The following is a 225084-nucleotide window of genomic DNA, read 5'->3' as shown; positions in this document are numbered from 1 at the left end:
GGACAGCCGTTGGGAGAGCCACCGCTCCACGCCGCGGGCGGGCACGGCGACGAGCTCGGTGGCGAACGGGTCCGCCAACGGGTCTGCGAGCAGGTCGGCCAGGCCGTCGGCCAGCACGTCGGTGCGTTCGGCACGGTGGAGGTGGAGGGCCAACCCGGTTCCCCTTCCTCACGTGCGTCGGCGACGGCCCCCACCTTAGGGACCGCCGCCGACAGCGGGTCGCTGGCGTTGCGCTAGCTGAAGAGGCTGACGCCGCCAGGACCCACGAGCAGCCCGAGGACGATCAGCACGATCCCCCACAGCACCCCACCCCTGATCAGGGTGACGATGCCCGAGATGACCAGGATCACTGCAAGGATCCACAGCACGAAGTCCATGCTTCCCTCCCTCGTCGGGGCACGTTCGGCACCCGACGGTTCAATCTTGCACCTCGTCCCCTGAGCGGACAGCCCCGTACGGGTGAGCGGACGGCGCCGTCGCGGCTTGTGTAGGTTGCCTCCCACGCAGACCCCAGGGAGAGGCGGGACCGTGACGGACCAGACGCTTGTGGCGGACGCGGCGCTCGACGAGGCCGGACTGACCAACGGAGCCGTGCGCGACTACGTGCGCCACTGGGCCGGAGTCACCGGCGCCTCGCGGGTCGAGGTGGTCAGTGCCGCCGACGACGCGCGCCTGGTCCAGGAGGCGCTCGAGGCCGGCGAGATCCTGCCCGCCGGCGAGGGCCGCTACTACTCGCGCTCCTACTACAAGGACACCGCCCGCTCCGAGGAGCGGACGATCGTGGCCACCTCGCGGGAGTCGGACGCCGGCGTCTACAACAACTGGCGCCACTCCGACGAGATGAAGCCCAAGCTGGAGGGCCTGATGGCCGGCCAGCTCGAGGGCAAGACGATGTACGTCATCCCCTACCTGATGTCTCCCCCCGGCTCGCCGCTGGAGAAGTACGCCGCGGGCGTGGAGCTGACCGACAACCGCACCGTGGTGCTCCACATGATCCGGATGGCGCGGGTCGGCATCTCCCTGATCAACGACCTCGAGGAGCCCGACCACTTCGTGCGCGCCGTCCACGTGACCGGCGACCTCGAGCACCTCGGCCAGGGCACCCCGGACGACCGGCGCTACTTCGTCACCGTCGCCGACGAGCGGACGATCCTCCACTTCGGCAGCTCCTACGGCGGCAACGCCCTGCTCGGCAAGATCGCCCACGGCCTCCGGCAGGCGGCCTACGACGGGTGGGCGAGCCGCGAGTTCCTCTCCGAGCAGTTCATGCTCATCGGGATCACCGACAAGGAGACCGGCCGGAAGTACCACGTCTGCGGCGGCTTCCCGAGCGCGTCGGGCAAGACGAACCTCGCGATGATGCTCGCGCCCGACTCCCTCGGCGATCGCTACCACGTCTCGTTCTACGGCGACGACATCGCCTGGCTGTGGGTCAACCCCGACGACGGCCGGCTCTACGGCATGAACCCGGAGTTCGGGGTCTTCGGTGTCGCCAAGGACACCAACGAGAAGACCAACCCGACGGCGCTGAGGTCCATCGACGAGGGCACCGAGGTGCTGTTCACCAACGTCGCGTGGAACGAGAACACCCACGAGGTCTGGTGGGAGGGGAAGACGAAGACCCCGCCCGTCGACACCGCCGGCTGGCACGACTGGAAGGGCGAAAAGATCTCCGACCGGTCGACGCGCGACGACTCGCCGTGGGCCCACCCCAACAGCCGGTTCACGACGACGCTCGCCAACGTCCCGAACGTTGCCGACGACTTCGAGGACCCCGCCGGCGTCCCGATCGACGCGATCATCTTCGGCGGCCGCACCTCCGACCGCGAGCCGCTGGTCCGCGCGATCACCGACCTCGCCGAGGGCGTCTACGACGGCCTCACGCTGGGGGCGGAGGCGACCGCGGCGGCCGACGGCAAGGAGGGCATCCTCCGCTACGACCCGATGTCGATGCGGCCGTTCATGTCCTACGCCGAGGGCGACTACGCCGCCCACTGGCTGCGGATCGTCGGCGCCGCGACCGACCAGCCGATCTTCGCCCACGTCAACTGGTTCCAGAAGCACCCCGACGACGGCCACTACCTCTGGCCCGGCTACCGCGACAACCTGCGGCCGCTGCTGTGGCTGCTCCAGCTCCGCAACGGCGAGGTGACCGGCCGCGCGACGCCGGTCGGCATCCTGCCGCTGAAGGAGGAGCTCGCCCTCGACGGCTGCGAGGTCGACCCGGCCGAGCTCGACACCCTCCTCGACGTCGACGTCGAGCGGTGGCGCCAGGAGATGGGCTTCCGCGAGGAGCACCTCCAGCAGTTCACCGGCCTCCCCGAGGAGATCTGGGAGGCCCACCGCCGGGTCGCCGCCGCCCTCGACGACGCCTGAGGGGGTGCAGGATTCACCGGCCATCAGGGGATTCCGACGGACTGGTCAGGGAAATCTGGCACTTGTCAGGGGCTGCAACCCCTGACAAGTGCAGGAATCCCCGGCCATCAGGGGATTCCTGCACCTAGCCGCGCGCAGGCAGCAGAGGGGTGAGGCGGACCATCGCGATCGACCCCAGCAGCGGCCCGACGGCCAGCAGGGCGACCGCGACCGGCCAGCCCCAGGCCTCGGCGACGACCGGCACGCCCTGGATCGTCACGACGGTCAGCAGGAACCCGAGCGCGGTCTGGAGCGTCAGCGCGGTGCCGACCCAGCGCTGGTCGACGACGGTGCCGAGGCAGGCCGAGAACATCGCGGAGTCGGCGATCACCGAGGCGCCCCACACGACCAGCAGCGGCACGAGCACCCCCAGCCCCGAGCCGTACGCCGCCGCGGCGGTGAGGCAGCAGAGCCCGCTGACCACCATCGCACCCGCCGCGGCCCGGGCCCGCCCCCAGCGATCACCGGCCCAGCCGGCGAGCAGGCAGCCGCCGAGCCCGCCGAGGCCGAAGGCGGCGAAGACGACGAGCCCGACCGTCGAGCGGGAGGCGGGCGTCCCGTTCGCGGCCAGGCTGGCGGCGAGGAAGGCGGGCGCCCAGGCCCACACGGCGTAGAGCTCCCACATGTGGCCGAGGTAGCCGAGGTTGGCCAGCCGCGGCGCCCGGTCGCGCCAGACCTCGATCACCACCCCGGGGTGGAAGCCGTCGGAGCGCGTGACCAGCGGCCCGACCACGATCCACCGCTGCAGCAGGGCGGCGACGCCGGCCAGGACCGCGGTGACGACGAGCGCCGTCCGCCACGCCGGCCCCAGCGACCCCGCCACCAGCTGCGGGAAGATGCTGCCGAGGGTCAGCGCGCCGACCATCACCGACACCGCCAGCCCACGCCGGTCGGCGAACCAGCTGACGACGATCTTCATCCCGACCGGGTAGACCAGCGCGAGCGCGACCCCGGTGACCAGCCGCAGGACGACGGCCGCGACCGGTCCGTCGACGACCAGGGCGGTCGCCAGTGTCGCGAGCGAGGCGACGGCCGCGCCGAGCCCCATCAGCCGCGGCGGCGAGAACCTGTCCGGCAGGTTGGTGGCGGCCGAGGCCAGGGCACCGACCACGAACCCGAGCTGCACCCCGATCGTCAGCAGCGCCTCGCCGACCCGTCCGATCTCCCACTCCGACCGCAACGCCGGTGCGGCTGCGGACGCGGCGAACCACGTCGAGACGGCCAGCACCTGGACCACCGACACCAGCAGCAGCTGGCGCGCGGCGACCCGGGAGTCCGGCGCGGCGGTCAGGCTCACCGGGCGCGCGGCTCCAGCCGCTGCAGCTGGACGACGTGGTCGGGGGTGAGCTCGTCGAGGGTGCGGACCCCGAGCAGCTTCATGGTGCGCTCGACCTGGCCGCGGAGGATGTCGATGACGCGGTCGACCCCCTCGCGGCCCCCGGCCATCAGGCCATAGAGGTAGGCCCGTCCGACGAGCGTGAAGTGGGCGCCGTGGGCGACGGCGGCCACGATGTCCTGACCGGACATGATCCCGGTGTCGAGGTGGACCTCGATCCGGTCGCCGACCGCGGCGACGACCTCCGGCAGCAGGTGGAACGGCACCGGCGCGCGGTCGAGCTGGCGACCACCGTGGTTGGACAGCAGCACGGCATCGACGCCGAGGTCGGCGCAGCGGCGTGCGTCGTCGACGGTCTGGACGCCCTTGACCACGACCTTGCCGGGCCACTGCTCCTTGATCCACGCGAGGTCGTCGTAGGTGACGGTCGGGTCGAACATCGTGTCCAGCAGCTCGGCGACCGTCCCCGACCACGCGTCGAGGGAGGCGAAGGCGAGCGGCTCGGTGGTGAGGAAGTTGAACCACCACGCCGGCCGCGGGATCGCGTTGGCGACGGTCCGGGGCGTGAGGGTCGGCGGGATCGTCATCCCGTTGCGCACGTCGCGCAGCCGCGCCCCGGCGACCGGCACGTCGACGGTGACGAGCAACGTGTCGTAGCCGGCCTGCGCGGCGCGGTCGACCAGCGCCATCGATCGGTCGCGGTCCTTCCACATGTAGAGCTGGAACCAGTGGCGTCCGCCCGGCGCCGCCGCGGCCACGTCCTCGATCGAGGTCGTCCCCATCGTGGACAGCGCGAAGGGGATCCCTGCCGCGGCTGCGGCGGTCGCACCGGCGACCTCGCCCTCGGCCTGCATCATCCGCGTGAACCCGGTCGGCGCGATCCCGAACGGCAGCGAGACCCGTCGGCCGAGCACCTCGCGGGTGGTGTCGACGTCGGAGACGTCGCGCAGGATCGCCGGACGGAACTCCACGTCGCCGAAGGCCTCCCGGGCCCGGGCGAGCGACACCTCGCCGTCGGCCGCTCCGTCGGTGTAGTCGAAGGCCGCCTTCGGCGTACGCCGCTTCGCGATCCGACGCAGGTCCTCGACCGTCAGCGCCTTCGCGAGCCGCCGTTCCCTGGCCGACCAGGTGGGCTCCTTGAACCGGAGCAGCGGCGCGAGGTCGTGGTGGTTCGGGAGCTGGCGCTTCATGAGGTCACTCCATCACGGATGCGGTCGCGGGCCGGTCGCTCGCACCGTACCGTTCGGTGACGCACCACCCCCGTGAAGGAGCCCCCGTGCACAACAAGAGCCAGAGCCTGTCCGAACGCCTGCGCGCAGGCTTCTGGTTCCTGCCGCTCGGCATGTGCGTCGTCGCCGTCGCGCTGGCCACGCTCACGCTGTGGATCGACGACAACTACGACGGCACCCTCGGCGGGCTGCTGACCACCGGCGGCCCGACGGGCGCCCAGAACGTCCTGACCACCGTGGCGGCGTCGATGATCACGGTCGGCGCGACGGTGCTCTCGGTGACGATCGTCGCGATGCAGCTGGCCAGCACCCAGTTCGGACCGCGCATCCTCACCAACTTCGTCCGCTCCCGGGTCAACCAGGCGGCGCTGGGCTCGTTCGTCGCGGTCTTCACGTTCGCCGTCATCGTCCTGCGCCGGACCGGCAACTCGGTCGAGTCGCTGCCGCGGATCTCGGTGCTCGTCGCCCTCCTGCTGACCGCGGGTGCCGTGGTGATGCTGATCGTCTTCGTCCACCACATCGCCACGACCATCCAGGCGATGAACCTCGTCGGCCTGATCGCGCGCGACGTCGGCCGGTCGATGGACGAGCTGTTCCCCGACCCCGCGGACGCCGACGGCGTCGAGCCGGGCGGGGAGTGTCCCGAGGTCCAGGGCGACGGCACGCCCATCAACGCGGTGACGACTGGCTACCTCCAGCTCGTCGACGTCGAGGACCTCGTCGAGCTCGGTCGCGAGCACGACCTGCTGCTGAGGATGCTCGTCCGCCCGGGGAAGTTCGTCGTCGGCCACACCCCCGTCGCCATGGCCTGGTCGGGTGACGGGTCCGCGGCTGCCGACATGTCCGACGACCTGAAGGACGAGATCGCCGACTGCTTCACGACCGGCCCCCGGCGTACGCGCGGGCAGGACGCGGAGTTCCCGGTCAAGCAGCTCGTCGAGGTCGCGGTGCGCTCGCTCTCCCCCGCGATCAACGACCCGATCACCGCCTGCGCCTGCACCGACCACCTCGGCGCCGCGCTCTGCCGGCTCGCGGAGCGGAGGCTGCCACCCGACGTGCTCTGCGACGCCGACGGCCGCGCCCGGCTCGTCCACGGCGACCCGCTGACCTTCTCGATGATGGTCGGGGTCTGCTTCGACCAGGTCCGGCAGTCGGCGGACTACCACGTCGTGGTCTACGTCCACCTGCTCGAGGCGCTCGAACGCCTGGTGCCGTGCCTGACCGACGACGACCAGCGCGAGCCCGTGCGCCGCCAGGCCGACCTGGTGCTCGAGCGGGCGGAGCAGGTCGTGCCCCAGGAGGCCGACCGCGACGTCGTACGCCGGCGCCACGCGCGCGTCGTCGAGGTGATCGACGCACGCGGCTGAGGGTCAGCGCAGCCGCGGCGGGATCGGGTCCGCAGGCCTGGGAGGTCCGACCTCCTCGTGGGCGCGCTCGCGCACGGCCTCCTTGATCTGCTCGATGTTGTTGCGCAGCAGGTCGCTGATCAGCTCGTCGGTCCGCGGGTCGTCGAGCATCTCGATGAGGACCCGGAGCGTGGTCTCGGAGACCTGGCTCACGATCGTGTCGTAGCCGGGGAGCCGGCCGATCAGGCGGACGCTGGGGTCCTGCTTGACCTTCTCGGCCACCAGCGCCTTGAGCTCGTCGTGGTTCTCCTTGAGCGCGTCGGAGATGTTGCGCGTGTAGTGGCCGGCCTGGAGCACCGCGGCGACCTCGTCGAGCACGACGATCGTCAGCGGCCGCTTGACCAGGGTCAGCGCCTTCTCCGAGAGCCCGGAGGCGCGCTCGACGACCTTCGGTCGGTGCATCCCCATCCGGACCAGCACCGCTCCGAGGAGCGCTGCGGCGACCGACGTCCCGAAGACAACGGCCAGCACCAGCAGCAGCACCTGGAGGGTGCTCAGTCCCTCGAGCCAGTCGCTCAGTCCACCCATGACCGACATCCTCCCCTGTCGGCCGGTGGCGGCGTACCCCATCCGGGCGACATGCCGCACCGAGAGTTGACGACCCTCCGCCAAACTGCTTAATCTCTAGTTGTTCGATAGGAATAACGGGTCAGATCAAGAAAAGGGTCATTGACATGCGCAAGCTCCTCGTCCTCGCGGCCGTGGGCCTCCTCGCCCAGCTGGTCGACGGCTCGCTCGGCATGGCGTACGGCGTCACCTCGTCCACGCTGCTGCTGGCCGCCGGCATCGCCCCGGCCGCCGCCTCCGCCGCCGTCCACTTCTCCGAGATCGGGACCTCGCTGGTCTCCGGCTTCTCCCACCACAAGCTCGGCAACGTCGACTGGAAGACCGTCAGCATCCTCGCGGCCCCCGGCTTCGTCGGCGCCTTCGCCGGTGCCACCTTCCTGTCGAGCCTGCCGGCCGACACGGCCAAGCCCTGGGTCGCCGGCATCCTGCTCGCCCTCGGCATCTACGTCGTCTACCGCTTCCTGGTCCTCGGCGGTCGCCGCCCCACCTTCAAGTCGCGTCCCGGCGCGAAGTTCCTGGTCCCGATGGGCCTGGTCGGCGGCACGCTCGACTCCATCGGCGGCGGCGGCTGGGGCCCCGTCGGCACCACCACCCTGCTGAGCTCGGGCCGGCTCGAGCCCCGCAAGGTCGTCGGCTCGATCGACACCTCCGAGTTCGTGGTCGCCGTCGGCGGCTCGCTCGGCTTCCTCATCGGCCTCGGCAGCCAGGGCATCCTGTGGGGCTACGCCGGCGCACTCCTCGTGGGTGGAGTGATCGCCGCGCCGATCGCCGCCTGGCTCGTGAAGCACATGCCCGCCCGCGTCCTCGGTGTCGCAGCCGGCGGCCTGATCATCCTGACCAACACCAAGACCATCGCCGAGGCCCTCGGGGCCACCGGCGTCACGGTCGGCCTCCTCGCCGCGGTCATCGCGGTGGCGTGGATCTCGGGGATCGTCTGGGCCGTGGCCCAGGAGCGCAAGTCCCGGGAGACCGCCCGCCAGGAGGAGGCACTCGTCGGGGCCTGACCCTCCCCGGCGCGACGGCGGCCGGTCGGACACGCTCCGACCGGCCGCCGTTCCCTTGTCCGGCCCGCCGGGTCGGTAGTCCCGAACGAAACCGTTCGCCGAAGGATCGCGGAACGACGGTTCCGTTCGGGACTACGGCGCCTCGCAACCCCACCTCGGGACCTTGGTCCCACGGACCGGGGCCCGGCGGCCCGTCCACACGGAGGCCGCGGATTCCTAGCGTGGCTCGCGACGACACGTCCGAGCCGCAGGAGACCCCGTGGACCCCACCGACATCGCGCGATGGCAGTTCGCCATCACGACCGTCTACCACTTCCTCTTCGTGCCGATCACGATCGGCCTCTCGGCCATGGTCGCCGGCTACGAGATCGCGTGGCTCCGCACCCGCAACACCGCGTGGCTGCGGCTGACGAAGTTCTTCGGGAAGCTGTTCCTGATCAACTTCGCGATCGGCGTCGTGACCGGGATCGTGCAGGAGTTCCAGTTCGGCATGAACTGGAGCGACTACTCCCGCTTCGTCGGTGACGTCTTCGGCGCCCCGCTCGCGGTCGAGGGGCTGCTCGCCTTCTTCCTCGAGTCGACGTTCCTCGGCCTCTGGATCTTCGGCTGGGACCGGATCCCGGCGAAGCTCCACGCGGCCTGCATGGTCCTCGTCCACGTCGGCACCCTGTTCTCGGCCTACTTCATCCTCGCGGCCAACTCGTGGATGCAGCACCCGGTCGGCTTCGACTACAACCCCGAGACCGGCCGCGCCGAGATGAACGACTTCGCGGCGGTGCTGCTCAACAAGGTCCAGCTGGTGACCTTCCCCCACGTCGTCCTCTCCGCCTACATGACCGCGGCCGCGTTCGTCGTCGGCGTCGGCTTCTGGCAGCTGCGCCGCGTCCACCGGACCGAGCACGCCGAGCGCGACCTGCCCGTCTACCGGCGGGCGGTGCGCACCGGAGCGGTGCTGCTGCTCGTCAGCGGCGCCGGCGTGGTCGCGACCGGTGACGTCCAGGGCAAGATCATGACCGAGGTCCAGCCGATGAAGATGGCGGCGGCCGAGGCGCTCTGGGAGACGGAGGCGCCGGCCGACTTCTCGGTCCTGACGATCGGCACGCTCGACGGCAGCCGCGAGACCTTCTCGATCAAGATCCCCGGTCTGCTCAGCTTCCTCGCGACCGGCACCACGGACGGCGAGGTCGTCGGCATCGACGAGCTGCGCGAGCAGTACGTCGCGACGTACGGCCAGGACCCCGGCGAGGCCTACTACTCGGCCGGCGGCTACACGCCGGTGATCCCGCTGACCTACTGGACGTTCCGGCTGATGATGGGCCTGGGCCTGGTCGCGATGGTCGTGGGTGCCTGGATCCTCTGGGCCACCCGCGGAGGTCGGGTGCCGCAGGGCCGGGCGATCATGGCGGCGGCGGCGTCGCTGCCGTTCCTGCCGCTGTTCGCCAACTCCTTCGGCTGGATCTTCACCGAGGTCGGCCGACAGCCGTGGGCCGTCTTCGGGCTGATGACGACCGACCGCGCGGTGTCGCCGACGGTCAGCACCTTCGAGGTCACGACGTCCCTGGTCCTCCTCACGCTCGTCTACGGGCTGCTCGCGGTCGTCGAGGTGAAGCTGCTGCTGACCTACGTCGTCCGCGGCGCCGAGCCGATCGACCCCGACCACGACCCGTCCGCACCCCACTCCGACGACCGGCCGCTGGCCGTCGCCTACTGAGGAAGGCGCCACCATGGAGCTGACCACCGTCTGGTTCACGCTGATCGCCGTCCTCTGGATCGGCTACTTCACCCTCGAGGGCTTCGACTTCGGCGTCGGCATGCTGCTGCCGGTGCTCGCGAAGGACGACCGCGAGCGCCGGGTCCTGCTCAACACGATCGGCCCGGTCTGGGACGGCAACGAGGTGTGGCTGCTGGTCGCCGGCGGCGCGACGTTCGCGGCCTTCCCCGAGTGGTACGCGACCCTCTTCAGCGGCTTCTACCTGCCGCTGCTGCTGATCCTGCTCGCCCTCATCGTCCGCGGGCTGGCGTTCGAGTACCGCGCGAAGCGCGACGACGACACCTGGCGGGCGCGCTGGGACGTCGCGATCGTCGTCGGCTCGTTCGTCCCGGCGCTGCTGTGGGGCGTCGCCTTCGCCAACATCCTGCGCGGGGTGCCGATCGACGCCGACATGGAGTACGTCGGCGGGTTCTTCAACCTGCTCAACCCCTACGCCCTCGTGGGCGGGCTCACCACCCTGAGCCTCTTCCTCACCCACGGCGCGATGTTCCTCGCGCTCAAGACCGACGGTCCGGTGCGGGAGCGCGCGGGCGCGCTCGCCGTCCGGCTCGGCGCGGTGGCCGCGGTGCTCGCGGTCGTCTTCCTCGGCTGGACCCAGGCCACGACCGGCACGCTCGCCTCGGCGGTCGCCTTCGTGGTGGCGGCGGCGACGCTGCTCGCAGGCCTGGGCGCGGCCCTGGTGCGGCGCGAGGGATGGGCGTTCCTCGGCACCTTCGCCGCCATCGCGGCCGGTGTCGCCGGCCTGTTCCTCGCGCTCTTCCCGGACGTGATGCCGACGTCGCTGGCCGACGGGGTCGGGCTGACGACAACGAACGCCGCGGCCACGTCCTACACGCTCGGGATCATGACCGTCGTCGCGGTCGTCTTCACCCCGGTCGTCCTGCTCTACCAGGGCTGGACCTACTGGGTCTTCCGCAAGCGCATCGCGACCCACCACATCCCCGAGCCCGCAGCAGCGCCCGAGCCGGCCCCGCAGGCATGAGGCCGGCCGACCCGCGGCTGCGACCGCTGCTCACCACCGCACGACGACCGCTCCTCGGCGTCGTCGCTGCGGGGGTGGGCGGCGCGCTCCTGGTCCTCGCGCAGGCCTGGACCGTCACCGGGATGGTGGTCGCGGTCGTGGACGGCACCCCCGTCGGCCCGTGGGCGCTGGCCACCGCCGTCCTGCTCGGGATCCGGGCGTTGCTCACGATCCTCGGCGAGTACGCCGCCGGGCGGGCCGCCACACGACTGGCGGTGTCGCTGCGGGCACGGGTGCTCGCGGTCGTGCTGCGGCGCGGCCGGTCCGGCGCGGCCGACGGGGCGACGTCGCTGCTGCTCACCCGCGGGGTCGCGGCGACGGAGCCCTACGTGACCCGCTACCTGCCGGCCCTCGTGCTCGCGGCGCTGCTGCCGCCGCTGACGGTCGTGCTGATCGCGACCCAGGACCTGCTGAGCGCGGCGATCGTGCTCGCGACGCTGCCGCTCGTGCCGGTCTTCGGCGCGCTCGTCGGCCTCGCCACCCGCGACCGGGCCGCCCGCCAGTGGCGGCAGCTCGCGGTGCTCTCGGGCCACTTCCTCGACGTCGTCCGCGGCCTGCCGACGCTCGTCGCCCACCGCCGCGCGCGGGCCCAGTCGGCGCGGATCGCCGACGCCAGCGAGCGCTACCGCCGCGCCTCGCTCGACACCCTGCGGCTGGCCTTCGCGTCGTCGGCGGTCCTCGAGCTGGTCGCGACCCTCTCCGTCGCGCTGGTCGCCGTGACGGTCGGGGTCCGGCTCGCCGAGGGCGGGCTCGACCTGCGCACCGCGCTCTTCGTGCTGCTCCTCGCCCCCGAGGCCTACTGGCCGCTGCGCCGGGTGGGTGCGGAGTTCCACGCCGCCGCCGAGGGGACCGCGACCTTCGAGGGGGTGCTCGCCCTCCTCGACGAGTCGCCGGACGACGTCGGTTCGGCACCCGCGCCGGGCCAGGACCTCGTCGTCGACCACGTCACCGTGGTCCACCCGGGACGGATCGCGCCCGCGCTCGAGGACGTCTCGCTGGTCCTGCCCGAGCGCGGCGTGACCGCCGTCGTGGGGCCGTCGGGCTGCGGCAAGACCACGCTGCTCTCCGTCGTCGCCGGACTGCTCGCCCCCTCCTCCGGCTCGGTCACCGGGGCCGACGGCTGCCCGGCACGGGGCCGCGCGTGGCAGGAGGAGGTGGCGCTGCTGCCCCAGCAGCCCGTGCTGCTCGCGGGGAGCGTCGCCGACAACCTCCGGCTGGGCCGGCCAGCCGCCAGCGACGCCGAGCTGTGGTCGGCGCTGCGGGAGGTCGCGCTCGAGGAGCGCGTGCTCGCCGCGCCCGGCGGGCTGTCCGCGACGGTCTCGGAGGAGGGCACCGCGACCGGGACCGGTTTCTCGGCCGGCGAGCGGGCACGGCTCGCCCTCGCCCGGGTCCTGGTCGCCGACCGGCCGTGGGTCCTGCTCGACGAGCCGACCGCCCACCTCGACGACCTCACCGAGCAGGTCGTCGCCGACGTCGTGGCCGACCTCGGCCGCCGCTCGGCCGTCGTCCTCGTGGCCCACCGCCCGGCGCTCGTCGAGCTCGCCGACCACGTCGTGACCCTCGCTGCTCCCGCGCCGGTCCAGCCCGCGGTCGTGACCCCGTCCCCCCGGACGGCGGCCGCCGCGGAGCCGTGGACGACCGCACCCGGCGACCGGCGGCTGCTCCCGGCGGCCACCGTCGTCGGTGCCCTCGCCTCCGCGTCGGGCGTGGCGCTGACCGCCACCGCCGGCTGGCTGATCGTGCAGGCCTCGACCCACCCCGCGGTGCTGACGATGCTGGTCGCGGTCGTGGGGGTCCGCACCTTCGGCCTGGCCCGCCCGGTCCTCCGCTACGTCGAGCGGATCTGGTCCCACGACGCCGCGCTGCGCGAGCTGGTCACCCGTCGCGTCGCGGTCTGGGACGCGCTCGTGCCCCTGGTGCCCGCACGCCTCGGCGTACGGCGGGGGGACGCGCTGGCGGCGGTGGTCGACGACGTCGACGCCGGGCTGGACGAGGAGCTCCGGGTCAGGATGCCGGCGCGGTCGTTCGCGCTGGTGGCGCTGCTCGCGACCACGGTCGCGGCGCTCCTGCTCCCGGCGGCGGCCGCCGTGGTCGCGGGCTTCTGCCTCGTCGCCGGCGGCGGCGCCTGGGCGGTGGCCAGGCTCGCCGCGGGTCGCGCGGAACGGCGCCTGGTCCGCCACCGGGCCGACCTCTCGGCGGCCGTGGTCGAGGCGGTGCAGCTCGCCGACGAGCTGCGCGTGTGGCAGGCGGACTCCCCGACCGTCGAGCGGGTCTCGGCGCTCGGACGGGCCGTGGGCGGTGCCGGCACGCGAGGGGCTGCCGGCACCGCCGCGGGGCGCGCGCTCGTGCTGCTCGCGAGCGCCGCCGGGATGGCCGCGTCCGCGGTCGTCGCCGGCGCCGCGGTCTCGGCCGGTGACCTCAGCGCTCCGGTCGCCGCGCTGCTCGTGCTGCTGCCGCTCGCGCTCGCCGACGTCGCCCTCCCGCTCGCCGACGCGGGCGCGCTCGCCGCACGGACCACCGCCGCTCGGAGCCGGCTCGCTGCGCTGCTCGCCCAGGCCCCCGCCGTACCCCCGGGTGGTGCCGCCCTGCCCGCCCCCGGCTCCGGACCGGTCGCCGAGCTCGACGGGGTCACCGCCCGGTGGAACGCTCACGCCCCCGCCACGGCCGAGGTGTCGCTGTCCCTGGCCCCCGGCGACCGGGTGGCCCTCGTCGGTCCGTCGGGATCGGGCAAGAGCACGGTGGCGGCCCTGCTGATGCGCTTCCTCGACCCGGTCGCCGGGACGGTCCGGGTCGACGGGGTGCCCGGCCGGCTGCTCGATCCGGAGGACATACGCCGCCGCGTCGGCCTGGTCGACGACGCGCCCCACGTCTTCGCCTCGACCCTGGCCGAGAACGTGCGGCTGGCGCGGCCCGACGCGAGCGACGACGAGGTGCTCGACGCGCTGCGCCGCGCGCGGCTCGGCGACTGGGTCGCGACCCTCCCCGACGGCCTGCACACCTGGCTCGGCGACGGTCACGCGGCTGTGTCGGGCGGCGAGCGGGCGCGGATCGGGGTGGCGCGCTCGCTGCTGGCCGACCACGCGGTCCTGGTGCTCGACGAGCCGACCGCCCACCTCGACCACCCGACGGCGGCCGCGCTGGCACGTGAGGTCCTCGACGAGCCGGGCGCGCGGACGGTCCTCTGGATCAGCCATGCCGCGGCCGGTCTGGACCGCGTCGACAGGATCCTGCAACTCGGCGTGCGCCCAGCCTCGTTCACATATTGAATGGTCGACAAGTTAAAGATTCGGGACCAACGTCCTGACCGGTCGAGGGCTCGGGACCCTGCTGGTCGGCAGAGGATGAGGACGACGCTGAGGACATGACCGGCACCACCAGCACCACCAGCAGTCCCGAGGTCCCGCGCGCCGCGGTCGTCGTCGGGGTCGACGGCACCGACTCCTCGCTCCACGCCGCCGAGTGGGCGGCCGAGCACGCCGACCTCGAGGGTCTCCCGCTCGTCGTCGTCCACACGGTGGACGACACCGCGGTCGAGGCCACCGCGTGGTCCGGGGTGGTGTGGGTGCTGCCGACCCCGTTCGAGCGGTTGATGGCCACCGGGCGCCTGATCGTCGAGGAGGCCACCGACCGGATCTCGCGTCGCCACCCCGACCTCGCGGTCCACCCCCACGTCGTCCACGGCGACGTACGACGCACCCTCGTCGACCTCTCGCGCGACGCGTCCATGGTCGTGCTCGGCTCCCGCGGCCGCGGGACCGTCGGCAGTGCCGTGCTCGGGTCCGTCGGCGCCCACGTCACCCGGCACGCGAGCTCACCCGTCGTCATCACCCGCCCGGGACACCCGGGCCGCGTGCACGACGGCGTGGTGGTCCTGTGCGACGGCACGCCGACCTCCGTCCCGGTGGTGGCCAGGGCGATCGAGATCGCCGCCGAGCGCGGTCTCGGCGTGACGGTCGTGCGGTGCGTCCCCCACTCCGCGCTCCACGACGAGGTGCTCGCGGCGCTCGAGGACGACCTGGCGCCGCTCCGCGGCCGCGCCCCCGGCGTCCCCGTGCACGCCGCGGTGCGCGTGGGTGATCCCGCCGACACCCTGGCCGCATGGCCGCGCCCGCCCGACCTCGTCGTCGTCGGCCGCCACCCGGTCGACTCGCTGGTCCGCCACCTCACCCACGTCAACGCCACCCGCGTCCTCGAGCACGCCGAGAGCCCCGTCCTCGTGGTCCCCCAGGCCGGCTGACTCCGCTGGGAGCAGATCCGCTCCCGGCAGCACGCCCTTCGCCCCGGCGTACGCCGCGGGCAGGCTCGACCGCATGACCACCGACTGGAACATCGACGGGGCCCACGGGCGCATCGAGGACGAGCTCGTCCACCGACTCATGCACCAGCGCATCATCGTGCTGGGCGAGGCGCTGGAGGAGGCGAACGGCAACCGGCTGATGCACCAGCTGCTGCTGCTGTCGGCGGAGGACCCACGGTCCGACATCAGCCTCTGGATCAACTCCCCCGGCGGCTCCGTGTCGGCGATGCTCGCGATCCACGACGTGATGCGGCTGCTGCCCAACGACGTCAGCACGGTCGCGATGGGGATGGCCGCGAGCGCCGGCCAGTTCCTGCTCTCCGCGGGGACGCCGGGCAAGCGGTTCGCGCTGCCCCACGCCCGGGTCCTGCTCCACCAGGGCTCCGCCGGGATCGGCGGCACGGCCGTCGACATCGAGATCCAGGCCGACGACCTGCGCCAGACGCGCGACACCGTCCTCGGCCTGGTCGCCGAGCACACCGGCCAACCGCGCGAGACGGTCGAGCGCGACTCCCGGCGCGACCGGTGGTTCAGCGCCGAGCAGGCGCTCGACTACGGGTTCGTCGACAAGGTCATCAGCGCCGTCGAGGACGTGACGCCCACCCACCGGCGCGGCCTCGGGCTGGGGGTCTCAGCATGAGCTCCTACACCCTGCCCTACGTCGTGCAGCAGACCCCGCGCGGCGAGCGGACGGTCGACCTCTACTCGCGACTCCTCGCAGACCGGATCGTCTACCTCGGCACCGAGCTCGACGACGGCGTCGCCAACGCCGTGATCGCCCAGCTGATCCACCTGACGTCGGAGAACAGCGAGGCCCCGATCAGCCTCTACGTGAACTCCCCCGGCGGCTCGATCTCGGCGATGCTCGCGGTCTACGACGCGATGCAGTTCGTCGCGGCGCCCGTGCACACGACGTGCGTCGGCCAGGCCGCGTGGACGGCCGCGGTGCTGCTCGCCGGCGGCGAGCCGGGCCACCGGTCGATCCTCCCGCACGGCCGGGTCGTGCTCCACCAGCCGGCGACCCAGGGGCGCGGCTCGATCCCCGACCTGATCGTCGAGGCCGAGGAGATCGCGCGGGTCCGGCTGCTGCTCGAGGAGCTCCTCGCCCACCACACCGGACGCTCGGCCGAGCAGGTCCGGGAGGACACCGACCGCGACCTCGTCCTCCCGGCCGCGGCTGCCGTCGACTACGGGATCGTCGACGCGGTCCTCAGCTCCCAGCGCGCGGCGTACGCGGGGTGAGGGTGGTCGGTTTCCCCGGTCGACCGGGGAAACCGTCACGCCGCCAGGGCCAGCGGGCCGGAGGGCCGCGCCGTCCGGACGACCAGCTGCCGCACGGTCAGCCCGAGCGCGCCGGTGATGGCCTGGAGCATCTCCGAGGAGGGGTCCTTGAGGCCGCGCTCGACCTCGGAGAGGTACTGCGTCGACACGCCCGCCCGCTCCGCGACGTCGACCAGCCGCTCCTCACGGTCGAGCCGCTCGGAGCGCAGCCGCTCGCCGACGAGCTCGCGCCACAGCGGCTCCGGCTCGTCGGGGACCGCCGTCGGGAACCGCACCACCTCGCCCATGGCACCGACGGTAGGCCGGGACGGCGCCCGCCGCCCACCCGTTCCGCTCACGGCGTAACCGCTCAGGGGAGTCCGACGAGGTCGGCCATCCGGTCCATCTCGGCGGCGAAGAAGACCTCGTGGGGGTCGACGGCGCCGTGGCGGTGCCCGAACAGCTCGTGGGAGATCGCGCCGGTGAGCTGAGTCCAGGCCATCAGCCCGCGCACGACGGCCTCGCCGGGCAGCTCCTCACCGAAGAACTCCTGCACCGGTGCGATCGACGCGGTCAGCGCGGCCGGCAGCTCCCGCTCCGGCAGTCGTACGCCGCCGGCGACCGCGTCGTGGAGCAGGGCGACCATCCGCCGCGGGATCCGGGCGGCCGGGTCGACGGTGTCCTGCGGCGCCGCATAGCCGGGGACCGGGGAGCCGAACAGCAGCGCCCACTCCTGCGGGTGCTGGTGCGCCCAGTTCCGCGCGCCGAGGCACAGCGCGTGCCAGCGTCCACGGAGATCCGCGTCGTCGACGGCTGCCTCCGCGTCCTCCGCAGCGGCCCCGAGCGCGTCGTAGCCCTCGACGATGAGCGCCGTGAGCAGGGCGTCACGGCTGGCGACGTAGCGGTAGACGGCCGAGGACACCATGCCGACGTCGCGCGCGACCGCCCGCAGGCTGAGCTGGGCCGGCCCCTCGGTCGCGAGCCGGGCGCGTGCCGCGTCGACGATCGCCTGCCTCATGTCGGCGCGGGCGCGGCGTCGGACGTCGTCGGCGGTGCTCATGTGACCAGTAGACCACAAATGAGAGCACTGCTCTTGCGTAGGGCGAGCGGTGGGCGTACCGTCGACACAAGAGCACTGCTCTCCATAGCGATCACCAGTCATCCAGGAGCTCCCGTGAACCACCACGTCATCGTCGGGTCCGGCCCGATCGGCACCGCCCTCACCGCCCGTCTCACCGCCGACGGCCACGAGGTCACCGTCGTCACCCGCTCGGGCGGCGAGAGCCGCGACGGGGTCCGGCACCTCGCCCTCGACGCGGGCGACGCCGACGCGCTCAGCACCGTGGCGGCGGGCGCCGCCGTCCTCTACAACGCGGCGAACCCGCGCGACTACCACCGCTGGGCCGAGATCTGGCCGCCGCTCGCCGCCAGCCTGCTCACGACCGCCGAGCGCACCGGCGCCGTGCTCGCGACCGTCGGCAACCTCTACGGCTACGGTCCCGTCGACGGGCCCATCTCCGAGGACCTGCCGCAGGCCGCCACGTTCACCGGCGGCCGGGTGCGCGCCGGGATGTCGGCCGACGCCTTCGCCGCCCACGAGGCCGGCCGGGTCCGCTCGGTCGAGGTGCGCGCCAGCGACTACCTCGGTGGCGGCGCCTACGCCCACGCGAACCTCGCCGCCCGGGCAGCCCTCGCCGGCCGGACCGCCATGGTGGTGGGCGACCCCGACCAGCCCCACACCTGGACCGGCACCGACGACACCGCCCGGACCCTCGTCGCCGTCGCCACCGACGAGCGTCACCACGGCCGCGCGTGGCACGTCCCCAGCAACGAGCCGCGGCCTCTGCGCCGCGTCGTCGCCGACGTGGCCGAGCGGGCGGGCGTCCCCGTGCCGCGCATCCTCGGGGTGCCGGCCTGGGCGATCCGGTCAGCCGGCCTGGGCAACGGCCAGATGCGCGCGATGGCCGACGTGATGTACCAGCACACCCGCCCCTACGTGCTCGACGACTCCGACGCCCGGCGCGAGCTCGGGCTCGCCCCCACCCCGTGGACCGACCTCCTCGACGACGTCGTCGCGACCGAGCGGAGCAGGGCCGCCGCCTGACCCGACCCGACCGCGCCCCGCCGTACGCTCGGCGCGTGAGCCAGGAGACGGCGGAGGCCGAGGTCGAGCGCCACGCGAGCTGGGCCGAGCTGTTCTTCGACCTCGTCGTCGTCGTCGGCGTCGCGGCCCTCGCCCACGTGCTCGAGGGCGGCGTCGACGCCCCGACGCTGGGGCTCTACGCCGTCCTCTTCCTGGCCTTCTGGCTCTCGTGGACCTCGTTCATGCTCTACGGCAACGTGGCCGCCGGCGAGACCCGGCTGCTGCGCCTGCTCGTCGGGATGCTCGGGCTGGGAGTGATGGCCGCGAGCGTCCCGGGACTCGTCCACACCGTGCTCCACGAGGGCCACGAGGAGCACGCCGTCACCGCTTTCGTCGTGGCCTACGTCGCGACCCGCGTGCTCGGTGCCAACGCCTGGGAGCGCGGCCAGGTCGTCGTCGACTTCCCCGTCGCCCAGCACGCGCTCGGCGTGCTGCCGTGGGTGGTGTCGATCTGGGTCGACCCGCCGTGGCAGGTCTGGCTGTGGGTGCTCGGCATCGGCCTCGACCTGTTCATGCTGCTCGTCTACTCCGCCGACGACGCGCTCAAGAGCCTCGACGACCGTCTCGAGCAGGTACGCCGCCGCGACCCCGAGCGCGTCGCCGGCTTCGCGATCCAGCGCACCGAGTTCGACGCCGGTCACCTCGCGGAACGGCTCGGCCTGTTCGTCATCATCGTGCTCGGCGAGGGAGTCGTGCAGGTGGTGCGGACGTCGTGGGAGGTCGAGTTCGACCGCGACCTCCTGCGCGCAGGCCTGTCGTCGTTCGTGCTGCTCTGCGGCATGTTCTGGCTCTCGCTGCTCCACGGCCACGCCGGTGTCCCGCACCTGCGGGCGGGGGTGCTCGGCGCGCGCGCCAGCCTCGTCATCCACGCGGCGGTCACGGCGACCGTCGCCTGCGTCGCCGTCGCACTGGCCGGCGTCGTCGAGCACGGTGCAGAGCCGCTGGGGTCCGACCAGCGCTGGCTGCTGTGCGGCGGCGTGGCGATCTACTTCCTGCTCGGCGTGGTCGCCCAGGTCGCCTCCCGCGACCGGCAGTGGGTGCGCATCACCGGCCGCCTCGTCGCCGGCGTCGTGGTGCCGGTCCTGCTCGGCGCGCTCGCCACGGACGTCCACGGCAGCACCCTGGTCTGGTACGTCGTGCTCGTGGTGGCGGTCAACATCGTCAGCCAGCGCGCCGCGACCCGCAGCGGGGGGTGAGCCCTCAGCCGTGGGCGGCGACCTCGTCGTGGAGGCGGGAGGGCCAGGTGTGGACGTCGGTGAGGGTGGTGGCGACCTCGAGCCGGGCGCCGGGGACCGTCTCGACGATGGCCTCGGCGGTCGAGAGCGGGTGGGAGGCGTCCTCGGTCCAGGCGAGGACGAGCACCGGCAGGTCGAGCATCGCCAGGGACCGTTTCGAGGGCAGGTCGGTGAGCGCGGCTCCCCGGAGCAACGTCGGCAGCAGCCAGTCGGCGACGTCCGGCACGGTCTCGGGAACGCCGACCGTGGCCGGCGGCGGCGCGACCATCCGTCCGGCCTCGACGAACGCCGCCATCCCGAGCTCCTCGACCACCGCGGCGGCGCGCCGGTAGTCCTCCGCCTTCGCGACCCGGGTCTCCCACGCCGTCGGCGGCACCAGCAGCGTCAGCCCGGCGAAGCGCTCCGGCTCCCGGATCGCCGCGTGGAGGAGCGTGCCGCACCCCATCGACGGCCCGACGCCGTGCACCGGCTCGCCCGGGAACCACGCCTCCAGCAGCCGCAGCAGGTCGTCGGCGAGCACGTCCCAGCGGTAGTCCTCGGGCACCTCCCGCCCGGTCGAGCGGCCGTGCCCGCGCGCGTCGTAGCGCAGCAGGCGGGTGCCCGACAGCCCGCGCCCGAGGTCGAGGTCGAGGACCCGGTCGCGCCGACGGCTCGAGGTCAGGCCGTGGAGCTGGACCACGGGATGGCCGCCTTCGTCGCTCAGCTCGACGTCGAGGACGGCACCGGGGACGTCGAAGGACGGCACAGCCCTAGAGTACGGACGTGCGGCTCACCAACGTCGCCCACCTGCGACTCCCCTTCGGGCGCCTGCTCGGGTACGACGTCACGGTGGGCCAGCCCGGCGCGGAACTCCCCGTCTCGTTCGACCAGCGCCGCCACGTCGCCGTCGGCGAGCGGCCCGGCTCCTGGATGGCGCTGTCGTTCCGGCTGCCGACGCGCGTCGACCCCGACGACCTGGCGGCCGCCTGGCTGGCGGTCGTCGAGCGCCACGGGACGCTCCGGTCGGCATTCACCGAGGTCGACGGCGAGCCGCGCCTCCACGAGGTCGAGGTCGGTCCCGGCACCTGGGTCGAGCACACCGTCGAGCCCGGCCAGGCCGTCAACGACGCGCTCCGCCAGGTCCTCGACACCCACTGCACGCCCTGCTCCCGACCCTCCCACCGGCTCTGCCTGCTCGAGACCGCCGACGGCCCGACCGTCGTCGTCGCCGCCGACCACTCCCACGTCGACCTGTGGTCGATGCTCGTCATCGTCCGCGACCTGCTGACGGCCCTGGCCGACCGGCGTGCGGGCCGCACCCCGACCCTCCCGCCGGCGCCCCCGTTCGCCGACCACACGGAGGCACTCCGCGACCGGCCGCTCGCCCCCGACGACGTCCGCCGCCGCTGGGCCGAGGTGCTCGAGGCCTGCGGCGACGTGATGCCGCGGTTCCCCCTCCCCCTCGACCTGCCGCTGGGGGAGGGCTCGACGCTGGTGCGCGAGCGGGTCGAGGTTCGCGACGTGCTCGACGTCGACGCCAGCGCCGCCTTCGCCGTCCGCGCCCGGGAGGAGGGAGTCTCGACGCTCGCGCTGGTCGTCGCGGCGATGACGGCCGTGACCCGCGACCTCGCCGACCAGCCGCTGCGCGCGGTGTTCCCGGTCCACAGTCGCTACGACGCGACGTGGCACGACTCGGTCGGCTGGTTCATCACCAACTCGGTCATCGAGTCGGTCGACCCCGACCCGCGCGCGAGCGCGGCCGCGGTCAAGGAGGCCGTCCAGCTCGGGTCGTGGCCGCTCGCCGACGTCCTCGAGCCGTGGGGCGGGATGCCCGAGGCGCCCGGCATGTTCGCGATCTCGTGGCTCGACCTCCGCCGGCTGCCGGTGCGCGTCGACGCGACCGGCCTCGAGGCGCAGTACGTCGGCGCCGCGGTGCTGACCGACGGCGTGATGCTCTGGTTCGTCCTCGACGAGTCGGGCCTCCACCTGCGCTGCCGCTACCCCGACACCGACGAGGCCCGGCGCCACGTCGGCGGCTGGCTCGACACGCTGGTCGACCGGCTCCGCGCCGAGGCCCGGACCGGCGCCGACGGCCGGCTCCGCCTCGGCGACCGGCTCTACCGAATCGAGCGCGCCACCCGTGAGGACGTCCCGGCGCTCGTCGCGCTGCTCGCCGACGACGAGATCGGCCGGACGCGGGAGATCGACGACCTGCCGCGCTACGAGGCGGCGTACGACGCCATCGCGCGCAACCCGCTCGACTACCTCGCCGCCGTCCGCGACGAGGACGACCGGCTCGTCGGGACGATGCAGCTGACGGTGATGCCGGGCCTGTCGCGGGGCGGCACGACCCGGCTCCAGGTCGAGGCCGTCCGGATCGCGTCGACCGAGCGGGGTCGCGGCCTCGGCACGGCAATGCTCGAGTGGGCCCACGACCACGGCCGCGCCCGCGGCTGCACGCTCGCCCAGCTGACGACCGACGTGGAGCGACAGCAGGCGCACGCGTTCTACGAGCGGCTCGGCTACGCCGCCTCCCACACCGGGCTCAAGCGGCCGCTCTGACCTGCCCGGGATCAGGGGCGCTCGGGCTCCCTGGCGTGCCGGAGCAGCTCCTCGCCCGAGAGCGTGCGCCGCACCACCTCGGAGGCGACCTCGGTGAGCTTGCGTCCGTGAGCACGCGCGTAGTGCCGGAGGACGTCGAAGGCGACGTCCATGTCCATCCCCCCCGTGTGCGCCACGACTCCCTTGGCCTGCTCGACCACGATCCGGCTGGTGAGCGCGTGCTGGAGCTGCTCGTTGACCATCGTCCGGTCGGCCGCCGCCTTCTGGTTGACCAGCGCCACGCTGGCCACGTGGACCAGGGCCTGGGCGAGGGCCAGGTCCTCGTCGTCCAGCCGACCGTCGGCCTCGCCGAAGAGCCCGAGCGTCCCCAGCACGCTGTTGCGCAGCCGCATGGGGAGGGCGTGGACGGAGGCGAAGCCGACCGTGCGCGCGGCCTCCGCGAACTGGGGCCATCGCTCCTCGAGGGTCGCGAGGTCCGGTGCGACCACGGTGCGCCCGTCGCGGAAGCAGTCCAGGCAGGGTCCTTGCTCCCGCTGCAGCTGGAAGAGCTCCAGGAGCTGGGTCCGCTCCGACGACGAGGCCACCAGGTGCAGCAGACCGCGGTCGTCGGCCAGGAGCAGGCCCGCGGAGCCGATGTCGAGGATCTCGGCGCAGTTGGTGGTCAGCCGCGAGAGCATCTCCACCACGTCGTAGTCGTCGACGAGCTCGTTGGAGAGGTCCAGGAAGGCCTGGATGATGTCGCGCTCCCGCGCGAGGGTGTCGCCGTCCTCGGTCATCGGTCTCCCCTTCCGGCACCGCCGTGGTCGTCGCGTTCGAGACGCAGTCGCCCCTCGAGGATGCCCCACGCCACCTGGCTGGCGGTCTGGCCCGTGGAGACCGCGTGTGCCCGCAGGCGCAGGAGGGCCTCGTCGGCGTCGACGTCGAGCTGGGCGATCAGCATGCCGGTGGCCTGGTAGACCTCGATCCGGTCCATGTCCGGCCAGGTCTCGGGATCGCTGACCTCCCCCGGGAGCTCCCGGGGGAGGTCGGTGATCAGCGTGGTCAGCGGGGACGAGGCGAGCTCGGCGGCGACCCGCGCGCCTGCCAGGTGGAGTCCCCGGAGGGGCCCGGGAGCTGCCCGGAACAGGTCGAGGGCTCCCACGCACACCGACGTGACCATGATCGGCAGTGCGAAGACGCCCCGGACCCCGTCCTCGATCGCAGCCTCGCGGAACACGGGCCACCGGTGCTCCCCGGGGTCGTCGAGATCGGCGGCGTGGACGACCTCGCCGAGGGCCACGGCGTCGAGGCAGGGCCCCTCACCGAAGGTGAACTGGTATTCGTCCAGCCGCCGGCTGGCAGCGCCGCTCGACCCGAACGTCCCCCGGGTCGCGCCGTCGTAGACCATGGACACGGCTGCACCGTCGACCTCGAGGAGCCCCACGCACGCCGCGCAGAGCTCGTCGGCGGCGGCGATACCCGGCGCCACCGCGGACATCGCCGCGTCCAGCTCCTCGCGCACGGCGTCGATCGAGAGTCCCATCGCCCGTCCCGTCCCTCGGCGCCCGCGGCTGCTCCCCGGGGCCGCCACCGTAGTCGATGTGGTCGGGTAGCGTAGGTTTCTCGCGACCCCAGACCCCGGTCGTCCGTCCGCACGATCTTCGCGAGGTACGTCATGGGGTCCAGTCCGCAGTCCCAGAGCCCGTCGTCCCACCCGCCGGTCGGCGTGACCACCCCGCAGCCAGGGCCGTCGGGCGTCGTCGGTGATCACGACGCGTCCGCTGCGCCAGGTGGCACGCGGCTCTGGGGGGAGCGCGTGGCACCACGGGGCCGCGTCCTGCGGGCGGCGGGACTCCGTTCGCCCGCGGGCGCGGTTCCGGAAGCCGGGTCCGACCATGGGTGACGGGCCGACGCCGGCCGTGCGCGACGGCTCCTACCGCGAGCTCGCGCGACAGGTCCGCGAGGCAGGGCACCTGGACCGGCGCCTCGGCTTCTACTGGGGCACCTTCGCGACCTTGCTCGCCGCTCTCGCCGGTCTGGTGGCGGCGATGGTCCACGTGGGCGACTCGTGGTGGCAGCTGGTCCTGGCGGGCGGGCTCGGGCTGGTCCTGACCCAGTTCGGCTTCCTGGGCCACGACGCCGCCCATCACCAGGTGTTCGCCAGCCCGAGGGCCAACGACCGGGCGGCCCGTGTCCTCGCGGGCGCCTTCACCGGTCTCAGCCACGCGTGGTGGACCGGGAAGCACGACCGGCACCACGTCTCGCCCAACCGCGAGGGACACGACCCCGACATCGGACCGGGGGTGATTGCCTTCACCCCGGCTGCCGCCGAAGGGCGGTCGTCCGGCGCGCCGGGGTGGTTCCAGCGCCACCAGGGGTGGCTGTTCTTCCCGCTCCTCACGCTCGAGGGCGCCCACCTCCACCTGGCGAGCCTGCGCGCGCTCACCCGCCGCGGCACCCTGCGCCGGAACGGGGTCGACCTCGCCGTCGTGGCAGTGAGGCTCGGCGGCTACGTCGCCGCGCTGCTCCTGCTGCTGCCGCCGCTCAAGGCCCTGTGCTTCGTGGCCGTCCAGCTCGCCGTCCTCGGGGTGTGCCTCGGCGGATCCTTCGCCCCGAACCACAAGGGGATGCCGATCCTCCCGCGCTCGACCACGATCGAGTTCCTGCCCCGTCAGGTGCTGATGTCGCGCAACGTCCGGGGCGGCCGGGTGGTCGACCTCGCCATGGGTGGGCTGAACTACCAGATCGAGCACCACCTGTTCCCGCGGATGCCACGGCCCAACCTCCGGCGGGCCCAACCGCTGGTCCGCGAGCACTGCCGGGCGCACGGGATCCCCTACACCGAGCTCGGGCTGCTCGCCTCCTACGCCGTCGTGGTCGACTACCTCAACCACGTCGGGCTGCGGGCCCGCGGGCCCTTCGAGTGCCCGCTCGCGGCCGACCTGCGCAGCCCCGTGACCGCCTCGAAGCGGTGACCTGCCGAGGCCCTCCCGCCCAAGAAGGTGGTCGACACCCTCACCACCGGTGCGCCATCGTGGAGGGGTGCGTTGACGTCGGACCACGACCCGAGGAGGGAACCCGACATGAGCACCCAGACCACACCCGAGCACCACCTCGAGGAGGCCGGCCACGCGCCGTACTCACCGGGCACGACCGAGTGGGACGCGAGCAGCCTCACCGAGCGGTACGCCGAGGTGCGGGGCTTCACCGAGCAGCTCGCCTCGCCGCTGTCGCCCGAGGACCAGACGGTCCAGTCGATGCCCGACGTCAGCCCGACGAAGTGGCACCGGGCCCACGTCACGTGGTTCTTCGAGACCTTCGTGCTCGCCGAGAACGAGCCGGGCTTCGCGCCGTTCCAGGACCAGTACTGGTTCCTGTTCAACTCCTACTACGAGGCCGTCGGCCCGCGCTACGCCCGCCCGGACCGCGGCCTGATCACCCGCCCCGGCGCCCACGACGTCGGTCACTACCGCGGCAACGTCGACACCCGAGTCGGCGAGCTCGTCGCCACCCTCGACGAGCGACGTCTCAACGGCCTCACGCCGACCATCGAGCTCGGGTTCCACCACGAGCAGCAGCACCAGGAGCTGCTGCTGATGGACATCAAGCACGTGCTCTCCCGCAACCCGCTCCAGCCCGTCTACGCCGGCGCACCGCTCGACCGCTGCGAGCCCGACGACGTCGGCTGGGTCGACGTGACCGGGGGCCTGGTCGAGATCGGCCACCGCGGCGGCGGGTTCAGCTTCGACAACGAGCTCCCGCGCCACCAGACGTGGCTCGAGCCCTACCGGCTCGCCGACCGGCTGGTCACCAACGGCGAGTGGCTGGAGTTCGTCGCCGACGGCGGCTACGAGCGGGCCGACCTGTGGCTCTCCGACGGCTGGAACCTGGTCAAGGAGGAGGGGTGGCAGGCGCCGTTCTACTGGCACTCCCCCGGGAATGCGGACGGCGTCTGGCTCGAGCACACCCTCCACGGCACCTGGCCGGTCAACCCCGGCCTCCCCGTGAGCCACGTCAGCTTCTACGAGGCCGACGCCTTCGCGACGTGGGCCGGCAAGCGGCTCCCCACCGAGGCCGAGTGGGAGCACGCGGTGGTCGAGGACGGCCAGGCCGACCGGGTCGTCGGCAACCTCGCCGACCGCGAGACCTTCCACCCGCGCCCGGCGTCCCCGGCTCCCGTCGGCAGCCGGCTGCGGCAGGTCTACGGTGACTGCTGGGAGTGGACCCAGTCGGCCTACCACCCCTACCCCGGGTTCCAGGCGCCCGCGGGTGCGATCGGCGAGTACAACGGGAAGTTCATGTCCAACCAGATGGTGCTGCGGGGCGGCTGCGCCCTGACCCCACCCGGCCACGCCCGGGCGACCTACCGCAACTTCTTCCCCCACCGGTCGCGCTGGGCGCTGACCGGGGTCCGCCTGGCCGACGGCGGGGTCCCGGGTCAGGTGGCTCGGTGAGCGCACCGGGCGCGGCCGGGCCGGTCGTCCACGTCCTGCTCGACCCCGACTGGGCCTCGGGCTCCCTCGTCGACGACGTGCGCCGCGGACTCGGGTCGCGGCCGCTGCGGCTACCGCCCAAGTGGCTCTACGACGACCGCGGCTCCGACCTCTTCGACCGGATCACCAAGCTCGCGGAGTACTACCCCTTCCGCGCCGAGCACGCGATCCTCGACCGCCACGCCGCCGACATCGCAGCCGCCTGCGACGCGACGACCCTCGTCGAGCTCGGCAGCGGCACCAGCGAGAAGACCCGCCTGCTGCTCGACGCCCTCGACGACACCGGGCGGCTCGAGCGGTTCATCCCGGTCGACGTGTCCGAGGCGACGCTCCGCGAGGCCGCGGCGGCCCTCGCCTCACGCCACCCCGAGGTGGAGGTCGAGGCCGTCGTCGGCGACTTCACGCTCCACCTCGGCCAGCTGCCCCATCACGGCCGCCGCCTGGTCGCCTTCCTCGGCGGCACCATCGGCAACCTCTACGTCGAGGAGCGCGCGGCGTTCCTCGGCGTGCTCGCCGACTCGCTCGACGAGGGCGAGTGGGTCCTGATCGGCACCGACCTGGTCAAGGACATCGACCGGATGGTCGCGGCCTACGACGACAGCGAGGGCGTGACGGCCGAGTTCGTCGGCAACTGCCTGCTCGTCCTCAACCGCGAGCTCGGGGCCGACTTCGACCCCGCCGCCTTCAGCTATGTCCCCTACTGGGACCCGCGCGAGGAGCGGATGGACCTGCGGCTGCGGGCCGAGGTCCCGCAGCGGGTGACGGTGCCCGGCGCCGACCTGGTGCTCGACCTCGCGATGGGCGAGGAGGTCCAGGTCGAGATCTCCACGAAGTTCCGGCCCGAGCGGATCCGCGAGGAGCTCCACGCCGCCGGCCTCGAGGTCACCCACACGTGGACCGGCAGCGCCGACGACGGGGTCGACGACTTCGCCCTCACCCTCGCCCGCAAGGCCTGACGCCGTGCTCGGCGTCGGCGCCACCCCGGCCGAGGTCGCCCGACCACTGCCCGGCGACGACGTCGTCCCGGAGGCCGACGTCGTGATGGACCGCGGCTTCACCCTCGACGCGACGCCGGACGAGGCGTGGCCGTGGCTGGTCCAGCTCGGCAAGCAGCGGGCCGGCTGGTATCTCCCCGCCCCGGTGGAGCGGCTGGTGCCGGCAGAGCGCCGGGCGTCACGGGCCCTGCTGCCCGAGCACGCCTCGCTCGAGGTCGGCGACGTCGTGCCCGACTACGGCGGCCCCCACGAGACCTTCGAGGTCGTCTCGGTCGACCCGCCACGCTCGCTGGTCTATCGCTCGCAGCGGGGCCGCGGGGGCCGGGTCGCCGTCAGCTGGGCGATCGTGCTGGCGCCGTACGGCGAACGGACGCGGGTCCAGCTCCGGCTGCGGCTCGGTGGGCTGCGCCGGCCCTGGCTGGCCGCCAGCCTCGGCGAGGCCTTCGACCTGCTGACGATCGCCGGCATGGCCGCCGGCCTCCGCGAGCGCCTGCGGGAAGGCTGAGCCCGGAGACGCAGAACGGCCCCGGGAGCAGCTCCCGGGGCCGTTCGCGTCAGATCAGGGGGTGCAGATCAGAACTTCTGCACGTTCGACGCCTGCGGGCCCTTGGGGCCCTGGGTGATGTCGAACTCGACCTGCTGGTTCTCGGCGAGGGTCTTGAAGCCGGTGCCCTGGATGGCGGTGTGGTGGACGAACACGTCCTGGCCGCCGTCCTCCTGGGCGATGAAGCCGAAGCCCTTGTCGTCGTTGAACCACTTCACGGTGCCGCGAGCCATGTGTCTTACCTCTTCGGTGTTGGTGCCGGCCGCGCTGTGCGACCGGGGAAAGCTGAACCATCTGCACTGCGGGCGATGTCCAGCTCAAACCGAAGACCGTCGTGTAGTACGTGTGTGGCGGCGCCCGATCCGCGGACGCCGAGGGGAGGTGTCCCCACCAGCAGGGACAACGCTACCCGGTCCGTGGCCGCACGTCCCCATTGCCGCCGAGTAGCCTGCCCGCGTGAGTGACGAGCGCCATGCAGCAGTCGCCCAGGACGAGCGGATCGCGCTCGTCCTCGACGCCGGCGGAGCCCGCTCGGCCTACCAGGTCGGAGCGCTCCAGGTGCTGCTCCCGGAGCTCGCGCGGCGTCGCCAGCGACCCACGCTCCTGATCGGCACGAGCGCCGGCGGCCTGCTCACCGCCGCCCTCGCCGCCACCGCCCACCTCGACGCCGAGGAGCAGGCCGCACACCTGCTCGACGTCCTGCGCGGCGCGACGAAGAAGAACGTGATGCAGCCCCTGTGGCGGCAGGCGCCGGCAGTCGTGGCCCGCTACGCCTCCGAGACGATCGGGGCGTCGCGGTTCCGGCTGCGCGGCTTCGTCGGCACCGGTCCGCTCGCCCGGACGCTCGAGAGGTCGATCGACTGGGACCGGCTCCACCGCAACGTCGACGACGGAGTCGTCGAGATCGCCGCCGTCACGGCCACCTCCGTCCGCACCGGCTGGGTCACGATGTTCGCCGAGGCGACCGGCGCGTTCGGCGACCTGCCCACGCCGCCGCGCGCCCACCACCGGCGCTACGCCGCGACGCGGCTCGGCGTGCCCCACCTGCTCGCCTCGTCCGCCATCCCCGCGCTCTTCCCGTCGGTGGAGGTGACCGAGCCGGCCGAGGCCGCCGGCTGGTACGTCGACGGCGCGACTCGTCGCCGCGTCCCGCTCGCCCCGGCCCTCGAGCTCGGTGCCGATCGGGTGGTCGTCGTCGGGACGGGGAGCCTGCGCCCCTCCGAGCCCGACCCCGAGGCCGACCTCGGGCGGGTCGACCTCGGTGACAGCGGCGCCACGCTGCTAGGCGCGGTCATGGACGACCCGCTGCGCCACGACCTGCGGCGGCTGGCGTCTCTCAACGGCCTGGTGTCCGACGACGCGGTCCGGGCCGGGCTCGACCAGCACCGCGCCCGGATGAACCGCCCGCCCTACCGGATCACCCCGTACGCCGCGGTCGCACCTCACACCGGCGAGGAGCTGGCCGGGGTGGCGATGGGGGTCTTCCGCGCCAACCACGGGCTGCGGGGCTCGTTGCTCGACCCCGACCTCCAGCTCGTGCACCGGCTGCTCGGCAGCGACAGCCCGTTGCAGGGCGAGATGCTGTCCTACCTGCTCTTCGACCCCGACTTCTTCGACGCCGCAGCCGATCTCGGCCGGCGGGAGGCCGAGGAGTGGATGGCGGACAACCCGGACCTGTGGCGCACCGCGCCGCTCCCCGCCCTGACCGAGGACTGACTGAGCGCAGCGCCGGGGACGGGCCCGACGCCGGCACCGGCCATCGTGCTCCAGCAGGAGCGAACAGGCCTCTGACCTCTGAGGGCGCATCATCATCGTCACGACACGGAAACGTCACCGGGGAAAGCCCTCGCCGTCACGCGCGCCCCCGTAGGCTGGGGGCATGCGCCAGGTGAGGGTGAGCCCCGAGGTGGCCCGCTCCTCCGGCGTCCTGCCGGTCGACCGGGTCGTCGAGGTCGACGGCGCGCTCGACACGGTGAGCGCCCACGACCTGCGGCGCCTGCTGGAGCGGGTCTACGCCGAGGGCGCGCGGCACGTCCGCCTCGACCTGTCGCGGGTCACCCACGCCGACGTCGACGGGATCGCCGGTCTGGCGTGGTGCTCGGCCCACGCGGTCGCCACCGGGGGCGTCCTCACCTGGTCGCGGGTCAGCACCGCCCTGCTGGTGGCGCTCCACCGTGAGCAGCCGGCCGGTTCCCGCGCGCTCGCCCGCTGAGGAGGACTTGATGGCTGAGCTCACCACCACGCTGGAGGCGACCGGCGGCAACAACGTCGCCATCGTGGTCCCCGAGGACGTCGTCCTCGGGTTCGGCCGCGGCAAGCGCGTCCCGGTGGTCGTCACGATCGACGGCGGCTACACCTACCGCACGACCGTCGGCGTCATGGGCGGGCGTTACCTGGTCTCGTTCAACGCCGAGACCCGCAAGCAGACCGGCCGGGCCGCCGGGGACGAGGTCCACGTCCGGCTCGAGGTCGACCCCGACCGCTGACGGCCCCGGTCAGGCCGCGCCCGACCCCGGCTGGGGACCCCGGGCGCGCGCTGCGCGGACCGCGGCGAGGGAGTCGCGGAGCTCGACGAGCCACTCCTGCTCGCGGTCACCGACCAGGGCGACGCACCAGGCCAGGGCCTCGGACCGGGACCGTGCGACGCCGGCCTCGACGAGGACGTCGAGGAGCTGCCGCTCGGACATCCGCAGCCGGGTCATCGCCGGCACGGCCAGGTGGGTGAACATCCGCTCGGTGCCGCCGGCGCGGGCACCCCACGACACCTTGCGGCCGAAGGTCTCCTCGGCCTGCGAGGCCACGGACATCCGCCGCTCGCGGGTGCGCTCGCGGAAGTCGGCCACGGCGGCCGCGGCATCCGCGCCCTCCGTGACCTCGGGGACGTCGCCGACCACGACGACCTCGTCGCGGTCGACGGTGACCGTCGGGGTGCCGGCGTAGAGGTCGGCGGGCAGGTGCTGGTCGAACCAGGTGGTGATGTCGTCTCGTGCGTTCATACAGCAATTACAGCATTACATCCTTGCCGGTTCAAGGGACTGACGTGTGGCCGAAGGTCCGTCCCACGGCCACCGCGTGTTCACCGACCGCTGCGACGCTCGGACCGCCGCGACCCCCTCCCTTCGTCGCGGTTCCCCGGGGCCGCCTCGCCCGTGCCTGACCTCCCTGCGCGGGGCGGCTCCTCCACTCTTTGCCGCCGACCCCCTTCCCACCGGGGTGTCTCGGACGCCAGACTGGCCGGGTGACGCGGCTCCCCCGGCCCTCGCGACGTACCGTCGTCGAGCCCACCCCCATCCGCCCGGCGAAGGCATGCGTACGCCGCCTTGACGCCACCGGCTGGCAGGTCTCGATCCACCCCGCGTCCGGCGGCGCCGAGCGCCACACGTGCTCGACGATCGTGGACGCCGCCCGGATCATCGACGTCGCGAGCGTCAGCTCGGTCCACGTCTGGTCGGCCGGGGCAGGACGCTACGTCGAGGTCTCGCCCGAGGCACTCCTCCCGATCCTCGACACGGCTCGCCGCCCCGCCTGACCCGCCCTCTCAGACGACGGCGTCCACCGGACGCGGCTCCTCCGCCTCCGCCGGCGGCACGAACCGGTTGCCGGGCAGGGCCACGAGGCAGAAGACCGCACCGGCCAGGCAGAGCAGGCCGATGACGACGCAGGCCGTGCCGAGCCCGGCCATGAAGGCGTCCTCGACGGCCGCACCCATCTCGGGGACCCGCGTCGCGATCGCGTCGGCGACCCCGACCGACTCCTCGGCGTCGCGCACGAGACCCGCGGGAAGACGGCCGTCGAGCAGCTCGACCAGGCGGGCGCCGTACAGCGATGAGAAGAGGGAGCCGACGACGGCGACGCCGAGCGTGCCGCCGAGCTCGCGGGTCGCGTCGTTGACCGCGCTGCCCACACCGGCGCGGGCCGGCGGGAGGACCTGCAGGATCGACTCGGTCGCGGGCGTCGAGATCAGCCCGAGACCCGTCCCCATGACGAGCATCTGGCCGACGATGGTCGTGGCGTAGGGCGCGTCCGCGGTCATCGTCGAGATCCAGAGGAACGCGCCGCCGAGCAAAGTCATGCCGACGGTGACGACCGCCTTGACGCCGATCCGCGGCGCGAGCAGACCGCCGACGATCGAGGCGATCGCGATGCTCAGGGCGACGGGCAGGATCCGGACACCGGTGCCGAGCGCGGAGTAGTCGCGCACGAACTGGAAGAACTGGGTGATCAGGAAGATGAACCCGAAGAGGGCGAAGAAGCTGATCGTCACGGCACCGGCCGCCGCGGAGAACCGGCGGTCACGGAAGAGCGAGATGTCGAGCATCGGGTGGTCGGCGACGTGCTCGAGGCGGACGAAGAGCGCCAGCAGCGCCACGCTGGCGCCGAACCCCAGCAGCGTCTGGACGCCGGTCCACCCGGCGTCGGGCGCCTCGATGATCGTCCAGGTCAGCGTGCCCAGCAGGGCGACGGACACGACCAGGCCCGGCCGGTCGAGCGGCGGCACGCCGGGGTCGCGCGACTCGGGGACGAACAGCGCCGTCATCACCAGGGCGACGACGGCGACCGGCACCATCGCCCAGAAGACGCTCTGCCAGGCGAAGTGCTCGAGCAGCCAGCCGCCGGCGACCGGGCCGGCGGCGACACCGACCCCCGTCGCGGCGCCCCAGATGCCGAGCGCGGCCGCGCGCTGCCGTCGGTCGGTCCAGGCGTTGGCGATGACCGACAACGTGGTCGGGAAGATGATCGCGGCGCAGGTGCCGGCGGCGAAGCGCGTCGCGATCAGCGGACCGGAGGAGTCCATCAGGGCGGCCGCGACGCTGGCGAGGCCGAACCCGGCCAGACCGAGGAGGAGGGCTGGTCGCCGGCCGTAGCGATCGGACAGGCTGCCGGCCGCCAGCACCAGCGCGGCGAAGGCGAGGTTGTAGCCGTCGACGATCCAGAGCAGCTCCCGCGTGCCGGCGTCGAGCTCGGTCGAGAGCGTGGGCAGGGCGATGTTGACGATCGTGGTGTTGAGGTTGATGGCGAGCACGGCGACGCAGACCGTCGCCAGGATCGCTGCTCGGGAGCGGGTGGAGGTCTGCGCTGTCATGGTCGGCTCCGACGTCAATGTGGACACTGTCAACTTGAGGGTGCACCGAAATGTGGACACTGTCAACACTCGGTTAGGCTGCCGCCATGACCGGAGACGCCCGCAGCGGCAGCTATCACCACGGCGACCTGCGTCGTGCGCTCGCCGAGACCGGCCTCGAGCTGGCCCGCGCGTCGGGCGCCGACGGCGTGGCCCTGCGCGAGGTCGCCCGCCGGGTCGGGGTCTCCCACAACGCGGCCTACCGCCACTTCGCCGACCGCGAGGCCCTGCTCGCCGAGATCGGTTCCCTCGCCATGGAGCGGCTCACCGCGGCGATGGAGGCCGACCTGGCCACCATCACCGACGACGATCCCGTCGTGAGGGCGCGCGAGCGGCTCAAGGCGGTCGGACGCGCGTACGTCGCGTTCGCGCTCGCCGAGCCCGGACTGTTCGGCGTGGCCTTCTCGGCGAAGGCCGGCCACGCGGTCGACAGCCCCGCCGGTCCGCCCGTCGACGTCGGCCCCTACGGGCTCCTCAACACGGTGCTCGACGAGCTGACGGCGGTCGGCTACCTCGCCGAGGACCGACGGCCCGGGAGCGATGTCGCCTGCTGGGCCGCCGTCCACGGCTTCTCCGAGCTCTGCCTCGACGGTCCCCTGCGGCTGCTGCCGGTCGACCTCCGCGACGCCGCGCTCGAGCGGCTGCTCGACACGGTCGACCGCGGCCTGGCCTGATCCCCACCCCCGAGAGGGGCTGCCACCGCGCCGCCGAGTTGCTAGAACGGGGACATGACCGAGCACCAGCACGACCGTGAGGAAGACCCCGCCCGGCACCCCACCGACGCCGACACCGGGGACGACTGGGCCGACGAGGGCGGCGCTGTCGCCGAGGGGCCGGCGACCCACCCGGCCGACGCGGACCCTGACACGGCGTCGGAGTCGGCCGACAGCGAGGACTGACGCGGCTCAGCCGAGCCGGTCCAGGCCGAGAGCCAGCAGCAGCCCGAGCGCGGTGGCCACCCCGGTGGCGAAGCTGTCCTCGTCGAAGGCGTCGGGGAAGACGGTGGTGGCCAGCGACCCGACCACCGCACCGCCGGCGAAGGCCTCCACCAGGGCGAGCACCGACTCGTCGACGCCGGCGAGCGCCACGTGGCCCAGCAGCGCGGCGCCGGAGAGGAGCACGGCGGTCCCGGTCCAGACGCCCAGCACCAGCCGCCGCGAGTGGTCGTGGACCATGTCCCGCGCACCGCCGGCTGCCTCGGGCAGGTTGGACAGCAGGATCGAGCCGGCGAGGGCCGCGGCCTCCTTCGGGCCGGCACTGATGAGCACGACGCCGAGCGCCAGGTTCTCCGGGACACCGTCGAGCGTGACGGCGGCCAGCAGGCCGCCTCCGCTGTCCCGGCCGAGCCGCCGCGCCACCCACCGCGCGAGGAGGACGAAGACGCCCGCGCCGGAGAGCACGGCCGTCGCGACCGCCCACAGCGGAGCGACGTCCGCCGCCGGGTCGATCAGCTCCAGCACCGCCGACACCATCAGCGCACCGCCGGCGAGGGACACGACGAAACCCTCGGTCCGGGTGCTGATGCCGAAGACACCCCACACGGCTCCCACGACGAGGGCGAGGGAGACCACGACGATCACCAGGGCAGCGAGCACCCGTCCAGCGTGACCCCGACCGGCCCGGTAGCCAAGGTTCTTCACCCCTGAGGAGGGAACGCCTTGCGAGGCGGCGGTGCCCACGGTTGGCTGGGCTCGTGGCCGAGGGTTCTCGCACGACCGTGGTGGTGGCGGGAGTCGCCAACCTCGGCATCACCGTCGCCAAGCTCGTCGCAGGTCTCGTCTCCGGGTCGGCGGCGATGATGTCGGAGTCCGCCCACTCCCTGGCCGACACCCTCAACCAGGCCTTCCTGCTGACCGCGCTCAACCGGAGCAGCAAGCCGGCCACGCCGGAGCACCCCTTCGGGCACGGCAAGGAGCGCTACTTCTGGGCGCTGCTCGCGGCTGTCGCCGTCTTCGTGCTCGGCGCGGGGTTCTCGGTCCTCCAGGGGATCGAGTCGCTCCTCGGCCACAGCTCGGGCGGAGGCGTGGTCCTGTCCCTCTCGGTGCTCGGCGTCGCCTTACTGCTGGACGGGGTCTCCTGGGTCCGGGCCCTCTGGCAGCTGCGCGGCGAGGCCTCCGAGGCCGCGACCACGGTGCGCGAGCACCTGCTGGAGCATGCGGAGCCGACGGTGCGGGCTGTGTTCTTCGAGGACACCGCGGCCGTGGTGGGCGTCCTGCTGGCGGCGGCGGGGATCGTCCTCGACGCCCTGACCGGCAGCCACGTGTGGGACGCGATCGCGTCGCTCCTGATCGGCGTTCTGCTCGTGGCCGTCGCCTACGTCCTCGGGGCACAGAACCGGACCTTCCTCATCGGCAAGGCGGCCGACTCCGACCTCCTCGACGGCGTACGCCGGGAGATCGGCGCGACCGACGGCATCCGTGGCGTGCTCGAGCTGATGACCATGCAGCTGGGGCCGGACGAGGTGCTGCTCGCGGCCCGCGTCGACGTGGAGCCCGACCGCGGCGGCGACGACCTCGAGCTGGTGGCCGACGAGGTCGAGCGTCGCGTGCGTGAGGCGCACCCGTCCGTGCGCCACGTCTTCGTCGACCCGACGCCCGGCACGCTCGACTGAGCGACCACACCGCGGAGGGTGGGGCGTCCGGGCCGCCCCGCTGCCTACGGTGGCCCGATGGCTTCCGACGATCCCGGCACAGTCCTGCTCGACGTCGACGGCACGCTCGTCGACACCGTCTACCTCCACGTCAGCGCGTGGGCCGCCTCCTTCGCCCGCGTGGGTCTCGTCGTCCCGTCCCACGTCCTGCACTCGGCCATCGGCATGGGGGGTGACCGGCTGGTCGCCCACGTGACCAACGACGCCACCGAGGACGAGCTGGGCGACACGATCCGCGAGGGACACCTCGACCGTTTCCGTGGGTCGTTGGGCGACGTGCGTCCGACCCGCGGCGCCGAGGAGCTGATCCGCGAGCTCCGCCAGCGCGGTCACCAGCTCGCGGTCGCCAGCTCGGCCGACCCCGACCTCACCGACGACCTGCTGGCGATCGCCGGGGTCGACGGCCTGGTCTCGACCGTCGCCCACAGTGGCGATGTCGACGCCTCCAAGCCTCACCCGGAGGTCGTCGAGACGTCAGCCGACCGGGCCGGCGGATCGCCGCTGCTCATGCTCGGAGACGCACCGTGGGACGCGCGCGCCGCGGCCGACGCGGGGGTGCCGTGCGTCGGGGTCCGCACCGGGGGCTTCGGCGACCCGACGCTCCACGAGGCCGGCATGGTCCGCGTGCTCGAGGACCCGCAGGAGGTCCTCGAGCAGTGGCCGGCCCTGGAGCAGCAGCTCACGGCCCGGCTGCCCCACCGTGCCCACGGGCCGGGTGGACGATGACGCCCGACCCGGACGACCTCCAGCGCCGGCCCGAGGGCGTCGACGACGACACCGTCGAGGCGCTCGGCAAGCTGTCCGCGGCCCTCGACCACGTCGAGGAGGCCCGCGGCCTGCTCTACGCCTTCCACCGGCGCATGGGGAGCGGCGAGAAGACGCTCGAGGAGGCCACGACGATGCTCCGCGACGCCGGTCACGACCGCCTGGCCGACGCGCTCGACGAGCAGGTGCTCGGCGCCAACCCGCTTCCGGGGATGTGGTCCTTCCAGATGGTCGAGGCCTTCGACGACGGCTTCTACGCCACGGTCACCGACCTCGAGCAGCAGGCCCGCGAAGAGCTCGTCGGCGGCCGCCGCCACGTCTTCGAGGCCGAGATGAAGGCGCTACGGCGTACGCCGGGCGAGCGCGGCCACGAAGCCGCCCCGGGTCCGCCGCGGGTCTGAGGCCGGTCAGGCCCGGGGGTCGTCGAGGACGTCGCGCCAGGAGTGCTGCGGCTCGTAGCCCAGCAGCTCGCGCGCCTTCTCGATCGAGTAGAAGGTCTCGTCACGACCCATCTCACGACGGACCTCGACCCCGTCGTAGAACCGCTCGCGCACCTCGTCGGTGGTGGCCGCGACCGACATGTCGGCGTTGGCGACGTTGAAGACCTCGTAGCCGAGCCCGTCGGTGGCCAGGCACCGCTCGACCAGCTGGCCGAGATCACGGGTGTCGATGTAGGCGAAGACGTTGCGCCGCCGCAGCGAGGGGTCCTCCAGGAACGGCGGGAAGAGCTCGGCGTACTCGTGGGGCTCGATGACGTTGTTGATCCGCAGACCGTAGACGTCGGTGCCGGTGCGCGCCTGGAAGGACCGGGCCGTCACCTCGCCGGCGACCTTCGACATCGCGTAGGAGTCCTCCGGCACCGTCGGGTGCTCCTCGTCGACCGGGACGTAGAGGGGCTTGCGCTCGCCCTGCGCGAAGCAGACGCCGTAGGTGGTCTCGGACGAGGCGAAGACGACCTTCGGGATGCCGAGCCGGGTCGCGGCCTCGAGCACGTGGTAGGTGCTGAGCACGTTCGTCGCATAGGTCGCGTCGTCGGTCGTCAGCAGGATCCGCGGCACCGCCGCGAAGTGGACGACGGCGTCGTAGGCCGGCTTCTCGGCCAGCTCGAGCTCTTCCATCGTCGCCAGTCCCGCCATCGCGGAATAGGTCTGGCCCGCATCGGTGAGGTCGACCCGCAGGTCGGCCACGTCGGGGTGGCCGAGCGGGGTCAGGTCCGCGTTGGTGACCCGGTGCCCCTGGGATGCCAGGTAGGGCGCCACGTGGTGTCCGGCCTTGCCGCTGCCTCCGGTGAAGAAGATCCGCATGGGAGCCACAACGGGTCCTGCGGCGCCACCCTTCCCGCGGATGTCACCGGCTGAGACACGAGGGGGGCTGGTGCAGTCAGCGCAGCGACTCGGCGGTCAGCTCGAACAGCTCGTCGTCGACCTTCCGGACCCCGGGCGCCTTGGCGATCGCCCGGAGCGACTTGGCGTTGTCGGGATCGATCTCGGCGTAGACGCGCTGCAGCCCCGCGCGCTCGAAGAGGTCACGAGCCGCAGCGAGGCCCGCCTCGGCGGCGAGACCGCGGCCCCAGTGGTCGGGGTGGATCACGACACCGATCTCGATCTCGTCGGGGTCGACCCCGCTCCCCTCACCGATCGGAGTGACCTCGACGAAGGCGATCGCCTCGTCGTCGAGCAGGACCAGCCACGAGCCGAGCTCCCGCTCGCGCCAGCTCGTGACGCGGCGGCCGAGCTGGCCGGCCATCGTCTCGCGCGGCAGCTCCTTGCCCGTGCCGGTCGTGGCGATCACGGCCGGAGCGTTGCGGATCGAGAGCATCGTGTCGAGGTCGCTCTCCTCGACGGGTCTCAGGACCAGGCGGTCGGTCCGCAGCTCCCTGGTCATGCCCCGGATTCTCGCAGCCTCGCCCACCGCCCGCGCGTCGTTTCTCGGGCCGGGGGAAGCCCGGGCGCAGGCGCAGCGTTGGACCGGCATGGGTGAGCACGAGGAACCGCAGGCCGGCGTACGACAGCTCAGGCTCGTCGTCCACACCGAGGACCACGAGGAGGCGGTCCGGTTCTATCGCGACGTCCTCGGCATGCCCGAGCAGGAGTCCTGGTCGGGCGACGGCGGTGCCGAGGTCGTGATCCTCGACGCGGGCCGGGCGACGCTCGAGCTGGCCAACACCGCCCAGGTGGAGATGATCGACGACGTCGAGGTCGGCCGCCGGGTCGCTCCGCGCTTCCGGGTCGCGCTGGAGGTCGTCGACGCGGAGACGGCGACCCGTGCGGCGGTCGCCGGCGGCGCCGAGCTCATCGCCGGTCCCACCACCACCCCGTGGCGGTCGAGCAACGCCCAACTCGCGGCTCCGGGCGCGGTCCAGCTGACCCTCTTCGAGGAGCTGGACGGCTGAGCCGTCCCGGCCTCACCCGAGGGCGGTCGAGGCGTCCTCGATGGCGTCGGCCGAGAGAGCGTGGGTGATGGCGAGCGCCGCCGCACCGAGGACGCCGGCCCGCTCACCCGCGGTCGACGCGACGACCTGCAGCTGGGCGGTCGCGAGTGGCAGGGAGCGCTGGTAGACGACCTCGCGGATCCCGGCGAGCAGGTGCTCCCCCGCGAGGGCGAGCGACCCGCCGATCACCACGACGGACGGGTTCATCAGGTTGACCAGCATCGCCAGCACCTCACCGAGGTCGCGACCGGCCTGGCGCACGGCCTGCACCGCGCGGAGGTCGCCGGACCGCGCCAACCTGACGACGTCGGCTCCGTCGTGGGCGTCGATGCCCGCCTCGCGCAGGGCCGCCGCGACCGCGGCACCGGAGGCGAGCGCCTCGAGACAGCCCTCGTTGCCGCAGCGACAGGTGATGCCGGCCGCGCGGTCGATGCGGATGTGCCCGACGTCGCCGGCGGTGCCCTGGGCACCGCGCTGCAGCTGGCCGCCGGAGATGATGCCGGCGCCGATGCCGGTGCCGACCTTCACGAACACCAGGTCGGCGACGCCCGGCAGGTGGGCGTGCTGCTCGCCCAGCGCCATGATGTTGACGTCGTTGTCGACCATGACCGGGACGTCGATGGCGCGCTGGACGTGACCGGGCACGTCGTACCGGTCCCACCCCGGCATGATCGGCGGGTTGATGGCCCGGCCCGTGGAGTGCTCGACCGGGCCCGGCAGGCCCATCCCGATGGCGGCCAGCTCGTCGCGCCGCCGGCCGACCTCCCCGAGCAGCTCCGCCACCACGCTGGTGGCCCACCCGAGCACCATCTCGGGTCCTTCGGCGATGTCGAGGTCGGCGCGGCGCTCGGCGAGGACGGTCCCGGAGAGGTCCGCGAGCGCGGCGCGTGCGTGGGAGGCACCGAGGTCGATCCCCGCCACGACCCGGGCCGCAGGGTTGAAGGCCAGCAGCGACGGCGGCCGACCCCCGGTCGAGGCGGCGTCACCGATGGGCACGACGAGCCCGAGGCGCAGCAGCGTGTCGATGCGCGAGGTGATCGTCGACCGGGCCAGCCCGCTGGTCTCCGCGAGCTGGGCGCGGGTCCGGGGTCGCCCGTCGCGCAGCAGGTCGAAGACGTCACTGGTCCGCACAGCCGCAGTGAACCACCTTCGACTTAGACACGTCCAGCAAACAACTTTTGTCGTACTCTCGACAAAAGCCTGTGGCGCGTGCCACAGTCCTTTCCGTGACGACCGCCACCTCCTCGGCGACCGACGACCGCGGCCAGCTGCCGGCCCCGGTCGTGCTCCGGGCGTCCGGGATCACCAAGGCCTTCGCCGGCCACACGGTGCTGCGCGACGCCGACCTCGAGCTGCGCGAGGGCCAGGTCGTCGGGCTCGTCGGTGAGAACGGCGCGGGGAAGTCGACGCTGATGAAGGTGCTCGCCGGCGTCCACCACGCCGACGCCGGCACCCTCGAGGTCGCCGGCGAGCAGGTGTCCTTCTCCCACCCGGTCCAGGCGCAGCACGCCGGCATCGCGACCGTCTTCCAGGAGTTCAACCTGCTCCCGGAGCGCTCGGTCGCCGAGAACGTCTGGCTCGGCCGCGAGCCCCGCCGGCGCGGGTCGGTCGACGTGGGCCGGATGCAGCGCGACACCCAGCAGCTGCTCGACGGCCTCGGCGTCAGCGGCATCCGCCCCGGCCAGCGGGTTCGCACCCTGTCGGTCGCCGAGCAGCAGATCGTCGAGATCGCCAAGGCGATCAGCTTCGACGCCAAGGTGATCTCGATGGACGAGCCGACCGCGGCGCTCGCGGACCACGAGGTCGAGCTGCTCTACGGCATCATCCGCGAGCTGACGGGCCGCGGCGTCGCGATCCTCTACGTCTCCCACCGGCTCAAGGAGGTCTTCGACCTCTGCGACACCATCACCGTCCTCAAGGACGGCGAGCAGGTCACGACCCAGCCGGCCGCCGAGCTCGACGACGCCTCGCTGGTCCGGCTCATGGTCGGCCGGTCCATCTCCTCCTTCTTCCCCGACCGGCTCGAGGGCACCGAGGTGGGCGAGCCCCGGCTCGAGCTGCGGGGCGCCGGCAACGGCTACGTCGACGGCGTCGGCCTGACCGTCCGCGCCGGCGAGATCGTCGGCGTCGCCGGGCTCCAGGGGTCGGGTCGCACCGAGCTGCTCGAAGCCGTCTTCGGCGTCCGGCCCCTGACCCGCGGCGAGCTGCTCGTGGACGGCGAGAAGCGCGCGGTCCGCTCCCCGCGCCAGGCCGTCCGCAGCGGGCTGGCCATGATCACCGAGGACCGCAAGGCGACCGGCCTCGCGCTCCACCAGTCGATCCTCGACAACGCGCTCGGCGTCGTCCGCGCGGTCTTCCCGGGGCGTACGCCGAAGGCCCGTCGCGAGATGCCGGGCCTGCTGTCGTCGATGGCAGTGTCGGCGCGGGCGATGGACCAGGAGGTCCAGTTCCTCTCCGGCGGGAACCAGCAGAAGGTCGTCCTCGCGCGCTGGCTCGCGGCGAGGCCCCAGGTCGTGCTCATGGACGAGCCGACGCGCGGCATCGACGTCGGCGCCAAGCACGGCATCTACGAGCTGATGCGCACGCTCGCCCACGAGGGCGTCAGCGTGCTCATGGTCTCCAGCGAGCTCCCCGAGGTGATCGGCATGTCCGACCGGATCGTCGTGATGCGTGACGGACGGCTGGCCGGCGAGCTCCCGGCCGGCGCGAGCGAGGAGCAGGTGCTCGCCCTCGCCACCGGCGTGGAGGAGCAGTCGTGAAGCGCCTGAGCTCGACCGGCATCGTCGTGACGGTCCTCGTCCTGGTTGTCGTGGTCGGTGCCGTGCTGACCGCCGCCGAGGGCCGCAACTTCTTCAGCATCGGCAACATCCGCTCGATCCTCACGCTGATGAGCGTGCTCGGCTTCATCGCGATCGGGCAGACGTTGGTCATCCTCGTCGGCAGCCTCGACCTCTCGGTGCCCTACGTCGCCAGCCTGACCAGCGTGCTGGCCGGGGGGGTCATGGCCGGCCAGACCGGCAACGTGCTGCCGGCGGTGCTCGTCGCCCTCGGCGTTGCAGCGGCGATCGGACTCGCCAACGGCCTGATCGTCAGCAGGCTCGGCGTCCACGGCTTCGTGGCGACGCTCGGCACGGGGCTGGTCATCAGCGGCTACCTCGCGACCAACTACCAGGGCAACCACGGTTCCGCGCCCCGCTCGTTCCGGCTCGTCGGCGCCACGCAGGTCGGCCCGGTGCCGGTGTCGTGGCTGATCATGGTCGGCTGCGCGCTGGCCGCGATCTGGATGCTGCGCCGGACCCGGCTCGGCCACCACCTCTACGCCGTCGGCGGCAACCCCGAGATCGCGCGGATGTCGGGCATCCGCACCTGGGTGCCGGTCGTCGCGGCCCACGTCCTCTGCTCGGTGCTGACCGCACTCGCCGGCCTGCTGCTGCTCGCGCGGCTGTCGGTCGGCAGCCCCACCATCGGCAGCCAGGGTGGCTACGACCTGATGTCGATCGCGGCCGTCGTCCTCGGCGGCACCCTGCTCGCCGGCGGCAAGGGCAACGTCGCCGGGACCCTCGCGGGCGTCGCGATCTTCGCCGTCCTCGACAACGTCATGGGCGTCATGCAGGTCAACCCGTTCCTGCGCGACGTGATCCGTGGCGTCGTGATCGTCGCGGCCGTCGCGGTCTACGCCCGCCGCGAGATCGACCGGCGTCCCGCCCCGTTCGACCGGCCCGGCGCTCGTACGCCGTCCCTCCAGGAAGCGAGCCAGTCGTGACCGACGTCCTCCGCACCCTCGCTGCCGACCGCCGCGAGCCGCTGCCCGCCCACGTCGGCGGGCCCGGCGCCCGGCTGCTCGCCGCGGCCGGCACCCCCGGCGGCTTCGTGTTCGTGCTGGTCGGAGCGCTCATCGTCGCGACGGCGCTGGCCAACCCCAACTTCGCCGACCCCGGCGTGCTGATCAGGTTCCTCGGCCGCACGGCGCCGATCGCGATCGCCGCGATGGGGCAGTACTTCGTGATCGTCTCCGGCGAGTTCGACCTGTCGATGGCCGCGGTGGTGACCACGCAGGTCGTCATGGCCGGCAACCTGATCGGCGACGACTCCTCGCGGATCCTGCCCGTGATGGTGCTGATGCTGCTCGTCGGCGCCCTGATCGGCCTCGTCAACGGCCTGGCCACCACGCTGCTGAAGGTGCCGAGCTTCATCGTCACCCTCGGCACGATGCTCGCCCTCGGCGGCCTGGTCCGCTATCTCACCGGCGGCGCCGCGACCGGCAACCCGGTCGACGAGTTCCGCCAGATCGGCCGCGGGGCGGTCGAGGGGGTGCCGGTCGTCGACGTCATCCCCTACCCGCTGGTGATCTTCGCCGTCCTCGCCGTCGCCGCCTCCTGGCTCTCACGCCGGCCCTACGGCCGCAGCCTGGTCGCCGCCGGCGACAACCCCGCCGCGACCGCGGTGTCGGGCAGCTCGGTGTGGTGGCTCAAGACCCGCGCCTTCATCCTGTCCTCGCTCTCCGCGACCGTCGCCGGGATCATCCTGGTCGGTTATGCCGGGGTGCACCCGTCGGTCGGCCAGGGCTACGAGTTCACCGCCATCACCGCCGTCGTGCTGGGCGGGGTGCTGCTCGGCGGCGGGCGCGGCTGGGTGCTCTCGGCAGCCGCCGGCGCCTTCGCGCTCGAGCTCCTCTTCACCCTGCTGACCGCGCTCGAGGTCGCCTCCACGTGGAGGGACACCGTGCAGGGCCTGATCATCATCGTCGCCGTCGCGGCCGCGGGCCGCGCCTGGCAGGCCGGCCGCCGGCCCCGGCGTACGCCGTCGCAGTCCCCACAAGCTCTCGGACGCACCACCACCACGCCCGCAGCGGGCACCGACAAGAGGGAGAACACCTGATGCGCAGTCGCACACTGAAGGGCGCCGTCGTGGCGTCCGCCGCGGCCTTGGCGCTGCTGACGTCCTGCAGCACCGACAGCTCGCTCGACGACCCGGACGCTGCCGGCGACCCGGGCGGGGGCGAGTCCTCGTCGAGCGAGGAGTGGTTCGTCCAGGCCGACTTCGACGAGCAGATGGAGCAGATGGACGCCACGTTCGAGGGTGACGAGTCCGAGCCGTGGCTGCAGTACATCGACGGCGACATGACCGACACCTCGGAGTTCGCCGACGACGCCGGCGGCAAGAAGGTCTGCTTCGCCAACGCCTCGATCTCCAACCCGTGGCGCCAGACCGGTTGGATCACGATGAACCAGCAGCTCGAGGTGCTGCAGGAGTCGGGCGTCGTCTCCGAGATGGAGACCCGCGACGCCCAGGACGACGACAACACCCAGATCGACGACATCGACTACTTCATCAGCGAGGGCAACTGCGACGCCTTCATCATCTCGCCCAACTCGACGGCGGCGCTGACCCCGGCGGTCGAGCGGGCGTGCGAGACGGGCAAGCCGGTCGTCGTCTTCGACCGCGGTGTCGAGACCGACTGCGCCACGACCTTCATCCACCCGATCGGCGGCTACGCCTGGGGCATCGCGACTGCGAACTTCCTCAGCGAGAACCTCTCGGAGGGCGACAAGGTCGTCGCGCTGCGGATCCTGCCGGGCGTCGACGTGCTCGAGACCCGCTGGGCCGCGGCCGAGAAGATCTTCGAGGAGAACGGGATCGAGGCCGTCGACTACTTCACCGGCGCCGACCCGGCGGAGATCAAGAAGATCATCACCGACGAGCTCGCCGGCGGCGAGGTCCAGGGCGTCTGGATGGACGCCGGTGACGGCGCCGTCGCGGCGATCGAGGCGTTCGAGGACGCCGGCGTCGACTACCCGGTCATGACCGGCGAGGACGAGATGAGCTTCCTGCGCAAGTGGGAGGACACCGGGCTCAACGGCCTGGCGCCCGTCTACTCCAACTTCCAGTGGCGCACGCCGCTGCTGGCGGTCGAGAAGATCTTCGCCGGCGAGGAGGTGCCCGCCGAGTGGGTGCTGCCGCAGGTGCCGATCACCGAGGGCGAGCGTGCCGACTACCTCGCGGCCAACGAGGGCATGCCCGACGGCCACTACGCCAAGTTCGGCGGCGAGGACCTGCCGGGCTACCCGGAGGTCTGGCAGGACCGCGTCATTCCGTGACCCAGGACTGACTGACCCAGCCCTGGACCAGGGCCGGCCGCCGGGCGCCTCCCGGCGGCCGGCCCGCCCCGACCCGATCGACCACCCACCCTGAACAACCGAGGGAGCGACCCGTGAGACCCGTCGGCGTGAACACCTGGGTGTGGACCTCCCCGCTCACCGACGCCACCCTGCCCGCCCTGGCCCGCCGCATCGCCGACCTCGGGTTCGACGCGATCGAGCTGCCGCTGGAGAACGCCGGCGACCTCACGGTCGACGGGGTCCGGACCGCGCTCGACGACACCGGCCTGGCGCCGTACGTCGTCGGCGCGATGGCGCCGGGACGCACTCTCGTCGGCGACGGTGACGTGGTGGCGACGCAGGACTACCTGCGGGCCTGCCTCGACCTCGCGTCGGGCATCGGCGCCCCGTCGGTCTGCGGTCCGTTCTACGCCGAGACCGGGCGTTGCTGGCGGATGGACGCCGACGAGCGCCGGGCGACGTACGCCGCGTGGCGCGACCACCTCGCTCCCGTCGTCGACCACGCCGTCGACGCCGGGGTCGCGGTCGGCATCGAGCCGCTCAACCGCTACGAGACGTCGCTCGTCAACACCGTCGAGCAGGCGCTCGACGGCCTCGACGGGCTGCTGGGCGAGGGCTGCGGTCTGGCGCTCGACACCTACCACCTCCACCTCGAGGAGCGGTCCAGCGGCGACGCCGTCCGCGCCGCCGGCGACCACCTCATTCACGTGCAGGCCAGCGGCAGCGACCGCGGGGCGCCGGGCGGCGACCAGGTCGACTGGGCCGGGCTCGTCACGGCGCTCGACGAGGTCGGCTACGCCGGCGCCCTGAACATCGAGAGCTTCACCCCCGACAACGCGGCGATCGCCCGCGCCGCCTCGATCTGGCGTCCGCTCGCAGACTCGCCCGACGCGCTGGCAGCCGCCGGCCTCGCCCACCTGAGGAGCCTGTCGTGACCCACCGGACCTACGGGGTGGCCGTCGTCGGCCGGGCCTTCATGGGCCGCGCCCACTCCAACGCGTGGCGCAACGTCGCCGCGTTCTACCCCGACGGACCGCGGGTCCGCCAGCACGTCCTCGTGGGCCGCGACCGGACCTCGCTGGAGGCGTCGGCCGAGGCGCTGGGCTGGCAGTCGGTCTCGACGGACTACGAGGCGGTCCTGGCCGACCCCGCGGTCGACGTGGTCGACCTCTGCGTGCCCGGCCACCTGCACTCCTCGATGGCGATCGCGGCGCTCGAGGCCGGCAAGCACGTCCTCGTCGAGAAGCCGCTGGCCAACACCGTGGCGGAGGCGCAGGCCATGGCCGACGCCGCCACGGCCGCGACCGAGCGGGGAGTCCGCGCGATGGTGGGCTTCAACTACCGGCGGGTGCCGGCCCTGGCGTGGGCCCGGCAGCTGGTCGCCGACGGCCGGATCGGGACGGTCCGGCAGGCGCGGGTGGCCTACCTCCAGGACTGGCTCGTCGACGACACGGCACCCATGACCTGGCGGCTGCGCAAGGAGAGCGCCGGATCCGGCGCACTCGGCGACCTCGCCTCCCACGCCGTCGACCAGGTCCGCGCGCTGCTGGGCCAGGAGGTCCTCGGCGTCAACGGCACGGTCCACACGTTCGTCCCGCGGCGCGAGGGCGCCGACGGCGTCGAGGAGGTGACGGTCGACGACGCGGCGTGGGCGACGCTCCAGCTCGACGGTGGCGCGGTCGCCTCGCTCGAGGTCAGCCGGATGGCGACGGGGCGCAAGAACGGCCTGGTGATCGAGCTCTACGGCTCGCACGGCGGTCTCCGTTTCGACCTCGAGGCCCTCAACGAGCTCGAGGTCTGCCTCGACGGCGCGGCGTCCTACTCCCGGACCCTGGTGACCGAGCCGGAGCACCCCTACCTCGAGGCCTGGTGGCCGCCGGGCCACGTGCTCGGGTGGGACCACACCTTCACCTCCCAGGCCGCCGACTTCCTGCGGTGCCTCGCCGAGGGCCGCGCACCGGAGCCGTCGTTCGAGGACGGGCTCGCCGTCCAGCAGGTGCTGGCGGCGATCGAGCGGAGTGCGGCAGCCTCAGGAGCGACCGTCGACCCGAAGGAAACCCGATGAGCCAGCCGCAGCCGACGACCCAGGGCCGCCCCTACACCCTCTTCACCGGCCAGTGGGTCGACCTCACGCTCGAGGAGGTGGCGCGCCACGCGTCGGAGTGGGGCTACGACGGTCTCGAGATCGCCGTCTCCGGCGAGCACCTCGACGCCTGGCGGTGGGACGACGACGCCTACGTCGAGGAGCGGCTCGCGCTGCTCGACCGCCACGGTCTGAAGGTCTGGGCGATCTCCAACCACCTGACCGGCCAGGCAGTCTGCGACGACCCGATCGACTTCCGCCACCAGCCGATCGTCGGCTCGCGCGTGTGGGGCGACGGCGAGCCCGAGGGCGTACGCCGCCGCGCGGCTGAGGAGATGCAGCACACCGCCCGGCTGGCCCAGCGGCTCGGCGTCGACACCGTGGTCGGCTTCACCGGCTCCTCGATCTGGCAGTACGTCGCGATGTTCCCGCCCGTTCCTGCGTCACGGATCGACGCCGGCTACCAGGACTTCGCCGACCGCTGGAACCCGATCCTCGACGTCTTCGACGAGTGCGGCGTCCGGTTCGCCCACGAGGTCCACCCCTCCGAGATCGCCTACGACTACTGGTCGACCCAGCGGACACTCGAGGCGGTCGACCACCGTTCGGCATTCGGCATCAACTGGGACCCCTCCCACATGGTCTGGCAGGGCCTCGACACCGTTGCCTTCATCACCGACTTCGCCGACCGGATCTACCACGTCGACTGCAAGGACACGCGGATGCGCATGGGCGGCGGCCGCAACGGCATCCTCTCCTCCCACCTGCCGTGGGGCGACCAGCACCGCGGCTGGGACTTCGTCAGCGCGGGTCGCGGCGACGTCCCCTGGGAGGACTGCTTCCGCGCGCTCCGGGCGATCGGCTACGACGGACCGATCTCGGTCGAGTGGGAGGACGCCTCGATGGACCGCCTCCACGGCGCGCCCGAGGCGCTGGAGTATCTCCGTCGTTTCGACTACCCCGCACCCACCTCCAGCTTCGACTCGGTCTTCGAGCAGCAGTCCTGAGGGCCGGTTGACACCCTCGACCGCGACATCAAGCCACTCCTGACGAATTGTCCTTCGGGGTGAGCGAACCGCTCCGGATCGGGTGTCTGGTGGACAGACGGCCGCGAGACACGTGGCCCTGTGCCCTCGGGGCACCCTGTGGGAGGGAAACCACATGTCACACCTTCGATCCAGCCGTCTGACGGCACTTCTCGTCTCCGCCGTGCTGGGGCTCGCCCTCGTCGCGACGGCCGGCGGGTTCGCCGGCACCGCCCAGGCCGGCCCGGCTCCCGCCGCTGCGCTCGCGGACCCGGTGGCCAGCAGCCCAGCCGGCAGCCTGACCGCCGACGTCACCGGCACCACTGCCGACGAGGACGCGGTGACGGGGACGTTCACGCCGCTCGGGTTCAGCAAGAAGAACGGCAAGGTCTTCGTGCGTGGCGTGGTGGACGGTGTCATCACCGACACCGCGTCCGGCGACTCGCGCACCTTCACGGTGATCCGGAAGACCCGGGTGATCTCCATGAACGGCGTCCCCGCCACGGCGCGAAGCACGAACGCGCGCGCCCTGGCCGACTGCGAGGTCCTCGACCTCGTGCTGGCACCGATCCACCTCGACCTGCTGGGGCTGGTGGTCGACCTCGACCGTGTCCACCTCAACATCACGGCCGTGTCGGGGCCGGGGAACCTCCTCGGCAACCTGCTGTGCTCGGTCGTCGGGCTGCTCGACGGCGGCCTGCAGGGTCTGCTCGGACGCGTGGTGCGCCTGTTGAACCGGATCCTCGGCCAGCTCGGCCTGGGCCTCTGACCCCTCGGTGTCCGGGCCTCGCGGCCCGGACACCTCCGGTCAGGCGCGACCGGTGAGGGCCGCGGCCCCGCCCGCCAGCGAGGCCACGACGTCCCAGCGACCCTCCGTGAGGGCCGAGCGCGGGGTGATCCAGGAGCCCCCCACGCAGCCGACGTTCGGCAGCGCGAGGTAGCGCGGCGCCGACTCGGGGGTGATGCCCCCAGTCGGGCAGAAGCGGACGTCGGGGAGCGGGCCGCCGATGCTCGAGAGGTACGCCGCGCCGCCGGCGGCCTCGGCAGGGAAGAACTTGAGGTCGGTGTGGCCCCGCTCGACGGCCGTGAGCGCCTCCGAGACGGTCGCGACGCCGGGCAGGAAGGGCAGCCCGGTCTGCTCCATCGCGTCGAGCAGGGTCGGGGTCGCGCCGGGCGAGACCAGGAACTGTGCGCCGGCGGCCCACGCCTGGTCGGCCTGGGCGGCGGTGGTGACCGTGCCGGCCCCGATCCGGATGTCGGGAACCTCCGCGGCGACGCGGGCGATCGCCTGCAGGGCGACCGGCGTACGCAGCGTCAGCTCGATGACCGGCAGCCCGCCGCGGACCAGCGCCTCGGCGACGGGGACGGCGTGGTCGAGGTCGTCGATGACGACGACCGGGACGACCGGGACCAGGTCGAGCAAGGACGGCGCGGGAGCGTGGAGCTCAGGCGTGCTGGACAAGGGGGACCTCCTGGGTGGGGGCTCCGTGGAGCGGGAAGACGCTGGCGCCGGTGTCGGCGGTGCCGACGGTGGCACGGAAGGCGGCGAACAGCTCGCGGCCGGTGCCGGCGAACTCCTCGCCCTCCGGCGCGCGACCGGTCGGCTCCCGGTCGCGGAGCGCGAGCTCGGCGGCCGGGTCGAGGGCGAGCAGGCCGGCCTCGGCGTCGACGGTGACCACGTCGCCGTCGGCGATGCGGCACAGCGGCCCGCCGAGCGCGGCCTCGGGGGTGACGTGGATGGCGGCCGGGACCTTGCCCGACGCGCCGGACATCCGGCCGTCGGTGACGATCGCGACCCGCTGGCCGCGGTCCTGGAGGACGCCGAGCGCGGGCGTGAGCTTGTGGAGCTCGGGCATGCCGTTGGCGGCCGGACCCTGGTAGCGGATGACGGCGACGAAGTCGCGCCCGTCGAGCGCGCCGTCCTGGAAGGCGGTGAGGAAGTCGGCCTGGTCGTCGAAGACCAGCGCCGGGGCAGTGACCGTGCGGTGCTCCGGCTTCACGGCGGACGTCTTGATCACGGCGGTCCCGAGCGGGCCGTGCAGCACCTTGAGGCCGCCGTCGGCCGAGAACGGGTCGTCGGCCGGGCGCAGCACGTCGAGGTCGAGCGAACGCGTGGGTCCCTCCTCCCACGTGAGCTCGTGGCCGCGCAGCACCGGCTCGGTCGTGTAGCGCCACAGCCCGCGACCCATGACGGTCTGGACGTCGTCGTGGAGCAGGCCGGCGCGCAGCAGCGTGCGGACGAGGAAGCCGATGCCGCCGGCGGCGTGGAAGTGGTTCACGTCGGCCTGGCCGTTGGGATAGATCCGGGCGAGCAGCGGGACGACCGCCGACAGGTCCGAGAGGTCCTCCCACGTCAGCACGATGCCCGCGGCCCGGGCGATCGCGACGAGGTGGAGGGTGTGGTTGGTCGAGCCGCCGCTGGCGAGCAGGGCGACGCAGGCGTTGACGACAGCCTTCTCGTCGACCAGCTCGCCGATCGGCGTGGGCTCGCCGCCCTGGTCGGTGATGGCGACGGCGCGACGCGCGGCCTCCCGGGTCAACGCCTCGCGCAGCGGGGTGCCGGGGTTGACGAACGAGCTGCCCGGCAGGTGGAGGCCGAGCACCTCCATCAGCAGCTGGTTGGAGTTGGCGGTGCCGTAGAAGGTGCAGGTCCCGGCCGAGTGGTAGGACGCCGCCTCGGCCTCGAGCAGCTCTTCACGCCCCACCTTCCCCTCGGCGTGGAGCTGGCGCACGCGCGCCTTCTCGCCGTTGGGCAGGCCCGAGGGCATCGGGCCGGCCGGCACGAAGACGGTCGGCAGGTGGCCGAAGGACAGCGCGCCGATCAGCAGGCCGGGGACGATCTTGTCGCAGACGCCGAGCAGCATCGCGCCGTCGAACATGTCGTGCGACAGGGCGATCGCCGTGGACATCGCGATCACGTCGCGGGAGTAGAGCGAGAGCTGCATGCCCGCCCGGCCCTGGGTGATGCCGTCGCACATCGCGGGTACGCCGCCGGCGACCTGCGCGAGGCCGCCGGCCCCGATGACCGCCTTCTTGAGCACCGGCGGGTAGGTCTCGAACGGCTGGTGGGCCGAGAGCATGTCGTTGTAGCTGGTGACGATGGCGAGGTTGGGCTTGGTGCGCCCGCGCAGGCCCTGCTTGGCCTTCTCGTCGGACGCCGCGAACCCGTGGGCGAGGTTGGCGCAGGCCAGCTTGGTCCGGGCCGGGCCCTTGTCCTGGGCGGCACGGATCCGGGCGAGGTAGGTCGCGCGGGTCGGCGCGCTGCGCTCGACGATGCGGGCGGTCACGTCGGCGACGACGGGGTGGGTGCCTGAGGTCGGGGTGGTCACTGGTCGGTCTCCTGCCAGGTCCGGTGGTCACGTTCGAGGAGGGTGGAGCTCGCGGCCGGGCCGGGCGTCCCGGCGGCGTACTTCTGCGGGCGCTGGCCCGACGTCACCCAGCGGTCGAGGATCGGCTCGGCCCAGCGCCAGGCGGCCTCGACCTCGTCGCGGCGCATGAAGAGCGTCGGGTTGCCGCGCACGACGTCCATGAGCAGACGCTCGTAGGCGTCGGGCGAGCGCTGGCCGAAGGTCGCGGCGTAGTTGAGGTCGAGCGAGACCGGCCGCAGCCGGATGCCGCCCGGGCCGGGCTCCTTGGCGGTCAGGTGGAGCCGCATCCCGTCGTTCGGCTGGACCTCGATGTGGAGCCGGTTGGGCGTCGTGCGCCCCTCCGCGTGCGGGAACATCGGGTGGGGCGGCTGCTTGAAGACCACGACGATCTCCGAGGCCCGGCGGTCCATCCGCTTGCCGGTGCGGAGGTAGAACGGGACGCCGGCCCACCGCCAGTTCTGGACCTCGGTCCGCAGCGCCACGAAGGTCTCGGTGGTCGAGCGCTCGCCGCCCGCCGCCGTCAGCTCGGTGTCGTACGACGCCACGGCCGCGCCGTCGACCAGCCCGGCGGCGTACTGGCCGCGGACGGTGTCGGTGTCGACGACGTCGGGCGTCATCGGCTTGAGCGCCTGGAGCACCTTGAGCTTCTCGTCACGGACGGTCTCGCGACCGACGTAGGCCGGCGGCTCCATCGCGACCAGGCACAGCAGCTGGAGCAGGTGGTTCTGGACCATGTCGCGCAGCGCGCCGGCCTGGTCGTAGTAGCCGACCCGGTCGCCGACGCCGAGGTCCTCGGCGACGGTGATCTGGACGTGGTCGACCCACTGGCTGTTCCACAGCGGCTCGAGGAAGGCGTTGGCGAAGCGGGTGACGAGGAGGTTCTGGACGCTCTCCTTGCCGAGGTAGTGGTCGATCCGGAAGATCTGCGACTCGTCGAAGACCTGGCCGACCGCGTCGTTGATCTCCTGGGCCGAGGCGAGGTCGCGGCCGATCGGCTTCTCCATGACGACGCGGGCGTGCTCGTCGACGAGGCCGAGCTGGTCGAGGCGGGCGGAGATCGCTCCGAAGAGGGCGGGGGCGACGGCGAGGTAGAAGACGCGCACGGTGTCGTCCGGCCGCGGGCGCTCCTTGAGCAGCGCGGGGAGCAGGTGCCAGCCGTCGGCGTCGTCGATGTCGAGGCACAGGTGGTGGAGCCGGGCCACCAACCGGTCGAGCGTCGCCTCGTCCACCTGGTCGGACGCCACGTGACGGCGTACGGACTCCACGACGAGGTCGCGGTAGCCCGCGTCGTCGACGTCGGTGCGGGAGACGGCGACGATCCGGAAGTCGTCGGGGAGCTGGCCCTCGAGGTCGCGGTGGTAGAGGGCGGGGAGCAGCTTGCGCAGCGCCAGGTCGCCGGTCCCCCCGAAGACCGTGAAGTCACAGCGGTCGGGCAGCGCCGCCGTGGTCGGGCTCTGTTCCATGTCCAGAACGGTCGCAGCACTTCGACCCCGATGCAAGCGCACTTAAGTTTTTTCTAGAACAAACATTCCGGACTTCAGTTCACGTGTGGTTCACTTCACGCCGTGTCGGAGACGTCTGCCGGAGCGCTGCTCGCCCTCGTGCGCAGCGGACGGGCCGCGACTCGGACCGACCTGGGCCACCAGACCGGGCTCTCCCGGACGGCGGTCAGCAGCCGGGTCAGCTCCCTCCTCGACGCCGGGCTGCTCGTCGAGGCAGGCGAGCTCGCCTCGACCGGCGGTCGTCCCGCAGGAGCACTCGTCTTCCACGCCGAGGCGGCCAGCGTCGTGGGGGTCGCCGTGGGGCGCTCGCGCTCCCAGATCGGGGTCTTCGACCTCGAGGGCGCGGTCCAGGAGACCGAGAGCCACGACCACGAGGTCGGGTCGGGACCCGACGAGGTGATGCCCCACCTCGCCGAGCGCCTCACGACGATGCTCGAGGGGCGCTCCCGACCGGTGCTCGGCCTGGGGCTGAGCCTCCCGGGCACGGTCGACCCCGAGCGCCGCGTCAGCCTCGACTCGCCGGTGATGCGCGGCTGGGACGGCGTCCCGCTCCCGCCGTTCTTCGCCGACGTCACCGGTGCGCCCGTCTATCTCACCAACGACACCGCCGCCCTCGCGCGCTCCGAGCTGCTCGGCCACGCGCCGGCGCGCAACGCGCTGGTCGTGAAGGCCTCGACGGGCCTCGGCCTCGGGCTCGTCGCCGACGGACGGCTCGTGGGGTCGGACCGTGGCGTCATCGGCGAGCTCGGCCACACCCGGGTGGCCGAGGCCGGCGACCGGCTCTGCCGCTGCGGCGCGACCGGCTGCCTCGAGACGGTCGCGGGCGGCTGGGCGCTCACCCAGGAGCTGCAGGAGTCGGGGCTGCCGGTGCGCCACGTGCGTGACGTGGTCTCGCTCGCCCTGGAGGGCAACCCCGCGGCGCGCAACGCACTGCGCCAGAGCGGCCGCCAGGTCGGCGAGGTCCTTGCCGTCGCGGTGACGCTGCTCAACCCCGAGACCGTCGTGGTCGGCGGCGACATGGGGCGCGCCTTCGACCTCTGGTCGGCCGGGGTCCGTGAGTCGGTCTACGGCCTCTCGACCGCGAGCTCGACGCGCGACCTCACGTTCCGGCCCGCCGCCCACGGAGACCTGGCCGGGCTCGTCGGCTGCGCGGCGACCGTGATCGACCACGAGCTCGCCCCCGAGGCCGTCGACTCCCGCCTGCGCACCCGAGCCTGAACGACCTGGTCAGGCCCGGTCGACGTAGACGTCGAGGCCGCCGGCCGGACGGAACCCGGTTCGCTCGTAGACGCGAGCCGTCTCGCCCTCGGCGGTGATGACGTACGCCGCCGCGACAACGATTCGTTCACAGCAGGGTCGGGCACACTCGCCCCATGCGGTTCTGCTTCCTGCCGAGCCCCCTGACGACACCGGCCGTCGGCAGCCGGTTGGCGGCCGAGCTCGAGCGCCGCGGGCACGAGGCCGTGGTCGCCGGCGGCGGCGAGACCGACACCACCGACCTCCTGGCGAGGTTCGTCGCTGCCGCGGAGGGCGCCGACGTGGTGGTCCCCCACTCCAACGCCGGTCGCTTCGGGCCGGCGGTGGCCAGCGAGGTCGGCGCTGAGCTGGTCTGCCTCGACGCGCTGCTGCCCGGAGGCGGGGAGGAGGGTCGGTGGGTCGACTTCCTGAGGGCCCGCGAGCAGCCCGACGGCCTGCTCGCACCCTGGACGCGGTGGTGGCCGGAGGAGGACGTCCTGACGGTTGCCGGGGACCACCTCGAGCTGCTCCGGGCCGACGAGCCCCGGGTGTCGCTGCGACTGCTGCTGCAGGACCCACCCGCGCCCACCGGCTGGCTCGAGCACCGCTCGGGCTACCTCGGCTTCGGCGACACCTACGCCGACCAGCAGGCCCTGGTCGCGGCCCACGGCTGGGAGGTCCGTCGTCTCGACGGCACCCACCTCCACCTGCTCACCGACCCCGCGACGGTCGCCGAGGCGCTGCTCGACGTGGTCGGGCTGCTCGGCCGGCCCTGAGTGCGCGGCACGCGCCCGTTCTCGCGAGCCGAAGGAGCACCGAACTCCTCCCCTGTCGCCGTGGGCACACACGCGGCAGGATGGACACATGACCCAGACCCAGCAGCCGCCGTACGCCTCCACCAACCCGGCGACCGGTGAGGTGACCGACCGGTTCGACTTCGCGACCGACGACGCCGTCGAGTCCGCGCTCGCCGCCGGGGCGTCCGCGTTCGCCACCTGGCGCGAGAAGCCGATCGAGGAGCGTGCCGCGCTGGCCAAGAAGGTCGGCGACCTCTTCGCCGAGCGGTCCGACGAGCTCGCGCGGCTCGCGGTCGAGGAGATGGGCAAGCCGCTGTCGGAGGCCGAGGAGGAGGTCGAGTTCTGCCAGGCGATCTTCGGCTACTACGCCGAGCACGGTCCGGCGCTGGCCGCCGACCAGCCCATCACCTCCTTCGAGGGCGACACGGCGATGGTGCAGAAGCGGCCGATCGGTCTGCTGCTCGGCGTCATGCCGTGGAACTTCCCCTACTACCAGGTGGCGCGGTTCGCGGCCCCCAACCTGGTGGTCGGCAACACGATGCTGCTGAAGCACGCCGAGTCGGTGCCGCGCTGCGCCCAGGCGATCCAGCAGATCTTCGACGACGCGGGCGTGCCCAGCGGCGTCTACCAGAACGTGTTCGCGACCTTCGCCCAGATCGAGACAGTCATCGCCGACCCGCGGGTGCAGGGCGTCTCCCTCACCGGCTCCGAGCGCGCTGGGTCGCGCATCGCCGAGCTGGCCGGCCGCAACCTCAAGAAGTGCGTCCTCGAGCTCGGCGGGTCCGACCCCTACGTCATCCTCGACACCGACGACGTCGCCGCGGCCGCCAAGCAGGCGTGGGAGACCCGGCTCTACAACACCGGCCAGGCCTGCAACTCCAACAAGCGGATGATCGTCATGGACGACGTCTACGAGCCGTTCGTCGACGAGCTCGTCGGGCTCGCCCGGTCGCTCGCCCCCGACGCCTACTCACCGCTGTCCTCGCAGACCGCGCTCGACCGGCTCAAGGAGGTCGTCGACGACGCAGTCGCGAAGGGTGCCGAGCTCCGTGCCGGCGGCGAGGTCGGCGACGGATCGGGCGCGTTCTACTCGCCAGCCGTCCTCACCGGCGTCACGCCCGAGATGCGGGCCTACCGCGAGGAGCTCTTCGGTCCGGTGGCGGTCGTCTACAAGGTGTCCTCGGACGACGAGGCCCTCGAGCTCGCCAACGACTCCGACTACGGGCTCGGCGGCGCGGTCTTCAGCAGCGACCCCGAGCGTGCGGCCCGCGTCGCCTCCCGGCTCGACGTCGGCATGGCCAACGTGAACACCCCCGCCGGTGAGGGCGCCGAGATCCCATTCGGCGGCGTGAAGCGCAGCGGCTTCGGCCGGGAGCTCGGGCCGCTGGGCATGGACGAGTTCGTCAACAAGCGGCTCTACTACGTCAAGGACTGAGGTCGGCCACGGGCGGCCCTCACGAGTGGCTGGGGGCCGGCGGCGCGTCGGGCACGTCGAGGGCGACCTCGTCGACGTAGCAGTAGAACCAGTCCTCGCCCGGCTCGAAGGAGCGCACCAGCGGGTGGGCTGACGCGTGCGCGTGCGCGGTCGCGTGACGGCCGGGCGAGGAGTCGCAGCAGCCGACCCGACCGCAGGCCTGGCAGACCCGGAGGTGCACCCAGGTGCCGCCCTCGGCCAGGCAGGTCTGGCAGCCGTCGGCGGTCGCTGCCGCCGGCGCGAGCCCGACGACGTGCTCGCAGACCGGAGCGTCAGCACCTGCCACGAGCGTCGCGGTGCGCATCGGCACCGGGTCGCAGTCGGCGCGCCCCTGGGCATCGACCCTGGTGGCCAGCGGCGGGCCGCCCAGCCCGGCGCAGTGGCTGAGCTGGAGGTACGCCGCCGCCTCGTCCGCGGCGCCCGGCTCGCCGAGCACGTCGTTGCGGATCGTCGCCGCGGCCAGCAGCCCGCCCGCCACCAGGACGCCGGCGGAGATCCACAGCACCGTCGCGAAGCCTGCGTCGAAGGCCGGCGGGTCGTCGTAGACCTGGCCCTGGAGACCCGCGATCGCCGGCAGCGCGGCCACGGCGGCGAGTCCGGCCGTGCGGGCGACCGCGTTGTTGACGCCGGAGGCGAGGCCCGCGTGCTCCACCGGGGCTGCGGCGAGCGCGGTCGCGGTGAGCGGCGAGACCATGATCGTGAGCCCGGCGCCGAAGACGAGGACGGCGGGGAGGACGTCGACGACGTAGCCGGATCCCGCCCCGATCCGGAGCATGAGGAGCACACCGGCCGCACAGACCACGGGCCCGAGCGCCATCTGCAGGCGGGGACCGATCCGCGCGGCGAGCGCACCCGACCGCGAGGAGAACAGCAGCATCAGGACGGTGACCGGGAGCATCGCCGTGCCGGCCACGAGCGCCGAGAACCCCGACACCACCTGCAGCTGCACCACCAGCAGGAAGAAGATCGCGCCGAACCCGCCGTAGACGACGAACGTGACGGCGTTGGCGGCGCTGAACTGGGCGTCGCGGAAGGCGTCGAGCGGCAGCATCGGACTGGCGACCCGTCGCTCGACCACCACGAAGGCGGCCGCAGCGAGCAGGCCGACCGAGGCCGCGACCACGGTCGTCGTACTGACACCGCCGTCCCCGGTCGAGATCAGCGCGTAGGTGAGCCCGGCCAGCGCGGCCGCACCGAGCAGGGCTCCGCCGAGGTCGACGCGCCCCGTGGCCGACGGGTCGCGTGACTCCGGCACGTGGCGCGCCGACAGCCAGACCACCGCGGCCGCGAGCGGCAGGTTGATGAGGAAGACCCACCGCCAGGACGTGACGTCGACGAGCCACCCGCCGAGGAAAGGGCCGGCGGCCGTGGCGACGCCTCCGAGGCCGGACCAGGCGCCGATCGCGCGCCCCCGGTCCTCGCCGGCGAAGGTGGCCTGCAGCAGGGCGAGGCTGCCCGGGGTCAGCAGCGCGCCGCCGACCCCCTGGAGCGCTCGCGCGGCGACCAGGAGCTCCACGGACGGCGCCACGCCGCAGAGCAGCGAGGCGGCGGCGAACCAGACGACCCCGACGACGAAGACCCGACGCCGGCCGAACCGGTCGCCGAGCACGCCACCGAGCAGGATGAAGGCCGCCAGCGTCAGGGCGTAGGACGTCACCACCCACTGCAGGGCGGTGAAGCTGGCGTCGAAGGACTCCCCCACCGACGGGAGCGCGACGTTGACGACCGTCGCGTCGATGCCGGCCAGCGCCGAGCCGAGGATGCTGGCCGTCAGCACCCACCGGCCGGCGGCCGAGTCGAGCCGCAGCGCCGGGACGTCGGAGGTGCCCGGACCCGCGGCCGCGGAGCTCACTGCCGGTAGTTCTCCACGGTCGAGGCCGACCGCACCTCGGCGTCGTCGGGGTCCTCGCCGTACTCACGGCGGGCCCGCCGCTGGCGCAGCAGGTCCCAGCACCGGTCGAGCTCCTCCTCGACCTCGCGCAGCCGCGCCGGGTCACCGCTGCCCTCGCCTCGCAGCCGGTGCTCCTCGTCCACGAGTGCGTTGATGTGGCCCAGGACGCCGGCGTCGGGATCGCTCACCTGCTCAGCATCACCCCGCCGGGGCACGTGCGGCAAGGGGTCAGCCGACCTCCGCACGACGCCACCAGCGCTCGGTGGCCACCGCGCCCACGAGGGCGACCAGGGGCACGAGGAGCAACCGGGAGACCGGGACCTCGGGCATGCCGGCCTCGGGACCCATCGCCCACACCGCCGGGGCCGACCACGGCCACCAGCCGCCGGCGCCGGCGACGGTGGCGACCTGGGCCACCACGACCAGCACCAGCAGCCCGCCGACGGCGGGCAGGTAGCCGCGGCCCCGGCTCGCGGCCAGCGCGACCGGAAGCGCGAGCAGCCCCGAGAGCACGGCCAGCAGGGCCACCCGCCCGACCGCGCGCGCAGCCTCACCGTCGGGCACACCCAGGCCGGTGACGACGCCCACGACGAGCGCCACCGCGACGACCAGCACGCCGACGGCGGTGGCCCAGGCGGTGAGGAGCACGAGCTTGGCCCGGGCCACGTCCTCGCGCGGGGTCGCGGAGGCGTAGAGCGAGACGACCGTGCGGTCGGCGTACTCCCGGCCGAAGCACCAGCCGACGACGATGCCGACGCCGACGACACCGGCGGTGGCATAGATCTGCACCAGGCCGCCGAGGTAGCCGGCCCAGCCGGGCCCGGGCAGCATCGCCTGCGCCTTGAGGCTGGCGGGATCGTTGCCGCCCTGCTCGGCGGCGGCCAGGAAGGCCCGCGCCATGCCGGCCGGCACGAGAGCGAGCGCGACGGTGGCCACGAGGACGACGCGGGAGCGGCGCAGCTTGAGCGCCTCCACGGCGTACGCCGCGCTCATCGTCGCGCCGCCCGGTCGGCCTCGTGCACCATGGCGAAGAACGCGCGCTCGAGGTCGGAGCCACGGGGGTCGAGCTCGCCCACCATCGACCCGGCGTGGATCACGCTGACCCGGTCGGCGATCCGGGCGACCTCGTCGAGGTGGTGGCTCGAGACCAGCACCGCCGTGCCCGCTCGCGCGGCGGCCAGCAGCAGCTCGCGCAGCAGCACCACCCCCGACGGGTCGAGCGCGTTGGTCGGCTCGTCGAGCACCAGCAGCCGTGGGTCGTGCACGAGGGCGCTGGCCAGTCCGACCCGCTGCCGGTTTCCGAGCGAGAGGGTGCCGGCCCGCCGCTCCGCCCAGGGTTCGAGCTCGAGGGCCGCGACGACCCGGTCGGCCGCCCCGTGGGCCTCGCCGGCGTCCACGCCGTGCAACCGGGCGGCGGCCCACAGGTTCTCGCGCACGGTGAGCTCGGGGTAGGCGAACGGTGTGTCGATCAGGTGGCCGACCGCTCCCCAGACCTCCGGGCCCGCTCGCGCGACCTCGACGCCCAGGACCTCCACCGTGCCCGCGTCCGGCTTCAGCATGTCGAGCGCGGCGCGCATCAGAGTCGACTTCCCGGCGCCGTTGAAGCCGATGAGCGCGTGCACCTCCCCCTCCTCCACGACCAGGTCGACGGCGCGCAGGGCAGGAAGGTCGCCGAAGCGGTGGCTGACCCCCGCGACCGCCAGCCCGCTCATGGTGCGGGCTCCAGCACCTCGAGCGCGGCGGCCAGGCGCGCCCCCATCGGCTCCTCGTCCTCGGAGAGGCACCACTCCTGCAGGGCGGCGGTGAGCGCGGCGAGGACGGCGGAGCACGCGACCCTCGCGACGAACGGATCGGTGCGACGGTCCGCGACGAGCACCTCGACCAGCGCCTCCCGCGTCGCCTCGGTGTTGGCGTGCATCCCGCCCCGTAGCGCGGGGTGCCCCGAGGCGATCCGCACCCGGCGGCGTACCTGGTCCTCCTCGGGGAGGCTGAGGTCGGCGAGGGCTGCGCGCAGCCCCGCGCAGACCCGGGCCAGAGGCGGGAGCGAGGCGGGAGCGGCGGCGACGGCCGCCGCGATGGCGGGGTCGAAGCCGTCGTCGAGCAGCACCGCGTCCTTGGTCGGGAAGTGGCGGAAGAACGTCATGTGGCTGACCCCGGCGGCACCCGCGATCTGCTCGACGGTCGTGGCGTCGTAGCCCTGCTCCTCGAAGAGCCGGGTCGCCGCCTCCTGGAGGTGGGTGCGGGTGCGCGTCGCGCGTCCGGTCATGGCTGAATGTTAGTCACTAACACTTCGGTCGGCAACCTCTGCCTTGTGTCGAGAAGGTCCACCCTCGCTCGTCACGGAGGCACGAAGGCCGTCCACCACGCGACCGCCCCCTGACGAGCAGACGGAGACCCACCATGGACGAGAACCACGAGACCGACCCGGTGACCGAGGAGCTGTTGGCGTGGATCGGAGGCACGGTCCGGCACCTCGCCGCCTCGACGGCGGGACTCACCGAGCAGCAGCTGCGCACGCCGGTGACGTCCTCGGGGTGGACGATCCTCGGTCTCGTCGAGCACGTGCGGGACTCGACGGTCTTCTGGTTGGAGAACGTCGTCCTCGGGGTCCCGGCGGAGATGGACGACGAGGCGTGGGACAACGATCCGGCCGCCCGCGGCGCCGAGGTGATCGAGCGACTGAGGGTCGACACGGCACGTGCCTGCGAGGCGGTGGCGCACGTCGCCAGCACCGCATCCCCCGGGTGGTGGCCGGAGGGTGCGTGGGGCGGCTACCGGCAGGACGAGGTCCGCGGCGTGCTGGTGCACCTGCTCAACGACAACGCCGCCCACACCGGCCAGATGGACCTCGCCCGCGAGAGCATCGACGGCGCAGTCTGGGACTTCTCCGTGGGTGGCGTCCGGGTCCCCTGAGCAGACCTCCGACCCCCGCGACGAGCACGAAGGCCCCTGACCCGCGTCTCCGCAGTTCAGGGGCCTTCGTGTTCTGCGCGCCTGTAGGGATTCGAACCCCAAACCTTCTGATCCGGAGTCAGACAGGACGCGGTGGCGGGCTGTGTCTGGACGCGGTGTACTCGGTTCGTTCCGGGCGCGTTCACGGCTGCGACTAACGCATTCACCTGCGGAGACACGGCGCTGCCTCGGTTCTCGATGCCTTCTCGCAGCACGTGGTGAGGGCGCGCTGTGTGTACCAAGCGCATGTTCTTGTGTGTACCGGGGCTCGGTGGTCATGACAGACAACTCGGTGCGCTTGCGATCCCGGGGGATGCTCGACGACTTGGCTCTTGTCGCCACGGACACCGAGGACGAGGATGTCGACGATGAGTTCGACGACGCGGACGAGTTCCCGGATCCGGGGCTACTTCCTCACGCCTGGGCGGGGTCGGCGATGAGTGACTTCTCTCCCGGCTTCCGGGGTCGCCGCGACCCCGACGTCGACCCGTCCCGGGTCCCGCCTGGTCAGTACGTGACCGGCGACTTTCCCGTGCTGTCGGCCGGCCCCACCCCCTCGGTCGGCCTTGACGAGTGGATGTTCACTGTCGACGGGTCCGTCTCGGATCGAAAGCAGTGGTCATGGGCGGAGTTCTCAGCGCTGCCTGTCGAGGATGTCGAGGTCGACATCCACTGCGTGACTCGCTGGAGCAAGCTCGACACCCGCTGGCGCGGCGTCAGCGTCGACACCCTGTTGGCCGAGGTCGAGACGACTGCCGACTTCGCTGTCGCGCACAGCTACGGCGGCTACACGACCAACCTGCCACTGGAGGACCTGATCGACGGTCAGGCCTGGATCGCCACGACCTTCGACGACCAGCCGTTGACCTCCGAGCACGGCGGCCCCGCTCGTCTGCTCGTGCCTCACTTGTACTTCTGGAAGAGCGCCAAGTGGGTGCGGGGCCTGTCATTGACCGACGACGACACACCGGGGTTCTGGGAGAACTTCGGCTACCACAACTACGGAGACCCGTGGCTCGAGCAGCGGTACCACGGCGACTGAGCTGGCTCCCCGCGAGGCTGACCGCCAGACGCACCGAGACACCCTCGGCGCGGACCCTCGTGCTGGACGTGCCCGGCTGGAAGGGCCACGTGGCGGGGCAGCACCTGGACGTCCGCCTGACCGCACCCGATGGCTACCAGGCCGAACGCAGCTACTCGCTGGCCTCGGATCCCGCCGATCCGCGGGTGGCGATCACCATCCAGAAGGTCCCTGACGGCGAGGTGTCCCCCTACCTCTTCGACGGACTGCGAGAAGGTGACAGCATCGAGATCCGGGGACCCGTGGGCGGCTACTTCACCTGGGACCCCTCCCCCGGCGGACCGGTGCAGCTGATCGCCGGCGGATCCGGCGTCGTACCCCTCGCGTGCATGCTGCGCCACCACGTCCGCACTGAAGCCCAGGGCGAGGCACGGCTGCTGTACTCGGCTCGCACCATGGCTGACGTCATCTACAGCCACGACCTCCAGCACCACCTGAACCCCCACCGGTACGTCAGCGTCGACATCACCCTGACCCGCGAGGAGCCAACGTCCTGGACCGGGCTGACAGGTCGCGTCGACGCCGACATGCTGACGGCAACCACGTTGCCACCGCACGAGGATCTGCGCACCTACGTGTGCGGCCCGACCCCGTTCGTGGAGACGGTCGCCAACCTGCTGATCGACCTAGGCCACGACCCGACCTCGATCCGTACCGAACGCTTCGGCCCGACAGGAGGTTCCTCGTGAGCACACCTCAACCTGACGCTCGATGGCCACTGGCCGCGCACAACGACGACCCCGAAAGAGCGCGCAGCCTCGACGGGAATGCGGTCGCATACGCACTGGAGGTGGCGCTCGGGGCGGGTGCAACCACCGCGGTCGGCACGTGCGCGGATTGCGGGCACCGCGCGCCGTTGGCTGAAGTTCATGTCTACTTCGGTCCGGGAGCGGTACTGCGCTGCCGAGGCTGCGACGGCGCCCTCGCGACCCTTTCGGAACGGAGCGGGTACGTCTGCATAGATCTCTCCGGGATCTCTGCCATCGAAACTCGCCGCCGCTAGGTCGCCGCCGCAGGTGCGGGGACGGATTGTCGGGAGCCAGCCAGGCGATACAGGCCGTCAGGGACCGCGTAAGTCTCGGCCACACGGCGCAGTGCCTCGAACCGGAGAGCAACAGCGTGACAACCGATTAGCCGGGAACTAGGTCGCGGAGCTGTGCGCGTGAGCTCACGCCCAGTTTCGGGAAGGCGTTGTACAAGTGCGTAGACACCGTGCGCGGCGAGAGGAACAGCGCGGTGGCGATCTCGGGGTTCGTCATGCCCGACGCTGCGAGCCGAACCACCTGTCGTTCCTGCGCCGTGAGGTTGTTCCAAGCTGGGTTGTCTACCCCCGGGGTAGCACCGGCGGCACGCAGCTCGGCCCCGGCGAGCTCGGCCCACGCCTTGGCGCCCAGTCGGGTGAACGTGGCGTGGGCCCAATGCAGGTAGGGGCGGGCATCTGTCTGGCGGTGGCGGCGGCGCAGCCATGTTCCGTAGTCCAGCTGCGCGCCGGCCAGTTCGAACGGCCGCTGCCCTGCGGTGGGTTCGCGTAGGGCAGCGAGGTGCCATTGCTCGGCGTTGTCGATGTCGAGGTGAGCCCGGGCACGATTCAGTTGGAAGTGATGGAAAGGGCGTCCGTTCTTTAGTCGGTGTTCGGCCTGCGTGACCACGTCTCGCAGGGCTTCGGAAGCCCCTACACGGGCTGCGATCGCGGCGTAGTAGCCGAGTTCGCGGTAGCTGATGTGGGGATGCCTCGGAGCGCCCGCTTCGTCGAAGATCGCGGAGATCTCGGTCCAGGCGCCCACCATGTCGTGTTCAGCTAGTCGGACCCACGACATGGCTGTGCTTGTCTTCAGCGTGAAACCAGCATCTTGGCCGGCCGGCGCCTCCAAGAGGACCCTGTCGCAGAGGGCTTGTGCGCGTCCGACGTCGCCACGAACGGCGGCAACCCTGGCCTGCAAGTCATAGCTGTCGACCAGTGCGGCTCGTTGATTCCGTGCCTCTGCGATGTCGAACACCATGCGGCCTGCTTCGTCCGCGGCGTCGTAGTCGGCGACTGCGAAGTGCACCATGGCCAGCCCCAGCAGCGTCTGTGTCATCTCCCCGAGGGCATCGGTTCGAATCATGATGTCGGAGGCCCGCTTGAGCCGCTCCAGGGCGACGACTGGTTCTTCGAGGAGCCAAGCGGCAGCGCCCAGGAGCATCTCGTGGGAAGCCAGCAGACTGGCCGGGTAGTCAGGTAGCGGCGTACTGCGGACCAGCTCAAGCGCCCCGGGCGGGGGCTCGAGCGGGTTCACCGAGACAGCTACCCATGCGTCGGCAGCCGCGTTCAGCTCGGCGAGCGACCCGGGGTCCTGGTTCGCCGCCCTCTGCCGGAGCCGCGCCAGCCAGCCGGCCACTTCATCGGTCTCCCACCCCGCCCGGTACGTCAGACCCGTCAGGGTGGTCAGGGAGGCCCAGGCGTAGTCCAGGTCCACGTCGATCAGTTGTTGGAGGAGTTGGTTGAGCTGGCGACGCGCTTGCGAAGAGCGATCGAGTTGGGTCAGGGCGTAGGCCACGTTGTGGCTCGCGCGCAAGCGAATGGCGGGGTCCTCGGCGCCGCTGGCCAGCTGAGTTCCGGTGGCGATGAGCCACTCGTAGTTCCCGGCCTTGCCCGCGATCTCGACGGCCTGCAGCAGTCGTGCGTCTCGATCGCCCTGATCGGGGCTGAGTTCGGACGCGCGCACCATGAACCGCACCGCCTCAGCGGTCGCCCCACGCATGTAGGCGTCATCGAACGCACTCACCAGGGCCGAGGCCACTTCCTCGTCGGGCCTCAGAGTGGCTTCGCCTCGATGCCACGCACTCCGATTGGCGTCGTGCTGGTACGCATCGGCCAGTACTGCATGTGCGCGCCTACGCTCGTCCGAGGACGCGACCGCTACGCATGCCGATCGGATGAGCGGGTGCCGGAAGATGACCGCCCGGTCGATGGTGATGAGGTCAGCACGCTCGGCAGGCTCGAGGGAGGAGAGCAAATGATCTCCGAGAACTCGGCCGAGCAAGGTGACCTCGGCGTCCCCGTCGTTGACTGCCGCCAAGAGCAGAGCCTCACGAGCCGAAGCGGGCAACGCCGCCACCTGGGCTCGGAAGGCACCCTCGACGTCCGATGGAACCGTCAGCCATTCACTAGTTGACGCGGCTCTACCCAGCTCGAGCAGGGCAAGCGGGATGCCTGCCGCACGTTCGATGACCCGCGGCAGGTCCAAGGCGTCGACGCGGAGTCCGGCTCGTCGCAGCAGGATGCGCGACTGGTCATCGGAGAGAGGAGGAAGTTCGATGTGGGCGTGCCGACTCAGAGGCATGGGTGCACGGTCACGGGCAGCGAAGATCACGGATGCCTTCGAACCCGACAGACGGTTGGAGACGAAAGCGAGAACCGAGAGGGAGCTGTCATCGCACCAGTGAGCGTCGTCGACGACCACTACGGTTTCGAGATCCTCGCTGACCTGCTCGAGCCAACTGAGCACTTCAAGACGCAGCCGCAATGGATCGACTGCCGCCGACGCCGACCCCGGTGAGATCAGTTCGAGCGCCGTGCCCGCACCCACGGCAGGACGTAGAAGGTCGGTCAACACTCCGTACGGCAGGTCGCGGTCACTCTCGTGACACAGAAGCCGGATCACCTGCATGCCCTCTGCGCTCGCCGACCTCGCTACGGCAGCCAGCAGCGCGGTCTTGCCCGCGCCCGCCAACGCCGCCACTACCACTGCGCGTCGCCCTGAGGTGAGCAGGGCACGTAGATCGTCGAGGACCGGGTCACGGCCAACCAGGCCATCGGCTTCGCCTGTCCATCCCTGAGACCTGGCTCTGCTCACGGCGTGCTCCCTTCTCGGGCCAGGCGTACCCACTGCTGCACCGAGATTTCCGGCAGTGTGCGGCGAACCGGGTGCCGACCGCAAGCAGTTGCCTGACGCCGTCGGTTCCGATCGCCGCCCACGGTCCGGCGCGGCAGCGCAGTGCCACAATTGGCAGTGGTCAATCCCGCTGCGGCACGTGGTCAATCGTTCACCCAGACTGCGCCGAGAGAGGAAATCGATGTCGGTAGAAGTGAGCGACAATCCCGATCGCCAGCGCTTCGAGGTCCGTCTAGACGGTGAGATAGTCGGCTTCGCCGCCTATCAGAAGACAGACGAACTGGTCGTCTTCACCCACACCGAGGTCGACTCGAACCTCGAAGGTCGAGGTATCGGCGGGCAACTGGTACGCGCCGCGTTGGACCACATCCGTGAACAGGGCCTAGCGGTGCTGCCCATCTGTCCATTCGTACAGGCTTGGATGGCCAGACATCCCGACTACGCCGACCTCGACTACCGCTCGCCAGCCTCGAAGGTGACGGACTAGAAGGGCTTGCACGGACCACGTTTACGGCCTCGATGTCTACCGAGGGAGTCCGGTGGAACGCAGCGCGCGGATGAGCGTGGCAGCGTCACCCGGACCGGTGTGACGACTGCCGTTGAGGAAGAGCGTCGGGTGCCGGTCACACCGCTGGCCTGTGCACTGACTATGTCGTCGCGCGCGCTGAACACGCAGGAGCTGCGCGCCGGGATCCACTTCGTCGTCTGAGGGGAGCCCGAGTTGCCTGGCGATTTCGAACAGCACCCCCGGACCGAGGCGAGCTTGAGAGCTGAACAGCAGGTCGTGGGCATCCCAGAAGCGCGCACTTGCCGCGACTCTCTCGGCAAGCTCTGCAGCGGACTGGGCGTGGGCGTGAACATTGATCAGAGGAAGATGACGGAGGACATAGCGCACCTCTGCACCCAGCGCCCGCAGGACATCGTTGACGGCCCCGGTGGCTCGTCCGCAGTACGGACATTCGAAGTCGCCGTACTCCACTAGAGTCATCGGCGCATCGGTGCGGCCGCGGATGTGGTCCCGGCGGCTGTCGACCTCGGGCGACAAGAGAACCGGATCAGCTTCATGGTGTTGGATCCTTCAGTTCGTCACGACACGGATCGGTGGCGCGGCGGCCCCACCACCAACGAGTGCGAGGCGGGGTCGCTGCGGCTGCCACCGCACCGACCCCCTCCTCTGTCCCCTCAGCCGGCCGCTGATCCTGTGGAAGCGACGGGGCTTGCGTGCCGCTCGGCCCAGTCCAGTGCGAAGTCGGCGACCTTCTCCCATCCGGGTTCGCCGCACGTCCAGTGTGAGCGGCCCTCGAACTCGTGGTATTCGGTCAGAGCTCCGGACTTCTTGTACTTCTTGAAGTTCGACTTGTTCACCGCCGGCGGCATGATGTGGTCGGCTCCGCCAGCGATGAACAGCAGAGGAGCGCGGTCGTCGTTCTCGTAGTTGACCCAGGTCTCCTGGTGGCCTGGCTTGAAGTTCGCGATGAGGCCGTAGTCCCACACCCAGCGGCCCGGGGCGGCGATCGCGTACTTGTCGTAGTCGCGCTGCGCGGACTCTTCGTCGAGGGTGTTGGTGAACGCGTAATGGAACTGCTTGGGGGTGAATCCGACCGCGCGGTGTCGGTTGGCGGGGTTGCTCAGAGCCGGGAAGAGGGACTTGACCTGTGAGGGCGGGTTGGTTCGAACGCCCTCGGTCGGTGCGGAGTCGATGGCAACTCCGGCGGCTCCGAGGCCGCGTGCCAGGAGGAGCTGGGTGAACATTCCTCCGAAGGAGTGGCCCATGATGATGGGCGGGGTCGGGACGGACTTCACGACGTCGGCGAGGTGGTCGATGGTCTGGTTGACGTCGACGTTCGCGATGATCGAGGGGTCGGCCCGGAGAGCTTCGACCTCCACCTCGAAGCCGGGGTAGGCGGGCGTGAGGACCTTGTACCCCTTCTGCTCGAAGTGGGTGACCCAGTGTTCCCAGCTGCGGGGTGTGACCCAGAGTCCGTGGACCAGCACGATGGTGTCGGGCTTGGCGCTCATGGCGTGGTTCCTGTCTGTGTGTGGCGTGAGCCTGGTGGTTGGGTTTGCCCGGGCCGAGATCTCGGGTGTGGTGAACGTCTGGAATCCGGAGGCCGCCGTGGCCGAGATGGCCGCGACGGCCTCCGGGGTGGATACCGAACCCGTGGTTCGGCAGAGGGTGGAGACGACTTGGAGGGGCTCGGGGCCCGGTGTGGTCAGTGCTCCCGGTCGGCGCGGAGGACGAAGTTCACGACCCGCTGCGGCTTGGACATCATGATCACGTGAGAGCTGTCGACTTCGGCGGTCGTCGCCCCCGCCCGGTCCGCCATGACGCGCTGCGCCTCCGGCGGGATGAGGTGGTCGTGCTTCGCAACCAGGTAGTACGAGGGGATGGTTTCCCAACCGGGCTCGCTGACGGTCGAGACCAGCGACGAGAGCGCTGAGGGACGCTGCGAGACGGCCATGACCTTGGTCAGACGTCGGGGCAGGTCCTTGGCGAAGATGTGCCGGAATGCCTTCGGCTTCACCACGGCGTCGCCGTCGCCCTCCGGGGCGTTCGGGTACGGGCTGACGACGATGTTGTCGATGATGGTGCTGTGCCCGCCGCCCAGCGAGTTGGCGTGTGCGATGTCCTCGCCCTCGTCCAGGGCGTACGCGGAAACGTAGACCAGCGAGACGATGTCCTCGTTGCCGGTGGACGCCTCGGTGATGACGGCGCCGCCGTAGGAGTGGCCGACCAGGATGATGGGGCCCTCGATGGTGGTGAGAAACAGGCGGAGGTACTCGGCGTCGTAGGCGAGACCTCGCAGCGGGTTGGACCACGCGCGGACGGTGTAACCGCGCTTCTGCAGGTCCAGGGACACGTCGTTCCAGCCGCTGGAGTCAGCGAACGCGCCGTGGACAAGCACCACGGTCGGCTTCGCTGCTGCACTTTCGGATGCCGGGGCCGCAGCAGGCCGCCCCAGCTGGGCCAGCGACCCGACTTGGACGTAGGGAGCGGAGCTGGCCGGCGCGGCCGCGGACGGGCGCATAGTGATGAGAGCTGCGAGAAGCAGCAGGGACACGGCCAGCGCCGTGACGACGGCCGGCCTTCGGGTCAGGGTGCGCGTACGCATGGATGGCTCCTTCGGATCGTGTGGGCCGGATGCCCCGTGGTGACGCCATCGGGCGCCGCATCGACACACCGATCGTCGGAGCAGCAGACGTCCGCCGAATCCCGTGTCGTGCGTAGTGAGGTGCCCACGCGAGGGCCGCGGAACCCCACGGCGGTGCGCACGACCGGTCGCGAGGCTGGTGAGCCGGTTCAGGACGTCCTCCACGAGGTGCCAGCTGCGGCGGTAACAGGTCGCGGCGGTTGACGCGCCGCCGCCTGTTTGCCAGTGCCGGAGCGCGGGTCCTCCGGGTCGGAGAGGAGACCGGTCGGCGACTACGCGTGCTGCGTGGTCCGGGAGAGGTGGATGGACGGAACCCTTGATCCGATCCCACGGCCAACTGGCCCCAATCGCAGGAGGAACCCATGCCACACGTCACCGCGGACGACGGAGCCCAGATCTTCTACAAGGACTGGGGAACCGACGGCACTCCCGTCATCCTCAGCCACGGCTGGCCCCTGAACGCCGACGCCTGGGAGGCCGCGGCACTGTTCCTGGCCGAGAACGGACACCGTGCCATCGCGCACGACCGGCGCGGCCACGGACGTTCGAGCCAGACCTGGCACGGCAACGAGATGGACACCTACGCCGACGACCTCGCCTGCCTCATCGAGAGGCTCGACCTGAACGACCTCACCCTCATCGGGCACTCCACCGGTGGCGGGGAGGTCGCGCACTACGTCGGCCGGCACGGCTCGTCGCGTGTCTCGAAGCTCGTCCTCGTCGGTGCTGTGCCGCCGCTCATGCTGCGGACCGTCGACAACCCCGAGGGTCTCCCCATCGAGACGTTCGACGCGATCCGCAACGGAGAGAAGGCCAACCGGTCCCAGCTGTACCGCGACCTCGCGGACGGCCCCTTCTTCGGCCACAACCGCAAGGGCGATGTCGATCAAGGATTTCGCGATGCGTTCTGGATGCAGGGCATGGCGTGCGGGCACCGGGCCGCCTACGAGTGCATCGCCGCGTTCTCCGCGACCGACTTCCGGCCCGACCTCGCCAAGATCGACATTCCCACCCTCGTCATCCACGGGGACGACGACCAGATTGTGCCGTTCGCGGTTGGTGGAATGCGCTCTGCCGAGATGATCGACGGCGCCGAGCTCAAGGTGTACGAAGGCAGTGGCCACGCCCTGCCCGACACCGACCGTGACCGCCTCCACGCGGACCTGCTCGCGTTCATCGACGCGTAGACGCCGCGCCAGATCCATTCGCGACGGCGAGCGCACCTTCAGGCTGGGCAGTCCTACTCGTCAACCGGGCGGGTGGTGCTTGCCGTCGTGAGCCGCCCGTCGCGCACCGCCGACACATGCGTGTGCTAGCCCCAAATTCACGTCCGTTCGAGGAGGCCGCGAGAACGCCACCCTGAGACACACACGCAGGGCGGCCACCGCCGCGACATGGCTCAGAGCCCGAATCACACAAACGAAAGAAAGGTGAGGTCCCGTGAAGGTCACCCATATTGGCGGACCCACGCTGCTGATCGAGGTCGGCGGGTGGCGCATCCTCACCGACCCCACCTTCGACCCGCCCGGAAAGACCTACGGCTTCGGCTGGGGCACCTCGTCCAAGAAGACGCTAGGTCCCGCGCTGAGCACCACCGACGTCGGACCCATCGACGTCGTCCTGCTCTCCCACGACCATCACGCCGACAACCTGGACACCGCTGGTCGACGTCTGCTTCGTGAGGTGCCGCGCGTCATCACCACGAGGCCCGGCTCCAAGCGATTGCGTCACGAACTACTCGCGAAGGTCCACGGCCTCGCACCCGGCAAGTCGCTGAATGTGCGCGAACCCGACCGCTCCGAACTGCACGTCACCGCAACCCCGGCCCGGCACGGTCCCCCGCTGGGCCAATTCATCGCGGGCACCGTCATCGGTTTCGTCCTGGACGTCACCGATGACGGCGTCCGCCGCCGCATCTGGGTCACCGGCGATACCGTCCTCGCCCGACGTGTACGGGCGCTGGCACGTGGCCTGGCCGTCGACGTCGCCGTCCTCCACATGGGCGGTGTCCGGTTCCCCAGCACCGGCCCGCTCCGGTACTCGATGGTCGCCGCTGACGCCACACGCCTGGTGACACTGCTGAACCCGTGCGTCGCCATCCCCGTCCACTACGACGGCTGGTCCCACTTCGGCGAGGATCAGAGTCACGCGCGTGCCGCGCTGCGTGCTGCTGGCACCGCCGCACGTACCCAGATCCTGTGGCTCGAACCAGGCCAGAGCACCGACCTCAACCCGGTCCCCCACGTCTCCGAACTTCCCCGGTGTGCCGACGCCGACCCGGGCCATCCAGCTCCGCACATCCCGGGCCCGTCATGACGCCCTCCACCCGTACCAGCGCCGGCAGGCGCGCCCGCACCAGCATGGGCACCGGCCCGGGTTCGAGGGCGGGCGCGGGCAGCGCCCACTTCGACGTGGTCGTGCTCGGCGCGGGCAGCGGTGGATACACAGCCGCGATCAGGTGCGCCCAGCTCGGGCTCCGCACGGCGATCGTCGAACGAGACGCTTGGGGTGGGGTCTGTCTGAACATCGGCTGCATCCCCACCAAGGCGTTGCTTCGCAACGCGGAACTTTCCGACGGGCTGCGCCACCACACACACCGGTTCGGTATCACCACGCCCGGCCCCATCGATATGGACTACCAGGTCGCCTACCAACGCAGCCGACGCGTCGTGGAACAACGCTGGAGGGCAACGAGTTTCGGCTACGCCGCAGCGAGGTGGCCCGAGTCACCGCCAGACCGCCTGCGCAGGTACGGACGCTGCCGGTGTCGCGCAGAGTGGCCGGCATCGCGGTCGTGACAACGTTCCTCGTCCGCCCCTCAGCTATGAGCCGGCCCGCTCGCCAGTTGGGTGTGGCACCGCCTTTGTCCCTTCAACGGCCGTAGGCAGCCGCTCGCGATGCCGATCCTCAGGCGATCCGATCGGCGAGCTGTCGGCGCGAGGAGATGCCGAGCTTGTTGAACACCTTCCGCAAGTGGTAGTCGATCGTGTTCACGCTCAAGAACATCGTCGCCGCGATCTCGGCGTTGGTGTGACCGGATGCTGCCTGCTTGGCTACAGCGAGCTCTTGGGGCGTCAGGAGGTTCGCGACTGGCGAGGTCGATTGGACGTGCGCCACCTTCTCCCCGGAGGCGACGAGTTCGCGTTTGGCGCGCTCCGCGAACGGTTCGGCGCCCACTGACTCGAACGCACTCAGTGCTTGCTTCAGCTCCTCGGCGGCGGCGTTGCGCCGCTTCGTCCGGCGCAACCACTCCCCGTACAGCAGATGGGCGCGTCCCCGGTCCACGGTGGTCGCCGGGGAGTCGAGCAGGTCGAGAGCCAGCCTGAACTGATGCTCGGCATCGTCCCCGGTGCTGAGCAGCGCCCGGCTTCGGGCCGCGACTCCCTGCGCCCACGGACTGGCACTGGTCTCCGCAACCTCTTCGAGGAGGTGGAGGCGCGCGTCGGCCTCGGCCAGCCTGTCCGTGCGAACACTGGCCTCCACCAGATCCGGGATCGGCAGACCGGCGACCAGCCGTCTGGGCTGGTCCACCAGCGGCGCCAGCAACGCGTACGCCTGCGCATAATGGGAGTGAGCCAACGCAACCGTGGCCTGAGCGATCCTCACCGGCGTCGACGCGTCAGCCGCACGCACACCAGTCGCAAGTGTCGTGGCCCGGCGGTGACTCGCAGCACGGTTCTGATCTCTGCCAGCGCACTGTCCGGCTCCTTCGTGCCCATCGAGTGGACCACCCCTGGCGGTGTCGCTGAACCAAGGCCGTACAAGTTCGTCGAGCCCGCGATCGGGACCGAGGTCTAGCACCCGACGCAGCTCGCTGTGGCGGGCCAAGAGATTCCGCGCTGCAAGGGGTGAGCCACCCATGACGTGGGACTGGATCAGCATCCGCTGCGCACGCTCCAACTGGTGGAGGGAGCCGCTCTCGGAAGCCGCCTCGGCGGCGGACTGGAGGATGTCGATACGCCGCGTGGGGTCCCAGACAGCGGCGGTGAGCGCGACGCTGCTGCAGCCGTAGCGCTGCAGATCCTCCGAAGTCAGGAGCGAAAATGCGTGGACGGCCTCAGACATGGCGGGGAACGCGGTCGCGTAGGGCTCCAGGAGCCATTGCGCCAGACCATTGAGCACTCGGCTGGTGGGGCCGTTGGCGTGCGTAGCTGCTCGGGCGAGGCTCCGCCCCAGTCCCTTCCACGTCGGACAGTCGACAGTCTCTTCGATGGAGATGTACAGGTCCCAGGCTCGAACGAGAGCTTCCTGTTCGCGTCGTGGGTCGTGCTCGGAGAATAGGTCGGCGGCGGCGAGTGCCGCGGACGCGGCGGCGGCGGTGTTCGGTTCGGGAGTGGTGGCGCGCAGGTTGGCCTCGATCAGACGTTTGCGTCCCCGGGTCACAGCATCGAGTTCGTGGACGTTGACGTGCGCCAGCAGCTCTGCGGCCAGGCGTGTGCTCCCGGATGCGTCGGCTGCCTCGGCCGCGGACACGAGCCTCGTGTCACGCGCCGCAGGTGTAGTGCTCTTGGCGGCCGCCTGCGCGAGGACCCGGGCCTGCGATGCACGCCCGCCGCGGCGGCCCGCGACCTCCGCGGCGGCCTCCAGCCTGTCCGCGACCTCGTCGTCGGCTCCGACGACAGCGCGCCCTGCGTGCCAGGCCCCGATCTCGTCGAGTCCAAGTTCTTCAGCTGCGTCGGCGAGTGCCGAGTGAGCACGGCGGCGGTCGCCGCCGCATGAGGCGTTGTAAGCCGCTGACCGGATCATCGGGTGTCGGAACAGGCCTGGGGCTGTGAGGTCGACGATGTCGGCGGCCTCTGCCGGCTCGTGGGCGTGTACCGGTAGCTGCAGGTGATCACCCGCAGCGTCGATGAGCACGAGGTTGCCAGTGGAGTCCGCTGCCGCCAGCAGTACCCAGGTGCGGGCATCTGGGGGCAGGGAACGCAGTTGCGTCGCGTAGTGGCGCGTGAGGTGTCGACCGACGGGGAGCGGGACGTCGCTGAGTGCCGCGTCGGTGAGTTCCTGGGTGGTGAGCTCCTCGGCGAGGTCGACGAGTGCCAGCGGGTTGCCACCGGTGGCGGCGGCGATGTGTCGTGCCACCAGGGGGTCGAGAATTGCCGGGTCCCGCCTGTCGGTCTCACCGGTCGAGGTCAGCCGAGGGGCGGTGTATTCGGACCGTGGAGAGACGGCCTCCTCATCGTGGACGCGGCGTCGGGTCAGCTGCAGTAGGCGCACTGCATCATCGCTTGGCAGACCGGCGAGGGTGACACGAGGGATGCCGGCGAGTCGGGCCATCGGGTCGGCCGCCTCCTGCCCGGCCAGCACCATGGCGAACGGTTCTGTGTGGATGCGTCTGCTCACGAATGCGATGAGGTTGAGCGATTCGGGATCCAGCAAGTGCACGTCGTCCACGACGACGACCAAGCCGCGTTCCTGACCTGCGGCGGCGAGGAGGGCCAGCAGACCCATCCCGGCGACCTGCTGGTCGATCGGTTCCGGCTCAGCCTCACCCACGGCGACCTGGAGGGCGTGGCGGTGCCGCGGTGGGAGTGCTGCAAGGTGCTCGCGGAGCAGCCCCGTGAGTCGCTGAAGGGCAGCGAAGGGCATGTCAGACTCGGCTTCGAATCCGTTCAGCCAGATGAACTGGACGTCGGCTGATGTCGCGGCGGCGCGGAGCAGGGTGGTCTTTCCGATCCCTGGTTCTCCAACGAAGAGGAGGGCACGGCCCTGGCGGTTGCGCGCGGTGCCGACGACAAGGCTGAGGCGACGGAGCTCCTCGTCGCGTCCGATAGGGTGCACAGCCGCCCCCTCCCTCTCCTGATGAGAGGACCGTAGGAGCGAGTGATGCGATCGCGGATCGTACGAGTGACGTAGATCTGGCGTACGCGGTCACGTGTACCGGTCCGCACATGGGTCGAACGCGGATTCCTGCGGACGTGTCGATCAGTCCTGCCTCGGCGCAGCGCGTGGGCCAGTGACCGTGCGTCTGCTACCTCGGATCACGAGACGTAGTCGTCGGGCCGCCTGGCGACGGGGGGTGGCTCAGGCGGCTGGGGGACGCACTCGCCCCTGCAGCTTGCTCAGCGCCCTCTGCATGACGTCGAACTCGTCGACCGTGAGGTCCGTGAAGAACAGGTCACGGACGTGCCGCGCGTGATCTGGTGCTGCAGATTCGATGGCTTGCCGCCCGTCCTGAGTGAGTTCCACGAATGCTCCCCTTCCGTCGTCGGCGCATTCGGCACGCTGGATGAGGCCGCGGCGTGCCATTCGGGTCAAGTGGTGGGAGGTCCGGCTCTTCTCCCACCCGAGAGCCTGCGCAAGGGTCGTGACCCGCATCCGCGAGTCCTGCGCTTCGCTGAGCTGAACCAGGACATCGAAGTCCGGCAACGACAGGCCCGTCTTCTGCTGCAACTCGCGGTTCAACAGAGTCGGCAGGCCTGACGACACTGCGAGCCACGAGCGCCACAGACGCTGCTGCTCCTCATCGAGCCACGGACCTTCGGTCATAGGGCCAGCATAGCCGGAATAGGTGACACATCAACTATGTTGGACGCACTGTAGTTGACACATCCACCACCTAGCAGCTCTGAAGGAGCATCCGTGACCACCACCGGCACCACCACCCGCACCCCCATGAACGCCCTAGCCGGAACCTGGACCATCGACCCCAGCCACACCCGCATCGGATTCGTCGCCCGCCACGCGATGGTCACCAAGGTCCGCGGAGCCTTCAACGACTTCGCCGGCACCGTGAGCGTCGACGCCGACGACTTCACCCGATCCTCCGCCGAACTGACCATCCAGGCCGCCAGCATCGACACCCGCAACGAGCAGCGCGACGGCCACCTGCGCAGCAACGACTTCCTCGCCATGGAGGACTACCCCGAGATCCGGTTCGTCTCCACCGGCGTGACCCAGACCGGCCCGACCAGCCTGGAGCTCACCGGCGACCTGACCATCAAGGACGTCACCCGCCCCGTCACCGTCCCCTTCGACTTCGACGGCACCGCCACCGACCCCTTCGGCAACGTCCGCGCCGGCTTCGAGGGCGCGGTCACCATCAACCGCAAGGACTACGGCATCACCTGGAACGCCGCGCTCGAGACCGGCGGCGTCCTGGTCAGCGACAAGATCGCCCTCGAGTTCGAGGTCTCCGCGATCAAGAACGCCTGACCCCTGTGACCGCGGCGCCCGTCCCCCGGGGCGCCCTCCCCCTCGGAGCCTATGAGCACCGAGGCGCAGTCGGGCCGGTCCCGCTGCAGCGCGACCGGCCCGGCCCACACACCCCGCCACACACCCGTCACCCCATCACTCCTACGACCTCACCAGTGAGGACACCGCCATGACCACCACCCAGCTCACCCCGAACATCGACGTCCGCCGCGCCGAGGACCGGTTCAAGAGCCGGTTCGACTGGCTGGACTCCAAGCACTCCTTCTCCTTCGGCCACCACCACGACCGCAACAACACCCACCACGGGCTGCTGCTGGTCAACAACGACGACATCGTCGACCCCGGCACCGGGTTCGACACCCACCCCCACCGCGACATGGAGATCGTCACCTGGGTCCTCGAGGGCTCCCTGGTCCACCAGGACTCCACCGGCCACAACGGCGTCATCTACCCCGGCCTCGCGCAGCGCATGAGCGCCGGCCGCGGCATCCTGCACTCGGAGAAGAACGACTCCTGGCGCCTGGCGGGCGACACCCATCAGGACCCGGTCCACTTCGTGCAGATGTGGGTCGTCCCCGACGAGCCCAACCTCACGGCCGGCTACGAGCAGCTCGAGATCGACCACGAGCTCCTCGCCGGCGGACTGGTCCCCGTCGCCTCCGGCATGCCCCAGCACAACGGTGCTGCCGCCATCCGGATCCAGAACAAGTACGCCGCCCTCCACGCGGCACGCCTGCAGCCCGGCCAGAGCGTCGAGCTCCCCGAAGCGCCGTTCCTGCACCTGTTCGTGCCCCGCGGCTCGGTCACCCTCGAGGGCGCCGGCCACCTCGCAACCGGCGACGCCGTCCGCTTCACCGCCACCGGTGGCCAGAAGGTCACCGCCACCGAGCCCGCCGAGATCCTCCTCTGGGAAATGCACGCAAGCCTCGCCTGACGAAGCGGCGATCCGCCGCGGTATGCCATCCCGGGACGGTGCCACACGGGCCATGATCGCCGGTCGAGCGTTCGTACAGACTGGCCGTGGACGAAGAGGAAGTCGATGTCGGTCGACGTGAGTGACGATCGCGATCGTCGACTGTGGGGTCATGGCCGTCGGCCTAGCAGCGCAGGGGCGCCGCCAGTAGGTGTCTCACTCGACAGATCCGGCTGGATGCCGAACCCGCCCAGTGCGACGAGACTGTCGGCCGACGGTCGGTCCGCCCCCGCGGACGATTCATGCCACACCCGCGCGATGCACACCGAGGCTGCGTACAGGTCCGCGACCCTCACGGGAGTCGACTTGGAGATGTCGCGGAGGCCGAGTTCCAGTTCCTTCAGCAGAGCCGCCCCAGGCGCTCGGCCTTCGCCGAGGAGCGGAAGGACCGGCCTGGTGCCTGGTCTCAGGACCGCGTCAGCCGTTCGCGACAGCCGGCAGGTGTTGGGCAGCTCGTCGCGGGGCCTACGGGGAAGGCGAGCGACCGCTTGCCCGAGTCGTCTACCTCGACCGTCGCCCAGTCGAGCATGTGCGGCGACAGAGGGTTGGCGAGTAGCACCAGACACCACGCCTGATGTCTGGGCTCAAGAAGGCGAACGTGCTCGACCAGGTGGAGAAGCACGCTGACTGGGTCGGCTGCTGCTGGGTTCGTTGGAGTCATGACCCGGACCGTCCGGACCGCAGCCAATTGGCCAGTCACTGCACAGAGGTGACTTGTCCTGGTGTTGGAGGACGAGATCGAGCTGTGCACTCTCCCGCTTCTGCAGCAGCTCGAACTCTGCTCGGGCGGCTGTGACCTGGGCGCGGAGCTCCTCCATCCGCGGAGCGACCGCACATCGAGGTCCGCCGCGCCGAGGACCGGTTCAACGACGGGCCATCGAGGCCGCGGCTCCCGGCCACGCGCGCCAGGTGCGGGACCTCGTCTTCGACGATCGCAGTGCCGACGACGTTGCCGCCATGCAGGGCGTGCTGGCGAAGCTCGCGGAGCGGCTGACTGCCGTCGACAGCCGCGGAGAGGGTTCGAGTTCGCCGTCGCGGGCGGTTGGCTAGACACCCGCGAGTGAGTGCCTCGCGCATAGATCTCACGACAGTCTGCGCGCACCGCGGCGATCCATGGACGACCTGATACGCCTCGACACACCGAGGTTGGAGATCGAGCCATCCCCGGGTGCCCACACGTTCGTACGGGCCGCGGCAGCGTCGCCCCAGGACCCCCCGAACGCCTGGTCGGGCGGGCTCCAGGACAACCCGTGGGGGCTGGGTGGGGTGGTCACCTGACGAACCTTGCGATGAAGTCGAGGGAGGTCTGGGCGACCTCCTGCCACCCGTGGTCGATGGTCAACGAGTGGCCGCGGTCGGGAATCTCGACGAACTCGGTGACCGCGGAGCTCTTGAGGTGCTTCTTGTACGCCGCGTGCGCGATCGCGCGCGGAACGGTGTGGTCCTTCTCGCCGGAGACGACGAGAAGCGGTCCACGGTCGTCGGCCTTGAACTTCACCTTCGTCTCGCTGAACGGGTTCAGGTTCGCGGCGGCCGCCTGGAAGATCGGGACACCGGAGGCAGCGACGTGGAACTCGTCGTACAGCTGACGTGCCTCGGCTTCGTCCAGGGCGTTGGTCCAGCCGTACTGGAACTCCTCGAACGTCAACGTCACCGATCGTCGGGCGTTCGCGGGGTTGCCGAGCACCGGCGACCCGGCCTTGAGTGCAGATGGCGGCAGCGGCAGCACGCCACGCCCAGGGGCGGGGTCGATCGCTACGGTCGCCGCGGAGGCGCCCTCACCGGCGACCTTCTGGGCGATGAGGCCGCCGAAGGAGTGACCGACCACTGCCGGCTCCCGGTCCAGCTTGGCGATGGCGGCGAGGTAGTGGGCGGTGACGGCGCCGACCATCTTGTGCGCGAAGACGTCGGGGTTGCCACGGGCCTCGGTGACCGTGGCGGGGTCGTCGGGCCAGCCGGGAGCGATGGTGGCGTAGCCGGCGTGCTCGTACAACGTGCGCCAGCGGTCCCAACTGCTGGAGAGAAGCCAGAGACCATGGATGAAGACGACCGGTTGCCGGCCGGAGCTGTTGGCGATCTCGATCTGGTCCAGCTCGGTCTGCGTCAGCGTGGGGTCGGGCGCGGATGTGTCGGTCATGGGTCCTCCCCGGTTTGCGGGCGTCCCGGACACGGATGCCGGGTGTACTCCTGGACCCTAGGAGCCAGGAGAACCGACCGCTCGGCTCAGGGAGACGAGTCCTCGGCGGCGCGTGCCAGGTTGGCGACCGACGTCAGGAGCCTGTTCGACGAGCCTGCCGCCCGGTTCGTTGCCCGCCAGTCGCGAGGGGACATGCCGTACGTCGCCTTGAAGGCGCGGCCGAAGTGGGTCATGTCGACGAAGCCCCACTGGTGTGCGACGGCGGTGATGGTGCGGGTGTCCCCGGGGTCGGCGAGCGCGCGCCGACACGCCTCGAGTCGTAGCCGACGGATCCAGTCGCCGAGAACGATGTCCGAGCGGCCCAAGAGGCGGTACAGGTGACGCACCGAGATGTGGTGCTCCACAGCGATGCGGCCCGCGGAGAGATCGTGCTCGTGCAGATGGGTGCGGATGTAGCGGATGATCCGGAGCTCGAGGCTGCGGTCGAGGTGCTGGCGCGCGTCGGGCAGGTCGTCGATCTGGGAGGCGAGCATGGCTCGGATCAGCGCGAACGTCGGTTCGGCGACGTCTTCGGCCTCCTGACCGTTCAGTTGCCCGAGGTTCTTCGCCACCTCGCGCAGGTGTCCGGCGGTGATCTTGGCCAGAGGCCGGTCGCCGCCGAACCGGATGGCCGTGACGGCTTGAAGGACCCGCCCGGGGAGCGTGAGGTCGCTGACCGGGATACGGAAGAAGTGCTGGTGGATGCCCGCGGCGTTCACCAGCGTGTACGGCCGGCGGGTGTCGTACACGGCGAGGTCACCTGGACGGAGGACTGCCTCGCGGTCGTCCTGCACCACCATGCTGGAGCCCGAGAGCTGAAGTCCCAGGAACAGGTACTGGTCGTCCGATTCGTGCGCCAGCTTCGCCGTCCTGGTGACCGTGGTGGCGTTGGAGCGGATCGAACAGACGTTGAGGCGGCTGGCCTCGCTGATCCGTCCCGTGGCGGAGATCTGCGTGGGGTCGGGGTGGTGCTCGATCTCGACACGGACGACCGTGTCCCATATCAGGGTTCGGATCGCCTCGGCGCGGTCTCGCGGCGCCAAGGCGTCGGCATCCAGAACGATGGTCATGACACGAGGTCCCTCCGCAGGTCGTGCCCGAGCGGTCACCAGTCTGCCGGTCGAGGCCGGGCGGCGCCATGTCACGACCACGTCTGGACAACAGCGGACTCTGCCGTGACCCTAGGTGCGCTCGGCCCGCACGTCTCGGCTCAGCGTGCCAACCACTCGGCCTCCCCTGACCGGATCGAGGAGAGGTCGGCACGACCTGGGCCTGGCCGTGCTTGTGTGCGTGGCCTCGGCCACGGCCGGGACCGCCGCCCGGGTCGCGATCGCGCTCGCCGGATCCAGCGCTCCGCTGGACGCAGGGCTGATCGTCGGGCTGACCCTGCTCGTCGTCCGTCACCGCCCTGTCGCCGCCGTCCGACAACCCCTACTCTCACCTCTGGGAGACACCACCATGACGCGCACCCTCACCACCGTCCTCGTCGTCGCAGGCGCCGGCAGCACCGGCCGCCAGGTCGTCGAGGGACTGTCCGCTCGCGGGATCACCCCGCGGGTGCTCACCCGTTCCCCGGAACAGGCACACAACCGGCTGCCCGGTGCCGTGGAGGTCGTGACAGGCGACGTGAGCGAGCACACCAACACCCGGGGCCGACCCGGCTGGTTCGACGCCGCCACCCTTCCCCTCGATTCGGAGCCTGCATCGGTGCACGAGGAGCTGGCGCGGTGGCGCTGAAGGCGGGCGAGGTCCCTCGCCTGGCGCGCGACCACCTTGATCGTCAGTGCGCCGCCATGACCGACGCTGACAGCGACGCTCTCGACCCGCTCCTCGCTCCCGGCTTCACACTCACCCACCAGGACGACCGGCTCGGGGTCGAAGGCCTGAGGTGCGAACGTTCGGTGGCCTCCACGTGGTGATCGGCGAGCGATGAGCACCGACCAGGGTCAGTCGACATCGGGCGTTCCCGGGCTCCTGCTCCGGGTGGCCCCGCTCGGCCAGCGGCTGCGGACGGAAGCGGGCGGTGCGGTGCTGTTGCTCGCGGCCACGATCCTCGCGCTCGTGTGGGCCAACTCCCCCTTCAAGGAGACCTACGAGCAGTTCTGGCACACCGAGGTGGCCTTCCGGGTCGCCGGCGTCGAGCTGGCCCTCGACCTGAAGCACTGGGTCAACGACGGCCTGATGGCGTTCTTCTTCTTCGTGATCGGGCTGGAGGTCAAGCGGGAGCTGGTGCTGGGTGAGCTCGCCGACCGGCGCCGGATGGCGATCCCCTCCATCGCAGCCCTCGCCGGCCTCGTGGTCCCCGCCCTCGTCTACGTGGCGTTCAACTTGGGCGAGGAGAGCGCAGCGGCCTGGGGAGTCGTGATCTCCACCGACACGGCTTTCCTGATCGGCGTCCTGGCCCTGCTGGGCTCTGCGTGCCCTCCACCGCTGCGCGTCTTCCTGCTGGCCCTGGCCATCGCCGACGACGTCGGTGCCCTGACGGTGATCGCGCTCTTCTACACCGAGGACCTGGCCCTCGTCCCGCTGCTGGTGGCCGTCCTCATCGTGCTGCTGATGATCAGCCTGCGGTGGCTCCGGGTGTGGCGCGGGCCTGCCTACCTGGTCCTCGCCGTGGTGGCGTGGGTGGCGTTGTACGAGTCGGGGGTCCACCCGACCTTGCTGGGCGTGGCGATCGCGCTGGCGACACCGGCCTACGAAGCGCGTCGCGACGAGGTCGACGACGTGGTCCGGCGTACCCGCGCGTACGTGCAGTCGCCCAACCCCGAGTACGCGCGGACTGCCCTCCTGGCTCTCCAGCGGTCCGTCCCTCCGGGCGAGCGTCAGCAGCGCCAGTGGGAGCCGTGGACCACCGCCGTGTTCGTGCCGCTGTTCGCGCTCGCCAACGCCGGGGTCGCGCTGACCGCGGAGACGTTGCGTGCCGCTGCCACGTCCTCGATCACGCTCGGTGTGGTCGCCGGCCTGGTGCTCGGCAAGCTCCTCGGCATCTCGCTCGGCGCCGGCCTCGCCGTGCGCCTCCGGCTGGGCACACTCGCGCCTGGCCTGACCTCCTCCGGGGTCGCCGGCGGCGCGCTGCTGTCCGGGATCGGCTTCACCATCTCCCTGTTCATCGTCGACCTCGCCTTCGACGACCAGGCGTCAGCAGACCAGGCCCGGGTGGGAGTGCTGACGGCCTCGGTGATCGCCGCCGCACTCGGATCGGCCTTCCTGCGCTGGTCGGCGCGCCGTCGCCCTGCCGAGGACGGCGCAGGGCTGCTCGACCCACCGGTCGACCCCCTCCGCGACCACGTGCGCGGTCCGGAGCAGGCGCCGCTGACGCTCGTGGAGTACGCCGACTTCGAGTGCCCCTTCTGCGGTCGGGCGACCGGCGCGATCGAGGACCTCCGGGCGCACTTCGGGGACCGGCTCCGCTACGTCTTCAGACACACGCCGCTGGTCGACGTACATCCGCACGCCCAGCTCGCCGCCGAGGCAGCCGAGGCCGCCGGCGCGCAAGGTCGGTTCTGGGAGATGCACGACCGTCTCTTCGCCCACCAGGACGCGCTGTCCGGAGCAGACCTCCTCGACCACGCCGCTGCCCTGGGGCTCGACGTCTCCCGGTTCACCCGAGACCTCGGCTCCGGGCGATTCCGACGCCACGTCGAGCACGACCTCGAGTCCGCGGGGGCCAGCGGAGTCGCGGGAACTCCGACGTTCTTCGTCAACGGACGCCGGCACAGCGGACCCACCGACGCCACCACACTGGCGCGAGCGCTGTTGACGACCTCCGACGTGGACCTCTCGAGGAGCCGAATGCGTGAGGACGACCCGGCCGACCACGGAGCGTCCGTGCTCCAGCCTGCGACCGCGGCAGACATGCCCGACATCGCGGAGTCCGAACCCGAGACCCCCGCGCGCGGTGGCGATCACCCACGGCTCGACGACGACCAGCTCGCCGTCCTCGAGCGTTTCGGGACCCGCCGCCGTGTCGCCCGCGGCGACACCTTGTACGAAGCCGGGGACGCCCACTACGACTTCCACGTCGTGCTGTCAGGTGCCGTGGCCGTGGTGGGTCGCTTTGCGGGCAGGCCAGAGCCGCTGTTCCGGGTACACGGCTCTCGCCGCTTCCTCGGAGAGCTCGACCTCTTCGACCACCAGGAGGTCGTGCGGACAGCGATGGTGATCCGCTCGGGCGAGGTCCTGCGCCTCACGCTCGACGAGCTGCAAGCAGCATTCGACCGGGACAGTGGTCTCCGCGACGTCGTCGTCCGGGCCTTCCTCGCCCGACGCGCCATGCGCTTCGAGCTCACTGCGGACATGCGGATCGTCGGCCCTGCGGACTCACCGGAGGTCCAGCGCCTGCGGACGTACGCCGAGGGCCGTGGGCTCACGAGCGTGGTCGTCGACCTTGAGGCCGACGAGACGAACCCGCACCTCGCTGGGCCGTCCGGAGTGGGGGGCGACGACCTGCCCATGGTGGTGACCCGGGAGGGTCAGGTGCTGCACCGCCCCGACGAGGCTGAGCTGGACGAGGCGATTCCGTCCGGCTGAGGTTCTCACTGGGTGTGTCCCATTTTCCGACCGAATCAGGGCGGGGAGAAGCGCGCGCTCATGCCGACGAGCGTTCGTAGACTCAAGGGATGCAACCTGCCGATCCGGACGTGTTTCCGGATGACCTGTCGGGTCACTTCTGGGCGAGCCTCGAGCACGACGCCGGCATCGACCGTTGGCGGTTCTCGGTGTGGGACTACCAGGGCAACGCGATGCTCAGTGGACTCGCGTCCAGCCAACGCCAGGCTGCTCGCATCGTCTGGGCCTGGGACGCGGTGATCGTCTCCGACTTCCGCGGAAACGGCGACCCGAGTCTGATGACGTCTCCTGACGACGCGTGATGCTCACAGCCCCGAGTCATGCCGGTCGGTCATGCCGCTGACCGCTGTCGTGCTCGCCGTAACCGAACCGGCACAACCGTCCACATCGCCTACCTCATGGACGGGAGCAGACGGGCGCAGCACCCGTTGTGCCGGTTCCGTTACGAGGCCGAACGGTGCCCGCTCATGCCGCTGAGCGGATGACGGCTCTACGGGCGGACTTCCGCAGCCATGAAGGCGAAGCCGTCCTGACCGGGCGCTTCCCACTCCAAGTCCACGGCCTGCCCCACCGTCAGGCTCTTGTGCTCGGAGAGGGTCACCCCGGGTGACTCCCTGATGACAGGCGTGACGATGACCGAGAAGTGAACCCAACAACCTCCCGGAGTCTCGGTGCTGTCGAGCACGCCCCAACCGAGGTCCCCATGCCACTCCCGAACTGTCGCGCGCACCACGCCGTGAGGCTAACGCTTCGACCGCTCATGCCCTGAGCGTGAGGTACCGCCAGCGCAGCGGCGGGACACGGGCGACAACGTGCTGAGAACACAACTAGCGGAGCACCGCAGTGCTTGTGTACCGGCGCTGTCGCTTCTGTGTACCGGATCGGACCGGCGTTGAGCTGCGGAAGAAGCAGAAACGGCCCCTGGTTGCGGATTTCCGCAGGTCAGGGACCGTTCCGATCATGCTTCTCGTCTTGCGCGCCTGTAGGGATTCGAACCCCAAACCTTCTGATCCGTAGTCAGATGCTCTATCCGTTGAGCTACAGGCGCCCGTCGCGAACGACTGCTCGAGGATAGCCGACGGCCCGGGCGAGGCCGAATCGGCGTCAGGTCGCGGAGCCCGGCAGCACCTCGAGGGCGAGCGCCGCGAGGTAGGCGGCGAAGCCGCCCGGCGCCCGGCCCTGCTGGCGTGGGGCCGTCACGACCGGACGGGCCGCGCCCGTGACCCGTGCTCCCTGTCGACGCGCCCGGTGGACCAGGGCGACGTCCTCGCCGGTCGCCAGGGGCGGGAAGCCGCCGGCCGCGTCGTAGGACGCCAGCCGGACGCCGAGGTTGGCGCCGTGCACGTGGTGGCCGGCCCGCGTGTGGCGCCGCTGCCACTCGCGCAGGACCGACGGGTGGAGGCCGCTGGGATCGGGCAGGACCGGGCCCACGAGCAGGTCGTACGCCTCGGCCGCCCGCAGGTGGTCGAGCAGCCAGGTCGTCGGGACGCGCGAGTCGGCGTCGGTGGTCGCGACCCATGCGCGATCCGGGTCGGTCACGTGGCGCCGGCCCACCGCGACTCCGACCGCCCGGCCCACCCCGACGTTCCTGACCGCGCAGCTGACGACCTCGACGTCATGCCGTCGCGCGATCGCTTCGCTGTCGTCACGGCAGTCATCGAGCACCACCACCAGATGGACGCGCGGACCCTCGGGACCGAGCGCGCCGACCGCCCGGCGGAACGACGTCAGGCACTGGTCGAGCTGCTCCTCCTCGTCGTGGGCGGGGACGACGACGAGGAGGTCGTCGACCGCCGTCACCGCGTCGGCACGGGCAGCGCGTCGCCCGGACCGAGCAGGAGCAGCTCCACGTCGCGGTCGACGTACGCCGCCAGCCGCCCGGCGCCGAGGCCGGACTCGAAGGCGCGGTGGACCGCCTGACCGTCGAGCAGCCAGCCGTCGACCGCGTGGCGCCAGTGGCAGAGCACGACCACCCCGTCGGGCGAGAGTCGCGCACGCACCCCCGCCACGAGCCGTGTGAGGTCGCGTGGGGAGAGGAAGTAGCCCATCTCGCTGACGACGACGAGGTCGAAGGGACCGTCGGGCAGGCCCTCCGGCACCGTCGACCGCTCGACCCGCACGTGGTCGTGGTCGCGCAGCCGCCGGCGCGCGACCGAGAGGGCGGCCGCGCTGTCGTCGACGGCGACCAGCTCCTCGCAGCGGAGCGCCAGGTCGGAGGTGACCGCCCCGGTGGAGCAGCCGACGTCGAGCCCGCGGCGGAAGGTCTGGCGCGGCAGGAACGCCGACAGCAGCGACCGCTTCCGCACCTCGTACCAGCGGGTGTCGACGCCCCAGGGCTCCTCGACCGCGCGGTGGAGCTCGTCGAGGGTCGGATCGGTGGCGGGCTCCTCCACGAAGAGCTCCTGCGGGCCGGAGAAGTGGGCGAGCACGTCCTGACCCAGCAGCGGCTCGTCACCCGGGGCGGTCGACAGGCCGGCGAGCTGGGTGCGGTGGGCGGCGATCGCCTGCTGCTTGGTGGCCAGCACCTCGGGGGGAAGCGACAGTCGCCGCATCTCCGGCCACGGCGCCTGCTCGGGCCGGGCCCAGTGCCAGAGCCAGACGGGGTACTCCACCAACCGGGCGCCCGTACGCCGGGCCGCCGCCGCGGCCGCCCGGCCCGCGGCCTCGTGGTCGGGGTGGCCGTCGCGCCGGTAGGGCGCCACGAGCAGCACCCCGCCCCCCTCGCCCACGGCCTCGGTGATCCGCGCGGCGCAGGACGCCACCTCGTCGGACAGCCCGCCGTCCGGCAGGCCCGCGTGCTCGAGCTCGATCCCCTCGTCGAGCCGGTCGAGGGCGGCCCGGCACTCCGTGCGGCGCACCCCGGCGAGCTCCTCCGGCGGCGTCGTCGGCGACGCGGGGTGACTGCCCTCCCCGTCGGTCAGCACCACCACGGCGACGTCGACACCGGAGGCCACGGCGATCGTCATGAGGCCGGCGGCGCCGAGGCTCTCGTCGTCGGGGTGGGCCGCCACGACGACCAGCCGCTCCACAGGCGCACCGTCGCGGTCGGTGAGCTCGAGGTCGGGCAGCGCGGCCCGTCCGGGGTGGCGCCACCACTCCTCCGCGGGCGTGCCGCGGACGTCGTGCCGGAAGGCGGGTCTCGGTGCGGACGAGGTCACCACGACCCACCCGTGTCCTCGACGACCCGGCCGAGGGCGGCGAGGTCGCGCTCGGCGTGGTGCTGGCGCAGGTAGAGGCGGAGGTCGGCCAGGCGCGCGGCGTGATCGGGCTCTGCCACCTGCGGTCCCGGGCCGAGGTCGTGCTCGGCCGCGCGCAGCACCTCCTCGCAGGCGTCGGCGACGACCGCCCTCACCCGCAGCGCCCAGGACGCTCCGTCGTCACCGCCGGCGAAGCCCGCGTCGACCGCGGACGCGGCCTCGGCGAGGAGGGCCCGCGCGGCAGCCAGCGAAGCATCCGCCGTCCCGAGGTGGACGTGGCTGACCTGGTCGCGCTCCCGGCCCCGCGGCTGCGCGAGCCGGCGGGCCACGCCCACCGCGCCGCCGTACCAGACGGCGGCCACGCCCATCCCGCCCCAGGCGAAGCCGTCGCGGCGGAGATACCACTCCGGCGGGCCGACCGGCTCAGCCGGGACGTCGCTCATCTCGACCGGCAGGCTGACGACGTCGACCAGCCCGCGCGGCGACCAGGCGCCCGGACCGGCCGCTGCGGAGACGCCCGGGGCGTGGAGGTCGACGGCGAACAGCGCCCGGCAGCGGTCGTCGACCCAGGCCGTGACCAGGGCGCGGTCGAGCTGGCCGGCCAACGAGCACCACGGCTTGGTGCCGTTCAGCAGCCAGCCGTTGCCCCAGCGCTCCGCCTCGAGCCGTACGCCGGGCCCCTCGGCCGCGAAGACGCCCCAGGTCGCCTCGGCGCCGACGGAGACGTCGAAGCCGGCCGCATCGGCCTCGTCGAGGATCGCGAGCGCGTCGAGATGGGGCTCGACGGCCCGCGCGAGCTGGAGGTCGGCGGCACCGAGCGTGGCGAGGGTCGACCAGAGGTCCGCGGTGCTGCCGGCCCCGGGCCGCGGGACCTCGGACCCGAGGCGCCGCCCCAGCGAGAGCCAGCCGGCCGGTCCGGCGGGCGTCGTCTCCAGCGCGGCTGCACGGCCACGACCGATCCGGACCTCTCGCACCCCGTCCCCTCCCGATCAGAGGGCAGGGCGTCCCACACCGAGCGAGGCCTGCGTGAGTCCCCTGTGAGACGCCCTGCGCCGACGGTCCTGCACCGTCATGACGACCTCACCACCAGCAGGTGTCAGGAGATACACCCGCAGGTGTCAAACCTCTGTCGCGCCGGCCCGGTCGTCGAGCCGCACCCGGGAGCGATCGGGGCGGAAGCCGTGGTCGATCCCCCACAGCACCGCCTGGGTCCGGCTGTCCACGTCGATCTTGCGGTAGAGCGTCCGGACGTAGGTCTTGACCGTGTTGATCGACAGGAACGCCCGGTTGCAGATGTCGTCGTTGCTCAGGCCCTGGCAGATCAGCGCCAGCACCTCGGCCTCGCGCGGGGAGAGCCCGTGCTCGTCGCCGGGCCAGCGGCCCACGGCGCCGTCGCAGTCCTCGTCGGGCGGCACGATGGTGTCGCCGGCACAGATCAGCGCGAGCTGCTTGACGAGGTCCTCACCGCTGACGCTCTTGGAGACGTAGCCCGACGCCCCGGCGTCGAGCGACTGCTGCACCAGCTCGGGCTGGGTGTTCCAGCTGTAGACGACCACCTTGGCGTCCGTCTGGCCGACCAGCGAGGCGACGTCGAGCGCCGCACCCTGCCCCTGCGCGAAGGAGTCGTAGAGGACGAGGTCGACCTCGGCCTCGGGATTCATGCCGCTGTCGAGCTCCACGACCGTCACCTGGTCGGGGAAGCGGGTCAGGATGGCGGCGACCCCCATGACGACGAGCTCGTAGTCGTTGACCACCGCGACGCGGATCGGCGTAGCACTCATACACCGAAGGATAAGACCCCCGGCCGACTCACCCTCCGGGGCGAACCCGTATGACCGGGGTCACAACGCGTAGATCGATCCAATAGGTGGCCTGCGGGGGCGTGGGTAGCCTCCCCGCAACCAGTCGCCGACAACGACGCCGCGCGAGGCCCCCGATCGCAGCTCCAGCGAAGGAACAAGGCATGACCGCCACCACCATCAGCAGTGCGCCGACCACCCACCAGGGCATCCTCGACTTCGTCGCCGAGGTCGCGGAGATGACGCAGCCCGACGCGATCCACTGGTGCACCGGGTCCGACGAGGAGTGGGAGCTCCTCACCGCGGCGCTCGAGTCGACCGGCACCTTCACGCGGCTCGACCCGAAGATCAAGCCGAACTCGTTCTACGCCGCCAGCGACCCGATCGACGTCGCGCGCGTCGAGGACCGCACCTACATCTGCTCCGTCGACGAGAAGGACTGCGGACCCACCAACAACTGGATGGACCCGGGGCAGATGAAGGACCTCATGCGTGGGCTCTACGCCGGCTGCATGAAGGGCCGCACGATGTACGTCATCCCCTTCGTCATGGGCCACCTCGAGGCCGAGAAGCCGATGTTCGGCATCGAGCTCACCGACTCCGCCTACGTGACCGCCAGCATGCGCGTCATGGCCCGCATGGGCACCCACGTCCTCGAGCGGATGACCGAGCTCGACGCGGAGTTCGTCCCCGCGATCCACTCCGTCGGCATGCCGCTGGAGCCCGGCCAGGCCGACGTCGCCTGGCCCTGCAACGACACCAAGTACATCGTGCAGTTCCCCGAGGAGCGTGCGATCTGGTCCTACGGCTCCGGCTACGGCGGCAACGCCCTGCTCGGCAAGAAGTGCTACGCACTGCGCATCGCGTCGGTCATGGCGCGCGACGAGGGCTGGCTCGCCGAGCACATGCTGATCCTCAAGCTGACCTCGCCGCAGAACGTCGTGAAGTACGTCGCCGCGGCGTTCCCGTCGGCCTGCGGCAAGACCAACCTCGCCATGCTCCAGCCGACGATCCCGGGCTGGAAGGTCGAGACCCTCGGCGACGACATCGCCTGGATGCGGATCGGCGACGACGGCCGGCTGTGGGCGGTCAACCCGGAGTACGGCTTCTTCGGCGTCGCGCCCGGCACCAACGAGCACACCAACCCGAACGCGATGACGACCATCAACAAGGGCAACTCGGTCTTCACCAACGTCGCGCTCACCGAGGACGGCGACGTCTGGTGGGAGGGCCTGGAGAACCCGCCGGCGAAGGCGACCTCGTGGAAGGGCGAGCCCTGGACTCCCGACAGCGACGAGCTGTCGAGCCACCCCAACAGCCGCTACTGCACGCCGATCACGCAGTGCGACATCCTCGCGCCGGAGTACGACGACCCGCGCGGCGTCCCGATCGACGCGATCCTCTTCGGCGGCCGCCGCAAGACGACCGTCCCGCTGGTCTTCGAGGCCCGCGACTGGACCCACGGCACCTTCCTCGGCGCGACCCTGTCCAGCGAGACGACGGCGGCTGCGGTCGGCGCGGTCGGCGTGGTGCGCCGCGACCCGATGGCGATGCTGCCGTTCATCGGCTACCACGCGGGTGACTACTTCAACCACTGGATCAACGTCGGCAAGGACAACGACGCGTCCAAGCTGCCGAAGATCTTCTACGTCAACTGGTTCCGCCGCGACGACGAGGGTGGGTTCCTCTGGCCCGGCTTCGGCGAGAACAGCCGGGTCCTGAAGTGGGTCGTCGAGCGGATCGACGGTCAGGCCGCCGCGGTCGAGACCCCCATCGGTCACGTCCCGACCACCGACGCCCTCGACACCGACGGCCTCGACATCAGCGACGAGCAGCTTGCGGCCGCCCTGCACGTCGACGCCGACGAGTGGCGCGCCGAGATCCCGCAGATCCAGGAGTGGTTCGAGAAGTTCGGCGCCCACCTCCCCGCGGTGCTCTGGACCGAGCTCGACGGCCTGAAGGCGCGCCTCGACGGGTGACGCCCCGCTGACACGCCGTACGGCCCCGTTCCCTCGCCGGGAACGGGGCCGTCGGCCTTCGGCGATGTGGAAGTCTGTGCGTGCGGGGGCGGCCTTCGGGGGAGGGAAGGAAGTGACGTGCCAGAGCTGGGACCGGAGGAGCGGGAGCTCTTCGAGCGCACTGCCACGCCGTTGTACGAGTCGATCGTCGCCCAGGGCGGCATCGACGCGAAGGACCCGCGGCTCAACGGTCGGGGCGCCGACCGCGAGGCGTTCGGGCTGCTCCAGCGGCTCGGCCTGCTGACCCAGGAGCCCGGCAAGGAGCGCTGGGTCGCCCTGGACCCGTCGACGGTGCAGTCGCGGGTCATCAGCCCCCTCACCCAGGAGGGTGTCCGGCTGCTCGGCGAGTCGTCGAGCTGGGCCAGCGCCTTCGCACCGCTCGCCCAGGCCTGGCGGCGCGCGCCCGACACCAGCCAGGGCCCGTTCACGATCCTCCACGCCAACGCCATCGACCCCTTCATCGCCGGCCTGGTCGCCGAGTGCGAGGAGGAGATGCTGACCGCACAGCCGCAGGCCGGTCGCAGCGCCAGGAGCTTCGCCGCCGCGGCGAAGCGCGACGTCGAGATGCTGGAGCGCGGCACGAGGATGCGCACGCTCTACCAGCACAGCGCGCGGCGCAGCAGCGCCACCCACAAGTACGTCGCGTCGATCACCGCGCGGGGCGCGGAGGTGCGCACCCTCGACGAGTTCTTCAACCGGATGATCGTCATCGACCGGAGGGTCGCGGTGATCCCGGGCAAGGCCGAGGACCTCGACACGGCCGTGGCGGTGCGCGAGCCGTCGGTCGTCGACTACCTCGTCGACGTCTTCGAGCGGGCCTGGGAGCGCGGCCGGTCCTTCACCAACCGGGAGACGTCGCTGCTCAAGGACATCGCCGCCGAGCAGCGGGCGATGACGATCCGGATGCTGATCGAGGGCCACGCCGATCCCGTCAGCGCGAAGCGGCTGGGCGTCAGCCCGCGCACCTACGCCGGCTACGTGGCCGACCTCAAGAACGAGTACGAGGCGGAGACCCGCTTCCAGCTCGGCTACACGATGGGCCAGCAGGGGATCTCGGGCGACCGGCACGGCGACGACTGAGCCCGGACGCAGACGAGGGCAGCGACGCGGTCGCTGCCCTCGTGGGGGACGAGACGGGTGGCCGGGGGGACGACCGGATCAGTCCGTGGGGGTCGTGATCCTCGAGTGACCCCGTCTCGCTCTGTGGTGTGGTGAGGCGTGTGTTGCAGGCCGTGCGTGGTCAGCGCTGGCCGGTGATGCCGCAGCTCGGGCAACCCCAGCTGCTGTCGGCCGAGGCCGGGCTCCCGAGAAGACCGATGCCCATCACCGCGGCCGTGGTCACGACGATGGCGAACTTCTTCACGATCTTCATTGTCAGTCTCCAGTGGTCACTCATCGATGGCTCCCCGGTCGTCGGGGCCCGTAGCCCCCAGTTTCCGTCGTCCACCGGTGGATCGACACCTCTGCCTTGGCTCAAATAGTTGCAATGCAGACATGTGCAGCCGGGACGGGGAACAGGATGCCGGGGGACTCCCTCCCGGGGATCACCCGGAAGGGAGCCTGCCGAATCCAGCGGAGGCGGAGGGATTTGAACCCTCGATGGGGTTGTAGCCCCAAACCCGCTTAGCAGGCGGGCGCCATAGACCAGACTAGGCGACGCCTCCTCCGCTGCCGCGCGCCCGGGCACGCCGGGACGACAGCACGCTGAAGGCTACAAGCAACGCGCCGGGGCCGCCGAATCGGGTGGGCGGGCGCCCCGTGGGGTCTCAGCCGTCGAGCGGGCGCAGGCCCTCGCCCCGACGGAGCCGCTCGCGCAGCTCCGCCACGAGGGCGTCCCGGTCCGTCGCCACCGCCGCCACGGGGATGCTGGTGGTGCGGCCGTCCTTGAGCCGCAGCACGACGCAGTGGATGCCGCTCGGTGCCGCGGTGACGGCGTCGGCGACGTCGGTCCACGCCGCCGCCTTGACGCCGGTGCCACGCACCCAGCTCACCCGGTAGCCCGCGTCGTCGAGGCGCAGCAGCGGCCGGCGCCGTACGGCGACCGTGGTGGCGGCGACCGCGGCCACCGCCAGGAGGCCGGCGACCAGGACGAACGCGGGCTCCCACTGGAACAGTGCGACGAGCACCGTCGACACCAGGACCAGGATCGCCGCGACCACCAGCACCGACCCGACGAGGCGGGCGGCGAGCGGTGCGGCGAGCCGGTGGGTGGTCGACATGCGACCAATTCTCGCCGACGGCCGCTCCGCGGCGCCGTGGGGGTTGTCGGGGCGGCCCGCCGGGTTCACACTCAGGATCCCAGCCGACCTCCTCTGCTCCCTCCGGAGGTGCCCATGTCCACGCTCGACCACACCCACGGCCAGGTCCACCTCGACCAGCTCCGCGAGCGGTTGATTCACTTCGCGCCCGTACCCGCCCACGACCCGGGTGTCGTCGCCCGGCGGGCCTCCCACCTCCGCGAGCGGGACGCCCTGCTCGCCCGGCTCGCCGCCGTGCGCGAGGGCGACTCCTCCCCGGAGGCGCTGCGCCGCCTGGGCACCGACGTCGACCACCACCTCCAGCGCGGACGCGACCTCGCGTGGGACGACGTCGAGCTCGAGCTCGGCGGGTCGGAGTAGCGGCCCGTCCGCCCGGCGGGACCGTTCCGTAGACTCCCCCGAGTGCCGGCCTCCGGGCCGACGCACGGAGGGGTGCCGGAGAGGCCGATCGGAACCGCCTTGAAAGCGGTCGTAGGGAGACCTACCGCGGGTTCGAATCCCGCCCCCTCTGCCAACCGGTCACGGGCGCCCGCTCGGGTCAGCCGGTGATGGCCAGGAGGACGTCGCCCTCCTGGACCACGTCACCGGAGGTGACGTAGACGCCGGAGACGGTGCCGGCGTGCTCGGAGATGACGGGGATCTCCATCTTCATCGACTCCAGCAGGACGACGGTGTCGCCGACGGCCACGGTGTCGCCGGGGGCGACGTCGACGGTCAGCACGTTGGCGACCATCTCGGCGAGGACCTGGATCTCCTGCTGACGGGGCATGGGGCCGACGCTAGCCGTTACCGGCGCGTACTACAGAAGCGCCTCGATCCGGGCGGGCTCGGGGCGGACGGCCGCCTCCTCCTCCGCGCGCCGGGCGCCGCGGCCGCGCTGGCCGGTGAGGGCGAGGTCGACGCGGATCAGCACCAGTCCCACCAGCAGCCCGACGACGACCCCGTAAGTCACGGCCAGGACCGACTCGGTGACCGAGACCCCCGGGTCGACGAGCAGCTGGGCGATCGGGACCGTCGCCCCGACGCCGAACGCACAGACCCACCAGCCCTGCCGGCGCCGGGCCCGCATGTGGGTGCCCCAGACGAGGGCGGGGATGCCGAGCAGCGCGACGATCGGCCGCGGCGAGGCCCCGAGGTGCTCGCGCATCCAGCGGACGCCGTCGAAGACCCACTCGACGAGCGCGGGCGTGCCGTAGCGGCTCAGCAGCTCGGCGTAGGCCAGCGTGAGCCCGAGGATCAGGGCGCCGACGACGACGATGACGACACCGCGACGACCCAGGCCGTGGAAGCCGGCGCCGAGCCGGTAGACGACGGCGAAGCAGGCGACCAGCGCCAGCCCGAGCGTGACGTACTCGAACCGTCCGACGTCGAGGCTGGGGCCGATGCCGATCGTCGCGAGACCGCCGAGGGCGGCGATGTAGACGGCCACCACGACCTCGCGCACGGCCCGCCGGAAGTTCTTCGCCGGCACCGTCGCGACGATCGCGAGCACGGCGGTCACCACGCAGATCATGACGGCCGCACCGCTGCGGAGCATGGGCCGGTCGAGGGTGATCACGCCGGCGCCGATGGCGAGGGTCAGCAGCGAGAACACGACCGGGCGGCCACCGGTCCGGGCCGCGAGCGCCCAGACGTAGGTCGTGGCGATGGCGACCGCGCCGACCTGCGGGATCAGCTCGGAGGTCAGGTCGACGTCGCGCAGTCCACCCGGCATGGCCAGCCGGTCGCTCGGCAGCGAGCCCTGGAGCAGGAGACCCTCGGCCAGCAGGGCCGCGCCCGCGACGGTGAGCAGCAGCCAGAGCGCCGTCAGCAGGCCGGCACCCAGCCGGGACCGGGGCGGTGGTGCGACCGGCCCGACCGGCCGCGACTTCGGTGGTGCGGGGTCGGGCACGGCGTCGGGCACGGGGTCGGAGTGCTCCGCGACGGGAGCCGGTGCCGGTGCGGGTTCGAGTGGCGACACCGGCACGGGGGCCGGGCCCTCGGCAGGCGCGGGGGCCGCCGCGGCGCGGCGTACGGACGGCGGCTCGGCGCGGCGCTCGGTCCGGGTGCGTTCGGTGGTCGGACGAGGGGGCCGGGCCTTGCGTGACCAGGGACGCGTCGGCTCGGCGCGTCGTCGGGGAGTGCTCTTGGCCACGGGTGCTCAGGTTACCTGCGCCGGTTGAGCAGCGAGGGGTTGGTCCTCCGGGCCTCGACCACCCGCTCCGGGTCGAGCACGGCGGTCAGCACCTCCTCCCCCTCCCCGGCCTCCGCGACGACGTCGCCGAGCGGGTCGACGACCATCGAGTGGCCGCTGTAGCGCGGCGCGGGCTGGCCGACGGCGACCACGTAGGCGGTGTTCTCGATGGCCCGGGCACGGACCAGGGTGCGCCAGTGGTCGACCTTCCGCTCCCCTGCGACCCACGCCGCCGGCACGACCAGCACGTCGGCCCCGGCGTCGACGAGCGCGCGCGACTGCTCCGGGAATCGCAGGTCGTAGCAGGTCTGGAGGCCGAGCGTGAAGCCGCCGAGCGATGCCGTGCACGCGCTGATCGGGCCCGCGGCCAACCGGTCGGACTCGCGGTAGCCGAAGGAGTCGTAGAGGTGGACCTTGCGATAGTCCGCACGCGCGGCACCGCGCAGGACGAGCGTGTTCCACGGCCGGGTCGGGTCGTCGGAGGCCTCGAACATCCCGGCCAGGACCGACGTCCCGCGCTCGTCGGCGACCCGGGCGACCTCGCCGGCGAACGGCCCGTCGAGCGGCTCGGCGTACGGCGCCACGTCGGACCCGGCCTCGCCGAAGTCATGGGCGAAGGCCTCGGGGAACACGGCCAGATCGACGCCGCCGGGCGTCAGGTCAGCGAGCAGGGCCCGGTTGTCGGCCGGATCGAGTCCGGAGGCGTGCTGGACCAGGGCGACGGTGAGGCTCACACCCTCCAGCGTGCCACGGGTCGGTGGCACGATGGACGGGTGCTGCTCGCCGCCGTGGTCCTCGCCGGCGGCACCGCCGTGCGTCTCGACGGCGCCGACAAGGCGTCGATCGAGCTCGACGGCCGCACCTTCCTCGAGCACACGCTCGCGGCGACGGCCCGCGCCGGCGAGGTCGTCGTCGTCGGTGACCCCGTCCGGACCAGCCGGCCGGTGACGTTCACCCGCGAGGACCCGCCGCTCGGCGGCCCGGCCGCGGGGCTGGTGGCGGGCCGCCACGCCCTCACCGCGATCCCCGACCTGCTGGTCGTGCTGGCCGTCGACATGCCGCGGGTCACCGCCTCCACGGTCGACCGGCTCGTCGCCGCCGTCGCGGGCGACGGGTCCGTGCTGGTCGGCCCGGACGGTCGCGACCGGATCGCGCTCGTCGTACGCACCGCGGCCCTCGACGCGGCCACGCCCGACGACGCCCACGGCCTCCCTCTCCACCGGCTCCTCGCGCCGCTCGACCTCGCACCGGTCACGGCCACCGGCGACGAGGCGCGAGGCGTCGACCGCTGGGAGGACCTCCGGGCCTGACCGGGGTTGCGGCGCGCGGGGGTGTTGGACACGCTGGGGGGGTGAACCTCCACGACTGGATCGACGAGCTCTCCGACGTGCTGGACGTCGAGGCCGAGGTCGACGAGGCGCTGGTCCTCGACCTGGCCCGGTCGGCGGCCCACAACGTCACGCGCCCCGCCGCGCCCATCACCACCTTCCTGCTCGGCTACGCCGCCGGGCAGTCCGGCGCCGACCCCGAGGCAGTCGAGCGGCTGGCCGCCCGGGCCCAGGCCCTCGCCGACAACTGGGACCGGCCGGCCGGGGCGCCGGACCCCGACGACGTCGACGACGACGTGCCCGACGACCGGGCGGTCGACCACACGGGCGACAGCTACGGCGACGGCGACGACGAGGACGAGGTCGTCGCGGAGGACGAGGAGTGAGGGGGGTCGTCGCCGACGGCGCCGGCGGACCCGAGGTCCTCTCCCTGGGCGAGATGCCCGACCCGGTCGCCGGACCCGGCGAGGTCGTGCTCGAGGTCGCCGCGACCGCGGTCAACCGCGCCGACCTGCTGCAGCGCCAGGGGTTCTACCCGCCGCCGCCCGGGGCCTCCGACGTCATCGGCCTCGAGTGCAGCGGCACCGTCGCCGAGGTCGGCGAGGGCGTCGAGGGGTGGTCGGTCGGCGACGAGGCGTGCGCGCTCCTCGCCGGCGGCGGCTACGCCGAACGGGTGGCCGTCCCCGCCGGACAGCTGATGCCGGTCCCGGCCGGGCTCGACCTGGTGACCGCGGCGGCGCTGCCCGAGGTCGCCTGCACCGTCTGGTCCAACGTCTTCATGGTCGCGGGGCTCCGGCCCGACGAGCACCTCCTCGTCCACGGTGGCGCCGGCGGCATCGGCACGATGGCGATCCAGGTCGCCCACGCCCTCGGGGCGACCGTCTTCGCGACCGCCGGATCGGCCGAGAAGCTCGAGCTCTGCCGCGAGCTGGGTGCCGACGTCGCGATCAGCTATCGCGACGAGGACTTCGTCGAGGTCGTGAAGGAGCGCACCGACGGGCACGGCGCCGACGTGGTCCTCGACAACATGGGGGCGAAGTACCTCGCCCGCAACGTCGACGTCCTCGCCCTCGAGGGCCGCCTCGTCGTCATCGGGATGCAGGGTGGCACGAAGGCGGAGCTCGACCTCAGCGTGCTGCTGCGCAAGCGCGCGGCGGTCATCGCCACCTCGCTGCGGGCCCGGCCCGTGGAGTCCAAGGCCGCGATCTGTGCGGCCGTCGTGGAGCACGTGTGGCCGCTGGTCGCTGACGGTCGCGTGCGGCCGATCGTCCACCGGACCCTGCCGCTCGCCGAGGCGGCGTCCGCGCACGCCCTCCTGGAGTCCGGTGACGCCTCGGGCAAGGTCCTGCTCACGACCGGCGCGTAGGCCCCCGCCGTAGGGTGGGGCGCATGAGCGAGCAGGACGAGCAGCACGTCGTCGTGATCGGGCCGGACGGCCAGCCGGTCGGCGTACCCGCGAGCGTGATCGCGCAGGCCCAGGCCGCCCAGGCGACCGACGGGGGGGACGACGACGGCGAGGGCGAGCGCCACCTCACCGACCTCGTCGAGCAGCCCGCGAAGGTGATGCGGATCGGCAGCATGATCCGCCAGCTGCTCGAGGAGGTGAAGGCCGCGCCGCTCGACGAGGCCAGCCGCAACCGGCTCAGGGAGATCCACGCCGCGTCGGTCAAGGAGCTCGAGAGCGGTCTCGCGCCCGAGCTCGTCGAGGAGCTCGAGCGCCTCTCGCTGCCGTTCACCGAGGAGATGACCCCGTCCGACGGCGAGCTGCGGATCGCGCAGGCCCAGCTGGTCGGCTGGCTCGAGGGGCTCTTCCACGGCATCCAGACCGCGATCTACGCCCAGCAGATGTCCGCCCGAGCCCAGCTCGAGCAGATGCGCCGCCAGCTGCCGCCCGGGGCCTCGATGTCGCCGGGCCAGCCCGGCGTACCCCCGCGGCCCGACGCGCCCTCCGGCGAGTCCGGCCACATGTACCTCTGAGGCTGCAGGAATCCCCGGCCATCAGGGGATTCCTGCACTTGTCAGGCGTTGCAACCCCTGACAAGTGCCAAGTTCCCCGGCTGACCGGGGATTCCGTCAGGCGCGCTTGCGGAAGAGCAGCAGCCCCAGCAGGCCGACGAGCACCATCGCGCCGCCGGGCGCGGCGAGCCGCGTGAACGGCATCGGCTCGGCGCCCGCGACCTTGGTGAACTCCGGCTCGGGAGCCGACGGCTCCGGTCCGGGGGGCTGCGGGACCGCGTTGCCGGGGCCGAGTGCCTCCTCGACGTCCTTGACGTAGGCCGGGGTCGCGCGGCCGGTGCCGGTGCACTTGGCCGACTCGAGGGTCGTGCCGCCGGCCCGGGTGGCGAAGAAGATGTAGCCGCGGTCGAGGTCGAGGGAGCCCAGGCCGCAGTCGTCGCTGGTCGAGGTGGAGACCTCGACCGGGGTGTCGGCGACCCGACCGCGATAGATCCGCTCGACGTCGACCGAGTAGACCCGCTGCTTGCCCTGCGCCTGCTGGTCGCGCAGCACGCCGGTGAAGACGACGTCGGCCTGCCGGGCCTGCTGGGCGATCGACCCCTCGCCCTCGCAGGTGCAGGCCGCGTGGGCGGAGACGCCGGTCAGCACCAGCCCGGCGCAGGCGAGCGCGAGGGCGGAGAGCAGGCGGAGGAGGCGTCTGGGCACCAGGCCATCGTCACAGATCACGCGTCGAACAGGCCAGCCAGCACCCGCGCCACGCCGTCGTCGTCGTGGTCGGGCGCGACGTGGTCGGCGACGGCGAGCACCGAGGGGTGGGCGTTGGCCATGGCGTAGGACCTGCCCACCCACTCCAGCATCGGCAGGTCGTTGGGCATGTCGCCGAAGGCGACGACCTCGGAGCGATCGACCCCCATCCGCTCGCAGAGCAGGGCCAGCGTCGACGCCTTGGTGACGCCGGGCGCGCTCATCTCGAGCAGGGTCGAGGCCGAGGACCACGTGACCACCAGGCGCTCGCCCACGGCCTCCTCGGCCGCGGTCCAGAACTCCTGCGGGTCGAGCTCCTCGTGGCGGGCGAGGACCTTGAGCGCCGGCCCCCGGAAGATCCGGTCGAGCGGGCCGCGGGGCGCGCTGTCCGGCAGCGGGTGGCGCTCGAGGAACTCCGGCTCGAGGGCGATGCCGTCGAGGGTCTCGACGGCGAAGGCCGACCCGGGCACCGCCTCGCGGATCAGCGTGCACGCCTCCAGCCCGTCGGCGACCGGAACCGCCCGGGTGAGGTCGACGGCGTCCCGGGCGACGTCCCACACCAGCGCGCCGTTGGAGACGATCGCCAGGCCGTGCGCCCCGACGTACCCGAAGACCTCCTCGGCCCACCGCAACGGCCGGCCGGTCACGAACACGACCGGCACCCCCCGCGCGTCGAGCGCCTCGATCACGTCGTGGGTGTAGGGCGAGACGGTGCCGTCGCTGCGCACGAGGGTGCCGTCGAGGTCGGTGGCGACCAGCCGCGGTGTGGTCACGGGAGCGGCCGCACCATGACGAGCTCGCCGTCCTCGGTGGTGCCGCGCAGCTGGGTGAAGCCGCAGCGCGCGAGCACCTTGAGGCTGGGCTGGTTGTCGGGAGCGACGCTCGCCCGCAGCCGTACGCCGGCGGCGTCGGCCGCGGCCGCCAGCGCTCGCAGCGCCTCGGTCGCCAGGCCACGGTCGCGGACCTCGGCGACCAGGCCGTAGCCGACCTCGGTCTCGGGGACGCCGTCGACGTCGGCGGGCGGCCCGAAGCAGCCGATGCTGCCGACCGCCTGGTGGCCGAGGACGACGTGGCGCGGCCCCCAGCAGTCGCCCTCGGTCACCATCGACGCGGCGTCGACGTCGTCACGGCGCGGGTACGCCGGGTGCCAGCGGTCCTGCCGCCGGCCGGCGAGCATGTCGTCGGCGTCGGCGCGGGTGAGCAGGATCAGCCGCAGCCGCTCGGTCTGGATCCGCTCGGGGAGCCCGGGCTCGTTCACGGCCGGACCTCCACCTTCACCGTCAGCTGGTCGCCCTCCTCGACCTGCTCGGCGTCGCGCACCGCCTTCTTCACCGGCAGCACGAAGCAGCCCGACTCGGCGTCGGGGAAGACGCTGGTGTCCCAGCGCGAGGAGCCGGTCGCCACCGACACCCGCACCGAGCCGAAGCCGCGCGGTTCCCCGGCGAGGTCGCGCACCGCGTCGCTCACCTCCGGCGGGAGCGTGACGAAGCACCACGCCGACGGGTCAGCGGTCTCCCGTCGCGCCGACCACCGCCACAGCGGCGCGGTGAAGGTCATCGGCGTCACGCCGGGAAGTACCTGTCGAGCTCGACGACCACACCGTCGTCGTAGACCGAGGCGGTGACGGCGTCGGCCGCCTGCCGGACCTCCTCGATCGCCTGGCCCATGGCGACGCCGCGACCGGCCCACCTCAGCATCTCGAGGTCGTTGCGGCCGTCGCCGATCGCGAGCGTGTCGGCCCGGTCGACGCCGAGCTCCTCGCACACCCGCGCCAGCCCGGACGCCTTCGAGACGCCGACCGGCGACAGGTCGAGCCACGCGGTCCAGCCGACGACGTAGTCGGTGCCGTGGAGGCCGAGCCGCTCGGCCAGCGCCACGAACTCCTCGACGGTCGCGTCCGGGTCACGGATGATCACGCGGCTGACGTGCTGGGCGACCAGCTCGGCGACCTCGGTCTCGACCATCTCGCCGGAGAGCTCACCGGGCGGGAACGGCCGGTTGACGCGGTAGCCGACGCCGCGCTCCTCGACCGCGACCAGGGCGCTGGGGTGCTCGGCGAGGACCGCCTCGACGGCCGGCCGGGCGTCGAAGACCTCCTCGTGGACGACCTCGAGCTCGGGGTAGCGGAAGACGACGGCGCCGTTGGAGGCGACGACCCACAGCCGCTCGGTCTCCCCGTCGCCCGGGTGGAGCTCGAGCAGGTCGGCGATCCGGGTCATGCCGTGAGGCGAGCGGCCGCTGGCCAGCACGACGTGGCAGCCGGCGTCCATCGCGCGGTGGACGGCGTCGTAGGTCGCAGGCGGGATCTGCTCGTAGGTCGCCCCCTGGCCCTCGACCCACTTCAGGAGGGTGCCGTCGATGTCGAGCGCGACCAGGCGCGGCTCCCAGTGGTCACTCAACGGGCTTCAGGACCTCCGTGCCCCCGAGGTAGGGACGCAGCGCCTCGGGAACCCGGACCGACCCGTCGGCCTGCTGGTGGGTCTCGAGCAGCGCGATGATCGGCCGGTTGGTCGAGCAGAGCGTGCCGTTGAGCGTGGCGACCGGCGTCGCCCCGCCCTGCGCGTCGCGGGCGCGGGTGTCGAGGCGGCGGGTCTGGAAGTCGGTGCAGTTGGACGTCGAGGTCAGCTCGCGGTAGCGGCCCTGGGAGGCGATCCACGCCTCGCAGTCGAACTTGCGCTGGGCCGACAGCCCGAGGTCACCGGCCGCGACGTCGATGACGCGGTAGTGGAGCTCGAGCTTGTCCATGAACTCCTTCTCCCACTCCAGCAGCCGCTGGTGCTCGGCGAAGGAGTCCTCGAGGCTGGTGTAGACGAACATCTCGACCTTGTCGAACCAGTGGACCCGGAAGATGCCCCGGGTGTCCTTGCCGTGGGAGCCGGCCTCCTTGCGGAAGCAGGGGCTGAAGGCGGCGTAGCGCATCGGGAAGGCCCCCGCGTCGAGGATCTCGTCGGAGTGGAAGGCCGCCATCGGCACCTCCGAGGTGCCGACGAGGTAGAGGTCCTGGCCCTCGATCCGGTAGACGTCGTCGGCCGCCTGGCCGAGGAAGCCGGTGCCCTCCATCGCGCGCGGCTTGACCAGCGAGGGCGGGACGACCTCGGTGAAGCCGGCGGCGGCGGCCTGGTCGAGCGCCATGTTGACCAGGGCGCGATGGAGCCGGGCGCCGACGCCGGTGAAGAAGTAGAACCGCGACCCCGACACCTTCGCGCCGCGCTCGAGGTCGAACGCGCCGAGCATCCGTCCGAGCTCGACGTGGTCGCGCGGCTCGAAGTCGAACTCCGGCTTGGCGCCGCGGGTCTCGAGGACGACGAAGTCCTCCTCGCCGCCTGCCGGCGCCTCGTCGGCCGCGAGGTTGGGGATGTCCATGATCGCGTCGTGCCAGGCCTGCTCGGCCTCGCCCTGCACGGCCTCGAGCCGCTTCACCTCGGCCGCGAGGTCCTTCACCTGCGCCAGCAGCGCCTGCTTCTCCTCGCCCTGGGCCTGCGCGACCTGCTTGCCCATCGCCTTCTGCTCGGCCCGGCGCGCCTCGAAGTCGGCGATCGCCTGCCGGCGGGCGCTGTCGGCGGAGAGGGCCCGGTCGACGACGTCGTCGGAGAGCCCGCGCTTGGCCTGGGCGGCGCGCACGCGGTCGGGGTCGTCTCGCAGGACACGGGCGTCGATCATGAGGCCAGCCTATGGGTCGGCCCGGTCACGCCGCGCGCCAGTTCCGACCCTGTGGATGAAGTGACCTCGGGGGCACCCCGGCATACTCCCCCTCGTGAACGAGCGCTCCCGCCCCCGGCTGCTGGTGTGGTCGGGCGCGCTCCTGGTGCTCTTCGTCGTGCTCGGCTTCTTCGTCGTCCGTGACCGGACCCCCCTGGCGCTCGACGAGCTCGGCCGTGCCGCCGAGGACTGGGCCGACGACCAGGCGGCGCTCATCCACGTGCTGCGCTGGGTGGAGCTGCTGTTCGCGACCCTCGGGATGACCGTGGTCACGGTGGTCGTCACGCTGCTGCTCCTGCTGCGGCGGCAGACCCGGGCGGCGATCTTCACCGCGTCGGTGATGATCGTGACCTCGTTGGTCACCACCGGTGCGAAGACGGCCTTCGACCGCGGCCGACCCGACTGGCAGGACCAGGTCGACCTCCTGACCTCCCGCTCCTTCCCCTCGGGCCACACCTCGTCGGTCACGGCCATGGCGGGCGTGCTGGCGGTGCTGACCGCCGTGTTCGTACGCCGCCAAGGGATGCGCCGCACGCTCTGGGCGCTGCTGGGCCTGTGGTGGCTCCTCGTGTGCCTGGACCGCGTGATGCTCGGACGTCACTACCCCACCGACGTCGTCGGCGGCACCCTGCTGGGTCTCGCGGTCGTGCTCCTGGGCGTCGCGTTCGTCGACCCCACGCCCCGCACCCACGCACCCAAGGCCGAGCCGCTGCCGGAGGTCTACGCGACCGAGCGGCGGCTCGCGGTGATCGTCAACCCGGTGAAGGTCGAGGACATCGGCCAGTTCCGCTCGGTCGTCACCTCCATGGCCGAGGAGTCCGGCTGGTCGCCGCCGACGTGGCACTACACGACCGTCGAGGACCCCGGCACCGGCATGGCCGAGGCCGCCTCCGTGGCCGGCGCCGACCTCGTGCTGGTCTGCGGTGGCGACGGCACCGTGCGCGAGGTCTGCGCCGAGCTCGCCGGCACCGGCATCCCCGTCGGGATCGTCCCGGCCGGTACGGGCAACCTGCTCGCCCGCAACCTCGACATCCCGCTCTACCTCCGTTCGGCGATCGACGTCGCGCTCACCGGCCAGGACCGGGCGATCGACCTCGTGAAGGTCGAGGGCGACGGCATCGAGCCCGACAGCCACTTCATGGTCATGGCCGGCATGGGCTTCGACGCGGCGATCATGGAGGGCGTCAACGAGAACGTGAAGAAGAAGGTCGGCTGGGTCGCCTACGTCCTGTCGGCGCTGAAGTCGCTGATGTTCCCGGCCGGCCGCTTCGAGGTGTCCGTCGACGGCGGGGAGTTCACCCGCCACCGGGCCCGCACCGTCGTGGTCGGCAACGTCGGCTTCCTCCAGGCCGGCATGCCGCTGCTGCCCGACGCCGCCATCGACGACGGCCAGCTCGACGTCGTCATGCTCCACCCCCGGACGTTCTTCTCGTGGATCCCGCTGGCCGTGCGGGTGCTGACCCGCCAGAAGCGGACCGACGACCTCGTCAACCGGATGACCGGCGCCCGCATCGTCGTCCGTGCCGCCACCGACACCCCCCGCCAGCTCGACGGGGACTCCGTCGGCCCCGGCCGCGAGCTCGCCATGGAGTGCATCCACGGCCGCCTCCTCGTCCGCGTCCCGCGCTAGCCCCCAGAGCCGAGGGCGTGGGAGATGGCTTCCTCCTCCTCGGGGGAGAGCTGCTGCTCGCAGGTCCACGAGGAGATGTTCTTGGCGTAGGTGCGGGCCTCGGAGCGGCCGTGGATCGAGGTGAGGACGACGCCGTGGCCACCGTCGTCGAGGAGGGCGAGCGACCAGGAGAGGTGGCCGCCCATGTCGCCGAACGCGTCGTAGCGCACGACCGCGAGGTGGCGCAGCGCGTCGCCGGTCTCGGCCTTGAGCGCCGCGACCTCCTGGCGCAGCCCGTGGACGTCCTCGGGGAGCTCCTCGACCCCGCCGGTCCCCCGCGGCGTACGCCGCAGCGCGACGACCGTCAGCCCGAGCGCCAGCAGCGCGACGACCAGCGAGACCACGGACAGAGCTTCCACGCGGCGAACCCTACGATGAGCCGGTGAGCCAGACCGGTACGCCACGCATCGCCTACCAGGGCGAGCCGGGCGCCAACTCCCACCTCGTGTGCCGCGAGCACTACCCCGACCACGAGGCGATGGCCTGCGCCTCGTTCGAGGACGTCTTCGCCGCGGTCGAGGGTGGTGAGGCCGACCTCGCGATGATCCCGATCGACAACTCGATCGCCGGCCGGGTCGCCGACATCCACCACTTCCTGCCCCACTCGGGCCTCCACATCGTCGCCGAGCACTTCCTGCGCATCCAGTTCTCGCTGATGGCGACCCCCGGCACCACGCTGGAGTCGATCCGCACCGTCCACTCCCACGTCCACGCGCTCGGCCAGTGCCGCAAGGTGATCCGCGAGCTGGGGCTGAGCCCGGTCGTCTCCGGCGACACCGCCGGCGCCGCGCGCGAGGTCGCCGAGCTCGCGGACCCGACGCAGGCCGCGATCTCCCCGCCGCTCGCCGCGGACATCTACGGCCTCGAGGTGCTGCGCAGCGACGTCGAGGACGAGGACCACAACACGACCCGCTTCGTCGTCCTCTCGCGGGAGTACGTCGAGGCGCCGGCCGGCGCCGGCCCGGTCGTGACGTCGTTCGTCTTCAACGTCCGCAACATCCCCGCCGCCCTCTACAAGGCGCTCGGCGGCTTCGCCACCAATGGCGTCAACATGACCAAGCTCGAGAGCTACATGGTCGACGGCCACTTCACCGCGACCCAGTTCCTCGCCGAGGTCGACGGCCACCCCTCCGACCCGGGGCTGGCGCACGCGCTGGAGGAGCTCTCCTTCTTCACCCACGAGGTGAAGGTGCTCGGGGTCTACCCGGCCGCGCGGGAGCGTGGCCAGTGACCGACCACCGCACCGAGGACCTCGGGTTCGCCCGCGTCGACCTCGACCGTGCCCGGCGTACGGGCGACGCTGAGGTCGTCTACGGAGCCGGCAAGACACCGCAGCAGGTCGTCGACATCCTCCGCACGCTCCACGAGGCCCACCCCGACCGCGCCGTGCTCGCGACCCGGCTCTCCGACGAGGCGATGGCCGCCGCCCAGGCCGCGGGCGCGGAGGTCGACAGCGTCGCCCGCGCCGCGACGCTGGGTGAGCTGCCCCCGCCGCGCGGCACCGTCACCGTCGTCGCGGCCGGCACCTCGGACGCTCCCGTCGCCGCCGAGGCGGCCCTCACCGCACGTGTCCACGGGGCCGGCGTCGAGGTCATCACCGACGTCGGGGTCGCCGGTCTCCACCGGCTGCTCGGCGTCCGCGACCGGCTCGAGGCCGCCGACGTCCTCGTCGTCGTCGCCGGCATGGAGGGCGCGCTGCCGTCGGTCGTCGGCGGCCTGGTCGGCGTCCCGATGGTCGCGGTCCCGACGTCGGTCGGCTACGGCGCCTCCTTCGGGGGTATGGCCGCGCTGCTCGCGATGCTGAACTCCTGCGCCCCCGGGGTCACGGTCGTCAACATCGACAACGGCTACGGCGCCGGGGTGTTCGCCGCCCGGGTCGCCCGCCGGGCCGCCCCGCGGGACCCCGCGTGACCACGGTCTGGGTCGACGCGGCCTCCGGTGCGAGCGGCGACATGCTGCTCGGCGCGCTCCTGGGTGCCGGCGTACCCGTCGAGGTCCTCCAGCAGGCCGTCGACGCCGTCTCCCCCGAGCCGGTCACCCTCCGCCCCGAGTCCGTACGCCGCCACGCGCTCGCGGCGACGCGGTGCCACGTCGAGGTGGCGGACTCTGGTCGGACGCCGACCCACCGCACGTGGCGCGAGGTGAGGGAGCTGCTGGCCCGGGCGGAGCTCGCCGAGCCGGTCCGCGACCTCGCGACGCGCGCCTTCACCCGGCTGGCCGAGGCCGAGGCGCGCGTGCACGGCACAGCCGTCGACGACGTCCACTTCCACGAGGTCGGGGCCCTCGACGCGATCGCCGACGTCGTCGGCGTGGCCGCCGGGTTCGTCCACCTCGGGGCCGACGAGGTCGTGGTCAGCCCGGTCGCCGTCGGGTCCGGGACCGTGACGACCAGCCACGGCGAGCTCAGCGTGCCCCCGCCGGCCGTCGCCGAGCTGCTCCGCGGCGTACCGTCCTGGGCCGGGCCAGCGAGCGCACCGGCGACCGAGCTCTGCACGCCGACCGGCGCCGCGCTGCTGACGACCGTCGCGACGGCGTACGGACCGCAGCCGGCGATGGGGGTCGAGCAGGTCGGCGTGGGCGCCGGCGGCCGCAACCCGGAGGGCCACGCCAACGTGCTGCGGCTCTTCGTGGGCACGGCCGCGGGCGCGAGCAGGGCGGCGGCCCCACTGGTCATCGAGACCAACGTCGACGACCTCGACCCGCGGCTGTGGCCGCAGGTCGTCGCCCGGCTCCTCGCGGCCGGAGCCAGTGACGCCTGGCTGACCCCGATCGTGATGAAGAAGGGGCGGCCGGCCCACACCCTCCACGTCCTCACCTCGCCCGCGCACGCCGACGCCGTCCGCCTCACGGTCTTCCGGGAGACCACGGCCATCGGGATGCGGGAGCACGAGGTCGGCAAGCACGCGCTCGACCGCGAGATGGTCGCCGTCGAGGTCGACGGGCAGCCGATCGCGGTGAAGCTCGCGCGCCACGACGGGGTCGTGCTTAACGCGATGCCGGAGTTCGACGACGTCGTCCGCGCCGCCGACGCGACCGGACGGCCGGTCAAGGCCGTGCTCGCCGACGCGGTCGCGGCGAGCCGGAAGTACGTGGACTGAGCCACGTTCGGTGGACAACCGCTCACTGCGCCCGCCATCATCACCGCGGGAGAGGGACCGCACTGACGAGAGGCGCTGAGATGGCGATCTTCGACGGACTGGCCGACCACGAGGTCGACCGGATCAAGAACACCGGCACCCACCTGACCCTGCCCGCGAACTGGTCCCCGATCTCGGAGAAGACCGCCGCCGACAAGGCCTACATCATCCTGGGCGGCGAGGCCTCGGTCCGCCGCAAGGGCGAGGAGGTCGCGACGATCGGCGCGGGCGACATCTTCGGCGAGGGCGGCATCGTCAACAAGAAGCTGCGCAACGCCTCGATCGTCACGACCACCAAGGTCGAGGCGATCCACTTCACCCGCGAGCAGCTGACGGAGCTCCGCGACGGCATCCCGGCCTTCGCCGACGCGCTCGACCGCACCGTGCAGGACCGCCAGGCGCAGTGAGCTCCCCATGACCCAGGGCCCGCTCGACGACCTGGAGCGCTACCTGCTGGGAGCGCGGCGCAGCCTCACCCGGCGCCAGGTCGCGGATCGGGCCGGCGTCGACCTCGACGTCGCCGAGGAGCTGTGGGGTCAGCTCGGGTTCCCCCACACCGGTGACGACGACGTCGCCTTCACCGAGGCCGACGTCGCGGCGCTGCGCGCGACCGTCGAGCTGATCGAGCTCGGGGTCGTCGACCCCGACTCCCAGGCCGCGCTCGTCCGCACGTGGGGCCACTCCTTCGCCCGGCTCGCGGAGTGGCAGACCAACCTGCTCGCCGGCATCGCGCTCGAGGACGACGACCCGCAGGCCCGCCTCGACCAGCTCGCGACCGAGGTCCTGCCGCGGGTCGGCGAGCTGCAGGACTACATCTGGCGTCGCCACCTCGAGAACGCCGCCCAGCGGCTGCTCCCGACCGTCGACCACCCCGGGCAGCAGCTGCCGCTGACGGTGGTCTTCGTCGACATCGTCGACTACACGCGGACCTCGAAGAACCTCACGGAGTCCGAGCTGGTCGACCTGGTCGAGGTCTTCGAGGACGAGACGACGCGGATCGTGGTCGCCGCGGGCGGCCGGGTCATCAAGACGATCGGCGACGAGGTGCTCTTCGTCGTCGACGACCCCGCCGCCGCCGTCGAGGCGGCGCTCACCCTCGCCGATCGCGGCGAGGACGAGGCCGACGACTTCCCCCGGGTCCGCGCGGGCCTGGCCTACGGCGCGGTCACCAGCCGGCTCGGCGACGTCTTCGGGCCGACCGTCAACATCGCCGCCCGGCTGACGAGCGTCGCCCGCCGCGGCACCGTCCTCGTCGACCGGGGCGCCTTCGACGTCCTCACCGGCCGCGAGGAGCCCCCGGAGACCGCCCCGGACGGCACCCCGCTCGCCAAGCTGATCGACCGGGCCGCCGACGAGCTCGCCGAGCTCTCGCCGTACGCCGAGAGCGACGCGCTGCGCTTCCGCCGGCTCCGTCGCGTGTCGGTGAAGGGCTACCGCCACCTCGAGCCGTGGGTCGTACGCCGCCGCGAGCCGCGACCGGAGCCGCGCACCGGGGAGGACGTGTGACGCTCCCGACCCTGCCGATCACCACGGAGCGGCTCGTCCTGCGGCTCCGCGAGCCGCGCGACCTCGACGACCTCCACGCGATCTACAGCCGCGAGGACGTCGCGACCTTCCTGCTCCACGACGCGATGACCCGCGAGCAGCTCGAGGCGCACTTCGCCGACCTCGCCGCGGGGGACGCCGACGGCCTCGGGCTCGTCGTCGAGCTCGACGGCCGGGTCGTGGGACGCGTCTCCCTGGAGCTCTTCGCTCCCGACCAGGGCGAGCTCGGCTGGACCTTCCACCCCGAGGTCGGCGGCCGCGGCCTCGCGACGGAGGCGGCGCGGGCAATGGTCGACCTCGGGTTCGGCCACTACGCCCTCCACCGGATCAAGGCCGAGCTCGACCCGCGCAACGAGTCCTCGATGCGGCTCTGCGAGCGGCTCGGGATGCGCCGGGAGGGTCACCGGGTCCAGGACTTCTGGACCAAGGGCGAGTGGGCCGACACCTACGAGTACGCGCTGCTCGCCTCGGAGTGGGACGGCCGCCGACACTAGGGTGGTCCCATGACCCACGCCCACGGCGCCGACAGCGAGGTCGGCCGGCTCCAGACGGTGATGCTCCACCGCCCCGGCGACGAGCTGAAGCGGCTCACGCCCCGCAACAACGACCGGCTCCTCTTCGACGGCATCCCGTGGGTGGCCCGCGCCCAGGAGGAGCACGACGCCTTCGCCGACGCGCTGCGCTCGCTCGACGTCGAGGTGCTCTACCTGACCGAGCTGCTGACCGAGACCCTCGAGCAGGAGTCGGCGCGCAACCACGCGATCACGACGGCGCTGTCGGGCCTCCACCTCGGCGACACGCTGCGCCAGTACCTCGCCGTCGCGCTGCGCGAGGCGTCGCCGGCCGAGCTGACGGCGTACCTCACCGCGGGCATCCGCAACGACGAGGTCCGCGGCGGCCACGGCCTGGTCACCTCGCTGCTCGACGAGCACGACTTCCTCGTCGACCCGCTCCCCAACCTGCTGTTCACCCGCGACTCCAGCGTCTGGGTGCGCGACCGGGTCGCCGTGACCTCCCTGGCGATGCCGGCCCGGCGCCGCGAGACCCAGCTGACCGAGCTGATCTACACCGAGCACCCGCGCTTCGCGTCGGTCCCCGGCGGCACCCGCAAGATCCACGGCTGGCACCAGGAGAACGTCGAGGGCGGCGACGTGCTGCTCATGGCCCCGGGCGTCATCGCCGTCGGCGTCGGGGAGCGTACGACGCCCGCGGGGGTCGAGCGGTTCGCCCGCCAGGTCTTCCACGCCGAGCTCGCCCACACCGTGCTCGCCGTCCCCATCGCCCAGGAGCGGGCGACGATGCACCTCGACACCGTCTGCACGATGGTCGACGTCGACAAGATCGTGATGTATCCCAACGTCGCCGACTCGCTCACGGCCTACGCCGTCACCGCCCCCGACCCGGAGGCCGGCGAGGACGCGCTGACCCTCCACGTCGCCGACGCCGAGCCCTTCCTCGTCGCCGCGGCGAAGGCGATGGGCATCGACACGCTCCACCAGATCGACACCGGCCTCGACCCGGTCACGGCCGAGCGCGAGCAGTGGGACGACGGCAACAACACGCTGGCCATCGCGCCACGGGTCGCGGTCGCCTACGAGCGCAACGACGGCACCAACGACCGGCTCGAGGCGGCCGGCATCGAGGTCGTCCGGATCGCCGGCTCCGAGCTGGGCTCCGGCCGCGGCGGCCCCCGCTGCATGTCCTGCCCGGTCTCCCGGGCTCCGCTGCCGGTGGACTGACGGTGTCGCCGGGTCCCCGGTCATTCCTTCACGACCCTCAGGACGCAAAGGGACCCGGCCGTTGCCGACGGGGGAGACAACAACGACCGGGTCTGAGAAAAACTTACCGGGCCCGAACCCGCCACACAACCGGATCGGGCTGTGTCGTTACTCAGTATTGGAAATAGGGCACGTGTGCACTACTCCAGGTCTGGTACATCAGCGGATCGTGACCTGGCGGTTGGCGAGGCCGTTGCGGGCGGAGCGCTGGTCGCCGGTCAGGTCGGAGGTGTCGGCGAGGGCGTCGGCCAGGGCCCGCTCGAACGCGGCGGCGGGCTCCTCGAGCGCCTCGGCACCGGTCCCGACGGGAAGGTCCCACACCGGGGTCAGCAGGCCGTGGGCGCGGAACATGCCGACGAACCGCGAGTCGGGGACGAGCACGTCGTCACCGGCGGCGTGGACCCGCGCAAGCGCGTCGAGCAGCTCGCCCTCGGGCTCGGGCATGACCCAGCGCAGGTGCTCCTTGCTGCCGACGTTCGTCCAGTACGCCGCGGACACGCTCGTCAGCCGGAGCGTCGGGTTGACCGCCGCATTGGCCTCCTCGAGCGCCCCCATCAGGTCCGGCGCGTCGGGGACGTCGGCGACCCAGAAGTCGAAGCCCTCGTGGACGGTGATGTCGAGCGGCTCGTCAACGAGCAGGTCCTGAAGCCGCGGCCCGGCGCCGGGGTCCCGGGGCAGGCCGACGACGTCGGGCTCGTCCTGCTCGAGCGCGGCGGTCAGGACGGCAGCCAGGTCGCGCGAGGGGTCGCCGTAGTTGTGGACGACCTGGAGCGCCAGCCACACGTCGCCCGACTCGCGCACCATCGCCGGCGCGGCCATCGGCAGCAGGGTGCAGAGCTGGACGGTGCGGTCGGCGTGGTCGCCGGTGAGCCGCAGGGGTGCGGTCGCCGACGGCACCAGCTCGCGCAGCGCGACCAGGTCGCACTCCGACGGCAGTCCCTCGAACGGACGGGAGACGAAGACCGGGGCCGCGCCGCCGGGCGCACCGTGGCAGGCCTTGTAGCGCTTGCCCGACCCGCACGGGCAGGGCTGGCGGGGACCGACCGCACCCTCGGCCGTCGAGGCGGGCTGCTGGTCACGCGTCTTGGTCCTGGACTTCTTTCCCATGCGGCGAAACCTACCGACCGAGGCGATCCAGGAGGTACGCCGGGCGGTCGGTGATGCAGGCGGTGACGCCGAGCTCGACACACAGGTCGAGCTGGGCGGCGGTGTTGACGGTCCACACGTGGATCTCCCGCCCGGTCGCCGCCAGCCGGTGGCCGAAGCCCGGGGTCTCGGTGAGGGCGTCGATGCCGGGCCCGAGGATCCAGTCGTCCCCCACGACCGCCCGGAGCAGCGGCCAGTGGCGCGCCTTGTCGATCAGCATGACCAGGCGGACGTCGGGGGCGAGCCGCTCCATGCGCTGCAGCGCGGTCCACTGGAAGCTCATGACCCGGACCGGGCTGTCGCCGCGGTGCCACCCGAAGTGGCGCAGCTCCTCGACCAGGCGCTTCTCCACGAGCCCGCCGTAGCGGGTGGGGTGCTTGGTCTCGATGGCGAGCTCGACCCGGCGGTCGCAGTCGGCGACCGTCTCGAGGAGGCGCCGCAGCGTCAGCACCCGGTCGAGCTGCTCGTCCCGCGCCGGCGCCTCGTCGTCCAGGTCGGACCACGGGTTCTTCCAGGAGGCGAACTCGAGGTCGTCGAGGTCGGAGAGCTCGAGCGTGGAGAGGGTGCCGCGCCGCTGCCCGGTACGCCGGAGGTCACGGTCGTGGAAGCAGACCAGATGGCCGTCGGCGGTGAGCCGGACGTCGCACTCGAGGCCGTCGGCGCCGGCCTCGATCGCTCGCAGGTAGGCCGCGAGGGTGTGCTCGGCGAGCTCGTCGCTGGCTCCGCGGTGGGCGACGACCTGCGGGGACATGGCGACCATCGTGGCAGACCGGATCCCCCCTCAGGGTGACCCTGAGGCCAGGTTCAGGGTCGAATCCGATGGACGTCCCCACCACCCGCCGAGGACGATGGGGACCATGACAGCCGCACCCGCGCACTCCTCGCCCGTCGCCGCCTCCGCGCGCGACCTCACGAAGGTCTACGGCACCGGCGAGGCCGAGGTCCGCGCCCTCGACGGGGTCACCGTCGACCTGTTCACCGGCGAGTTCACCGCCGTCATGGGCCCCTCGGGCTCGGGCAAGTCCACCCTGATGCACTGCCTTGCCGCGCTCGACACCCCGACCGCCGGCGAGGCCGTCGTGGGCGGCTCCTCCCTGGGGACGCTCAAGGACAAGCAGCTCACCCGGCTCCGGCGCGAGCAGATCGGGTTCGTCTTCCAGGCCTTCAACCTGGTCCCGACCCTGACGGCCCAGGAGAACATCCTGCTGCCGCTCGACCTCGCCGGCCGCAAGCCGGACCCGGCGTGGTTCGACCAGGTCGTCGACGCGGTCGGGATGCGCTCCCGACTGGGGCACAAGCCGACCGAGCTCTCGGGCGGCCAGCAGCAGCGGGCGGCGTGCGCCCGCGCGCTGGTCAGCCGACCGGCGATCGTCTTCGCCGACGAGCCGACCGGCAACCTCGACTCGACCAGCAGCGCGGAGGTCCTCGGCTTCCTGCGGCGCAGCGTCGACGAGCTCGGCCAGACGATCGTGATGGTCACCCACGACCCGGTCGCGGCGTCCTACACCGACCGGGTGCTCTTCCTCGCCGACGGCCGGATCGTCGAGGAGATGCGCCGGCCCGACCGCGACTCGATCCTCGCGGCGATGGCGCGGCTGACGCCCGCCCGCACGACCGGGAACTGAGCCCGTGCTGCGACTGACCCTGCGCAACCTGCTGGCCCGCAAGGTCCGGCTGGCGATGAGCGCACTCGCGATCGTCCTCGGGATCGGCTTCCTGACCGGGGTCATGACCTTCTCGACCGGCCTCAACAGCACGTTCGACAACATCTTCAAGGGCTCGACGCCGCAGGGCGTCGTCCAGCCCTCCGGCACCGACCCGACCCAGCAGTTCGGGATCGGCGACTCCAACCAGCTGACCCCCCGGGACCTGCGCCGGCTCGACGCGCTGCCGGAGGTCGCGAAGGCCGACGGCCAGGTCAACGGGTTCGGCCTCTACGTGCTCGACCGCGACGGCAAGCTGGTCGGCGCCGGCAGCGGTGCGCCCACCCTGTCGTTCAACTACACCGACACCGAGAACATCCTCGGCGAGCCGAGCCTGACGCTGGTCTCCGGCGACTGGCCGGAATCGACGACCGACGTCGTCCTCGACACCGGAGCCGCGGAGCGGGCGGGCTACGAGGTCGGCGACGAGGTCACCGCCATCGCTCCCGCCGGCGCCTCCGCCGACACGGTGCGCACGACCCTGACGCTCACCGGCACCGCGGAGTTCAACGGCGGCGGCACGGCCGGGGCGACGCTCGTCGTCTTCTCGACCGAGGGCGCCCAGCAGGTCTTCCTCGGCGGCCAGGACGTCTTCACCGGCGCGGCCCTCACCGCGGCGCCGGGCGTCAGCCAGCGCGAGATGGTCGCGGCGGCCCGGACGGTGCTGCCGGACGGCTACGAGGCGGTCACGGGCGACCAGTTCGCCGAGGACTCCTCCAACGCGGTCGGCCAGTTCCTCGACGTGATCTCGACCTTCCTCATCACCTTCGCGGTGATCGCGATCCTCGTCGGCGGCTTCATCATCGCCAACACCTTCAACATCCTCGTCGCCCAGCGGGTGCGCGAGCTGGCGCTGCTGCGCGCGATCGGCGCGAGCACGGCGCAGGTACGGAGCTCGGTGCTCGTCGAGGCCGCTGTCATGGCGCTCGTCGGCTCCTCGCTCGGCATCGGCGTGGGCCTGCTGCTGGCCCGCGCCCTGGCCGCGCTGTTCAGCGCGATCGGCCTCGAGATCGCCGGCAGCGCGCTCCAGCTGACCCCGCTCGCGGTCGTGCTCGCCTACGTCGTCGGGCTGCTCGTCACGATGACCTCGGCCTACCTGCCCGCGCGCCGGGCGTCGCGCACCGCGCCGGTCGCGGCGATGCGCGACGACGTCGCCGCCCCGGCCGAGGGCTCGCTGCGCCGCCGCGGCCTGATCGGTGCCGTCGTCGCCGTGGTCGGCGCCGGGCTCGCGGTCGTCGGTCTCCAGGACCCGCCGTTCCTGCCCGGCGCCGCCTGGATCGGCGCCGCGGCCGTCCTGTGGATCCTCACCGCCGCCGCCCTCAGCCCGGTCGTGGGCCATCCGGTGCTGGTCGCCTGCCGCAGCCTCTTCGGCGCGGTCTTCGGCACCACCGGCCGGCTCGCCGGCGAGAACACGCTGCGCAACCCCCGGCGTACGGGCTCGACCGCGTCGGCGCTGATGATCGGGCTCGCCCTGGTCTCGGCCGTCGGCACTCTCGCCGCGTCGATGAGCGCGACCCTCGACGAGATCGTCGACGACCAGTTCTCCGCCGACTTCCTCGTCCAGTCCGCCAACTTCCAGACCTTCCCGACCGGGATCGGCGACGACATGGAGAAGGTCGACGGGGTGGCCACCGTCAGCCGTGACCAGTACTACCCGGCCCTCGTCGACGGCGAGCAGGAGTTCATCGCCGGCCTGACCTCGAACTTCGACGAGATCTACGAGCTCGAGGTCGTCGACGGCGCCGCCACCATGTCCGGACGGCAGGCGCTGCTCTCGAGCGACGCCGCGGCCGACTACGGCGTGGACGTGGGCGACCCGCTGACGCTCGCCTTCCCCGGCGGCCGGGAGGTCGAGGTCGAGGTCGCCGGCACCTTCGAGGAGACCCCTGTCGTCTCCACCGTGAACGTCCCGATGGAGGTGCTCGAGGAGGCCGGCATCAAGCGCACCGACACCTCGGTCAGCATCAACCTCGAGGACGGCGCCGACAAGGCGGCCGTGCAGGCCGAGCTCGACGAGGTCGTCGCCGACGTCCCGATCGTCAGCGTCCAGGACAAGGAGGCGTTCGCCGACAGCCTCCGCGGGCAGATCAACCAGCTGCTCTACATCATCTACGGCCTGCTCGCGCTGGCGATCGTCATCGCCGTCATCGGCATCGTCAACACCCTCTCGCTCAGCGTCATCGAGCGGACCCGGGAGGTCGGGCTGCTCCGCGCTGTCGGGCTCTCACGGGGCCGGCTGCGGCTGATGGTGACCCTGGAGTCGGTCACGATCTCGGTGATGGGCGCCGTGCTCGGCATGGTCGTCGGTCTCGTCATCGGCGTCCTGCTGCGGCAGTCGCTCGCCGAGGACCTGACGTCGCTGGCCATCCCGCTGTCCAGCCTGGTCGTCTTCCTCGTCATCTCGGTCGTCTTCGGCGTCGTGGCCGCGATCCTGCCGGCGGTCCGGGCGGCACGGATGAAGGTGCTCGATGCGATCGCGACCGAGTAGTTTTGAGGACATGGACGCGGGGCGGGACACCGGGCTGGTGCAGGTGGCGCAGCGCGCCGAGGACCTCGAGCGGGCCACCCGGTGGTACGCCGAGCTGCTCGGCCGTGAGCCGCTGGCGGCGTACGACCCGCCGGGGCTGGTGTTCTTCGACCTCGGCCGCACCCGGCTGCTGCTGGAGACCCGGGCACCCTCGGCCGTGCTCTACCTGCGGGTCGACGACGTCGACGCCGAGGTCGAGCGGCTGCGGGCTCGCGGTGTCGTGGTGACCGGCGAGCCGCACGCGATCTTCCGGCACGACGACGACACCCTCGGGCCGGCCGGCCACGAGGAGTGGCAGGCGTTCGTGCAGGACAGCGAGGGCAACAGCGTCGGCCTCGTCGAGCTCCGCCCCGTCGCCGGCTGATGGGAGCGGGCCACTCCCACGGGTCCCACCGCCGCGCGGAGCCCGCCCCGGTCGGGGCCGGACCCCGCCGGGTGCTCCTCGCGCTCCTCGGCCTGGTCGCCGTCGCGACCGTCGTCGGGCTCGTCGCGCTCTGGCCGGACTCCTCCGCCCTCGACGACGTGGGCAGCCGGGCGGACTTCGCCGGCCCCGGCGTGACCTTCCCGACCGCGGAGGTGACCTCGCTCGACGGACGGGCACTGGAGGCCACGGTCCTGGAGGGGACCGACCAGGGCGACACCGTCGCCCTCGAGCTGCCGCCCCAGGTCGCCGAGTCGGGCCTGACGACCGGTGACACCGTCCTCCTGCGTCGGATCCCCGGTGGCGGTGACGTCCCGACCTCGTGGTCCTGGTTCGGCACCGAGCGGACCGACGCGCTGCTCTGGCTGGCCGTGGCCTTCGTCGTGGTCGTCCTGCTGGTGGCCTGGCACCGCGGGCTGTTCGCGATGGCAGGACTGGCCATCAGCGCGGTCCTGATCCTGGGCTTCCTGCTCCCCGGGCTGCTGACCGGTGGCCCCGCGCTCCTCCTCGGGCTGGTCTGCTCCTCGGCGATCCTCTACGTCGTCCTCTACACCACCCACGGCTTCTCGATCCGGACCAGCGCCGCGCTCGCCGGGACGCTGGTCGGCATCGCCATCACGGCTGCGCTCGGGGTCGTCACGGTGCAGGCCACCCGGCTCAGCGGGGTCGGCGAGGGCGGCGGCCTGCTCCAGACCTACGCGGTGGACCTCGACTTCCAGGGCCTGCTGACCTGTGCGGTCATGATCGCCGGGCTCGGGGTGCTCAACGACGTCACCATCACCCAGACCTCGGCAGTCTGGGAGATCCGGGCCGCGTCCCCCACGATGAGCCGCCGCCGGCTGCTCGCCAGCGGGATGCGGATCGGGCGCGACCACATCGCGTCCACGATCTACACGATCGCCTTCGCCTACACCGGCACGGCGCTCACCCTGCTGCTGGTCCTGCGGCTCTACGAGCTGCCGCTCCTCGAGCTGCTCTCGACCGAGGAGATCACCGCCGAGGTGGTCCGGACCCTGGTCACCAGCATCGGCCTGGTCCTCGCCGTCCCCGTCACCACGGCCATCGCGGTCGCCCTCACGCCGCCGCGACGGTCCGACGCATGACGGTGTTCTTCATGCCCTTCGGTCGCACGAACTCGAAGCCGGCGCGCTCGTAGACCGCTCGGGTGCCGTTGTAGAGGAACGAGGAGGAGAGCCGCCGCTCGCCGGGGATGTGGGGGTAGCCCTCCACGACGCCTCCGCCCGCCTCGGCGATCAGTCCCAGCGCCCCCTCGAGTGCGACGGTGACCAGTCCGTGCTGCCGGAAGCGCTTGTCGACGAAGATGCAGGTGACCCGGAAGTCGGGCTCCCGGTCGCCCTCCGCCGCGAGGTCGGCGAGGTACTGCTTGCTGTGGTGGATGTCGGGCAGCTCCGCGGGCGTGCCGTACTCCGCCCAGGCGATCGCCTCGGGACCGTCCTCCCCCTCGCGCACGACCAGCGCGGCGTGGGCGACGCCTTCCTCGACCAGGCACCGCTTGAAGGCCCGGTTGCCGTCGTAGCCCGGCACGCGGTCGTCGCGGTCGGCGTGGAACTTCACGCACCAGCAGCCGCCGAAGATGCCGCGGTGGCGCTCGACGAGCCCGGCGAAGAGGTCCCACGTGTCCGTGGTGAGCGGCTGGACGGTCGTCGGTCCCGGGTCCTGGGTCGCCATGCGACGCACCCTACGACGGCATCCGGACGCCCCGCGTCCGCTTCAGGCGTGGTCGCGGAGGTAGCGGCCGAAGTGGGGGACGGTGAAGGCGATCCGGCCGCGCTCGCTGGAGTAGATCAGGCCCTTCTTCAGCAGGGCGTCGCGCGCGGGTGAGAGCGACTGGGGCTTCTTGCCGAGCACGGCGGCGACGTCGGCGGTCGGCACGCTCTCGATCTCGTCGAGCGGCTCCTGACCCTCCTCGGCGATCTTGAACGCGACGTCGGCCATGGCCCGGAGGTAGTCGCGCTCCCCCGGCGTGGCGCGCTCGAAGCGCGAGCCGAAGAACCCCACGGCCAGCTCCGACTCCGCCTCGGGGGCGGCGACGGCGACGTCGTCCTCGGTGATCGGGCTGCGCGGGGCACGGTCCCAGACCGCCTTGCCGTAGGCCTGGATGAAGTAGGGGTAGCCGCCGGTCGCGGCGTGCATCGCGGTCAGCGCCTCGGGCGTGTACGACGCGTCCTCGTCCGCGGCCGGCGCCGCCAGCGCGCGGTCGGCCGCCTCGCGCGGCAGCCGGTCGATGCGCTGATAGCGGAAGAGCCGCTCGGAGTAGGACTTGCTGGCGCTGAGCACGGCCGGCAGGTGGGGCAGCCCGGCGCCGACGACGATGACCGGCAGCCCGGACTGACTGATCTCGTGGCAGGCGGCGCAGAGCGCCGAGACGTCGTCGGGCCCGAGGTCCTGCATCTCGTCGATGAAGATCCCGATGCCCTTGCCCTCGTCGGCCGCGAGCCCGCCGAGGTCGGTGAAGAGCTCGACGAGGTCGATCTCGACGTCGCCGGAGTCGGCGCGGCCCTTGACCGCCGGCGCGTCGATGCCGGGGTTCCACTGGTCGCGCAGCTTCGCGTTCGGGCCCGCGTCGCGCTGGGCGAAGGAGCGGATGACGCCGAGGACGTGGGAGACCGACTCCTCGTCGCGGTGGCCGAGCTCGCGGACGGCCTGGTGGAGCGCGCTCGACAGCGGCCGGCGCAGCGACTGGTCGGGCCGCGCCTCGAGCTTGCCGGTGCCCCAGCGGCGGCGTACGGCGGCGGAGCGCAGCGCGTTGAGGAGCACCGTCTTGCCGACGCCCCGCAGCCCCGTCAGCACCAGCGACCGTTCCGGGCGGCCCGCGGCGACCCGCTCGAGCACGACGTCGAAGGCGCCGAGCTGCTCGTCGCGGCCGGCGAGCTCGGGCGGGCGCTGGCCGGCGCCGGGCGCGTAGGGGTTCCGGATCGGGTCCACGATCGGACCGTATCGATCTCTCTAGCGAGATCCGTAGATTTCGCTAGCGCGTGTCAGACAGCGCTCGGGGGCGCCCTCAGACCGCCTCGTGGCGACGGCGCAGCACGACCTCGTAGGCCGCGTCGAGGCCCTCGCGGAGGGTCTCGATCATCACCGGGACGTCGTCGACGCCGAGCCGGAAGGTCGCGGTGCAGACGTTGTCGCGCCACAGCGACAGCACCACGACACCGTCGTCACCGTCGCGGTCGTCGAGGTGGCAGGAGACCCGGAGCGCGCGGTCGCCGCCGCGGGCGTCGAGGAAGATCGACCCGTGGGCGGGGAGCGGGCGGACGTCGGCCATCCCTCATTCTGCGCCTGACCAGCGCGTTCTGTCACGGGTCCGGCCTAGAGTGACCCCGTGCCCGAGCTGCCCGAGGTGGAAGCCCTGGCCCTCGACCTGAAGGGCCGGTTCGCCGACCGCGCGCTCGCGAAGGTCCACGTGGTGGCGTTCTCGGCGCTCAAGACCTTCGACCCGCCGGTCCACGCGGTGGAGGGCTCCTTCGTCGACGACGTGACCCGCCACGGCAAGTTCCTCGACGTCTCCGCCGGCGGCCTCCACCTCGTGCTCCACCTGGCCCGGGCCGGCTGGGTCCGCTGGCGCGACGAGCTGCCGACGACCCCGCCGCGGCCGTCGAACAAGTCGCCGTTGGCGGTCCGCGTCGAGCTCGACGACGGCACCGGCATCGACGTGACCGAGGCCGGCACCAAGAAGAGCCTCGCCCTCTACGTCGTGCGCCAGCCGTCCGACGTCCCCGGCATCGCCAGCCTCGGGCCCGACCCGCTCGTCGACGACTTCACCCGCGAGGCGCTCGGCGCGATCCTGACGAAGGCCGGCCGCTCCCAGGTCAAGGGCGTGCTGCGCCACCAGGGCACCATCGCCGGCATCGGCAACGCCTACTCCGACGAGATCCTCCACGCGGCCCGGATGTCGCCGTTCAAGCCGGCCAACACGATCGTCGACGACGAGCTCACGACGCTCCACGACGCGATCGGGCGGGTCCTCGGCGAGGCGGTCGACCGCTCCCGCGGGCTGGCAGCGGCCGATCTCAAGGGCGAGAAGAAGACCAACCTCGCCGTCCACGGCCGGACCGGCCAGCCGTGCCCGGTCTGCGGCGACACCGTGCGCGAGGTCAGCTTCGCCGACTCCAGCCTGCAGTACTGCCCGACCTGCCAGACGGGCGGCAAGCCGCTCGCCGACCGCCGGATGTCACGGCTCCTCAAGTAGCCCCGGGTGGGGTGACGGCTCGACGCCGTCAGGGCTACCGTGGCGGGACCATGACCTCCCTCCCGCGCCACCCGGAGATCCCGAGCACCACGCTCGCCGACCTGCCCGACCCGCTGCCCGAGGGCCTCACGGTGCTCGACGTGCGCGAGCCCGACGAGTGGGTCCACGGCCACATCGACGGAGCGCTCCACGTCCCGATGATGGAGCTGCCGCAGCGCCGCGAGGAGATCCCCGAGGGGCAGGTCCTCGTCGTGTGCCGGGTCGGCGGACGCTCGCTCCAGGTCACCCACTGGCTCACCCAGCTCGGCGTCGACGCAGTCAACCTCGACGGCGGGATGATCGAGTGGGCCGCGGCCGGCCGCGCCTACGTCAGCGAGACCGGCCGGGAGCCACAGGTCGTCTGAGTCCGGGACCTCCGCCCCTGCCGCCGCGCTGCGCTCCGGCCCAGGCTGGGAGCAGGAGGTGGTGACGATGTCCGTCACGTCCGTCCCGACCGGAGCCCGCCACGTCCGCCGCGCCTGGCTCTCCCTGGCCCTGCTCCCCGTCGCCCTGGTCGCCGCGTTCGCCGTCGGCGAGGGGCTGGTCACGCTGCTGGGGGCCGAGCCGCACGGCGCGGAGGCCGCCCCGCTGTGGGTCGTGCTCCTCGCGTTCCCGCCGGCCTTCCTGCTCCTCTCGGTGCCGGCAGCCCTCGCCTGGCACCAGGCGCGGCTCGCCGCGGCGGAGGGCGACCGCCGCGGCCGCGTCCCCGCGGTCATCGGCGGCGTCGTCACCGGCTGGTTCCTGCTGACGAACCTGGCGTCGTACGTCGTGGACCTCGTGCGCTAGCGCCAGGGAGCAGGCAGCGGCAGGTCGAGCGCACGCGGCAGCCGCTCGAGGTAGTCCTCGCGCGGCACCTCGCGGACCCCCAGCGTGGCGAGGTGGTCGGTGACCCACTGGGTGTCGAGGACCCGGTGGTCGGCGTGCTCGTCGCGCAGCAGCTCCACCAGCCCGACCAGCGCCGCCTTGGACGCGTCACGCTCCCGGTGGAACATCGACTCGCCCGCGAAGAGCCCGCCGATCGCGACGCCGTAGAGGCCGCCGACGAGCTCGTCGTCGCGCCACGCCTCGACACTGTGGACCCAGCCGAGCTGGCCGAGCCGGAGGTACGCCGCCCGCACGTCGTCGTCGATCCAGCCGCCCGGGCGGCCGGGGTCGGCGCAGCCCGCGATGACCTCCGCCAGCGCCGTGTCGACCCGGATCTCGAAGCGCTTCAACGACGTGCGGAGCGAGCGCGTGACCCGGAGCGCGTCGAGTCCGAGGACTCCCCGCTCGAGCGGGCTCCACCAGCCCGGCGCGCCCGCTCCCTCGAACGGCATGGGGAACAGACCGCGGCGGTAGGCGTCGAGGATCGTGCCCGGCGCGAGGTCGGCCCCGATCGCGACCAGGTCGTCGTCGTCCGGCCACGACTCCACCGGCGGGAACGACCACGCCGTACGGGGTGGCTCGACGGGGGGCACGCGATCGAACCTACTGGGCTGCTCTCCGTAGGATCGCCTCATGGGCACGATGAGCACGATCAGCAGGCGTCTGGCTCCGCGCGTGACGGCGCTGGCGCCGAACCTGACCAGCACGTTCGTGCGCGAGGCGCTGCGCCGGGCGATCGAGGGCGTCGGACCGCTGCCCTCGGCAGCCGACGCGGCGGACACCCAGCTGCGCGAGCAGCACGGCGACGTCGAGCGGGCGATCCACGAGGTGATCGAGAACCACGTGCGCTACGCCGGCGCGCAGGGCTTCGTCACCAACCTCGGTGGCCTGGTGACCATGACCGTCACCGTGCCGACGAACATCACCGGCCTCGCGCTGATCACCTGCCGCATGGTCGCCGGCATCGCCCACCTGCGGGGCTACGACCTCGACGACCCGCGGGTCCGCAACGCCATCCTGGTCTGCATCCTCGGTGAGGGCTCGGTGAAGGACCTGGTCAAGGGCGGCTACCTGCCGGCGCCACCGATGGCGCTGGCCACCGCACCGGTCCACGACCCCGAGGTCGACCAGCGGGTCACCACCTACGTCGCCCGCGACCTGATCTCGCGCGTCGCCGGCAAGCGGCTGGCGACGACCGTCGGCCGCCGGGTCCCGGTCGTCGGCGGCGTCGTCGGGGCGAGCGCCGACGGCTACGCGACGTGGCGCATCGGCCGCTACGCCGACCGCGAGCTCCTGCCCCGCGCGAAGCGGTAGCCGCGGAGCGCGAGCCGCCCGACCCGGGAGGCCTGGAGCCGGCGGACGGTCTTCTCGCGCCAGCGATAGGTCGGTCGCAGGTAGGCCTTCTCCAGCTCGCGCTCGAGGTGACCGACCCGCTCGTGGAGGTCGTGCTCGACGTGCATGAGCCGGGCGTTGTCGACCAGCAGCGCCCGGATCGCGTCGATCGCCGCGTCCGCGACCTGGGCCTCGTCGGGGTGGTCGGGGTCGGCCCAGTCGGCCGGCGGCGGGTCACCGACGAGGTCGTCGAGGTCGCCGCACACGTCGTAGCCGCGGTCGCGGACGGTGTCGATCCACGACTGCTGGAGCGGGGCGACCCACGCATGGTCGGCCGGGGGCAGGTTCAGCCGGGGTGAGCGGCGGCGGCGCGAGAGGGTCTGGTGGGCGAGCAGCTCGCGGACGAGCGGGCGGTAGTCGGCCGGCGGGACGACCTTGTTGGCCTTGACGTTGATCCGGCGGACGACGGTCGTCTCGGGCACGCCGAGGGACGGGTTGGCGCGCTCGGCCTCGACGTCGAGCTCGAGGTCGTCGAGCCCGAAGGTGGTGCTGAACCGCTGCCACAGCAGGTCGGGCGGGCTGCCGGGCCGCGGCACCGTCACCAGGTGGACGCGCTCCGCCGGCAGGCCGGCGGCCCAGCGGTCGAGGATGTCGGGGACCTCCTGGACGCCCCAGAACCAGCTGCCGATCGGCGTCGCCCGCTCGGGGTCGCGGACCTGGGCCAGGAACTTCCCGTAGGGCAGCTCACGACGGTGCTTGACGTTCTCCTGCCACTCCGCGGGGATCTGGCGCACCAGGTCGCGCACCGACAGGACGACGTGGATCTCGGTGTCGGGGTGGCCGAGCGAGGCCATCGCCCGCTCGGCCTGGGCGCGCGAGGCGATCGCGAGGATCTCGTGGCTGATGATCGCGGTGCCGTCGGGGTGGCGGTCGTGGAAGTGTCGGACCTTCTCCGCGAGCGCGTCCCACGCGCCGACCGCCTCGTCCTCCAGCCCGCCCCACGGCAGCTGCATCAGGTCGAGGGCTGCCAGGAAGTGGGCGTCGAACCGCTCGGCGGGATAGAGGACGCCCTGCTTTCGCAGGATCCGCTGGTTGCGGAACAACACGTCCTGGAAGTGGCTCGTGCCGGTCTTCGGCGTGCCGACGTGGAGCAGGACCCGACGGGTCACGGTGTCCTCCTCACGATTCGTCCCTCGGCGTCCCGAGCAGCAGCCGGACCGCCAGCGCGAGGGTCCGCGACGACGCGGCCGCTCCGACGCCGGGGTTGTCAGCAGGGCGCTCGGTCGGGCGCACGAGCGCCGGATCGCCGTGCACACGATAGCGACCCCGGGTCAGCTCGCCGACCATGTGCTCCGCACGTCCGGTGACCCACTCCCGGTGGCGCGGCGGCACGACCAGCGCGGGCCCGTCGTCGGTCTCGAGCCACGGCCTCAGCACCTCGGTGGTCAGCCGCGCGCGACGTGGCGGCCTCGCCATCGGCCGCAGGGCCGACGCCACCCGGCGACCCAGGTCCGCCGCCGCGGCGGAGAGCACCGGCCGGTCCGGCAGGCGTCGTACGCCGAGCAGGCCCGCGGCGAGCGCAGGGTCCGTCACGACGTGCACCGCCCGACGGTCGACGCCGGCGTCGAGCTCGCGGCGCGCGAGCCGGGGCAGGTCGACCTGCTCGGGCAACCGGCCCTGCCGGACGGTGGCGGCGAGCCACTCGTGCCACGGCGGCGCGCCGTGGCGCAGCGACTGGGCGGTCCAGAGGTCCACCAGGAGCTGGCCGGTGTCGGTGCCGACGATGACGACCCGTGGGTGTCGGCCACCGGGCGGGCGGCCGTCGGCGACGAGGTGGCGGCGCAGCGGCACCACGACCTCCGGGTCTCCCCGGAGGTGGTAGCGGGTGCGCCACACCCGCGGCCGGAGCACCTCCGGTGCGGGCTCGAGGGTCGTGCTGGCGAGCCGCTGGGCGAGCAGCACCGACGCGAGGCGTGCCAGCTCGCCGTCGGGGACGTCCGCGGGGTCGACCGGGCGTGGCCCGTGGTCGGGCACGTCGCCACCGCCGACGAGCGGCAGCGAGGGCCGGCTGCGCCGGGGCGGGTCGGAGGCGACGACGGTGGTCGCGAGCTCGGCGCCCACGCCGCCGGCGAGGTTGAGACGTCGGAGCAGCTCGAGCTGCTGGGCGCCGGGCACCACCTCGGCGCACGGCTCTGCCTCGCCCGACCAGTCGGCCCACGGCGTCGTACCGCCGTCGGTGAGGTGGGCGACCCACCCCCAGGCGCGACGGTTCACCGGGCTATCACCGGGACCGCAGGCGGCTGACGTTCTGCCGGAGCCGCGAGGTCAGCTGCTGGTCGGGGTCGGGACGGCTGGCCGCCTCGCTGGTCATCGCCGCGAGCGCGCGCATCGCGACGCGCAGCCGCTGGCGCGGCTTGACGTGGTCGGGGTCGGCCCAGTCCTCGGGGGTCGCCTCCCGCGGCACCAGGTCGCGGACGTCGCCCACGACGTCGATGCCGGCCTGCTCGACCCACTCGACCCACTGCTGACCGCGCTCGACGACCCACTCGTGGTGGTCGGGTGGGAGCAGGATCCGCGGGCTCTTGCCCTGGACCAGCTCCTCCTCGGCCAGCATCTGCCGGATCAGGCCGTCGTAGGCCGCCTCGCGGCGTACCTTCCGGTCGAGCTTCTTGTTGAGCTGGCGCAGCACCGCGGTCTCGGCGACGCCGAGCGAGGCGTTGGCGCGCGTGCTCTCCTCGGGTGCCCACGACGACTCGATCCGGGTCGCGCGGCAGAACCGGTCCCAGAGCGACTCGCCCTTGCGGTCGAGCGGGACGGTCACGAGGTGGATGTTCTCGGGCGGCACGTGGGCACCCCAAGTGCCGAGCACCGAGGGCAGGTCGAAGGCACGCGAGAACCAGGTTCGGCCGCGCTGGCTCTTCTTCAGGAACTTCTGGTAGCGCCAGGTCCGGCCTTGCTTGATGCTCTCCTGCCACGCCGCCGGCAGCTGGCGGGCGAGGTCGCGGGCGGTGTAGACGACGTGGACGTCGGCGCCGTCGGCGAGGTCGTTCATCGCCCGCGCGACGTGGTGGGAGCGGGCCGGTGCGAGGATCTCGTGGCTGACGATGACGGTCCCGCTGCGCTTGTCGATGCGCTTGACCAGCTGGTCCCAGCTGCCCTCGGCGTGCCCGGGTGCGCCGCCCCAGTCCTGCCCCAGCAGGTCGAGCGCGGCGCGGAACTGGAAGAGACCCGGACTCACCAGCGGCGACTTCGTCGGGAAGTGGACGTCGTGGTCGGACAACCGGGCCGCGTTGAGCGTCAGCCGGTCCTGCAGGTAGGTCGTGCCGGTCTTGGGTGCCCCGATGTGGAGGTAGACCGTGCGACTCATGCGGGCGATTGTGCCAGCGGGGGGTGCGGGCCGTGGTGTGTGGGTAACTGCGGATCCAGTGCGCTTCCCACGGGTTCTGACGCGTGGGAAGCGCACCGGATCTGGCGTTAGCCGCAGATTTCAGGCCCCAGCCAGCGCCCGTACGACGGCGGAGGGGCTGGGCCGACCCAGCACCCCGGCCATCCAGGTCGAGGTCTCGACGACGGCGCCGAGGTCGACGCCGTGCTCGATGCCGAGGCCGGTCAGCATCCAGACCAGGTCCTCGGTCGCGAGGTTGCCGGTCGCCGACTTCGCGTAGGGGCAGCCGCCGAGGCCACCGGCGCTGGCGTCGAAGGTGGTGATGCCGCAGCGCAGGGCCGCGTGGGCGTTGGCGAGCGCCTGGCCGTAGGTGTCGTGGAAGTGCATCGCGAGCCGGTCGGTCCCGACCCCGGCCGCCTCGAAGCCGGCGACCAGCGCCTTGACGTGGCCGGCGGTGCCGACGCCGATCGTGTCGCCCAGGCTGAGCTGGGTCGCGCCGAGGTCGAGCAGGCGGGTGCCGGCGGTGACCACCTGGTCGACCGGGACGGTGCCCTCCCACGGGTCGCCGAAGCACATCGAGACGTAGGCCCGGACGTCGAGCCCGGCGTCCAGCGCGCGGCGTACGACGGGCTCGAACATGGCGTACTGCTCGTCGAGGCCGCGGTTGAGGTTCTTCTGCGCGAAGGTCTCGGTCGCGGAGCCGAAGATCGCGACGTGGCGCAGCCCCAGCTCGAGCGCCCGGTCGAGGCCGCGTTCGTTGGGCACCAGCACGGGCAGGTCGACGCCCTCGTCGCCGAGCAGCCCCATCAGCTCGGCCGCGTCGGCCAGCTGGGGCACCCACCGCGGGTGGACGAACGACGTCGCCTCCACGACCGGCAGCCCGGCGGCCAGCAGGCGGCGTACGAACTCGGCCTTGGCCTCGACGGGCACGACCGCCTGTTCGTTCTGGAGCCCGTCGCGCGGGCCCACCTCGTAGATCGTGACCCGCTCCGGGAGACCGGCCTCGGGCTGCACCATCGGGAGCGTCATGACTCCTCCACCACGAACAGGGTCGCGCCCAGCGCCACGCCCGCGCCGGCGGTCGCGCCGACCTCGGTGACGGTGCCGTCGAAGGGGGCCTTCAGGGCGAGCTCCATCTTCATCGCCTCCAGCGTCCCGAGGACCTGGCCCTCGGTCACGCGGTCGCCGGCGGACACCCGTACGTCGAGCACGGTGCCGGGCATCGGGGCCGTGAGCGTCCCGTCGGAGACCGCGGCGCTGCCCGACATCCGGTCGGGCCGGGTGAAGTGGAAGCGCTGGCCGTGGAGCGCGACGTCGACGAAGTCGCGCTGGGCGTTGATGGCCGAGCGCACGACGTGGCCGTCGACGACCGCCTCGAGGACGTGGTCGGCGGCGCTGATGGTGCGCACGAGCACGCCGTTCGCCGTGCCGGCCGCGCGGTCGACGACGACGTCCTCGTCGAGCTCGACGAGCGTCGGTGCCGGGTCGCCGCCGAGTCGGAATCCGTCGGCCTGGAACGGGTGGCCGGTGTCCATCGAGGTCAGCAGGGCCGAGGTCCACGCGCCGAGCAGCCGCGCGGTGGTCGGGTCGGGCGCCGGGACGTCGTTCCGGTCGAGCCACGCCGTGTCGATGCCTGCGTCGCGGAACTCGTCGCTCGCGACGAGCGTGCGCAGGAAGCCGGCGTTGGTCGTGAGCCCGAGCACCGCGGTCTCGTCGAGCGCGGCCACCAGCGCCTGCCGGGCGGCCTCGCGGTCGGCGCCGTGGGCGATCACCTTGCCGAGCATCGGGTCGTAAGCCGTCGAGACCGTCTGGCCGCTCTCCAGGGCCTGGTCGACGCGGACGCCGGTCAGGCCCGTCGGCCAGCGCACGATGCTCGCCGTGCCGGCCTGGGGCAGGAAGCCGCCGAAGGAGTCCTCGGCGTAGACCCGGGCCTCGATCGCGTGGCCCTCGCGGCGGACCTCGTCCTGGCTCAGGCCGAGCGGCTCGCCGTCGGCCACCCGGAGCTGGAGCTCGACGAGGTCGAGGCCGGTGACCATCTCGGTGACGGGGTGCTCGACCTGGAGCCGGGTGTTCATCTCGAGGAAGTAGAACTCGCCGGTGTCGTCGTCGAGCAGGAACTCCACGGTGCCGGCGTTGACGTAGCCGACGTGGCGGGCGAGGTCGACCGCCGCCGTCGTGATCGCCGTGCGCTGGTCGTCGGTCAGCGTCGGGGCGGGCGCCTCCTCGAGGACCTTCTGGTGGCGCCGCTGGGTCGAGCAGTCGCGCTCGTGGAGGTGGAGCACGGTGCCGTGGCTGTCGCCGACGACCTGCACCTCGATGTGACGCCCGCGCTCGACGTACTTCTCCACGAGCATCGTGTCGTCGCCGAAGGCGGACAACGCCTCGCGCTTCGCGGCTGCGACGGCCTCGTCCATCTCGCCCGCGGAGCGCACGATCCGCATGCCCTTGCCTCCGCCACCGGCGGCTGCCTTCACGAGCACCGGGTACGACGCGTCGTCGCCGGTCGGCACGACCGGCACGCCCGCGGCGACCGCCAGCTCGCGGGCGGCGTCCTTGCGTCCCATCTGCTCCATGACCGCGGCGCTCGGGCCGACCAGGGTGACGCCGGCGGCCTCGAGGGCCGAGGCGAAGTCGGCGCGCTCGGAGAGGAAGCCGTAGCCGGGGTGGACCGCGTCGGCGCCGCTCTCGACGGCCGCGGCCACGACGGCGTCGACGTCGAGATAGCTCGGGACGCGGACGGCATCGCTCGCGGCGTGGACGTGGGGGGCAGCGGCGTCGAGGTCGGTGAAGACCGCGACGGTGCGGATGCCGAGTCGCTCGGCGGTCCGCATGACGCGCAGGGCGATCTCGCCACGGTTGGCGATGAGGAGGGTCTTCATCAGCTCACATCCGGAAGATGCCGTAGGAGGGGTCCGGCACGGGTGCGTGCGCCGTCGCGGCGAGGCCCATGCCCAGCACGCGGCGGGTGTCGGCCGGATCGATGATGCCGTCGTCCCAGAGTCGTGCGGAGGCGTAGTAGGGCGAGCCCTGGGTCTCGTACTGCTCCCGGATCGGCGCCTTGAACTCCTCGTCCTGCTCGCGCCCGGCGACGGTCGCGAGCACGGTCGCGGCCTGCTCGCCACCCATGACGGAGATCCGCGCGTTGGGCCACATCCAGAGGAAGCGAGGGTCGTAGGCGCGGCCGCACATGCCGTAGTTGCCGGCGCCGAACGAGCCGCCGATGACGACGGTGAACTTGGGGACCACCGAGCAGGCGACCGCGGTGACGAGCTTCGCGCCGTCGCGGGCGATGCCGCCGTTCTCGTACTCCTTGCCGACCATGAAGCCGGAGATGTTCTGGAGGAACACCAGCGGGATGCCGCGCTGGTTGCACAGCTGGATGAAGTGGGCGCCCTTGAGCGCCGACTCGCTGAACAGGATGCCGTTGTTGGCCACGATGCCGACCTCGTGACCCCAGATCCGCGCGAAGCCACAGACGAGGGTGTCGCCGTAGAGCTGCTTGAACTCGTGGAAGCGGCTGCCGTCGACGACCCGGCGGATCACCTCGCGCACGTCGTAGGGGGTGCGGGTGTCGGTCGGGACGACGTCGTAGAGCCCGGCCGGGTCCTCGGCCGGCTCCTCCGGTCTCGACTCGCTCGCTGCGCTCGCGGCCCGACCACCGACCGGCGGCAGTGTCGAGATGACGGACCGCACGATCGCGAGCGCGTGGGCGTCGTCCTCGGCGAGGTGGTCGACCACCCCCGACGTCCGCGCGTGGACGTCGCCGCCACCGAGCTCCTCGGCGGTGACGACCTCACCGGTCGCGGCCTTCACCAGCGGCGGGCCGCCGAGGAAGATCGTGCCCTGATCCTTCACGATGACGGTCTCGTCGGACATCGCGGGGACGTAGGCGCCGCCCGCGGTGCACGAGCCCATGACGCTCGCGACCTGCGGGATGCCTCGGGCCGAGAGGTTGGCCTGGTTGAAGAAGATCCGGCCGAAGTGCTCGCGGTCGGGGAAGACCTCGTCCTGCATCGGCAGGAACGCGCCCCCGGAGTCGACGAGGTAGAGGCACGGCAGCCGGTTCTCCCCGGCGATCGTCTGCGCCCGGAGGTGCTTCTTGACCGTCATCGGGTAGTAGGTGCCGCCCTTGACGGTCGCGTCGTTGGCGACGACCACGCACTCGCGGCCGGCGACCCGGCCGATGCCGGTGACGACGCCGGCGCTCGGCACGGCATTGACATCACTGTCGTCACGCCCGTACATGCCGTACGCCGCCAACGGGCTCAGCTCGAGGAACGGGCTGCCCGGGTCGAGCAACCGGTCGACCCGTTCACGGACCAGCAGCTTGCCCCGGTCGGTGTGCTTGCGCCGGGCGCTCTCCGAGCCACCCTGCCGGACGGTGGCGAGCCGCTCCCGCAGCTCGTCGACCAGCTCTCTCATCTCGGCCACCCGCCAAGGTTAGCGATCGTTAACCTACGGCGCCAGCGCGGCCGCGTGGTTCGTGACGGTAGAAAGGCGCCATGGACGACAACGTGGACATGACCGGTGTGGCTGACGCCGACCGAGCCACCCTGCAGGAGCTGTCCCAGCGGCGTCTCCTCGAGCTGGCGCGGGAACGTGACGTCCGGGGGCGCACCGGCATGGACCGCGAGGCGCTCGTGGAGGCGCTGCTGCCCGCGGACCCGGAGGACGGCCGTGCCGACGGCATCCCCCGCACCGGCGACGTGCAGCGTCCGGCGGGTTCGAGGTTCGAGGCGTTCCGCGAGCTCGCCGAGGCGCGCGCCCGGGGCGAAATGGTGTTCCTGCCGCGGCTGCTCCAGGGGCACGACCGGAGGCTCCACGTCCGGCAGACCGTCCGGGAGGACCACCAGGTCCGGATCGCCAACCACGACCAGGAGGCCGAGGAGAAGTTCGCCAAGCTCGACGCCTCGCTGTTCTCCTTCTTCCGCGGCACCTGCCTGCTCTTCTTCCGCGACATGGCCGGCGAGGACGCGTGGATGCCCACGGTCCTCACGCTGGGCGACGTCCACCCCGAGAACTTCGGGGTGATGCCGAGCTACGACAACGTCCCGATCTTCGGCTCCAACGACTTCGACGAGGCCTTCTACGCACCCTTCACCTGGGACCTCAAGCGCGGCGCGACCGGGTTCGTCATCGCGGCCGGCGAGGTCGGCGACCACGGACCGAAGCGTGCCGCCAAGATCGTGCGCGCCTTCGTCCGCGGCTACCTCGAGGCGCTGCGCGGCTACGCGGGGGCCGGCCAGGAGGACCGCGAGCAGATCCGGCAGGACAACGCGCCGGAGCTCGTCGCCTCGCTGATCGACGACGCGCAGCAGAGCCGGGCCGACTGGCTGGAGCGCAAGTACCTCGACGAGTACAAGCGTGGCTTCCGTGCCGACGAGGAGCACCTCCCGGTCAGCCACCGGCGCGAGGAGTTCCAGGAGGCCCTGCACCGCTTCGTCGACGAGAACGACGTGGACGTCCCCGACCGGACCCCCGGGATGAAGGTCAAGGACGTGTGCATCCGGCTCGGGCAGGGCACCCAGTCGCTGGGTCTCCCCCGCTACTACCTGCTGGTCGAGGGACCGAACGCCGACGGGTCCGACGACGTGATCATCGAGTTCAAGCAGGCTCGACGCTCGGCACTGGCGGGCCTCGTGCCGCCCTCGGAGTTCACGCTCGACGGCAACGCGGAGCGGATCAGCCATGCCCAGGGGGTCCACCTGGTCCGCGGTGACCGCTTCTACGGGGCCGTCGAGCTCGACGGCCTGAGCTTCATGGTGCGCGAGCGCGCGCCCTACCGCGAGAAGATCGACCTCTCGGACCTCTCGAAGAAGGAGTGGTCCACCTACGCCGGCATCTGCGGGCGCTCCCTGGCCCACTCGCACGCGATGTCCGACGAGTCCGGGCTCCTGGACTACGACGTCGAGCCCGCGATCCTCGCCGCGGCCGGGGCCGACGACCTCTTCGTCGACGACATCGTCTGCTTCGCCGCCGAGGCCGCGGACCGCGTACGTCGCGACCACGAGCACTTCCGGACCGACTACCGCCTGGGCGCCTTCAGGACCATCGACCACGTCTTCCGGTGAGGCGGGCGGGACTACACCCTTTCGTGTGCAGACCTAGCGTGGCGGCATGACCGAGAACGGAGACCGCGACCACCTCGTCCGCCTGATGGAGGACATGCCGATCGCCATGTTCACGACCTTCGGCCCGGAGGGGCCGCGGACCGTCCCGATGGCGCGGCAGGAGGTCGAGCCCGACGCCGAGATGTGGTTCATCACCGCCCGCAGCACCCAGCACACCCACGCGATCGCCGCCGACCCCCGGGTCGCGCTGTCGTTCTCGTCCCGCGACGCCTGGGTGGCGCTGACCGGCCGGGCCGAGGTCGTCGACGACACCGACAAGCTGGCCGAGCTGTGGAACACCTTCGCGGAGGCGTGGCTCCCCGGCGGCCCGGAGAACCCGGACGCCGTGCTGCTGCGGGTCGACGTCGAGCAGGCCGAGTACTGGGACACCCCCGGCGGGAAGGTCGCGTCGCTCCTCAGCTTCGCGAAGACCAAGCTGACCGGCGAGACCTACGACGCGGACCACGGGACCGTCACGCCCTGACGCCGCCCCGGGCGTGACCGACCGCACTCCCGGTCGCAGACCAAAGTCGGTCGCGCCCGTCGGCGCCAGTTCCTACGCTGGCGCGGTGAGCACCGGAACCGTTCCCGACCCGAGCACCGACCCTGCTGACGGGGGGCAGGTCACCGCCGACGACAAGCTCGACCGCAGGGTCCTCATGGTCGCCGGCGTCGTCGTCCTCGGCGCGATCATGTCGATCCTCGACATCACCGTCGTCTCGGTCGCGCTGGAGACCTTCCAGCGCGAGTTCGACGCGGACACCAGTGCCGTCGCCTGGACGATGACCGGCTACACGCTCGCGCTCGCCGCAGTGATCCCGATGACCGGCTGGGCGGCCGACCGGTTCGGCACCAAGCGCCTCTACCTGCTCGCGGTCGCGCTGTTCACCGTGGGCTCGGTGCTGTGCGCGATGGCCACCTCCCTGTCGATGCTCGTGACCTTCCGCGTCCTCCAGGGCCTCGGCGGCGGCATGCTGATGCCGCTCGGCATGACGATCCTCACCCGCGCCGCCGGTCCCGAGCGGGTCGGCCGCGTGATGGCCGTGCTCGGGATCCCGATGCTGCTCGGCCCGATCTTCGGCCCGATCATCGGCGGCACCCTGATCGACAACGCCTCGTGGCACTGGATCTTCCTCATCAACCTGCCGATCGGCATCGCGGCCATCATCTACGCCGCGGTCGTGCTGCCGAAGGACCACGTCGAGCCCTCGGAGTCCTTCGACTTCGTCGGCATGCTGCTGCTCTCGCCCGGCCTGGCGGCCTTCCTCTACGGCGTCTCGTCGATCCCCGAGCAGGGCACGGTGATGGCCGGCAAGGTGCTCGCCCCGGCGATCATCGGGCTGGTCCTGATCGCGGCCTTCGTGCCGTGGGCGCTGCGCAAGGCCAACATCCACCCGCTGGTCGAGCTGCGGCTGCTCAAGAACCGCAACATGACCGTCGCGCTGGTCGCGATGTCGCTGTTCGCCATCGCCTTCTTCGGTGCCTCGCTGCTGTTCCCGCTCTACTTCATCCAGGTCCGCGGCGAGACCGCCGGCTTCACCGGCTGGCTGCTGGCCCCGCAGGGCGTCGGCGCGATGCTGACGATGCCGCTGGCCGGCGTGCTCGCCGACAAGATCGGTCCGGGCAAGATCGTGATGACCGGCATCGCCACCATCACCGTCGGCATGGGGATGTTCACCCAGATCGGCCCCGACACCGGCTACGCCTACCTGCTCGGGGCGCTGTTCATCATGGGCCTCGGCATGGGCGGCACGATGATGCCGATCATGACGGCCGCGCTCGCGACGCTGACCGACCACAACGTCGCCCGGGGCTCGACCCTGCTCAACATCCAGCAGCAGGTCGCGGCCTCGATCGGCACCGCGCTGTTCTCGGTGATCTTGACCAACGAGCTGAAGGACTCGCGCTTCGTCCAGGCCGGCACCGCCCTCCAGCAGGCCGGCGGCGACCAGACGCAGGTCGCGGCGATCCTCCAGCGGTTCGGGATCAGCCCCGACCAGCTCGGCTCGCTCGAGACGCTGGTCCGCAGCGACATGGCCGACGCCTTCGCGACCGTCTTCGTCGTGGCGACCCTCCTGGTCGCCTGCTGCCTGATCCCGGCCTTCTTCCTGCCGCGCAGGAAGGTCGCTCCCGTCGACCCGACCGTGATGGCCGGACACTGACGGCCCACGGGCCGGGGTGAGACACCCACCCTCCGGGGTTAGCGGACGCTAACCTCGGAGGGTGACCACCCAGGCGACCGGCACCCGGCGCGAGCAGCTGCTCGCGACCGCGGCCGAGCTCTTCGCCGCCCGCGGCTTCCACGGCGTCTCCGTCGCCGAGATCGGCGCGGCCGTCGGCATCTCCGGTCCGGCGCTCTACAAGCACTTCCCCGGCAAGGACGCGATCCTCGCCGAGATGCTGGTGGCGATCAGCCAGGAGCTGCTGTCGGTCGGACGTGCACGCGCCGGCGCGGCCGGTGGCGGCGTACCCGCCCTGCAGGCGCTGGTCGACTGGCACGTCGACTTCGCACTGCGCCACCGGGCGCTCATCGTCGTCCAGGACCGCGACTGGGAGTCGTTGCCACCCGAGGCCAGGGAGCAGGTCCGGTCGTTGCAGCGCGCCTACGTCGATGTGTGGGCCGCCGAGCTCGCGCACGTCCACGACGGGCTGCCGCTCGACCGGGGGCGCGCCATGGCCCACGCCACGTTCGGCCTGATCAACTCCACTCCCCACAGCGTCCTCCTGCCCGAGCCGGAGATGCGTGCGCTGCTCACCGGGATGGCCCTCGGCGCCCTCGGGGTGTGATCGACCGTTGCTGGCTAACGTCGGCTCCGGCGCGCTCCCCACGGGTTCTGACCCGTGGGTAGCGCACCCGATCTGACGTTAGCCACTCAGATCAGCAGCGCGCGGCGCAGGTGATGCAGGTGCGGGCCTCGGGGCGGGCGTCGAGGCGGGCGGGGTCGATGTCGCGGCCGCACACCGCGCACCGGCCGTAGTCACCCGCGTCGTACCGGACGAGCGCCGCGTCGAGCTCGGCGAGGCGGTGACGGGCCTGCCGGAGCAGCGAGTCGACCTGCGACCGCTCGAAGGCGATGGTCGCGCCCTCGGGGTCGTGCTCGTCGTCGGCGTTGGTGTCACGGGAGGCGGCCACGAACCCGTCGTGGTCCTCGGCGAGCGCGGCCAGTCGACGGCGCAGGACCACCCGCTCGGCCTCGAGACGGTCGCGCGCGCTCACTGGTCGGCCTCGGTCAGCAGGTCAGCGGCGACCCGTACGGCCTCGGCGGCCACGTCGAGGTCGAGGTCGAGCGGGTCCGGCGGGGCCTCGGCCGACGCCCCTGAGGCGGCGTGGACCCGGGCCAGGAGGTCGTCGCGCTCCAGGCCGCGCAGTGCGACGAGCACGAACGGGTCGGCTTCGAGCAGCCACCCGATCTGCTGGAGGACGGCGATGCCGTGGCGGCAGGGGTCGGTCCACGGCTCGCAGGTGCAGCGGGTCGCCAGCTCGCCGCCGTAGGGCAGCAGCTCGACCCCGACCTCCTCGGCGTGCTCGACCAGGCCGTGGGGGAGGTCGCCGGCGAGCAGCGCCGCAACCCGGCCCGACTCGGCGGCCACCGTCTCGACCAGGGACTCGGTCGCGGCGCCGTCGAGCACCGGCACCGACCCGGTCACGGTCGCGACGGCGTCACCGTCCTCGACCGAGGCGAGGAAGCCGCCCGGCTCGACGGCGATGCCGCCGACCTTGCCGGCGCGGGCGAGGGCCCGGCCCTTGCGCAGGTCGTCGTCGCCGTAGGCCGCCTCCTCGACGGCGCGCAACCAGGCTTTGCCCCACCAGGACCGGGCGCGGGCAGCGCCCGCGGTGCGGGGGGCGATCCGGGCGTGGGTCGGCATCAGTCCGGCTCCCGGCCCGCGTCCGGCCTCAGCGTCACCAGGTCGCGCAGCTCGCGATCGGTGAGCTCGGTCAGCGCGCCCTCGCCGCCGACGAGCACCGCGTCGGCGAGCGCCTGCTTGCGCTGGAGCAGCTCGGCGACCCGCTGCTCGATGGTGCCGGTGGTGATCATCCGGTGGACCTGGACCGGTCGGGTCTGGCCGATGCGGTGGGCCCGGTCGCTGGCCTGCTCCTCGACGGCGGGGTTCCACCAGCGGTCGAAGTGGACGACGTGGTCGGCCTGGGTGAGGTTGAGACCGGTGCCGCCCGCCTTCAGTGAGAGCAGGAAGACGGGGACGTCGCCGCTCTGGAAGCGGGCGACCATCGCCTCGCGGTCCCTGACCGGCGTCCCGCCGTGGAGCAGCTGGTGGGGCACGCCCTGCTGGTCGAGGTGACCGGCGAGCAGCCGCGCCATGGCAACGTACTGGGTGAAGACCAGCACCGCGCCGTCCTCGGCGAGGACGGTGCCGACGATCTCGTCAAGCAGGTCGGTCTTCTCCGACGACTTCCGCAGCGAGCCCTGCTTGAGGAAGTGGGAGGGGTGGTTGCAGATCTGCTTGAGCCCGGTCAGCATCGCGAGGACCAGGCCGCGGCGGGCATGCTCGTCGGCGCGCTCGATCCGGTCCATCGCGTCGCGGACGAAAGCCTCGTAGAGCACGACCTGCTCGCGGGTCAGCGACAGCAGGTGGTCGGTGTCGGTGCGCGGCGGGAGCTCGGGTGCGATGCCGGGGTCGGACTTGCGGCGGCGCAGCAGGAACGGCGAGACCAGCTCGCGGAACCGGGCCGTCACGGCCGGGTCAACGCCCGACTCGATCGGCGCCGCCCACACCCGGCGGAAGGCCTGGCGCGAGCCGAGCAGGCCGGGGGTCGCCCAGTCGAGCAGCGACCACAGCTCGGTCAGCTCGTTCTCGACCGGGGTGCCGGTGAGGGCGACCCGGGCCTTGCTGGGGATCGTCCGGAGCGCGCGGGCCGTCGCCGAGCGGGAGTTCTTGACGTGCTGGGCCTCGTCGGCGACCACGAGGTCCCACGGCACTCCTGCCAGCACCTCGGCGTCCACCCGCATCGTGCCGTAGGTCGTCAGGACGAACCCCGGCTCCGGGCCCGAGAGCCCGGCGAGGTCGCGGGCCGAGCCGTGGAAGCGGCGGACGGGGACCCCGGGCGCGAACTTCTCGACCTCGGCCTGCCAGTTGCCGAGCAGGGAGGCCGGGCAGACGACGAGCGTCGGGCCGGAGCCGCCGTCACGCCCAGCGCGGTGGAGGGCGAGCGCGATCAGGGTGATCGTCTTGCCGAGGCCCATGTCGTCGGCGAGGCAGGCGCCCAGGCCCAGCGAGGTCAGCTGGTCGAGCCAGGTCAGGCCCTGGCGCTGGTAGTCGCGCAGCGTCGCCGTGAGCCCGGCCGGCACCTCGACCGGGGGCTGGTCGACCGCCGACAGCAGCTGGTCGCGGACCTTCAGCAGCGAGGCCCCGACGATGACCTCGCTGGCGTCGGCGTCGGACCCCTCGACCTCGGCAACGCCCGAAAGCGCCGCGGCGACCGCCTGGGCCGGCGTCGCGGTGCGGATCAGGCGCTTGCGGGCCTTGCGGGCCAGCGACGGGTCGACGACCGCCCACTGGCCGCGCAGCCGCAGGACCGGCGTCGCGGAGGCGGCCAGCTGGTCCATCTCCTCGTCGGTGAGCGGGTCGCCGTGGAGGGCGAGCTGCCAGTTGAAGGAGAACAACGCGTCCTGGGTCAGCATCCCGGTCTGGAGGGGCGCCTCCTGCGGCCCCTCGAGGCCCGGACGGCGGTCGAGGACGGCGGTCGCCGTCAGGTCGCGGCCGAGGCTGCGCGGCCACATGACGTCGACCCCCCGCGCTCCGAGCGCCGCGACCCCGCCGTCGAGCAGGCTGACCAGCTCGTCGGTGTCGAGAGTGATCTGGTCGGGGACGCGCAGCTCCAGCAGGCGGTCGAGCGGCGACCAGGCCTCGGCCGCTGACCGGAGCGCGATCGCGGCGTGGGTGCGGGCCCGGTCGCCGAAGCCGTGCTCGACGCCGTCGCCGGTCCAGAGCAGGGCGGCGTCGCACAGCCGCATCGGGTCGTGCTCGTCGTGGACCTGGGGCACGACCCGCACCGCTCCGGCCCTCAGCTCCTCCTCGTCGGCCTCGATGCGCAGCGAGAGCCGGACCAGCTGGGCCAGGGACGAGGAGCTCGCGCCCTGCTCGTGGTGGCGCAGCCGCGTGGCGAGCCGCTCGCGGAAGTCGGGCCTCGGGCGCGCGGGCGCCACGGGGCGGGCCCGAGAGGGCGCCGGTGCGGACCGGGGGACCGCGTCGATGACCGCGGCGACCACGTCGTCGACCAGCTGACGGGCCGGCTCGTCGTCACCGGCGAGGCGGCGTAGGCGCTCGGCGTCGTCGGCGCCCGGGCGCGGCCGCCACGTCGCGCCGTCGGGCTCGAAGCCGCCGGCCGCGACGATCCGCAGGCCGAGCAGCGCCGCGCCCGCGATCAGCCGGACGCTCGGGTGGGCCTCGTCGCGGGCAGGCGCGCGCGTGAGGACCGGCAGCGCGCCACGGATCGGCATCGCGACCGTCCGGCCGCCCCCGGTGAACTCGACGACGCCCTCGCGAGGGCTGTCGGCCGCGCGGAAGGTCGCGGGCCCGGAGACGGGGACGAAGCTCAAGCGGGACACCTCTCGGCCGGCCGGTGGGAGCAGGACCGTGACGGTAACGCCCGGCACCCACACGATCGTTCCCGTCTCCTAGGGTCGGCCGCATGGACGTCAGTGACCTGCTCGCCGCCCACCCCGTCGTCGACGGCCACAACGACCTGCTGTGGGAGGCGCGGGAGCGGGCCGGCTACGACTTCGACCGGCTCGACGTGGGCGCGGGCGGGACCCCCACCCACACCGACCTGCCGCGCCTGGCCGAGGGCGGGGTGGGCGCGCAGTTCTGGTCCGTCTACGTCCCCTCGCGGCTGCCGGGGGCGGACGCGGTGACGGCGACGCTGGAGCAGGTCGACGCCGGCCACCGGATGGTGGAGCGCTACGGCGACCGGCTGGCGCTGGCGACCACGGCCGACGAGATCGAGGCGGCCTGGCGCTCCGGGCGGATCGCCTCCCTGCTCGGAGCCGAGGGCGGCCACTCGATCGACTCCTCGATGGGAGCGCTCCGGGCGCTGTTCGACCTCGGCGTGCGCTACCTGACGCTGACCCACAACGACAACACCCCGTGGGCCGACTCGGCCACCGACGAGCCGGAGGTCGGCGGGCTCTCGCCGTTCGGGATCGAGGTCGTGAGGGAGATGAACCGGCTCGGGATGATGGTCGACCTCTCCCACGTCGCGGCGACGACGATGCGTGCGGCGCTCGACGCGACCGAGGCGCCGGTGGTCTTCAGCCACTCCTCGGCCCGGGCCGTCACCGACCACCCCCGCAACGTCCCCGACGACGTCCTCGGCCGACTGGCCGGCAACGGGGGCCTCTGCATGGTCACCTTCGTGCCGTCGTTCGTGAGCAGCGCCTGCGCGGAGTGGGACCTCGAGTTCCGTCGCCAGTGCGCCGAGCGGGGGCTCGACCACCTCGATGCCTCGGAGTTCGGCGAGGAGTACAAGCGGACGAGCCCCGAGCCGACCGCGACGCTCGACGACGTCGTCGCCCACGTCGAGCACGTCCGCGAGGTCGCCGGCATCGACCACCTCGGGCTGGGCGGCGACTACGACGGCACCGATCGCCTGCCCGAGGGCCTGGAGGACGTGACGGGCTACCCCCGGCTCCTCTCCGCGCTGGCCGACCGCGGCTGGTCGTCCGACGACCTGGCCCGGCTGACCTGCCGCAACCTGCTGCGGGTCATGCGCGGCGTCGAGTCGGCTGCCGCCGACCTGCGCACGCGGCGTACGCCGTCCCTGGCGAGGATCGGCGACCTCGACCGCTGAGCGGACGCCCGTGGACCGCCGCCCGCGTCGGTGGGAGGGTGGGGGTGAACACGGTCACTCGCTCGGGAGGTCACAGTGGTCGACGTACGACGGTCCGGCGTGCTGCCGTGGGTGCTGGCGGCGGTCCTCGCCGTGGTGCTCGTGGTGGTCACCCTCAACCGGAGCCAGCCCAGCGCGGCGGCCGCGGAGCTGCTCGACGGCCAGCAGCTGAAGATCCTGGCGCCCGCTGACCCCGGCGGCGGCTGGGACGGCACCGCCCGCGAGATGCAGGCCAGTCTTCAGGAGCTCGTCGGCCGCACGGAGGTCTACAACGTCGGCGGCGCCGGCGGCACGATCGGCCTCTCCAACTTCCGCAACCTCGACGGCCAGCCCAACCAGCTGATGGTGATGGGCCTGGTGATGGTCGGTGCGATCGCCTTCAACGACTCGGCCGTCACGCTCGACGAGGTCACGCCGATCGCCGAGCTCACCACCGAGCCGCTGGTGATCGTCGTGCCGGACGACTCCGACATCCAGACCATGGAGGACCTCTCGGCCGAGATCGAGCGTGACGTCGAGGGCGTCTCCTGGGCCGGCGGCTCGGCCGGCGGGGCCGAGCAGATCCTGGCCGGCCTGGTCGCCCAGGACCTCGGCGAGGAGCCCGCCGACATCAACTACATCGCCCACGACGGCGGCGGGGAGGCGATCGCGACGCTGCTGTCGGGCAGCGCGACGACCGGCCTGTCCGGCGTTTCGGAGTTCCTGCCGCAGATCGAGAACGGCGACCTGCGCGCGATCGCGGTCTCCGGACCCGAGCGGGTGGAGTCGCTGCCGGACACCCCTACGCTCATGGAGGCCGACGTCGACGTCGAGCTCACCAACTGGCGCGGCGTGGTCGCCCCGCCCGGCATCACCGAGGAGGAGCGGCAGGCGCTCGTCGACCTCGTCGACGACATGGTCGCCTCCCCCGAGTGGGAGGACGCGCTCGCCCGGCAGGGCTGGACGCCCGACGTGAAGACCGGCGACGAGTTCGCCGGGTTCCTCGACGACGAGGTCACCCGCGTCGAGAAGATCATCGACGAGCTCGGCATCTGAGGGGACGGACATGCCAGACACTCCGGCGCGCAAGCGCGCCAGCTCTCTCAACGTCCGCGGCGACCTGGTCGGCGACGAGGGTGCCGAGCAGCTCCACGTCGACGACGACCGGACCCAGGCCCTGGCCACGATGGGCTTCGGGCTGCTGCTCGTGGTCCTCTCGGTGCTCGTGATCGCCCAGGCCGTCCGGCTCGACAACGGTGGAAACGCCGTCGGGCCCGCGACGGCCCCGTGGGTGGTGGGCGTGGGCATGCTGGTCGTCGGCGCGCTCACGGTGGTCCGCGGCCGCCGCGACATGGGCGTCTGGGAGGTCTCCGACCACACCACCGGCCAGGACTGGAAGCGGCTGGGCGTCCTGCTGGGCGCGCTCCTCGTCTTCGCCGTCATCGTGCCGTTCCTGGGCTACGTCGTGTCCGCGACGCTGCTCTACGCCGTGACCGCCGGGGTGCTCGGCGCCCCGCGCCGCGGCCAGATGGTCGCCGTCGGCTTCTGCGTCGCCGCCCTGGTCTACCTGCTCTTCGACGTCGCCATCGGGATCACCCTCCCGGCCGGCCCCTGGGGGTTCTGAGATGGAGTCCTTCTCCCTGCTCCTCGACGGCTTCGGCGACGCGCTGACGCCGACCAACCTGCTGCTCGCCCTGCTCGGGGTCACGATCGGCACCGCCGTCGGCGTGCTCCCCGGGATCGGGCCGGCCCTCACCGTCGCCCTGCTGCTGCCCATCACGTTCACGCTCGACCCGACCGGGGCGCTGATCCTCTTCGCCGGCGTCTACTACGGCGGGATGTACGGCGGGTCGACGACCGCGATCCTGCTCAACACCCCCGGGGAGAGCGCCTCGATGGTCGCGGCGCTCGAGGGAAACAAGATGGCACGCTCCGGGCGTGCGGCCTCCGCGCTCGCGACGGCGGCGATCGGCTCGTTCGTCGCCGGGACCATCGCGACCGTCCTGCTGACCTTCCTCGCCCAGCCGATCGCCGACATCGCGGTCGGCTTCACGCCCGCGGACTACGCCGGGTTGATGGCGATCGCCTTCGTCACGGTCGCGACCCTGCTCGGCTCCTCGCCGCTCAAGGGACTCGGGAGCCTGCTGCTCGGGCTGGCGATCGGGCTGGTCGGGATCGAGAGCCAGAGCGGCCAGGCGCGGCTCACCTTCGGCATCCCCACGCTGCTCGACGGGCTCGACGTCGTCATCGTCGTGGTCGCGCTCTTCGCGATCGGCGAGGTCTTCCAGATGGCGCTGCGCGGCGGCGCCCGCGACACCGTGATCCCGCTGGAGGGCCGGACCGTCCTGACGCGCGAGGACTTCCGTCGCTCGTGGCCGGCCTGGTTGCGGGGCACGGCGTTCGGGTTCCCGATCGGCGCGCTGCCGGCGGGCGGCGCGGAGATCCCGACCTTCCTCTCCTACGCGACGGAGCGGAAGCTGTCGAAGCATCCCGAGGAGTTCGGCCACGGTGCGATCGAGGGCGTCGCCGGGCCCGAGGCCGCCAACAACGCGGCCGCGGCGGGTGTGCTCGTCCCGCTCCTGACGATCGGCCTGCCGACCTCGGCGACCGCCGCGGTGATCCTCACGGCCTTCCAGTCCTACGGCCTGCAGCCCGGGCCACTGCTCTTCACCGAGTCCGGGCCCCTGGTCTATGCACTGATCGCCAGCCTCTACATCGGCAACGTGATGCTGCTGGTGCTGAACCTGCCGCTGGCGCGGGTGTGGGCCAGGCTGCTGCAGATCCCGGCCTACGCCATCTACGGCGCGATCATGGTGCTCGCCACGCTCGGGACCTTCGCCTCCGGCGGCGGGCTCGCCGACCTCGCCGTGCTCTACGTCCTCGGCCTCCTCGGGGTGCTGATGGCGACGGCCGGCATCCCGGTCGCCCCCGCGGTCGTCGGGCTGATCCTCGGCCCCCTGTTCGAGGTCCAGATGCTGCGCGCCGTGCTGCTCGAGGGCGGCAGCGTCAGCGGTCTGTTCGCCGGCCCGCTGTCGATCACCCTCTGGGTCGTCGCCGGCCTCGGCCTGGTGGTCCCCCTCGTCGTCGGCGTCCTGCGCCGCAGCCGGGACGCCGAGACGTCGACCCCTCCGGCCAGGACCCCCAGCCGCTGAGTCAGGCGTTCACGGCGAGGGTGAGCGGGAGGACGGCGGTGGCACCGGCCTGCTTCAGGGCCTGGGCGGCGAGGGTGAGGGTCCAGCCGGTCACGACCAGGTCGTCGACCAGCAGCACCGGGCCGGTCGGCAGCTGCTCGGCGACGGCGGGGTCGAGAGCCGCCCGGCGGCGTACGGCGGCGACGCGCTGGGCCGAGTTGGCCTGACCCCGGCCGGGGGCGACGTCGGGGTCGACGACGGCGAACGAGCCGAGCAGCGGCACCTGCATCACGCGGGCGATGCCCTCCGCGAGGTCACGCACCAGCGTCGGGCGGGTGACGGAGTCGACGTGGACCACGGCCTCCGGCCGGCCCGACCACGAGCCGGACCAGTCCTTCATCACCGTCATGACCGCCTGGGCCAGGGCCGGCGGCACCGGCTGGTCGACCGGCTCGCGGAAGAGCTCGCGCAGCGCTTGGCCGTGACCGAGGTCGGTCAGCCGGGCGACGGCACGCCCCTCCTCGGCCGGGTCGGAGATCCGGCCCTTGAGGTCGAGCCCGAGGTTGGCGAGGCCGGTCGGCCACATCTTGCGCGGCTCGATGACCACGCCGGGTCGCGACAGCCGCTCGCCGGCGGCCTCGACCGACGCCGCCGACACGTCGGTCGTCAGCGTGAGCCCGCCGCAGTTGTCGCACCGCCCGCAGTCCTCCGCGCTGGGATCGTCGAGCTGGTCACGGAGGTAGCGCATCCGGCAGCCGCCGGTGTCGAGGTAGTCGAGCATCGCCTGCTGCTCGCGCTCACGCGCCTCGGTCACCCGCTGGTAGCGCTCGGCGTCGTAGGTCCACTCCCGCCCGGTCGCCTCCCAGCCGCCCTTGACCCGGCGTACGGCGCCGTCGACGTCGAGCACCTTGAGCATCGCCTCGAGCCGGGTGCGGGTCAGCTCGACGTGGGTCTCGAGGACGGCGGTCGAGAGCGGCCCCTGGTCGGCGAGCACGGCGAGGGTGTCGCGCACCAGCTGTTCGCGGGGGAAGGACAGGGAGGCGAAGTAGGCCCAGATGTCGCGGTCCTCGATCGCCGGGAGCAGGACGACGGTGGCGTCGTCGGTGCCGCGACCGGCGCGACCGACCTGCTGGTAGTAGGCCACCGGTGAGCTCGGCGCCCCGAGGTTGACCACGAACCCGAGGCTCGCGTCGAAGCCCATCCCGAGGGCGCTCGTGGCGACCAGCGCCTTGACCTTGCCGTCGAGCAGGTCCTGCTCGAGCGCCTGCCGCTCGGTCGTCTCCGTCTGCCCTGAATATGCGGCGACCTCGTGGCCCCGCGACCTGAGGTAGTCGGCCACCTCCTGCGTCGCCGCCACCGTCAGGCAGTAGACGATGCCGGACCCCGGCTGCTCGGCGAGGTGGTCGGCGAGCCAGGCGAGTCGCTGCTGCGGAGTCTTGAGCCGCACGACCCCGAGCCGGAGGGACTCGCGGTCGAGCGAGCCGCGCTGGACGAGGACGTCACGCCCGAGCTGGACCGCCACGTCGTCGGTGACCCGCTGGTTGGCGGTGGCCGTCGTGGCGAGCACCGGGATGCCGTCGGGGAGCTCACCGAGCAGGGTCCGGATCCGGCGGTAGTCGGGGCGGAAGTCGTGGCCCCAGTCGGAGATGCAGTGGGCCTCGTCGACCACCAGCAGCCCGCAGGTCGCGGCCAACCGCGGCAGCACCTCGTCGCGGAAGCCCGGGTTGTTGAGCCGCTCGGGGCTGACCAGCAGGACGTCGACCTCGCCGGCCTGGATCTGGGCCTGGATCGGCTCCCACTGGTCGATGTTGGTCGAGTTGATGGTGACCGCGCGGATCCCGGCGCGTTCGGCGGCCCCGATCTGGTTGCGCATCAGCGCCAGCAGCGGCGAGATGATCACCGTCGGGCCGCTTCCCTGCGCGCGGAGCAGCAGGGTGGCGACGAAGTAGACCGCCGACTTGCCCCACCCGGTGCGCTGGACGACGAGGGCCCGCCGGTGGTCGGCGACCAGCGCCTCGATGGCCGCCCACTGGTCGTCGCGGAGGACCGCGTCCTCCCTCCCCACCAGTCGACGCAGGTGCGCCTCGGCGGCCGGTCTGAGGTCGGTCCTGGTGTCCACGGTCTCCACAGGGTTCACGATGGCACGCGGCACCGACGGCCGGTCACAGCCGGGTCGCCGTCCGTACCAGGAGCGCGAGCGCCGGCGAGGTCGCGAGCTCCGGCCAGGCGATGACGGTGGTGACCTCGGGAGCGTCCGAGACCGGGACGGCGGCATGGGCGTCCGAGAGGAACGCGTCGACCGACTCCGGCAGCACGGCGCTGGCCCTCCCCAGGCCGACGAGCTGGAGCAGCTGGGTCACGTCACGCACGGCGTGCTCCCCCGCCTCACCACCGTCGTACGTCGGGAAGCGGAGCGGCAGGTCAGCCACGCCGCGGACCTCGGCGAGGGTCAGCGACTCGCGGGTGGACAGTGGGTGACCCGCCGGGAGCACGGCGACCTGCCGGTGCGTCTCCAGCGGCTCGACCTCGAGACCCTCGACATCGTCGAAGGGGAGGTGGAGCAGCGCGACGTCGGCACGGCCGTCACGGAGCATCCGCTCCTGCTCGCCCGCCTGGCACAGCACCACCTCGACGGGCGCGGCGCCCTCCTCGGCGGCGTAGGCGTCGACAAGCTTGGCGAGGAGCTCGGAGGAGGCTCCGGTCTTGGTGACCAGCACCAGCCGCCCGTCGACGCCGTCGCGACCCGCGCGGCGGGTCCGCTGCTCGGCCGCGTCGACGGCGTCGAGCGCGGCCCGCGCCTCACGGAGCAGCACCGCGCCCGCCTCGGTGAGCGTCACGGCGCGATGCGCCCGGACGAGGAGCGGCACCCCGAGCCGGCGCTCGAGCTGCTGGATCGCGCGGGAGAGCGGAGGCTGCGCGATGCCGAGCCGGGTGGCGGCGCGTCCGAAGTGGAGCTCCTCGGCGACCGCCACGAAGTAGCGCAGCTCCCGGGTCTCCACCTGGCCAGCGTAGCCACGGACCGATACCGACCGGGTATCACTGCGGCACCCGATCGGTGTTGGAGCACGCGCGCCGGCGACGAAGGCTCGGTGGCATGACAGAGACGAACACGAACATCGCACTGGTCAGCGGCGCCAACAAGGGGATCGGCCTCGAGATCGCCCGGGGCCTGGGGCGACTCGGCTGGAGCGTCGGGGTGGGTGCCCGCGACGCCGAGCGCCGGGAGACCGCGGTCGAGAAGCTGCTCGCCGAGGACGTCGACGCCTTCGGCGTCCCGCTCGACGTCACCGACGACACGAGCGTGGCTGGCGCGGCGGCCCTCCTCGAGGAGCGCTTCGGCCGGCTCGACGCCCTCGTCAACAACGCCGGCATCACCGGCGGGATGCCGCAGCTCCCGACGGAGGTCACCGTCGAGCAGCTGTGGAGCGTGCTGGACGTCAACGTGTTCGGCCCGCTGCGGACCATGCGCGCCATGCTGCCGCTGCTGCGACGCTCTCCGCACCCGCGCATCGTCACCATGTCCAGCGGAGTCGGGTCACTGACCCGCCAGTCCGCCACGACCGACCCGTTGAGCACCGGGCCGGTGTCGGGCGCCTACTCGCCCTCGAAGACCTACCTGAACGCCGTCACGGTCCAGCTGGTCAAGGAGCTCGCGGAGCGGGGCGAGGAGCGGATCCTGGTCAACCTCGCGTGCCCGGGCTTCGTGGCGACGGACCTCAACGGCTTCCGGGGGGTGCGTACGCCGGAGGAGGGTGCGCAGGTCGCGATCCGGCTCGCCACCCTTCCCGACGACGGCCCGACGGGCGGCTACTTCGAGGACGCGGGCGAGATCCCCTGGTGAGGCAGGTCAGCGGGCGCCGACGAAGGCGCCGCGGGTCAGGACCGGGACCACCGCGCTCGACCGCAGCCGACCGGCCAGGGCGACGTCGTCGCCGAAGCCCTTGGCCTCCAGCTCGAGACCGCCCGCACACGAGAAGAGGTGCTCCAGCGGCCGGTCCTCGAAGTCCTCGTAGGCAGCGCGCGCAAGCCGTGCCTCGGGGCTGAGCAGCTCGAGCGGGAGCTCGGCGAGGACGGCACCCGCGCCCCAGAAGTCCTCGGCGCACGGGCGCAGCGAGCTGTCCGGCCACCGCTCACCGGCGGGCACCAGCAGCGCCCGCGCTCCGTCGGCGACCTGGGGCGCGAGCCACTGGCCCACGGCCGAGGCGTTGCGGAGGCTGGCGGCGACCACCGTCGTGCGGGCCTCGTCGAGGATCGTGCAGATCGTCGAGCCGTTGGGCGAGGGCAGCACCAGCCGCTCGATGCCACGGGCGTGCTGGAGCGAGACCGGCGACAGCGAGACCGCCCCCGGCCGGTAGCGCGCGTCCTGCCGCTGGAGCGCCATGTTGGCGTCCTGCTCGGCGGCGAACTCGGCCGCCCGTTCGTCACCCCACCGGAAGGGGAAGACGGTGATGCCCCGGTCGACCGCGACCGTCACCGAGGTGGTGAACGAGAGCACGTCGACCACCACGGCCACGTCGGCGTACGGCGCGAGCGCGCTGGCACCCGTCGGGCCCCACTCGCAGCGGACCCGGTGGTCGGCCTGCGTGTGGGTGGGGTCGACCCGCCTCACGAGCCGACGGGGACGACGATCACCGGGCAGGGCGAGTGGCGCACGACCTGGTCGGCGGTGGAGCCGAACCCGAGGCCGCGGAAACCGCCCGCGCCTCGGCGGCCGACGACCAGCATCCGCGCACCGGCGGCAGCGTGGAGCAGGGCGGCCGACGACTGGGCGTGGGCCACGTGGAGGTGGACCGCGCCGCTCAGCCCGAGCGCCTCGACGTCAGCCGCCAGGTCGGCCCTCACCGCCGCCTCCCAGTCGGCCATCGGCGGGATGAAGCCGCCGACCTTGCTGGCCGGTTCGGGGGCGTTGAGCAGCGCCCAGGCCCGGAGCACGTGGAGCGGCTCGCCCAGCTCGGCGGCGAGGTCGGCCGCCCAGCGGACGGCCTCGCCGGCGGCCGCGGAGCCGTCGTGGCCCACCAGCAGGCCGCCCTCGACCGTCACCTCGTTCACGACGTCAGCCACGTGTCCTCCTGTGTGTCTCGTGTCCTGCGTGCGTCACCAGATCCGGACGCGCTGGTCCGGGTCGAGCCAGAGGCCGTCGCCCTCGGCGGTGCCGAAGACCTCGTGGAACTCGTCGAGGTTGCGCACGATGTTGGCGCGGAACTCCGGCGGGCTGTGGGGGTCGATGGTGAGGTACTGCTGCTCCTGCTCCTTGCGCCGCTTGGTGCGCCAGCAGTAGGCCCAGTTGAGGAAGACCTTCTCGCGGTCCTCGACGCTGGCCGAGCCGTCCTCGCTGATGAGAAACGCCTTGTGGCCGATGGTCAGGCCGCCGAGGTCGCCGATGTTCTCGCCGACGGTCAGTGCGCCGTTGACCCGCTCGCCCGGCAGGCTGCGCGGCTCGAAGCCGTTGTACTGCTCGATGAGGGTCTTGCTCTTGACCTCGAAGGCCTCGCGATCGGCCTCGGTCCACCAGTTGTTGAGGTTGCCGGCGCCGTCGTACTGCGAGCCCTGGTCGTCGAACCCGTGGCCGATCTCGTGACCGATGACCGCGCCGATCCCGCCGTAGTTCTCGGCCGGCTCGGCGTCGGGGTCGAAGAACGGCTTCTGCAGGATGCCGGCCGGGAAGCAGATCTCGTTGGTGCCCGGGTTGTAATAGGCGTTGACGGTCTGGGGCAGCATGAACCACTCGTCGCGATCCACCGGCGCGCCGATCTTCGCCAGCTGGCGGTCGGTCTCGAAGGCGGCGGCCGCGGCGGCGTTGCCCATCAGGTCGTCGGGCGAGACCGTGAGCGCGGAGTAGTCGCGGAAGCTCTCGGGGTAGCCGATCTTGGGCCGGAAGGTGTCGAGCTTCTCGTAGGCCCGCTCCTTGGTCGCCTCCGTCATCCAGTCGAGGTCGGCGATGGAGCGGCGGTAGGCCTCGAGGAGGTGCGCGACCAGCTCGTCCATCAGCTCCTTGCTGCGCGGCGGGAAGTGGCGGGAGACGTACTGCTCGCCGACGGCCTCGCCGATCGCGCCCTCGACGAAGGTGACCGCGCGCTTCCAGCGCGCCCGCAGCTCCGGCGTACCGGACAGGGTGCGGCCGTAGAAGTCGAAGTTGGCCTCGACGAAGTCGTCGGTGAGGTAGGGCGCACCGCTGCGCAGGACCCGGCTGTGGAGCCAGGTCTGCCAGTCCTCGACCGGCACCTCCTCGAGCGCCTTCGAGAGGTGCTCGAAGTAGGACGGCTGGCGCACGCAGACCTCGGCCAGCGTCTCCTCGTTGCCGCCGAGGTTGCGGGTGTAGGCGTGCCAGTCGAACGCCGGGCAGAGGTCGTCGAGCTCGGCCATCGTCATCAGGTTGTAGGTCTTCTGGACGTCGCGGGTGTCGGCGCGCTCCCAGTGTCCGGCCGCCAGCCGGGTGTCGACCGCGAGGACGGTCGCGGCGGCGCCCGTCGGGTCGGGGTGCTCACCGAGGGTGAACATCCGCTCGAGGTAGGAGACGTACTTCTCGCGGATCTCGCCGAACTTCTCGTCGCGGTAGTAGGACTCGTCGGGCAGGCCGAGCCCGCCCTGGAGCAGGTTGAAGAGGTAGCGGTCGGAGTTCTTGGCGTCGGTGTCGACGTAGGAGCCGAACAGGCCGTAGCCCCCGACCCGCTCGAACTCACCGAGGAACGCCGCGAGGTCGCGCACGTCGCGGAGGCCGGCGACGGCATCGACGAGCGGCTTGAGCGGGCGGCTGCCGCGGGCGTCGATGGTCTCGGTGTCCATGAAGGAGGAGAAGAGGTCGCCGATCTTGCGTGCGTCCTCGGACAGGCTGTCGGCGTCCGCCGCGGCCAGCTCCTCGATGATGTCCTTGACGTGCTGCTCGGCCGCGTCGGCGAGCTGGATGAAGGGGCCCCAGCTCGAGCGGTCGGAGGGGATCTCCTCCTCCGCGAGCCAGCGGCCGTTGACGTGGCCGAAGAGGTCGTCCTGGGGGCGGGTGTCGAGGTCCATGCCCTCGCGGGCGTCGTCGAGCGTGCTCACGGACTCGACCCTAACCGTGGGCACGAGCGGTGACCACGGGGGTTTCGCCCCATTGCTCGACGTCGAGCAACAGCTCAGTCGCGCACCCTCAGGACGACCTTGCCGAGCACGCGTCGCTCCTCGACCTCGGTGAGGGCCCGGTCCATCTCGGCGAGGTCGTACGTCGCGCCGATCGGCGGGTCGATGACCCCGGACTCGAGCAAGGGCAGCAGGGCCTCCCACTGCTGGGCCATGTAGCCGGGTCGGACCATCGCGTAGGCACCCCAGCCGACCCCGCGGACGTCGACGTTGTTGAGCAGCAGCCGGTTGACCTTCACCTCCGGGATGCCCTGGCCGGCGGCGAATCCGACCACGAGCAGTCGACCCTGCGGGGCGAGCGACCGGAGGGAGTCGGTGAAGACCTCGCCCCCGACCACGTCGAGCACCAGGTCGACCCCGCGGCCGTCGGTCAGCCCGGCCACCGCGTCCTTGAAGCCGTCGAGCAGTACGACCTCGTCGGCGCCCGCCCGGCGAGCCACCTCGCCCTTCTCCTCGGTGGAGACGACGGCGATGGTGCGTGCGCCGAGGCCACGGGCGACCTGGAGCGTCGCCGTCCCCACGCCGCCGGCGGCGCCGTGGACGAGCACGGTCTCGCCCGACCGCAGGCCGCCGCGCTCGGCGAGGGCGAAGTGGGCGGTCAGGTAGTTCATGGGGATCGCTGCGGCGGCGTCGAGGGACAGCGAGTCGGGGAGCCGGAAGACCGCGGACGCGGGCACGGCGGCGACCTCGGCCGCGCCGCCGTAGGGCAGCACCCCCGCCACCCGCTCGCCGCCGGAGAAGCCGGGGCCGGACACGACGGTGCCGGCGAGGTCGACGCCCAGGGTGAACGGTGGCTCGGGCTTGAGCTGGTACTCCCCCTTGCTGAGCAGCAGGTCCGGGAAGGACACGCCGACCCGGTGCACCTCGACGAGGACGTCGTCGGGACCCGCGGTCGGCTCGGCGACCTCGCGGAGCTCGACGGCGGACGGACCGGTGGGCGTGACGACCTGGGCTGCGCGCATGGCCGCGACGCTACCCATCCGCCGCGACGACAGGATCGAATGGTCGGTGTGCGACCCCTCGACGCGATCAAGGCCGGGCTGATGCACCACCTCGCCCCGGTCACGGTGAGGTACGGCGAGCAGCTCCGCTTCGCGGGCACCGACCTGCCGGCGCCCGCCCGCACCACCCTCCCCACCCGCTACGGAACCGTGCGGGCCCACCGCTACGCCGGCACCGGCCCGGGCACGGTCGTCCACTGCCACGGCGGCGCCTTCCTCATGCGCCACGCGGCGATGGACGACTGGTGGTGCCGCTACCTGGTGGCGACGACCGGCGTGACCGTGGTGAACCTCGACTTCCGCGCCGGGCCCTACGTCGCCTACCCGGTCGCCCAGCACGAGTGCCACGACGCCGCCGCCCACCTCGCGGCCGAGGGCGGGCCGATCGCGGTCAGCGGCTTCAGCTCCGGCGGCCAGCTCGCCGCGTCGGTCTGCCTGCAGGCGCGCGACACCGGGTCCTTCACGCCGGTCCTGCAGGTCCTCGGCGTCCCGGCGCTCGACCTCGCCGCGACGGTCGACCACGACGCCCCGGGCATGATCGCCCCGCAGCTGCGCGAGCTGGTGCGACGGACCTACTTCCCCGACCCGGCCCGGCGTACGGAGCCGTGGGCCTCACCGCTGCTCGCCGACGACCTGGCCGGCCTCCCGCCCGCGGTGGTGATGACCGCCGAGCGCGACTCGCTGCGGCCGGAGGGCGAGGCCTACGCCGACCGGCTCGAGGCCGCGGGCGTCGAGGTGGTCCGCGACTGCACGCCCGGCGCCGACCACTACTTCCTCAACCACGACCTCGACCGCGCCCGGCGCACCATGGCGTTGGTGGCCGGGGAGGTGACCCGGAGGATCACGGCCGCAGCGTGAGCACCTCGACGCCGTCGTCGGTGACGAGCACGGTGTGCTCGCTGTGGGCCGTGCGGCAGCCGGTCACGCTGCGCAGCGTCCAGCCGTCGTCGTCGGTCACCAGCTCGTCGGTGTCGGCCATGACCCACGGCTCGATCGCCAGCAGCAACCCGGGCCGCAACCGGTAGCCACGACCGGGCCGGCCGTCGTTGGACAGGTGGGGGTCCTGGTGCATCGTCGACCCGACCCCATGGCCGCCGAACTGGAGGTTGACGGTGTAGCCCGCGCCCCTCAGCGTCGTCCCGATCGCGTGCGACAGGTCGCCGAGGGGTACGCCGGGGCCCGCGGCGTCGATGGCGGCGGCCAGGGCCTCCTCGGTGGCGGTGATGAGCGCGGACTCGTCGGCGCTCGGCTCGCGGCCGACCACGAAGCTCAGCGCCGAGTCGGCGACCACGCCGCCGAGGTTGATCGCCAGGTCGAGCGAGAGCAGGTCACCCTCGCGGAGCCGGTAGTCGTGGGGCAGCCCGTGGAGGACGGCGTCGTTGACCGAGGTGCAGATGTAGTGGCCGAACGGACCGTCGCCGAAGGAGGGTGCGTAGTCGACGTAGCAGGACGTCGCGCCGGCCTCCTCGATCATCGCCTTCGTCCAGGCGTCGATCTCGAGCAGGTTGGTGCCGACGGTCGCGCGCTCGCGCATGGTGGCGAGGATGCGGCCCACCAGCGCGCCGACCTCGCGGGCCTGCGGCCACCGGCCGGCGTCCAGGATCTCGATCATGTCGTCCATCCTGCCGCGTCGACGGCGGAACACCCTCACCGCGGGTCGACCACCTGGGCGAGCTCGAAGTGCATGGGGTCGGTGTAGCTCCAGTCGCCGCCCCAGGCGAAGCCCCACTTCTTGAAGATCGCGACGACGTCGCGGTCCATCTCGCCGACGGTGCCGCGTTGGTTGCCGGGGACGTTGAAGTCGAGGGCGAGGCCGAAGGAGTGGTTGGAGAGCGAGGTCGAGCCGGCGATGAAGCGCGGGTAGTAGCACCCGGCGTACTCGTCGGGGTGGATCTCGTCGGCCAGCCCACGGCTGACGACCTCCTCGAGCGCGGCCCGCAGCTGCGGGAACAGCGCGACGTGGCAGGTGACGTTGCCGAGGATCGGCACCGGCTCGGTCGCGATGTTGGCCGCGACCCATGCCGGGTCGGGGGCGATCCGGCCGCCACCGATCACGGTGTAGTTGAAGGTGCCGACGACGCTCGCGATCGAGCCGCCCGTCAGGTAGGCGGTCTGGGTGACGTTGGGGTCCAGGCCGAGCCGGGAGGCGATGTCGAGGTCCTGCACCGACGCCTGGTCGCCGACGATCTGCTGGACCGGCTTGCGGATCGTCGAGGGGTCGAACCCGTCGGTCGAGACCAGCAGCCCGTTGCCGAAGACCATCCCCTCCAGGTCGTCGACCCACGCCCGGTTGACGACCAGGTCGACGGTCACGACCTGCGGCGCGTAGGCGCCGACGTGGATCGCCGGCGCGTCGCTGCCGCTGCCGAGGGTGATGAAGCCGTCCTTGTCCTGGAGGCGTTGCGCGATCCGCTCCGGCGCGGCCACCTCGCCGCCGGCGACGCGGTCCCAGACCTCCTGGGACTCCGCGGTCCCGGACGGGGAGAAGCGGCGGTAGGTCGCCGGGTCGACGGCGGCCACCGTGAGCGCGCGGTTCTCGATCGTGACCTGGGCCAGCCCGATCGACTCGACCTGGGCGACCTGCTTGAGCGCCTCGACGCGGCGTACGACGTCGTCGGAGAGCTGCTCGCGGCTGAAGATCAGCATGTCGGGGCGGTAGAGCCGGTCGTCGAGCCTGCCCGGCGCCTCGACGGTGTTGTCGTCGTCCGCCGCGGCGGCCGTCGTGGACGCGGGCGACTCGGGGGCGGGGGTCGGGGCGGTCGTCCCCCCCGGTCCCTCCTCGCCACAGCCGGCGAGGAGGGCGCAGCAGACCAGCGCTGCCAGCAGTGGCAGCGCCGTCACCCGGGTCCTCCCCTGTCTCCCCATGCGGTCAGGGTAGGTCGGTCCTCCCCATTCCTCAGCCGGATCGGCGGCGGATCTCCTCGTTCACGGCCGGCAGCACCTCGTGCATGTCGCCGACGACGGCGTAGGTCGCGCGGGTGACCATCGGCGCCTCGGCGTCGGTGTTGACCGCGACGATGACCTTCGAGCTCGCGCAGCCCGCCCAGTGCTGGATCGCCCCGGAGATGCCGCACGGCACGTAGAGGTCGGGCGCGATCCGGCTGCCGGTCTGGCCGACCTGCTCGTGGTGGGGCCGCCAGCCGAGGCTGGTCACGACGCGCGAGACGCCGACCACGCCGCCGAGGAGCGAGGCGAGCTCGTCCACCGCGCCGAACCCGTCGGCGCTGCCGGCACCGCGACCCGCGCCCACGACGATCGAGGCCGACTTCAGCGAGCCGGACTCGTCGGCCTCCTTGGCACCGGTCGAGACGACGCGGGCGACCAGGTCGGCCCCGGCGACCTCGGGCTGCACCTCCCGGACCGTGGCGGCCGGGCCGTCGACCGCCTCCGCGACCCACGAGTGGCCGGCGACCGTGAACAGCGCGGGCCGGGTGCCGAGCGTCATCTCCTCGAGTGCCGACCCGCCGACCACCTGTCGGGTGACGGTGAACGGCGAGAGCCCGGAGAAGGCGACGACGTTGGCGGCCATGGGTACGTCGAGGCGTGCGGCGAGGTGGGCGACGACCTCGTTGCCGCGCGGCGTGCCTGCGGCGGTCACGACGACCGACCCGGTCTCGGCCCGGACGGCCTGGACCGCTGCGGCCCAGCTCGCGCCGCCGTAGGAGTCGAAGGCGTCACCCGTCGCGTGCACGAGCTCGGACGCCCCGTGGGCGCCGACGGTCGCTGCCAGCGCGGAGACGTCCCCCACGTCGCCGATCGCGAGCGCGCGGATCGCGATGCCGCCGCCCGCCTGCGAGAGGGACCGGGCGAGGGCCAGGGTCTCGAGCGAGACCTCGCTCGCGACGCCGGCTTCGGTCTCGACCACGACCAGGATCATCGGAGCACCCCCAGCTTCTCGAACAGGTCGACCACCGCGGCGGCCGCCTCCGGGCCTTCGCCCAGCACCTCGACGTTGCTCGGTGCGGGTGGCGGGACGACGAGCTTCACCCGGCTCGCGCCGGCCGGCTGGGCGGTCAGCGACCGCGTCTCGATCTCGACCTTCTTGGCCGCCATCCGGCCCTTCAGCGTCGGGTAGCGCGGTTCGACCCCGCCCTCGAGCACCGTGACGACCGCGGGCAGCGGGACCGAGAAGGTCTCCTCGCCGTCGGGGCCGTCGTTCTTGGTGATCACGTTGCCGTCGGCGGTCTCGACCGTGGAGACGCCGTTGACCACCGGCCAGCCGAGCGCATAGGCGAGCCGGATCCCGACCTGGAAGTCGCCGGAGTCGGCGGCGTCGTTGCCGAGCAGCACGAGGTCGTAGCCCGCGCCGCTCGCGGCGTGGTCGGTGACGACCGCCGCGAGCTCGCGGGCGACGTCGGCGGGACCGAGCGTGGTCGGGTCGGCCTCGACCAGGGTCGCCGCGTGGCAGCCCAGGCCGAGCAGGTGGCGCAGCTGGTCGGTCGACTCCGCCGGACCGACGGTCGCGAGCGTCACCGAGCCGCCCGTCGCGTCGGCGACCCGGATCGCCAGCTCGACGGCGCTGCTCTCGTGGTTGCTGACGGTGTAGCCGACATGGCGGGCGTCGACCGACTGGCCGTCGGCGGTCAGCATCACCTCGCTGCCGACGTCGGGCACCCGCTTGACGCAGACGAGAATCCTCACCTCGACCTCACTTCAACCGAGCGTTCTCGGGGTCGAGGACGGGCGTCGCGTCGGCCGAGACGATCGTGACGGGGTAGAGCTCCTCCATGTAGGAGACGGCCAGCTCGTTGCCGACCCTCGCCTGGTCCGGCGGCAGGTGGGCCATCAGCAGGTGCTTGCCCAGGGACGGCGCCGACCCGGCGGTGGTGACGTAGGGGTGGTGGCCGTGGCCGTCGGTCAGCGTGCCACCGTCGCGGGTCAGGATCGGCTCGCCGCCCAGCATGTAGCGCTTCACCCCGCTGGCCGAGGTGTGGTCGTCGACGGCGAGCGTGCACAGCACCGCCTTCGGCTCCTCGGCCCGCTGGGCGAGGTAGGCCTCCTTGCCGACGAAGTCGGCCGCCTTCACCTTCGGCCGCTGCATGCCCGCCTCGACGATCGTCCGCTCGGCGTCGAGCTCGTAGCCGTAGGCCCGGTAGCCCTTCTCGATCCGCCCGGTGGTGCCGTAGACGCCGATGCCGACCGGCACCGCGCCGTACGACGCGCCGGCCTCGAGCAGCGCGTCCCACAGGGCGGCACCGTCGTCCATCGCGACGTAGAGCTCCCAGCCGAGCTCGCCGACGTAGGAGATCCGCGAGGCCAGGACCGTGATGCCCGAGACCGTGATCTCGCGGCACGTGAGGAAGCCGAATCCCTCGCCCGAGACGTCGTCGTCGGTGATCGAGGAGAGGATGTCGCGGGCCCTCGGACCCCAGAGACCGATCGTGGAGACCGCGTCGGTGTGGTCGGTCAGCGTGGTCTGCCCGTCGTCGGGGACGTGGGCGGCGAACCAGGCGCGGTCGGCCATGCCGTGGGCACCGCCGGTGACGACGCGGAACCGGTCCTCCCCCAGCCGCATGACCGTCAGGTCGGAGCGGAAGCCGCCCTTGGCGTCCAGGACCGGGGTGTAGATGACCTTGCCGACCGCGACGTCGCACTGGGAGACGCAGGTGGTCTGCACGGCCTCGAGCGCGCCGGGGCCCTCGATGTCGAACATGCAGAACGCCGACAGGTCGATGACACCCGCGGCCTCGCGCATCCGGAGGTGCTCGGCGTTGATGATCGGGCTCCACCACCGCGAGTCCCACTCGTGCTCACGCGGCATCACCGCGTCGCCGTACTCCTCGACGAGGCCGGCGTTGGACTCGTACCAGAACGGCCGCTCCCAGCCGACGGCCTCGAAGAACACCGCACCGAGCTTCTTCTGCGACTCGTGCATCGGGGCCAGCCGCTGGTCGCGGTCGGACTCGTACTGCTCGGCGGGGTGGATGATGCCGTAGGTCTTGATGAACGACTCGGTCGTGCGCAGCCGGGTGTGCTCGCGGCGCATCTGGTGGGGGTAGAACCGGGCGATGTCGCTGTGGGCGACGTCGATCTCGGAGTGCCCGTGCGTCATCCACTCCGCCACCGCGCGACCGACTCCCGGGCCCTCCTTGATCCACACCGCGGCGGCCGTCCACAGGCCCTTCACGTGGCTCTCGCCGAGGATCGGCATGCCGTCGCAGGTGAGCGACAGCAGACCGTTGATCGCGTAGCGCATCTCGGCGCCGTCGGCGCCGAGCAGCTCGGGCATCAGCTCCAGCGCCTGCTCGAGCTGGGGGTCGAAGTCCTCGTCGGTGAAGGGCATCTCGGTCGGCGACAGCTTCGCCTGCTCGATGGTCGGGATGTCCTCGGGCTCATGGAGGATCGCGCGGTGGGCGTAGGAGCCGACCTCCATGTCGGCGCCGTGCTGGCGCTCGTAGCAGAAGGTGTCCATGTCGCGGACGATCGGGAAGCTGATCTCGCCCTCGGTCTCCGCGAGCTGCGGGCAGGGGCCCACCGAGATCATCTGGTGGACGGCGGGGGTCAGCGGGATGCTGACGCCGGCCATGTCGCCGATCTTGGGGCTCCAGACGCCGCAGGCGATGACGACCGTGCTGGTCTCGATGTCGCCCTTGTCGGTCCTGACCTTGGTGATCTTCCCGTCCTCCACCTCGAGGTCGAGGACCTCGCAGTTCGGGACCGTCGTGAGGGCACCGAGCTCGAGTGCGCTCTCGCGCATGATCGTGCCGGCCCGCAGCGAGTCGACGACGCCGACGTCGGGCTGCCAGAAGGCGCCGATGAACTGGTCGGTCTCGATGAAGGGGACCTTCTCCTTCACGAAGTCCGGGTCGACGATCTCGGCCTCGATGCCCCAGGCGCGGGCCGACGACATCCGTCGCCGCAGCTCCTCCATCCGCTCCTCGGTGCGCGCGATCTCGAAGCCGCCGCTCCGGGTGAAGACGCCCATCTCCTGGTACTGCACGACCGAGTCGAGCGTGAGGTCGGTGATCTCGCGGGAGTGGTCGGTCAGGAAGATGAAGTTGGACGCGTGCCCGGTCGAGCCGCCCGGGTTGGGCAGCGGTCCCTGGTCGAGCTGGACGATGTTGCGCCAGCCGAGCTTCGCGAGGTGGTGGACCAGGCTGTTGCCGACGATGCCGGCACCGATGACGACGCAGTCTGCGTGGGTGGGCGTGCCGCTCATGGTGCTCCTCAGGACTGGCGCGACTGTTGCGCAATACGCAACGTGATGCGTGATACGAGACAGGATAAAGGTAAACCGGGGCCCCGGACCGCTGTCAAGCGATCCGGGACCCCGGTGGCGACCTCAGCGGCAGGTCAGGAGGTCGGCATCCACTGCTGCCAGATGTCCTCGTTCTCCTCGACCCACTTGGTGGCGGCGTCCTCGTTGGAGAGACCGTCCTCGGAGATGTACTTCGCGACCACGTTCTGGTCGTCGTTGCTCCACGAGAAGTTCTGCACCAGCTCGACGCCCGGACCACCCTCCTCGACCCACGAGGTCGAGAGGATCTTCTTCAGCTCGGTCTCGGGGTAGTCGCAGTCGACCTTCGCCGGGTCGTCCTGGCAGCCGTCCTCGTAGGGCGGCAGCGCGACCTTCGCCAACGGCAGGTCGGCGAAGAGCCACTGCGGCTCGTAGAAGTAGCCGATCAGGAACTCCTTCTTCTCCTCGGCCTGCTGGAAGGCGGTGATGCTGGCCGCCTCGGAGCCGGAGAAGACGACCTCGAAGTCGAGCCCGAGGTTGTCGATGATCGCCTCGTCGAACTGCACGTAGGACGGGTCGGCACCGAGGAACTGGCCCTTGCTGCCGGTCTCGGACGTCGCGAAGTCCTTCGCGAAGTCGTTGAGGTTCTCGTAGTCGAGGACCTCCGGGTGCTCCTCGGCCAGCCACGGCGGGACGTACCAGCCGATGATGCCGGTGTTGCCGGTCGGGCCGCCGTCCATCGCGGAGCCGTCGCCCTGGTCGTCGAAGAACTGCTTCTCGAGGTCGGGGTGGCCCCAGTCCTCGATCACGACGTCGACCTCGCCGGTGCCGAAGCCCTGCCAGGAGACGTCCTCCTTCAGCTCCTTGTAGTTCACGGTGCAGCCGAGCTCCTGCTCGGCGATGTGGCCGACGACGTAGGCGTCGGCGTAGAAGCCCACCCAGGGGTTGACCGCCATGTTGATCTCGCCGCAGTCGCCCAGCTCTGACTGCTGCTCCTCGTTCGCCTGGGTCTCCTCGTCGATGGCCCCGCCACCGCAGGCGGTGAGCGTCAGCGCGGACAGCGCTCCCACCGCCAGCAGGCGCCGGCTCCGTCGCTGCATGATCCTCATTCCTACCTCCGGTTGATGGTGCGTCGATGTGCTGAAGTCAGGTGGCCTTGTAGTCGGCGCTCGCACGGGCGATGCGGTCGATCATGATCCCGAGCAGCACGATGGTGATCCCGGCGACGGCGCCGCGGCCCCATTCCTCCGAGCGGCTGAAGCCGAGGACCACGTCGTAGCCGAGGGCGCCGGCACCGACCAGCCCGCCGATGACGACCATGGCCAGGACGAAGAGCAGGCCCTGGTTGGCGGCGAGGACGATCGAGCCGCGCGCCATGGGCAGCTGCACCTTGAGGATCTCCTGCCAGCTGGTGGCTCCGGAGGCACGCGAGGCCTCCAGCGTGGTCGGCGACACCGCCTTCACGCCGTCGGCGAGCAGCTTGATGGCTGCCGGCGCGGCGTAGATGATCGCCGCGGTGATCGCGGTGAACTTGCTCGGGCCGAACAGGGCGAGCACCGGGATCAGGTAGACGAACGGTGGGATCGTCTGCCCCGCGTCGAGGAACGGCCGGATCGCCACGTCGGCGCGGGGGCTCCGCGCCATCCAGACGCCGAAGACCAGCGCGAGCACCATCACCAGCATCGTCGCGACCAGAGTCATCGACAGCGTCTGCATGGCGTGGTTCCACAGGTCGAAGAACCGGATGCCGGCCAGGCAGACCACCGTCGGGAGCAGGGCCCGCAGGCGACCGAATACGAAGGCCAGGGCGAGGATCGCCAGTGCCGAGAGCCACCACGGCGACTGCGCCAACAGGGCTTCGAGCGGGTTGAGCAGCCCGATGGTGACGGCGTCCTTGAGCGCCTCGGTCAGCGTTCCGAAGGTGGCGACCACCCAGTCGGCGCCGGTGTTCACCGCGTCGGCCACGGCACGGCCGGTCTCCGTCGCCGGGAACTCCGCGGCCCAGAACGAGTAGCGCGAGAGCCAGACCGCGACGATCGTCACGACGCCCGCGACGCCGAGCACGATCCGCCGCTGCCGAGCGCTGCCCCCGCCGCCGCGGGCGATCAGCTCGCCCCGCTGACTGGCCGCGGTCGTGGTCCGGTCGAGCATGATCGCCATGACCACGATCAGCGCACCCGGCACGAAGGCGCCGCCGATGTCGACCCGCACCAGCGCGTTGAGCACCGGCTTGCCCAGCCCCGGGCCGTTGACGTACGCCGCGAGCGTGGCCATGGCGAGGGCGGCCATGATCGTCTGGTTGAGGCCGACCACGATGGTGGGCCGCGCCATCGGCAGCTGGACCTTGCGCAGCCGCTGCCAGAAGGTCTGGCCGGCTGAGTCGGTCGCCTCGATGGTGGTCGGGGAGACGGTCCGGATGCCGTGGCCGGCGATCCGGATGAGGGGTGGCATCGCGTAGATCAGGGTGCTGACGACCGCGGCCGAGGCGCCGATGCCGAAGAACAGCACGATCGGGAGCAGGTAGACGAAGGTCGGCATGGTCTGCATCAGGTCGAGCACCACCGTGACCGGACGCTCCGCCCGCCGACTGCTGGCGATCCAGATCGCCACCGGCATCCCGATGACCACCGAGACGGCGACGGCGACGAAGGTGACGATCAGCAGGTCGATCGAGTCGCTCCAGTAGCCGAACAGTCCGAAGGAGACGAACGACGCGGCGACGAGGAGCGAGATCCGCCAGCCCGCGATCGCGAGCGCGATCCAGGCCGCGATCGCGGTCACCCCGAGCCAACCGATCTCGGGGACGGGTCGCGGCAGGTTGGGCTCGGCGAGCATCCGCTGGAAGAAGTCGACGACGGAGACGAACCACTCACCCAGGGCATAGGTGAACTGGATCAGCGGGTTGGTGTCGCGGCTGGCGATGACGTCGTTGCGGAACCCGGTGAAGGAATCCATGAGGTCGGTGCGCTCGCGGGTCGGGCGGGCCAGCGTGTTCTGGCCCCGGGTGAACACCCACACCACGATCCAGACCGCGACCACCACGCCTGCCCACACCACGCGGGGCAGGGACCGCCTGGGGGCGACCGGGGTCGGGGTGTCCGGCTCCGGCGACGTCCGCGGCGGCGTCAGGGTCGCGCTCATGCCGTCACGGCCTCCTCGGCCACGACCACCCGGAGGATCGCGTCGTCGTCGACGATGCCGACCAGCCGGCCGTCGTCGACCACCCGGACCGGGTGCTCGGAGGCCAGCGCCGCTTGCGCGGCCTGGCGCACGATCGTGTCGGAGGACATCACCGGGCCCTCGGTCGAGTCGTCGGGCCGCGGCTCGCGCATCACCCACTTCAGGGTCAGCACGTGGGAGCGCGGGACGTCGCTGACGAAGTCCTTGACGTAGTCGTCGGCGGGCCGGGCCACCACCTCGTCGGGCGTGCCGACCTGCACGATCGCGCCGTCGCGCAGGATCATGATCCGGTCGCCGAGCTTGAGCGCCTCGGCGAGGTCGTGGGTGATGAAGACCATCGTCTTGCCGAGCTCCTGGTGGAGCCGGATCACCTCGTTCTGCATGTCGCGCCGGATCAGCGGGTCGAGCGCGGAGAACGGCTCGTCGAACAGCAGCAGCGACGGGTCGTTGGCCAGCGCCCGCGCCAGGCCGACGCGCTGCTGCATGCCGCCCGACAACTGGTCGGGGTAGGACCGCTCGAAGCCGGACAGGCCGACCAGGTCGACGATCTCTGCCGCGCGCGACCGCCGGTCGCTCTTGCCCTCGCCACGGACCTCGAGGCCGAAGGCGACGTTGTCGATGACCTGGCGGTGGGGCAGCAGCCCGAAGTGCTGGAAGACCATGGAGGTGTGGTGGCGGCGCAGCTCGCGCAGCTGCGACTCACCAGCCGTCGTCACGTCCTGCCCGTCGATGACGACGTCGCCCGCGGTGGGTTCGATGAGGCGGGTCAGGCAGCGCACGAGCGTGGACTTGCCGGAGCCGGACAGGCCCATCACGACGAACACCTCGCCGGGGGCGACGTCGAAGGAGACGTCGCGGACCCCGACGACGCAGCCGGTCTTCTCCTTCAGCTCCGCGCGGGAGAGCTCGGCGTCGGGCGTGCCGATGATGCGGTCCGCACCCTTCCCGAAGATCTTCCAGAGGTTCCGGACCGAGAGCGCGGCCTCCTGGCCGGCAGTGCCACGGTCGTCATGGACGTTGTCGGAACGGTTCACCGCTGACCCACTTCCCACCGCCGGCCCCAGGGAGAGGTTGCGTATGACGCAACGTGGTGCTGACTGCGCAACCGGCGGTGGATCGAGAATGCCGCTGCCCCCCGCCGTGGTCAAGCGTTTGCGAAGGGTTGTGACCCTTCTGTGGAGCTAGCGGTGACCCCATCCGAGCCGGTGGGAGACCTCCTCGGCGGCGCGGACCGTCGCCTCGACCACCACCTCGAGCTGTTCGGGGGAGATCCGGAAGGTGGGCCCCGAGACGCTCATCGACGCCACCACGTCACCGTGGTTGTTGCGGATCGGTGCGGCGACGGCCGTCAGCCCGACCTCGAGCTCGTCGACGGCGACGGCATAACCCTGCTCGCGCACCCGGTCGAGCTCCTCGCGCAGCGCCTTCGCCCCGGTGATCGTGTGGTCGGTGTAGGCCGCGAGGCCGCCGAGGACCTCGTCGAGACGGGCCGGCTCCAGACCGCTCAGCAGCACCTTGCCGTTGCTCGTGGCGTGCAGCGGGATGTGCTGGCCGACCCAGTTGTGGGGCTGGAGCGCTGACGACCCGGCGACCTGGTCGAGGTAGAGCGCGCTGCTCTCGGAGAGGACGGCGATGTTGACGGTCTCGCCGGTCTCGCTCGCGAGCTGGCGCGCGAGCGGCCGCGCCTCCTGGACGAGGTCGAGCCGCGCGGTCGTCGCGCCGGCCAGGCGCAGCAGGCCGACCCCGAGGCGGTACTTGCCGCGGTCGCCGGACTGCTCGACGAGCCGGTGCTGCTCGAGGGTGGCGACGAGGCGGAAGGCCGTGCTCTTGTGGACCCCCAGCTCGACGGCGATCTCGGTGATGCCGGCCTCCCCGACCCTGGCCAGCACCTCGAGGATCTCCAGGGCCCGGTCGACCGACTGCACGCCCGCCGTGCGAGCCTCGGTCGCCTCAGTCATGGCGGGGAGACTAGCGCACCCGGTGTTGCGTATCGCAGAATGCGTTTCGCTCAGTGCAACAGCTGGGACCCCACCTGACGACGTCGAGGAGCTGCCCGCATGGCCGTCGGCAATGCCGTGCCACCCGCTGGTGACTACATCCTGGTGCTCTCGTGCCCGGACCGTCCCGGCATCGTCCACTCCGTCACCGGCTTCCTGGTCGAGCAGGGCGGCAACATCGCCGAGAGCCAGCAGTACGGCGACCCGGACACCGGCAGCTTCTTCATGCGCATCGGCTTCACCGTCGAGGGCGACACGACGGCCGAGGCGCTCCGCGAGAGCTTCGCGCCGGTCTCCGAGCGGTTCGGGATGGACTTCCGGCTGTGGGACGCCCGGGCCCCCTACCGCACGCTGATCATGGTCTCGCGCCAGCTCCACTGCCTCAACGACCTGCTCTTCCGGCAGTCCTCCGGCTCGCTCCAGATCGACGTCCCGCTCGTGGTGTCCAACCACACCGACGCCGAGCGGCTCTGCGCGTCGTACGGCGTGCCGTTCGCCCACCTGCCGGTGACGCCGGAGACCAAGCCCGACGCGGAGGCCGAGCTCCAGCGGCTCGTCGAGGAGCACGACGTCCACCTCGTCGTGCTGGCCCGCTACATGCAGGTCCTCAGCGACGACCTCTGCCGCACGATGTCGGGGCGGATCATCAACATCCACCACTCGTTCCTGCCGAGCTTCAAGGGCGCCAAGCCCTATCACCAGGCCTACGACCGCGGCGTGAAGCAGGTGGGCGCGACGGCCCACTACGTCACCGCGGACCTCGACGAGGGGCCGATCATCGAGCAGGACGTCCTGCGGGTCGACCACGGCTACACGCGTGAGGCGCTGGTCTCCGCGGGCCAGGACGTCGAGGCGCAGGTCCTCTCTCGTGCTGTGCGCTGGCACAGCCAGTCCCGGGTACTCCTCAACGGCCACCGGACGGTGGTCTTCCGCTAGCACGAAGGAGGGCCGACCATGCTGTCGGACATCGAGATCGCCACCGCCGCCACGCTGCGTCCGATCAGGGACGTCGCGGCCGAGACGCTCGGCATCGCCGAGGAGCACCTGGTGCCCTTCGGCCACGACAAGGCGAAGGTCGATCCCGGCTACCTCTCCTCGCTCGCCGACCGCCCGCTCGGCAAGCTGGTGCTCGTCACGGCGTTGTCCCCGACACCGCCCGGCGAGGGGAAGACGACCACGACCGTCGGCCTCACCGACGCCCTCCACGGCCTCGGCCACCGGACGGTCGCCTGCCTGCGCGAGCCGTCGATGGGCCCGGTGTTCGGGATGAAGGGCGGCGCGGCCGGCGGCGGCTACAGCCAGGTCGTCCCGATGACCGACATCAACCTCCACTTCACCGGCGACTTCGCCGCGTTGGCCGCCGCCAACAACCTGCTGGCCGCGCTGATCGACAACCACGTCCACCACGGGAACGAGCTCGGCATCGACGTCCGCAGCGTGACGTGGAAGCGGGTGCTCGACACCAACGACCGGGCGCTGCGCGAGATCACGGTCGGCCTCGGTGGTCACGCGAACGGCTTCCCCCGCTCCGACGGCTTCGACATCGTCGTGGCCTCCGAGCTGATGGCGATCTTCTGCCTCACCGAGTCGGTCGCCGACCTCAAGCAGCGCATCGGCGACATCGTCATCGGCTACACCCGGGCGATGGAGCCGGTCACCGCCCGCCAGCTCGGTGCGGACGGAGCGCTGGCAGTGCTGCTGAAGGACGCCCTGTCGCCCAACCTCGTCCAGACCCTCGAGGGCGCGCCCGCCTTCGTCCACGGCGGCCCCTTCGCCAACATCGCCCACGGCTGCAGCTCGGTGATGGCGACCCGGGCCGGGCTGCGGCTCGCCGACTACGTCGTCACCGAGGCCGGCTTCGGTGCCGACCTGGGCGCGGAGAAGTTCGTCGACATCAAGTGCCGCAAGTCCGGGCTGCGGCCCGACGTCGCCGTCGTCGTCGCGACCGTACGGGCGCTGAAGTACCACGGCGGCGTCGCGCTCGCCGACCTCGGGACCGAGGACGTGGCGGCGGTCGAGGCCGGCATGGCCAACCTCCGCCGCCACCTCCGCAACGTCCGGGAGGTCTACGGCATCCCCTGCGTCGTGGCCGTCAACCGCTTCCCGACCGACACCGACGCCGAGGTCGCGCGGGTCGTCGAGCTGGTCGCCGACGAGGGCGTGCGGGCCTTCCCCGCGACCCACTTCGCCGACGGCGGGTCCGGGGCCCACGACCTCGCGAAGGGGGTGCTGGCCACCCTCGACGAGCCGTCGGCCCACGAGTTCTCCTTCACCTACCCCGACGAGCTGTCGCTGATCGAGAAGGTCGAGGCCGTCGCCACGCGGGTCTACGACGCCGGCCAGGTCACCTGGGAGCCCAGGGCCCGGCGGCGGCTCGCTCGCTTCGAGAAGGACGGCTACGGCCACCTCCCGGTCTGCATCGCGAAGACCCAGTACTCCTTCTCCACCGACCCGACCTCGCTCGGCGCCCCGAGCGGGCACGAGCTCCACGTGCGCGAGGTCCGGCTGTCGGCCGGGGCGGGGTTCGTGGTCGCGGTGTGCGGCGACATCATGACGATGCCCGGCCTGCCCGCCTCCCCTGCGGCCCAGCGGATCGACCTGCTCGACGACGGCACCATCACCGGCCTCTCCTGACCACCCACCCGGTGGTCGAGCAGCGAGCGCCAGCGAGCGGCTGTCGAGACCTCCGGGACAGCCCAACCCCGTGAGGTCGTTCGCCGGCGTCCGGAGGTCTCGACTCGCCCTCGCCTAGCGGCTCGGACGGCTCGACCACCTAGACCGTCGGTGGTCGAGCAGCGAGCGTCAGCGAGCGGCTGTCGAGACCTCCGGGACCCGTCATCCACAGGCCGTCGTCCAGCCCCTTGCCGCGGAGCCGTCCCGGTCAGATCGTCGGAGCGTGACGGCCTACACCTACATCCTCGAGTGCGTCGACGGTTCGTTCTACGTCGGCAGCACCCGTGATCTGCAGCGCCGCATGGAGGAGCACGCCCTCGGTGCGGGCGCGGCGTACACCCGGAACCGGTTGCCGGTGACGCTGGTGTGGGTCGAGCAGCACGACCACGTCGCCAACGCCTTCCTGCGGGAGAAGCAGATCCAGAACTGGTCGCGCGCCAAGCGGATCGCCTTGATCGAACAGCGACAGGGGGACCTTCCCGAGCTCGCCCGTGGCTGGGGTCGCCGGCCGTCGACCGGAGGTCTCGACTCGCCCTCGCCTGGCGGCTCGGACGGCTCGACCACCTAGACCGTCGGGGGTCGAGCAGCGAGCGCCAGCGAGCGGGTGTCGAGACCTCCGACCCGTCAGTCGCCGAGCTCCGTACGCCGCCGGGCGACGTAGTCCTCGAGCTCCTCGCGGACGGCGTCGTCGAGGGCGGGCTGCTCGTAGGCCTCGACCTTCTGCTTCCAGATCTCGCCCGCGCGGTCGGCGGTGTCCTGGCCGCCGCCGCGCAGCCAGCGCTCGTAGTTGTCCGAGGAGGACACCTCGCCGCGGTAGAAGCAGGTGCGGAAGCGCTCCATCGTGTGCATCGCCCCGAGGAAGTGGCCGCCGTGGCCGACCTCCTGGTGGGCGTCGAACGCCAGCGAGCCCTCGTCGATCTCCAGCGGCGTGAACTCGTGCTGGAGCATCGCGACCAGCTCGGCGTCGATGACGAACTTCTCGTAGCCCGCGACGAGGCCGCCCTCGAGCCAGCCCGCGGAGTGCATCACCCAGTTGGCGCCGGCGAGGAAGGTCGGCAGCAGCGTCATCAGCGCCTCGTAGCCCGCCTGCGCGTCGGGGACCTGGGAGGAGGTGAGGCCGCCGCCGGTGCGGAAGGGCAGGTTGAAGTGGCGCGCGATCTGGCCCGTGCAGAGCAGACCGAGGCCCGACTCCGGCGTCCCGAACGTCGGCGAGCCCGACTGCATGTTGATGTTGGAGAGGAACGACCCGAAGATGACCGGCGTCCCGGGACGGATCAGCTGGGAGAGCGCGATGCCCGACAGTGCCTCGGTGATCTGCTGGACCAGGGCCGCGGGGATCGTCACCGGCGACATCGCGCCCATGAGGATGAACGGCGTGAGGACGACCGGCTGGCCGGCGCCGCTGTACTCGAACTGCGCCTCCAGCATCCGGTCGTCCCAGCGCAGCGGTGAGTTGCAGTTGATGAGTGAGATCGTCGCCGGCGTCTCCTCGATCGCCTCGCGCGAGCCGAAGAGGATCGAGGTCATCGCGAGGGTGTCGGCGGCGTTGACGCCCGAGACGACGTTGCCCATGTAGACCTTGTCGGTCAGCGTCTGCAGCGCCAGCGTCATGTCGAGGTGGCGGCTGTCGAGCGGGGTGTCGCTCGGCTCGCAGATGACGCCGCCGGCGGAGTCGAGCACGGGGTAGGACTGGGCGAGCTTGGTGAAGTTGCGGAAGTCGTCCATCGTCGCGTCACGGCGTACCTCGCCCTCGCGCACGAACGGCGGGCCGTAGACCGCGCCGAAGGCCATCGCGTCGCCGCCGATGTGGATCGAGTGCTCGGGGTTGCGGGCCTGGACGTCGAACTCGGCGGGGGCCTTCGCGACCTGCTCGAGCACGAAGTCGGGGTCGAGGAAGACGGTCTCGTCCTCGACCTTCTGACCCGCCGCCCGGAAGAGGTCGAGGGCGCGGGGGTCGGCGAACTGGACGCCGATCTCGGTCATCAGCCTGCGCCAGCCGCCGTCGAGGGCCTGCATCGCGTCCTGCGAGAGCACCTCGTAGCGCGGCATCCGGTTCCGGAACATCGCTCCTCCTACCAATCCTCACATTGTGGGGCTACAGTTCCACATGATGGGACCTGACGGAAGGTCCGACACCGATCGAAGGGCAGGCAGTGACCGAGCCGGCAGTTGAGGCAGCAGCACCCGCACGTGGCACCCAGGCGCTCGACCGCGCCGCGGAGCTGGTCGCGGAGGTGGTGCACGCCGACGAGCCGCTGACCTTCAGCCACCTGCAGGAGAGCTCCGGCCTGGCCAAGTCGACCGCCTCGCGCATGCTCTCGGCCCTCGAGCGGGCCGGACTTCTCGAGCGCACCGACGAGGGCGGCGGCTACGTCGCGGGCCGGCTCTTCTGGCTCTACGCCGCGCGCCACGACCCGTGGGAGGAGGTCGTCCGGCTCGCGCAGCCGACGATGGACCTCATCGGCGAGGAGACCCGCGAGACCGTCCACCTCAGCGTGGTGCGCGGCGACCGGGTCACCCAGGTCGCGCAGGTCGACACGACCTACCTGCTCGGCACCCGCGACTGGACCGAGGTCGACGTCCCGGCCCACTGCTCGGCGCTGGGCAAGGTGTTCTACGCGTGGGGAGAGCTCGACCTGCCGACCACGCGGCTCGACACCTACACCGACGTCACCATCACCGACCCCGCCGTCCTGCTGCGCGACCTGCGCGCCGCGCGGGACCGCGGCTGGACGGTCACCGAGGACGAGCTCGAGGTCGGGCTCACGGGAGTCGCCGTGCCGGTGCACGGCGCCCGAGGACACGTCGTGGCCGCACTGGGGGTCTCCGGGCCCTCGCCACGGCTGGAGGGCCGGCTCGAGGAGCTCGGTCGCAATCTGTCGGACCACGCCGCGCAGCTGTCCGCGCTGCTGCGGGGTACCACCCAGGAGGAGGGTGTGGCATGACGCCGGAGGAGATCCTGCAGGGCCTCTACGACGAGACCCTGGTCGGCAACGCACCGCGCGTGCTCGAGCTGACCGAGGAAGGGCTGAGCGCCGGGATGGAGCCGCAGACGCTGCTCTTCGACGCGCTGATCCCGTCACTGGAGGAGGTCGGCGCGCGCTTCGAGCGCGGCGACTTCTTCGTCCCGGAGATGCTGATCGCCGGTCGCGCGATGGCCGGGGCGATGGAGCGGCTGCGACCGCTGCTCGCCGAGACCGGCGTCGCCACGATCGGCAAGTTCCTGATGGGGACGGTCAAGGGCGACGTCCACGACATCGGGAAGAACCTGGTCAACATCATGCTCGAGGGCGCCGGCTTCGAGGTCATCGACCTCGGCGTCCAGGTCGCGCCCGAGAAGTTCGTCGCCGCCATCGAGGAGCACCAGCCCGACGTCGTCGGGATGTCGGCCTTCCTCACCACGACGATGCCGATGTTCAAGGCCAACATGAACGCGCTCGAGAAGGCCGGGCTCCGCGACCGCGTCATCGTCATGGTCGGTGGCGCCCCCGTCACCCAGGAGTACGCCGACGCGGTCGGCGCCGACGGCTATGCCGCCGACGCCTCCGCCACGGTCAAGCGCGCGAAGGCGCTGCTCGACGAGCGCCGGAAGGTCCCCGCCTGATGGCCTACGAAGGAGAGCCGCTCCACACCGTCCTCCGGTCGGCGACCAAGGAGGTCGTGCTCGGCCACGACCAGCGCTTCTGCCTGATCGGCGAGCGGATCAACCCGACCGGGCGCCGGATCTTCCAGGAGGCCCTGCGCGCCGGCGACTTCTCGGCGATCGAGAAGGACGTGAAGGCCCAGGTCGAGGGCGGCGCCGACGTCCTCGACGTCAACATGGGCGTCCCGCTGACCGACGAGCCCGACCTGCTGGCGAAGGCGATCCGGATGGTGCAGGAGCTCACCGACCTGCCGATCTGCATCGACTCCTCGGTCGTCGAGGCGCTCGAGGCCGGTCTCGCGGCCTACGAGGGGCGGGCGCTGGTCAACTCGGTCACCGCCGAGGACGACCGGCTCGCCGCGATCCTCCCGCTGGTCAAGAAGTACGACGCCGCGATCATCGCGCTCCCCAACGACCACGACGAGATCCCGATGGAGGCCGACAAGCGGCTCGACCTCACCGGGAAGATCATCCGGGTGGCGACGGAGGACTACGGCATCGCCGTCGCCGACATCGTCATCGACCCGCTGGCGATGCCGATCGGCGCCGACACCGGCACCTCGCTGGTCACCTGGGAGACGATGCGCCGCATCCGCGACGAGTTCGGGGTCAACATGACCTGTGGCGCGTCCAACACCTCCTTCGGCATGCCCGACCGCCACACCCTCAACTCGGTCTGGCTGCCGATGGCGATGACCCAGGGCCTGACCAGCGCGATCATGGACGCCCGCACGCCCCAGATCGTGGATGCGGTCAAGGCGGCCGACGTCTTCATGAACCACGACGACTGGGGCATGGCCTGGATCTCGGCCCACCGGGCGAAGGCGGCCGCCGCCACGGCGCCATGACGCGGAGGTGACGGGCCGTGGCTGAGCTCCCGGAGGTCGATCTCGACGCACTCCGGCGCGAGGGCCTGCTGCCCACGCCGGAGGGCGAGGGCACCCAGCACGACGGCACGGGACGCGTCGACATCGCGTTCACCGTCGACGCGGGGCCCGAAGCGCCGCCGACGAAGCGGAGCGTCCGGGTCCCGCCCGGGGTCACCGTGTTCGACTCCGCGTCGTGGAACGGCATCGCGATCGACTCGACCTGCGGGGGTCACGGCACCTGCCACAAGTGCAAGGTGCGGGTCGAAGGGCAGTCGCCGATCACGCGCCACGACGTCCGGACCTTCACCCCCGACCAGATCGCCGAGGGCTGGCGGCTGGCCTGCCTGGTCAAGGCGACGCGCGACCTCCAGGTCGACGTACCGCCGCTGACCACGCGCCCGAAGGCAGCGACCGTCGGCGTCGGGCGGCAGGTGATCCTGCGGCCCGCCGTGCAGAAGCGCTACGTCGAGCTCGATGAGCCGACCCTGGCCGACCAGCGCTCCGACCTGGTCCGTCTCACCGACGCCATCACCGACCTCGAGCTGACCGCCGACCTCTCCGTCCTCCGCCGGCTGGCGACCGTCCTGCGGCAGGCCGACTTCAAGGTCACCGCGGTGGTCGTCGACGAGGCGCTCGTCGACGTCGAACCGGGCGACACCACCGACGTGCGCCACGCGATCGCGTTCGACCTCGGCACCACCACCGTCGTGGCCACCCTGCTCGACCTCGCCACGGGGACGCCGGTGGCCGTGGCCTCGATGCTCAACAAGCAGCAGCCCTTCGGGGCCGACGTCATCACTCGGATCAGCGCGACGATGATGGACGAGGGGATGCTCGACAAGCTCCGGGCGGCGGCCGGCGACACCCTGTCCGACCTCGCCGACCAGGTCTGCCGCGAGGGCAGGGTCGACCCCCGGACCGTCTACGAGGTCGCGGTCGCCGGCAACGCGACGATGACGGCGCTCGCCCTCGGCATCGACCCCGAGCCGCTCGGTGTCGCGCCGTTCGTCATGTCGACCGCCCACCCGCCGACGGTCCTGGCCAGCGACGTCGGCCTCGACCTCCACCCGCGCGCCCGCGCCGTGCTGTTCCCCGCGCTCGGCGCCTACGTCGGCGGCGACATCGTCGCGGGGATGCTCGCGACGGGGATGGATCGCGACAAGCGCACCCGGCTCTTCATCGACGTCGGCACCAACTGCGAGATCGTGCTCAGCGACGGCGACACCATCGTCTCGACGGCCGCCCCCGCCGGCCCCGCGTTCGAGGGCGGCGCGATCCGCTGCGGCATGCGCGCCGCGGACGGCGCCATCGAGACGGTGGGGCTGGACGGGGCGTCCGGCGACGTGGCGCTCGGCGTCATCGGCGACGTCGAGCCCCGTGGGCTCTGCGGCTCCGGCCTGGTCGACGTCGTCTCCGAGCTGGTCCGCGTCGGGCTCCTCGACGCCACCGGCCGGTTCGTCCCCGACGAGGACGCCGCGACGGCCCTGCCCGCCCTCGCCGACCGGCTGACCCGGGTCGGCGAGGAGCGCGTGTTCGTCCTCCACCAGCCCTCCCCCGACAGCCCGCCGGAGGAGTCGGTCTATCTCTCCCAGCGCGACGTGCGCGAGCTCCAGTTCGCCAAGGCGGCGATCTCGACCGGCTGGTCGCTGCTGCTCTCCGAGCTCGGGCTCGAGCAGCGCGACGTCCAGCAGGTCCTGCTGGCGGGCTCCTTCGGCAGCTATCTCTCTCCCGCGGCCGCCGTGCGCATCGGGCTCGTGCCGAAGCTCCCCGTGCTCCGCATCGTCGCGGCCGGCAACGTCGCCGGCGAGGGGGCGAAAATGGCCCTGTTGTCGGTGCGTGAGCGCGCCGGCGCGGCCGCGCTGCTGGAGGAGGTGACCTATGTCGAGCTCTCCGACCGTCCCGACTTCAACGACCGCTTCGTCGAGCAGCTCGGGTTCAGCACCTGAGCGGACCGCCCTCATCGCCTGCGGTGCGATCGCCCAACCGGCCGCCGGCGTCGTCGCGCGCCACGACCTGCCTGTCGACGTCCACCCGCTCCCGCCGCTGCTGCACAACCAGCCCCACCTGATCGCCGGGGAGGTACGCCGCCTCGCGGCCGAGCTCGCCCCGGCGTACGACCGCGTGGTGGTCGGCTACGCCGACTGCGGGACCTACGGCGCCCTCGACGTCCTCTGCGAGGAGCTCGGGCTGGCGCGGCTGCCCGGGCTGCACTGCTACGACCTCTACGCCGGCCCCTCCCGGATCGAGAAGCTCCTCGCCGACCAGCCGGGCACCTACCTGCTCACCGACTTCCTGGTCCGCTCCTTCGAGCGCACGGTGATCCGCGAGCTCGGCCTCGACCGCCACCCCGAGCTGCGCGACGACTACTTCCGCCACTACACCCGGGTCGTCTGGCTGGCCCAGGAGCCCGACGACGAGCTCCACGCGCTCGCGCAGGCCGCCGCCGACCGGATCGGCCTCCCCCTCACCGTCGTCGAGACCGGCGACGCCCGCCTGGCCCACGCCATCAGGTCGAGCTGCCAGTAGCTCAACCCCGGAGGCGGTCGAGCTGTTCGGTGCGCCAGGCCTCGGTGGCGGGGATCTGGTTGAAGGTGAAGACGTGGAGGCCCTCGACGAGGGCGCCGGGCTCGGCGAGCGTGGGTGCGCACTGCTCGAGGAACCGCTGGCCGGTGAAGCCGCCGGGGGCGGCGAGCCGCGCGAAGGTGCCCTTGTGCTTGTTGAGGAACCGGGTGGACTCCCCGACGCCGATCCGGGTCGCCATCGCGAGCAGCTTGGTCCGGTCGACGGGACCGGGGATGCCGAGCAGCAGCGGCATCGTGATGCCACGCCCGCGCATCCGGTGGACCCAGGCGCGGATGACGTCGGGGTCGAAGGTCAGGTTGCTGACGATGTGGGTCGCGTGGCGGCGCTTGTCCCACATCGACTGGACCGTGAGGTCGTCGGGGATGGTGGGGTGCGACTCGGGGTAGCCGGTGATGCCGACGTGGTCGAAGGGGCTGCCGACGTGCTGGAGGTCCTCGAGCAGGGCGAGCGCGTCGGGGTAGTCGCCGACCGCCTCCGCGTCGCCGCCCGGGATGAAGATCCGGGTGATGCCCTTGCCGGTCAGCCGCTCGGCGATCTCGGCGAGCTCGGCCCGGTCGCGGACCATCCGCGCGGCGAGGTGGGGCACGACAGGATAGCCGTGCCCGGCCAGGCGTTCTGCCAGCTCGAAGGTCGCCTCCAGCCCCTTCGACGGGGATGCGGTGACGGTGATCTCCCGGTCGCGCGGGACGTGCTCGAGCAGGGTGTCCTCCGCGGACGCGGTGGGCAGCACCTCGTAGCGCGCGTGCTCCAGGAGCCGGACGAGGGTGGCACGGGTGGCCGACTTGTTGCGCATGAAGGAACTCGTTTCGTGATGCGCACCGAACAGCGCTGAGCCTACTGCGGGATCCGGTGCGGCACCAGCAGCCACGACAGCAGTCCTCCGAGGCCGAGCAGGGCCGCGCAGGCCGCCACCGCGAGGGGATACGCCGCCGCGAGCGCCGACGGGTCGGCATAGTCCTGGCCGGAGAGCCCGACGGCGGGCGGCAGTGCCGCGACCGCGAGGAGAGTCCCGGTCCGGGCGACCGCGTTGTTGACCCCGCTGGCCGTGCCCGCGAGCCGGTCGGGGGCGGCCGCGAGGACCGTCGCGGTGAGCGGCGCCACGGTGCAGGACAGACCGAGACCGAAGAGCGTGATGCCCGGCAGCACGCCGGTCCAGTAGACGGTGTCCGCATCGACCGACAGCAGGAGCAGGAGTGCGCAGCCCATCGCCAGCGGGCCGACGGTCATCGGGATCCGCGGACCGATCGTCCCGGCGAGCCGGCCGGTCCGGCGCGAGAGCAGGAGCATGCAGATCGTCAGCGGCAGCGTCGCCATCCCGGCCGCCAGCGGCGACCACCCGGTCACGGTCTGGAGCTGGAGGACGAGGAAGAACAGGACGGCCCCGAGGGCGGCGTACATCAGCAGGGTCATGGCGTTGGCCGCCGCGAACGTCCGGTCGGCGAACAGGTCGAGCGGCAGCATCGGCTCGCGCCCGCGCCGCTCGACCGCGACGAAGAGGATGCCGGAGAGGACCCCCACCGCACCCGCGACGAGCGCGCCACCGCCGCCCTGCACCAGCGCGTAGGTCACGCCGCCCAGCGCCAGCGCCGCGAGGACGGCCCCGGCCACGTCGAAGCGACCGGACGGGTGGGACGAGCGCGACTCGGGGACGTGGCGCTGAGCGAGCCAGAGCGTGAGCAGCGCGATCGGGAGGTTGACCCAGAAGATCAGGCGCCACGACCCCGCGCCGATCAGCAGGCCGCCGAGGAAGGGACCGATGGCGGCCGCGATGCCGCCGAACCCGGTCCAGGCGCCGATCGCGGGCGCCCGCTCCTCGCGGACGAAGGCGCCCTGGATCATCGCGAGGCTGCCCGGGGTCAGCAACCCGCCGCCGACTCCCTGCAGCAACCGGGCGACCACGAGGATCTCTGCGTTGGGCGCCAGCCCGCACAGCAGCGAGGCGAGCGCGAACCAGGCCACGCCGATCACGAAGAGCCGGCGCCGGCCGAAGCGGTCCCCGAGCGAGCCGCCGAGCAGGATCACCGACGCGAGGGTGAGCAGGTAGCCGTTGTTGATCCACTGCAGCTGGGCCAGCGAGGCCTCGAGGTCGGCGCCGATGGTGCGGAGCGCGACGTTGACGACCGTGCCGTCGAGCAGGGTCATCCCGGAGCCGAGCGTCGCCGCCGCGACGACCCAGCGGCCGGTCGCCGTACCCATCCGCACCGGGGAGGCCACCGAAGGAACCACGTGACCCAGACTAGGCTCGCCGCTGTGCCGCGCACCCGAACGACCGAGCAGCGGCTGCGCGAGCACGTCGACCGGCTCGGGGAGGAGCACCCCCCGATCGACCTCGCGACCGTCGACCTGACCGTGGCCGACCCGGCCGCCGTCCGCGACCGCTTCGGCCACGTCCTCGACTACATGGCGCGGGTCGAGCTCGAGGTCGACCGCAACGTCCTCGAGCTCACGACGATGCTGCCCGACCCGCCCGAGGTCGACCGCTACTTCTACGCCGACGTCTGGCAGCCCCAGGAGGTCCGGCACGGCGAGATCCTCGACGCCCTCCAGCAGGAGCTCGGACGGCCCGCCGCGACCCCGGACCTGACGACGGTCTCGGCGAAGCTCCGGGTGCTGGGCGCGCTCGCCCACCTGGCGCCGGTCCAGGACGTCGTGCGGATGCTCTACTACCTGACCGGTCAGGCGACGGAGCGCTCGGCCGTCCTGGCCTACAACCTGCTCCACGACGGGCTGACCGAGATGGGTGAGCACGCCGTCGCGGGCTCGGTCGTCGGCCAGATCAAGCGCCAGGAGCCCGGCCACCACGCCTTCTACTCGCTCTCCGCACGGGGCCTCCACGACCAGCTCGCGCCCTGGCAGCGCTGGCTCGTACGCCGCCTGCGGGCGCTCTCGTTCGCCCCGGTCGGGGTCAACAACCCCGACCAGCTCGCCGACTTCGGCGACGTGATGACGAGCCTGTCCATCACCGACCGGGTCGAGTCGTTCGCCGAGCAGGTCTCCCGGCTCGAGCGCGACCTGCTCTGGGCCCACGCGGAAGGGATGCGCGTCCCGCCCTACGTGCTGCGCGCCTTCGCCGACGCGGCCGGGGCCGCCCGGGCACGCCGGCCGGAGTCGTCCGTTCCCCCTACCGGCACCCGCTGAACGCCCTACGCTCGACGGGCACGTCAGATCCGGGGGGGGTCCTCATGAAGCACGCTGCTGCCCTGCTCACGGGCGTCCTGGTGGTCGCCGTACTCTCCGCGCCCGCGGCCACGGCCGCCACCGGCGCTGCACCCACGGCGCGCAACGACCGCCTGGTGACTTTCGAGGACACGGGGATCACCTACACCGCGCCCGGGGTGCTCTCCAACGACACCGACCCGGAGGGCCGGCGCCTCACCGCCCGGATGGTGCGCAAGCCCCGCCACGGCACGGCCCGGCTCAGCTCCACCGGCCGGCTTGTCTACACCCCCGACCGCAACTGGTCGGGCCGCGACCGCCTCGTCTACGTCGCCCGGGACGCCTCGGGCCGCCGCGACCGGGCCACGGTCGTGCTGGTCGTGAAGGCGGTCAACGACGCCCCGCGGCTGTCGATGGACATCGAGACCCCCGTGCGGGAGTACTCGCCCGGCCGGGTGACGCTGACCGCGCGTGACCCCGAGGGCGACGCGATCACCTACGAGTTCGACTGCAACGGCGACGGCACCTACGAGGTCAGCCAGCCGCAGCGTCGCCACGACTGCGAGTTCGGCGACCAGGGGGTGACGACCGTGCGCGGCCGGGCCGTGGACGCCCACGGCGCGCGCAGCACCGCCCAGCTCGCGGTGAAGGTCACCAACCAGAAGCCGGTCGTGACGCTTCCCGACGACGGTTCGGCCGGCCACGTCGACGAGGAGATCGTGGTCGGCCTCGGCTCCTTCGCCGACCCCGGCCTCGACGACGGGCCGTGGACGGCGACCGTTGACTGGGGCGACGGCAGCCCGGTCGAGGCCATCGGCAGCTTCGCCGGTCCGGGCGACCTCGGGACGCTGACCCACGCCTGGACCATGCCCGCCCTCTACGAGGTAACGGTGTACGTCGCCGAGGCCGGCGGGGCCACCGGCTCCTCGTTCACGTTCGCCAGCGTCATCGACTGAGGTCGGCGGCCTCCACCAGCAGGCGTCGCAGCTGCTCCCACTTGCGCGTGCCGAGCCGCTCGCGCCACTCCTCCTCCACGGCCGCGATGACCTCGTTGCTCGCCGCGACCGCTTCCAGGCCCCGGGAGGTCGGCCGCAGGATCCGCACGCGCCGGTCGGCGGGGTCGCGCACCGACTCCAGGTGACCGAGCCACTCGAGGTCGTTGGCGAACTCGCCCAGCGCCTGCTTGGTCATGCCCACCCGTTCGGCCAGGTCGGTGACGCGCATCCCCTCGGGCGGGGTCAGCGACAGCAGCCGCACCTGCGAGGAGCGGAGGCCCTGGATGGCCTCGGGTCCGCCACCGCCGTCGCGGGCGGCGGTGCGCATGTCGCGCCGGAAGCCGTCGAGTACGCGTCCGAGCAGGGCGACGACGTGGTCCGGGTAGTCCGGGACCATCCCCTTGACGTGAGTCATAAGGCAACCTTACTATCCATAAAGTAGGAAGGTAACCTGATCAAATCCGTGGAGGGGCGATGGGCGCGCTGCCGGCGTACGAGGACCTGCTGGGCGAGCTCGCGCCGCCGGGCCCGGGCGTGCTGGAGCCCGTGCCCTACGCGTTCGGCTCCCCCGCCACCGGCGGTCTCTACCGGCTCCACGGCGACGGCTGGTCGTGGTTCTGCAAGGTGCTCCAGCACGTGCGGCACTGGCCGCTGCTCGCGACGATGCCGCCGCCCATGGCGGAGGAGTTCCGCCAGATGTTCCCGTGGCGCGAGGAGCTCGAGCTGTGGGACCCCGTCTGGACCGCGACCCTGCCGGAGGGACTGCGCGTCCCCGAGCTCCACGGGATCGTCGACCTCGGCGACGATCGTGTGGCCGTGTGGATGGAGGACGTCCGGCAGGCGCCTCCGTCCTGCGACCTTGCCCAGTACGACCGCTCCGCCCGCCTGCTGGGCCGCTGGAACGCCCGGTGCGCCGCACCCTCGCTGGTGGGACGCAATCCCCACCCGCCCAACTTCGGGCTCCACAAGTACGCCCAGAATGCGGTGCCCTTCCGGGGACTGGGTCCGCTGGAGGACGACGACCTCTGGGCCCACCCGTGGCTCGCCGACAGTGCCGACCTGCGGGAGGACCTACGTGGCCTCGGACGCGAGCTCCCGGCCATGCTCGACCGACTCGACCGTCACCGGCTCTGCATCCCGCACGGTGACGCCAGCCCCCAGAACCTGCTGGTCCCCGCCGAGGACCCCGACACCTTCGTGGTGATCGACCTCTCGTTCCGCGCCCCGCACGCCCTCGGCTTCGACCTCGGCCAGCTGCTCGTCGGCCTCACCCACGCCGGCCAGGTGCCGGCCGCGATGCTGCCGGAGATCGCGGCCCGGATCGTCCCGGCCTACCTCGACGGCCTCGCCGCCGAGGGCGTGACCAGGCGCGACGACGAGGTCCGCGACGCCTTCGCGACCAGCGTGATGATCCGCAGCGGCTTCGACGGGCTGCCGCTGGACACCATCGGCAGCGACGAGCCCGGGGCGCGCCACGCCTTCGACGAGCGGCTGGCGATGACCCGCTTCCTCGTCGACCACTACCTCGCCTCCCAGGAGGGACGATGACCACCACCACCCTCCCGCCGACGGCGACCGGATCGCGGGTCGGTCCCCACGCGCGGATGTTCGGCGTCGCGCTCGTGCTCGGACCGGTCCTCATGCTCGCCTCGAACCTGCTCTGGGCGTTGATGGACGCCGGCGGCAGCGGCGACGAGACGACGGCCGGCGACCTCGCGCTCGCCGCCGCCGACCCGGGCCTCTACCTGGGCACGACCCTCGCCGCCGCATTCGCGTGTCTGCTGCTGGTCCCGGCGGCGCTCGCGGTGCCGAGCGTCGCGACCGGTTCGCCGAGGATCGCTGCGCTCGGCAGCTGGCTGATGGCGGGGAGCTACACCTGCTACTTCGCCTTCGCCCACCAGGGGTTCCTGACGCTCTCGGTCGCCGAGCGGGGTGACGGGACGGCGTCGTACGCCGCGGCCGTGGACGCCGCCCTCGCGGAGCCCCACCTGGTCTGGTTCACGGTGCTGCTGATCGCCGGCAACCTGCTGGGTCCCGTCCTCCTCGGGGTCGCGCTGCTGCGCACCGCCTCGGTGCCCCGCTGGGCCGGCATCGCGCTGATCGCCTGGGTCCCGGTGCACGTCGGCGGTCGGGCGAGCGGGACGGAGTGGCTGTCGGTGGTCGCGACGTTCGGACTGGTGGCGGCCTTCGTCGCCGTCGCCCGGCGGGTGGTCAGCCCAGCGACACGCTGACGCTCCAGATCTTCCCGAAGAGCTGGTCGGAGGCCTTGCCCGTCGGTGACCGGTTGCCGGCGGTGGCCTTGCCGACGGGGGTGACCGAGCCGAGGGCGAACAGCCGGGAGGTGGTGGTGCCGTCGACGGTGACACCCACCGACCCGCCGGTGCGCCAGCAGGCGAAGGTGTGCTGTCGACCGCCGTCACCGAGGGAGGGCGACCGCGACGTCAGCTTGAGCCGGCCGCCGGTCCCGTTGAACAGGCACTGCGGGACGCCCTTGGCGCTGAGCTGGAGCTTGACCTGGTGGCCGTCGTAGCGCCCGTACTGGAAGACGTTGGGCGTTGAGCTGGCCCGCAGCCGGTCCACGCCCATCACGGCCTCGTAGCGGAAGTCGGAGCCACCGGGCGCCACGAACGGCTCGGCGGTCTGCACCGCCACACCCGGCGCCGCCGTGAACTGCACCGCGGCCGCACCGGAGGTGTCGACGAAGGCCGAGCCGCCCACGATCGAGAACGGTGCGCCGCTGCCCGCTGCGACGAGCTGGTGCGTCGCCGGTGAGTAGGACCACGTGTCGACCACCTGCGGCGCAGCGCCGGCGGCCGGGGCGGCGGCGAGGACCAGGAAGGAGACGGCAGCTGCCGTCCGACGGAGCACCACAGCACCGTAGGCCTCGTGCCGGTCGCGCACCATCGTCGAGATCGGGGAGGTCAGCCCACCGACACGCTGACGCTCCAGATCTTCCCGAAGAGCTGGTCGGAGGCGTCGCCGGTGAGCGACTTGTTGCCCGCGGTCGCACGCCCGGTCGGCACCACCGAGCCGAGGGCGAAGGCCTTCGCGGTGGTCTGGCTGTCGAGGGTGACGCCCACGGTCCCTCCGGACCGCCAGCAGGCGAAGGTGTGCTGCCGGCCGCCGTCGTCGAGGGACGGCGCCCGCGACGTCACCTTGACCCGGCCACCGGTGCCACGGAGCACGCACTGCGCCTTGCCGGTCGCGGTGAGCTGGAGCTTGATCTGCTGGGTCCCGTAGCGGCCGTACTGGAAGACGTTGGCGGACGACCGGGCGCGGACCTCGTCCACGCTCATCACGGCCGAGTAGGTGAAGTCGGCCGACCCGGGCGCGACGAACGTGTCGCTGGTCTGGACGGCGAGCGACGGTGCCCGGCTGAACCGGACCGCCGGGGCCCCGAGGAGCGTCCAGGACGTCCTCCCGCCCGTGATCGAGAACGGGGAACCTCCGTCGGGGACCACGAGCTGCTGGGTGAGCGGCGCGTAGGTCCAGGTCTCCAGCAACGCCGGGTCAGCGCTCGACGCGCCGCCGGTCGCGAGGAGCAGCCCGACGACCACGGCGAGGGTCGTCCAGCGGCGCACGGCCACAACCTAGGCCGCGTGCCGGCACCGCACATCCTCGATTTCGGGGGTGCCGGTCATGTCGGCCATCGCCGGTAGCGTCGCCGGCATGGTGGCGGGAGCACGCGACGGGCGCATCGTGCGACGCGTCGTACGCAGCCGGGCGGCGCCGCTCGAGCGGGAGTGGCCCGCGACGATCCCCGCGGTGGCCCAGGTCCTGGCCGGCGGCCTCGAGCTGCGTCGCGGGGTCACCCTGCTGGTGGGCGAGAACGGCTCCGGCAAGTCGACCCTCGTCGAGGCGCTCGCGATGGCCTACGGGCTCGGGGCCGAGGGCGGCACGGCCAACCTCCGCGTGGGGACGCGTCCCTCCGAGTCGCCGCTCCACGACTGGATCACCCTCGAGCGCTCTCCGGGCGCCCCGCGCTGGGGGTTCTTCCTCCGCGCCGAGACCATGCACGGCTGGTTCACCCGCCTCGAGGCCTTCGACGAGTCCGGCGCCGACTCCGGCCTCCACGAGATGAGCCACGGCGAGTCGTTCCTCGAGGTGCTGCGCACCCGCTTCCGGCAGCCCGGGCTCTACCTCCTCGACGAGCCTGAGGCGGCGCTCTCCTTCAGAGCCCAGGTCGCGCTGGTCTCGGTCCTCCACGAGCTCGGCGACATCGGGGCGCAGGTCGTCTGCGCGACCCACTCACCCCTGCTCGCCGCGCTCCCGGGCGCCACCATCCTCGAGCTCGGCGACCACGGTCTGCGCGAGGTCGCCTGGAGCGAGCTCGACCTGGTCACCCACTGGCGGGCCTACCTCGACGAGCCGATGCGCTACCTGCGCCACGTCCTCGACGACTGACCCAGCCACCGGCGGACGAGCGCCTCGGGGTCGAGGTCGCGGTGCCACCCGTCGGGGAGGCCGGCGCGCCCGAGGGACCTGGCGTTGCCCGGCGCGTCCCACGGGTAGCCGTCGCAGTCGCCGGTCTCGGCGTCGAGGCAGGTGTTGCTGCCCTTCCCTCCCCACGCGGCGTCGGTGCCCTCGCCGCCGTCGAGCACGTCGGCGCGCTCGGCCCCGAGCAGGAAGTCGTCGCCACCGAAGCCCTGGGCGTCCAGGCGGCCGTCGAGCACCTGGACGGCGTCGTCGGCGTCGCTGCCGAGGAAGGTCCACCGTCCCGGGCCCCACAGGATGAACCCGCCGATCCCGGTGAAGCCGGTCGACTGCACGTCCTCGTACGCCGTCGCGGTGAAGGTGCCGGCCGCCGCGTCGACCTCGAAGCCGGGGTCGCGGTCCCGCCAGAGCGACGACGTCTCGAGCTCGAGGTAGTTGTCGTCGTCACCACCGTCGATCACGCCGGTCTCCCCGGCGGTGATGCGTCGCTCGATGTAGTCGAACCCGGCACCGCCCAGCACGGTCGTCGGGGCGGGGCTGGCGGCGATCAGGTAGTCGGCGCCGTCGCCGCCCTCCACCGTGGAGACGCCCCGTGTGCTGATCACGAGGTCGTCGCCCGGCCCGCCGACCAGGACGTCGTCGCCCTGGTAGCCGAGGACAGCGTCCCGGCCACCGCCGCCCGCGACGGAGTCGTCGCCGCGACCGCCGTCGAGGGTCTCCGGTCGCCGCGACCCCGTGATCGCGTCGTCGAATCGGCTGCCAGCCACCTCGAGGCGGCGTACGGCCACGACGGTGTCGTCGCCCTCACCGACCGCGGTCCCGGCCGCCAGGTCCACCGAGACCGGCCGCGCGCTGCCGCGGAAGGTGACGGTGTTGCGCCGCCAGACCGCGATGCGCCCCGTCGGGAGCGGCTGGAAGCCGACGTCGAGGCGGTCGTCGCCGGGGCCACCCTCCAGGAGGTCGCCGAAGACCCGTGTGGACCTGCCGTGATTCTCGTGCAGGTCGCGACCGCCGTAGAGCTGGTCGGCGCCGCGGCCACCGAGGAGGTCGTCGGCCCCACCGTTGCCGCAGACCACGTCGTCGCCGCCACGGCCGTCGATCCGGTCGTCGCCGCCGAGGCCGACGACGACGTCGGGTCCGCGGGTGCCGGTGATCCGGTCGTCGCCGGGGGTTCCGACGATCGTGGCCACCAGGCCGTGGCAGGTCCGCTCGGTGGCGCTGGGGGTCGGGCCGGCTGCGGCCACCCCCGGCGCGAGCAGGGCGGGCAGGAGCAGCCCGGCGGGCAGGGCCTTGCGCAGCATTCGTTCCCCCGTTGGTCGTCGCGATGCTGGCGCGACTCTAGGGCGCGCTCGCGGCCTCCACCGGAGAATCGCGGATCAGGCGCGCAGCATCCGGATGCCGAGGGCGGTGGCGACGAGCACGCCGCCCACGAAGATCGTCGTCACCCACACCCATCCGGGCACCTCGCCCGGCGACCACCACGCCAACAGGGCACCGACGACGAGCAGCAGGAGCCCGGCGCGCAGGGCACCGACGGGGGCGTGCTTGGCCTCGGGGGACGCGTTCATGGCGCGAACCTAGCCGACCCCGCGCAGGGTCAGCCGCGCAGCACCCGCGCCGCGATCCAGGCCAGGTCGGCGGCCGTGGCCTCGGGCGTGGCGCTCGGCTGCATGACGTGGCTGAGCACGACCCGGACGACCATGTCGATGGCGGCCTCGAGGCGGACGTCGTCGAGCCCCAGGTCGTACGGCGCCACGCGCTCGGCGACGACGAGCTTCGCGGCGGCCAGCAGTGACTCGGCGTGGGTGGTGAGGAGCGGGAGCAGCTCGGTGTCGGCGCCGTGGGTGGCGCTGACGACCGCCTTGAGGAGGTCGTTGCCCTGGGCCTGGTCGAGGACGCCCCGGGCCGCCGCCTCGATCGCGGCGACGAGGTCGTCGGGGTGGGCGTCGAACGCGTCGCTGACGACCCCGAGGAAGCGGTCGAGCTCGGCGAGGATCATCGCCTCGGCCAGCGCCTCCTTGCCGCCGACCTCGTTGTAGACGGTCTGCCTGCTGACGCCGACCTCGGCCGCGAGCCGCGCCATCGTCACCTGGGACCAGCCGTGGGCCAGCGTGAGCTCGACCGCGGCGGTGACCAGGCGGTCGCGCAGGCTCGTCATGCGCCCACCCTACGGAGCGGTCAGGCCTCCACCTTGTCGACCGGCACGAAGTCGACCTTCTCGCGCACACCGCAGTCGGGGCAGCACCAGTCGTCGGGGATGTCGGCCCAGGCGGTGCCGGCCGCGAAGCCCTCGTGCTCGTCGCCCGCCTCGACCTCGTAGGTGTAGGAGCAGCCGGGGCAGCGGGCGGCGAGGACCTCGGGTCTGGACCCGCTCCCCCGTTCCTCCGCAGCGGCTCGACCGACCGACGTGCCGACCCCGGCCGCGCCGTACGCCGCGAGGATCCTCTCCCGCTTGCGCGGGCTGATGTTGGCACGGCTGACGTCGCCGTCGAAGTGGGCGACCACCCGCGGGTCCATGACGCGCCGCCAGACGAACGGGACGGCGGCCAGCACGATCATCCCGGCGTAGCCCGTCGGCAGCACCGGGCTCTCCTCGAAGTCGCGCAGCGCCTGGTAGCGGCGGGTGGGGTTGGCGTGGTGGTCGCTGTGGCGCTGGAGGTGGTAGAGCAGGACGTTGGTCGCGATGTTGTTGGAGTTCCAGCTGTGGCTGGGGTCGACCCGCTCGTAGCGCCGGCGCTCGCCGACGCCGACCTTCTGGCGCAGCATCCCGTAGTGCTCCATGTAGTTGACGACCTCGAGCAGCGAGAAGCCGACGACGGCCTGGACGACGAGGAACGGCAGGATCCCGATGCCGAGCCACGCGACGAGCGCGCCCCACAGCACGACCGACATCACCCAGGCGTTGAGGACGTCGTTGCCGAGCCGGAAGGGGTGGTGCTTCCTGCGGGCGTAGCGGCGCTTCTCGATCCGCCACGCGCTCTTCAGCGACCCGAGGACGGTGCGCGGCCAGAACTGGTAGAAGTTCTCGCCCAGCCGCGAGGACGCCGGGTCCTCCGGGGTCGCGACGCGGACGTGGTGGCCACGGTTGTGCTCGATGTAGAAGTGGCCGTAGAACACCTGCGCCAGCGCGATCTTCGACAGCCAGCGCTCGTTGGCCTCCTTCTTGTGCCCGAGCTCGTGGGCGGTGTTGATGCCGATGCCGCCGATGCAGCCGATCGAGACGGCGAGGCCGACCTTGTCGATCGTCGACAGCCCCTCGCCCGCGGCGATCAGCCACATCGCGCCGACGAACCCGGCGTACTGGATCGGCAGGAAGAGGTAGGTGATCCAGCGGTAGTAGCGGTCGTTCTCCAGCGCCTCGATCACGTCGTCGGGCGGGTTGGAGCGGTCGAGGCCGGCGACCAGGTCGATCGCGGGGACGATCACCAGGATCACGATCGGTCCGATCCAGAACCAGACACCCCATCCGGTGAGGCTCCACATCGCGTAGCCGATGAAAGCCAGGCTCGGGACCACCAGCCCGATCAGCCAGAGCTGGCGCTTCTTGTCGCGCCACTGGTCGGTCGAGCCTTGCGGGACCGTGCTGTTCGCCGTCATCGGACCTCCTCGATCGGGGTTTACAACACCGTAGGGAATGTCAAGTCACTTGACAAGAGGCGCATCGATGTCAAGTGCCGGTCGACACTGGCAGGATGGCGGTCATGGGACAGCAGGCGTTCGGCATCGACTTCGGCGGCACCGGCATCAAGGGGGCGCCCGTCGACCTCGACGAGGGCGACTTCGCCGAGGAGCGGGTGCGCATCACCACCCCGCAGCCGGCCACGCCCGACGCGGTCGCCGGCGTCTTCGCCGAGCTGCTGACCCACTTCCCCGACAGCACCGGGCCGGTCGGGGTGACCGTGCCGGGCGTCGTCCGGCACGGCGTGGTCGGCTCGGCCGCCAACATCGACCCCGGCTGGATCGGCACCGACGCCGACGCACTGCTCTCCGAGGCCACCGGCCGGGAGGTCCACGTCGTCAACGACGCCGACGCGGCCGGCCTCGCCGAGGTGGCCTACGGCGCCGCCCGGGGCCAGCGCGGACTGGTCATCGTCACCACCCTCGGCACGGGCATCGGCTCGGCGTTCGTCCACGACGGCGTGCTGGTGCCGAACGCCGAGCTCGGCCACCTCGAGATCGACGGCCGCGACGCCGAGACCCACGCCGCCAACAGCGCCCGCAAGGCCGAGGAGCTGTCCTGGGAGGCGTGGGCCGAGCGGCTCACCCGCTACTACTCGGTGGTCGAGGCGCTCTTCAGCCCCGACCTGTTCGTCGTCGGCGGCGGGGTGTCGAAGGAGCACCAGGAGTTCCTGCCGCTGCTCGACATCCGCACCCCGATCGTGCCCGCCGTCCTGCTCAACCGGGCCGGCGTCGTCGGGGCGGCGCTCAACGCCCACCGGCTCGGCGGGACTCGCTGAGTACGCGGGCGGTCCCCCGCCCGCAGCCCCGCGGGGGAGGGTGGCGCCCATGAGCCTGCGTCGCCGACTCCTCCGCGTCCTTCCGGTCACCCTGCTGGTCGCCCTGGCCCTCTCGATCGCCTCGCTGGACAACGACGACTACTGCGGCACCGTCGGCGAGTGCCTGGGTTCGGCGTTCGACGACGCTGCCGTCATCGGCCTCTCGCTGCTGCTCGGGCCGCTGCTGCTCTGGGCCTTCCGGCTGCCGCGAGTCCTGGCCCACACCGCGGCGCTCGTCGTGGCGCTCGGCTCCCTCTGGTACGCCGCCGGCGAGCTGCGCCTCGCGCTCGTCCCGGGGACCGACTACGACGCACCGATGCCGTGGCCGCTCGCCCTCCTCGTCGGTGCCCTCGCCGCCGGCGCCGCGACGTACGCCGCCGGGCCGGACGGCCGCTGGCAGACCCGGCTCGCGGTGCTGGCCGCCACGCCCCTGCTCGCCACCGGCGCCCACCTCGTCGGCGAGCAGGTGCAGGGCACGGGGGACGCCCCGGTGACCGCCGGGGTCGCTCCGGACCGGGTCGAGTCGGTGCGGGGCGGTTCGTCGTACCCGACCTCAGTGTCGTGAATTCACGATCTGACGACCGTCAGGTCGGGTACGGCGGGCGGCGCGGGCCGCGTCAGTCGGTGTCGCGGCCGGAGATGGCGCGGGCGACGCTCTTGGGGACGTCGGGGTCGAAGACGTTGGGGATGATGAAGCTCGGGTTGAGCTCGTCGTCCTTGACGACCAGGGCGAGCGCCTCGGCCGCCCGCAGCAGCATGTCGACGCTGACCTCGGAGGCGCGGGCGTCGAGCAGGCCGCGGAAGACGCCCGGGAACGCGAGCACGTTGTTGATCTGGTTGGGGTAGTCGCTGCGGCCCGAGGCCACGACCGCGGCGTACTTGCCGGCCTCGCCGGGGTCGACCTCGGGGTCGGGGTTGGCGAGGGCGAAGATCACGGCCTGGTCGGCCATCTCGGCGATCCAGTCGGGCTGGAGGATCCGCGGGGCGGAGACGCCGATGAAGACGTCGGCGCCCTGCAGCACGGCGTGGAGGTCGCCGGTGACGCGGCGGGGGTTGGTCGCCTCGGCGAGCTCGCGGTGGGCCTCGGAGAGCGACTCGTCGCCGGCGCAGATCGCGCCCTCACGGTCGACCACCACCACGTCGGACACCCCGGCCGCGAGCAGCAGCGTCACGATCGCCGTCCCGGCAGCACCGCCGCCGCTGACGACGACGCGGACGTCGGCCATCTGCTTCTTGACCACGCGCAGCGCGTTGGTGAGGGCGGCGAGGACGACGATGGCGGTGCCGTGCTGGTCGTCGTGGAAGACGGGGATGTCGAGGCTCTCGCGCAGCCGGGCCTCGATCTCGAAGCAGCGCGGCGCCGCGATGTCCTCGAGGTTGATGCCGCCGAAGCCGGGGGCGATCATCTCGACGGCCTTGACGATCTCGTCGGTGTCCTGGCTGGCCAGGCAGATCGGCCAGGCGTCGATGTCGGCGAACCGCTTGAACAGCGCGGCCTTGCCCTCCATGACCGGCAGCGCGGCGCCCGGCCCGATGTTGCCGAGGCCGAGCACGGCCGAGCCGTCGGTCACGACGGCGACGCTGTTGCCCTTGACGGTCAGGCGGCTGACGTCGTCGGGGTTCTTCGCCAGCGCCATCGAGACCCGGCCGACCCCGGGGGTGTAGGCCATCGACAGGTCGTCACGCGTACGGAGCGGGACCTTCGACCTGACCTCGATCTTGCCGCCGATGTGGAGCAGGAAGGTCCGGTCGGAGACCTTGTGGACGACGACGCCCTCGACCTCGTCGACCGCGGCGACGACCTTCTCGGCGTGGTCGGAGTCGCTCGCGGAGCAGGTGACGTCGACGACGAGCCGGGCGTGGCTCGACTCCGCGACGTCGATGCCGGTCACGATGCCCCCCTGCTCGGAGATGGCGGTCGCGACCTGCCCGACCACCCCGTGGTCGGGGTTGGTGTGCAACCGCATGGTGATCGAGTAGGACGAGGGCGTGGCGGCCATGCCGACACCTTTCCCCCACACCTCGGTTACCAGCAAGTCGCTAACGTCCGCAGCATGCGCGAGGTGACCGACAACACCGAGAAGTCACGCTACGAGCTGCTGCTCGACGGCCAGGTCGTCGGCTTCGCCGACTACCGCCGCCACGACGACCACCTGACCGTCGTCCACACCGAGATCGACGACGGGCACGAGGGCGAGGGGCTCGGCTCGCTGCTGATGCGTCACGTCCTCGACACCGCCGACGCCGCCGGCCTCCCCGTCCACCCCGCCTGCCCCTTCACGGCCGACTACATCCGTCGCCACCCCGGCGACTACCTCCACCTCGTCCCCGAGGCCCTCCGCGAGAAGTACGACCTGCCGACGGGTTGAGTCGTGGGTTGGTGACACGTGAGTCGCGGAAAGGTGACGCTGCTGACGTCACGAGTGCGCGACTCGCGGGTCACAGATCCGCGACTCGACCTCAGGCGGCGAGGGCGTCCTTGATCTTGTCGCCGATCTTGGCGGGGTCGGTGGTGGGGGAGAAGCGCTTGATGACCTGGCCGTCCTTGCCGACGAGGAACTTGGTGAAGTTCCACTTGATGGCGTCGCCCGGCATCAGGCCGGACTTCTCGTTGCGCAGCCACTCGAAGAGCGGGTGGGCCTCGTCGCCGTTGACGTCGACCTTGGCGAACATCGGGAAGGTGACGCCGAAGGTCCGGTCGCAGAACGACGCGATCTCCTCCTCGTCGCCCGGCTCCTGCCCGCCGAACTGGTTGCAGGGGAAGCCGAGGACGCTGAAGCCCTGCTCGGCGTAGGTATCGTGCAGCTCCTGGAGCCCGGCGTACTGGCCGGTGAAGCCGCACTGGGAGGCGGTGTTGACCACGAGCACCACCTGTCCCTCGTAGGACGAGAGGTCGGTGTCGGTGCCGTCGATCGCGCGCGCGCTGAAGCTGCCCAGGGAGGTCATGGCCCCGATCCTGCCAAAGCGCTGGTCAGACGACGCGGTGCGCTCCGGCCGACGCGGGCGCCGGAAGCACGCCGGGGGCGCCCCACTCGTGGGACGCGAACGCCGTGCCGATCGCCGCGGCGACCCGGTCAGCGTCCTCCCGGCGCACCAGCGCGATCGCCGAGCCGCCGAAGCCACCCCCGGTCATCCGCGCACCCAGGGCACCCTCGGCGAGCGCGGTGTCGACGACGACGTCGAGCTCCTCGCAGGAGATCTCGAAGTCGTCACGCATCGAGACGTGGCTCTCGGTGAAGGTCGACCCGACCGCCTCCCAGTCGCCGGCCTCGAGGGCCTCGACGACCCGCCCGACGCGCGCCACCTCGGTCACGACGTGCTTCGTACGCCGCCGCAGCCGGTCGGCCGCCGGGCCGGTCAGCCGGGCGAGGTCGGCCTCGGTCGCGCCGCGCAGGTTGTCGAGCCCGAGCTGCTCGGCGGCCAGCTCGCAGTCGCGCCGTCGGGCGACGTAGCCGGTGCCGTCGACGAGCGAGTGGGCCGACCGCGTGTCGACGACCAGCAGCGTGAGCCCGGCGGACCCGGGGTCCCAGGTCACCGGCCGGTCGTCGTGGGAGGTGAAGTCGATCAGCAGCGCGTGGCCGGGTTCGCCGAGGAGCGACACCGTCTGGTCCATGCCGCCGGTGGGCGCACCGGCCGCCTCCGACTCGGCCCGCACCGTCGGGGTGACCAGGTCGCGGACGTCGAGGTCGAGCCCGGCGGCCTCGGAGGCGGCGAGGGCGACCGAGCAGATCAGCGCGGCCGAGCTCGACAGCCCCGAGCCGAGCGGGACCCGGCCGTCGACGAGCAGGTCGAGGCCGGGGACGTCGTGGCCGGCCTTCTGCAGCGCCCACACCGCGCCCGCGGCGTAGGCCGCCCAGCCCTTCACCGCGCCGGGAGCGAGGTCGTCGAGCGCGATCCGGAGCTCGTCGTCCTGCTGGAGGCTGGCGACCGTGAGCCGGTCGTCCTCACGCAGCCGGACCGCGGCGTAGGTCGCGTGGGGGAGCGCGAGCGGCAGGACCAGGCCGCCGTTGTAGTCGGTGTGCTCCCCGATCAGGTTCACCCGCCCGGGAGCCGCGAAGACCCCGAGGGCGCCGGGAAGCCGCTCCCGCAGGGCGGCCGCGATCTCGTGGGGGTCGCCGGGCTCGACGTGGTCGACGCTCATGGGAGTCGACCCTAGGGGCTGGGCTGCCAGCGGCGCAGCCGCAGGCTGTTGGTCACGACGAAGACCGAGCTGAAGGCCATCGCGGCGCCGGCGAGCATCGGGTTGAGCAGGCCTGCGGCGGCCAACGGCAGGGCGGCGACGTTGTAGGCGAAGGCCCAGAACAGGTTGCCCTTGATCGTGCGGAGGGTACGCCGCGCGAGGCTGATCGCGTCCGCAGCGACCCGCAGGTCGCCGCGCACCAGCGTCAGGTCGGAGGCCTCGATCGCGACGTCCGTCCCGGTGCCCATCGCGAGCCCGAGGTCGGCGGTGGCGAGGGCGGCCGCGTCGTTGACACCGTCACCCACCATCGCGACGGTCCGGCCCTCGGCCTGCAGCCGCTCCACGACAGCGACCTTGTCGGCCGGCATCACCTCGGCGATCACCTCGTCGATCCCGACCTCGGCGGCGACGGCCTCGGCGACCGAGGACCGGTCGCCGGTCAGCAGCACCGGCCGCAGGCCGAGCTCGCGCAGCCGGCGTACGGCCTCGGCGGAGGTGGGCTTGACCTCGTCGGCGACCGCGAGCCAGCCGCGGACCTCGCCGTCCCACGCCACCTCGACGACCGTCGCTCCGGGCTCGAGGTCGACCTCGGACGTCGGCCGTCCGACGGTCACGACCCGGCCCTCGACGGTGCCGCGGACGCCGTGGCCGGCCGTGGCCGCGAAGCCGGTGACCGCGGGCAGCGGGCCGAGGTCCTGGTCGAGCGCCCCGGCCACGACCGCGCGGCCGACCGGGTGCTCGGAGGCGGCCTCGACGGCGGCGGCGAGCCGCAGCACCTCGTCGGCGTCCTCGCCCTGCGCCGAGACCCCGCGCACGAGGGCCATCACCCCGGTGGTGACGGTGCCGGTCTTGTCGAGCACGACGGTGTCGACGCGGCGCGTCGACTCGAGGACCTCGGGGCCCTTGATGAGGATGCCCGCCTGGGCACCGCGGCCGGTGCCGACCATCAGCGCGGTCGGCGTCGCCAGCCCGAGCGCGCAGGGGCAGGCGATGATGAGGACGGCGATCGCGGCGGTGAAGGCGGTGGTGGGGCCGGCGCCGTTGCCGATCCAGAAGCCGAGCGTCGCGACCGACAGCGCGATCACGATCGGGACGAAGACGCCGGAGATCCGGTCGGCGAGGCGCTGGACCTCGGCCTTCCCGTTCTGGGCGTCCTCGACCAGCCGTGCCATCTGCGCGAGCTGGGTGTCGGAGCCGACGCGCGTCGCGCGGACGACGAGCCGGCCGCCGGCGTTGACGGTCGCCCCGGTGACGGTGCTGCCCGGGCCCACCTCGACCGGCACGGACTCCCCGGTCAGCATCGACTCGTCGACCGCCGAGCTGCCCTCGACGACCTCGCCGTCGGTGGCGACCTTCTCCCCCGGGCGTACGACGAACAGGTCGCCGACCACGAGCTGGTCGGCCGGGACCGTCACCTCGGCGCCGTCGCGGAGGACGTGGACCTCCTTGGCGCCCATCTCGAGCAGCGCCCGGAGGGCGGCACCGGCGCGCCGCTTCGACCGGTGCTCGAACCAGCGGCCGGCGAGGATGAACGTCGTGACGCCGGCGGCGGCCTCGAGGTAGATGTTGCCGCTGCCGTCGGTGCGCTCGACCGTCAGCTCGAAGGGGTGGGTCATGCCCGGCGTCCCGGCGGTGCCGAGGAACAGCGCGTAGAGCGACCAGCCGAAGGCGGCGAGCACACCGATGGACACGAGGGTGTCCATGGTCGAAGTGCCGTGGCGGGCGTTGACCCAGGCCGCGCGGTGGAACGGCCAGGCGCCCCAGACGACCACCGGCGCGGCCAACGTGAGCGAGGCCCACTGCCAGTAGTCGAACTGCCAGGCCGGCACCATCGCCAGCGCGATCACCGGCACGGCGAGCACGGCCGAGACGACCAGCCGCTGGAGCAGCGGGTCGACCGGCTCGCCATCGTCGGCGGTGGGTTCCTCCGCGCGCGGCAGCGTCGCGGCGTAGCCCGCCTGCTCGACGGTCTCGACGAGCTGCTCGGGCGTGATCGCCTCGGGATAGGTGACCTTCGCCTTCTCGGTCGCGTAGTTGACGGTCGCGACCACGCCGTCGAGCTTGTTGAGCTTGCGCTCGATCCGGTTGGCGCAGGACGCGCAGGTCATGCCGGTGATGGCGAGCTCGACGTCGGTGGTGAGGGGTTCAGTGGTCATGGCCGTCCACCTCCAGGACGAACGCGGCGGTGTGGACCACGTCGTGGAGCTTGAAGTCGAGGAACAAGCGGTAGCGACCCACGCTCGGGACCTCCGCGACGAAGGGAATGTCCGGTCCGGCGGCGGACTCCTCCGGGTGGACGTGGAGGTAGGCGAGGTCGCCCTCACGCAGCGCGACCAGGTGGCCGTAGGCGCCGAGGTAGGGCTGGAGGTCGGTGACGGGCTCGCCGTCGCGGGTGACGGTCGCGGTCAGCGGCGACGACCCGCCCGCCTCGAGGTCACCGGCGAGGGTGACCTCGTAGGGTCCGACGCGGTCCGTGCGGCTCACCGCGGGCGCGGGCGAGGCGGCGTACGTGCCGGAGACCTCGACGTCCGCGCCCAGCACGAGCTCGGGTCCACCGGTCGGGGTGAAGTCGGCGATGACGCGGTTGCTGCCGGGCTCGAGGTCGAGCCGCGCGGTCCAGGTGCCGTCGTCGGCCATCGTCGGGTGGACGTGCTGATAGCCGGTGCCGTCGCGGCGGACCTTGACCAGGTGGAGCGGCTGGTCGTGGACCACGTCGTACGCCGTGACGGCATGGCCGTCCGGTCCGTCGACGGTGAATCGGAGCGGCTGCTGGCGGACGACCCGGAGCGTGTAGCCCTGCTCGGAGGTCTGCAGCCCACCCGGCGCGTGGGCGACTGCCTGCTCGGTGTGCCCGCCGTCGTCGTGACCCGCCGCGCCCATGTCGTCGTGGGCGACGGGGGTGGCGACGTCGACCGGGTTGGCGACCGCTCCGACCCCGCGGGCGGCGAGGAAGACGGCGACCAGGCCGAGGACGAAGCCGGCGATCCGGACGGGGGTGCTCATGGGGTGCTCACGCCAGCTGGTAGCCGGCCTCCTCGACGGCCGCGCGCACCGCGGACTCGTCGACCGGCTCGGCGCTCGTGACGGTGACCTGACCGGACTCGAGGACGACGTCGACGTCCTCGACGCCGGCGACCTCGGAGACCTCCTCGGTGACGGAGGCGACGCAGTGGCCGCAGGTCATGCCGGTGACGGTGAAGGTCTGGGTGCTCATGGGGATCTCCTCGTGGTCAGGGGTTCAGGAGCGGACGAGCCGCGCGATGGCGTCGGAGGCCTCGCGGACCTTGCGGTCGGCCTCGGGTCCGCCCTGCTTCGCAGCGTCGACGACGCAGTGGGTGAGGTGGTCGTGGAGCAGCGTCAGCGCGACCGACTCCAGCGCCTTGGTGGCGGCGGAGACCTGGGTCAGCACGTCGATGCAGTACTTCTCCTCCTCGACCATCCGCTGGAGACCGCGCACCTGGCCCTCGATGCGGCGCAGCCGCTTGAGGACCTTGTCCTTGTCGTCGTGGGCGAGGTAGCCGTGCACGTGCTCGTGGGTGGCCTCGGCGCTGGTCTCCGTCATGCGGAGAACCATACCCCCCTACCGTATGAGTTGCAATGCCCCGGTCAGCGTCGACCCACCGTGACGTCGCCGAAGATGCCCGCCACCCGGTCGCCGCGCGCGACGCACGGGCCCTCGAGCCGGGCGCTGCCGACCAAGCCGCTCGCGTGGAGCCGCTGGCCCTCCCGCACTGCGAGCCGGCCGGTCTCGTCGAGCAGCACCACGCCCTGCCCGGTCTGCCACGCGGTCCAGCCGTCCGGCCAGATCGTGGGGCGTCCGTCGAGGACCACGCACCCGTCCTCGACCCCGACGCGTCCCTGCACCAAGGGCTGCACGTGGGCCTCCGCCGGCGGGTACGTCGCCACCGCGACCTCGGTGACGCCGGAGCCCTCGGCCAGCGGTGGGACGACGACCGACGGGTCCGCCTCGTGGAGCCCGCGCACGTCGTCGAACCACATCGACCTGACGTCGAAGCGCACCGGGTCGTCGGTGTCGAGCGCTGCCTGCACGGTCAGCACCAGCGACTGCACGACGGCCTCCGTCTCGGGGATGCAGCAGAGGTCGAGCGCCGGGTAGGGGTCGCGGGTGTCGCCCCGCAGCGACACCTCGACCACCCCGTCCTCGTGCGTCACCGACTCGACGTCGACCACGGGTTCGCCGTTCTCGCCGACCGCGAAGTTGAAGCCGTCGAGCTTGCCCTCGGGGGCCTGGTTCGTGAGCAGCGCGTGCAGGGCGTCGTAGCCGGGGTCACCGGTGGCGTCGACCGGCGTCTCGTAGGTCGTCAGCAGCGACGCGCCGTCGAAGGTCGGCTCGGCCAGCAGGTAGTAGAGCCGGGCGCGGTCGTCGGCGGCGAGCTCGTCGACCGGGCCACCACCGAGCGCGCAGCCGGAGGGAGCGAGGAGCAGCGTGACCGCGAGGAGGAGGCGCATGGGGGTCAGACGACCACCGCCTGCTCGCGGTTCCCGCGCGCCCGTACGGCGGGTCGCGACGGCAAGGCAACCGAACGGCCGTGGCGCACGTCACTATCCATGAGTCGTCACTCGAGGGAGTCGTCATGCCACCACGCAGCCGCACCGTCCGCCCCGTCCGCGCCGCCCTGGCCACGGTCCTGACCGCGGCGCTCGCGCTGTCGGCGGCCCCGGCGACCGCGGCCCCTGGTGCCGGAGCGCGTCCCTCGACGTCCGTCCCGGGAGGAGACGTCGGGAGGTGGAAGGTGCGCGCGGCCGGGCCCGGAGAGTGGGTCGTCACGTGGCGCTCGCCGGCGCGGCTCCCGGTGACCTCGGACCGGCCGACGATCGTGCACGGCGGCACCGCCCTCGGCGTCCCGACGGTGCGCGCCGACGGCCGGACGGTCACCACCTCGGTGGCCTCGCCGACGCGGCCCGACCCCGCTGCCCTCGACGTCGTGCTCTCCGGGGACCGGCTCGACGTCGCCGGGTCCGACGTGCCCGACCAGCGGACGGCCCGTTCCTCCGCCGTGCCGCGGCTGCCCGCGCTCGAGGCCGATCCGGCGGAGCCGGGCAGCTACGAGACCAGCACGACCGACTACGAGCTCGCGCCGGTGCCGCTGCCGGGGATGCCGGAGCCGATCGAGATGGTGGGCCACGTCGTCGAGCCTGTGCTGGGAGCCGACGCCGGACCGCGGCCGCTGGTCCTCTTCCTCCACGGCCGCCACAGCTTCTGCTACGACCCGACCGAGTCGGGGGCCGACGAGTGGAGCTGGCCGTGCCAGGCGCCGGCGATCGACATCCCCAGCCACCTCGGCTACGACTACATCCAGCAGGTGCTCGCGTCGCAGGGCTACGCGACCGTCTCCGTGCGCGTCAACGGCATCAACGCCCAGGACTACCGGCTCGCCGACGGCGGCGCCGACGCTCGGGCGGCGATCGTGCAGGCGCACCTCGACCACTGGGTCGACCTCGCCGACGAGCACCAGGTCGACCTCGACCAGGTCGTGCTCGTCGGCCACAGCCGCGGCGGCGAGGGGGTCGACCGGGCCTCGATCCAGATCGACGCGGACGCGCCCTACCGGATCGCCGGCCAGGTGCTGCTCGCCCCGACCAACTTCGGCACCCAGTCCGCGCCGTACGTGCCCACCGTGACGGTGCTGCCCTCCTGCGACGGCGACGTCTTCGACCTCCAGGGTCAGCGGTTCACCGACAGCGGTCGCGACCTCTTCGACGACGACACCTCGCTGAAGAGCTCGGTGTTCGTCTCCGGCGCCAACCACAACTTCTTCAACACCGAGTGGACCCCCGGCCTCGCCGAGGCGCCCGCCTGGGACGACTGGGGCGGCGGTGGGCCGGCCACGCTGTGCGGCGAGGGCTCGCCGACCCGGCTGACGGCCACCGAGCAGCAGCGCGTCGGCGTGGCCTACGTCGCCGGAGCCGTCGCGCTCTTCACCCGCGACGACCAGGAGGTGCTGCCCCTGTTCGACGGCTCGGTCGTGCGGCCCCCCACCATCGGCGCGGCCGACGTGCGCTCCCACGCGATCGGCGGCGGCCGCGACGTCCGCGGCGCCGGCACCGAGAGCGGCCTCGCCCTGGCCGACGGCGCCACCACGGCCTTCTGCCGCGGGGTGCTGTCGCAGAGCGGCGTGGGCGCCTGCGGCAAGGGCTACGAGCTCTACGGCCAGGTCCCGCACTGGTACGACGCCCGCGAGCTCGCACCGTCCCGGCCGGAGCTCGAGATGAGCTGGTCCGCGGTGGGCCAGTCGGGCGGGCTGCGGCTCGACGAGCCGCTCGACCTGTCCTCCGGCCGGCTCGAGCTGCGCACCATCGTCGACCCGACCCGCGGCGACGTGCGGCTGCGGCTGCGGCTGACCGACGCCGACGGCACCTCGGCCGTCGTCACCCCCGCCGACGACGGACTGGTGCGCGCACTGCCCTCCGACCGTCGTTCGGCGAAGCGGTGGGCCCAGACCGTGATCGCCGACCCGGCCGAGGCGACCGGCATCGACCTCTCCCGGGTGGAGCAGGTGGAGGTCATCGGCGACAGCGAGGACGGCCGGATCTGGGTGCTCGACCTCGCCGCGGCCCCCGACACCCTCGCCGCGGTGCCCGACACCCGCGCCGCCACCGTGAGCATGGGCTCGCTGCGGCTGCGCGAGGGCGACACCGACGGCACCGCGGTCGCCGAGGTCCCCTGGACCGTCGACGGGACGCTGACCGAGCCCGCCGAGCTGCTCGTCGGCATCTCCACCGGCTGGCGCCCCCGCGACCGCGAGGTCGTGCGCCTCGACGTGGCGCCGGGCCAGACGTCGGGCACCATCCCGGTCGAGTACGAGTCCAACGACCTCGACGACTACGGGGACCGCTTCACCCAGCTCGAGGCGCACCCCGTCGACCACGTCATGACCGACGCCTACGTGGGCGTGCTGCGCGTGGTCGACGACGACCCGCGGCCGCGGATGTCCTTCACCACGCCGCGGCGGGTCGCCGAGGGCGACCAGATCCCCGTGCGGGTCCGCATCGAGGGTGGCGCGAGCTATCCGCTGTACGCCGCGGTCGAGGTCGTCCGCGGGAGCAGCGACCGCGAGCCGCTCCGGATCGGCGACCTCCCCGTCCGCTGGCTCGCCGGCCACGACGTGGCCGGCAGCGACCCACGGACCCCGCTCCACCGGGCCGGGGTCTACCTCGGCCGCACGGTCCGGCCCGGCGACCACACGGTCACGCTGACGATGCCGACCCGCGTCGACCGGGTCGACGAGGGGGTCGAGGTCGTCACCTTCTCGATGGACCTGGGTCGTCGTGAGGTCCGCAGGACGGTGCGCGTGGTGGACTGACCCCATGAGCAGGCGACGGGCGGCGGCGACCGTGGTGGTCGCCGTCCTGCTGCTCGGCGGCTGCAGCGGGGCACCGGCGACGCCGGAGGCGCCGGCGCCCACCGCCACCCTCGGGTTCACCCAGCTGATCCCGAAGGAGGGCACCCGCCACGCGTTGCTGCGGGTGACCAACACCGGCGAGGACGACCTGGTCGTCGAGTCCGTGGCCGTCGAGTGGCCCGGCTACGCCGGCGGCGAGCCGTCACCGGCCGACCCCACCATCCCCGCCGGCCGGACGCTCGACCTCCAGCTCGACCTGCCCGACCCGACCTGCGAGCCGACGGACGAGGCGCCCGTCGGGATCGTGACGACCTCGACCGGGACCATCCGCGCCGAGCTCGAGGCCACCGGGGCGACGTACCTCCGACGGCTGTGGCGCACCCAGTGCGACACCGCCTACATCGAGTCGACGGTCGCCATCACCTACTCGCCGCAGTGGCGGGTCGTCGGCCAGGGGGTCGACGCGCGGGCGCTCGGCTGGATCGGCCTCGAGCGGCGCGACGGCGAGGAGGCCGTCACCGTCACCGACGTGGACGGCAGCGTCCTCCACGGGCTGCGGCTGCCCGGCCCGACCACGCTCGAGGCCGGCGAGCAGCGGGTCGAGGTGCCGCTGGAGATCACTCCCGGCAACCGCTGCGACGAGCACGCGCGCGGCCAGGCCACCGCACCCTTCGACTTCCTCATGCACCTGAGGGTCGGCGACGGTCGCCCGGTGGCCCACCAGGTCGAGGTTCCCCTCGCCGCGATGGACGCCGCCACCGACGCGCTCGACGTCGCCTGCGCCGCGCGCGACTAGCGAGCCGCGTCAGCCGACGCGGACCGTGCCGGTCGCGGAGGCGCCGGTGAACGGGGAGGCGCCGAGATACTCGACGACGACGGGGAAGCGGCCCTTGGGGTGCTTGCGGTGCCGGCCGAACTTCACCACCGCGCGACCGTCGTCGGAGAGCGTCACGGTGCGCGAGCGCTCGCCGACGGTGACCTTGACCTTGCCGGTCGGAGCGGGGCGCACGTGGTCGGGGGCGTGCACCTCGACCTTGACGATGACCACGCGGCGGTTGACGGAGGTCTCGAAGTCGAGGACGGCCTGCGCGGTCGTGACCGGCAGCTCGTCGGGGACCTGCTGGACCGTCTCCAACCCCTCGCCCGACAGCTGCACGCGACAGGTGAGCCGGTGGCCGACGTCGGCGGGGCGGACGGTGTAGACCTGCTCACGGGAGCCCTTGATCTTCTCGCCGTCGCGGAACCAGAGGTAGGACGGCACGGCGGCCGACGGGGTCCAGCGGCCGGGGTTGGCCCGGACGGTCGACCCCAGCGCGGGTGTGCCGCTCAGGCTCGCGGCCCGGGTGACCTCGATCCCGGTCTGGTTGGCGGCCCGGATCAGCTTGTTGGCGCGCTTCCGGATCGCGGGCAGCCGGGTGTAGAGGTTCGTGCCCGGGCAGGCGGTGTCGTTGGTGTCGCGGTGGCCGTCGATGACCGGCAGCCGGACCGTCCGCCCGGCGGCGTACTTGTCGCTGCCCTCGGACCGGACCGTCACCTTCTCGCGCGGCTTGCCGCCGTAGATCGACAGCTTCCACGCGGCGATCGCGGCGACGCCGCTGAGCATCGCGTTGGAGGGACTGCCGGTCTCGAAGTTGCCGATGCACGAGATGCCGGTGGAGTTGTGGTTGAAGCCCAGCGTGTGGGCTCCACGGACCAGCCGGCCGGCCCCGCCGGCCCGACCGACGTAGGTCCGGCCGAAGCGGTCGACGAGGAAGTTGTAGCCGATGTCGGACCAGCCGAGGCTCTGGGTGTGGTAGGCGTACATGCCCCGGATCAACGCCGGGACGTCGCCACGGGCGTAGTCGTTGGCGTTGACGGTGTGGTGGACGTGCACCTGCTTGAGGGTGTCGTTGTAGCTCGGCCGCCCGCTGCGCAGGCGCTCGTTGGCGCCCCAGTCGCTGCGGCCGATCAGGTCGGGCCGCTTCACGCGCGCCGTGGTGGTGTCCTCGGCGTCGGGCGTCGTGGACCGCGCGGCGACCTGCTGGTCGAGCAGCGCGTCGGCGGCCCGCTTCGCCGGGTGGAGGAGCACCAGCGTCAGGTCGTCCGGTCGGTGGCCGTCGACCCGGACCTGGACGCCCGTCGCCCGGCCGATCCACACCAGGTCGGTGCCGAGCCGGGTCGTGTCCTCGGGCACGTCGTGGAGCAGCGAGACGCGCTGCCAGCCCGACCACACGCCGTCGACCCGCGAGCGCACGCGTACGACGGGCGCGGTCGCGCCGACGGCCCAGGTGAACCCGACCATCGAGTGCACCGAGGTCGGCAGCCGCTGGCTCTCCCACCGGCCCGCCGCCTGCTTCGGGAGCAGCTCGTCCCCGAGGCGCACCGAGAGCGACTTCACGTCGCTGCCGTCGTCGGCGGAGAGCACGAGGCCGCCGCCGCTCGGCGGCCCGTCGTCGTCCCCGGGGTGCAGCGCGACGCGCGCCGCCACCCCGACGGAGGCCAGGGCGGCCCCACCGGCGGCAAGCTTCAGCAGCGGTCGTCGGTGGGTCCCACCGACGACTCCGTCCCCACGAGTCACACGCGCCACGTTAACCGCCGAGGGTGGTCGATCGGGTCAGGCGCGGCCGGGCGCCCGTCGTCGGCTCAGGCCTGCTCGCCCCGCCCGGTCGCCGACTGCAGGCGCTCGATGTGCTCCGAGGCCTCGGCCTTGGTGAGGTCGGCAGGCAGGGTCTCGCCTGCCTCGCGCGCCAAGGTGTCGAGATAGCTCTTCTGGGCGCCGGTCATCGGCTCGTCGCCGGTGGTCCACTCGGCAGGATCCTTCTCGGTGGTGGTGGGGGCGTCGGCGCCGATCACGTCGTCGCCGGCGGCATCGCTGGTCGAATGTGTGTTCGATTCACTCATGCCTCGAACGTAGCGCGCTCAGGAGACGTTCTCCAGCACGACCGCGAGCCCCTGTCCGACGCCGATGCAGATCGCGGCGAGGCCCCAGCGGTCGCCCGTCGTGCGCAGCCGGTGCGCGAGGGTGCCGAGGACCCGGGCGCCCGACGCGCCCAGCGGGTGGCCGATCGCGATCGCCCCGCCCCAGGCGTTGACGAGCTCGTGGTCGACCGGCCACGCGTCGAGGCAGGCGAGCGACTGGACGGCGAAGGCCTCGTTGAGCTCGACGGCGGCGACGTCGTCCCAGCCGATGCCGGCGCGGGCGAGGGCCCGGTTCGCGGCCTCGACGGGAGCGAGGCCGAAGCGCTGCGGCTCGAGGGCCGCGGCCCCGCGCCCTGCGACTCGCGCCAGCGGCGGCAGGTCGACCGCACCCTCCGCACCGAGCAGCAGCGCGGCCGCACCGTCGCTGAGTGGCGACGCGTTGCCGGGCGTGATCGTCCCGTCGGGGCGGAATGAGGGCTTGAGCCCGGCGAGCTTCTCGACGGTGGAGTCGGCGCGGATGCCTTCGTCGCGCGCGAGGTCGGCGCCCGGCACGGGGACGACGAGGTCGTCGTAGCGGCCGTCGTCCCAGGCCTGCGCCGCGAGCCGGTGGGAGCGGATGGAGAACTCGTCCTGGCGCTCGCGGCCGATGCCGAGCTCGGCGGCGACCTGCTCGTTGCTCTCGCCGAGCGAGACTGTCCACTCGGCCGGCATCCGCTCGTTGACCAGCCGCCAGCCGAGCGCCGTCGAGACCGCCTCGACGTTGCCGGCCGGGAAGGCACGCGACGGCTTGGGCATGACCCACGGCGCCCGGGTCATCGACTCCACGCCTCCCGCGACGACGACGTCGGCGTCCCCGGACTCGACGGTCCGGGAGGCCTGCATCGCGGCGTCGAGCGACGACCCGCACAGCCGGTTGATCGTGGTGGCAGGTACGCCGACGGGCAGGCCGGCGAGCAGGACGGCCATCCGGCCGACGTTGCGGTTGTCCTCACCCGCCTGGTTGGCGCACCCCCAGACCACGTCGCCGATCCGGTCGTGGTCCAGGCCCGGGGCCTTCGCGAGCACCGCCGAGAGCGCCGTCGCCGCCAGGTCGTCGGGTCGTACGCCGGCCAGGGCGCCGCCGAACCTGCCGAACGGGGTCCGCGCGGCGGCGTACACGAAGCAGCTCGTCATGGACCCGATGATGCCCGCCGCCCCCGGGGAACGACGAAGGCCCCGGGGTGACCCGGGGCCTTCGAGGTGGTGCGCGAGGGGGGAGTTGAACCCCCACGTCCTTTCGGACACACGGACCTGAACCGTGCGCGTCTGCCTATTCCGCCACTCGCGCGAGAAGCGGGCTCAGGCTATCCCAGCGCCCAGATCATCCCCAAACCGAGCCGTGACGGACGCCCGTCCAGCGCGGGGTGGACGCGAGGCACGGGGCTCACCGATACGATCGCGGGACTGATCCGGCAGTGAGAGGAGGCGACGCGTGGGGGCACTGCAGAACTTCGAGCGACGGCTCGAGCAGGCCATCTCGGGTGCGTTCGCCAAGGCGTTCCGCAGCGCGGTGCAACCGGTGGAGATCGCCGCAGCGCTCCAGCGGGAGTGCGACAACAACGCCCAGATCATGTCCCGCGACCGCCGGATGGTGCCCAACCGCTTCCACGTCGAGCTCTCCGAGACCGACCTCCAGCGACTGTCGGCCTACGACGCGACGATGGCTCGCGAGCTGCGCGACCAGCTCCAGGAGCACGCCGACGCCCAGGGCTACGTCTTCCCCGGTGAGATCAGCGTCGACTTCGAGGCCTCCGAGGACCTCACGACCGGGCGGTTCCGGATCCGCAGCGAGGCGCAGGCCCAGGTCCGCAGCAACGCCACCCACACCCAGGTGACGCGGGCGAAGGCGCTGGTCGTCATCAACGGCACCCAGCACCCGCTCCACCCGCCGGCGATGGTCGTGGGTCGCGGCACCGAGGCGGACATCCGGATCAACGACCCGGGCGTGAGCCGGCGCCACATCGAGTTCTCGGTCGCCGGCCACGGAGGCGTGCTCGACGTGCGGGTTCGCGACCTGGGGTCCACGAACGGCATGCTGGTCGACGGCCACCGGATCTCCTCGACCGCCCTGCGCGACGGTTCCGAGGTCAAGATCGGCAACACCACCATGACCGTGCGGATCGTCGCGGAGACCGAGAAGGACCCCCATGTCTGAGCTCACGCTGTTCCTGATCCGGGTCGCGTACCTCGCGATCCTGTGGATCTTCGTGCTCTCCGCCATCTCCGTCGTCCGTTCCGACATGTTCGGCGCGCGCGTGCCCGACACCGGTCGCGGCGCCGGCGGCGGCAAGCCCAAGAAGCAGAAGCCGGCCAAGCAGCCGGCGAAGAAGCGCGGCAGCCCGACCCACGTGCTGGTCGTCGAGGGCGCCAACGCCGGCGAGCGCGCCGAGCTCGACCAGGCCCCGATCCTCATCGGCCGCGGCAACGACGCGGCGATCCGGCTCGACGACGACTACGTCTCGACCCGCCACGCCCGGATCGCCTCCTCCGCCGACCAGTGGTTCGTCGAGGACCTCGGCTCGACCAACGGCACCTACGTCGGGACCGCGCGCATCACCCAGCCCACGACGCTCGCGCTCGGAACGCAGGTCCGCATCGGCAAGACGATCCTCGAGCTGAGGAAGTAGCGCCTGATGCGTCTCGACTACGCCGCGATCTCCGACGTCGGCCGGGTCCGCAAGGACAACCAGGACTCCGGCTACGCAGGCCCCCACGTGATCGCCGTCTGCGACGGCGTCGGCGGTGCCGCCCGGGGCGACATCGCCTCCTCCACCGCGATCAGCGCGCTCCGTGGCCTCGACGCCGGGCCGGCCGACGGCCACCGCGACGACCTGCTCGGTCACGTCAGTGGCGCCCTCCACCGCGCTCACGACAAGATCGGCGAGCTCGTCGACGACAACCCCGCGCTCTCGGGCACCAGCACCACCGCGACGGTGGCGGTCTTCGACGGCGAGCGGCTCGGCCTGGGCCACGTCGGCGACAGCCGCGCCTACCTCCTGCGCGGCGGGGAGCTGCGCCAGCTGACGAAGGACCACACCTTCGTCCAGACCCTCATCGACGACGGCCAGATCACCGAGGAGGAGTCGCGGGTCCACCCCCACCGCAACCTGATCCTCCGCGCGGTCGACGGCATCCACGACCTCGAGCCCGACCTCGAGGTCGTCGAGCTCGAGCTCGGCGACCGGCTGCTCTTCTGCTCCGACGGCGCCTGCGGCGTGCTCGACAACACCCGCCTCGCCGACATCCTCGGCAGCGGCAACGCCGACTTCGCCGCGGTCGAGCTGGTCCGCGCCAGCCTCGCCGCGGGCTCCACCGACAACGTGACCTGCCTGGTCGCCGACGTCGCCGAGGGCGATCCCGACACCGGCGTCGAGCCGATGCTCGTCGGCGCGGCCGCCGAGCTGCCCCGCCGCGGCCGCGGTGTCACCGGCCTGTTCCGCGGCCACCGGTCGGGCGACACCGGAGAGCTCGAGCCGGTCGACGCCGAGATCCCCGACGACATCGACGGCTACGCCACCCGGACCGACCCGATCGACCCCGAGGAGGCGCGCTACGCGCCCCAGCCACCGCGACGCTTCACCTGGGTACGCCGGGTCCTCGCGCTCGTCGCCGTGGTCGGGCTGGTCTGGGTCGCCGCCGCCGGTGCGTGGTCGTGGAGCCAGCAGCAGTACTACGTGAGCGAGTACGACGGGAAGGTCGCGATCTACCGGGGCGTCGACGGCAGTCTCCCCGGACTCGAGCTCTCCTCGCCCTACGAGGTCACCGACATCGAGATGGACAGCCTCAGCGACTACGACCGCAGCCAGGTCGAGGAAGGCATCGGCGCCGGCGACCTCGACACCGCTCGCGGCACGGTCTCCAACCTGGTCCCGCAGTCCGGCACCGACGCCGGCTCGACCGGGACGGAGAACGGCTGATGGCGCAGACCGGTGCCCTCTTCGGCTTCGTCCACCGCCGCCGGCGCGGAGCGGAGCTGTTCCTGCTCGTCCTGGCGCTCGCCGTCGGCATCGGCGCCTACGCCGCGGTCGGTCTCGGCGTCGAGGGCACCGTCCCCGCCGACATCATCGGCTACGGCGGCACGCTCGCGGCGCTGGTCGTCGCCGCCCACGTGACCGTCCGCCTCACCGCGTCCTACGCCGACCCGGTGCTGCTGCCCGTCGTGGCCGCCCTCAACGGGCTCGGGCTGGCCGTCATCCGGCGGCTCGACCTGGTCGAGGGCACCGCGTTCGCCGGACGCCAGCTGATCTGGATGGCGGTCGGGGTCGGCCTCTTCGTGCTCACGCTGGTGTTCCTCCGCGACCACCGGGTCCTCCAGCGCTTCACCTACACCCTGGGACTGCTCTCGATCCTGCTGCTCCTGCTGCCGCTGGTCCCCGGGCTGGGCGCCACGATCAACGGCGCGCGGATCTGGATCCAGCTGCTGGGCTTCAGCTTCCAGCCGGGCGAGGTCGCCAAGGTGCTGCTGGTGATCGCGTTCGCCGGCTACCTCGTCCTCCACCGCGACGCGCTCGCGCTCGCCGGTCGGCGGGTGCTGTTCGTCGACCTGCCCCGCGGTCGCGACCTCGGTCCGATCCTCGCGATGTGGCTGGTCAGCCTCGGCATCCTGGTCTTCCAGCGCGACCTCGGTTCCAGCCTGCTCTTCTTCGGCCTGTTCCTGGCGATGCTCTACGTCGCCACCGAGCGCCCCGGTTGGCTGGTCGTCGGCGGCACCCTCTTCTTCGGCGGCGCCGCGATCGCCTACCAGCTCTTCGGCCACGTCCGCTCGCGCGTCGACATCTGGCTCGACCCCTTCGCCCACTACGGCCCCGGCACCGACGACCGCGCCTTCCAGCCCGTCGAGGCGATGTTCGGGATGGGCTGGGGCGGGCTGCTCGGCCGCGGCTTCGGCGACGGCTCCCCCGAGCGGGTGCCCTACGCCGAGTCCGACTTCATCGTCGCCGCGATCGGCGAGGAGCTCGGCCTGACCGGCGTCATCGCCGTCGTGCTGCTCTACGGCCTGCTCGTCGAGCGCGCGCTGCGTGCGGCCCTGGTCTGCCGCGACGGCTTCGGCAAGCTGGTCGCGACCGGCCTCGCCGGCGTGCTGTCGCTCCAGGTCTTCGTCGTCATCGGCGGCGTCACCCGCCTGATCCCGCTGACCGGCCTCACCACGCCCTTCCTCTCCTACGGCGGCTCGAGCCTGGTCGCCAACTGGGTGATCATCGCGCTGCTGCTGCGGATCTCCGACCAGGCCCGCCGCCCCGCCCCGTCGCTCACCCCCGACGACGCCGACGCCGACTCCGAGGCCACCCAGGTGGTCAAGGCCGTGAAGGCGTGACCCCGACATGAACGGTTTCGACATGGCTCGCTGGCGCTCGCCGCTCAACCACCGGTGGCTCGTCCATCGGTTCACCGCCGGGGGCGGTGCCCGATGAACAAGCCGATCCGCACCATCTCGATCTTCTGCCTGCTGCTGTTCCTGGCGCTGATGCTCAACGTCACCTACCTGCAGTACTGGCGGGCGGGCGCCCTCAACGACGACCCGCGCAACCGGCGCGTCCTCGAGGCGTCGTTCTCCAGCGAGCGAGGTGCGATCCTCGTCGGACGCACGGCCATCGCCAAGAGCGAGCGCAGCGACGACCGCTACGAGTGGCAGCGCACCTACCCCCAGCCCGCCAAGTACGCCCACCTCACCGGCTGGTTCTCCTACTTCAGCCAGACCGGGATCGAGCAGTCCCAGAACTCGGTCCTCTCGGGCGAGGACGAGCGGCTCTTCGTCACCCGCCTCGTCGACCTGCTCAGCAACGACGGCACCAAGGGCGGCAGCGTCCAGCTCACCATCGACCCCGACGCCCAGACCGCCGCGTTCGACGGGCTCTCCGCGCTCGGCGACGGCGTCGAGGGCTCGGTGGTGGCGATCGAGCCCAGCACCGGCAAGATCCTCGCGATGGCGTCGCTGCCGACCTACGACCCCAACGAGCTCGCGTCCCACGACTTCGGCGACGTCGCCGACCGCGCCGAGGCGCTGCAGGACCGCGAGGACGAGCCGCTGCTCAACCGGGCCATCCAGACCCGGCTCGCCCCGGGCTCGACCTTCAAGCTGGTGACCGCCGCGGCCGCCATCGAGGAGCTCGGCTACGACGCCCAGTCCCAGGTCCCCGGAGGCGCGACCTACCAGCTCCCCCAGACGACCGGCGACTCCGGGCTCATCGACAACGAGGGCCGGTCCTGCGGCACCGACAAGATCCCGTTCACCCAGGCGATGGCGCAGTCCTGCAACACCACCTTCGCCAAGCTCGCCGTCGAGGTCGGCGCCGACGCGATGCTCGACCAGGCCGAGGCCTTCGGGTTCAACAGCGACTACCTCGAGGACCTCTCGCCCCAGGCGCAGTCGAACTTCCCGAAGAACATGAACCCGCCGGAGACCGGTCAGTCCGGCATCGGCCAGTTCGAGGTGCAGGCCACCCCGCTGCAGATGGCGATGGTCTCGGCCGCGATCGCGAACGGCGGCACCGTGATGCGGCCCTACGTCGTCGACGCCATCCTGACGCCCGAGCTCGCGCCGCTCCCGAAGACCGACCCCGAGGAGATCTCGCAGGCGGTCAGCGCCTCGACCGCCGACGTGATCACCGACCTGATGGTCGAGACGGTCAGCAACGGCACGGCGAACCCGGCCGCGATCCCCGGCTACGACGTCGCCGGCAAGACCGGCACCGCCCAGAGCGGCGTCGAGGGCCAGGCCCCGTACGCCTGGTTCACCTCCTTCGCGCCTGCCGAGGACCCCGAGGTCGCCGTCGCGGTGATGCTCCAGAAGGTGCCGGGCCGCGCGACCGACGAGATCGCCGGCGGTGCGCTCGGCGGACCGATCGCCAAGGCCGTGATGGAGGCGGTGATCGACCCGTGAGCGAGACCCCCGGGGAGACCTTCGCCGACGACGCCCACCGCTACCGCCTCGACTCCCGCATCGCGACCGGCGGCATGGGCGAGGTCTGGCGTGCCACCGACACCACGCTGGGCCGGACCGTCGCGGTCAAGCTGCTGAAGGCCGAGTACGCCGACGACGCGACGTTCCGGTCACGGTTCTCCTCCGAGGCCCAGCACGCCGCCGCGCTCCACCACCCGGGCGTCGCCGCGGTCTACGACTTCGGCGAGGCGGTGTCGAGGGAGGGCCACAGCGACGGCTCGCCCCGCCCGTACCTCGTGATGGAGCTGGTCGACGGCCAGCCGCTGTCCGCGCTGATCCGGCCCGGCCAGCCGCTCGACCCCGACGTGACGCGCGACCTGATGGGCCAGGCGGCCGCCGCGATCGGAGCCGCCCACGCCGCCGGCATCGTCCACCGCGACGTGAAGCCGGCCAACCTCATCGTCACCCCCGACCGCACGGTCAAGATCACCGACTTCGGCATCGCCCGGGCGCTGGAGGGGATGGCGCTCACCCAGACCGGTCAGGTCATGGGCACCCCGCAGTACATCTCGCCCGAGCAGGCGCAGGGCGGCCAGGCGACGCCGGCGTCCGACGTCTACTCGCTCGGCGTGGTGGCCTACGAGTGCCTCACCTCCCAGCGCCCGTTCCAGGGATCGACCCCGGTCGCGACGGCGCTCGCCCACGTCCGCGAGCCGGTGCCGCCGCTGCCCGACAGCGTCCCTGCCGACCTCGCCGCGGTCGTCACCCGCTCGATGGCCAAGGAGCCCTCCGAGCGCTACGCCAACGCCACGGCCTTCGCGGCCGCGCTGCGCGACCCGTCCGCCGCCGCCGCGACGGCCGTCGTCCCCGCCGCGGGCTCGGCCACCGCGGTGATGCCGGCGGTGGTCGGTGCCGCGGCGGCCGCGCCGACGCCGACCGCGTCGACCCCCGTGCCGCCGCCCGAGGAGGAGAAGCGATCGCGGCCGTGGCTGTGGATCGTCCTCGCCGTGGTGCTGCTCGTCGCCCTCGTGGCGTTCGCGGCCGTCGCGCTGACCGGCGGCGACGAGGAGCCGACCGACGACCCGACGCCGAGCCAGACGAAGCGCGACCGGCCGACCCGGACCCCCGAGGAGACGGCGACCGAGGAGCAGTCGCCGACCCAGGAGACGCCGGAGCAGTCGCCCACCTCGCAGGAGCCGGACCCGACGCCCACCGAGACGACGGAACCGACCCAGACGACAGAGCCGACCCAGACCCAGACCCCGGACCCGACCGCGACGGCGACCGACACCGGCAACGGGAACGGCAGCAACACCGGCGCCGAGCCGGCCCCCGACCCGCCCGCGACCCCGACCGCGACCGCGACCAGCGCACCCACGACCGTGGAGGAGGACCAGTGACCGGCCTGATCGGCGGACGCTACGAGCTCGGCGAGCTGCTCGGACGCGGCGGGATGGCGGAGGTCCGCAAGGGCACCGACACCCGCCTCGGCCGCGTGGTCGCCGTCAAGCGGCTGCGCACCGACCTGGCCAGCGACGCGACCTTCCAGGCGCGGTTCCGGCGCGAGGCCCAGTCCTCCGCGTCGCTCAACCATCCCTCGATCGTCGCCGTCTACGACACCGGCGAGGAGGAGGCGGAGGACGGTTCGGGGATCGCCCAGCCCTACATCGTCATGGAGTACGTCGCCGGCCGGACGCTGCGCGACGTGCTCCGCGAGGGCCGCAAGATCCTCCCCGAGCGTGCCCTCGAGATCACCAGCGGCGTCCTCTCCGCCCTCGACTACTCCCACCGCGCGGGCATCATCCACCGCGACATCAAGCCCGGCAACGTCATGCTCACCCCCAGCGGCGACGTGAAGGTGATGGACTTCGGCATCGCGCGGGCGATCTCGGACGCGTCCTCGACGATGACCCAGACCGCGGCCGTCGTCGGCACCGCGCAGTACCTCTCCCCGGAGCAGGCGCGCGGCGAGACGGTCGACTCGCGCTCCGACGTCTACTCCGCCGGCTGCCTGCTCTACGAGCTCCTCACCGGCCGCCCGCCGTTCGTCGGCGACAGCCCCGTCGCCGTCGCCTACCAGCACGTGCGCGAGCCGGCGGTCCCGCCGTCGGACCACGACACCACGCTGCCCGAGGCGATCGACGCGATCGTCATGAAGTCGCTGGCGAAGCGGGTCGAGGACCGCTACCAGTCGGCGGCGGCGATGCGCAGCGACATCGAGCGCTACCTCGGCGGCCGGCCGGTCCACGCGACCCCGCCGCCGCCCCTGCCGGTCGACAACCCGACGGTCGTCGGCGCCCCGGTCGGCGGGGTGCCCACCACCGGTGCCCTGCCCGTCCAGGACGGCGAGGACGAGGGACGGTCCCGGACCGGGTTGCTCTGGCTGCTCGGGCTGCTGCTGCTCCTGCTGATCGGCGGCGCGGCCTACCTCCTGCCCCGGCTGTTCGAGTCACCGCCGGAGCAGACCCGGGTGCCCGACGTGATCGGCATGAAGGAGAAGGCCGCCCGCACCGAGCTCGGCGACGCCGGCTTCCGGGTCGACGTGGAATACCGCCCCGACTCCGAGGTGAAGACCAACGTGGTGCTCGAGCAGGAGCCGAACGCCGACCAGTTCGCCGAGCCGGACAGCCTGGTCACGCTGGTGGTCTCCGAGGGGAAGCCGCTCGTGGAGGTGCCCTACGTCATCGGCTTCACCCGGGCGGAGGCGGCCGCCGCGATCGAGGAGCGAGGGCTGGTGCCGCGCTTCGAGGAGCGCGAGTCCGACGAGCCCAAGAACATCGTCGTGGCGACCGACCCCACGACCAACGACAGCATCGCCGAGGGCAGCACCGTCACCGTCTTCTACTCCGACGGTCCCGAGGAGGTCCCGGACGTGGTCGGCGAGACCCAGGAGGACGCCGAGCGGATCCTCGAGGAGGCCGGGTTCAACGTCAACGTCGTGAAGTCCTCCGACACCAAGCGTCCCAAGGGTGAGGTGATCCAGCAGAGCCCGGAGGCGGGCGAGGAGGCCGACGAGGGCGACACGGTGACGATCGTGGTCTCCGACTACGAGAAGCCGTCGGAGTCGCCGAGCGAGTCGCCGTCCGAGACCACCACGGACAGCCCCGGACCGCCGACCGACAGCCCGACCATCGGCTCGACCCCCTGACCGGGGTCAGCTGATCGGCTCGGCGTAGGTGCGGCCCAGCACGCCGCCGTAGGCCGGCATGTCGAGGTCGGCCTCCTGGGCCATGTCGAAGCCGACGGAGATGTCGGGCTGGAGGGCGTCGCGCCGGAAGAACGCGGTGTCCTCGTCCTGGAGGACCGCCGCCTCGAGCGCGGCGGGATTGCCGATGGCCGAGATCGTGTAGGGCTGGGGATAGACGCCGCCGCCGAGCATGACCGCGTTGCCCTCGCACTTGATGCCGCTCGTGGACACGATGCGCTGGCCCTGGATCGTGACGGCCTCCGCGCCGCCGGCCCACATCGCGTTGACGACGGCCTGGATGTCCTGCTGGTGGACCACCAGCCACTTCAGCGGCTGGTCGGAGGAGTTGATGACCTCCGCCGGGGCGTCGGACAGGACCACGGTGAGCCCCGGTCCGGAGACCGGCTCCAGCCCGGCGGGCCCCTTGAGCTCCTCGACCCGGTCCTGGAGCTTGCGGGTGCCGGCGTTGCCGACCCGGCCGGTGAGCTGCTCGACGTCGGCGGAGAGCTCGCCCAGGCGCTCCTCGAGGTCCTCGTACTGGCTGTTCTCGGCCTCGACGACCGACGCGAGGTCGGTGTAGCGGCCCGGCCGCAGGTCGGTGCCCTCGCTGTTGACGAAGCTGGTCACGAACAGCACCCCGCACGCCCCGACGACCAGCGGCGTGCCGAACCGCCACCCCGTGCGGGGCGGCGTCGAGTCGGGATCCGGCGTCATGGCGACTACGCTAACCCCGCGTTCCAGCGAAAACCGCAGTGCGGCAGTCCAGCAGAGGGAGTCCCGGTGTCCAAGCCCAAGGCGAAGGCCCAGCAGCAGATGACCGACGTGGCCGGCGAAGGCAGGTCCTTCGGCGCCCGGTTCGTCGTCGCCCTGCTCTTCATGGTCGTCGGCATCGCGTGGATCGTCTTCTACTACGCCGCTGTGCGCGTCGACCCGACGGTGGTCCCCGCACCCAAGGCCGGGAGCCCGAAGTTCATGGCCGACCTCGGTGACTGGAACTACGCGATCGGCTTCGGCCTGCTGCTCCTCGGCCTCGCGGCGTCCGCCCACCCCTCGACCCCGCTCGGCCGCGGCCGCGGCGTGGTGGTCGGGATGCTCGGCTGCTTCCTGGTGGGCCTGATCTGGATCTGCACCTTCTACGTCGTGAGCAACGACCCGTCGGCGATCCCGGTCATCAACGACCTCGGCCAGTACAACCTCGTGGTCGGCATCGCCTTCATGGCGGTCGGTTTCAGCTTCGCCACCCGCTGGGAGTGAACCCTGACGGGCCGTGGGCCCCGCGCCGCTGGCCCGGCCACCTGCTGGTGGCGGTCCTCCTCGGCGGCGCCGTCGCCCTCGGCTCCTGGCAGTACGGCGCGGGTCAGGCCGAGCGTGACGCCTCCGCCCTCGACCTGACCGACCGCGACCCGGTCGCCCTGTCCGACGTCCTGGGTCCCGACGACCCGTTCCCCGCGCCGTCGGTGGGCCAGCCGGTCACCGTCAGCGGCACCTGGGTCGACGAGGCGACCGTCTTCGTCACCCGCGGCGACTCCTGGTGGGTGGTGACCCCGCTGGTCGTCGCCGACCCCGCGGCGGACGGGGCCGCGCTGCCTGTCGTACGCGGCGTGAGCGACCGGCCCTCCGCGCCATCCGTCGACGGTGACGCGGAGCTGACCGGCTGGCTGCAGCCCGGCGAGGGCACGGGCGCGGCCGACGACGACCCCACCGACGACGTCCTGCCCCAGCTGCGCCCGGCCGACCTGGTGCAGCGGCTCGACGAGGACCTCTACAGCGGCTACCTCGTGAGCCAGCAGCCCACCGGGGGACTGACACCGGCGAGCCTGGAGCAGCTGCCGCAACCGGATCGCTTCACCGGCCTGCGCAACTTCCTCTACGCCCTCGAGTGGTGGATCTTCGGCGTCTTCGCGGTCTTCGTGTGGGTGCGCCACCTCATGGACGCCTCCGACCCGGTCGATAGGCTCGAGGAGTGAGGTCCCCGCTGCTGCGCTACCGCGTCATGGCCACCGTCGTCGGCGTCCTGCTCGTGGTGCTGATCCTGATCGGCGTCCCGCTCGCCAACTTCGACGGCAGCAGCATGTGGGGTGTCTTCCCCAGCACCCCGGAGCTCTTCGCGGTCGGCTCGACGCCCCATGCGGTCGGCGAGGCGATCACGACCTACCTCGGCGTGGCCCACGGCTGGCTCTACATGATCTTCCTGGTCACGGCCTTCCTCCTGTCGCGCCGGGCGCGCTGGGAGATCCCGTTCACGCTCGTGACGCTGGTCTGCGGCACGATCCCGCTGCTCTCGTTCTGGGCCGAGCACCGCGCGACCGCGCGGGTGCGCGCCGAGCACCCCGAGCTGGCCTGAGGCCGTGACCCGCCCATGACCACGGCCTTCGTCCTGGGCGGTGGCGGAGTCCTCGGCGCGGTCGAGGTCGGGATGCTGCGCGCGCTCCTCGAGCGCGACGTCCGGCCCGACCTCGTGCTCGGCACCAGCGTCGGCGCACTCAACGGGGCGATGGTCGCCCGCGAGCCCAGCCTCGCCGTCATCGACCGGCTCACCGAGATCTGGCTCGAGGTGAGCAGCGGGCGCGAGGTCTACGGCGACCGGCCGTTGCGCACCGTGCGCCGCGCGGTCTCGAGCGGCACCCACCTCTTCTCCTCCTCCCCCCTGCGCCAGCGCCTCGACGACGAGCTCGGGGGCCAGCTGATCGAGGACCTCCCGGTGCGCTTCCAGACCTGCGCGGCCCACATCGAGAGCGCCTCGGAGCACTGGTTCGAGCGGGGGCCGGTCGTCGACGCCGTGCTGGCCAGCGCGGCGGTCCCGGGGCTGCTGCCGCCGGTGGAGATCGACGGCCAGCACTTCCTCGACGGCGGCATGGTCAACTCGATCCCGGTCGCGCGCGCCGTCCAGCTCGGCGCCACCCGGCTGTTCGTGCTCCAGGTCGGCCGGATCGACCGCCCGCTCAAGCCGCCCCAGCGACCCTGGGAGGTCGCCCGGGTCTCCTTCGAGATCGCCCGGCGCCACCGGTTCACCCGCGAGATGGCCGAGCTCCCCGAGACGGTCGAGGCCCACGTGCTGCCGGCCCGCGGCACGTCCGCGCGCGACGACACGATGCGGGCCCAGCGCGACTTCGGCAGCGTCGAGGACCGGATCGAGGCGACGTACGCCGCCACGTGCGACTACCTTGACCGGTTGTGACCTGGTTGCTCCGGCGGGGCGTGCTCGCCCCCCTCGCGATCGTGGTCACGGCGCTGCTCTGGCTGACCCTGCCGGTCTGGCTGATCGCCGCGGCCCTGCTCTCCCCGGTGCTGCCGGGGCGCTGGCGGGCGCTGCGCCTGCTGTGGGTCGTGATGCTCTACCTCACCTGCGAGGCGTTGCTGCTGCTGGTGATGTGGGGGCTGTGGTTCGCGGCCGGCTTCGGCCGACGGCTGCGGTCGGCCTACTTCGAGGGCATCCACTACGACCTGGTCCAGGGCGTGATGTGGGTGTTCTTCCGCGAGGCGCGCCGCGTGCTGGCACTGACGATCGAGACCGACGGACCCACCCCGGACGCCCACCCCGGTGTTCCCCTCCTGGTCGCCTGCCGTCACGCCGGCCCGGGTGACTCCTTCACGCTCATCCACGCGCTCATGCACTGGTACCACCGCGAACCGCGGGTCGTCCTCAAGGACACGCTCGCGTGGGACCCGGCGATCGACGTCCTGCTCAACCGGATCCCCGCACGCTTCGTCGACCCGCGCGGCGGCGAGATCGAGCACCACATCGAGGAGCTCGCCCGCGGCCTCGACGCCGACGACGCGTTCGTCATCTTCCCCGAGGGCGGCAACTTCACCCAGGCGCGGCGGCAGAAGGGCATCGACCGGCTCCACACGCTCGGCCTCCACCGGATGGCCGAGCGGGCCGAGGCGATGACCCACGTCCTCGCCCCGCGGCCGGGCGGGTTCCTGGCCGCGCTCGACGGGGCCCCCGACGCCGACGTGGTGCTCGTCGCCCACACCGGGCTCGACCACCTGCTGACGGTCGGCGACCTGTGGCGCGAGCTGCCCATGGACAAGCGGATCGTCATGCGCTGGTGGCAGGTGCCGCGCGAGGAGATCCCCGCCGGCCGGGACGAGCGGATCGAGTGGCTCTTCGGCTGGTGGGAGCGGATCGACGACTGGGTCGCCGCCCAGCAGGCCTAGGCTCACCTCGTGACCGCGCCCGTCCCCGATCGTGACGCCGCCGCCCGGATGTGGGCCGACTACCGCGCCGCCCACCCGCTCGTCCGCGACGAGCCGCTGGTCGCCGAGGCGTTCGGCGACTCACCGGAGCTGGCCGACGAGCTGCTCGCGTTCGTGACCGACGGTCCGAAGCGGGCCACGGCCGGCATGGTGGCCGGCTTCGTCGCCGAGGAGGAGCCCCTCCCGCGTATCGGCGGCCACTGGATCGCCTGCGACGGCAGCGGTACGCCGCGCGTCGTGCTGCGCACCACCGAGCTCCGGCTCGGTCCGATGTCGTCGGTCGACGCCCGGTTCGCCTGGGACGAGGGCGAGTACGACCGCACGCTCGAGAGCTGGCTCGACGGGCACCGCCGCTACTTCCGTCGCGCCTGCGCCGCCCTCGGACTCGACTACTCCGAGGACATCGAGCTGGTCTTCGAGCGGTTCCGGGTGGTCTGGCCGCCGGAGCTCGCCGACTGAACGACGAGGGGCCCGGGTCGCGACAGCGCGACCCGGGCCCCTCGGCGTACGTCAGGGGGTCAGGGCTTCTTGGTGTCCTCGACCACGGTCTCCTCGACGGGCTCGTCGGGGGTGGTGATCTCGTGGGCCGACTCGGCCTCGTCGGACATCGCCTCGTCGGGCGAGGAGCCGGCGGTGTCGTCGGCCGCGCTCTCGGCAGGAGCCGGGGCGGCGGCCGGCGCGGGAGCCGGGGCCGGCGGCGGGGTCGGGGTGTAGGAGGACTGCCAGTTCTTGCTGTCCTGGCCGGCCTTCAGCTTGGAGGCGACGAAGGCGGCGCCGGCGGCGAGACCGGTGAAGATGAGGAACTTGCGGAAGCGGTGCTTCTTCTTCGGCTCCTCGCCCTTGAGCTCGGCGACCTTGGCCGCGGCGAGGTCCTTGCCCTCGGCCGCCTTCGCGGACGCGGCAGCAGCGACGAGGGCGGCCTTGTCGGCGGCGAGCGCGGTGCCGTCGGCGATCACGGGCCGAGCGCGGTCGCGGGCGTCGGCGATCACGGGACCGGCCTTCTCGACCGCCTTGTCCTTGGCCTCCACGATCGCGGGAACCGCGCGGTCCTTCGCCGTGTCGACGGCGTGCTCGACGTGGGGGCGGACCTGCTCGACGGCCTGCTCGACGTAGTCGGCGGCCTGCTCCATGAAGGTCTTCTTGCGGCGGATGCCCATCGGAGTTCCTCTCGCTCGTGTGCTCCCATCCCATCATGCCCCGCAACCGCGGACCAGCCACCCAACGGGTGGTGGGACCGCTCTGGCAGGATCGAGGGCGCCAGACATCCCAGCACCAGCGACCGAGAAGGCAGTTCCATGGCGCAGCAGGCGATCCTCAAGACCAACCACGGCGACATCACGCTCGACCTGTTCCCCGACCACGCCCCGCGCACGGTCGAGAACTTCACCGGGCTGGCCGCGGGCACGAAGGACTACGACGCGGGCAACGGCCGCAGCGGCCCGTTCTACGACGGCCTGACCTTCCACCGGGTCATCCCCGGCTTCATGATCCAGGGCGGCTGCCCCCTCGGCACCGGCACCGGTGGCCCGGGCTACACCTTCGGCGACGAGGTCAACTCCGGCCTCACCTTCGACAAGCCCTACCTGCTCGCGATGGCCAACGCCGGCCCCGGCACCAACGGCTCCCAGTTCTTCATCACCGTCGGCCAGACCCCGTGGCTCAACGGCCGTCACACCATCTTCGGTGAGGCCGCCGACCAGGCCTCGCGCGACGTCGTCGACGCGATCGCCGCCGTCTCCACCGGGGCGATGGACCGCCCCAACGACCCGGTCGTCATCGAGTCGGTCGAGGTCGTCGGCTGACCGGCCAGCCCGACCCGCAGGCTCCCGGTCAGGGGGTGCCGACCTGTTATCGGCACCCCGACCGGGAGTCCTACATCCGCTGCCAACGGTGCGAGCGGACGATCTGCCCCGACTGCATGCGTGAGGCGGCGGTCGGGTTCCAGTGCCCCTCCTGCGTCGCCGAGGGGGCCAAGCAGACCCGGCAGGGTCGTGCGGCCTACGGCGGCCGGCGCTCGGCCAACCCGGCCCTGACCTCGTTCGTGCTGATCGGCCTGAACCTCGCGGTCTGGCTCGGCATCCAGTTCTCCGGCGGCAGCCGCAGCCGCGTCGTCGACGCGCTCGCCCTGATGCCGCTGGGTCGCTGCGACGCCGTGCGCGGCGGCTACTACCCCCAGGTCGCCGCGGAGCAGACCTGCCAGGTGGTGCCGGGGGCCTCGTGGGTGCCCGGCGTCGCGGACGGCGCCTACTGGCAGCTGCTCACCAACGCCTTCTCCCACGTCGAGATCTGGCACATCGCCTTCAACATGCTCGCCCTGTGGGTCCTCGGCCCCCAGCTCGAGGCGACGCTCGGTCGGCTGCGGTTCCTCGCGCTCTACCTCGTCTCCGCCCTCGCCGGCTCGACGGCCGTCATGTGGCTGTCGGGCGAGCAGGTCCAGACCCTCGGCGCCTCCGGCGCGATCTTCGGCCTGCTCGGCGCCTTCCTCGTCATCGCCCGCAAGGTCGGCGCCAACCTCCAGCCGATCCTGCTGATCCTCGGCGTCAACCTGGTCATCACCGTGGCCGGCAGCAGCTTCATCTCCTGGCAGGGCCACCTCGGCGGCCTCGTGGGGGGCCTGCTGACCACGGCGGTCCTGGTCTACTCCCCCCGCCAGCAGCGCGGTCTCTGGCAGCTCGTGGGCACCACCGCCCTCGTGGTCGCGCTGCTCGCCGCCTGCGTGGTCCGCGCCCTCACGCTCGGCTGACCTCCCGGGCGCCGTCCCCACATGTGGGGATCCCGAGCGCGTCCTGTCCACAGGACCCGGGTCACACGTCCACATTTCCCACAGTTGTGCACACGCCTGTGGATGAGTTACACGCGTGTAGTTCTCCACAGGTGTGTGCACAGCGGTGGACAAACTCCCCGCCCGTCACCGTCCCGGTCGCGCCGCCGAGGTCTGCGATCCTGACCCCGTGATCCACCACCTCAATTGCGGGACGCTGCGTCCGCACGGCTCCCTCGGCGGCCGGCTGGCCCCGACCGCCCTCGTCGCCCACTGCCTGCTCGTCGAGCGTCCCGACGGACTGCTCCTGGTCGACACCGGCTTCGGCCGCGACGACGTCGCCCAGCCGGCCCGGCTCGGTCGCCCGTTCGTGGCGGGTCTGCGGCCCGCGCTCGAGGAGGGCGAGACGGCCGCCGCCCAGGTGGAGGCGCTCGGCCACAGCACCGCCGACGTCACCGACATCGTGCTGACCCACCTCGACCTCGACCACGCCGGCGGCATCGCCGACTTCCCCCGGGCCCGCATCCACGTCCACCAGGCGGAGCTCGACGCCGCCACCAGCCCGTCCGTGCGGGAGAGGGCCCGCTACGTCGCCGCCCAGTGGGCCCACGGACCGCAGTGGGTCACCCACCGGGTCGAGGGCGAGGAGTGGTGCGGCTTCGGCGCCGTCACCGCCCTCGGCGACGACGTCCTGCTCGTCCCGCTCCACGGCCACACCCGCGGCCACTGCGGCGTCGCCGTACGTCGCCCGGCCGACCAGGGCGGAGGCTGGCTGCTCCACGCCGGCGACTCCTACTTCGACGCCGGCGAGAAGGAGACCCCGCGCCACGCGAAGCCCGGCCTGCGGCTCTTCCAGCGGCTGATGGCCGTCGACGACGCCCAGCGCCGCGCGAACCAGCAGCGCCTCCGCGACCTCCACGCCGCCCAGACGACCTGGCCCGACAACCCCGTGACCGTCTTCAGCGCCCACGACCCGACCGAGCTCGCCGCCCTCCAGACACCGTGAGCGTCGTTCAGAGGCCGGTGGGCGCGTCGTAGGGGACGACCTCGGGGCAGACGGAGAAGGGGAGCTCGCGCAGCAGGGTGAGACCGGCAGCCGCTGGCGGGTCGTCGACGGCGTAGCCGAGGCGGCCGGAGGACGGGTCCGCGGCCCCGTTGGTGAAGGTGCGGGCGAAGGGCGGGACCGGCCAGTCCTCGCCGATGCGCAGCCGGTCGAAGAGGTCCGAGCGGCCGAGCTCGAACCACGCGATCGCGGTGTGGTCGCCGAAGCCGAGCGCGAACCCGCTCACGTCGTCGAGCGTCGTCACGGGGTGCTTCTCCAGCAACGCGGCCTGCGCCTCGGCGTCACCGTCGGGGCCGAGCGCCTCGTTGAGCGGGGTGCAGCCGCGCTGGAGGTAGGTCGCGGTCGCGGGCTCGGCGACCAGCGGCTCCCACTGCTCCTCGTTGGCCCACACGTCGGTCTCGCTCGTGCCGGCCACGACCAGGTGGTCCGCGGCGCGCAGCTCCGCACCCTCGAGCGGGCCGATCCCGTCGGCGATCGCACGGCGCACGCCGTCGAGGGCGAGGTCGGGCCGCAGCGCCAGCGCGAAGCCGCGTCCGTCCTCGCCCCGCCAGTGGGCCTCCCAGTCGACGTCGTCCTGGGTGAAGCCGTAGTCGAGCTCGAAGGTGGATCCGTCGGCTCGCAGCATCCCTTCCGTCAAGGCCGCCGACTCGGTGTCGGCACGCTCCCAGAAGGCGAACCGGTCGGTGCCGAGCCCCTCGCTCGTCAGGTCGGGCTGCCCGAGCTGGACCCGGATCGCGTCCCAGTCGGTCACCGTCACGGTGTCGGCGTCCTGCGGCACCAGCGACAGCACCGCGCTGGCCGGCTCCGCCTCCGCGTCGTACGCCGGCGCCGGTTGCGGCGGCACGGACGCGACCGGCCTCGGCCGCGCGGGCGCCTTCTCGGCCTGGCAGCCGGCGAGGGGGACCAGGGCCAGCACCGTCACGGCGACGAGGGTCCGAGCGCTCGGCATGCAGGGAGCCTAGGTGACCGCCCGACGGGCGGGGCGGGGGTAGCCTCCGGAGCGGACCGGGGCACCGCGTCGCGGCCGGAGAGGGACGTCCGATGAGCGAGCTCCACGTGGTGGCCACCATTCCCGTCAAGCCCGAGGCGGTCGACGACCTGCGCGCCGCGCTGCACGACCTCGTGGCGGCGACCCGCGAGGAGCAGGGGTGCCTCTCCTACGACCTCTACGAGTCGGCGGCCGCGCCCGGCACCTTCGTCACCGTCGAGCGGTGGACCGGTCAGGACGCGCTCGACGGGCACATGCAGACGCCCCACATCGCCGCTGCGCTGGCGGCCGCCGAGGGCAAGCTGTCCGGCGAGATCGCGATCCACCCCCTGCTCCCGGCCTGAAGCCGGGCCCGTGGTGGTCCGGTGGAGCCTAGGGGACTCGAACCCCTAACCCCCTGCTTGCAAAGCAGGTGCGCTACCAATTGCGCCAAGGCCCCGTGGTGGTGCGGGTGGAACAGGGAGGTCAGGCGCGATGGGTCGGCTCGACGGAGTCGGTGGCCTCGGCCCACAGCGCCTGTTCGCTGCGGCCCGCGTCGAGCTTCTTCTTCGCGAACACGGCGCCGGCGGCGGCGATCGCGAGCAGCAGGACCTTCTTCATCGTGTCTCCTGGGAGGAACCGGTGGATGCGAGCGGACAGGCTACCAAGCACGTCGGCCGGCGCCGTCCCTGGTCTGCGAGGTAGGGAGCCGTCGCGCCGGGGTCACCGTCGGTCGGCGAGCTGACGATAGAGCTGGATCTCGCGCCGCAGCCGGGGTGGAAGGGGTGCACCCACCTCCGTGATGGCTGATTCATACTCCTCGAGGGCCCACAGCAGATCCGCACGGAACCCGCGCAGATCCAGGTCGGGACGCGTCGCCCGCGCACGGTCGAGGTTCAGGCGGGCGGCGTCGACCATCTGGCGGCAGGCGGCGACGCGCTCCCTCAGGGCCGCCCCCGGACGGGAGTCGTCGACCACCACATCATCTCCGACCTGCTCGCGGTGCTGACGCAGGGTGCGGAAGCGTGACGGGCTTGCTCCCACCGTACCCCGGCGTCCGCCGTGAGGCGGCTCCAGGAGCGTCGGTGACACGCGAAACCCCTCGGCCGGATCGGCTCGAGGGGCGTCGTGGAGTGCTGAGCTGCAGCACCAGCTGGTGGGCCTAACAGGACTTGAACCTGTGACCTCTTCCTTATCAGGGAAGCGCTCTAACCGTCTGAGCTATAGGCCCGGGATGGCCGCCGCACCAGCGGCTGCCGACGGTGGAGATTACCCCACCGGTCGGAGGCGCCACAAAACGGCGGCCGGCTCGGCTGAGGGAGTGCCTCAGTGGTCCTCGGCGAGGGTCACCTCGACGCCACCGAGGAGGGCGGCGGCCATGTTGTAGAGGAACGCACCGAGGGTCGCGACGGCCGTCAGCAGCACCACGTCGACGACCGCGACGAGCATGGTGAAGCCCATGACCCGGGAGGTGCCGATGTAGGAGGTGATGTCGAAGCCGGCAGCCGCCTCGTCGCCGAGGATGTCGCTGGCCGTGGCGTTGATGGAGTCCCAGACGCCGGCGGCGCCGAGCACGCTCCACACGATGAAGACCGAGACCACGGTGACGATGCCGAAGGCGACCGCGAGCAGGAACGACGTCTTCATCACCGACCAGGGGTCGACGCGCGTGAGCCGGAGCCGGGCGCGCCGTGGCGGCTTCGTCCCGGCGTCAGCACGCGTCGCGGCGGTCGTCGTCCCCGCGTTGGCGCGGTGCTCGTCGGCGGCCTTGGCCAGCTTGGCCTGGATCCGCTCGGTCAGCGGCGGCCGGGCCGCGGTGTCGTCGTCCTTCCGGTCGGCGCTGCGGGCCGTGCTGTCGGCGCGGGAGCCGGAGTCGCCGCTGCGGACGGCTGTCCGCTCACTGGTGCGCTCCGTCATCAGTCCTCCTGGGTGCCGGATTCGTCGGTCTCGGTCGCGTCGGTGTCCGTCTGGTCGGACGCGTCCGATCCATCGATTGTTGCATCCGGACCCGAGTCGGGCGATTCGTCGATCTCCTCGGCGACCTCCTCCTCGACCTTGGCCTCCACCGATCGCGCCACCACGGCGACCGAGTCGCCGGCCTTGGGCGAGACGAACTTCACGCCCTGGGTCGAGCGGCCCATCGGCCGGAAGTCGGCGTTGATCGGGCTGCGCACGACCTGGCCGGACTGGGTGATCGAGAGGACCTCGTCGCCGTCCTCGACGATGAACGCACCGGCGAGGACGCCGCGGTCCTCGTTGGCCAGCGCCATCGCCTTCACGCCGAGACCACCACGGTTGGTGATGCGGTACTCGTTGATGCGCGAGCGCTTGGCGTAGCCACCGTCGGTGATGGTGAAGACGTACTGGACGTCCTCGTCGCTGTCCTCGGTCGCGGCCTCGGCCGCCCGGATCACCGACATCGACAGCACCGCGTCGGGCTGGGCGAGGTCTTCGCGGAACTTCATCCCGGTGACGCCGGACGTCGCGCGGCCCATCGGCCGCAGCTGGGAGTCGTCGGCGCGGAACCGCACGGCCTGGCCCTTGCGGGAGACCAGCAGGATCTCGTCCTCCGCGTTGACCAGCTCGGCGCCGATCAGCTCGTCGTCGTCCTCGCGGAAGTTGATCGCGATGACGCCGGCCTGGCGCGGGCTGTTGTAGTCGCCGAGCCGGGTCTTCTTCACCAGGCCGGCACGAGTCGCCAGCACGAGATAGGGCGCCTGCTCGTAGTCACGGATCGCCAGCACCTGCGCGATCTGCTCGTCGGGCTGGAACGACAGCAGACCGGCGACGTGGCCGCCCTTCGCGTCGCGCGACGCCTCGGGCAGGTTGTAGGCCTTGGTCCGGTAGACCCGGCCCGCGGTGGTGAAGAACAGCAGCCAGTGGTGGTTGGTGGTCGCGATGAAGTGCTCGACGACGTCGTCACCACGCAGCGTCGCCCCGCGCACGCCCTTGCCGCCGCGCTTCTGGACGCGGTACTGGTGGCGCAGGGTGCGCTTGGCGTAGCCGCCGCGCGTGATCGAGACGACCAGCTCCTCGTCGGGGATCAGGTCCTCCATCGAGAGGTCGCCGTCGGCCGCGATGATCTGGGTACGCCGCTCGTTGCCGTACTTGTCGACGATGTCGGTGAGCTCCTCGATGACCAGGGCGCGCTGGCGCTCGGGCTTGGCGAGGATGTCCTCGAGGTCGGCAATGACGATCTCGATCTCGGCGAGGTCGTCGATGATCTTCTGCCGCTCGAGCGCCGCGAGCCGGCGCAGCTGCATCTCGAGGATCGCGTTGGCCTGGAGCTCGTCGACGTCGAGCAGCTCGATCAGGCCCGTGCGCGCCTGCTCGACGTCGGGCGAGCGGCGGATCAGGGCGATGACCTCGTCGAGCATGTCGAGCGCCTTGACCAGGCCGCGCAGGATGTGGGCCCGCTCCTCGGCCTTGCGCAGCCGGTAGCGGGTGCGGCGCTGGATGACGTCGATCTGGTGGGCGACCCAGTGGCTGATGAACTGGTCGATCGTCAGCGTGCGCGGCACGCCGTCGACGAGGGCCAGCATGTTGGCCGAGAAGTTGGTCTGGAGCTCGGTGTGCTTGAGCAGGTTGTTGAGGACGACGCG

The 225084-nt window shown here is 72.3% G+C and carries 225 protein-coding genes, 6 tRNA genes and 1 pseudogene (1 of these 232 running past the window's edge); 119 read left to right on the top strand and 113 right to left on the bottom strand.

Going from position 1 to position 225084, the window contains the following annotated elements; all coding sequences use genetic code 11:
- Both recC and ABD091_RS10705 read right to left on the bottom strand, forming a co-directional pair.
- A protein-coding gene (recC, locus tag ABD091_RS10710) for an exodeoxyribonuclease V subunit gamma (RefSeq protein ID WP_343918198.1) crosses the window boundary here: on the bottom strand, window positions 1-153 show its start. The gene continues 3153 nt to the left of window position 1, outside the view; the window shows 153 of its 3306 coding nt (coding positions 1-153); the start codon lies at window positions 151-153; the stop codon falls past the left edge of the window.
- Between the two features lie 80 nt (window positions 154-233).
- Entirely contained in the window at window positions 234-377 is a 144-nt protein-coding gene (locus tag ABD091_RS10705; protein WP_343918196.1) for a GPGG-motif small membrane protein, read from the bottom strand.
- A 151-nt stretch (window positions 378-528) separates the two neighbouring features.
- Here ABD091_RS10705 and ABD091_RS10700 point away from each other — a divergent pair, with 151 nt between their 5' ends.
- A complete protein-coding gene (locus tag ABD091_RS10700) occupies window positions 529-2376 on the top strand; it encodes a phosphoenolpyruvate carboxykinase (GTP) (protein ID WP_343918194.1) in 1848 nt (615 codons plus the stop codon).
- A 124-nt stretch (window positions 2377-2500) separates the two neighbouring features.
- Here ABD091_RS10700 and ABD091_RS10695 read toward each other — a convergent pair whose 3' ends face one another.
- Together ABD091_RS10695 and ABD091_RS10690 are read right to left on the bottom strand one after the other, a co-directional pair.
- A complete protein-coding gene (locus ABD091_RS10695) occupies window positions 2501-3712 on the bottom strand; it encodes an MFS transporter (RefSeq protein WP_343918192.1) in 1212 nt (403 codons plus the stop codon).
- Window positions 3709-4941 carry an alpha-hydroxy acid oxidase gene (locus tag ABD091_RS10690; RefSeq protein WP_343918190.1) on the bottom strand — a complete coding sequence of 411 codons (1233 nt, stop codon included), beginning with the start codon at window positions 4939-4941 and terminating at the stop codon, window positions 3709-3711. The genes ABD091_RS10695 and ABD091_RS10690 overlap by 4 nt, the downstream gene beginning before the upstream one ends.
- An 86-nt stretch (window positions 4942-5027) precedes the next feature.
- On the opposite strand from ABD091_RS10690, the gene ABD091_RS10685 reads away from it, so the two are divergent.
- Window positions 5028-6347, top strand: coding sequence for a DUF2254 domain-containing protein (locus tag ABD091_RS10685; protein WP_343918188.1), 1320 nt, complete (start codon window positions 5028-5030; stop codon window positions 6345-6347).
- A 3-nt stretch (window positions 6348-6350) separates the two neighbouring features.
- Here the strand turns inward: ABD091_RS10685 and ABD091_RS10680 are convergent, their stop codons facing one another.
- Entirely contained in the window at window positions 6351-6914 is a 564-nt protein-coding gene (locus ABD091_RS10680; RefSeq protein WP_343918186.1) for a hypothetical protein, read from the bottom strand.
- 146 nt (window positions 6915-7060) lie between these two features.
- On the opposite strand from ABD091_RS10680, the gene ABD091_RS10675 reads away from it, so the two are divergent.
- The 7 genes from ABD091_RS10675 to ABD091_RS10645 all read left to right on the top strand — a co-directional run bounded on the left by ABD091_RS10675 (window position 7061) and on the right by ABD091_RS10645 (window position 16288).
- The gene (locus ABD091_RS10675) at window positions 7061-7957 is read left to right on the top strand and encodes a sulfite exporter TauE/SafE family protein (protein WP_343918184.1); all 897 of its coding nucleotides are present in this window, start codon (window positions 7061-7063) and stop codon (window positions 7955-7957) included.
- Between the two features lie 259 nt (window positions 7958-8216).
- Window positions 8217-9668 (top strand): cytochrome ubiquinol oxidase subunit I, encoded by a 1452-nt coding sequence (locus ABD091_RS10670; protein ID WP_343918182.1) that lies wholly within the window; start codon window positions 8217-8219, stop codon window positions 9666-9668.
- Window positions 9669-9681: 13 nt separating this feature from the next.
- Window positions 9682-10710 (top strand): cytochrome d ubiquinol oxidase subunit II, encoded by a 1029-nt coding sequence (cydB, locus tag ABD091_RS10665; RefSeq protein ID WP_343918180.1) that lies wholly within the window; start codon window positions 9682-9684, stop codon window positions 10708-10710.
- Entirely contained in the window at window positions 10707-14015 is a 3309-nt protein-coding gene (cydD, locus tag ABD091_RS10660) for a thiol reductant ABC exporter subunit CydD (protein ID WP_343918178.1), read from the top strand. The genes cydB and cydD overlap by 4 nt, the downstream gene beginning before the upstream one ends.
- 95 nt (window positions 14016-14110) lie before the next feature.
- Entirely contained in the window at window positions 14111-14986 is an 876-nt protein-coding gene (locus ABD091_RS10655) for a universal stress protein (RefSeq protein WP_343918176.1), read from the top strand.
- Between the two features lie 73 nt (window positions 14987-15059).
- Window positions 15060-15686, top strand: coding sequence for a ClpP family protease (locus ABD091_RS10650; RefSeq protein ID WP_343918174.1), 627 nt, complete (start codon window positions 15060-15062; stop codon window positions 15684-15686).
- Window positions 15683-16288: a ClpP family protease gene (locus ABD091_RS10645; RefSeq protein WP_343918172.1), complete on the top strand. Its 606-nt coding sequence runs from the start codon at window positions 15683-15685 to the stop codon at window positions 16286-16288. The genes ABD091_RS10650 and ABD091_RS10645 overlap by 4 nt, the downstream gene beginning before the upstream one ends.
- 35 nt (window positions 16289-16323) lie before the next feature.
- On the opposite strand, the gene ABD091_RS10640 is transcribed toward ABD091_RS10645, so the two are convergent.
- Window positions 16324-16614, bottom strand: coding sequence for a helix-turn-helix domain-containing protein (locus ABD091_RS10640; RefSeq protein ID WP_343918170.1), 291 nt, complete (start codon window positions 16612-16614; stop codon window positions 16324-16326).
- 62 nt (window positions 16615-16676) lie between these two features.
- Window positions 16677-17366: a TetR/AcrR family transcriptional regulator gene (locus ABD091_RS10635; RefSeq protein WP_343918168.1), complete on the bottom strand. Its 690-nt coding sequence runs from the start codon at window positions 17364-17366 to the stop codon at window positions 16677-16679.
- Between the two features lie 114 nt (window positions 17367-17480).
- Between ABD091_RS10635 and ABD091_RS10630 the strand changes: the two genes are divergently transcribed.
- Together ABD091_RS10630 and ABD091_RS10625 are read left to right on the top strand one after the other, a co-directional pair.
- On the top strand, window positions 17481-18410 hold the full coding sequence (locus ABD091_RS10630) for an NAD-dependent epimerase/dehydratase family protein (protein WP_343918166.1): 930 nt from the start codon (window positions 17481-17483) through the stop codon (window positions 18408-18410).
- Window positions 18411-18445: 35 nt separating this feature from the next.
- A complete protein-coding gene (locus ABD091_RS10625) occupies window positions 18446-19645 on the top strand; it encodes a low temperature requirement protein A (protein ID WP_343918164.1) in 1200 nt (399 codons plus the stop codon).
- Between the two features lie 4 nt (window positions 19646-19649).
- Here ABD091_RS10625 and ABD091_RS10620 read toward each other — a convergent pair whose 3' ends face one another.
- On the bottom strand, window positions 19650-20429 hold the full coding sequence (locus ABD091_RS10620) for an alpha/beta fold hydrolase (RefSeq protein WP_343918162.1): 780 nt from the start codon (window positions 20427-20429) through the stop codon (window positions 19650-19652).
- A 17-nt stretch (window positions 20430-20446) separates the two neighbouring features.
- On the opposite strand from ABD091_RS10620, the gene ABD091_RS10615 reads away from it, so the two are divergent.
- Window positions 20447-22225: a GNAT family N-acetyltransferase gene (locus ABD091_RS10615; protein ID WP_343918160.1), complete on the top strand. Its 1779-nt coding sequence runs from the start codon at window positions 20447-20449 to the stop codon at window positions 22223-22225.
- 11 nt (window positions 22226-22236) lie between these two features.
- Here the strand turns inward: ABD091_RS10615 and ABD091_RS10610 are convergent, their stop codons facing one another.
- Together ABD091_RS10610 and ABD091_RS10605 are read right to left on the bottom strand one after the other, a co-directional pair.
- Window positions 22237-23001, bottom strand: coding sequence for a GAF and ANTAR domain-containing protein (locus ABD091_RS10610; protein WP_343918158.1), 765 nt, complete (start codon window positions 22999-23001; stop codon window positions 22237-22239).
- Window positions 22998-23747: a GAF and ANTAR domain-containing protein gene (locus ABD091_RS10605; RefSeq protein ID WP_343918156.1), complete on the bottom strand. Its 750-nt coding sequence runs from the start codon at window positions 23745-23747 to the stop codon at window positions 22998-23000. Before ABD091_RS10605 ends, ABD091_RS10610 begins: the two co-directional genes overlap by 4 nt.
- 352 nt (window positions 23748-24099) lie before the next feature.
- On the opposite strand from ABD091_RS10605, the gene ABD091_RS10600 reads away from it, so the two are divergent.
- From ABD091_RS10600 to ABD091_RS10585, 4 genes are all read left to right on the top strand, one after another.
- Window positions 24100-25179, top strand: a complete 1080-nt coding sequence (locus ABD091_RS10600) for a fatty acid desaturase family protein (RefSeq protein WP_343918154.1) — start codon at window positions 24100-24102, stop codon at window positions 25177-25179.
- Between the two features lie 108 nt (window positions 25180-25287).
- Complete coding sequence (egtB, locus tag ABD091_RS10595) at window positions 25288-26658, top strand: ergothioneine biosynthesis protein EgtB (protein ID WP_343918152.1); 1371 nt, start codon at window positions 25288-25290, stop codon at window positions 26656-26658.
- Complete coding sequence (gene egtD / locus ABD091_RS10590; RefSeq protein ID WP_343918150.1) at window positions 26655-27653, top strand: L-histidine N(alpha)-methyltransferase; 999 nt, start codon at window positions 26655-26657, stop codon at window positions 27651-27653. The genes egtB and egtD overlap by 4 nt, the downstream gene beginning before the upstream one ends.
- Window positions 27654-27657: 4 nt before the next feature.
- On the top strand, window positions 27658-28197 hold the full coding sequence (locus ABD091_RS10585; RefSeq protein WP_343918148.1) for an SRPBCC family protein: 540 nt from the start codon (window positions 27658-27660) through the stop codon (window positions 28195-28197).
- Between the two features lie 68 nt (window positions 28198-28265).
- Here the strand turns inward: ABD091_RS10585 and ABD091_RS10580 are convergent, their stop codons facing one another.
- Complete coding sequence (locus ABD091_RS10580) at window positions 28266-28469, bottom strand: cold-shock protein (protein ID WP_343918146.1); 204 nt, start codon at window positions 28467-28469, stop codon at window positions 28266-28268.
- 223 nt (window positions 28470-28692) lie between these two features.
- Between ABD091_RS10580 and ABD091_RS10575 the strand changes: the two genes are divergently transcribed.
- The 3 genes from ABD091_RS10575 to ABD091_RS10565 all read left to right on the top strand — a co-directional run bounded on the left by ABD091_RS10575 (window position 28693) and on the right by ABD091_RS10565 (window position 30722).
- Window positions 28693-29952, top strand: a complete 1260-nt coding sequence (locus tag ABD091_RS10575) for a patatin-like phospholipase family protein (RefSeq protein ID WP_343918144.1) — start codon at window positions 28693-28695, stop codon at window positions 29950-29952.
- A gap of 163 nt (window positions 29953-30115) precedes the next feature.
- Window positions 30116-30448 (top strand): STAS domain-containing protein, encoded by a 333-nt coding sequence (locus tag ABD091_RS10570; protein ID WP_343918142.1) that lies wholly within the window; start codon window positions 30116-30118, stop codon window positions 30446-30448.
- Between the two features lie 10 nt (window positions 30449-30458).
- Complete coding sequence (locus ABD091_RS10565; protein ID WP_343918140.1) at window positions 30459-30722, top strand: DUF1905 domain-containing protein; 264 nt, start codon at window positions 30459-30461, stop codon at window positions 30720-30722.
- Between the two features lie 9 nt (window positions 30723-30731).
- Here the strand turns inward: ABD091_RS10565 and ABD091_RS10560 are convergent, their stop codons facing one another.
- Window positions 30732-31232, bottom strand: coding sequence for a hypothetical protein (locus tag ABD091_RS10560; protein WP_343918138.1), 501 nt, complete (start codon window positions 31230-31232; stop codon window positions 30732-30734).
- A 242-nt stretch (window positions 31233-31474) separates the two neighbouring features.
- Between ABD091_RS10560 and ABD091_RS10555 the strand changes: the two genes are divergently transcribed.
- Window positions 31475-31765, top strand: a complete 291-nt coding sequence (locus tag ABD091_RS10555; RefSeq protein WP_343918136.1) for a hypothetical protein — start codon at window positions 31475-31477, stop codon at window positions 31763-31765.
- A gap of 9 nt (window positions 31766-31774) precedes the next feature.
- Here ABD091_RS10555 and ABD091_RS10550 read toward each other — a convergent pair whose 3' ends face one another.
- The gene (locus ABD091_RS10550; protein ID WP_343918134.1) at window positions 31775-33319 is read right to left on the bottom strand and encodes an MFS transporter; all 1545 of its coding nucleotides are present in this window, start codon (window positions 33317-33319) and stop codon (window positions 31775-31777) included.
- Window positions 33320-33405: 86 nt separating this feature from the next.
- On the opposite strand from ABD091_RS10550, the gene ABD091_RS10545 reads away from it, so the two are divergent.
- Together ABD091_RS10545 and ABD091_RS10540 are read left to right on the top strand one after the other, a co-directional pair.
- Window positions 33406-34032: a TetR/AcrR family transcriptional regulator gene (locus ABD091_RS10545; protein ID WP_343918132.1), complete on the top strand. Its 627-nt coding sequence runs from the start codon at window positions 33406-33408 to the stop codon at window positions 34030-34032.
- A gap of 54 nt (window positions 34033-34086) precedes the next feature.
- Entirely contained in the window at window positions 34087-34257 is a 171-nt protein-coding gene (locus ABD091_RS10540; RefSeq protein ID WP_343918130.1) for a hypothetical protein, read from the top strand.
- Window positions 34258-34263: 6 nt separating this feature from the next.
- Here ABD091_RS10540 and ABD091_RS10535 read toward each other — a convergent pair whose 3' ends face one another.
- A complete protein-coding gene (locus ABD091_RS10535) occupies window positions 34264-34953 on the bottom strand; it encodes a ZIP family metal transporter (RefSeq protein ID WP_343918128.1) in 690 nt (229 codons plus the stop codon).
- A 98-nt stretch (window positions 34954-35051) separates the two neighbouring features.
- Between ABD091_RS10535 and ABD091_RS10530 the strand changes: the two genes are divergently transcribed.
- The 3 genes from ABD091_RS10530 to ABD091_RS10520 are packed head-to-tail and all read left to right on the top strand — an operon-like array spanning window position 35052 to window position 37174.
- Window positions 35052-35969, top strand: coding sequence for a cation diffusion facilitator family transporter (locus tag ABD091_RS10530; protein WP_343918126.1), 918 nt, complete (start codon window positions 35052-35054; stop codon window positions 35967-35969).
- A gap of 57 nt (window positions 35970-36026) precedes the next feature.
- Window positions 36027-36734 carry an HAD family hydrolase gene (locus tag ABD091_RS10525; RefSeq protein WP_343918124.1) on the top strand — a complete coding sequence of 236 codons (708 nt, stop codon included), beginning with the start codon at window positions 36027-36029 and terminating at the stop codon, window positions 36732-36734.
- Complete coding sequence (locus ABD091_RS10520) at window positions 36731-37174, top strand: hypothetical protein (RefSeq protein WP_343918122.1); 444 nt, start codon at window positions 36731-36733, stop codon at window positions 37172-37174. The genes ABD091_RS10525 and ABD091_RS10520 overlap by 4 nt, the downstream gene beginning before the upstream one ends.
- Window positions 37175-37180: 6 nt before the next feature.
- Here ABD091_RS10520 and ABD091_RS10515 read toward each other — a convergent pair whose 3' ends face one another.
- Entirely contained in the window at window positions 37181-38077 is an 897-nt protein-coding gene (locus tag ABD091_RS10515; protein ID WP_343918120.1) for an NAD-dependent epimerase/dehydratase family protein, read from the bottom strand.
- Between the two features lie 76 nt (window positions 38078-38153).
- Window positions 38154-38657, bottom strand: coding sequence for a GNAT family N-acetyltransferase (locus tag ABD091_RS10510; RefSeq protein WP_343918118.1), 504 nt, complete (start codon window positions 38655-38657; stop codon window positions 38154-38156).
- Window positions 38658-38745: 88 nt separating this feature from the next.
- On the opposite strand from ABD091_RS10510, the gene ABD091_RS10505 reads away from it, so the two are divergent.
- Entirely contained in the window at window positions 38746-39165 is a 420-nt protein-coding gene (locus tag ABD091_RS10505; protein ID WP_343918116.1) for a VOC family protein, read from the top strand.
- Window positions 39166-39177: 12 nt separating this feature from the next.
- On the opposite strand, the gene ABD091_RS10500 is transcribed toward ABD091_RS10505, so the two are convergent.
- Window positions 39178-40335 (bottom strand): ROK family transcriptional regulator, encoded by a 1158-nt coding sequence (locus ABD091_RS10500; RefSeq protein WP_343918114.1) that lies wholly within the window; start codon window positions 40333-40335, stop codon window positions 39178-39180.
- A gap of 95 nt (window positions 40336-40430) precedes the next feature.
- Here ABD091_RS10500 and ABD091_RS10495 point away from each other — a divergent pair, with 95 nt between their 5' ends.
- The 8 genes from ABD091_RS10495 (at window position 40431) to ABD091_RS10460 (ending at window position 49200) form a co-directional block, all read left to right on the top strand.
- Window positions 40431-41963, top strand: a complete 1533-nt coding sequence (locus ABD091_RS10495) for a sugar ABC transporter ATP-binding protein (protein WP_343918112.1) — start codon at window positions 40431-40433, stop codon at window positions 41961-41963.
- Window positions 41960-42967, top strand: coding sequence for an ABC transporter permease (locus tag ABD091_RS10490; protein WP_343918110.1), 1008 nt, complete (start codon window positions 41960-41962; stop codon window positions 42965-42967). Before ABD091_RS10495 ends, ABD091_RS10490 begins: the two co-directional genes overlap by 4 nt.
- The gene (locus ABD091_RS10485) at window positions 42964-44082 is read left to right on the top strand and encodes an ABC transporter permease (RefSeq protein ID WP_343918108.1); all 1119 of its coding nucleotides are present in this window, start codon (window positions 42964-42966) and stop codon (window positions 44080-44082) included. The genes ABD091_RS10490 and ABD091_RS10485 overlap by 4 nt, the downstream gene beginning before the upstream one ends.
- Window positions 44082-45302 (top strand): substrate-binding domain-containing protein, encoded by a 1221-nt coding sequence (locus tag ABD091_RS10480; protein ID WP_343918106.1) that lies wholly within the window; start codon window positions 44082-44084, stop codon window positions 45300-45302. Before ABD091_RS10485 ends, ABD091_RS10480 begins: the two co-directional genes overlap by 1 nt.
- Window positions 45303-45415: 113 nt before the next feature.
- Window positions 45416-46258, top strand: coding sequence for a sugar phosphate isomerase/epimerase family protein (locus ABD091_RS10475; protein ID WP_343918104.1), 843 nt, complete (start codon window positions 45416-45418; stop codon window positions 46256-46258).
- A complete protein-coding gene (locus ABD091_RS10470; RefSeq protein WP_343918102.1) occupies window positions 46255-47388 on the top strand; it encodes a Gfo/Idh/MocA family protein in 1134 nt (377 codons plus the stop codon). Before ABD091_RS10475 ends, ABD091_RS10470 begins: the two co-directional genes overlap by 4 nt.
- Window positions 47385-48413: a sugar phosphate isomerase/epimerase family protein gene (locus tag ABD091_RS10465; protein WP_343918100.1), complete on the top strand. Its 1029-nt coding sequence runs from the start codon at window positions 47385-47387 to the stop codon at window positions 48411-48413. Before ABD091_RS10470 ends, ABD091_RS10465 begins: the two co-directional genes overlap by 4 nt.
- A 154-nt stretch (window positions 48414-48567) precedes the next feature.
- Window positions 48568-49200, top strand: a complete 633-nt coding sequence (locus tag ABD091_RS10460) for a hypothetical protein (RefSeq protein ID WP_343918098.1) — start codon at window positions 48568-48570, stop codon at window positions 49198-49200.
- Window positions 49201-49239: 39 nt separating this feature from the next.
- On the opposite strand, the gene eda is transcribed toward ABD091_RS10460, so the two are convergent.
- Genes eda through zwf form a run of 3 tightly spaced genes read right to left on the bottom strand, consistent with a single transcriptional unit; the run spans window position 49240 to window position 53262 of the window.
- A complete protein-coding gene (gene eda, locus ABD091_RS10455; protein ID WP_343918096.1) occupies window positions 49240-49893 on the bottom strand; it encodes a bifunctional 4-hydroxy-2-oxoglutarate aldolase/2-dehydro-3-deoxy-phosphogluconate aldolase in 654 nt (217 codons plus the stop codon).
- Window positions 49877-51760 carry a phosphogluconate dehydratase gene (edd, locus tag ABD091_RS10450; protein ID WP_343918094.1) on the bottom strand — a complete coding sequence of 628 codons (1884 nt, stop codon included), beginning with the start codon at window positions 51758-51760 and terminating at the stop codon, window positions 49877-49879. The genes eda and edd overlap by 17 nt, the downstream gene beginning before the upstream one ends.
- Window positions 51757-53262 (bottom strand): glucose-6-phosphate dehydrogenase, encoded by a 1506-nt coding sequence (zwf, locus tag ABD091_RS10445; protein WP_343918092.1) that lies wholly within the window; start codon window positions 53260-53262, stop codon window positions 51757-51759. Before zwf ends, edd begins: the two co-directional genes overlap by 4 nt.
- 102 nt (window positions 53263-53364) lie before the next feature.
- Between zwf and ABD091_RS10440 the strand changes: the two genes are divergently transcribed.
- The 3 genes from ABD091_RS10440 to ABD091_RS10430 all read left to right on the top strand — a co-directional run bounded on the left by ABD091_RS10440 (window position 53365) and on the right by ABD091_RS10430 (window position 56769).
- A complete protein-coding gene (locus tag ABD091_RS10440) occupies window positions 53365-54519 on the top strand; it encodes an ROK family transcriptional regulator (RefSeq protein WP_343918090.1) in 1155 nt (384 codons plus the stop codon).
- Window positions 54520-54674: 155 nt separating this feature from the next.
- Entirely contained in the window at window positions 54675-55313 is a 639-nt protein-coding gene (locus ABD091_RS10435; RefSeq protein WP_343918088.1) for a hypothetical protein, read from the top strand.
- Window positions 55314-55401: 88 nt separating this feature from the next.
- A complete protein-coding gene (locus tag ABD091_RS10430; protein ID WP_343918086.1) occupies window positions 55402-56769 on the top strand; it encodes an NAD-dependent succinate-semialdehyde dehydrogenase in 1368 nt (455 codons plus the stop codon).
- Window positions 56770-56788: 19 nt separating this feature from the next.
- On the opposite strand, the gene ABD091_RS10425 is transcribed toward ABD091_RS10430, so the two are convergent.
- The 5 genes from ABD091_RS10425 to ABD091_RS10405 are packed head-to-tail and all read right to left on the bottom strand — an operon-like array spanning window position 56789 to window position 60965.
- Window positions 56789-58660, bottom strand: a complete 1872-nt coding sequence (locus ABD091_RS10425; RefSeq protein WP_343918084.1) for a DHA2 family efflux MFS transporter permease subunit — start codon at window positions 58658-58660, stop codon at window positions 56789-56791.
- Complete coding sequence (locus ABD091_RS10420; RefSeq protein WP_343918082.1) at window positions 58657-58887, bottom strand: DUF2630 family protein; 231 nt, start codon at window positions 58885-58887, stop codon at window positions 58657-58659. Before ABD091_RS10420 ends, ABD091_RS10425 begins: the two co-directional genes overlap by 4 nt.
- A gap of 40 nt (window positions 58888-58927) precedes the next feature.
- Window positions 58928-59692 carry an ABC transporter permease gene (locus ABD091_RS10415; RefSeq protein ID WP_343918080.1) on the bottom strand — a complete coding sequence of 255 codons (765 nt, stop codon included), beginning with the start codon at window positions 59690-59692 and terminating at the stop codon, window positions 58928-58930.
- Window positions 59689-60411: an ABC transporter ATP-binding protein gene (locus ABD091_RS10410; protein WP_343918078.1), complete on the bottom strand. Its 723-nt coding sequence runs from the start codon at window positions 60409-60411 to the stop codon at window positions 59689-59691. The genes ABD091_RS10415 and ABD091_RS10410 overlap by 4 nt, the downstream gene beginning before the upstream one ends.
- Window positions 60408-60965 (bottom strand): TetR/AcrR family transcriptional regulator, encoded by a 558-nt coding sequence (locus ABD091_RS10405; RefSeq protein ID WP_343918076.1) that lies wholly within the window; start codon window positions 60963-60965, stop codon window positions 60408-60410. The genes ABD091_RS10410 and ABD091_RS10405 overlap by 4 nt, the downstream gene beginning before the upstream one ends.
- Before the next feature lie 134 nt (window positions 60966-61099).
- On the opposite strand from ABD091_RS10405, the gene ABD091_RS10400 reads away from it, so the two are divergent.
- From ABD091_RS10400 to ABD091_RS20240, 4 genes are all read left to right on the top strand, one after another.
- Window positions 61100-61612, top strand: a complete 513-nt coding sequence (locus ABD091_RS10400) for a DinB family protein (protein WP_343918074.1) — start codon at window positions 61100-61102, stop codon at window positions 61610-61612.
- A gap of 352 nt (window positions 61613-61964) precedes the next feature.
- Complete coding sequence (locus ABD091_RS10395) at window positions 61965-62693, top strand: sulfite oxidase-like oxidoreductase (RefSeq protein ID WP_343918072.1); 729 nt, start codon at window positions 61965-61967, stop codon at window positions 62691-62693.
- Window positions 62663-63421: a ferredoxin reductase gene (locus ABD091_RS10390; RefSeq protein WP_343918070.1), complete on the top strand. Its 759-nt coding sequence runs from the start codon at window positions 62663-62665 to the stop codon at window positions 63419-63421. Before ABD091_RS10395 ends, ABD091_RS10390 begins: the two co-directional genes overlap by 31 nt.
- A complete protein-coding gene (locus ABD091_RS20240; RefSeq protein WP_379189571.1) occupies window positions 63310-63735 on the top strand; it encodes a DUF6510 family protein in 426 nt (141 codons plus the stop codon). Before ABD091_RS10390 ends, ABD091_RS20240 begins: the two co-directional genes overlap by 112 nt.
- Before the next feature lie 127 nt (window positions 63736-63862).
- Here ABD091_RS20240 and ABD091_RS10385 read toward each other — a convergent pair whose 3' ends face one another.
- The gene (locus ABD091_RS10385) at window positions 63863-66568 is read right to left on the bottom strand and encodes a helix-turn-helix transcriptional regulator (protein ID WP_343918068.1); all 2706 of its coding nucleotides are present in this window, start codon (window positions 66566-66568) and stop codon (window positions 63863-63865) included.
- A gap of 55 nt (window positions 66569-66623) precedes the next feature.
- Between ABD091_RS10385 and ABD091_RS10380 the strand changes: the two genes are divergently transcribed.
- Window positions 66624-67094 (top strand): GNAT family N-acetyltransferase, encoded by a 471-nt coding sequence (locus tag ABD091_RS10380; protein ID WP_343918066.1) that lies wholly within the window; start codon window positions 66624-66626, stop codon window positions 67092-67094.
- 36 nt (window positions 67095-67130) lie between these two features.
- Here the strand turns inward: ABD091_RS10380 and ABD091_RS20235 are convergent, their stop codons facing one another.
- The 3 genes from ABD091_RS20235 to ABD091_RS10370 all read right to left on the bottom strand — a co-directional run bounded on the left by ABD091_RS20235 (window position 67131) and on the right by ABD091_RS10370 (window position 69720).
- Complete coding sequence (locus ABD091_RS20235; protein ID WP_379189569.1) at window positions 67131-67652, bottom strand: DsbA family protein; 522 nt, start codon at window positions 67650-67652, stop codon at window positions 67131-67133.
- A 137-nt stretch (window positions 67653-67789) separates the two neighbouring features.
- The gene (locus ABD091_RS10375) at window positions 67790-68626 is read right to left on the bottom strand and encodes an alpha/beta hydrolase (protein ID WP_343918064.1); all 837 of its coding nucleotides are present in this window, start codon (window positions 68624-68626) and stop codon (window positions 67790-67792) included.
- Window positions 68627-68820: 194 nt separating this feature from the next.
- Window positions 68821-69720, bottom strand: a complete 900-nt coding sequence (locus ABD091_RS10370; RefSeq protein WP_343918063.1) for an alpha/beta fold hydrolase — start codon at window positions 69718-69720, stop codon at window positions 68821-68823.
- A 401-nt stretch (window positions 69721-70121) separates the two neighbouring features.
- Between ABD091_RS10370 and ABD091_RS10365 the strand changes: the two genes are divergently transcribed.
- The 3 genes and pseudogenes from ABD091_RS10365 to ABD091_RS10355 all read left to right on the top strand — a co-directional run.
- Window positions 70122-70946: an alpha/beta fold hydrolase gene (locus ABD091_RS10365; RefSeq protein WP_343918061.1), complete on the top strand. Its 825-nt coding sequence runs from the start codon at window positions 70122-70124 to the stop codon at window positions 70944-70946.
- 253 nt (window positions 70947-71199) lie between these two features.
- Window positions 71200-72075, top strand: coding sequence for an MBL fold metallo-hydrolase (locus ABD091_RS10360; RefSeq protein ID WP_343918059.1), 876 nt, complete (start codon window positions 71200-71202; stop codon window positions 72073-72075).
- A gap of 44 nt (window positions 72076-72119) precedes the next feature.
- A pseudogene (locus ABD091_RS10355) lies at window positions 72120-72428 on the top strand (FAD-dependent oxidoreductase); the annotation flags it as partial.
- Between the two features lie 238 nt (window positions 72429-72666).
- On the opposite strand, the gene ABD091_RS10350 reads toward ABD091_RS10355, so the two are convergent.
- Together ABD091_RS10350 and ABD091_RS10345 are read right to left on the bottom strand one after the other, a co-directional pair.
- Window positions 72667-75537 carry a helix-turn-helix transcriptional regulator gene (locus ABD091_RS10350; protein ID WP_343918057.1) on the bottom strand — a complete coding sequence of 957 codons (2871 nt, stop codon included), beginning with the start codon at window positions 75535-75537 and terminating at the stop codon, window positions 72667-72669.
- A 243-nt stretch (window positions 75538-75780) separates the two neighbouring features.
- Window positions 75781-76245 (bottom strand): MarR family winged helix-turn-helix transcriptional regulator, encoded by a 465-nt coding sequence (locus ABD091_RS10345; protein WP_343918055.1) that lies wholly within the window; start codon window positions 76243-76245, stop codon window positions 75781-75783.
- Between the two features lie 93 nt (window positions 76246-76338).
- Here ABD091_RS10345 and ABD091_RS10340 point away from each other — a divergent pair, with 93 nt between their 5' ends.
- Both ABD091_RS10340 and ABD091_RS10335 read left to right on the top strand, forming a co-directional pair.
- Entirely contained in the window at window positions 76339-76911 is a 573-nt protein-coding gene (locus ABD091_RS10340; protein WP_343918053.1) for a YceI family protein, read from the top strand.
- 169 nt (window positions 76912-77080) lie between these two features.
- Complete coding sequence (locus tag ABD091_RS10335; protein WP_343918051.1) at window positions 77081-77845, top strand: pirin family protein; 765 nt, start codon at window positions 77081-77083, stop codon at window positions 77843-77845.
- A gap of 1309 nt (window positions 77846-79154) precedes the next feature.
- Here the strand turns inward: ABD091_RS10335 and ABD091_RS10330 are convergent.
- Both ABD091_RS10330 and ABD091_RS10325 read right to left on the bottom strand, forming a co-directional pair.
- On the bottom strand, window positions 79155-80021 hold the full coding sequence (locus ABD091_RS10330) for an alpha/beta hydrolase (protein WP_343918049.1): 867 nt from the start codon (window positions 80019-80021) through the stop codon (window positions 79155-79157).
- An 86-nt stretch (window positions 80022-80107) separates the two neighbouring features.
- Complete coding sequence (locus ABD091_RS10325) at window positions 80108-81130, bottom strand: AraC-like ligand-binding domain-containing protein (protein WP_343918047.1); 1023 nt, start codon at window positions 81128-81130, stop codon at window positions 80108-80110.
- Between the two features lie 388 nt (window positions 81131-81518).
- Here ABD091_RS10325 and ABD091_RS10320 point away from each other — a divergent pair, with 388 nt between their 5' ends.
- The 3 genes from ABD091_RS10320 (at window position 81519) to ABD091_RS10310 (ending at window position 84931) form a co-directional block, all read left to right on the top strand.
- Window positions 81519-81797 carry an NAD(P)H-binding protein gene (locus ABD091_RS10320; protein ID WP_343918045.1) on the top strand — a complete coding sequence of 93 codons (279 nt, stop codon included), beginning with the start codon at window positions 81519-81521 and terminating at the stop codon, window positions 81795-81797.
- A 192-nt stretch (window positions 81798-81989) separates the two neighbouring features.
- Window positions 81990-84590: a Na+/H+ antiporter NhaA gene (gene nhaA / locus ABD091_RS10315; RefSeq protein ID WP_343918043.1), complete on the top strand. Its 2601-nt coding sequence runs from the start codon at window positions 81990-81992 to the stop codon at window positions 84588-84590.
- Between the two features lie 89 nt (window positions 84591-84679).
- Window positions 84680-84931, top strand: coding sequence for a hypothetical protein (locus ABD091_RS10310; protein WP_343918041.1), 252 nt, complete (start codon window positions 84680-84682; stop codon window positions 84929-84931).
- A 188-nt stretch (window positions 84932-85119) separates the two neighbouring features.
- Here the strand turns inward: ABD091_RS10310 and ABD091_RS10305 are convergent, their stop codons facing one another.
- The 6 genes from ABD091_RS10305 to ABD091_RS10280 all read right to left on the bottom strand — a co-directional run bounded on the left by ABD091_RS10305 (window position 85120) and on the right by ABD091_RS10280 (window position 89607).
- A complete protein-coding gene (locus ABD091_RS10305) occupies window positions 85120-85314 on the bottom strand; it encodes a hypothetical protein (protein WP_343918039.1) in 195 nt (64 codons plus the stop codon).
- 290 nt (window positions 85315-85604) lie between these two features.
- Window positions 85605-85677 (bottom strand) — tRNA-Arg (locus ABD091_RS10300).
- Window positions 85678-85733: 56 nt separating this feature from the next.
- Entirely contained in the window at window positions 85734-86429 is a 696-nt protein-coding gene (locus ABD091_RS10295; RefSeq protein WP_343918037.1) for a glycosyltransferase family 2 protein, read from the bottom strand.
- On the bottom strand, window positions 86426-87790 hold the full coding sequence (locus tag ABD091_RS10290) for a PIG-L family deacetylase (RefSeq protein WP_343918035.1): 1365 nt from the start codon (window positions 87788-87790) through the stop codon (window positions 86426-86428). Before ABD091_RS10290 ends, ABD091_RS10295 begins: the two co-directional genes overlap by 4 nt.
- The gene (locus tag ABD091_RS10285; RefSeq protein ID WP_343918033.1) at window positions 87784-88800 is read right to left on the bottom strand and encodes an acyl-CoA dehydrogenase; all 1017 of its coding nucleotides are present in this window, start codon (window positions 88798-88800) and stop codon (window positions 87784-87786) included. Before ABD091_RS10285 ends, ABD091_RS10290 begins: the two co-directional genes overlap by 7 nt.
- A gap of 144 nt (window positions 88801-88944) precedes the next feature.
- Complete coding sequence (locus ABD091_RS10280; RefSeq protein WP_343918031.1) at window positions 88945-89607, bottom strand: response regulator transcription factor; 663 nt, start codon at window positions 89605-89607, stop codon at window positions 88945-88947.
- Between the two features lie 182 nt (window positions 89608-89789).
- On the opposite strand from ABD091_RS10280, the gene ABD091_RS10275 reads away from it, so the two are divergent.
- Together ABD091_RS10275 and ABD091_RS10270 are read left to right on the top strand one after the other, a co-directional pair.
- Window positions 89790-91604 (top strand): phosphoenolpyruvate carboxykinase (GTP), encoded by a 1815-nt coding sequence (locus ABD091_RS10275; protein ID WP_343918029.1) that lies wholly within the window; start codon window positions 89790-89792, stop codon window positions 91602-91604.
- Window positions 91605-91721: 117 nt separating this feature from the next.
- Entirely contained in the window at window positions 91722-92723 is a 1002-nt protein-coding gene (locus ABD091_RS10270; RefSeq protein WP_343918027.1) for a LuxR family transcriptional regulator, read from the top strand.
- Between the two features lie 160 nt (window positions 92724-92883).
- On the opposite strand, the gene ABD091_RS10265 is transcribed toward ABD091_RS10270, so the two are convergent.
- The 3 genes from ABD091_RS10265 to ABD091_RS10255 form a co-directional block, all read right to left on the bottom strand.
- Window positions 92884-93006, bottom strand: a complete 123-nt coding sequence (locus ABD091_RS10265) for a hypothetical protein (protein ID WP_343918025.1) — start codon at window positions 93004-93006, stop codon at window positions 92884-92886.
- 210 nt (window positions 93007-93216) lie between these two features.
- A tRNA-Ser gene (locus ABD091_RS10260) sits at window positions 93217-93307 on the bottom strand.
- A 102-nt stretch (window positions 93308-93409) separates the two neighbouring features.
- Window positions 93410-93862, bottom strand: a complete 453-nt coding sequence (locus ABD091_RS10255; RefSeq protein WP_343918023.1) for a hypothetical protein — start codon at window positions 93860-93862, stop codon at window positions 93410-93412.
- Window positions 93863-93976: 114 nt separating this feature from the next.
- Between ABD091_RS10255 and ABD091_RS10250 the strand changes: the two genes are divergently transcribed.
- On the top strand, window positions 93977-94261 hold the full coding sequence (locus ABD091_RS10250) for a hypothetical protein (protein ID WP_343918021.1): 285 nt from the start codon (window positions 93977-93979) through the stop codon (window positions 94259-94261).
- A gap of 66 nt (window positions 94262-94327) precedes the next feature.
- Window positions 94328-94415, top strand: a tRNA-Ser gene (locus ABD091_RS10245).
- Window positions 94416-94439: 24 nt separating this feature from the next.
- Here ABD091_RS10245 and ABD091_RS10240 read toward each other — a convergent pair.
- From ABD091_RS10240 to ABD091_RS10230, 3 genes are read right to left on the bottom strand one after another with little or no spacing between them, the layout of a single operon-like run.
- Window positions 94440-94670: a biotin/lipoyl-binding carrier protein gene (locus tag ABD091_RS10240; RefSeq protein ID WP_343918019.1), complete on the bottom strand. Its 231-nt coding sequence runs from the start codon at window positions 94668-94670 to the stop codon at window positions 94440-94442.
- Window positions 94671-94700: 30 nt separating this feature from the next.
- Window positions 94701-96035 (bottom strand): hypothetical protein, encoded by a 1335-nt coding sequence (locus ABD091_RS10235; RefSeq protein WP_343918017.1) that lies wholly within the window; start codon window positions 96033-96035, stop codon window positions 94701-94703.
- A gap of 11 nt (window positions 96036-96046) precedes the next feature.
- Window positions 96047-96808: a carbon-nitrogen hydrolase family protein gene (locus tag ABD091_RS10230; RefSeq protein WP_343918015.1), complete on the bottom strand. Its 762-nt coding sequence runs from the start codon at window positions 96806-96808 to the stop codon at window positions 96047-96049.
- A 39-nt stretch (window positions 96809-96847) separates the two neighbouring features.
- Here ABD091_RS10230 and mobA point away from each other — a divergent pair, with 39 nt between their 5' ends.
- From mobA to ABD091_RS10210, 4 genes are read left to right on the top strand one after another with little or no spacing between them, the layout of a single operon-like run.
- Entirely contained in the window at window positions 96848-97384 is a 537-nt protein-coding gene (gene mobA, locus ABD091_RS10225) for a molybdenum cofactor guanylyltransferase (protein ID WP_343918013.1), read from the top strand.
- Between the two features lie 41 nt (window positions 97385-97425).
- Window positions 97426-97788, top strand: coding sequence for a DUF6457 domain-containing protein (locus tag ABD091_RS10220; RefSeq protein ID WP_343918011.1), 363 nt, complete (start codon window positions 97426-97428; stop codon window positions 97786-97788).
- Window positions 97785-98768, top strand: a complete 984-nt coding sequence (locus ABD091_RS10215; protein WP_343918009.1) for an NAD(P)H-quinone oxidoreductase — start codon at window positions 97785-97787, stop codon at window positions 98766-98768. The genes ABD091_RS10220 and ABD091_RS10215 overlap by 4 nt, the downstream gene beginning before the upstream one ends.
- 23 nt (window positions 98769-98791) lie before the next feature.
- Window positions 98792-99379, top strand: a complete 588-nt coding sequence (locus tag ABD091_RS10210) for a bacterial proteasome activator family protein (protein WP_343918007.1) — start codon at window positions 98792-98794, stop codon at window positions 99377-99379.
- Window positions 99380-99475: 96 nt separating this feature from the next.
- Here the strand turns inward: ABD091_RS10210 and ABD091_RS10205 are convergent, their stop codons facing one another.
- Genes ABD091_RS10205 through serS form a run of 6 tightly spaced genes read right to left on the bottom strand, consistent with a single transcriptional unit; the run spans window position 99476 to window position 103762 of the window.
- Window positions 99476-100063: a hypothetical protein gene (locus tag ABD091_RS10205; RefSeq protein ID WP_343918005.1), complete on the bottom strand. Its 588-nt coding sequence runs from the start codon at window positions 100061-100063 to the stop codon at window positions 99476-99478.
- A 17-nt stretch (window positions 100064-100080) separates the two neighbouring features.
- Window positions 100081-100875 carry an HAD family hydrolase gene (locus tag ABD091_RS10200; RefSeq protein WP_343918003.1) on the bottom strand — a complete coding sequence of 265 codons (795 nt, stop codon included), beginning with the start codon at window positions 100873-100875 and terminating at the stop codon, window positions 100081-100083.
- On the bottom strand, window positions 100872-101360 hold the full coding sequence (locus ABD091_RS10195) for a GNAT family N-acetyltransferase (RefSeq protein WP_343918001.1): 489 nt from the start codon (window positions 101358-101360) through the stop codon (window positions 100872-100874). The genes ABD091_RS10200 and ABD091_RS10195 overlap by 4 nt, the downstream gene beginning before the upstream one ends.
- On the bottom strand, window positions 101357-101659 hold the full coding sequence (locus tag ABD091_RS10190) for a DUF1905 domain-containing protein (protein ID WP_343920930.1): 303 nt from the start codon (window positions 101657-101659) through the stop codon (window positions 101357-101359). The genes ABD091_RS10195 and ABD091_RS10190 overlap by 4 nt, the downstream gene beginning before the upstream one ends.
- Window positions 101660-101664: 5 nt before the next feature.
- Complete coding sequence (locus ABD091_RS10185) at window positions 101665-102501, bottom strand: HAD family hydrolase (protein ID WP_343917999.1); 837 nt, start codon at window positions 102499-102501, stop codon at window positions 101665-101667.
- Window positions 102494-103762: a serine--tRNA ligase gene (gene serS, locus ABD091_RS10180; RefSeq protein WP_343917997.1), complete on the bottom strand. Its 1269-nt coding sequence runs from the start codon at window positions 103760-103762 to the stop codon at window positions 102494-102496. The genes ABD091_RS10185 and serS overlap by 8 nt, the downstream gene beginning before the upstream one ends.
- A 94-nt stretch (window positions 103763-103856) precedes the next feature.
- On the opposite strand from serS, the gene ABD091_RS10175 reads away from it, so the two are divergent.
- Window positions 103857-105431, top strand: a complete 1575-nt coding sequence (locus ABD091_RS10175) for a bifunctional phosphatase PAP2/diacylglycerol kinase family protein (protein ID WP_343917995.1) — start codon at window positions 103857-103859, stop codon at window positions 105429-105431.
- Here the strand turns inward: ABD091_RS10175 and ABD091_RS10170 are convergent.
- Entirely contained in the window at window positions 105428-105829 is a 402-nt protein-coding gene (locus ABD091_RS10170) for a DUF4446 family protein (RefSeq protein WP_343917993.1), read from the bottom strand. The two genes, ABD091_RS10175 and ABD091_RS10170, sit on opposite strands and share 4 nt — an antisense overlap.
- A gap of 23 nt (window positions 105830-105852) precedes the next feature.
- Between ABD091_RS10170 and ABD091_RS10165 the strand changes: the two genes are divergently transcribed.
- From ABD091_RS10165 to ABD091_RS10135, 7 genes are all read left to right on the top strand, one after another.
- Window positions 105853-106701, top strand: coding sequence for a prephenate dehydratase (locus tag ABD091_RS10165; RefSeq protein WP_343917991.1), 849 nt, complete (start codon window positions 105853-105855; stop codon window positions 106699-106701).
- Window positions 106698-107381 (top strand): nickel pincer cofactor biosynthesis protein LarB, encoded by a 684-nt coding sequence (larB, locus tag ABD091_RS10160; RefSeq protein ID WP_343917989.1) that lies wholly within the window; start codon window positions 106698-106700, stop codon window positions 107379-107381. The genes ABD091_RS10165 and larB overlap by 4 nt, the downstream gene beginning before the upstream one ends.
- Window positions 107378-108568 carry a nickel pincer cofactor biosynthesis protein LarC gene (gene larC / locus ABD091_RS10155; RefSeq protein WP_343917987.1) on the top strand — a complete coding sequence of 397 codons (1191 nt, stop codon included), beginning with the start codon at window positions 107378-107380 and terminating at the stop codon, window positions 108566-108568. The genes larB and larC overlap by 4 nt, the downstream gene beginning before the upstream one ends.
- An 80-nt stretch (window positions 108569-108648) precedes the next feature.
- Complete coding sequence (locus tag ABD091_RS10150; protein ID WP_343917985.1) at window positions 108649-109014, top strand: Crp/Fnr family transcriptional regulator; 366 nt, start codon at window positions 108649-108651, stop codon at window positions 109012-109014.
- A gap of 7 nt (window positions 109015-109021) precedes the next feature.
- A complete protein-coding gene (locus tag ABD091_RS10145) occupies window positions 109022-110113 on the top strand; it encodes an adenylate/guanylate cyclase domain-containing protein (protein ID WP_343917983.1) in 1092 nt (363 codons plus the stop codon).
- Complete coding sequence (locus tag ABD091_RS10140; protein WP_343917981.1) at window positions 110110-110646, top strand: GNAT family N-acetyltransferase; 537 nt, start codon at window positions 110110-110112, stop codon at window positions 110644-110646. The genes ABD091_RS10145 and ABD091_RS10140 overlap by 4 nt, the downstream gene beginning before the upstream one ends.
- Before the next feature lie 9 nt (window positions 110647-110655).
- Window positions 110656-111891 (top strand): arginine deiminase, encoded by a 1236-nt coding sequence (locus tag ABD091_RS10135; protein ID WP_343917979.1) that lies wholly within the window; start codon window positions 110656-110658, stop codon window positions 111889-111891.
- Between the two features lie 198 nt (window positions 111892-112089).
- On the opposite strand, the gene ABD091_RS10130 is transcribed toward ABD091_RS10135, so the two are convergent.
- A complete protein-coding gene (locus ABD091_RS10130) occupies window positions 112090-113037 on the bottom strand; it encodes a DUF5926 family protein (RefSeq protein WP_343917977.1) in 948 nt (315 codons plus the stop codon).
- Between the two features lie 10 nt (window positions 113038-113047).
- A complete protein-coding gene (locus tag ABD091_RS10125; protein ID WP_343917975.1) occupies window positions 113048-113827 on the bottom strand; it encodes a glycerophosphodiester phosphodiesterase in 780 nt (259 codons plus the stop codon).
- Between the two features lie 106 nt (window positions 113828-113933).
- Here ABD091_RS10125 and ABD091_RS10120 point away from each other — a divergent pair, with 106 nt between their 5' ends.
- The 4 genes from ABD091_RS10120 to ABD091_RS10105 are packed head-to-tail and all read left to right on the top strand — an operon-like array spanning window position 113934 to window position 118830.
- Complete coding sequence (locus ABD091_RS10120; RefSeq protein ID WP_343917973.1) at window positions 113934-114701, top strand: ABC transporter ATP-binding protein; 768 nt, start codon at window positions 113934-113936, stop codon at window positions 114699-114701.
- Between the two features lie 4 nt (window positions 114702-114705).
- A complete protein-coding gene (locus ABD091_RS10115) occupies window positions 114706-117267 on the top strand; it encodes an ABC transporter permease (protein ID WP_343917971.1) in 2562 nt (853 codons plus the stop codon).
- A gap of 10 nt (window positions 117268-117277) precedes the next feature.
- Entirely contained in the window at window positions 117278-117670 is a 393-nt protein-coding gene (locus ABD091_RS10110; protein ID WP_343917970.1) for a VOC family protein, read from the top strand.
- Window positions 117670-118830: a YibE/F family protein gene (locus ABD091_RS10105; RefSeq protein WP_343917968.1), complete on the top strand. Its 1161-nt coding sequence runs from the start codon at window positions 117670-117672 to the stop codon at window positions 118828-118830. The genes ABD091_RS10110 and ABD091_RS10105 overlap by 1 nt, the downstream gene beginning before the upstream one ends.
- Here ABD091_RS10105 and ABD091_RS10100 read toward each other — a convergent pair.
- From ABD091_RS10100 to ABD091_RS10090, 3 genes are all read right to left on the bottom strand, one after another.
- Complete coding sequence (locus ABD091_RS10100; protein WP_343917966.1) at window positions 118802-119416, bottom strand: GNAT family N-acetyltransferase; 615 nt, start codon at window positions 119414-119416, stop codon at window positions 118802-118804. The two genes, ABD091_RS10105 and ABD091_RS10100, sit on opposite strands and share 29 nt — an antisense overlap.
- A 42-nt stretch (window positions 119417-119458) precedes the next feature.
- Window positions 119459-120673 (bottom strand): ATP-binding protein, encoded by a 1215-nt coding sequence (locus ABD091_RS10095; RefSeq protein WP_343917964.1) that lies wholly within the window; start codon window positions 120671-120673, stop codon window positions 119459-119461.
- 76 nt (window positions 120674-120749) lie between these two features.
- The gene (locus tag ABD091_RS10090; RefSeq protein WP_343917962.1) at window positions 120750-121013 is read right to left on the bottom strand and encodes a hypothetical protein; all 264 of its coding nucleotides are present in this window, start codon (window positions 121011-121013) and stop codon (window positions 120750-120752) included.
- Between the two features lie 57 nt (window positions 121014-121070).
- Here ABD091_RS10090 and ABD091_RS10085 point away from each other — a divergent pair, with 57 nt between their 5' ends.
- From ABD091_RS10085 to ABD091_RS10075, 3 genes are all read left to right on the top strand, one after another.
- On the top strand, window positions 121071-121937 hold the full coding sequence (locus ABD091_RS10085; protein WP_343917960.1) for an Fpg/Nei family DNA glycosylase: 867 nt from the start codon (window positions 121071-121073) through the stop codon (window positions 121935-121937).
- 50 nt (window positions 121938-121987) lie between these two features.
- Complete coding sequence (locus ABD091_RS10080; protein ID WP_343917958.1) at window positions 121988-122341, top strand: rhodanese-like domain-containing protein; 354 nt, start codon at window positions 121988-121990, stop codon at window positions 122339-122341.
- A 67-nt stretch (window positions 122342-122408) separates the two neighbouring features.
- Window positions 122409-122762 (top strand): hypothetical protein, encoded by a 354-nt coding sequence (locus ABD091_RS10075; protein WP_343917956.1) that lies wholly within the window; start codon window positions 122409-122411, stop codon window positions 122760-122762.
- Here the strand turns inward: ABD091_RS10075 and aat are convergent.
- Entirely contained in the window at window positions 122759-123433 is a 675-nt protein-coding gene (gene aat, locus ABD091_RS10070) for a leucyl/phenylalanyl-tRNA--protein transferase (RefSeq protein ID WP_343917954.1), read from the bottom strand. The two genes, ABD091_RS10075 and aat, sit on opposite strands and share 4 nt — an antisense overlap.
- A 40-nt stretch (window positions 123434-123473) precedes the next feature.
- Here aat and ABD091_RS10065 point away from each other — a divergent pair, with 40 nt between their 5' ends.
- A complete protein-coding gene (locus ABD091_RS10065) occupies window positions 123474-124154 on the top strand; it encodes an EcsC family protein (RefSeq protein WP_343917952.1) in 681 nt (226 codons plus the stop codon).
- On the opposite strand, the gene ABD091_RS10060 is transcribed toward ABD091_RS10065, so the two are convergent.
- The 6 genes from ABD091_RS10060 to ABD091_RS10035 form a co-directional block, all read right to left on the bottom strand.
- Window positions 124115-125341, bottom strand: a complete 1227-nt coding sequence (locus ABD091_RS10060; RefSeq protein WP_343917950.1) for a hypothetical protein — start codon at window positions 125339-125341, stop codon at window positions 124115-124117. The two genes, ABD091_RS10065 and ABD091_RS10060, sit on opposite strands and share 40 nt — an antisense overlap.
- A gap of 10 nt (window positions 125342-125351) precedes the next feature.
- Window positions 125352-126446, bottom strand: coding sequence for a hypothetical protein (locus ABD091_RS10055; RefSeq protein ID WP_343917948.1), 1095 nt, complete (start codon window positions 126444-126446; stop codon window positions 125352-125354).
- A gap of 7 nt (window positions 126447-126453) precedes the next feature.
- Window positions 126454-127539 carry a hypothetical protein gene (locus tag ABD091_RS10050; protein WP_343917946.1) on the bottom strand — a complete coding sequence of 362 codons (1086 nt, stop codon included), beginning with the start codon at window positions 127537-127539 and terminating at the stop codon, window positions 126454-126456.
- 120 nt (window positions 127540-127659) lie between these two features.
- On the bottom strand, window positions 127660-128586 hold the full coding sequence (locus ABD091_RS10045; RefSeq protein ID WP_343917944.1) for a hydroxymethylglutaryl-CoA lyase: 927 nt from the start codon (window positions 128584-128586) through the stop codon (window positions 127660-127662).
- Window positions 128583-130436, bottom strand: a complete 1854-nt coding sequence (locus ABD091_RS10040) for an ATP-binding protein (RefSeq protein ID WP_343917942.1) — start codon at window positions 130434-130436, stop codon at window positions 128583-128585. Before ABD091_RS10040 ends, ABD091_RS10045 begins: the two co-directional genes overlap by 4 nt.
- Window positions 130437-130440: 4 nt before the next feature.
- Window positions 130441-131979, bottom strand: coding sequence for a carboxyl transferase domain-containing protein (locus tag ABD091_RS10035; protein ID WP_343920928.1), 1539 nt, complete (start codon window positions 131977-131979; stop codon window positions 130441-130443).
- A gap of 80 nt (window positions 131980-132059) precedes the next feature.
- Between ABD091_RS10035 and ABD091_RS10030 the strand changes: the two genes are divergently transcribed.
- The 4 genes from ABD091_RS10030 to ABD091_RS10015 all read left to right on the top strand — a co-directional run bounded on the left by ABD091_RS10030 (window position 132060) and on the right by ABD091_RS10015 (window position 136454).
- Entirely contained in the window at window positions 132060-133628 is a 1569-nt protein-coding gene (locus ABD091_RS10030) for a DUF2252 domain-containing protein (protein WP_343917940.1), read from the top strand.
- 46 nt (window positions 133629-133674) lie between these two features.
- A complete protein-coding gene (locus ABD091_RS10025) occupies window positions 133675-134151 on the top strand; it encodes a pyridoxamine 5'-phosphate oxidase family protein (protein ID WP_343917938.1) in 477 nt (158 codons plus the stop codon).
- A gap of 85 nt (window positions 134152-134236) precedes the next feature.
- Window positions 134237-135829 carry a DHA2 family efflux MFS transporter permease subunit gene (locus ABD091_RS10020; RefSeq protein ID WP_343917936.1) on the top strand — a complete coding sequence of 531 codons (1593 nt, stop codon included), beginning with the start codon at window positions 134237-134239 and terminating at the stop codon, window positions 135827-135829.
- 61 nt (window positions 135830-135890) lie between these two features.
- Window positions 135891-136454, top strand: a complete 564-nt coding sequence (locus ABD091_RS10015; protein ID WP_343917934.1) for an SACE_7040 family transcriptional regulator — start codon at window positions 135891-135893, stop codon at window positions 136452-136454.
- 91 nt (window positions 136455-136545) lie between these two features.
- Here the strand turns inward: ABD091_RS10015 and ABD091_RS10010 are convergent, their stop codons facing one another.
- From ABD091_RS10010 to ABD091_RS10000, 3 genes are read right to left on the bottom strand one after another with little or no spacing between them, the layout of a single operon-like run.
- Window positions 136546-136884 (bottom strand): TraR/DksA family transcriptional regulator, encoded by a 339-nt coding sequence (locus ABD091_RS10010; RefSeq protein ID WP_343917932.1) that lies wholly within the window; start codon window positions 136882-136884, stop codon window positions 136546-136548.
- Complete coding sequence (locus tag ABD091_RS10005) at window positions 136881-137534, bottom strand: SWIM zinc finger family protein (RefSeq protein WP_343917930.1); 654 nt, start codon at window positions 137532-137534, stop codon at window positions 136881-136883. The genes ABD091_RS10010 and ABD091_RS10005 overlap by 4 nt, the downstream gene beginning before the upstream one ends.
- Window positions 137534-140233 (bottom strand): DEAD/DEAH box helicase, encoded by a 2700-nt coding sequence (locus ABD091_RS10000; RefSeq protein WP_379189995.1) that lies wholly within the window; start codon window positions 140231-140233, stop codon window positions 137534-137536. The genes ABD091_RS10005 and ABD091_RS10000 overlap by 1 nt, the downstream gene beginning before the upstream one ends.
- 83 nt (window positions 140234-140316) lie before the next feature.
- Here ABD091_RS10000 and ABD091_RS09995 point away from each other — a divergent pair, with 83 nt between their 5' ends.
- The 4 genes from ABD091_RS09995 to ABD091_RS09980 all read left to right on the top strand — a co-directional run bounded on the left by ABD091_RS09995 (window position 140317) and on the right by ABD091_RS09980 (window position 144644).
- Window positions 140317-141474: a dipeptidase gene (locus ABD091_RS09995; protein WP_343917926.1), complete on the top strand. Its 1158-nt coding sequence runs from the start codon at window positions 140317-140319 to the stop codon at window positions 141472-141474.
- Window positions 141475-141549: 75 nt separating this feature from the next.
- Complete coding sequence (locus ABD091_RS09990) at window positions 141550-142548, top strand: Bug family tripartite tricarboxylate transporter substrate binding protein (protein ID WP_343917924.1); 999 nt, start codon at window positions 141550-141552, stop codon at window positions 142546-142548.
- Between the two features lie 10 nt (window positions 142549-142558).
- Complete coding sequence (locus ABD091_RS09985) at window positions 142559-143116, top strand: tripartite tricarboxylate transporter TctB family protein (RefSeq protein WP_343917922.1); 558 nt, start codon at window positions 142559-142561, stop codon at window positions 143114-143116.
- 1 nt (window position 143117) lies between these two features.
- Window positions 143118-144644, top strand: coding sequence for a tripartite tricarboxylate transporter permease (locus ABD091_RS09980; RefSeq protein WP_343917920.1), 1527 nt, complete (start codon window positions 143118-143120; stop codon window positions 144642-144644).
- A gap of 1 nt (window position 144645) precedes the next feature.
- On the opposite strand, the gene ABD091_RS09975 is transcribed toward ABD091_RS09980, so the two are convergent.
- Both ABD091_RS09975 and ABD091_RS09970 read right to left on the bottom strand, forming a co-directional pair.
- Window positions 144646-146763, bottom strand: a complete 2118-nt coding sequence (locus tag ABD091_RS09975; protein WP_425571492.1) for a RecQ family ATP-dependent DNA helicase — start codon at window positions 146761-146763, stop codon at window positions 144646-144648.
- A gap of 22 nt (window positions 146764-146785) precedes the next feature.
- On the bottom strand, window positions 146786-147622 hold the full coding sequence (locus ABD091_RS09970; protein WP_343917918.1) for a LysR family transcriptional regulator: 837 nt from the start codon (window positions 147620-147622) through the stop codon (window positions 146786-146788).
- Window positions 147623-147717: 95 nt separating this feature from the next.
- Between ABD091_RS09970 and ABD091_RS09965 the strand changes: the two genes are divergently transcribed.
- Window positions 147718-148464 carry an SDR family oxidoreductase gene (locus ABD091_RS09965; protein ID WP_343917916.1) on the top strand — a complete coding sequence of 249 codons (747 nt, stop codon included), beginning with the start codon at window positions 147718-147720 and terminating at the stop codon, window positions 148462-148464.
- 6 nt (window positions 148465-148470) lie between these two features.
- Here the strand turns inward: ABD091_RS09965 and ABD091_RS09960 are convergent, their stop codons facing one another.
- The 4 genes from ABD091_RS09960 to ABD091_RS09945 form a co-directional block, all read right to left on the bottom strand.
- A complete protein-coding gene (locus ABD091_RS09960; protein ID WP_343917914.1) occupies window positions 148471-149232 on the bottom strand; it encodes a 2-phosphosulfolactate phosphatase in 762 nt (253 codons plus the stop codon).
- On the bottom strand, window positions 149229-149684 hold the full coding sequence (locus ABD091_RS09955) for a universal stress protein (RefSeq protein ID WP_343917912.1): 456 nt from the start codon (window positions 149682-149684) through the stop codon (window positions 149229-149231). The genes ABD091_RS09960 and ABD091_RS09955 overlap by 4 nt, the downstream gene beginning before the upstream one ends.
- A gap of 33 nt (window positions 149685-149717) precedes the next feature.
- Window positions 149718-151661: a M13 family metallopeptidase gene (locus tag ABD091_RS09950; RefSeq protein WP_343917910.1), complete on the bottom strand. Its 1944-nt coding sequence runs from the start codon at window positions 151659-151661 to the stop codon at window positions 149718-149720.
- A gap of 74 nt (window positions 151662-151735) precedes the next feature.
- Window positions 151736-152701 carry an NADPH:quinone oxidoreductase family protein gene (locus ABD091_RS09945; protein WP_343917908.1) on the bottom strand — a complete coding sequence of 322 codons (966 nt, stop codon included), beginning with the start codon at window positions 152699-152701 and terminating at the stop codon, window positions 151736-151738.
- Window positions 152702-152749: 48 nt separating this feature from the next.
- Here ABD091_RS09945 and ABD091_RS09940 point away from each other — a divergent pair, with 48 nt between their 5' ends.
- A complete protein-coding gene (locus ABD091_RS09940) occupies window positions 152750-153598 on the top strand; it encodes an alpha/beta hydrolase (protein WP_343917907.1) in 849 nt (282 codons plus the stop codon).
- On the opposite strand, the gene map is transcribed toward ABD091_RS09940, so the two are convergent.
- From map to ABD091_RS09895, 9 genes are all read right to left on the bottom strand, one after another.
- A complete protein-coding gene (map, locus tag ABD091_RS09935; protein ID WP_343917906.1) occupies window positions 153582-154352 on the bottom strand; it encodes a type I methionyl aminopeptidase in 771 nt (256 codons plus the stop codon). The genes ABD091_RS09940 and map overlap by 17 nt on opposite strands.
- 35 nt (window positions 154353-154387) lie before the next feature.
- On the bottom strand, window positions 154388-155605 hold the full coding sequence (locus ABD091_RS09930; RefSeq protein ID WP_343917905.1) for a M15 family metallopeptidase: 1218 nt from the start codon (window positions 155603-155605) through the stop codon (window positions 154388-154390).
- Between the two features lie 31 nt (window positions 155606-155636).
- Window positions 155637-156605, bottom strand: coding sequence for an electron transfer flavoprotein subunit alpha/FixB family protein (locus ABD091_RS09925; protein WP_343917904.1), 969 nt, complete (start codon window positions 156603-156605; stop codon window positions 155637-155639).
- Window positions 156606-156613: 8 nt separating this feature from the next.
- Window positions 156614-157381 carry an electron transfer flavoprotein subunit beta/FixA family protein gene (locus ABD091_RS09920; RefSeq protein ID WP_343917903.1) on the bottom strand — a complete coding sequence of 256 codons (768 nt, stop codon included), beginning with the start codon at window positions 157379-157381 and terminating at the stop codon, window positions 156614-156616.
- A 7-nt stretch (window positions 157382-157388) separates the two neighbouring features.
- Window positions 157389-159899 carry a GcvT family protein gene (locus ABD091_RS09915; protein WP_343917901.1) on the bottom strand — a complete coding sequence of 837 codons (2511 nt, stop codon included), beginning with the start codon at window positions 159897-159899 and terminating at the stop codon, window positions 157389-157391.
- Between the two features lie 134 nt (window positions 159900-160033).
- Window positions 160034-161017 (bottom strand): ABC transporter substrate-binding protein, encoded by a 984-nt coding sequence (locus ABD091_RS09910; protein ID WP_343917899.1) that lies wholly within the window; start codon window positions 161015-161017, stop codon window positions 160034-160036.
- A 46-nt stretch (window positions 161018-161063) separates the two neighbouring features.
- Window positions 161064-163058: an ABC transporter permease gene (locus ABD091_RS09905; protein WP_343917897.1), complete on the bottom strand. Its 1995-nt coding sequence runs from the start codon at window positions 163056-163058 to the stop codon at window positions 161064-161066.
- Window positions 163055-164131: a quaternary amine ABC transporter ATP-binding protein gene (locus tag ABD091_RS09900; RefSeq protein ID WP_343917895.1), complete on the bottom strand. Its 1077-nt coding sequence runs from the start codon at window positions 164129-164131 to the stop codon at window positions 163055-163057. The genes ABD091_RS09905 and ABD091_RS09900 overlap by 4 nt, the downstream gene beginning before the upstream one ends.
- A gap of 147 nt (window positions 164132-164278) precedes the next feature.
- Entirely contained in the window at window positions 164279-165055 is a 777-nt protein-coding gene (locus ABD091_RS09895; RefSeq protein ID WP_343917893.1) for an IclR family transcriptional regulator, read from the bottom strand.
- Between the two features lie 99 nt (window positions 165056-165154).
- Here ABD091_RS09895 and purU point away from each other — a divergent pair, with 99 nt between their 5' ends.
- From purU to ABD091_RS09880, 3 genes are all read left to right on the top strand, one after another.
- Window positions 165155-166030 (top strand): formyltetrahydrofolate deformylase, encoded by an 876-nt coding sequence (gene purU, locus ABD091_RS09890; protein ID WP_343917891.1) that lies wholly within the window; start codon window positions 165155-165157, stop codon window positions 166028-166030.
- Between the two features lie 18 nt (window positions 166031-166048).
- On the top strand, window positions 166049-167728 hold the full coding sequence (locus ABD091_RS09885; RefSeq protein WP_343917889.1) for a formate--tetrahydrofolate ligase: 1680 nt from the start codon (window positions 166049-166051) through the stop codon (window positions 167726-167728).
- A gap of 262 nt (window positions 167729-167990) precedes the next feature.
- Entirely contained in the window at window positions 167991-168335 is a 345-nt protein-coding gene (locus ABD091_RS09880; protein WP_343917887.1) for a GIY-YIG nuclease family protein, read from the top strand.
- Window positions 168336-168391: 56 nt separating this feature from the next.
- Here the strand turns inward: ABD091_RS09880 and ABD091_RS09875 are convergent, their stop codons facing one another.
- Entirely contained in the window at window positions 168392-169831 is a 1440-nt protein-coding gene (locus ABD091_RS09875) for a trimethylamine methyltransferase family protein (RefSeq protein ID WP_343917885.1), read from the bottom strand.
- 89 nt (window positions 169832-169920) lie between these two features.
- Here ABD091_RS09875 and ABD091_RS09870 point away from each other — a divergent pair, with 89 nt between their 5' ends.
- The 5 genes from ABD091_RS09870 to ABD091_RS09850 are packed head-to-tail and all read left to right on the top strand — an operon-like array spanning window position 169921 to window position 174805.
- Window positions 169921-170712: an IclR family transcriptional regulator gene (locus ABD091_RS09870; protein ID WP_343917883.1), complete on the top strand. Its 792-nt coding sequence runs from the start codon at window positions 169921-169923 to the stop codon at window positions 170710-170712.
- Window positions 170709-171371 carry a corrinoid protein gene (locus ABD091_RS09865; protein ID WP_343917881.1) on the top strand — a complete coding sequence of 221 codons (663 nt, stop codon included), beginning with the start codon at window positions 170709-170711 and terminating at the stop codon, window positions 171369-171371. The genes ABD091_RS09870 and ABD091_RS09865 overlap by 4 nt, the downstream gene beginning before the upstream one ends.
- Window positions 171371-172258 (top strand): dihydropteroate synthase, encoded by an 888-nt coding sequence (locus tag ABD091_RS09860; RefSeq protein WP_343917879.1) that lies wholly within the window; start codon window positions 171371-171373, stop codon window positions 172256-172258. The genes ABD091_RS09865 and ABD091_RS09860 overlap by 1 nt, the downstream gene beginning before the upstream one ends.
- 17 nt (window positions 172259-172275) lie before the next feature.
- The gene (locus tag ABD091_RS09855) at window positions 172276-174225 is read left to right on the top strand and encodes an ASKHA domain-containing protein (protein WP_343917877.1); all 1950 of its coding nucleotides are present in this window, start codon (window positions 172276-172278) and stop codon (window positions 174223-174225) included.
- Complete coding sequence (locus ABD091_RS09850; RefSeq protein WP_343917875.1) at window positions 174158-174805, top strand: DUF1638 domain-containing protein; 648 nt, start codon at window positions 174158-174160, stop codon at window positions 174803-174805. Before ABD091_RS09855 ends, ABD091_RS09850 begins: the two co-directional genes overlap by 68 nt.
- A gap of 1 nt (window position 174806) precedes the next feature.
- Here ABD091_RS09850 and ABD091_RS09845 read toward each other — a convergent pair whose 3' ends face one another.
- Together ABD091_RS09845 and ABD091_RS09840 are read right to left on the bottom strand one after the other, a co-directional pair.
- On the bottom strand, window positions 174807-175655 hold the full coding sequence (locus ABD091_RS09845) for a methylenetetrahydrofolate reductase (RefSeq protein WP_343917873.1): 849 nt from the start codon (window positions 175653-175655) through the stop codon (window positions 174807-174809).
- A gap of 41 nt (window positions 175656-175696) precedes the next feature.
- Entirely contained in the window at window positions 175697-177088 is a 1392-nt protein-coding gene (locus ABD091_RS09840) for an MFS transporter (protein ID WP_343917871.1), read from the bottom strand.
- Window positions 177089-177112: 24 nt separating this feature from the next.
- Between ABD091_RS09840 and ABD091_RS09835 the strand changes: the two genes are divergently transcribed.
- Both ABD091_RS09835 and ABD091_RS09830 read left to right on the top strand, forming a co-directional pair.
- Entirely contained in the window at window positions 177113-178000 is an 888-nt protein-coding gene (locus tag ABD091_RS09835; RefSeq protein ID WP_343917869.1) for a GTP-binding protein LepA, read from the top strand.
- 44 nt (window positions 178001-178044) lie between these two features.
- Window positions 178045-178974 (top strand): Ig-like domain-containing protein, encoded by a 930-nt coding sequence (locus ABD091_RS09830; protein ID WP_343917867.1) that lies wholly within the window; start codon window positions 178045-178047, stop codon window positions 178972-178974.
- Here the strand turns inward: ABD091_RS09830 and ABD091_RS09825 are convergent.
- Window positions 178964-179428 (bottom strand): MarR family winged helix-turn-helix transcriptional regulator, encoded by a 465-nt coding sequence (locus tag ABD091_RS09825; protein WP_343917865.1) that lies wholly within the window; start codon window positions 179426-179428, stop codon window positions 178964-178966. The two genes, ABD091_RS09830 and ABD091_RS09825, sit on opposite strands and share 11 nt — an antisense overlap.
- Window positions 179429-179487: 59 nt before the next feature.
- On the opposite strand from ABD091_RS09825, the gene ABD091_RS09820 reads away from it, so the two are divergent.
- Together ABD091_RS09820 and ABD091_RS09815 are read left to right on the top strand one after the other, a co-directional pair.
- Window positions 179488-180561 carry a BUD32 family EKC/KEOPS complex subunit gene (locus tag ABD091_RS09820; RefSeq protein ID WP_343917863.1) on the top strand — a complete coding sequence of 358 codons (1074 nt, stop codon included), beginning with the start codon at window positions 179488-179490 and terminating at the stop codon, window positions 180559-180561.
- Window positions 180558-181244: a hypothetical protein gene (locus ABD091_RS09815; RefSeq protein WP_343917861.1), complete on the top strand. Its 687-nt coding sequence runs from the start codon at window positions 180558-180560 to the stop codon at window positions 181242-181244. Before ABD091_RS09820 ends, ABD091_RS09815 begins: the two co-directional genes overlap by 4 nt.
- On the opposite strand, the gene ABD091_RS09810 is transcribed toward ABD091_RS09815, so the two are convergent.
- The gene (locus ABD091_RS09810) at window positions 181225-181881 is read right to left on the bottom strand and encodes a LamG domain-containing protein (RefSeq protein WP_343917859.1); all 657 of its coding nucleotides are present in this window, start codon (window positions 181879-181881) and stop codon (window positions 181225-181227) included. The two genes, ABD091_RS09815 and ABD091_RS09810, sit on opposite strands and share 20 nt — an antisense overlap.
- Before the next feature lie 53 nt (window positions 181882-181934).
- Window positions 181935-182594: a hypothetical protein gene (locus ABD091_RS09805; protein WP_343917857.1), complete on the bottom strand. Its 660-nt coding sequence runs from the start codon at window positions 182592-182594 to the stop codon at window positions 181935-181937.
- Window positions 182595-182652: 58 nt separating this feature from the next.
- On the opposite strand from ABD091_RS09805, the gene ABD091_RS09800 reads away from it, so the two are divergent.
- On the top strand, window positions 182653-183417 hold the full coding sequence (locus ABD091_RS09800; RefSeq protein ID WP_343917855.1) for an AAA family ATPase: 765 nt from the start codon (window positions 182653-182655) through the stop codon (window positions 183415-183417).
- Here ABD091_RS09800 and ABD091_RS09795 read toward each other — a convergent pair.
- From ABD091_RS09795 to ABD091_RS09780, 4 genes are all read right to left on the bottom strand, one after another.
- Entirely contained in the window at window positions 183390-184748 is a 1359-nt protein-coding gene (locus ABD091_RS09795; RefSeq protein WP_343917853.1) for a calcium-binding protein, read from the bottom strand. The genes ABD091_RS09800 and ABD091_RS09795 overlap by 28 nt on opposite strands.
- A gap of 75 nt (window positions 184749-184823) precedes the next feature.
- On the bottom strand, window positions 184824-185015 hold the full coding sequence (locus ABD091_RS09790) for a hypothetical protein (RefSeq protein ID WP_343917851.1): 192 nt from the start codon (window positions 185013-185015) through the stop codon (window positions 184824-184826).
- Between the two features lie 29 nt (window positions 185016-185044).
- Window positions 185045-185605 carry a TetR/AcrR family transcriptional regulator gene (locus ABD091_RS09785; protein ID WP_343917849.1) on the bottom strand — a complete coding sequence of 187 codons (561 nt, stop codon included), beginning with the start codon at window positions 185603-185605 and terminating at the stop codon, window positions 185045-185047.
- Window positions 185606-185625: 20 nt separating this feature from the next.
- The gene (locus ABD091_RS09780; RefSeq protein ID WP_343917847.1) at window positions 185626-187044 is read right to left on the bottom strand and encodes a fatty acid desaturase; all 1419 of its coding nucleotides are present in this window, start codon (window positions 187042-187044) and stop codon (window positions 185626-185628) included.
- Between the two features lie 104 nt (window positions 187045-187148).
- On the opposite strand from ABD091_RS09780, the gene ppgK reads away from it, so the two are divergent.
- Both ppgK and ABD091_RS09770 read left to right on the top strand, forming a co-directional pair.
- Window positions 187149-187904, top strand: a complete 756-nt coding sequence (ppgK, locus tag ABD091_RS09775) for a polyphosphate--glucose phosphotransferase (RefSeq protein WP_343917845.1) — start codon at window positions 187149-187151, stop codon at window positions 187902-187904.
- A 49-nt stretch (window positions 187905-187953) separates the two neighbouring features.
- On the top strand, window positions 187954-188508 hold the full coding sequence (locus ABD091_RS09770; RefSeq protein WP_343917843.1) for a hypothetical protein: 555 nt from the start codon (window positions 187954-187956) through the stop codon (window positions 188506-188508).
- A 52-nt stretch (window positions 188509-188560) separates the two neighbouring features.
- Here ABD091_RS09770 and ABD091_RS09765 read toward each other — a convergent pair whose 3' ends face one another.
- On the bottom strand, window positions 188561-189943 hold the full coding sequence (locus tag ABD091_RS09765) for an NAD-dependent malic enzyme (RefSeq protein WP_343917841.1): 1383 nt from the start codon (window positions 189941-189943) through the stop codon (window positions 188561-188563).
- Between the two features lie 54 nt (window positions 189944-189997).
- Between ABD091_RS09765 and ABD091_RS09760 the strand changes: the two genes are divergently transcribed.
- The gene (locus tag ABD091_RS09760) at window positions 189998-190312 is read left to right on the top strand and encodes a GNAT family N-acetyltransferase (protein ID WP_343917839.1); all 315 of its coding nucleotides are present in this window, start codon (window positions 189998-190000) and stop codon (window positions 190310-190312) included.
- 91 nt (window positions 190313-190403) lie between these two features.
- Here the strand turns inward: ABD091_RS09760 and ABD091_RS09755 are convergent, their stop codons facing one another.
- Genes ABD091_RS09755 through ABD091_RS09725 form a run of 7 tightly spaced genes read right to left on the bottom strand, consistent with a single transcriptional unit; the run spans window position 190404 to window position 196593 of the window.
- Entirely contained in the window at window positions 190404-190889 is a 486-nt protein-coding gene (locus ABD091_RS09755; protein ID WP_343917837.1) for a glutathione peroxidase, read from the bottom strand.
- A 25-nt stretch (window positions 190890-190914) separates the two neighbouring features.
- Window positions 190915-192084 carry a galactokinase gene (gene galK, locus ABD091_RS09750; protein WP_343917835.1) on the bottom strand — a complete coding sequence of 390 codons (1170 nt, stop codon included), beginning with the start codon at window positions 192082-192084 and terminating at the stop codon, window positions 190915-190917.
- A gap of 11 nt (window positions 192085-192095) precedes the next feature.
- The gene (locus ABD091_RS09745; RefSeq protein WP_343917833.1) at window positions 192096-194279 is read right to left on the bottom strand and encodes a heavy metal translocating P-type ATPase; all 2184 of its coding nucleotides are present in this window, start codon (window positions 194277-194279) and stop codon (window positions 192096-192098) included.
- A complete protein-coding gene (locus ABD091_RS09740) occupies window positions 194269-195126 on the bottom strand; it encodes a hypothetical protein (protein WP_343917831.1) in 858 nt (285 codons plus the stop codon). Before ABD091_RS09740 ends, ABD091_RS09745 begins: the two co-directional genes overlap by 11 nt.
- Before the next feature lie 7 nt (window positions 195127-195133).
- Window positions 195134-195337 (bottom strand): heavy-metal-associated domain-containing protein, encoded by a 204-nt coding sequence (locus ABD091_RS09735; protein ID WP_343917829.1) that lies wholly within the window; start codon window positions 195335-195337, stop codon window positions 195134-195136.
- Window positions 195338-195361: 24 nt separating this feature from the next.
- Window positions 195362-195685, bottom strand: a complete 324-nt coding sequence (locus tag ABD091_RS09730) for a metal-sensitive transcriptional regulator (RefSeq protein ID WP_343917827.1) — start codon at window positions 195683-195685, stop codon at window positions 195362-195364.
- Window positions 195686-195729: 44 nt separating this feature from the next.
- Entirely contained in the window at window positions 195730-196593 is an 864-nt protein-coding gene (locus ABD091_RS09725; RefSeq protein WP_343917825.1) for a hypothetical protein, read from the bottom strand.
- A gap of 125 nt (window positions 196594-196718) precedes the next feature.
- On the opposite strand from ABD091_RS09725, the gene ABD091_RS09720 reads away from it, so the two are divergent.
- Complete coding sequence (locus ABD091_RS09720; protein ID WP_343917823.1) at window positions 196719-199448, top strand: alpha/beta hydrolase; 2730 nt, start codon at window positions 196719-196721, stop codon at window positions 199446-199448.
- Window positions 199449-199452: 4 nt separating this feature from the next.
- Window positions 199453-200283, top strand: coding sequence for a hypothetical protein (locus ABD091_RS09715; RefSeq protein WP_343917821.1), 831 nt, complete (start codon window positions 199453-199455; stop codon window positions 200281-200283).
- Window positions 200284-200292: 9 nt separating this feature from the next.
- Here ABD091_RS09715 and ABD091_RS09710 read toward each other — a convergent pair whose 3' ends face one another.
- From ABD091_RS09710 to ABD091_RS09695, 4 genes are all read right to left on the bottom strand, one after another.
- The gene (locus ABD091_RS09710) at window positions 200293-202044 is read right to left on the bottom strand and encodes a peptidoglycan recognition protein family protein (protein WP_343917819.1); all 1752 of its coding nucleotides are present in this window, start codon (window positions 202042-202044) and stop codon (window positions 200293-200295) included.
- Between the two features lie 65 nt (window positions 202045-202109).
- A complete protein-coding gene (locus tag ABD091_RS09705) occupies window positions 202110-202367 on the bottom strand; it encodes a DUF3072 domain-containing protein (protein WP_343917818.1) in 258 nt (85 codons plus the stop codon).
- An 18-nt stretch (window positions 202368-202385) separates the two neighbouring features.
- A complete protein-coding gene (locus tag ABD091_RS09700; protein ID WP_343917816.1) occupies window positions 202386-203558 on the bottom strand; it encodes a thiolase family protein in 1173 nt (390 codons plus the stop codon).
- 67 nt (window positions 203559-203625) lie between these two features.
- Window positions 203626-203712 (bottom strand) — tRNA-Leu (locus ABD091_RS09695).
- A 144-nt stretch (window positions 203713-203856) separates the two neighbouring features.
- Here ABD091_RS09695 and ABD091_RS09690 point away from each other — a divergent pair.
- The 7 genes from ABD091_RS09690 (at window position 203857) to pknB (ending at window position 212452) form a co-directional block, all read left to right on the top strand.
- Window positions 203857-204579 carry an FHA domain-containing protein gene (locus ABD091_RS09690; protein ID WP_343917814.1) on the top strand — a complete coding sequence of 241 codons (723 nt, stop codon included), beginning with the start codon at window positions 203857-203859 and terminating at the stop codon, window positions 204577-204579.
- The gene (locus ABD091_RS09685) at window positions 204572-205051 is read left to right on the top strand and encodes an FHA domain-containing protein FhaB/FipA (RefSeq protein ID WP_343917812.1); all 480 of its coding nucleotides are present in this window, start codon (window positions 204572-204574) and stop codon (window positions 205049-205051) included. Before ABD091_RS09690 ends, ABD091_RS09685 begins: the two co-directional genes overlap by 8 nt.
- Window positions 205052-205057: 6 nt before the next feature.
- Window positions 205058-206341 carry a PP2C family protein-serine/threonine phosphatase gene (locus ABD091_RS09680; protein WP_343917809.1) on the top strand — a complete coding sequence of 428 codons (1284 nt, stop codon included), beginning with the start codon at window positions 205058-205060 and terminating at the stop codon, window positions 206339-206341.
- Complete coding sequence (locus ABD091_RS09675) at window positions 206341-207738, top strand: FtsW/RodA/SpoVE family cell cycle protein (RefSeq protein WP_343917807.1); 1398 nt, start codon at window positions 206341-206343, stop codon at window positions 207736-207738. The genes ABD091_RS09680 and ABD091_RS09675 overlap by 1 nt, the downstream gene beginning before the upstream one ends.
- Before the next feature lie 93 nt (window positions 207739-207831).
- Window positions 207832-209304 (top strand): peptidoglycan D,D-transpeptidase FtsI family protein, encoded by a 1473-nt coding sequence (locus ABD091_RS09670; protein WP_343917805.1) that lies wholly within the window; start codon window positions 207832-207834, stop codon window positions 209302-209304.
- On the top strand, window positions 209301-210704 hold the full coding sequence (locus ABD091_RS09665) for a serine/threonine-protein kinase (protein ID WP_343917803.1): 1404 nt from the start codon (window positions 209301-209303) through the stop codon (window positions 210702-210704). The genes ABD091_RS09670 and ABD091_RS09665 overlap by 4 nt, the downstream gene beginning before the upstream one ends.
- Before the next feature lie 53 nt (window positions 210705-210757).
- The gene (gene pknB, locus ABD091_RS09660; RefSeq protein WP_417629422.1) at window positions 210758-212452 is read left to right on the top strand and encodes a Stk1 family PASTA domain-containing Ser/Thr kinase; all 1695 of its coding nucleotides are present in this window, start codon (window positions 210758-210760) and stop codon (window positions 212450-212452) included.
- Between the two features lie 6 nt (window positions 212453-212458).
- Here the strand turns inward: pknB and ABD091_RS09655 are convergent, their stop codons facing one another.
- Entirely contained in the window at window positions 212459-213205 is a 747-nt protein-coding gene (locus ABD091_RS09655) for a DUF881 domain-containing protein (protein WP_343917799.1), read from the bottom strand.
- A gap of 66 nt (window positions 213206-213271) precedes the next feature.
- Between ABD091_RS09655 and ABD091_RS09650 the strand changes: the two genes are divergently transcribed.
- The 6 genes from ABD091_RS09650 to ABD091_RS09625 are packed head-to-tail and all read left to right on the top strand — an operon-like array spanning window position 213272 to window position 217150.
- Window positions 213272-213745, top strand: a complete 474-nt coding sequence (locus ABD091_RS09650) for a cell division protein CrgA (protein ID WP_343917797.1) — start codon at window positions 213272-213274, stop codon at window positions 213743-213745.
- Window positions 213742-214458 (top strand): SURF1 family protein, encoded by a 717-nt coding sequence (locus tag ABD091_RS09645; RefSeq protein ID WP_343917795.1) that lies wholly within the window; start codon window positions 213742-213744, stop codon window positions 214456-214458. Before ABD091_RS09650 ends, ABD091_RS09645 begins: the two co-directional genes overlap by 4 nt.
- On the top strand, window positions 214455-214835 hold the full coding sequence (locus ABD091_RS09640; RefSeq protein WP_343917793.1) for a DUF3817 domain-containing protein: 381 nt from the start codon (window positions 214455-214457) through the stop codon (window positions 214833-214835). The genes ABD091_RS09645 and ABD091_RS09640 overlap by 4 nt, the downstream gene beginning before the upstream one ends.
- A 15-nt stretch (window positions 214836-214850) precedes the next feature.
- The gene (locus tag ABD091_RS09635; RefSeq protein ID WP_343917791.1) at window positions 214851-215669 is read left to right on the top strand and encodes a patatin-like phospholipase family protein; all 819 of its coding nucleotides are present in this window, start codon (window positions 214851-214853) and stop codon (window positions 215667-215669) included.
- The gene (locus tag ABD091_RS09630; protein ID WP_343917789.1) at window positions 215666-216652 is read left to right on the top strand and encodes a 1-acyl-sn-glycerol-3-phosphate acyltransferase; all 987 of its coding nucleotides are present in this window, start codon (window positions 215666-215668) and stop codon (window positions 216650-216652) included. Before ABD091_RS09635 ends, ABD091_RS09630 begins: the two co-directional genes overlap by 4 nt.
- 9 nt (window positions 216653-216661) lie before the next feature.
- On the top strand, window positions 216662-217150 hold the full coding sequence (locus ABD091_RS09625) for an ASCH domain-containing protein (protein ID WP_343917787.1): 489 nt from the start codon (window positions 216662-216664) through the stop codon (window positions 217148-217150).
- Window positions 217151-217209: 59 nt separating this feature from the next.
- On the opposite strand, the gene ABD091_RS09620 is transcribed toward ABD091_RS09625, so the two are convergent.
- A complete protein-coding gene (locus tag ABD091_RS09620) occupies window positions 217210-217848 on the bottom strand; it encodes a hypothetical protein (RefSeq protein WP_343917785.1) in 639 nt (212 codons plus the stop codon).
- A gap of 138 nt (window positions 217849-217986) precedes the next feature.
- On the opposite strand from ABD091_RS09620, the gene ABD091_RS09615 reads away from it, so the two are divergent.
- The 3 genes from ABD091_RS09615 to ABD091_RS09605 all read left to right on the top strand — a co-directional run bounded on the left by ABD091_RS09615 (window position 217987) and on the right by ABD091_RS09605 (window position 220458).
- Window positions 217987-218493 carry a peptidylprolyl isomerase gene (locus tag ABD091_RS09615; RefSeq protein WP_343917783.1) on the top strand — a complete coding sequence of 169 codons (507 nt, stop codon included), beginning with the start codon at window positions 217987-217989 and terminating at the stop codon, window positions 218491-218493.
- A gap of 116 nt (window positions 218494-218609) precedes the next feature.
- A complete protein-coding gene (locus ABD091_RS09610) occupies window positions 218610-219434 on the top strand; it encodes a rhomboid family intramembrane serine protease (protein ID WP_343917781.1) in 825 nt (274 codons plus the stop codon).
- 208 nt (window positions 219435-219642) lie between these two features.
- Complete coding sequence (locus ABD091_RS09605) at window positions 219643-220458, top strand: MBL fold metallo-hydrolase (RefSeq protein WP_343917779.1); 816 nt, start codon at window positions 219643-219645, stop codon at window positions 220456-220458.
- A gap of 7 nt (window positions 220459-220465) precedes the next feature.
- On the opposite strand, the gene ABD091_RS09600 is transcribed toward ABD091_RS09605, so the two are convergent.
- Complete coding sequence (locus tag ABD091_RS09600; RefSeq protein ID WP_343917777.1) at window positions 220466-221464, bottom strand: hypothetical protein; 999 nt, start codon at window positions 221462-221464, stop codon at window positions 220466-220468.
- A 92-nt stretch (window positions 221465-221556) separates the two neighbouring features.
- Here ABD091_RS09600 and ABD091_RS09595 point away from each other — a divergent pair, with 92 nt between their 5' ends.
- A complete protein-coding gene (locus ABD091_RS09595) occupies window positions 221557-221847 on the top strand; it encodes a putative quinol monooxygenase (RefSeq protein WP_343917775.1) in 291 nt (96 codons plus the stop codon).
- 22 nt (window positions 221848-221869) lie between these two features.
- On the opposite strand, the gene ABD091_RS09590 is transcribed toward ABD091_RS09595, so the two are convergent.
- From ABD091_RS09590 to ABD091_RS09565, 6 genes are all read right to left on the bottom strand, one after another.
- Window positions 221870-221942, bottom strand: a tRNA-Ala gene (locus ABD091_RS09590).
- Between the two features lie 26 nt (window positions 221943-221968).
- A complete protein-coding gene (locus ABD091_RS09585) occupies window positions 221969-222103 on the bottom strand; it encodes a DLW-39 family protein (protein ID WP_343917773.1) in 135 nt (44 codons plus the stop codon).
- 102 nt (window positions 222104-222205) lie between these two features.
- A complete protein-coding gene (locus ABD091_RS09580) occupies window positions 222206-222460 on the bottom strand; it encodes a hypothetical protein (protein WP_343917771.1) in 255 nt (84 codons plus the stop codon).
- A 176-nt stretch (window positions 222461-222636) separates the two neighbouring features.
- A tRNA-Ile gene (locus ABD091_RS09575) sits at window positions 222637-222713 on the bottom strand.
- Window positions 222714-222808: 95 nt separating this feature from the next.
- The gene (locus tag ABD091_RS09570; RefSeq protein ID WP_343917769.1) at window positions 222809-223399 is read right to left on the bottom strand and encodes a DUF3566 domain-containing protein; all 591 of its coding nucleotides are present in this window, start codon (window positions 223397-223399) and stop codon (window positions 222809-222811) included.
- Window positions 223399-225084: DNA gyrase C-terminal beta-propeller domain-containing protein (locus tag ABD091_RS09565; RefSeq protein WP_343917767.1), on the bottom strand; the 1686-nt coding region annotated here is incomplete at its 5' end. The genes ABD091_RS09570 and ABD091_RS09565, both read right to left, overlap by 1 nt.

Source organism: Nocardioides aestuarii (assembly GCF_039527245.1).
Taxonomy (GTDB): Bacteria; Actinomycetota; Actinomycetes; order Propionibacteriales; family Nocardioidaceae; genus Nocardioides; species Nocardioides aestuarii.
This window is presented reverse-complemented; position numbering and strand designations above follow the sequence as displayed.

What these genes read in the sequence shown, in the direction of transcription:
- ABD091_RS09700 (WP_343917816.1), bottom strand. Translation starts at nt 203,558, where the DNA reads ATGACGAGCTGCTTCGTGTACGCCGCCGCGCGGACCCCGTTCGGCAGG.
- ABD091_RS10040 (WP_343917942.1), bottom strand. Translation starts at nt 130,436, where the DNA reads ATGAAGACCCTCCTCATCGCCAACCGTGGCGAGATCGCCCTGCGCGTC.
- ABD091_RS10005 (WP_343917930.1), bottom strand. Translation starts at nt 137,534, where the DNA reads ATGCCGACCCACGCCCGGATCGCCCCCCGCACCGCGGGCGCTGCCCGC.
- ABD091_RS10520 (WP_343918122.1), top strand. Translation starts at nt 36,731, where the DNA reads ATGACGCCCGACCCGGACGACCTCCAGCGCCGGCCCGAGGGCGTCGAC.
- ABD091_RS10090 (WP_343917962.1), bottom strand. Translation starts at nt 121,013, where the DNA reads ATGGCCGACGTCCGCCCGCTCCCCGCCCACGGGTCGATCTTCCTCGAC.
- ABD091_RS10605 (WP_343918156.1), bottom strand. Translation starts at nt 23,747, where the DNA reads ATGGGACTCTCGATCGACGCCGTGCGCGAGGAGCTGGACGCGGCGATG.
- ABD091_RS10400 (WP_343918074.1), top strand. Translation starts at nt 61,100, where the DNA reads ATGGACGAGAACCACGAGACCGACCCGGTGACCGAGGAGCTGTTGGCG.
- ABD091_RS09610 (WP_343917781.1), top strand. Translation starts at nt 218,610, where the DNA reads ATGCGTGAGGCGGCGGTCGGGTTCCAGTGCCCCTCCTGCGTCGCCGAG.
- ABD091_RS10510 (WP_343918118.1), bottom strand. Translation starts at nt 38,657, where the DNA reads ATGACCAGGGAGCTGCGGACCGACCGCCTGGTCCTGAGACCCGTCGAG.
- ABD091_RS10375 (WP_343918064.1), bottom strand. Translation starts at nt 68,626, where the DNA reads ATGAGCGCCAAGCCCGACACCATCGTGCTGGTCCACGGACTCTGGGTC.
- ABD091_RS10415 (WP_343918080.1), bottom strand. Translation starts at nt 59,692, where the DNA reads ATGAGCGCGGCGTACGCCGTGGAGGCGCTCAAGCTGCGCCGCTCCCGC.
- ABD091_RS10050 (WP_343917946.1), bottom strand. Translation starts at nt 127,539, where the DNA reads ATGAGTCGCACGGTCTACCTCCACATCGGGGCACCCAAGACCGGCACG.
- ABD091_RS10280 (WP_343918031.1), bottom strand. Translation starts at nt 89,607, where the DNA reads ATGAGTGCTACGCCGATCCGCGTCGCGGTGGTCAACGACTACGAGCTC.
- ABD091_RS10395 (WP_343918072.1), top strand. Translation starts at nt 61,965, where the DNA reads ATGCTCGACGACTTGGCTCTTGTCGCCACGGACACCGAGGACGAGGAT.
- ABD091_RS09620 (WP_343917785.1), bottom strand. Translation starts at nt 217,848, where the DNA reads ATGGGCATCCGCCGCAAGAAGACCTTCATGGAGCAGGCCGCCGACTAC.
- ABD091_RS10320 (WP_343918045.1), top strand. Translation starts at nt 81,519, where the DNA reads ATGACGCGCACCCTCACCACCGTCCTCGTCGTCGCAGGCGCCGGCAGC.
- ABD091_RS10145 (WP_343917983.1), top strand. Translation starts at nt 109,022, where the DNA reads ATGACCCAGGGCCCGCTCGACGACCTGGAGCGCTACCTGCTGGGAGCG.
- ABD091_RS09570 (WP_343917769.1), bottom strand. Translation starts at nt 223,399, where the DNA reads ATGACGGAGCGCACCAGTGAGCGGACAGCCGTCCGCAGCGGCGACTCC.
- ABD091_RS09995 (WP_343917926.1), top strand. Translation starts at nt 140,317, where the DNA reads ATGGACGTCAGTGACCTGCTCGCCGCCCACCCCGTCGTCGACGGCCAC.
- ABD091_RS10125 (WP_343917975.1), bottom strand. Translation starts at nt 113,827, where the DNA reads ATGTCCCCGCAGGTCGTCGCCCACCGCGGAGCCAGCGACGAGCTCGCC.
- ABD091_RS10560 (WP_343918138.1), bottom strand. Translation starts at nt 31,232, where the DNA reads ATGAACGCACGAGACGACATCACCACCTGGTTCGACCAGCACCTGCCC.
- ABD091_RS09735 (WP_343917829.1), bottom strand. Translation starts at nt 195,337, where the DNA reads ATGAGCACCCAGACCTTCACCGTCACCGGCATGACCTGCGGCCACTGC.
- ABD091_RS10435 (WP_343918088.1), top strand. Translation starts at nt 54,675, where the DNA reads ATGCGGTTCTGCTTCCTGCCGAGCCCCCTGACGACACCGGCCGTCGGC.
- ABD091_RS09725 (WP_343917825.1), bottom strand. Translation starts at nt 196,593, where the DNA reads ATGCGCCTCCTCCTCGCGGTCACGCTGCTCCTCGCTCCCTCCGGCTGC.
- ABD091_RS10690 (WP_343918190.1), bottom strand. Translation starts at nt 4,941, where the DNA reads ATGAAGCGCCAGCTCCCGAACCACCACGACCTCGCGCCGCTGCTCCGG.
- ABD091_RS10430 (WP_343918086.1), top strand. Translation starts at nt 55,402, where the DNA reads ATGACCCAGACCCAGCAGCCGCCGTACGCCTCCACCAACCCGGCGACC.
- galK (WP_343917835.1), bottom strand. Translation starts at nt 192,084, where the DNA reads ATGAGCGTCGACCACGTCGAGCCCGGCGACCCCCACGAGATCGCGGCC.
- ABD091_RS10255 (WP_343918023.1), bottom strand. Translation starts at nt 93,862, where the DNA reads ATGTCGACCACCCACCGGCTCGCCGCACCGCTCGCCGCCCGCCTCGTC.
- ABD091_RS09715 (WP_343917821.1), top strand. Translation starts at nt 199,453, where the DNA reads ATGAGCAGGCGACGGGCGGCGGCGACCGTGGTGGTCGCCGTCCTGCTG.
- ABD091_RS09780 (WP_343917847.1), bottom strand. Translation starts at nt 187,044, where the DNA reads ATGACGGCGAACAGCACGGTCCCGCAAGGCTCGACCGACCAGTGGCGC.
- ABD091_RS10570 (WP_343918142.1), top strand. Translation starts at nt 30,116, where the DNA reads ATGCGCCAGGTGAGGGTGAGCCCCGAGGTGGCCCGCTCCTCCGGCGTC.
- ABD091_RS09885 (WP_343917889.1), top strand. Translation starts at nt 166,049, where the DNA reads ATGCTGTCGGACATCGAGATCGCCACCGCCGCCACGCTGCGTCCGATC.
- ABD091_RS10025 (WP_343917938.1), top strand. Translation starts at nt 133,675, where the DNA reads ATGACCGAGAACGGAGACCGCGACCACCTCGTCCGCCTGATGGAGGAC.
- ABD091_RS09825 (WP_343917865.1), bottom strand. Translation starts at nt 179,428, where the DNA reads ATGACTCACGTCAAGGGGATGGTCCCGGACTACCCGGACCACGTCGTC.
- ABD091_RS10030 (WP_343917940.1), top strand. Translation starts at nt 132,060, where the DNA reads ATGGACGACAACGTGGACATGACCGGTGTGGCTGACGCCGACCGAGCC.
- ABD091_RS09680 (WP_343917809.1), top strand. Translation starts at nt 205,058, where the DNA reads ATGCGTCTCGACTACGCCGCGATCTCCGACGTCGGCCGGGTCCGCAAG.
- ABD091_RS09945 (WP_343917908.1), bottom strand. Translation starts at nt 152,701, where the DNA reads ATGCGCGCAGCCCAGGTCGTCACGCCCACCGGTCCGTCCGCCGTCGAG.
- ABD091_RS09720 (WP_343917823.1), top strand. Translation starts at nt 196,719, where the DNA reads ATGCCACCACGCAGCCGCACCGTCCGCCCCGTCCGCGCCGCCCTGGCC.
- ABD091_RS09860 (WP_343917879.1), top strand. Translation starts at nt 171,371, where the DNA reads ATGGCCTACGAAGGAGAGCCGCTCCACACCGTCCTCCGGTCGGCGACC.
- ABD091_RS09820 (WP_343917863.1), top strand. Translation starts at nt 179,488, where the DNA reads ATGGGCGCGCTGCCGGCGTACGAGGACCTGCTGGGCGAGCTCGCGCCG.
- ABD091_RS09930 (WP_343917905.1), bottom strand. Translation starts at nt 155,605, where the DNA reads ATGGGGAGACAGGGGAGGACCCGGGTGACGGCGCTGCCACTGCTGGCA.
- ABD091_RS10310 (WP_343918041.1), top strand. Translation starts at nt 84,680, where the DNA reads ATGCAACCTGCCGATCCGGACGTGTTTCCGGATGACCTGTCGGGTCAC.
- ABD091_RS10035 (WP_343920928.1), bottom strand. Translation starts at nt 131,979, where the DNA reads ATGAGAGAGCTGGTCGACGAGCTGCGGGAGCGGCTCGCCACCGTCCGG.
- ABD091_RS09800 (WP_343917855.1), top strand. Translation starts at nt 182,653, where the DNA reads ATGTCGGCCATCGCCGGTAGCGTCGCCGGCATGGTGGCGGGAGCACGC.
- ABD091_RS10550 (WP_343918134.1), bottom strand. Translation starts at nt 33,319, where the DNA reads ATGACAGCGCAGACCTCCACCCGCTCCCGAGCAGCGATCCTGGCGACG.
- zwf (WP_343918092.1), bottom strand. Translation starts at nt 53,262, where the DNA reads ATGGAACAGAGCCCGACCACGGCGGCGCTGCCCGACCGCTGTGACTTC.
- ABD091_RS10565 (WP_343918140.1), top strand. Translation starts at nt 30,459, where the DNA reads ATGGCTGAGCTCACCACCACGCTGGAGGCGACCGGCGGCAACAACGTC.
- ABD091_RS10705 (WP_343918196.1), bottom strand. Translation starts at nt 377, where the DNA reads ATGGACTTCGTGCTGTGGATCCTTGCAGTGATCCTGGTCATCTCGGGC.
- serS (WP_343917997.1), bottom strand. Translation starts at nt 103,762, where the DNA reads ATGATCGACGCCCGTGTCCTGCGAGACGACCCCGACCGCGTGCGCGCC.
- ABD091_RS10580 (WP_343918146.1), bottom strand. Translation starts at nt 28,469, where the DNA reads ATGGCTCGCGGCACCGTGAAGTGGTTCAACGACGACAAGGGCTTCGGC.
- ABD091_RS09740 (WP_343917831.1), bottom strand. Translation starts at nt 195,126, where the DNA reads ATGAGCACCCCCGTCCGGATCGCCGGCTTCGTCCTCGGCCTGGTCGCC.
- ABD091_RS09790 (WP_343917851.1), bottom strand. Translation starts at nt 185,015, where the DNA reads ATGAACGCGTCCCCCGAGGCCAAGCACGCCCCCGTCGGTGCCCTGCGC.
- ABD091_RS09755 (WP_343917837.1), bottom strand. Translation starts at nt 190,889, where the DNA reads ATGACCTCCCTGGGCAGCTTCAGCGCGCGCGCGATCGACGGCACCGAC.
- ABD091_RS10210 (WP_343918007.1), top strand. Translation starts at nt 98,792, where the DNA reads ATGAGCGAGCAGGACGAGCAGCACGTCGTCGTGATCGGGCCGGACGGC.
- ABD091_RS09905 (WP_343917897.1), bottom strand. Translation starts at nt 163,058, where the DNA reads ATGAGCGCGACCCTGACGCCGCCGCGGACGTCGCCGGAGCCGGACACC.
- ABD091_RS10045 (WP_343917944.1), bottom strand. Translation starts at nt 128,586, where the DNA reads ATGACGCTCCCGATGGTGCAGCCCGAGGCCGGTCTCCCGGAGCGGGTC.
- ABD091_RS09985 (WP_343917922.1), top strand. Translation starts at nt 142,559, where the DNA reads ATGCCAGACACTCCGGCGCGCAAGCGCGCCAGCTCTCTCAACGTCCGC.
- ABD091_RS10130 (WP_343917977.1), bottom strand. Translation starts at nt 113,037, where the DNA reads ATGGGAAAGAAGTCCAGGACCAAGACGCGTGACCAGCAGCCCGCCTCG.
- nhaA (WP_343918043.1), top strand. Translation starts at nt 81,990, where the DNA reads ATGAGCACCGACCAGGGTCAGTCGACATCGGGCGTTCCCGGGCTCCTG.
- ABD091_RS10190 (WP_343920930.1), bottom strand. Translation starts at nt 101,659, where the DNA reads ATGACCTTCACCGCGCCGCTGTGGCGGTGGTCGGCGCGACGGGAGACC.
- ABD091_RS09585 (WP_343917773.1), bottom strand. Translation starts at nt 222,103, where the DNA reads ATGAAGAAGGTCCTGCTGCTCGCGATCGCCGCCGCCGGCGCCGTGTTC.
- ABD091_RS09770 (WP_343917843.1), top strand. Translation starts at nt 187,954, where the DNA reads ATGAGCCTGCGTCGCCGACTCCTCCGCGTCCTTCCGGTCACCCTGCTG.
- ABD091_RS10330 (WP_343918049.1), bottom strand. Translation starts at nt 80,021, where the DNA reads ATGACCGACACATCCGCGCCCGACCCCACGCTGACGCAGACCGAGCTG.
- ABD091_RS09895 (WP_343917893.1), bottom strand. Translation starts at nt 165,055, where the DNA reads ATGACTGAGGCGACCGAGGCTCGCACGGCGGGCGTGCAGTCGGTCGAC.
- ABD091_RS09730 (WP_343917827.1), bottom strand. Translation starts at nt 195,685, where the DNA reads ATGACGGAGACCAGCGCCGAGGCCACCCACGAGCACGTGCACGGCTAC.
- ABD091_RS09615 (WP_343917783.1), top strand. Translation starts at nt 217,987, where the DNA reads ATGGCGCAGCAGGCGATCCTCAAGACCAACCACGGCGACATCACGCTC.
- ABD091_RS10135 (WP_343917979.1), top strand. Translation starts at nt 110,656, where the DNA reads ATGACCCACGCCCACGGCGCCGACAGCGAGGTCGGCCGGCTCCAGACG.
- ABD091_RS09815 (WP_343917861.1), top strand. Translation starts at nt 180,558, where the DNA reads ATGACCACCACCACCCTCCCGCCGACGGCGACCGGATCGCGGGTCGGT.
- ABD091_RS09745 (WP_343917833.1), bottom strand. Translation starts at nt 194,279, where the DNA reads ATGACCACTGAACCCCTCACCACCGACGTCGAGCTCGCCATCACCGGC.
- pknB (WP_417629422.1), top strand. Translation starts at nt 210,758, where the DNA reads ATGGCGGAGGTCCGCAAGGGCACCGACACCCGCCTCGGCCGCGTGGTC.
- ABD091_RS09600 (WP_343917777.1), bottom strand. Translation starts at nt 221,464, where the DNA reads ATGCCGAGCGCTCGGACCCTCGTCGCCGTGACGGTGCTGGCCCTGGTC.
- ABD091_RS10405 (WP_343918076.1), bottom strand. Translation starts at nt 60,965, where the DNA reads ATGACCGGACGCGCGACGCGCACCCGCACCCACCTCCAGGAGGCGGCG.
- ABD091_RS10365 (WP_343918061.1), top strand. Translation starts at nt 70,122, where the DNA reads ATGCCACACGTCACCGCGGACGACGGAGCCCAGATCTTCTACAAGGAC.
- ABD091_RS09760 (WP_343917839.1), top strand. Translation starts at nt 189,998, where the DNA reads ATGCGCGAGGTGACCGACAACACCGAGAAGTCACGCTACGAGCTGCTG.
- ABD091_RS09915 (WP_343917901.1), bottom strand. Translation starts at nt 159,899, where the DNA reads ATGAGCGGCACGCCCACCCACGCAGACTGCGTCGTCATCGGTGCCGGC.
- ABD091_RS10240 (WP_343918019.1), bottom strand. Translation starts at nt 94,670, where the DNA reads ATGCCCCGTCAGCAGGAGATCCAGGTCCTCGCCGAGATGGTCGCCAAC.
- ABD091_RS10080 (WP_343917958.1), top strand. Translation starts at nt 121,988, where the DNA reads ATGACCTCCCTCCCGCGCCACCCGGAGATCCCGAGCACCACGCTCGCC.
- ABD091_RS10410 (WP_343918078.1), bottom strand. Translation starts at nt 60,411, where the DNA reads ATGAGCGGGCTGGCGGTCGCGGGGGTCAGCCACCGCTTCGGCGACCTT.
- ABD091_RS09845 (WP_343917873.1), bottom strand. Translation starts at nt 175,655, where the DNA reads ATGCGCAACAAGTCGGCCACCCGTGCCACCCTCGTCCGGCTCCTGGAG.
- cydB (WP_343918180.1), top strand. Translation starts at nt 9,682, where the DNA reads ATGGAGCTGACCACCGTCTGGTTCACGCTGATCGCCGTCCTCTGGATC.
- ABD091_RS09850 (WP_343917875.1), top strand. Translation starts at nt 174,158, where the DNA reads ATGTCGAGCTCTCCGACCGTCCCGACTTCAACGACCGCTTCGTCGAGC.
- ABD091_RS10465 (WP_343918100.1), top strand. Translation starts at nt 47,385, where the DNA reads ATGAGCCAGCCGCAGCCGACGACCCAGGGCCGCCCCTACACCCTCTTC.
- ABD091_RS10545 (WP_343918132.1), top strand. Translation starts at nt 33,406, where the DNA reads ATGACCGGAGACGCCCGCAGCGGCAGCTATCACCACGGCGACCTGCGT.
- ABD091_RS09965 (WP_343917916.1), top strand. Translation starts at nt 147,718, where the DNA reads ATGACAGAGACGAACACGAACATCGCACTGGTCAGCGGCGCCAACAAG.
- ABD091_RS09655 (WP_343917799.1), bottom strand. Translation starts at nt 213,205, where the DNA reads ATGACGCCGGATCCCGACTCGACGCCGCCCCGCACGGGGTGGCGGTTC.
- purU (WP_343917891.1), top strand. Translation starts at nt 165,155, where the DNA reads ATGGCCGTCGGCAATGCCGTGCCACCCGCTGGTGACTACATCCTGGTG.
- ABD091_RS09595 (WP_343917775.1), top strand. Translation starts at nt 221,557, where the DNA reads ATGAGCGAGCTCCACGTGGTGGCCACCATTCCCGTCAAGCCCGAGGCG.
- ABD091_RS10335 (WP_343918051.1), top strand. Translation starts at nt 77,081, where the DNA reads ATGACCACCACCCAGCTCACCCCGAACATCGACGTCCGCCGCGCCGAG.
- ABD091_RS09785 (WP_343917849.1), bottom strand. Translation starts at nt 185,605, where the DNA reads ATGACGAGCCTGCGCGACCGCCTGGTCACCGCCGCGGTCGAGCTCACG.
- cydD (WP_343918178.1), top strand. Translation starts at nt 10,707, where the DNA reads ATGAGGCCGGCCGACCCGCGGCTGCGACCGCTGCTCACCACCGCACGA.
- ABD091_RS10105 (WP_343917968.1), top strand. Translation starts at nt 117,670, where the DNA reads ATGGGAGCGGGCCACTCCCACGGGTCCCACCGCCGCGCGGAGCCCGCC.
- ABD091_RS10515 (WP_343918120.1), bottom strand. Translation starts at nt 38,077, where the DNA reads ATGCGGATCTTCTTCACCGGAGGCAGCGGCAAGGCCGGACACCACGTG.
- ABD091_RS09685 (WP_343917812.1), top strand. Translation starts at nt 204,572, where the DNA reads ATGTCTGAGCTCACGCTGTTCCTGATCCGGGTCGCGTACCTCGCGATC.
- ppgK (WP_343917845.1), top strand. Translation starts at nt 187,149, where the DNA reads ATGGGACAGCAGGCGTTCGGCATCGACTTCGGCGGCACCGGCATCAAG.
- ABD091_RS10650 (WP_343918174.1), top strand. Translation starts at nt 15,060, where the DNA reads ATGACCACCGACTGGAACATCGACGGGGCCCACGGGCGCATCGAGGAC.
- ABD091_RS10675 (WP_343918184.1), top strand. Translation starts at nt 7,061, where the DNA reads ATGCGCAAGCTCCTCGTCCTCGCGGCCGTGGGCCTCCTCGCCCAGCTG.
- ABD091_RS10100 (WP_343917966.1), bottom strand. Translation starts at nt 119,416, where the DNA reads ATGGCGACCCAGGACCCGGGACCGACGACCGTCCAGCCGCTCACCACG.
- ABD091_RS10345 (WP_343918055.1), bottom strand. Translation starts at nt 76,245, where the DNA reads ATGACCGAAGGTCCGTGGCTCGATGAGGAGCAGCAGCGTCTGTGGCGC.
- ABD091_RS10610 (WP_343918158.1), bottom strand. Translation starts at nt 23,001, where the DNA reads ATGACCGAGGACGGCGACACCCTCGCGCGGGAGCGCGACATCATCCAG.
- ABD091_RS10065 (WP_343917952.1), top strand. Translation starts at nt 123,474, where the DNA reads ATGGGCACGATGAGCACGATCAGCAGGCGTCTGGCTCCGCGCGTGACG.
- ABD091_RS10640 (WP_343918170.1), bottom strand. Translation starts at nt 16,614, where the DNA reads ATGGGCGAGGTGGTGCGGTTCCCGACGGCGGTCCCCGACGAGCCGGAG.
- ABD091_RS09765 (WP_343917841.1), bottom strand. Translation starts at nt 189,943, where the DNA reads ATGGCCGCCACGCCCTCGTCCTACTCGATCACCATGCGGTTGCACACC.
- ABD091_RS10540 (WP_343918130.1), top strand. Translation starts at nt 34,087, where the DNA reads ATGACCGAGCACCAGCACGACCGTGAGGAAGACCCCGCCCGGCACCCC.
- ABD091_RS09875 (WP_343917885.1), bottom strand. Translation starts at nt 169,831, where the DNA reads ATGTTCCGGAACCGGATGCCGCGCTACGAGGTGCTCTCGCAGGACGCG.
- ABD091_RS09705 (WP_343917818.1), bottom strand. Translation starts at nt 202,367, where the DNA reads ATGAGTGAATCGAACACACATTCGACCAGCGATGCCGCCGGCGACGAC.
- ABD091_RS09910 (WP_343917899.1), bottom strand. Translation starts at nt 161,017, where the DNA reads ATGCAGCGACGGAGCCGGCGCCTGCTGGCGGTGGGAGCGCTGTCCGCG.
- ABD091_RS10680 (WP_343918186.1), bottom strand. Translation starts at nt 6,914, where the DNA reads ATGGGTGGACTGAGCGACTGGCTCGAGGGACTGAGCACCCTCCAGGTG.
- ABD091_RS09795 (WP_343917853.1), bottom strand. Translation starts at nt 184,748, where the DNA reads ATGCTGCGCAAGGCCCTGCCCGCCGGGCTGCTCCTGCCCGCCCTGCTC.
- map (WP_343917906.1), bottom strand. Translation starts at nt 154,352, where the DNA reads ATGATCGAGATCCTGGACGCCGGCCGGTGGCCGCAGGCCCGCGAGGTC.
- ABD091_RS10600 (WP_343918154.1), top strand. Translation starts at nt 24,100, where the DNA reads ATGGGTGACGGGCCGACGCCGGCCGTGCGCGACGGCTCCTACCGCGAG.
- ABD091_RS09830 (WP_343917867.1), top strand. Translation starts at nt 178,045, where the DNA reads ATGAAGCACGCTGCTGCCCTGCTCACGGGCGTCCTGGTGGTCGCCGTA.
- ABD091_RS09635 (WP_343917791.1), top strand. Translation starts at nt 214,851, where the DNA reads ATGACCACGGCCTTCGTCCTGGGCGGTGGCGGAGTCCTCGGCGCGGTC.
- ABD091_RS10635 (WP_343918168.1), bottom strand. Translation starts at nt 17,366, where the DNA reads ATGAGCACCGCCGACGACGTCCGACGCCGCGCCCGCGCCGACATGAGG.
- ABD091_RS10120 (WP_343917973.1), top strand. Translation starts at nt 113,934, where the DNA reads ATGACAGCCGCACCCGCGCACTCCTCGCCCGTCGCCGCCTCCGCGCGC.
- ABD091_RS10370 (WP_343918063.1), bottom strand. Translation starts at nt 69,720, where the DNA reads ATGCGTACGCGCACCCTGACCCGAAGGCCGGCCGTCGTCACGGCGCTG.
- ABD091_RS09980 (WP_343917920.1), top strand. Translation starts at nt 143,118, where the DNA reads ATGGAGTCCTTCTCCCTGCTCCTCGACGGCTTCGGCGACGCGCTGACG.
- ABD091_RS10645 (WP_343918172.1), top strand. Translation starts at nt 15,683, where the DNA reads ATGAGCTCCTACACCCTGCCCTACGTCGTGCAGCAGACCCCGCGCGGC.
- ABD091_RS10150 (WP_343917985.1), top strand. Translation starts at nt 108,649, where the DNA reads ATGGCGATCTTCGACGGACTGGCCGACCACGAGGTCGACCGGATCAAG.
- ABD091_RS10655 (WP_343918176.1), top strand. Translation starts at nt 14,111, where the DNA reads ATGACCGGCACCACCAGCACCACCAGCAGTCCCGAGGTCCCGCGCGCC.
- ABD091_RS09670 (WP_343917805.1), top strand. Translation starts at nt 207,832, where the DNA reads ATGAACAAGCCGATCCGCACCATCTCGATCTTCTGCCTGCTGCTGTTC.
- ABD091_RS10460 (WP_343918098.1), top strand. Translation starts at nt 48,568, where the DNA reads ATGTCACACCTTCGATCCAGCCGTCTGACGGCACTTCTCGTCTCCGCC.
- ABD091_RS10110 (WP_343917970.1), top strand. Translation starts at nt 117,278, where the DNA reads ATGGACGCGGGGCGGGACACCGGGCTGGTGCAGGTGGCGCAGCGCGCC.
- ABD091_RS10075 (WP_343917956.1), top strand. Translation starts at nt 122,409, where the DNA reads ATGTCCGTCACGTCCGTCCCGACCGGAGCCCGCCACGTCCGCCGCGCC.
- ABD091_RS10505 (WP_343918116.1), top strand. Translation starts at nt 38,746, where the DNA reads ATGGGTGAGCACGAGGAACCGCAGGCCGGCGTACGACAGCTCAGGCTC.
- ABD091_RS10275 (WP_343918029.1), top strand. Translation starts at nt 89,790, where the DNA reads ATGACCGCCACCACCATCAGCAGTGCGCCGACCACCCACCAGGGCATC.
- ABD091_RS10480 (WP_343918106.1), top strand. Translation starts at nt 44,082, where the DNA reads ATGCGCAGTCGCACACTGAAGGGCGCCGTCGTGGCGTCCGCCGCGGCC.
- ABD091_RS09675 (WP_343917807.1), top strand. Translation starts at nt 206,341, where the DNA reads ATGGCGCAGACCGGTGCCCTCTTCGGCTTCGTCCACCGCCGCCGGCGC.
- ABD091_RS10325 (WP_343918047.1), bottom strand. Translation starts at nt 81,130, where the DNA reads ATGACCATCGTTCTGGATGCCGACGCCTTGGCGCCGCGAGACCGCGCC.
- egtB (WP_343918152.1), top strand. Translation starts at nt 25,288, where the DNA reads ATGAGCACCCAGACCACACCCGAGCACCACCTCGAGGAGGCCGGCCAC.
- ABD091_RS09865 (WP_343917881.1), top strand. Translation starts at nt 170,709, where the DNA reads ATGACGCCGGAGGAGATCCTGCAGGGCCTCTACGACGAGACCCTGGTC.
- ABD091_RS10250 (WP_343918021.1), top strand. Translation starts at nt 93,977, where the DNA reads ATGTCCACGCTCGACCACACCCACGGCCAGGTCCACCTCGACCAGCTC.
- ABD091_RS10525 (WP_343918124.1), top strand. Translation starts at nt 36,027, where the DNA reads ATGGCTTCCGACGATCCCGGCACAGTCCTGCTCGACGTCGACGGCACG.